This is a genomic window from Eubacterium callanderi (assembly GCF_900142645.1).
Lineage (GTDB): Bacteria > Bacillota > Clostridia > Eubacteriales > Eubacteriaceae > Eubacterium > Eubacterium callanderi.
On the sequence record NZ_FRBP01000006.1, the window covers coordinates 1 to 228,759 of the forward strand.

Annotated in this window: 243 protein-coding genes, 1 pseudogene, 3 riboswitches and 3 other annotated features (1 of these 250 only partly in view); of the genes and pseudogenes, 160 read left to right on the forward strand and 84 right to left on the reverse strand. The window is 47.1% G+C overall.

The window, feature by feature from the left end:
* From BUC22_RS21805 to BUC22_RS08830, 51 genes and pseudogenes are all read left to right on the forward strand, one after another.
* On the forward strand, positions 1–606 hold a 606-nt coding region (locus BUC22_RS21805; protein ID WP_073382722.1), incomplete at its 5' end, for a phosphoadenosine phosphosulfate reductase.
* A gap of 439 nt (positions 607–1,045) precedes the next feature.
* Positions 1,046–1,198, forward strand: a complete 153-nt coding sequence (locus BUC22_RS21810) for a hypothetical protein (protein ID WP_159435624.1) — start codon at positions 1,046–1,048, stop codon at positions 1,196–1,198.
* Positions 1,177–1,590 carry a hypothetical protein gene (locus BUC22_RS08610; RefSeq protein WP_073382725.1) on the forward strand — a complete coding sequence of 138 codons (414 nt, stop codon included), beginning with the start codon at positions 1,177–1,179 and terminating at the stop codon, positions 1,588–1,590. Before BUC22_RS21810 ends, BUC22_RS08610 begins: the two co-directional genes overlap by 22 nt.
* Positions 1,591–1,596: 6 nt before the next feature.
* Positions 1,597–1,791, forward strand: a complete 195-nt coding sequence (locus tag BUC22_RS08615) for a hypothetical protein (RefSeq protein ID WP_073382727.1) — start codon at positions 1,597–1,599, stop codon at positions 1,789–1,791.
* A gap of 264 nt (positions 1,792–2,055) precedes the next feature.
* The gene (locus BUC22_RS21510; protein ID WP_143163934.1) at positions 2,056–2,313 is read left to right on the forward strand and encodes a hypothetical protein; all 258 of its coding nucleotides are present in this window, start codon (positions 2,056–2,058) and stop codon (positions 2,311–2,313) included.
* The gene (locus BUC22_RS08625; protein WP_073382730.1) at positions 2,310–3,485 is read left to right on the forward strand and encodes a DUF2800 domain-containing protein; all 1,176 of its coding nucleotides are present in this window, start codon (positions 2,310–2,312) and stop codon (positions 3,483–3,485) included. The genes BUC22_RS21510 and BUC22_RS08625 overlap by 4 nt, the downstream gene beginning before the upstream one ends.
* Positions 3,486–3,494: 9 nt before the next feature.
* Positions 3,495–3,833, forward strand: coding sequence for a DUF5406 family protein (locus BUC22_RS08630; protein ID WP_073382732.1), 339 nt, complete (start codon positions 3,495–3,497; stop codon positions 3,831–3,833).
* A gap of 14 nt (positions 3,834–3,847) precedes the next feature.
* A complete protein-coding gene (locus BUC22_RS08635) occupies positions 3,848–4,627 on the forward strand; it encodes a DUF2815 family protein (protein WP_073382735.1) in 780 nt (259 codons plus the stop codon).
* 51 nt (positions 4,628–4,678) lie between these two features.
* Entirely contained in the window at positions 4,679–4,819 is a 141-nt protein-coding gene (locus BUC22_RS22075; RefSeq protein WP_200805544.1) for a hypothetical protein, read from the forward strand.
* Entirely contained in the window at positions 4,819–4,983 is a 165-nt protein-coding gene (locus tag BUC22_RS21815; RefSeq protein WP_159435625.1) for a hypothetical protein, read from the forward strand. The genes BUC22_RS22075 and BUC22_RS21815 overlap by 1 nt, the downstream gene beginning before the upstream one ends.
* Positions 4,961–6,928: a DNA polymerase gene (locus BUC22_RS08640; RefSeq protein ID WP_073382738.1), complete on the forward strand. Its 1,968-nt coding sequence runs from the start codon at positions 4,961–4,963 to the stop codon at positions 6,926–6,928. Before BUC22_RS21815 ends, BUC22_RS08640 begins: the two co-directional genes overlap by 23 nt.
* A gap of 9 nt (positions 6,929–6,937) precedes the next feature.
* Entirely contained in the window at positions 6,938–9,358 is a 2,421-nt protein-coding gene (locus tag BUC22_RS08645; RefSeq protein ID WP_073382740.1) for a virulence-associated E family protein, read from the forward strand.
* Positions 9,359–9,845: 487 nt separating this feature from the next.
* On the forward strand, positions 9,846–10,166 hold the full coding sequence (locus BUC22_RS08655; protein WP_073382746.1) for a VRR-NUC domain-containing protein: 321 nt from the start codon (positions 9,846–9,848) through the stop codon (positions 10,164–10,166).
* Between the two features lie 34 nt (positions 10,167–10,200).
* A pseudogene (locus BUC22_RS22670) lies at positions 10,201–11,613 on the forward strand (SNF2-related protein).
* The gene (locus BUC22_RS08665) at positions 11,585–11,839 is read left to right on the forward strand and encodes a hypothetical protein (protein ID WP_073382748.1); all 255 of its coding nucleotides are present in this window, start codon (positions 11,585–11,587) and stop codon (positions 11,837–11,839) included. Before BUC22_RS22670 ends, BUC22_RS08665 begins: the two are co-directional and overlap by 29 nt.
* Positions 11,820–12,197, forward strand: coding sequence for a hypothetical protein (locus tag BUC22_RS08670; RefSeq protein ID WP_073382751.1), 378 nt, complete (start codon positions 11,820–11,822; stop codon positions 12,195–12,197). The genes BUC22_RS08665 and BUC22_RS08670 overlap by 20 nt, the downstream gene beginning before the upstream one ends.
* Positions 12,198–12,301: 104 nt before the next feature.
* Entirely contained in the window at positions 12,302–13,084 is a 783-nt protein-coding gene (locus BUC22_RS08675) for a terminase small subunit (protein WP_073382752.1), read from the forward strand.
* Complete coding sequence (locus BUC22_RS08680; protein WP_013381496.1) at positions 13,074–14,399, forward strand: PBSX family phage terminase large subunit; 1,326 nt, start codon at positions 13,074–13,076, stop codon at positions 14,397–14,399. The genes BUC22_RS08675 and BUC22_RS08680 overlap by 11 nt, the downstream gene beginning before the upstream one ends.
* A gap of 11 nt (positions 14,400–14,410) precedes the next feature.
* Positions 14,411–15,841: a phage portal protein gene (locus BUC22_RS08685; protein WP_073382755.1), complete on the forward strand. Its 1,431-nt coding sequence runs from the start codon at positions 14,411–14,413 to the stop codon at positions 15,839–15,841.
* 2 nt (positions 15,842–15,843) lie between these two features.
* Positions 15,844–17,475, forward strand: coding sequence for a phage minor capsid protein (locus BUC22_RS08690; protein WP_073382757.1), 1,632 nt, complete (start codon positions 15,844–15,846; stop codon positions 17,473–17,475).
* A complete protein-coding gene (locus BUC22_RS08695) occupies positions 17,468–17,701 on the forward strand; it encodes a hypothetical protein (protein ID WP_073382760.1) in 234 nt (77 codons plus the stop codon). Before BUC22_RS08690 ends, BUC22_RS08695 begins: the two co-directional genes overlap by 8 nt.
* 56 nt (positions 17,702–17,757) lie before the next feature.
* Positions 17,758–17,910 (forward strand): hypothetical protein, encoded by a 153-nt coding sequence (locus tag BUC22_RS22210; protein ID WP_207663159.1) that lies wholly within the window; start codon positions 17,758–17,760, stop codon positions 17,908–17,910.
* Positions 17,911–17,919: 9 nt separating this feature from the next.
* Positions 17,920–18,105 (forward strand): hypothetical protein, encoded by a 186-nt coding sequence (locus BUC22_RS08700; RefSeq protein WP_073382763.1) that lies wholly within the window; start codon positions 17,920–17,922, stop codon positions 18,103–18,105.
* Complete coding sequence (locus tag BUC22_RS08705) at positions 18,102–18,410, forward strand: hypothetical protein (protein WP_073382765.1); 309 nt, start codon at positions 18,102–18,104, stop codon at positions 18,408–18,410. Before BUC22_RS08700 ends, BUC22_RS08705 begins: the two co-directional genes overlap by 4 nt.
* Positions 18,410–18,682 carry a hypothetical protein gene (locus BUC22_RS08710; protein ID WP_073382768.1) on the forward strand — a complete coding sequence of 91 codons (273 nt, stop codon included), beginning with the start codon at positions 18,410–18,412 and terminating at the stop codon, positions 18,680–18,682. The genes BUC22_RS08705 and BUC22_RS08710 overlap by 1 nt, the downstream gene beginning before the upstream one ends.
* Positions 18,683–18,830: 148 nt before the next feature.
* Positions 18,831–19,445, forward strand: coding sequence for a phage scaffolding protein (locus BUC22_RS08715; protein ID WP_013381490.1), 615 nt, complete (start codon positions 18,831–18,833; stop codon positions 19,443–19,445).
* A 12-nt stretch (positions 19,446–19,457) separates the two neighbouring features.
* The gene (locus BUC22_RS08720) at positions 19,458–20,486 is read left to right on the forward strand and encodes a hypothetical protein (RefSeq protein WP_013381489.1); all 1,029 of its coding nucleotides are present in this window, start codon (positions 19,458–19,460) and stop codon (positions 20,484–20,486) included.
* A 15-nt stretch (positions 20,487–20,501) separates the two neighbouring features.
* Positions 20,502–20,870 (forward strand): head-tail connector protein, encoded by a 369-nt coding sequence (locus BUC22_RS08725; RefSeq protein ID WP_013381488.1) that lies wholly within the window; start codon positions 20,502–20,504, stop codon positions 20,868–20,870.
* Positions 20,867–21,217: a DUF6751 family protein gene (locus BUC22_RS08730; protein WP_070081180.1), complete on the forward strand. Its 351-nt coding sequence runs from the start codon at positions 20,867–20,869 to the stop codon at positions 21,215–21,217. Before BUC22_RS08725 ends, BUC22_RS08730 begins: the two co-directional genes overlap by 4 nt.
* On the forward strand, positions 21,217–21,657 hold the full coding sequence (locus BUC22_RS08735; protein ID WP_070081181.1) for a minor capsid protein: 441 nt from the start codon (positions 21,217–21,219) through the stop codon (positions 21,655–21,657). The genes BUC22_RS08730 and BUC22_RS08735 overlap by 1 nt, the downstream gene beginning before the upstream one ends.
* Positions 21,654–22,115, forward strand: a complete 462-nt coding sequence (locus tag BUC22_RS08740) for a hypothetical protein (RefSeq protein ID WP_013381484.1) — start codon at positions 21,654–21,656, stop codon at positions 22,113–22,115. Before BUC22_RS08735 ends, BUC22_RS08740 begins: the two co-directional genes overlap by 4 nt.
* Before the next feature lie 12 nt (positions 22,116–22,127).
* Positions 22,128–22,616 (forward strand): hypothetical protein, encoded by a 489-nt coding sequence (locus BUC22_RS08745; RefSeq protein WP_073382770.1) that lies wholly within the window; start codon positions 22,128–22,130, stop codon positions 22,614–22,616.
* Positions 22,617–22,657: 41 nt separating this feature from the next.
* Complete coding sequence (locus BUC22_RS08750) at positions 22,658–22,894, forward strand: hypothetical protein (RefSeq protein WP_073382773.1); 237 nt, start codon at positions 22,658–22,660, stop codon at positions 22,892–22,894.
* A 24-nt stretch (positions 22,895–22,918) separates the two neighbouring features.
* On the forward strand, positions 22,919–23,305 hold the full coding sequence (locus BUC22_RS08755) for a hypothetical protein (protein WP_073382775.1): 387 nt from the start codon (positions 22,919–22,921) through the stop codon (positions 23,303–23,305).
* Positions 23,302–23,916 (forward strand): bacteriophage Gp15 family protein, encoded by a 615-nt coding sequence (locus tag BUC22_RS08760; RefSeq protein WP_073382778.1) that lies wholly within the window; start codon positions 23,302–23,304, stop codon positions 23,914–23,916. The genes BUC22_RS08755 and BUC22_RS08760 overlap by 4 nt, the downstream gene beginning before the upstream one ends.
* Positions 23,917–23,954: 38 nt before the next feature.
* Positions 23,955–24,452 (forward strand): hypothetical protein, encoded by a 498-nt coding sequence (locus BUC22_RS08765; RefSeq protein WP_073382780.1) that lies wholly within the window; start codon positions 23,955–23,957, stop codon positions 24,450–24,452.
* A gap of 261 nt (positions 24,453–24,713) precedes the next feature.
* Positions 24,714–28,325, forward strand: coding sequence for a peptidoglycan DD-metalloendopeptidase family protein (locus tag BUC22_RS22435; protein WP_073382783.1), 3,612 nt, complete (start codon positions 24,714–24,716; stop codon positions 28,323–28,325).
* Positions 28,318–29,178, forward strand: a complete 861-nt coding sequence (locus tag BUC22_RS08775; RefSeq protein WP_083591125.1) for a phage distal tail protein — start codon at positions 28,318–28,320, stop codon at positions 29,176–29,178. Before BUC22_RS22435 ends, BUC22_RS08775 begins: the two co-directional genes overlap by 8 nt.
* A gap of 12 nt (positions 29,179–29,190) precedes the next feature.
* Positions 29,191–29,850 (forward strand): hypothetical protein, encoded by a 660-nt coding sequence (locus BUC22_RS08780; RefSeq protein ID WP_013381476.1) that lies wholly within the window; start codon positions 29,191–29,193, stop codon positions 29,848–29,850.
* A 12-nt stretch (positions 29,851–29,862) separates the two neighbouring features.
* Positions 29,863–31,047 carry a siphovirus ReqiPepy6 Gp37-like family protein gene (locus BUC22_RS08785; protein WP_073382784.1) on the forward strand — a complete coding sequence of 395 codons (1,185 nt, stop codon included), beginning with the start codon at positions 29,863–29,865 and terminating at the stop codon, positions 31,045–31,047.
* Positions 31,048–31,058: 11 nt separating this feature from the next.
* Complete coding sequence (locus BUC22_RS08790) at positions 31,059–32,027, forward strand: collagen-like domain-containing protein (protein WP_050814072.1); 969 nt, start codon at positions 31,059–31,061, stop codon at positions 32,025–32,027.
* Positions 32,028–32,036: 9 nt separating this feature from the next.
* Positions 32,037–32,546, forward strand: a complete 510-nt coding sequence (locus BUC22_RS08795; protein ID WP_073382787.1) for a hypothetical protein — start codon at positions 32,037–32,039, stop codon at positions 32,544–32,546.
* Positions 32,547–32,567: 21 nt separating this feature from the next.
* Complete coding sequence (locus BUC22_RS08800) at positions 32,568–32,921, forward strand: hypothetical protein (protein WP_013379624.1); 354 nt, start codon at positions 32,568–32,570, stop codon at positions 32,919–32,921.
* A gap of 1 nt (position 32,922) precedes the next feature.
* A complete protein-coding gene (locus BUC22_RS21825) occupies positions 32,923–33,072 on the forward strand; it encodes a CD1375 family protein (protein WP_013379625.1) in 150 nt (49 codons plus the stop codon).
* Between the two features lie 57 nt (positions 33,073–33,129).
* A complete protein-coding gene (locus BUC22_RS08805) occupies positions 33,130–33,438 on the forward strand; it encodes a hypothetical protein (RefSeq protein WP_013379626.1) in 309 nt (102 codons plus the stop codon).
* A gap of 2 nt (positions 33,439–33,440) precedes the next feature.
* The gene (locus BUC22_RS08810; protein WP_013379627.1) at positions 33,441–33,704 is read left to right on the forward strand and encodes a phage holin family protein; all 264 of its coding nucleotides are present in this window, start codon (positions 33,441–33,443) and stop codon (positions 33,702–33,704) included.
* Positions 33,705–33,706: 2 nt separating this feature from the next.
* Positions 33,707–34,702 (forward strand): N-acetylmuramoyl-L-alanine amidase, encoded by a 996-nt coding sequence (locus BUC22_RS08815; RefSeq protein WP_073382789.1) that lies wholly within the window; start codon positions 33,707–33,709, stop codon positions 34,700–34,702.
* A gap of 358 nt (positions 34,703–35,060) precedes the next feature.
* Positions 35,061–35,615, forward strand: a complete 555-nt coding sequence (locus tag BUC22_RS08820) for a hypothetical protein (RefSeq protein WP_143163935.1) — start codon at positions 35,061–35,063, stop codon at positions 35,613–35,615.
* 390 nt (positions 35,616–36,005) lie between these two features.
* Positions 36,006–36,305 (forward strand): hypothetical protein, encoded by a 300-nt coding sequence (locus BUC22_RS08825; RefSeq protein WP_073382794.1) that lies wholly within the window; start codon positions 36,006–36,008, stop codon positions 36,303–36,305.
* Positions 36,306–36,319: 14 nt separating this feature from the next.
* Positions 36,320–36,478, forward strand: a complete 159-nt coding sequence (locus BUC22_RS22080; protein WP_200805545.1) for a hypothetical protein — start codon at positions 36,320–36,322, stop codon at positions 36,476–36,478.
* Positions 36,479–36,913: 435 nt separating this feature from the next.
* Positions 36,914–37,243, forward strand: a complete 330-nt coding sequence (locus BUC22_RS08830) for a hypothetical protein (protein WP_013380385.1) — start codon at positions 36,914–36,916, stop codon at positions 37,241–37,243.
* A gap of 78 nt (positions 37,244–37,321) precedes the next feature.
* Here the strand turns inward: BUC22_RS08830 and BUC22_RS08835 are convergent, their stop codons facing one another.
* The 3 genes from BUC22_RS08835 to BUC22_RS08845 are packed head-to-tail and all read right to left on the reverse strand — an operon-like array spanning position 37,322 to position 39,491.
* Positions 37,322–38,092, reverse strand: a complete 771-nt coding sequence (locus tag BUC22_RS08835; RefSeq protein ID WP_013380386.1) for an ABC transporter permease — start codon at positions 38,090–38,092, stop codon at positions 37,322–37,324.
* Positions 38,085–39,020 (reverse strand): ABC transporter ATP-binding protein, encoded by a 936-nt coding sequence (locus BUC22_RS08840; RefSeq protein WP_013380387.1) that lies wholly within the window; start codon positions 39,018–39,020, stop codon positions 38,085–38,087. Before BUC22_RS08840 ends, BUC22_RS08835 begins: the two co-directional genes overlap by 8 nt.
* Positions 39,021–39,032: 12 nt before the next feature.
* Positions 39,033–39,491 carry a hypothetical protein gene (locus BUC22_RS08845; RefSeq protein WP_013380388.1) on the reverse strand — a complete coding sequence of 153 codons (459 nt, stop codon included), beginning with the start codon at positions 39,489–39,491 and terminating at the stop codon, positions 39,033–39,035.
* Between the two features lie 806 nt (positions 39,492–40,297).
* Between BUC22_RS08845 and BUC22_RS21830 the strand changes: the two genes are divergently transcribed.
* The 5 genes from BUC22_RS21830 (at position 40,298) to BUC22_RS08865 (ending at position 46,918) form a co-directional block, all read left to right on the forward strand.
* Positions 40,298–40,468, forward strand: coding sequence for a hypothetical protein (locus BUC22_RS21830; RefSeq protein ID WP_013380390.1), 171 nt, complete (start codon positions 40,298–40,300; stop codon positions 40,466–40,468).
* A gap of 129 nt (positions 40,469–40,597) precedes the next feature.
* Entirely contained in the window at positions 40,598–41,260 is a 663-nt protein-coding gene (locus BUC22_RS08850) for a GOLPH3/VPS74 family protein (RefSeq protein WP_013380391.1), read from the forward strand.
* Positions 41,261–41,438: 178 nt separating this feature from the next.
* Positions 41,439–43,601, forward strand: a complete 2,163-nt coding sequence (locus tag BUC22_RS08855; RefSeq protein WP_013380392.1) for a GGDEF/HDGYP domain-containing response regulator — start codon at positions 41,439–41,441, stop codon at positions 43,599–43,601.
* 72 nt (positions 43,602–43,673) lie between these two features.
* A complete protein-coding gene (locus BUC22_RS08860; protein WP_013380393.1) occupies positions 43,674–44,645 on the forward strand; it encodes a Gfo/Idh/MocA family protein in 972 nt (323 codons plus the stop codon).
* A gap of 272 nt (positions 44,646–44,917) precedes the next feature.
* Positions 44,918–46,918, forward strand: coding sequence for a sensor domain-containing diguanylate cyclase (locus BUC22_RS08865; RefSeq protein WP_013380395.1), 2,001 nt, complete (start codon positions 44,918–44,920; stop codon positions 46,916–46,918).
* A gap of 43 nt (positions 46,919–46,961) precedes the next feature.
* On the opposite strand, the gene BUC22_RS08870 is transcribed toward BUC22_RS08865, so the two are convergent.
* Together BUC22_RS08870 and BUC22_RS08875 are read right to left on the reverse strand one after the other, a co-directional pair.
* The gene (locus BUC22_RS08870; RefSeq protein ID WP_013380396.1) at positions 46,962–49,139 is read right to left on the reverse strand and encodes a YhgE/Pip domain-containing protein; all 2,178 of its coding nucleotides are present in this window, start codon (positions 49,137–49,139) and stop codon (positions 46,962–46,964) included.
* Positions 49,136–51,688 (reverse strand): YhgE/Pip domain-containing protein, encoded by a 2,553-nt coding sequence (locus BUC22_RS08875; RefSeq protein WP_013380397.1) that lies wholly within the window; start codon positions 51,686–51,688, stop codon positions 49,136–49,138. The genes BUC22_RS08870 and BUC22_RS08875 overlap by 4 nt, the downstream gene beginning before the upstream one ends.
* 262 nt (positions 51,689–51,950) lie before the next feature.
* Here BUC22_RS08875 and BUC22_RS08880 point away from each other — a divergent pair, with 262 nt between their 5' ends.
* From BUC22_RS08880 to BUC22_RS08890, 3 genes are read left to right on the forward strand one after another with little or no spacing between them, the layout of a single operon-like run.
* Complete coding sequence (locus BUC22_RS08880) at positions 51,951–53,912, forward strand: 5'-nucleotidase C-terminal domain-containing protein (RefSeq protein ID WP_013380399.1); 1,962 nt, start codon at positions 51,951–51,953, stop codon at positions 53,910–53,912.
* Positions 53,913–53,932: 20 nt separating this feature from the next.
* Complete coding sequence (locus BUC22_RS08885) at positions 53,933–56,503, forward strand: hybrid sensor histidine kinase/response regulator (protein ID WP_013380400.1); 2,571 nt, start codon at positions 53,933–53,935, stop codon at positions 56,501–56,503.
* A gap of 30 nt (positions 56,504–56,533) precedes the next feature.
* Positions 56,534–57,991 (forward strand): winged helix-turn-helix domain-containing protein, encoded by a 1,458-nt coding sequence (locus BUC22_RS08890; RefSeq protein WP_013380401.1) that lies wholly within the window; start codon positions 56,534–56,536, stop codon positions 57,989–57,991.
* Positions 57,992–58,288: 297 nt separating this feature from the next.
* Here the strand turns inward: BUC22_RS08890 and BUC22_RS08895 are convergent, their stop codons facing one another.
* Complete coding sequence (locus tag BUC22_RS08895) at positions 58,289–58,897, reverse strand: LysE/ArgO family amino acid transporter (protein WP_013380402.1); 609 nt, start codon at positions 58,895–58,897, stop codon at positions 58,289–58,291.
* Between the two features lie 509 nt (positions 58,898–59,406).
* Between BUC22_RS08895 and BUC22_RS08900 the strand changes: the two genes are divergently transcribed.
* The 11 genes from BUC22_RS08900 (at position 59,407) to BUC22_RS08945 (ending at position 64,608) form a co-directional block, all read left to right on the forward strand.
* Positions 59,407–59,640 (forward strand): DUF1659 domain-containing protein, encoded by a 234-nt coding sequence (locus BUC22_RS08900; RefSeq protein WP_013380405.1) that lies wholly within the window; start codon positions 59,407–59,409, stop codon positions 59,638–59,640.
* Between the two features lie 113 nt (positions 59,641–59,753).
* Entirely contained in the window at positions 59,754–59,915 is a 162-nt protein-coding gene (locus BUC22_RS08905) for a DUF2922 domain-containing protein (protein ID WP_238066006.1), read from the forward strand.
* 151 nt (positions 59,916–60,066) lie between these two features.
* The gene (locus BUC22_RS08910; protein ID WP_013380407.1) at positions 60,067–60,609 is read left to right on the forward strand and encodes a helix-turn-helix transcriptional regulator; all 543 of its coding nucleotides are present in this window, start codon (positions 60,067–60,069) and stop codon (positions 60,607–60,609) included.
* Between the two features lie 113 nt (positions 60,610–60,722).
* Positions 60,723–61,352 (forward strand): CatB-related O-acetyltransferase, encoded by a 630-nt coding sequence (locus BUC22_RS08915; RefSeq protein ID WP_013380408.1) that lies wholly within the window; start codon positions 60,723–60,725, stop codon positions 61,350–61,352.
* Between the two features lie 104 nt (positions 61,353–61,456).
* Positions 61,457–61,606, forward strand: a complete 150-nt coding sequence (locus tag BUC22_RS21835) for a hypothetical protein (protein ID WP_013380409.1) — start codon at positions 61,457–61,459, stop codon at positions 61,604–61,606.
* Positions 61,607–61,636: 30 nt separating this feature from the next.
* Complete coding sequence (locus BUC22_RS08920; RefSeq protein ID WP_013380410.1) at positions 61,637–61,972, forward strand: CGGC domain-containing protein; 336 nt, start codon at positions 61,637–61,639, stop codon at positions 61,970–61,972.
* 66 nt (positions 61,973–62,038) lie between these two features.
* The gene (locus tag BUC22_RS08925; protein ID WP_013380411.1) at positions 62,039–62,491 is read left to right on the forward strand and encodes a GNAT family N-acetyltransferase; all 453 of its coding nucleotides are present in this window, start codon (positions 62,039–62,041) and stop codon (positions 62,489–62,491) included.
* A gap of 45 nt (positions 62,492–62,536) precedes the next feature.
* Positions 62,537–62,866 (forward strand): HTH domain-containing protein, encoded by a 330-nt coding sequence (locus BUC22_RS08930; RefSeq protein ID WP_070081226.1) that lies wholly within the window; start codon positions 62,537–62,539, stop codon positions 62,864–62,866.
* A gap of 122 nt (positions 62,867–62,988) precedes the next feature.
* Entirely contained in the window at positions 62,989–63,663 is a 675-nt protein-coding gene (locus BUC22_RS08935; RefSeq protein WP_013380413.1) for a DNA-3-methyladenine glycosylase family protein, read from the forward strand.
* 14 nt (positions 63,664–63,677) lie between these two features.
* Positions 63,678–64,229, forward strand: coding sequence for a methylated-DNA--[protein]-cysteine S-methyltransferase (locus BUC22_RS08940; RefSeq protein ID WP_123876060.1), 552 nt, complete (start codon positions 63,678–63,680; stop codon positions 64,227–64,229).
* Between the two features lie 16 nt (positions 64,230–64,245).
* The gene (locus tag BUC22_RS08945) at positions 64,246–64,608 is read left to right on the forward strand and encodes a GNAT family N-acetyltransferase (RefSeq protein WP_013380415.1); all 363 of its coding nucleotides are present in this window, start codon (positions 64,246–64,248) and stop codon (positions 64,606–64,608) included.
* A gap of 18 nt (positions 64,609–64,626) precedes the next feature.
* Here the strand turns inward: BUC22_RS08945 and BUC22_RS08950 are convergent, their stop codons facing one another.
* Positions 64,627–64,974, reverse strand: a complete 348-nt coding sequence (locus tag BUC22_RS08950; RefSeq protein WP_013380416.1) for a hypothetical protein — start codon at positions 64,972–64,974, stop codon at positions 64,627–64,629.
* Between the two features lie 515 nt (positions 64,975–65,489).
* Between BUC22_RS08950 and BUC22_RS08960 the strand changes: the two genes are divergently transcribed.
* The 8 genes from BUC22_RS08960 (at position 65,490) to BUC22_RS08995 (ending at position 69,773) form a co-directional block, all read left to right on the forward strand.
* Positions 65,490–65,906, forward strand: a complete 417-nt coding sequence (locus BUC22_RS08960) for a pyridoxamine 5'-phosphate oxidase family protein (RefSeq protein WP_041690209.1) — start codon at positions 65,490–65,492, stop codon at positions 65,904–65,906.
* 39 nt (positions 65,907–65,945) lie between these two features.
* On the forward strand, positions 65,946–66,734 hold the full coding sequence (locus BUC22_RS08965; protein WP_013380420.1) for a class I SAM-dependent methyltransferase: 789 nt from the start codon (positions 65,946–65,948) through the stop codon (positions 66,732–66,734).
* Positions 66,735–66,859: 125 nt separating this feature from the next.
* Complete coding sequence (locus BUC22_RS08970; protein ID WP_013380422.1) at positions 66,860–67,042, forward strand: NUDIX hydrolase; 183 nt, start codon at positions 66,860–66,862, stop codon at positions 67,040–67,042.
* Positions 67,043–67,081: 39 nt separating this feature from the next.
* A complete protein-coding gene (locus BUC22_RS08975; RefSeq protein ID WP_041689861.1) occupies positions 67,082–67,729 on the forward strand; it encodes a GNAT family N-acetyltransferase in 648 nt (215 codons plus the stop codon).
* Between the two features lie 54 nt (positions 67,730–67,783).
* Positions 67,784–68,728 (forward strand): DMT family transporter, encoded by a 945-nt coding sequence (locus BUC22_RS08980; RefSeq protein WP_083591127.1) that lies wholly within the window; start codon positions 67,784–67,786, stop codon positions 68,726–68,728.
* A gap of 34 nt (positions 68,729–68,762) precedes the next feature.
* Positions 68,763–69,107 carry a TIGR04076 family protein gene (locus tag BUC22_RS08985; protein WP_013380425.1) on the forward strand — a complete coding sequence of 115 codons (345 nt, stop codon included), beginning with the start codon at positions 68,763–68,765 and terminating at the stop codon, positions 69,105–69,107.
* A gap of 141 nt (positions 69,108–69,248) precedes the next feature.
* Positions 69,249–69,560, forward strand: a complete 312-nt coding sequence (locus BUC22_RS08990; protein WP_013380426.1) for a DUF6442 family protein — start codon at positions 69,249–69,251, stop codon at positions 69,558–69,560.
* A 6-nt stretch (positions 69,561–69,566) separates the two neighbouring features.
* Entirely contained in the window at positions 69,567–69,773 is a 207-nt protein-coding gene (locus tag BUC22_RS08995; protein WP_013380428.1) for a helix-turn-helix transcriptional regulator, read from the forward strand.
* A 165-nt stretch (positions 69,774–69,938) separates the two neighbouring features.
* Here BUC22_RS08995 and BUC22_RS09000 read toward each other — a convergent pair whose 3' ends face one another.
* Positions 69,939–70,475 carry a CGNR zinc finger domain-containing protein gene (locus BUC22_RS09000; RefSeq protein WP_013380429.1) on the reverse strand — a complete coding sequence of 179 codons (537 nt, stop codon included), beginning with the start codon at positions 70,473–70,475 and terminating at the stop codon, positions 69,939–69,941.
* Between the two features lie 142 nt (positions 70,476–70,617).
* Here BUC22_RS09000 and BUC22_RS09005 point away from each other — a divergent pair, with 142 nt between their 5' ends.
* From BUC22_RS09005 to BUC22_RS09055, 10 genes are all read left to right on the forward strand, one after another.
* Positions 70,618–71,403 carry a DMT family transporter gene (locus tag BUC22_RS09005; protein WP_242946558.1) on the forward strand — a complete coding sequence of 262 codons (786 nt, stop codon included), beginning with the start codon at positions 70,618–70,620 and terminating at the stop codon, positions 71,401–71,403.
* A 340-nt stretch (positions 71,404–71,743) separates the two neighbouring features.
* A complete protein-coding gene (locus BUC22_RS09015; protein WP_013380432.1) occupies positions 71,744–72,331 on the forward strand; it encodes a DUF6431 domain-containing protein in 588 nt (195 codons plus the stop codon).
* 70 nt (positions 72,332–72,401) lie between these two features.
* Positions 72,402–73,241 carry a phage regulatory protein/antirepressor Ant gene (locus BUC22_RS09020; protein WP_013380433.1) on the forward strand — a complete coding sequence of 280 codons (840 nt, stop codon included), beginning with the start codon at positions 72,402–72,404 and terminating at the stop codon, positions 73,239–73,241.
* Positions 73,225–73,782, forward strand: coding sequence for a hypothetical protein (locus BUC22_RS09025; RefSeq protein WP_013380434.1), 558 nt, complete (start codon positions 73,225–73,227; stop codon positions 73,780–73,782). The genes BUC22_RS09020 and BUC22_RS09025 overlap by 17 nt, the downstream gene beginning before the upstream one ends.
* On the forward strand, positions 73,770–73,991 hold the full coding sequence (locus BUC22_RS09030; protein ID WP_013380435.1) for a hypothetical protein: 222 nt from the start codon (positions 73,770–73,772) through the stop codon (positions 73,989–73,991). The genes BUC22_RS09025 and BUC22_RS09030 overlap by 13 nt, the downstream gene beginning before the upstream one ends.
* Positions 73,988–74,227, forward strand: coding sequence for a helix-turn-helix transcriptional regulator (locus tag BUC22_RS09035; protein ID WP_013380436.1), 240 nt, complete (start codon positions 73,988–73,990; stop codon positions 74,225–74,227). Before BUC22_RS09030 ends, BUC22_RS09035 begins: the two co-directional genes overlap by 4 nt.
* 389 nt (positions 74,228–74,616) lie before the next feature.
* Positions 74,617–75,144 (forward strand): RNA polymerase sigma factor, encoded by a 528-nt coding sequence (locus BUC22_RS09040; RefSeq protein WP_013380439.1) that lies wholly within the window; start codon positions 74,617–74,619, stop codon positions 75,142–75,144.
* The gene (locus BUC22_RS09045) at positions 75,134–75,889 is read left to right on the forward strand and encodes a hypothetical protein (protein ID WP_013380440.1); all 756 of its coding nucleotides are present in this window, start codon (positions 75,134–75,136) and stop codon (positions 75,887–75,889) included. The genes BUC22_RS09040 and BUC22_RS09045 overlap by 11 nt, the downstream gene beginning before the upstream one ends.
* A gap of 11 nt (positions 75,890–75,900) precedes the next feature.
* A complete protein-coding gene (locus tag BUC22_RS09050; protein ID WP_041689862.1) occupies positions 75,901–76,788 on the forward strand; it encodes an ABC transporter ATP-binding protein in 888 nt (295 codons plus the stop codon).
* Positions 76,788–77,993 (forward strand): ABC transporter permease subunit, encoded by a 1,206-nt coding sequence (locus tag BUC22_RS09055; protein WP_013380442.1) that lies wholly within the window; start codon positions 76,788–76,790, stop codon positions 77,991–77,993. Before BUC22_RS09050 ends, BUC22_RS09055 begins: the two co-directional genes overlap by 1 nt.
* A gap of 34 nt (positions 77,994–78,027) precedes the next feature.
* On the opposite strand, the gene BUC22_RS09060 is transcribed toward BUC22_RS09055, so the two are convergent.
* The 4 genes from BUC22_RS09060 to BUC22_RS09075 all read right to left on the reverse strand — a co-directional run bounded on the left by BUC22_RS09060 (position 78,028) and on the right by BUC22_RS09075 (position 81,200).
* Positions 78,028–78,444, reverse strand: coding sequence for a secondary thiamine-phosphate synthase enzyme YjbQ (locus BUC22_RS09060; RefSeq protein WP_013380443.1), 417 nt, complete (start codon positions 78,442–78,444; stop codon positions 78,028–78,030).
* 20 nt (positions 78,445–78,464) lie between these two features.
* The gene (locus BUC22_RS09065; protein ID WP_013380444.1) at positions 78,465–79,145 is read right to left on the reverse strand and encodes a helix-turn-helix domain-containing protein; all 681 of its coding nucleotides are present in this window, start codon (positions 79,143–79,145) and stop codon (positions 78,465–78,467) included.
* A 346-nt stretch (positions 79,146–79,491) separates the two neighbouring features.
* On the reverse strand, positions 79,492–80,379 hold the full coding sequence (locus BUC22_RS09070; protein WP_013380445.1) for a DUF3658 domain-containing protein: 888 nt from the start codon (positions 80,377–80,379) through the stop codon (positions 79,492–79,494).
* Complete coding sequence (locus tag BUC22_RS09075) at positions 80,376–81,200, reverse strand: carbon-nitrogen hydrolase family protein (protein ID WP_041690215.1); 825 nt, start codon at positions 81,198–81,200, stop codon at positions 80,376–80,378. The genes BUC22_RS09070 and BUC22_RS09075 overlap by 4 nt, the downstream gene beginning before the upstream one ends.
* Positions 81,201–81,428: 228 nt before the next feature.
* Here BUC22_RS09075 and BUC22_RS09080 point away from each other — a divergent pair, with 228 nt between their 5' ends.
* Both BUC22_RS09080 and BUC22_RS09085 read left to right on the forward strand, forming a co-directional pair.
* Positions 81,429–82,976 carry an FGGY-family carbohydrate kinase gene (locus BUC22_RS09080; RefSeq protein WP_013380447.1) on the forward strand — a complete coding sequence of 516 codons (1,548 nt, stop codon included), beginning with the start codon at positions 81,429–81,431 and terminating at the stop codon, positions 82,974–82,976.
* A gap of 53 nt (positions 82,977–83,029) precedes the next feature.
* On the forward strand, positions 83,030–87,259 hold the full coding sequence (locus BUC22_RS09085; protein WP_013380448.1) for a 2-hydroxyacyl-CoA dehydratase: 4,230 nt from the start codon (positions 83,030–83,032) through the stop codon (positions 87,257–87,259).
* 329 nt (positions 87,260–87,588) lie between these two features.
* Here the strand turns inward: BUC22_RS09085 and BUC22_RS09090 are convergent, their stop codons facing one another.
* Entirely contained in the window at positions 87,589–87,810 is a 222-nt protein-coding gene (locus tag BUC22_RS09090) for a YozE family protein (protein ID WP_013380449.1), read from the reverse strand.
* 136 nt (positions 87,811–87,946) lie between these two features.
* Positions 87,947–89,512 (reverse strand): Na+/H+ antiporter NhaC family protein, encoded by a 1,566-nt coding sequence (locus BUC22_RS09095; protein WP_013380450.1) that lies wholly within the window; start codon positions 89,510–89,512, stop codon positions 87,947–87,949.
* A 262-nt stretch (positions 89,513–89,774) separates the two neighbouring features.
* Here BUC22_RS09095 and BUC22_RS09100 point away from each other — a divergent pair, with 262 nt between their 5' ends.
* Together BUC22_RS09100 and BUC22_RS09105 are read left to right on the forward strand one after the other, a co-directional pair.
* A complete protein-coding gene (locus BUC22_RS09100; RefSeq protein WP_013380451.1) occupies positions 89,775–91,496 on the forward strand; it encodes an ABC transporter ATP-binding protein in 1,722 nt (573 codons plus the stop codon).
* Complete coding sequence (locus tag BUC22_RS09105) at positions 91,483–93,291, forward strand: ABC transporter ATP-binding protein (protein ID WP_013380452.1); 1,809 nt, start codon at positions 91,483–91,485, stop codon at positions 93,289–93,291. Before BUC22_RS09100 ends, BUC22_RS09105 begins: the two co-directional genes overlap by 14 nt.
* Before the next feature lie 38 nt (positions 93,292–93,329).
* On the opposite strand, the gene BUC22_RS09110 is transcribed toward BUC22_RS09105, so the two are convergent.
* Entirely contained in the window at positions 93,330–95,885 is a 2,556-nt protein-coding gene (locus BUC22_RS09110; protein ID WP_013380453.1) for a winged helix-turn-helix domain-containing protein, read from the reverse strand.
* Between the two features lie 187 nt (positions 95,886–96,072).
* Between BUC22_RS09110 and BUC22_RS09115 the strand changes: the two genes are divergently transcribed.
* The 12 genes from BUC22_RS09115 to BUC22_RS09170 all read left to right on the forward strand — a co-directional run bounded on the left by BUC22_RS09115 (position 96,073) and on the right by BUC22_RS09170 (position 113,584).
* The gene (locus BUC22_RS09115) at positions 96,073–99,576 is read left to right on the forward strand and encodes a hypothetical protein (protein WP_073382799.1); all 3,504 of its coding nucleotides are present in this window, start codon (positions 96,073–96,075) and stop codon (positions 99,574–99,576) included.
* A 23-nt stretch (positions 99,577–99,599) separates the two neighbouring features.
* On the forward strand, positions 99,600–101,579 hold the full coding sequence (locus BUC22_RS09120; RefSeq protein ID WP_013380455.1) for an alkyl/aryl-sulfatase: 1,980 nt from the start codon (positions 99,600–99,602) through the stop codon (positions 101,577–101,579).
* A gap of 116 nt (positions 101,580–101,695) precedes the next feature.
* The gene (locus BUC22_RS09125; protein ID WP_013380456.1) at positions 101,696–103,561 is read left to right on the forward strand and encodes a TIGR03960 family B12-binding radical SAM protein; all 1,866 of its coding nucleotides are present in this window, start codon (positions 101,696–101,698) and stop codon (positions 103,559–103,561) included.
* Positions 103,542–104,216, forward strand: a complete 675-nt coding sequence (locus tag BUC22_RS09130) for a TIGR03936 family radical SAM-associated protein (protein ID WP_013380457.1) — start codon at positions 103,542–103,544, stop codon at positions 104,214–104,216. Before BUC22_RS09125 ends, BUC22_RS09130 begins: the two co-directional genes overlap by 20 nt.
* Before the next feature lie 1,021 nt (positions 104,217–105,237).
* Positions 105,238–105,597 carry a hypothetical protein gene (locus BUC22_RS09135; RefSeq protein ID WP_013380458.1) on the forward strand — a complete coding sequence of 120 codons (360 nt, stop codon included), beginning with the start codon at positions 105,238–105,240 and terminating at the stop codon, positions 105,595–105,597.
* 142 nt (positions 105,598–105,739) lie between these two features.
* Positions 105,740–108,121, forward strand: a complete 2,382-nt coding sequence (locus BUC22_RS09140; RefSeq protein ID WP_013380459.1) for an ABC transporter permease — start codon at positions 105,740–105,742, stop codon at positions 108,119–108,121.
* A gap of 1 nt (position 108,122) precedes the next feature.
* Positions 108,123–108,878 carry an ABC transporter ATP-binding protein gene (locus tag BUC22_RS09145; RefSeq protein WP_013380460.1) on the forward strand — a complete coding sequence of 252 codons (756 nt, stop codon included), beginning with the start codon at positions 108,123–108,125 and terminating at the stop codon, positions 108,876–108,878.
* A gap of 25 nt (positions 108,879–108,903) precedes the next feature.
* A complete protein-coding gene (locus BUC22_RS09150) occupies positions 108,904–109,587 on the forward strand; it encodes a response regulator transcription factor (RefSeq protein ID WP_013380461.1) in 684 nt (227 codons plus the stop codon).
* Positions 109,574–110,851: a sensor histidine kinase gene (locus tag BUC22_RS09155; RefSeq protein WP_013380462.1), complete on the forward strand. Its 1,278-nt coding sequence runs from the start codon at positions 109,574–109,576 to the stop codon at positions 110,849–110,851. Before BUC22_RS09150 ends, BUC22_RS09155 begins: the two co-directional genes overlap by 14 nt.
* Before the next feature lie 748 nt (positions 110,852–111,599).
* The gene (locus tag BUC22_RS09160) at positions 111,600–111,848 is read left to right on the forward strand and encodes a TIGR03905 family TSCPD domain-containing protein (protein WP_013380463.1); all 249 of its coding nucleotides are present in this window, start codon (positions 111,600–111,602) and stop codon (positions 111,846–111,848) included.
* A gap of 151 nt (positions 111,849–111,999) precedes the next feature.
* Positions 112,000–112,821, forward strand: a complete 822-nt coding sequence (locus tag BUC22_RS09165) for a basic amino acid ABC transporter substrate-binding protein (RefSeq protein ID WP_013380464.1) — start codon at positions 112,000–112,002, stop codon at positions 112,819–112,821.
* A 130-nt stretch (positions 112,822–112,951) separates the two neighbouring features.
* Complete coding sequence (locus BUC22_RS09170; protein ID WP_013380465.1) at positions 112,952–113,584, forward strand: hypothetical protein; 633 nt, start codon at positions 112,952–112,954, stop codon at positions 113,582–113,584.
* Positions 113,585–113,648: 64 nt separating this feature from the next.
* Here BUC22_RS09170 and BUC22_RS09175 read toward each other — a convergent pair whose 3' ends face one another.
* The 8 genes from BUC22_RS09175 to BUC22_RS09210 all read right to left on the reverse strand — a co-directional run bounded on the left by BUC22_RS09175 (position 113,649) and on the right by BUC22_RS09210 (position 119,544).
* On the reverse strand, positions 113,649–114,614 hold the full coding sequence (locus BUC22_RS09175; protein ID WP_013380466.1) for a helix-turn-helix transcriptional regulator: 966 nt from the start codon (positions 114,612–114,614) through the stop codon (positions 113,649–113,651).
* 98 nt (positions 114,615–114,712) lie between these two features.
* On the reverse strand, positions 114,713–115,402 hold the full coding sequence (locus BUC22_RS09180; RefSeq protein WP_013380467.1) for a YjjG family noncanonical pyrimidine nucleotidase: 690 nt from the start codon (positions 115,400–115,402) through the stop codon (positions 114,713–114,715).
* A 2-nt stretch (positions 115,403–115,404) separates the two neighbouring features.
* Entirely contained in the window at positions 115,405–115,941 is a 537-nt protein-coding gene (locus tag BUC22_RS09185; RefSeq protein WP_013380468.1) for a DUF1648 domain-containing protein, read from the reverse strand.
* A gap of 4 nt (positions 115,942–115,945) precedes the next feature.
* On the reverse strand, positions 115,946–116,758 hold the full coding sequence (locus BUC22_RS09190; protein WP_013380469.1) for an MBL fold metallo-hydrolase: 813 nt from the start codon (positions 116,756–116,758) through the stop codon (positions 115,946–115,948).
* A gap of 92 nt (positions 116,759–116,850) precedes the next feature.
* Positions 116,851–117,537, reverse strand: a complete 687-nt coding sequence (locus BUC22_RS09195) for a hypothetical protein (RefSeq protein WP_013380470.1) — start codon at positions 117,535–117,537, stop codon at positions 116,851–116,853.
* Positions 117,530–118,561, reverse strand: coding sequence for a threonine aldolase family protein (locus tag BUC22_RS09200; protein ID WP_013380471.1), 1,032 nt, complete (start codon positions 118,559–118,561; stop codon positions 117,530–117,532). The genes BUC22_RS09195 and BUC22_RS09200 overlap by 8 nt, the downstream gene beginning before the upstream one ends.
* Positions 118,558–119,040, reverse strand: a complete 483-nt coding sequence (locus BUC22_RS09205; RefSeq protein WP_013380472.1) for a pyridoxamine 5'-phosphate oxidase family protein — start codon at positions 119,038–119,040, stop codon at positions 118,558–118,560. The genes BUC22_RS09200 and BUC22_RS09205 overlap by 4 nt, the downstream gene beginning before the upstream one ends.
* An 18-nt stretch (positions 119,041–119,058) precedes the next feature.
* Positions 119,059–119,544 carry a prolyl-tRNA synthetase associated domain-containing protein gene (locus BUC22_RS09210; RefSeq protein ID WP_013380473.1) on the reverse strand — a complete coding sequence of 162 codons (486 nt, stop codon included), beginning with the start codon at positions 119,542–119,544 and terminating at the stop codon, positions 119,059–119,061.
* A gap of 102 nt (positions 119,545–119,646) precedes the next feature.
* On the opposite strand from BUC22_RS09210, the gene BUC22_RS09215 reads away from it, so the two are divergent.
* From BUC22_RS09215 to BUC22_RS09235, 5 genes are all read left to right on the forward strand, one after another.
* Complete coding sequence (locus BUC22_RS09215) at positions 119,647–120,018, forward strand: metallopeptidase family protein (protein ID WP_013380474.1); 372 nt, start codon at positions 119,647–119,649, stop codon at positions 120,016–120,018.
* A 100-nt stretch (positions 120,019–120,118) separates the two neighbouring features.
* Positions 120,119–120,796 carry an NADase-type glycan-binding domain-containing protein gene (locus BUC22_RS09220; protein ID WP_123876061.1) on the forward strand — a complete coding sequence of 226 codons (678 nt, stop codon included), beginning with the start codon at positions 120,119–120,121 and terminating at the stop codon, positions 120,794–120,796.
* A gap of 98 nt (positions 120,797–120,894) precedes the next feature.
* On the forward strand, positions 120,895–121,545 hold the full coding sequence (locus BUC22_RS09225; RefSeq protein ID WP_013380476.1) for a TetR/AcrR family transcriptional regulator: 651 nt from the start codon (positions 120,895–120,897) through the stop codon (positions 121,543–121,545).
* A gap of 83 nt (positions 121,546–121,628) precedes the next feature.
* Complete coding sequence (locus BUC22_RS09230) at positions 121,629–122,486, forward strand: ABC transporter ATP-binding protein (RefSeq protein ID WP_013380477.1); 858 nt, start codon at positions 121,629–121,631, stop codon at positions 122,484–122,486.
* Entirely contained in the window at positions 122,470–123,234 is a 765-nt protein-coding gene (locus tag BUC22_RS09235) for an ABC transporter permease (protein ID WP_013380478.1), read from the forward strand. Before BUC22_RS09230 ends, BUC22_RS09235 begins: the two co-directional genes overlap by 17 nt.
* Positions 123,235–123,355: 121 nt before the next feature.
* On the opposite strand, the gene BUC22_RS09240 is transcribed toward BUC22_RS09235, so the two are convergent.
* The 4 genes from BUC22_RS09240 to BUC22_RS09250 form a co-directional block, all read right to left on the reverse strand.
* The gene (locus BUC22_RS09240; protein WP_013380479.1) at positions 123,356–123,613 is read right to left on the reverse strand and encodes a hypothetical protein; all 258 of its coding nucleotides are present in this window, start codon (positions 123,611–123,613) and stop codon (positions 123,356–123,358) included.
* A 36-nt stretch (positions 123,614–123,649) separates the two neighbouring features.
* Positions 123,650–123,802, reverse strand: a complete 153-nt coding sequence (locus tag BUC22_RS21840) for a hypothetical protein (protein ID WP_013380480.1) — start codon at positions 123,800–123,802, stop codon at positions 123,650–123,652.
* Positions 123,803–123,955: 153 nt separating this feature from the next.
* Positions 123,956–125,335, reverse strand: a complete 1,380-nt coding sequence (argH, locus tag BUC22_RS09245; protein ID WP_013380481.1) for an argininosuccinate lyase — start codon at positions 125,333–125,335, stop codon at positions 123,956–123,958.
* Positions 125,335–126,576, reverse strand: coding sequence for an argininosuccinate synthase (locus BUC22_RS09250; protein ID WP_013380482.1), 1,242 nt, complete (start codon positions 126,574–126,576; stop codon positions 125,335–125,337). Before BUC22_RS09250 ends, argH begins: the two co-directional genes overlap by 1 nt.
* A 352-nt stretch (positions 126,577–126,928) precedes the next feature.
* Here BUC22_RS09250 and argC point away from each other — a divergent pair, with 352 nt between their 5' ends.
* The 18 genes from argC (at position 126,929) to BUC22_RS09340 (ending at position 144,486) form a co-directional block, all read left to right on the forward strand.
* Positions 126,929–127,969, forward strand: a complete 1,041-nt coding sequence (argC, locus tag BUC22_RS09255) for an N-acetyl-gamma-glutamyl-phosphate reductase (protein ID WP_013380483.1) — start codon at positions 126,929–126,931, stop codon at positions 127,967–127,969.
* A gap of 18 nt (positions 127,970–127,987) precedes the next feature.
* Entirely contained in the window at positions 127,988–129,220 is a 1,233-nt protein-coding gene (gene argJ / locus BUC22_RS09260) for a bifunctional glutamate N-acetyltransferase/amino-acid acetyltransferase ArgJ (protein WP_013380484.1), read from the forward strand.
* Positions 129,221–129,258: 38 nt separating this feature from the next.
* Positions 129,259–130,155: an acetylglutamate kinase gene (argB, locus tag BUC22_RS09265; protein ID WP_013380485.1), complete on the forward strand. Its 897-nt coding sequence runs from the start codon at positions 129,259–129,261 to the stop codon at positions 130,153–130,155.
* Between the two features lie 25 nt (positions 130,156–130,180).
* Positions 130,181–131,365, forward strand: coding sequence for an acetylornithine transaminase (locus BUC22_RS09270; protein ID WP_013380486.1), 1,185 nt, complete (start codon positions 130,181–130,183; stop codon positions 131,363–131,365).
* Positions 131,366–131,628: 263 nt separating this feature from the next.
* Entirely contained in the window at positions 131,629–131,937 is a 309-nt protein-coding gene (locus BUC22_RS09275; protein ID WP_013380488.1) for a hypothetical protein, read from the forward strand.
* Positions 131,934–133,808: a V-type ATP synthase subunit I gene (locus BUC22_RS09280; RefSeq protein WP_013380489.1), complete on the forward strand. Its 1,875-nt coding sequence runs from the start codon at positions 131,934–131,936 to the stop codon at positions 133,806–133,808. The genes BUC22_RS09275 and BUC22_RS09280 overlap by 4 nt, the downstream gene beginning before the upstream one ends.
* A 13-nt stretch (positions 133,809–133,821) precedes the next feature.
* Positions 133,822–134,295, forward strand: coding sequence for a V-type ATP synthase subunit K (locus BUC22_RS09285; RefSeq protein WP_013380490.1), 474 nt, complete (start codon positions 133,822–133,824; stop codon positions 134,293–134,295).
* A 35-nt stretch (positions 134,296–134,330) separates the two neighbouring features.
* The gene (locus BUC22_RS09290; RefSeq protein WP_013380491.1) at positions 134,331–134,936 is read left to right on the forward strand and encodes a V-type ATP synthase subunit E; all 606 of its coding nucleotides are present in this window, start codon (positions 134,331–134,333) and stop codon (positions 134,934–134,936) included.
* Between the two features lie 3 nt (positions 134,937–134,939).
* The gene (locus BUC22_RS09295) at positions 134,940–135,911 is read left to right on the forward strand and encodes a V-type ATPase subunit (protein ID WP_013380492.1); all 972 of its coding nucleotides are present in this window, start codon (positions 134,940–134,942) and stop codon (positions 135,909–135,911) included.
* 9 nt (positions 135,912–135,920) lie between these two features.
* On the forward strand, positions 135,921–136,238 hold the full coding sequence (locus BUC22_RS09300; RefSeq protein ID WP_013380493.1) for a V-type ATP synthase subunit F: 318 nt from the start codon (positions 135,921–135,923) through the stop codon (positions 136,236–136,238).
* A 25-nt stretch (positions 136,239–136,263) separates the two neighbouring features.
* Positions 136,264–138,069: a V-type ATP synthase subunit A gene (locus tag BUC22_RS09305; protein ID WP_013380494.1), complete on the forward strand. Its 1,806-nt coding sequence runs from the start codon at positions 136,264–136,266 to the stop codon at positions 138,067–138,069.
* On the forward strand, positions 138,062–139,471 hold the full coding sequence (locus BUC22_RS09310; RefSeq protein ID WP_013380495.1) for a V-type ATP synthase subunit B: 1,410 nt from the start codon (positions 138,062–138,064) through the stop codon (positions 139,469–139,471). Before BUC22_RS09305 ends, BUC22_RS09310 begins: the two co-directional genes overlap by 8 nt.
* 3 nt (positions 139,472–139,474) lie before the next feature.
* Positions 139,475–140,110, forward strand: coding sequence for a V-type ATP synthase subunit D (locus tag BUC22_RS09315; protein WP_013380496.1), 636 nt, complete (start codon positions 139,475–139,477; stop codon positions 140,108–140,110).
* A gap of 324 nt (positions 140,111–140,434) precedes the next feature.
* On the forward strand, positions 140,435–140,602 hold the full coding sequence (locus BUC22_RS09320) for a zinc-ribbon domain-containing protein (protein WP_013380498.1): 168 nt from the start codon (positions 140,435–140,437) through the stop codon (positions 140,600–140,602).
* A 46-nt stretch (positions 140,603–140,648) separates the two neighbouring features.
* Positions 140,649–140,930, forward strand: a complete 282-nt coding sequence (locus tag BUC22_RS09325; protein WP_013380499.1) for a GIY-YIG nuclease family protein — start codon at positions 140,649–140,651, stop codon at positions 140,928–140,930.
* A 13-nt stretch (positions 140,931–140,943) separates the two neighbouring features.
* The gene (locus BUC22_RS09330) at positions 140,944–141,954 is read left to right on the forward strand and encodes an ion channel (RefSeq protein WP_013380500.1); all 1,011 of its coding nucleotides are present in this window, start codon (positions 140,944–140,946) and stop codon (positions 141,952–141,954) included.
* The gene (locus tag BUC22_RS09335) at positions 141,951–143,027 is read left to right on the forward strand and encodes a ComEC/Rec2 family competence protein (RefSeq protein WP_013380501.1); all 1,077 of its coding nucleotides are present in this window, start codon (positions 141,951–141,953) and stop codon (positions 143,025–143,027) included. Before BUC22_RS09330 ends, BUC22_RS09335 begins: the two co-directional genes overlap by 4 nt.
* A 31-nt stretch (positions 143,028–143,058) precedes the next feature.
* A complete protein-coding gene (locus BUC22_RS09340; protein WP_013380502.1) occupies positions 143,059–144,486 on the forward strand; it encodes a 5-bromo-4-chloroindolyl phosphate hydrolysis family protein in 1,428 nt (475 codons plus the stop codon).
* A gap of 60 nt (positions 144,487–144,546) precedes the next feature.
* Here BUC22_RS09340 and ilvA read toward each other — a convergent pair whose 3' ends face one another.
* On the reverse strand, positions 144,547–145,752 hold the full coding sequence (ilvA, locus tag BUC22_RS09345; protein WP_073382857.1) for a threonine ammonia-lyase: 1,206 nt from the start codon (positions 145,750–145,752) through the stop codon (positions 144,547–144,549).
* A gap of 214 nt (positions 145,753–145,966) precedes the next feature.
* Here ilvA and BUC22_RS09350 point away from each other — a divergent pair, with 214 nt between their 5' ends.
* The 10 genes from BUC22_RS09350 to lexA all read left to right on the forward strand — a co-directional run bounded on the left by BUC22_RS09350 (position 145,967) and on the right by lexA (position 155,079).
* On the forward strand, positions 145,967–146,167 hold the full coding sequence (locus tag BUC22_RS09350; protein WP_013380504.1) for a hypothetical protein: 201 nt from the start codon (positions 145,967–145,969) through the stop codon (positions 146,165–146,167).
* Between the two features lie 18 nt (positions 146,168–146,185).
* Positions 146,186–147,535, forward strand: coding sequence for a Mur ligase family protein (locus tag BUC22_RS09355; protein WP_073382802.1), 1,350 nt, complete (start codon positions 146,186–146,188; stop codon positions 147,533–147,535).
* On the forward strand, positions 147,536–148,306 hold the full coding sequence (locus tag BUC22_RS09360) for a type 1 glutamine amidotransferase (RefSeq protein WP_013380506.1): 771 nt from the start codon (positions 147,536–147,538) through the stop codon (positions 148,304–148,306).
* Positions 148,307–149,338 carry a tRNA 2-thiouridine(34) synthase MnmA gene (gene mnmA / locus BUC22_RS09365; RefSeq protein WP_013380507.1) on the forward strand — a complete coding sequence of 344 codons (1,032 nt, stop codon included), beginning with the start codon at positions 148,307–148,309 and terminating at the stop codon, positions 149,336–149,338.
* A gap of 85 nt (positions 149,339–149,423) precedes the next feature.
* Positions 149,424–150,758 carry a phosphoglucosamine mutase gene (gene glmM / locus BUC22_RS09370; RefSeq protein ID WP_013380508.1) on the forward strand — a complete coding sequence of 445 codons (1,335 nt, stop codon included), beginning with the start codon at positions 149,424–149,426 and terminating at the stop codon, positions 150,756–150,758.
* A 102-nt stretch (positions 150,759–150,860) separates the two neighbouring features.
* Positions 150,861–150,905, forward strand: a riboswitch (PreQ1 riboswitch).
* Between the two features lie 82 nt (positions 150,906–150,987).
* Complete coding sequence (locus BUC22_RS09375) at positions 150,988–151,971, forward strand: nucleoside hydrolase (RefSeq protein WP_013380509.1); 984 nt, start codon at positions 150,988–150,990, stop codon at positions 151,969–151,971.
* A 13-nt stretch (positions 151,972–151,984) separates the two neighbouring features.
* Complete coding sequence (locus tag BUC22_RS09380) at positions 151,985–152,545, forward strand: ECF transporter S component (protein ID WP_013380510.1); 561 nt, start codon at positions 151,985–151,987, stop codon at positions 152,543–152,545.
* A 139-nt stretch (positions 152,546–152,684) separates the two neighbouring features.
* Positions 152,685–153,188, forward strand: a complete 504-nt coding sequence (locus BUC22_RS09385) for an HD domain-containing protein (RefSeq protein WP_013380511.1) — start codon at positions 152,685–152,687, stop codon at positions 153,186–153,188.
* Positions 153,189–153,385: 197 nt separating this feature from the next.
* Entirely contained in the window at positions 153,386–154,348 is a 963-nt protein-coding gene (locus BUC22_RS09390; protein ID WP_013380512.1) for a tyrosine-type recombinase/integrase, read from the forward strand.
* An 89-nt stretch (positions 154,349–154,437) separates the two neighbouring features.
* Positions 154,438–155,079 (forward strand): transcriptional repressor LexA, encoded by a 642-nt coding sequence (lexA, locus tag BUC22_RS09395; RefSeq protein ID WP_070081227.1) that lies wholly within the window; start codon positions 154,438–154,440, stop codon positions 155,077–155,079.
* Between the two features lie 48 nt (positions 155,080–155,127).
* Here lexA and BUC22_RS09400 read toward each other — a convergent pair whose 3' ends face one another.
* The 11 genes from BUC22_RS09400 to thrS all read right to left on the reverse strand — a co-directional run bounded on the left by BUC22_RS09400 (position 155,128) and on the right by thrS (position 166,997).
* The gene (locus BUC22_RS09400) at positions 155,128–155,712 is read right to left on the reverse strand and encodes a cell division protein ZapA (protein ID WP_070081228.1); all 585 of its coding nucleotides are present in this window, start codon (positions 155,710–155,712) and stop codon (positions 155,128–155,130) included.
* A gap of 97 nt (positions 155,713–155,809) precedes the next feature.
* On the reverse strand, positions 155,810–156,700 hold the full coding sequence (locus tag BUC22_RS09405; RefSeq protein ID WP_013380516.1) for a DNA-processing protein DprA: 891 nt from the start codon (positions 156,698–156,700) through the stop codon (positions 155,810–155,812).
* Positions 156,701–156,875: 175 nt separating this feature from the next.
* The gene (gene pheT, locus BUC22_RS09410; protein WP_013380517.1) at positions 156,876–159,260 is read right to left on the reverse strand and encodes a phenylalanine--tRNA ligase subunit beta; all 2,385 of its coding nucleotides are present in this window, start codon (positions 159,258–159,260) and stop codon (positions 156,876–156,878) included.
* A 12-nt stretch (positions 159,261–159,272) separates the two neighbouring features.
* Entirely contained in the window at positions 159,273–160,295 is a 1,023-nt protein-coding gene (pheS, locus tag BUC22_RS09415) for a phenylalanine--tRNA ligase subunit alpha (RefSeq protein ID WP_073382804.1), read from the reverse strand.
* Between the two features lie 76 nt (positions 160,296–160,371).
* Positions 160,372–160,603: a binding site (T-box leader), on the reverse strand.
* A gap of 12 nt (positions 160,604–160,615) precedes the next feature.
* On the reverse strand, positions 160,616–161,449 hold the full coding sequence (locus BUC22_RS09420; protein ID WP_158308585.1) for a TrmH family RNA methyltransferase: 834 nt from the start codon (positions 161,447–161,449) through the stop codon (positions 160,616–160,618).
* Positions 161,450–161,453: 4 nt separating this feature from the next.
* On the reverse strand, positions 161,454–162,122 hold the full coding sequence (locus BUC22_RS09425) for a potassium channel family protein (protein ID WP_013380520.1): 669 nt from the start codon (positions 162,120–162,122) through the stop codon (positions 161,454–161,456).
* Positions 162,123–162,134: 12 nt separating this feature from the next.
* Positions 162,135–163,517 (reverse strand): TrkH family potassium uptake protein, encoded by a 1,383-nt coding sequence (locus tag BUC22_RS09430; protein WP_013380521.1) that lies wholly within the window; start codon positions 163,515–163,517, stop codon positions 162,135–162,137.
* A 182-nt stretch (positions 163,518–163,699) separates the two neighbouring features.
* Positions 163,700–164,056, reverse strand: a complete 357-nt coding sequence (rplT, locus tag BUC22_RS09435) for a 50S ribosomal protein L20 (protein ID WP_013380522.1) — start codon at positions 164,054–164,056, stop codon at positions 163,700–163,702.
* 24 nt (positions 164,057–164,080) lie between these two features.
* Positions 164,081–164,275: a 50S ribosomal protein L35 gene (gene rpmI / locus BUC22_RS09440; RefSeq protein WP_013380523.1), complete on the reverse strand. Its 195-nt coding sequence runs from the start codon at positions 164,273–164,275 to the stop codon at positions 164,081–164,083.
* Between the two features lie 90 nt (positions 164,276–164,365).
* A complete protein-coding gene (infC, locus tag BUC22_RS09445; protein ID WP_013380524.1) occupies positions 164,366–164,953 on the reverse strand; it encodes a translation initiation factor IF-3 in 588 nt (195 codons plus the stop codon).
* Positions 164,915–165,033, reverse strand: a sequence feature (ribosomal protein L20 leader region). (Overlaps the previous gene by 39 nt.)
* A 50-nt stretch (positions 165,034–165,083) precedes the next feature.
* Complete coding sequence (gene thrS, locus BUC22_RS09450) at positions 165,084–166,997, reverse strand: threonine--tRNA ligase (RefSeq protein WP_013380525.1); 1,914 nt, start codon at positions 166,995–166,997, stop codon at positions 165,084–165,086.
* 94 nt (positions 166,998–167,091) lie between these two features.
* Positions 167,092–167,298, reverse strand: a binding site (T-box leader).
* 171 nt (positions 167,299–167,469) lie between these two features.
* Between thrS and BUC22_RS09455 the strand changes: the two genes are divergently transcribed.
* The 4 genes from BUC22_RS09455 to BUC22_RS09470 all read left to right on the forward strand — a co-directional run bounded on the left by BUC22_RS09455 (position 167,470) and on the right by BUC22_RS09470 (position 172,284).
* Positions 167,470–168,366, forward strand: a complete 897-nt coding sequence (locus tag BUC22_RS09455; protein ID WP_013380526.1) for a DUF445 domain-containing protein — start codon at positions 167,470–167,472, stop codon at positions 168,364–168,366.
* A gap of 90 nt (positions 168,367–168,456) precedes the next feature.
* Positions 168,457–170,307: an FUSC family protein gene (locus BUC22_RS09460; RefSeq protein ID WP_013380527.1), complete on the forward strand. Its 1,851-nt coding sequence runs from the start codon at positions 168,457–168,459 to the stop codon at positions 170,305–170,307.
* Between the two features lie 31 nt (positions 170,308–170,338).
* A riboswitch (TPP riboswitch) is annotated at positions 170,339–170,447 on the forward strand.
* A gap of 48 nt (positions 170,448–170,495) precedes the next feature.
* Positions 170,496–171,008 carry an energy coupling factor transporter S component ThiW gene (thiW, locus tag BUC22_RS09465; RefSeq protein WP_013380528.1) on the forward strand — a complete coding sequence of 171 codons (513 nt, stop codon included), beginning with the start codon at positions 170,496–170,498 and terminating at the stop codon, positions 171,006–171,008.
* Between the two features lie 469 nt (positions 171,009–171,477).
* Complete coding sequence (locus tag BUC22_RS09470) at positions 171,478–172,284, forward strand: DUF2238 domain-containing protein (protein ID WP_013380530.1); 807 nt, start codon at positions 171,478–171,480, stop codon at positions 172,282–172,284.
* A 97-nt stretch (positions 172,285–172,381) separates the two neighbouring features.
* On the opposite strand, the gene BUC22_RS09475 is transcribed toward BUC22_RS09470, so the two are convergent.
* From BUC22_RS09475 to BUC22_RS09500, 6 genes are all read right to left on the reverse strand, one after another.
* Positions 172,382–172,945, reverse strand: a complete 564-nt coding sequence (locus BUC22_RS09475; protein WP_013380531.1) for a DUF3795 domain-containing protein — start codon at positions 172,943–172,945, stop codon at positions 172,382–172,384.
* Between the two features lie 36 nt (positions 172,946–172,981).
* Positions 172,982–173,467 (reverse strand): GNAT family N-acetyltransferase, encoded by a 486-nt coding sequence (locus BUC22_RS09480; protein WP_013380532.1) that lies wholly within the window; start codon positions 173,465–173,467, stop codon positions 172,982–172,984.
* Positions 173,468–173,560: 93 nt separating this feature from the next.
* Positions 173,561–174,604 carry a sulfite reductase subunit C gene (gene asrC, locus BUC22_RS09485; protein ID WP_013380533.1) on the reverse strand — a complete coding sequence of 348 codons (1,044 nt, stop codon included), beginning with the start codon at positions 174,602–174,604 and terminating at the stop codon, positions 173,561–173,563.
* A gap of 18 nt (positions 174,605–174,622) precedes the next feature.
* The gene (gene asrB / locus BUC22_RS09490) at positions 174,623–175,414 is read right to left on the reverse strand and encodes an anaerobic sulfite reductase subunit AsrB (protein WP_013380534.1); all 792 of its coding nucleotides are present in this window, start codon (positions 175,412–175,414) and stop codon (positions 174,623–174,625) included.
* Between the two features lies 1 nt (position 175,415).
* Positions 175,416–176,462: an anaerobic sulfite reductase subunit AsrA gene (gene asrA / locus BUC22_RS09495; protein WP_013380535.1), complete on the reverse strand. Its 1,047-nt coding sequence runs from the start codon at positions 176,460–176,462 to the stop codon at positions 175,416–175,418.
* A gap of 42 nt (positions 176,463–176,504) precedes the next feature.
* Positions 176,505–177,539, reverse strand: a complete 1,035-nt coding sequence (locus BUC22_RS09500) for a YeiH family protein (protein ID WP_073382807.1) — start codon at positions 177,537–177,539, stop codon at positions 176,505–176,507.
* Positions 177,540–177,678: 139 nt separating this feature from the next.
* Between BUC22_RS09500 and BUC22_RS09505 the strand changes: the two genes are divergently transcribed.
* Both BUC22_RS09505 and BUC22_RS09510 read left to right on the forward strand, forming a co-directional pair.
* Complete coding sequence (locus tag BUC22_RS09505) at positions 177,679–178,590, forward strand: LysR family transcriptional regulator (RefSeq protein WP_013380538.1); 912 nt, start codon at positions 177,679–177,681, stop codon at positions 178,588–178,590.
* Positions 178,591–178,669: 79 nt separating this feature from the next.
* Positions 178,670–178,870 carry a hypothetical protein gene (locus BUC22_RS09510; RefSeq protein ID WP_013380539.1) on the forward strand — a complete coding sequence of 67 codons (201 nt, stop codon included), beginning with the start codon at positions 178,670–178,672 and terminating at the stop codon, positions 178,868–178,870.
* A 44-nt stretch (positions 178,871–178,914) separates the two neighbouring features.
* On the opposite strand, the gene BUC22_RS09515 is transcribed toward BUC22_RS09510, so the two are convergent.
* The 6 genes from BUC22_RS09515 to BUC22_RS09540 all read right to left on the reverse strand — a co-directional run bounded on the left by BUC22_RS09515 (position 178,915) and on the right by BUC22_RS09540 (position 183,902).
* A complete protein-coding gene (locus BUC22_RS09515) occupies positions 178,915–180,180 on the reverse strand; it encodes a sensor histidine kinase (RefSeq protein ID WP_073382810.1) in 1,266 nt (421 codons plus the stop codon).
* Positions 180,181–180,238: 58 nt separating this feature from the next.
* A complete protein-coding gene (locus BUC22_RS09520; protein WP_013380541.1) occupies positions 180,239–181,564 on the reverse strand; it encodes an HAD hydrolase family protein in 1,326 nt (441 codons plus the stop codon).
* Positions 181,565–181,677: 113 nt separating this feature from the next.
* Positions 181,678–182,304 (reverse strand): NADPH-dependent FMN reductase family protein, encoded by a 627-nt coding sequence (locus tag BUC22_RS09525; RefSeq protein ID WP_013380542.1) that lies wholly within the window; start codon positions 182,302–182,304, stop codon positions 181,678–181,680.
* Positions 182,304–182,816: a flavodoxin family protein gene (locus BUC22_RS09530; protein WP_013380543.1), complete on the reverse strand. Its 513-nt coding sequence runs from the start codon at positions 182,814–182,816 to the stop codon at positions 182,304–182,306. The genes BUC22_RS09525 and BUC22_RS09530 overlap by 1 nt, the downstream gene beginning before the upstream one ends.
* Positions 182,817–182,892: 76 nt before the next feature.
* Positions 182,893–183,426 carry a flavodoxin domain-containing protein gene (locus tag BUC22_RS09535; RefSeq protein ID WP_013380544.1) on the reverse strand — a complete coding sequence of 178 codons (534 nt, stop codon included), beginning with the start codon at positions 183,424–183,426 and terminating at the stop codon, positions 182,893–182,895.
* On the reverse strand, positions 183,423–183,902 hold the full coding sequence (locus BUC22_RS09540; protein ID WP_013380545.1) for a MarR family winged helix-turn-helix transcriptional regulator: 480 nt from the start codon (positions 183,900–183,902) through the stop codon (positions 183,423–183,425). The genes BUC22_RS09535 and BUC22_RS09540 overlap by 4 nt, the downstream gene beginning before the upstream one ends.
* A 170-nt stretch (positions 183,903–184,072) precedes the next feature.
* Between BUC22_RS09540 and BUC22_RS09545 the strand changes: the two genes are divergently transcribed.
* Complete coding sequence (locus BUC22_RS09545) at positions 184,073–185,416, forward strand: hypothetical protein (protein ID WP_013380546.1); 1,344 nt, start codon at positions 184,073–184,075, stop codon at positions 185,414–185,416.
* Between the two features lie 40 nt (positions 185,417–185,456).
* On the opposite strand, the gene BUC22_RS09550 is transcribed toward BUC22_RS09545, so the two are convergent.
* The 7 genes from BUC22_RS09550 to BUC22_RS09580 form a co-directional block, all read right to left on the reverse strand.
* A complete protein-coding gene (locus BUC22_RS09550; protein WP_013380547.1) occupies positions 185,457–186,818 on the reverse strand; it encodes a citrate/2-methylcitrate synthase in 1,362 nt (453 codons plus the stop codon).
* A 263-nt stretch (positions 186,819–187,081) separates the two neighbouring features.
* A complete protein-coding gene (locus tag BUC22_RS09555) occupies positions 187,082–187,354 on the reverse strand; it encodes a DUF1905 domain-containing protein (protein WP_013380549.1) in 273 nt (90 codons plus the stop codon).
* A gap of 67 nt (positions 187,355–187,421) precedes the next feature.
* On the reverse strand, positions 187,422–188,102 hold the full coding sequence (locus tag BUC22_RS09560; RefSeq protein ID WP_013380550.1) for a M48 family metallopeptidase: 681 nt from the start codon (positions 188,100–188,102) through the stop codon (positions 187,422–187,424).
* Positions 188,089–188,769 carry a Crp/Fnr family transcriptional regulator gene (locus BUC22_RS09565; RefSeq protein ID WP_013380551.1) on the reverse strand — a complete coding sequence of 227 codons (681 nt, stop codon included), beginning with the start codon at positions 188,767–188,769 and terminating at the stop codon, positions 188,089–188,091. The genes BUC22_RS09560 and BUC22_RS09565 overlap by 14 nt, the downstream gene beginning before the upstream one ends.
* A gap of 18 nt (positions 188,770–188,787) precedes the next feature.
* Positions 188,788–191,877 carry a DEAD/DEAH box helicase gene (locus BUC22_RS09570; RefSeq protein WP_013380552.1) on the reverse strand — a complete coding sequence of 1,030 codons (3,090 nt, stop codon included), beginning with the start codon at positions 191,875–191,877 and terminating at the stop codon, positions 188,788–188,790.
* 13 nt (positions 191,878–191,890) lie between these two features.
* Entirely contained in the window at positions 191,891–192,511 is a 621-nt protein-coding gene (locus BUC22_RS09575; RefSeq protein ID WP_013380553.1) for a response regulator, read from the reverse strand.
* Entirely contained in the window at positions 192,492–193,574 is a 1,083-nt protein-coding gene (locus tag BUC22_RS09580; RefSeq protein WP_013380554.1) for a sensor histidine kinase, read from the reverse strand. The genes BUC22_RS09575 and BUC22_RS09580 overlap by 20 nt, the downstream gene beginning before the upstream one ends.
* Before the next feature lie 168 nt (positions 193,575–193,742).
* Here BUC22_RS09580 and BUC22_RS09585 point away from each other — a divergent pair, with 168 nt between their 5' ends.
* From BUC22_RS09585 to BUC22_RS09595, 3 genes are read left to right on the forward strand one after another with little or no spacing between them, the layout of a single operon-like run.
* Positions 193,743–194,675 (forward strand): ABC transporter ATP-binding protein, encoded by a 933-nt coding sequence (locus BUC22_RS09585; protein WP_013380555.1) that lies wholly within the window; start codon positions 193,743–193,745, stop codon positions 194,673–194,675.
* A 10-nt stretch (positions 194,676–194,685) separates the two neighbouring features.
* Positions 194,686–195,831: an ABC transporter permease gene (locus BUC22_RS09590; RefSeq protein ID WP_013380556.1), complete on the forward strand. Its 1,146-nt coding sequence runs from the start codon at positions 194,686–194,688 to the stop codon at positions 195,829–195,831.
* Entirely contained in the window at positions 195,818–196,987 is a 1,170-nt protein-coding gene (locus BUC22_RS09595; protein WP_013380557.1) for an ABC transporter permease, read from the forward strand. The genes BUC22_RS09590 and BUC22_RS09595 overlap by 14 nt, the downstream gene beginning before the upstream one ends.
* Positions 196,988–197,029: 42 nt before the next feature.
* Here the strand turns inward: BUC22_RS09595 and BUC22_RS09600 are convergent, their stop codons facing one another.
* Together BUC22_RS09600 and BUC22_RS09605 are read right to left on the reverse strand one after the other, a co-directional pair.
* A complete protein-coding gene (locus BUC22_RS09600) occupies positions 197,030–197,557 on the reverse strand; it encodes an FmdE family protein (protein WP_013380558.1) in 528 nt (175 codons plus the stop codon).
* 81 nt (positions 197,558–197,638) lie between these two features.
* Positions 197,639–198,259, reverse strand: a complete 621-nt coding sequence (locus BUC22_RS09605) for an ECF transporter S component (protein WP_013380559.1) — start codon at positions 198,257–198,259, stop codon at positions 197,639–197,641.
* Between the two features lie 175 nt (positions 198,260–198,434).
* On the opposite strand from BUC22_RS09605, the gene coaBC reads away from it, so the two are divergent.
* From coaBC to BUC22_RS09620, 3 genes are read left to right on the forward strand one after another with little or no spacing between them, the layout of a single operon-like run.
* Positions 198,435–199,631 carry a bifunctional phosphopantothenoylcysteine decarboxylase/phosphopantothenate--cysteine ligase CoaBC gene (gene coaBC, locus BUC22_RS09610; RefSeq protein WP_013380560.1) on the forward strand — a complete coding sequence of 399 codons (1,197 nt, stop codon included), beginning with the start codon at positions 198,435–198,437 and terminating at the stop codon, positions 199,629–199,631.
* Complete coding sequence (locus BUC22_RS09615; RefSeq protein WP_013380561.1) at positions 199,628–200,392, forward strand: threonine/serine exporter family protein; 765 nt, start codon at positions 199,628–199,630, stop codon at positions 200,390–200,392. The genes coaBC and BUC22_RS09615 overlap by 4 nt, the downstream gene beginning before the upstream one ends.
* 3 nt (positions 200,393–200,395) lie before the next feature.
* Positions 200,396–200,869 carry a threonine/serine exporter family protein gene (locus BUC22_RS09620; RefSeq protein WP_013380562.1) on the forward strand — a complete coding sequence of 158 codons (474 nt, stop codon included), beginning with the start codon at positions 200,396–200,398 and terminating at the stop codon, positions 200,867–200,869.
* A gap of 22 nt (positions 200,870–200,891) precedes the next feature.
* Here the strand turns inward: BUC22_RS09620 and BUC22_RS09625 are convergent, their stop codons facing one another.
* From BUC22_RS09625 to BUC22_RS09650, 6 genes are all read right to left on the reverse strand, one after another.
* Complete coding sequence (locus BUC22_RS09625; RefSeq protein WP_070081229.1) at positions 200,892–203,585, reverse strand: calcium-translocating P-type ATPase, PMCA-type; 2,694 nt, start codon at positions 203,583–203,585, stop codon at positions 200,892–200,894.
* Between the two features lie 283 nt (positions 203,586–203,868).
* Positions 203,869–204,558 (reverse strand): dethiobiotin synthase, encoded by a 690-nt coding sequence (gene bioD, locus BUC22_RS09630; protein ID WP_073382812.1) that lies wholly within the window; start codon positions 204,556–204,558, stop codon positions 203,869–203,871.
* The gene (gene bioB / locus BUC22_RS09635; RefSeq protein ID WP_041689865.1) at positions 204,551–205,522 is read right to left on the reverse strand and encodes a biotin synthase BioB; all 972 of its coding nucleotides are present in this window, start codon (positions 205,520–205,522) and stop codon (positions 204,551–204,553) included. The genes bioD and bioB overlap by 8 nt, the downstream gene beginning before the upstream one ends.
* Positions 205,519–206,076 carry a biotin transporter BioY gene (locus tag BUC22_RS09640; RefSeq protein ID WP_013380570.1) on the reverse strand — a complete coding sequence of 186 codons (558 nt, stop codon included), beginning with the start codon at positions 206,074–206,076 and terminating at the stop codon, positions 205,519–205,521. Before BUC22_RS09640 ends, bioB begins: the two co-directional genes overlap by 4 nt.
* 95 nt (positions 206,077–206,171) lie before the next feature.
* Complete coding sequence (locus BUC22_RS09645) at positions 206,172–206,765, reverse strand: flavin reductase family protein (RefSeq protein WP_013380571.1); 594 nt, start codon at positions 206,763–206,765, stop codon at positions 206,172–206,174.
* A gap of 89 nt (positions 206,766–206,854) precedes the next feature.
* Positions 206,855–208,933, reverse strand: coding sequence for a penicillin-binding transpeptidase domain-containing protein (locus BUC22_RS09650; protein ID WP_227162870.1), 2,079 nt, complete (start codon positions 208,931–208,933; stop codon positions 206,855–206,857).
* Between the two features lie 168 nt (positions 208,934–209,101).
* On the opposite strand from BUC22_RS09650, the gene BUC22_RS09655 reads away from it, so the two are divergent.
* Positions 209,102–209,374, forward strand: coding sequence for a GNAT family N-acetyltransferase (locus BUC22_RS09655; protein ID WP_013380573.1), 273 nt, complete (start codon positions 209,102–209,104; stop codon positions 209,372–209,374).
* Positions 209,375–209,430: 56 nt separating this feature from the next.
* Here BUC22_RS09655 and BUC22_RS09660 read toward each other — a convergent pair whose 3' ends face one another.
* Positions 209,431–209,976, reverse strand: a complete 546-nt coding sequence (locus BUC22_RS09660) for a GNAT family N-acetyltransferase (protein ID WP_013380574.1) — start codon at positions 209,974–209,976, stop codon at positions 209,431–209,433.
* 151 nt (positions 209,977–210,127) lie between these two features.
* On the opposite strand from BUC22_RS09660, the gene BUC22_RS09665 reads away from it, so the two are divergent.
* From BUC22_RS09665 to BUC22_RS09675, 3 genes are read left to right on the forward strand one after another with little or no spacing between them, the layout of a single operon-like run.
* Entirely contained in the window at positions 210,128–210,589 is a 462-nt protein-coding gene (locus BUC22_RS09665) for a ribonuclease domain-containing protein (RefSeq protein ID WP_013380575.1), read from the forward strand.
* 15 nt (positions 210,590–210,604) lie between these two features.
* The gene (locus BUC22_RS09670; protein ID WP_013380576.1) at positions 210,605–210,874 is read left to right on the forward strand and encodes a barstar family protein; all 270 of its coding nucleotides are present in this window, start codon (positions 210,605–210,607) and stop codon (positions 210,872–210,874) included.
* 20 nt (positions 210,875–210,894) lie between these two features.
* On the forward strand, positions 210,895–211,308 hold the full coding sequence (locus BUC22_RS09675; protein ID WP_013380577.1) for a S24 family peptidase: 414 nt from the start codon (positions 210,895–210,897) through the stop codon (positions 211,306–211,308).
* Between the two features lie 61 nt (positions 211,309–211,369).
* Here BUC22_RS09675 and BUC22_RS09680 read toward each other — a convergent pair whose 3' ends face one another.
* Complete coding sequence (locus tag BUC22_RS09680) at positions 211,370–211,666, reverse strand: hypothetical protein (protein WP_013380578.1); 297 nt, start codon at positions 211,664–211,666, stop codon at positions 211,370–211,372.
* 224 nt (positions 211,667–211,890) lie between these two features.
* On the opposite strand from BUC22_RS09680, the gene BUC22_RS09685 reads away from it, so the two are divergent.
* Complete coding sequence (locus BUC22_RS09685) at positions 211,891–212,736, forward strand: pirin family protein (RefSeq protein WP_013380579.1); 846 nt, start codon at positions 211,891–211,893, stop codon at positions 212,734–212,736.
* A gap of 53 nt (positions 212,737–212,789) precedes the next feature.
* On the opposite strand, the gene BUC22_RS09690 is transcribed toward BUC22_RS09685, so the two are convergent.
* The 5 genes from BUC22_RS09690 to BUC22_RS09710 all read right to left on the reverse strand — a co-directional run bounded on the left by BUC22_RS09690 (position 212,790) and on the right by BUC22_RS09710 (position 216,927).
* Complete coding sequence (locus tag BUC22_RS09690) at positions 212,790–213,533, reverse strand: ABC transporter permease (protein ID WP_013380580.1); 744 nt, start codon at positions 213,531–213,533, stop codon at positions 212,790–212,792.
* A gap of 10 nt (positions 213,534–213,543) precedes the next feature.
* Positions 213,544–214,302, reverse strand: coding sequence for an ABC transporter permease (locus tag BUC22_RS09695; protein ID WP_013380581.1), 759 nt, complete (start codon positions 214,300–214,302; stop codon positions 213,544–213,546).
* Positions 214,295–215,218, reverse strand: coding sequence for an ABC transporter ATP-binding protein (locus tag BUC22_RS09700; RefSeq protein ID WP_083591131.1), 924 nt, complete (start codon positions 215,216–215,218; stop codon positions 214,295–214,297). The genes BUC22_RS09695 and BUC22_RS09700 overlap by 8 nt, the downstream gene beginning before the upstream one ends.
* An 87-nt stretch (positions 215,219–215,305) precedes the next feature.
* Positions 215,306–216,223, reverse strand: a complete 918-nt coding sequence (locus BUC22_RS09705) for a sensor histidine kinase (protein ID WP_013380583.1) — start codon at positions 216,221–216,223, stop codon at positions 215,306–215,308.
* Complete coding sequence (locus BUC22_RS09710; protein WP_041689866.1) at positions 216,220–216,927, reverse strand: response regulator transcription factor; 708 nt, start codon at positions 216,925–216,927, stop codon at positions 216,220–216,222. The genes BUC22_RS09705 and BUC22_RS09710 overlap by 4 nt, the downstream gene beginning before the upstream one ends.
* A 182-nt stretch (positions 216,928–217,109) precedes the next feature.
* On the opposite strand from BUC22_RS09710, the gene BUC22_RS09715 reads away from it, so the two are divergent.
* Entirely contained in the window at positions 217,110–217,391 is a 282-nt protein-coding gene (locus tag BUC22_RS09715) for a hypothetical protein (protein ID WP_013380585.1), read from the forward strand.
* 75 nt (positions 217,392–217,466) lie between these two features.
* Positions 217,467–217,679, forward strand: coding sequence for a hypothetical protein (locus BUC22_RS09720; protein ID WP_073382818.1), 213 nt, complete (start codon positions 217,467–217,469; stop codon positions 217,677–217,679).
* A 60-nt stretch (positions 217,680–217,739) separates the two neighbouring features.
* Here BUC22_RS09720 and BUC22_RS21845 read toward each other — a convergent pair whose 3' ends face one another.
* Positions 217,740–217,907 (reverse strand): hypothetical protein, encoded by a 168-nt coding sequence (locus BUC22_RS21845; RefSeq protein ID WP_013380587.1) that lies wholly within the window; start codon positions 217,905–217,907, stop codon positions 217,740–217,742.
* Between the two features lie 199 nt (positions 217,908–218,106).
* Between BUC22_RS21845 and BUC22_RS09725 the strand changes: the two genes are divergently transcribed.
* Positions 218,107–218,991, forward strand: a complete 885-nt coding sequence (locus BUC22_RS09725) for an SDR family oxidoreductase (protein ID WP_013380588.1) — start codon at positions 218,107–218,109, stop codon at positions 218,989–218,991.
* Between the two features lie 144 nt (positions 218,992–219,135).
* Here the strand turns inward: BUC22_RS09725 and BUC22_RS09730 are convergent, their stop codons facing one another.
* On the reverse strand, positions 219,136–220,053 hold the full coding sequence (locus tag BUC22_RS09730; protein WP_013380589.1) for a ketopantoate reductase family protein: 918 nt from the start codon (positions 220,051–220,053) through the stop codon (positions 219,136–219,138).
* 379 nt (positions 220,054–220,432) lie between these two features.
* On the opposite strand from BUC22_RS09730, the gene BUC22_RS09735 reads away from it, so the two are divergent.
* Entirely contained in the window at positions 220,433–220,918 is a 486-nt protein-coding gene (locus BUC22_RS09735) for a TspO/MBR family protein (RefSeq protein WP_013380590.1), read from the forward strand.
* A 69-nt stretch (positions 220,919–220,987) separates the two neighbouring features.
* On the opposite strand, the gene BUC22_RS09740 is transcribed toward BUC22_RS09735, so the two are convergent.
* Together BUC22_RS09740 and BUC22_RS09745 are read right to left on the reverse strand one after the other, a co-directional pair.
* Positions 220,988–222,241, reverse strand: a complete 1,254-nt coding sequence (locus BUC22_RS09740) for a murein hydrolase activator EnvC family protein (protein WP_013380591.1) — start codon at positions 222,239–222,241, stop codon at positions 220,988–220,990.
* Positions 222,242–222,493: 252 nt separating this feature from the next.
* Complete coding sequence (locus BUC22_RS09745) at positions 222,494–222,937, reverse strand: GNAT family N-acetyltransferase (protein ID WP_013380592.1); 444 nt, start codon at positions 222,935–222,937, stop codon at positions 222,494–222,496.
* 140 nt (positions 222,938–223,077) lie between these two features.
* Between BUC22_RS09745 and def the strand changes: the two genes are divergently transcribed.
* Positions 223,078–223,524, forward strand: a complete 447-nt coding sequence (gene def, locus BUC22_RS09750) for a peptide deformylase (RefSeq protein ID WP_013380593.1) — start codon at positions 223,078–223,080, stop codon at positions 223,522–223,524.
* A gap of 62 nt (positions 223,525–223,586) precedes the next feature.
* On the opposite strand, the gene BUC22_RS09755 is transcribed toward def, so the two are convergent.
* From BUC22_RS09755 to BUC22_RS09780, 7 genes are all read right to left on the reverse strand, one after another.
* Positions 223,587–224,066 carry a DUF2798 domain-containing protein gene (locus BUC22_RS09755; RefSeq protein ID WP_013380594.1) on the reverse strand — a complete coding sequence of 160 codons (480 nt, stop codon included), beginning with the start codon at positions 224,064–224,066 and terminating at the stop codon, positions 223,587–223,589.
* A 224-nt stretch (positions 224,067–224,290) separates the two neighbouring features.
* On the reverse strand, positions 224,291–224,449 hold the full coding sequence (locus BUC22_RS22085; RefSeq protein ID WP_013380595.1) for a hypothetical protein: 159 nt from the start codon (positions 224,447–224,449) through the stop codon (positions 224,291–224,293).
* A gap of 228 nt (positions 224,450–224,677) precedes the next feature.
* Positions 224,678–225,145: a 6,7-dimethyl-8-ribityllumazine synthase gene (ribH, locus tag BUC22_RS09760; RefSeq protein ID WP_013380596.1), complete on the reverse strand. Its 468-nt coding sequence runs from the start codon at positions 225,143–225,145 to the stop codon at positions 224,678–224,680.
* Positions 225,146–225,163: 18 nt separating this feature from the next.
* Complete coding sequence (locus BUC22_RS09765; RefSeq protein WP_013380597.1) at positions 225,164–226,363, reverse strand: bifunctional 3,4-dihydroxy-2-butanone-4-phosphate synthase/GTP cyclohydrolase II; 1,200 nt, start codon at positions 226,361–226,363, stop codon at positions 225,164–225,166.
* 10 nt (positions 226,364–226,373) lie between these two features.
* The gene (locus BUC22_RS09770) at positions 226,374–227,012 is read right to left on the reverse strand and encodes a riboflavin synthase (protein WP_013380598.1); all 639 of its coding nucleotides are present in this window, start codon (positions 227,010–227,012) and stop codon (positions 226,374–226,376) included.
* Positions 226,994–228,097 carry a bifunctional diaminohydroxyphosphoribosylaminopyrimidine deaminase/5-amino-6-(5-phosphoribosylamino)uracil reductase RibD gene (gene ribD / locus BUC22_RS09775; protein WP_013380599.1) on the reverse strand — a complete coding sequence of 368 codons (1,104 nt, stop codon included), beginning with the start codon at positions 228,095–228,097 and terminating at the stop codon, positions 226,994–226,996. The genes BUC22_RS09770 and ribD overlap by 19 nt, the downstream gene beginning before the upstream one ends.
* Positions 228,098–228,242: 145 nt before the next feature.
* Positions 228,243–228,357: riboswitch (FMN riboswitch) on the reverse strand.
* Positions 228,358–228,511: 154 nt separating this feature from the next.
* A protein-coding gene (locus tag BUC22_RS09780) for a cupin domain-containing protein (protein ID WP_013380601.1) crosses the window boundary here: on the reverse strand, positions 228,512–228,759 show its 3' portion. 160 nt of this gene lie beyond the right edge of the window; 248 of the gene's 408 nt are visible here — the last part of the coding sequence; its start codon lies beyond the right edge, outside the window — the gene reads right to left on this strand; the stop codon is at positions 228,512–228,514.

Here is a 228,759-nt window from a genome sequence, read left to right on the forward strand (position 1 = left end):
GATCGGCTGATTTACTGCCACATCGAGAATCAGCATCCCGATAGTCTGCGTTTTCTATCGGACTGCGAGGGATTTTTTAGAAAGAAGATCGAAATTCTCCAATCCGAACACCAAAGCGTCGAGAAGGTTGTGGAAAAGTACCGGTTCTTAAACTCTCCGTATGGGGCAAAATGTACGAATATGCTTAAAAAACAGGTGCGGAAAGAGTGGGAGAAGAAACAGGATGAACCGCTTACCTATGTTTGGGGCTATGACTGCACCGAAAAACACCGGGCAGATCGTTTACAAGAATCCGAACCAGATATAACTCACGAATTCCCGCTCATCGATGCCAACATGACCAAAGAAGACTGCCACAAGCTTTCGAAAAAACTCGGTTTAAAGCGGCCGAAGATGTACGACATGGGCTATCCGAACAATAATTGTATCGGCTGTGTAAAGGGCGGCATGGGTTACTGGAACATGATCCGCAAGGATTTTCCGGAAGCGTTTGAACGGATGGCAAAATTAGAACGGGAGATCGGGCACAGTTGCATAAAGAATTGTTTTTTAGACGAACTTTCCCCGAACCGGGGCAGAAAACCTAAACCAATTTTAGAACAATAAAAAAGGTCCCAAAGCGAAGCCACGCATTAGGGACCAGACAATATGTTACGTGGTTATTGTACCACAGGAATGGAGAAAAAACAATGATCCAATACAGGGGCGTTCCGCCATAAGGAAGCTGTGCGACGCCATATAACCCCTTTAAGTCAAAGCCTGATCCGCGGGCTCAAAACGCGGAAATAAAAATTAAAAATCGTTTGTAAAAAAGTACACAAGATAAAAACGGACGGGAATGAGCGCCCGTCCAACCTGAACAGTCAAATTTTTTAAGCTTTAATGGATTAGAGTGTCATGCCAGCACCGCAGTGGCGTATATCTGCGGCACCTGTTTTAATTTTTATGAAAATAAAAAAAATAGTCCTCATGCTTGGACGGCTTATGAGGGCTACGTAGTAAAAATATCAATTACAGTATATCACGAAAGGGGAGCTGTGTAAATATGAAACCCGATGAAATTGAATGGGCGATCTGTCAGCTGAATTACCATAACAAACACTTTGAGATCAAAGGAAGCACCGTATACCGGGCCATTGAGATCGCCATCCGGTGTATGCGAGAGGAGAAAAAGCGATGCCAGAAGTCATCACAATAAAGGGCAAGAACCCACACCCGGAATTTATAAAAATAATCACCGGCGTTCTGGTTCCGGCAGAACGGGATGACCAAATAACCATTTTTGGCCCGGAGGATCTGAAAGACCCGATCATTGACCGTTGCGGTTCAGACGTCTGGGACTATCTGAAGCCCTATCTGAAAGAACCGGAAGAAACAGAAACCGTCGATGAAGCAGACCTGTGTTACGAGGACATCGAGGGCCTCAATAACCTTTTGGAAGAAGTGCTTATAATGGTCTGGCACCTGCAGAACTGGCTCACCGAACGAAAGCGCTGGCAGCGCGAGAGTGCCTTAGAGCAAGTAGAGGCCATCGTCAATAAAATCAAAAGCTCCGAATATTATGACGGAGCAGAAAACATGGAGGGATAAACATTGATGGACAAATTAATTATGTACCGGGAAACCCACGAAGAGAAGTCCGGAAACAGCTTGCTGCAGTGTTCAAAGGACGTTGAAATAGAGGTCAAAGCCCTGGCAAAACAGACAGGCCGTCTGACCAAAAACGTCACTGATGATCTGATTCGTTTTGCCTTGGAACGTGTTGAAATTCAGAACAAAGAGGAGGAATAAACAATGAAATTTGTATTCGATAGCCACGAGGAAATCAGAGATTACGCAACACACACCCTGCACATGGTAAACGCGCCGGAGCACCAGCCGGCCTATATTGATAACTCCGGGCTGCATCCGATTGACGTGCAGCAGATGCACCAGCCGGCCCAGCAGCCTGCCCCGACAGGACAGGCGCCAACCGTGTCACCTGTGCAGACAACCGCACAGCCCGCTCCGGCGGCCCCCGCAGCTCCGCAGCCGGCACCCGTTCAGCAGACCCCGGTGACCCCGCCGCCAGCTCAACCCGCCCCAGTACAGCAACCAGCGCCGGCGGCACAACCTCTGCCGACCACTGCCGTGACCCAGGAGTACACCCAGGATCAGATCAGCGTGGCCATGGCCGGCCTGGTCAGCCAGGGCAAACAGCCGGAGATCATGGCACTGATCCAGGGCTTTGGCGTCAGCAGCCTGGTAGAGCTGCCCAAAGAACAATACGGCGCCCTGGCCGTCAAGCTGCGGGAAATGGGGGCGCAGATATGAGTTCAAAGAAAGAAGCCCCAGCCCACGCCCTGCTGTCCGCCAGCAGCGCTGAGCGCTGGCTGAACTGTCCTGCCTCCGTCCGGTTATCCGAAGGGATGCCGGACCTGGCAGGCGATCCAGCCAGAGAAGGCACCCTGGCCCACGCTATCGCTGAGCTGAAACTGAGAAAGCAGTACACCGAGCCCGTGGGCAAAGCAACCTTCACAAGACGGATGAACAAGCTGACCAAAGACAATGACCTGTACAACCCCGAAATGCAGCGTTACACCGACCAGTATCTGGAGTTTGTGAACAGCATCACCTACGCGCAGACAACTACGCCCTTTGTAGAAGTGGAAAAAAAGGTTAATTACAGCGCTTATGCCCCCGAAGGCTTTGGCACTGCGGACTGTATTGTCATCCACGGGAACCACCTCTGGGTGATCGATTTTAAATATGGCAAGCACAATAAAGTCGATGCTGCGGACAACAGCCAGCTGAAGCTTTACGCCTTGGGGGTACTGGCCGATTATGGCTTCATCTACCCGATCCAGACCGTGACCCTCTGCATTGTGCAGCCCCGCATGGACAACGTTGTACAGTGGGACACCGATGTGGCCGCCCTGTACCAGTGGGGGAATGAAGTGGTCAAACCCCTGGCCGAAGAAGCCTATGCCGGCGGTGGGGAATGCGCGCCGGGTAAACACTGCCAGTTTTGCCCCGTCAAGCCCGTCTGCAAAGCATATGCCAGGCAGTACGACGTCAAAGAAGAAGAGATTAAAGACCCGCAGACCATGAACGCCGCAGAGATGGCCCAGATGCTCGCAAAGCTGGAGGGCGTGGTCAATTACCACAAGAAGCTGAAAGAGTATGCCCTCACCAAAGCACTGGAAGGCTTAACCATCCCAGGTTTCAAAGTGGTCGAAGGACGCAGCACACGCAGCTTCAAAGACCTTGACGCCGCATTCCAGAAAATTAAGGAAGCCGGCTTTGACGAATCCCTGCTCTATGAACGCGTCCCCCTGACCCTGACCGGTGTTGAGAAGCTCTTAGGTAAAAACCAGTTCGACAGCCTGTTAGCCGCCGACGTGGTAAAACCCCAGGGAAAACCAACGCTGGTACCCGAAGATGACAAACGGGAGCCGTTCAAACCAAAAAGCGCGGCCGAAGTATTCAAAGATATTCAAGTTTAGGAGGATTAAATGGAAAATTTTACCGTTAGCCGTGGAAAATGGCGAGAATATGATGTCAAAGTAACCTTACAGGCAGGAACATATAAAGGAGATTTCGTATTCCAGATACGTGGGAATATTCCCCCCTATGACGCGCTTAGAGATCTGGACCCGGAATGTGACCCGGTCGAACCGGTCCAAAATAACTGCAGCTACAAAGAGTCTGAAAATGATGACGGGGATTATTGGTTTGAAGCTTTATTAAAAGACGAAGCAGGGAATACCTGTCACGTTGAAGACGAGTGCTGTTTTTTAGAAGATTACATCGTTGGATTAGAGATTATCGATTGTAGAAACCGTAAATTTTAGGAGGAATAAATAAAATGAGTGAATTATTGATTGGTGAAATTAGAATGAGTTATGTTAACGTGTTTGCGCCATATGCGGCCAACGGCGGAGAACCAAAATACTCCGTGACCTTGCTGATCCCTAAGAGCAACACACAGCTGGTGCAGCAGATTCAGGCCGCTATTGAACAGGCCAAACAGGAGGGGGTCGCAAAGAAGTTCGGCGGCACTATGCCCGGCTTTGTCGCGTCTCCAATGCACGACGGCGACGGCACAAAGCAGACCGGGGAACCTTATGGCGAAGAGTGTAAAGGGCACTATGTAATGACCGCATCCTGTAAGCCAGAGTTCGGGGCACCCGGTGTCGTCGCAGGTCCTGACCGTCACCCTGCAATGGATCAGAGTGAAGTCTACTCCGGGTGCTATGGCTACGTATTTGTCAACTTCACCGCCTACAACGCCAGCGGGAAAAAGGGTGTCGGCTGCTACCTGCAGCACGTTTGGAAAACACGAGACGGCGAAGCCTTCGCGGGCGCAAGAACCAGCGTTGAAGACGCCTTTGCAGGGGTAACGGTCCCCGTCCAGGGTCAGCCTGCAGCTCCTGGTGTTGTTACGCAGCCCGGATACACCGCAGCCATGCAGAATCCTTATGCGCAGCAGCCCGCGGCTCCGGCGGTTACGCCGGGATATCCGCAGCAGCAACAGCCTGCCCCAGTACAACCCCAGTACGGTCAGGCCCCGGCACAGCCCGCAGCACCCCAGCAGATTGACCCCATCACCGGCCAGCCGATCCCGCCGGCAGTTATGGGCATCTAAGGATTCACGGCCCCCAGAGCGGGGCCTTTTTTAGCAAAGTAGGAGACACAAATGAAAAAACAAACAAAAGAATGGAAAGAATGGCTGGCGGTTATCATTATTTCAATCGTTTATCTCGCTCTTTGGCTTTCTTTAGGAATCTGTCTTTGTATTGTTGCGTATGGCATGGGCCGTATCATTGGGGGCGCCTAATGAGCAAGAACCAATACAACGAACACCGCTACACTGAAAAATACCCGGACCCGACCGCGGGCACGGCCATTGACAACATTGAGCGGGAAGAGAAACGAAAACACAAAAACCAAACGACAAAGAAGAAACGGGGGCACCCAGATGGCAAAGAACCTCAGCATTGATATTGAAACTTACTCCGGTGTAGATTTAACCAAGTCTGGGCTGTACAAATACGTGCAGTCCCCGGACTTTGAGATACTGCTCTTTGCCTACAGCTTTGATGATGAGCCCGTGGAGGTGGTGGATTTAACCCAGAAAGGGCGAACCCTGCCACAGCGTGTACTCTGGGCCCTTCAGGATCCAAACGTTAAAAAGGCCGCTTTTAACGCGGCTTTTGAGTGGTACTGCATCAACAAGTTTTTCGTGAGCCCGCTGGAGCAGTGGGAGTGTACCATGGTCCATGCCTATTATGCTGGTTACGCCGGCGGTCTTGGCCTGGTGGCCGAAGCCATGGGGATGCCGCCGGATAAAAAGAAAGACACTGCCGGCAAGGCGCTGATTAAGCTGTTCTGCTGTCCTAATGGGAAAAAAACAAAGAAGCACCCTTATGACCGCGTCTTGCCAAAACACGAGCCCGAAAAATGGCAGCTGTTTATCGAATATTGCCGCCAGGACGTGGTCGTGGAAAAAGCCATCAAGGAAAAACTGGACAAGTACCCCCTGCCTGAACAGGAGCAGCGCTACTGGATCATGGATCAGGCCATCAACAGCGGCGGCGTGGGCACGGCAATGCCGCTGATTGACGGCGCCCTTTATATCAAAGACGCGGTTGAGCAAGAACTGAAAGAAAACATCCGGGCGATCACAGGAACCGACAACCCAAACAGTGACGACCAAGTTAAAGCCTGGATTTTTGAAACCGCCGGCATTGAAGTGAAGTCCCTTGAAAAGAAAGTCGTTGAGGATGTCCTTGACGCCGTGTCCGCATTTCCGGAAGTGGTAACCGTGCTGAACCTGCGTAAGCAGCTGAAAAAATCCAGCCTGGCAAAGTACGCTACCCTGAAGGACGGCACCTGTGCAGACGGGCGATTCCGGGGAATGCTGCAGTTTTACGGCGCGAAAACCGGGCGGTGGGCCGGACGCGCCGTGCAGCCACAAAATCTTCCCAGGAATTACATGGCCACACTGGACACCGCCCGGGAACTGGTTATGCAGAAAAATGTTGAGGGCTTAAAGCTGATTTACGGCAATGTCCAGGACACCGCCAGCCAGCTGATCCGCACCGCGTTTGTGCCGACCGAAGGCTGCATTTTCGCCGTGGCAGATTACAGCGCCATTGAAGCCCGGGTCATTGCCTGGCTGGCCGGAGAAAACTGGAAGCTGGATGTTTTCAGAACCCACGGCAAAATCTATGAAGCATCCGCCAGTGCCATGTTTGGGGTGCCCCTCAAGAAGATCACAAAAGGAAATCCTGAATACGAGCTCCGGGCAAAAGGAAAAGTGGCCGAGCTGGCCCTGGGCTATCAGGGGTCGGATGGTGCTTTAATCCAGATGGGTGCCCTTAAGATGGGGCTGGAGGAAGAAGAACTCCCGGACATCGTCAGACGCTGGCGGGCATCCAACCCGCGGATCAAAGACCTGTGGTGGAAACTGGACCGCGCAGCTGTGCAGTGTGTAAAGTACGGTACACCGCAGTATCTGCAAAAAGGGATTGTGCTCTCAAGAGACCAGGAATATCTTTTTATCACTTTACCCTCTGGCCGCCAGCTTTTTTATCTTCACCCAGGCATCCTGCCGAACCGGTGGGGCGATGACGCCATTTCCTACGAAGGGCGGGGCGCATCGAAAAAATGGGTCACCCTGGAAACCTATGGGGGCAAACTGACCGAAAACGTGGTTCAGGCCATTGCGAGGGACTGCCTGGCAGAAGCCATGTACAAGCTGCACTGCGCAGGTTATAAAATCTGCTTCCATGTGCACGATGAAGTGATTCTCGAAGTCCCCAAAAATGACCCATGTTATAACCTGGACAACGCTATCAAAATCATGTGTGAGCCCCCGGCCTGGGCGCCCGACCTGCCCTTAAACGCCGATGGGTTCACGTCCGACTACTACAAGAAAGATTAGGAGGCCCTTATGCAAAACAACATCAAGTTAACCATTTCCACGGGGTCCGGAAGACACGCGGTCTTCTGGTACCCCCAGGAACTATACTGGGCCGATTTTATACAGAAGGTATCAAGCCCTGTCGTAACCGCTGAAAACTTTGCGGCCTACAAGCGCCTGCCCAAGAAACAGCAGGATGACCTCAAGGACGTCGGGGGCTTTGTAGGCGGGAGACTGGCCGAAAACCGCCGTAAAAACGACAAAGTCATCGACCGGTCCCTGATTACCCTGGACGCGGATTCCGTCCCGTCTGGGGGCACCCAGGCCGTCTTACAGGCGGTATCTGCTTTGGGCTGCGCCTACGTGGTGTACTCCACACGAAAGCACGAGGAAGCGGCCCCGCGCTTAAGAATCGTCATCCCTCTGGACAAGCCCTGCACGGCCGAACAGTATGAGCCCATCGCGCGGAAAGTCGCCAGTTATCTGGGCATGGAAATCATGGACCCGTCGACCTTTGAGGCCAGCCGGCTCATGTACTGGCCCAGCATCAGCGCAGATATGCAGAACCAATACATTTTTACCTATGAAGACAAGCCTTTTCTCTCCGGAGAAGGGGTGCTTGCCCAGTATACCAACTGGCAGGACGTGGCCGAGTGGCCCGAGGTGCCCGGCGCGGCCAAGGTAAGACAGACCGCCGCCAAACGCCAGGGGAATCCCCTGGATAAAAAGGGCGTCGTGGGCGCGTTCTGCCGGACCTACGACGTGCCGGCCGCCATCGCGAAGTTTATTCCAGACGCCTACAACCCCTGTGACACCCCAGGGCGTTACAGCTACGCGGAGGGTTCCACCGTGGGCGGGGCCGTGCTCTACGACGGCGGGAACTTCATTTTCTCCCACCACGCTACCGACCCGATCAGCGGCCTGCTCTGCAACGCTTTTGACCTGATAAGGCTGCACAAGTTCGGCCACCTGGACGAGGACGCCAAACCTGAGACCCCAGTGGCCAGCCTGCCCAGTTACCGGGAAATGCGCAGCTTCTGCGTGGAAGACCCGGAAGTTAAAGCCTTATTGTCAACTGAACGCTATGAGCAGGCAGTGGAAGAGTTTGAGGGCGTGGAGACGGTGCAGGCAATCGAAGACCCAACCGCGTGGATGGGCCTCATGAAGATGAACGAGAACGGGCAGTATGTCAAAACCATTGAGAATGTGCTGACCGTTTTGGAACACGACCCGCTGATTCGGGATCGCTTTTACCATGATGAGTTCAGCAACCGGCCGACTGTGACCGCGAGGATGCCCTGGGAAGACAACGTCCCGGGTGTTTACCGGGAACGGGGCTGGAATGACGCCGACGACGCCGGTCTGCGGCTGCATATGGAGAAGTTCTACAACATCAGTGGCGAGCGGAAAATTTATGACGCCATGGCCGTCTACGCGACCAAACACAAGCGCCATAAAATCCGGGAGTACCTGGGAAGCCTGAAATGGGATGGCCAAAAACGCCTTGAAACCCTCTTAATCGACTATTTTGGCGCCGAGGATAATAAGTATTCCAGAGACACCATTAAAAAGGCCCTGGTGGCCGCTGTGGCGAGGATATGGAACCCTGGCGTCAAGTTTGACAACATGCTGATTCTGGCCGGCGCCCAGGGCATCGGGAAAAGTACTTTTTTCAGCAAGCTGGGTAAAAGCTGGTTTTCCGACAGCCTGAGAACTTTTGAAGGTAAGGAAGCCAGTGAGCTGCTGCAGGGCTACTGGATCATCGAAGTCGGGGAGCTGGAGGGCTTTAATAAGTCCGAGATGGGCACCATCAAGCAGTTTCTCAGCAAGAAGGATGATATCTACCGGGCGCCCTACGGACGCCGGACAGAAGCCTTTCCGAGGACCTGTGTGTTCTTTGGAACCACCAACGAGAGCGACTTCTTAAGGGACCGTACCGGAAACCGCCGGTTCTGGCCCGTGGACGTTCATAAGGAAAAAGCAACGAAAAGTGTATTCACCGATCTGGATGACGAGGTGGATCAGATCTGGGCAGAAGCCATGGTCTATTATGCCATCGGCGAAAAGCTGTTTCTGGAAGGGGCGGCCGCCAATGAAGCCGAAGAAGCCCAGGAGGCCCATAAGGAAGTAAACCCAAAGGAAGGTGTTATTGTGGACTTTATCAGCCGTCGTGTGCCGCTAGAGTGGAATAAATTCGGACTGATGGAGAGGAGGACCTACTGGGCCACAGAGTGGCCTAAAGCGACGGAAGAAAACACGGTGCCGAGGGATCGAATCTGCGCAGCGGAAATTTGGTGTGAGTGCTTTAACAACGAGCTGAAGTATATGCAGCGCAAGGATACCGTTGAGATTAATAACATCCTAAACGGTTTGAAAAACACCGAAAAAGTGAGATCAAGTCAACGTTTTGGACCGGATTACGGAAACCAAAGAGGGTTTTGGATAATGTAGGCAAAAAAAGTTTGTAGGCAGAGTGTGCCTACATCGCCAACAAACAAAAATACAATGTAGGCGGGCTTTGTTGACACCAAAAGCAAGAAATATAAAGCCTTACAGATGTTTGCCTACATTGCCTACATTCTTTCTATATATAAATATAAAATAAAGAAATATAAGAATATATACACCTTATAAATCTTATATATTCTTATATTATATAGAGTATATAGAGAGAATGTTGAAGATGTAGGCAGACAGAAATCTAAAAAATATAAGGGAGCAATGAAAATGAACATAAATAAACTACCTGAATGTGTTCAATGGCTGGCAGATTTTATGAGAAGTCATCCAATCGTCGAGTGCCGAACCGTTCGAGGCGAGGCCTACAGAAAAGGGTTCAGCCAACGAGAACTCAGAGAAGCAAAAAAGATTTTAGGATTAATCACAGACTTCACCTACAACGAGAGGGGACAAAAAGTCTGGCAATGGAGGTTAGGATATGCTTGAAAAGGAACTAGAAGCAAAGCTGAGAGACGCCGTTAAACAACAGGGCGGCCGGGCTTATAAATTTACATCACCGGGGAATACCGGGGTACCTGACAGGTTAGTCGTATTCCCCGAAAACAAGATCGGTTTTGTCGAGTTAAAGCAGACCGGAAAGAGGCCGACCAAAAACCAAAAGCTGCAGATGACCCGTCTGGCCATCATGGGCTGTAAGGTCTACCTACTGGATCGGTCTGAGGACATAAAGTTTATCCTGGAGGATATTCAGACAGAGATATGGCCAATCTATCGGTGGGGGCTGCATGGTGCCCTATGAGCGAAAGCAAGAAAAGTAAGGAGGTGATGAACCCATGAAATTTATCCCGCATGATTATCAGCGCTATTGTATTAACCGCATGATTTTTGAGGACCATCTAGGATTACTCCTAGACATGGGGCTTTGACTTGGCAAGACGGTCATCGCCTTGACCGCCGTCAACGATCTGCGGTTCAACCGCTTTGCCATTTCAAGAACCCTGGTCATTGCCCCGAAAAAGGTCGCAGAAGACACCTGGACAAGAGAAAGTTCAAAATGGGACCACTTACACCTGCTGCGGATTAACGCTGCCTTAGGAGCCAAAAACAAGCGCATCCGGGCACTGAACACACCAGGAGACATCTGGGTGATCAACCGCGAAAATGTGCAGTGGTTGGTGGACTATTACCGCAACGACTGGCCCTTTGACTGTGTGATCATTGATGAGCTGTCCAGCTTTAAGAACCCCAGCGCTAAACGCTTCAAGGCCCTGAAGCTGATGCTGCCGCACATCAAGCGCCTGTATGGTCTTACCGGCACCCCGGCGCCCAACGGTCTACTGGACCTCTGGAGCCAGGTGTATTTACTGGATCAGGGGCAGCGATTAGGGAAAACCGTCACCGCCTACCGCGACCGGTATTTTAACCCCGACCAGCGAGGCGCGGACCGGATTTACACCTATAAGCCAAAAGACGGGTCCGAGGGCAGCATCAAGGCAGCCATCTCCGACATCTGCATCAGTCTGAGCGCCAGGGATTACCTGACCCTTCCAAAACGCATTGACAATGTGATCCCCGTCCACCTGAGCCCAAAAGCCGCCGCGCAGTACCGTGAGATGGAACGAAACATGCTGCTGCAGGTGGATGAGGCCACCATCGACGCCAGCACCGCAGCGGTCTTAAGCAACAAGTTGCTGCAGCTGTGCAACGGAGCCATCTACGACGAAAACAAAGCCGTCTACGCGCTGCACGACGAGAAGCTGGAGGCCCTGAAGGAGATCGTGGACACGGCCCAGGGAAACAGCTTGCTGGTGTTTTATAACTTCCAGCATGACCGGGACCGGATTAAGAAAGCCCTGTCCCGGATGAAGTTAAAAATCGGGGAACTGAAAACCCCGGAAGACATCGAAGAATGGAACGCCGGAAAGCTGGACATTCTTCTGGCCCACCCGGCCAGCGCCGCTTACGGATTAAACCTTCAGGACGGCGGGCACATCGTCGTGTGGTTTGGCTTAAACTGGTCCTTGGAATTGTACCAGCAGGCCAACGCAAGACTGCACCGGCAGGGACAGACTGAGACCGTTATTGTGCAGCACCTGGTCACCCAGGGCGGCATGGACGAGCAGGTTATGGAAGCGCTGCAGGGAAAGGAAGCCACACAGGATGCCTTACTGAACGCCCTGAAAGCGCGGATTGAAGAATATAAGCAGGAGGAAGAAAATGCCAACAATGAAGCCAAAACGCTGTGAAGGCTGCGGCGCCCTCTTTGATCCAAAAGCTGGGAACCAGCGTTACTGTGGGCCCGCGTGCTACCGTCTGGCCAGAGAGCGCCAAAAGGTAGAAGCAGCAAAACCAAGAGAAAAGCGGATGGCCATACCGGAGATTGAGGCAGCGGCCAGAAAACACGGTTTAACTTATGGGCAATTTACAGCCAATATGAGAAGGGAGGGCGCCTATGAATCCAACCGAGATTAAAGCAGAATTGGAACGATTGAACCAAGTTCGCCTGGACATTTTGAAACATCAAGGCCCAGAGAGGGTGAAATCAGAGACAAGTTATGTTGACGCAGATAGTATCCATGGGAACCATCGCCGGGCGGCGATCGATATTTTTGAGGAATATCAGCGTGTTACCGACAGGATGGACGCCCTGAGACAAGAGCTTAAAGAATGCGTTGACCGTTTTGAAAGCTTAGCAGAGAAAGTATTGTTTCTGGTGAACGTATACGGCATGACGCAGAAAGAGGCCGCGGAATATCTGGGGTATAATTATGACTACATCCGACAGGTGTATTCAAAGAACTCACAAAAGAACTCACATTTTAGGGCATAAAAAACACCCCATATGTGGTATAATGGCGTTAACAAGAGTGTAATTAAGAGGCCACGGCAGGAGCTGTGGTCTTTTTTCGTACGTAAAAAAGAGAGGTGAGGTGGTTGCCGGACACAAGAGATTTAGCTTATCAGGATTATCTCGAGGGCATGAAATACAAAGATATCGCGAAAAAATATGGCGTCAGCCTGTCCGCTGTAAAGTCCTGGGCAGCACGATACTGGAAAAAAGAAAGTTGCAACCCTGCAACCAAAAAAGTTGCAACCAAAAGGAAAGACCAGAAGATTATCACTGAAGAAGTTGATCAGGTCATGGGCAATAATGGTCTCACCGATAAACAGCGCCTGTTTTGCTTGTGTTATATTCGTTGTTTCAACGCAACGAAAGCAGCCATAAAAGCTGGGTACAGTGCAGAAACAGCCTACTCCATTGGCTTTGAGAACCTGAAAAAACCTGAAATTAAGGCAGAAATAGAACGCCTTAAGCAGAGCCGTCTGAACCGGGAGCTACTTTCCGAGGACGATCTGTTTCAAAAGTACATGGATATTGCCTTTTCCGATATGACGGATTATGCAAGCTTTGGACCCGGGGGCGTTGTTTTAAAAGATTCCGGACAGGTAGACGGCACACTGATTACCGAGGTCAAGGAAGGAAAAGCCGGCGTGTCTGTGAAGCTGGCCGACCGGATGCAGGCGCTCAAATGGCTGACAGACCGGTACACAAGTTTTAATCCCGAGCAGCAGGCGCGGATCGACAAATATAAAGCCGAGACCGCCAAGGTAGAAGCCGAAAACAAAGAACGCGCCGGCGGTGAGCAGCCTGGAGACGATGGTTTCCTGGAAGCTTTGAACGGCAGCGTGGCAAAGGATTGGGCCGATGAAGATTAAAAAAGCAGCCTTCCGGTTTAAGCCCTTTTCCAAGAAGCAGCGCAAAATTTTAAACTGGTGGTGTCTGGACAGCCCAGTTAAGGACAAGGACGGGATCATCGCCGATGGTGCCATCCGGTCCGGGAAAACCTTAGCCATGTCCCTTTCCTTTGTGATCTGGGCCATGACGAGCTTTCAGGGCCAGAATTTTGGCATGTGCGGCAAGACCATCGGTTCCTTCCGCCGGAACGTACTGTTCTGGCTCAAGATCATGCTCCGGAGCCGGGGCTACAAAGTAAAAGATCACCGCAGCGACAACCTGCTGGAGGTCACCCGGGGCGATACCGTCAATTACTTTTATATCTTCGGCGGAAAAGATGAACGCAGTCAAGACCTTATTCAAGGCATCACTTTAGCGGGTGTCTTCTTCGATGAAGTGGCTCTGATGCCCGAGAGCTTTGTCAACCAGGCAACCGGGCGCTGCTCTGTGGACGGTTCAAAGTTCTGGTTTAACTGCAACCCGGACGGGCCTTATCACTGGTTTAAATTAAACTGGATTGATCAGTGTACCGGATATCTTACCAGGAAGCAACAGGAAGAGCTCAGGAATAAAAACATTGAGCTGAAGGATATCTTGTACCTCCATTTTACCATGGAGGACAACCTCAGCCTGTCTGAAAAGATCAAGGCGAGGTACCGCGCCATGTATACCGGCGTGTTTTACAAGCGCTATATTCTGGGCCTGTGGTGTGCAGCTGACGGCCTGATCTACGACATGTTTGACAAGGCAAAGCACGTGGTCAGCCAGATCAAAGAAACGCTGCTGCCAAAGCATTATGTTTCCTGTGACTACGGCACCCAGAACGCCACCGTCTTTTTACTCTGGCAGCGTGGCGAAAGCGGTGTCTGGTACTGCATCCGGGAGTACTATTACTCCGGAAGAGACGAGAGCAAACAGAAAACCGATATCCAGTACGTCGAGGATTTAAAGCAGTTCCTCGGCGGTATCAAACCAACAGCCGTGGTGGTGGACCCATCAGCGGCTTCTTTTATTGCGCAGTTAAAACAGAGCGGCTTTCGTGTCAAGAAAGCCAAAAATGACGTGCTTGACGGCATCCGTTTCGTCGGGACCCAGTTAAACCTTGGGAAGATCCGCTTTCTGGACAGCTGCGAAAACACCATCAAAGAATTCAGTTCCTACACATGGGACGAAAAAGCCGTTGACCGCGGCGAGGACAAGCCTGTCAAGGAATATGACCATGCCATGGATGCGGTGCGGTATTTCTGTTACACAATCATCCGCAGACGTTCTAAAGATATCATGCAATCAGAATAAGGAGTGCATCAATGAGCATAATCACAAAAATCAAGGAGGTGTTCAGGCGCTTGTTTACAAGGCAGAATATTCAAAGCAAAATCAATACCACCATCGCTGTGTCCGACAAAATGGCCGCTGCCATTGACCTGTGGACACGCTGTTACAAGAACCATCCGCCCTGGCGGTATGACAAAAACGGTAAGGAAAAAGTAAAGACCCTCAACCTGCCGGCCATCATTGCCAGCGAACTGTCAAGACTGGTCACCACTGAGCTTGAAACCTCCGTGGAAAACAAAACATTGGACGAAGCCTACCAGACCGTTGCCCGGGACCTGCGCCATTGCTGTGAACTGGGCTGTGCCGGCGGAGGTCTGGCCTTTAAGCCAGTACCCGAAAATGGCCGGATCAGCGTGGACTACGTCTCAGCAGAGAGCTTTTTTCCCACAGACTACGACACCAACGGAGACATTACCGGCGCCATCTTTGTGGATAAGCTGACCAAGGGCGATACCGTCTACACGAAGCTGGAACAGCACCGGTTAGAAGGCAAGCAATACACCATCCGCAACTACGCCTTTAAAAACGAAACCCAGGACCCCGATGTTACCGAAGATCTGGGGTGGCCGATTGCATTAGCAGACGTCCCAGAATGGGCAGCCATCGAGGAAGAAAAGGTCATCGCCCCAGTGCTGGCACCGCTCTTTGCCTATTTTAAGATGCCGGGCGCCAACCCCATTGACAAGACCAGTCCTCTGGGCGTGTCCTGCTTTGCGAAAGCCCTTGAGCAGATCGAACAGGCTGACCGACAGTACGACCGGCTGCTGTGGGAGTACGAAGGCTCCGAACTGGCCCTTGATCTACCTGCAGACTGGTTTGCTTTCGATGAGGTAAAACAAAAGTGGCGCCTGCCAGAGGGGAAAGAACGGCTCTTCAGAGTCCATGATATGGATGATGATGAGAACAGCCGGTACAACATCTTCTCCCCGGCCATCCGGGACGCCAGCCTGTTCAACGGCCTTGACAACCTGCTCAAACGAATCGAGTTCAACTGCGGCCTGTCCTACGGCACCATCAGCGATCCCCAGAACGTGGATAAAACCGCTACGGAGATCATCAGTTCAAAGCAAAGGCTTTACAGCACTGTCAAAGATATCCAGCTGGCCCTGGAGGACGCCTTACAACACATGGTCTACGCCATGAGCGTGTGGATGAACCTCAGTGGCCAGACCGTGCCCGTTGGTCCAGAGGTCACCTTCAACTGGGATGACTCCATTGTGATCGACAAGCAGGCCGAGCTGCTGGCCATGCAGCAGGATGTGGCCAGCGGGATTCTCAGACCGGAAATTTATCTGGCGAAGAAGTACGGCGTCACTGAAAAAGAAGCCCTGAAAATGATGCCAGATACCGAAGAAACCGTTGACGAGGGCCTGACCGTATCCGACCCCAATAAAGGCGATTAACGATGCTGACCCCAGAACAATATGACCAGATTGCCGATCACCTGACCGGCCTTTTCCAGGATCTGGAAGCTTTCATCATCCAGGACTTTGTAAGGCGGGTCACCACCGCAGGCACCATCACCGAAACTGCGAGGTACCAGATCATTAAAACGGAGCAGATGGGGCTGAGCACCCAGGCCATCAAAGAAGCCCTTCAACAGGCTTTAAACATCTCAAACGAAGAAATCGACCACCTGTTTAAGGAATGGGGGCTTGAAGCCATAAGGGTAGAAAACGGCATTGCCAGCCAGGCGGGGATTGATCCCATAACACTGGAAACCCACCCGGAACTCGAACTGATCATCGAATCCGCCATCGACCAGACAAAAGGCGAGCTGGTCAACATGACCGGCACCCTGGGCTTTGCGCAGAAGATCAACGGCAAAATTGTCTTTACCGAGCTGTCCCAGTATTTTCAGAAAGAAATGGACTTTGTGCAGATGCAGGTTCAGAGCGGGGCCCTGGATTATAACAGCGCCATAAGGCAGAGCGTGAAACGTATGGCCGATAGCGGACTTAGAACAGTTGACTATGCCAGCGGCTGGAGTAACCACCTGGATGTCCCTGCGCGACGGGCAACCCTCACCGGCGCTAACCAGATGTCCGGCAAGCTGACCGACGCCCTGGGCGAGGAAATGGCCTGCAACTTTGTTGAGGTCACGGCCCACGCCGGGGCCAGAAACACTGGCAGCGGTCCCGCGAACCATGCCAGCTGGCAGGGAAAGGTCTATGCCCGGAAAGGTGAGACTAAAGAGTATCCAAACCTTGTGAAGGCAACCGGCTATGGAACGGGCGCAGGCCTGAAAGGCTGGAACTGCCGGCATGACTATAACAACTTCTGGCCCGGTTATTCCGAACGCACCTGGACGGACGAAGAACTGGCCAACATTGACCCGCCGCCCTTTTCCTACAAAGGCAGGGAGTATGACTATTACGCCGCCAACCAACGGCAGCGCGCCATTGAGCGGGCGATCCGGAAAACCAAACGGGAGCTGATCGGCTATGACGCAGCTGGAGATAAGGAAGCCTTCACCGCTGCCAGTATCAAGCTCCAACGGCAGCGGCAGGAATATCAGAGCTTCAGCAAAGCCGCAGATTTAAGGCAGAAACCCGAACGGCATCAGGTGTATGGGTTTGACCGTAAGATTGGTCAGAAGGCCACACAGGCCAGAAAAAAGGTTGTAGATAAAGCCAATCAGCAGTATAATAAGGGTAGCGAAGAAGCCAATGTGAATGCATACCAGCGGGATGAACAAACGCGAAAGAAAATCCGTGAAGACTATCCCAAAATGATTCTGGAAGGGAAACAAGGTAAGCATCTGATTGGTCATAACAACTACACCAAAGGTAAGAGTTACCTGACGATTTCCCTTGAGGAAGCGCAACGGCTTGTTGATCAATACGCGGGTACGGGAGAGATAAAGCGTGACAGTAAAGAGAAATGGACGCATAAAGAGTTTATAACCCTTGATCACGTGATTGGGGTGGTTGTTGATCCAGAAACTGGTAAAAAAACCGAAACGCGCCGATGCGCCATTCACTATTCAAATAAAGGCACACATATTGTGCCCGCAAAGGAGGTCGAGAATGCTTAGTCCAAAGGAAAAAGAACTGTATGACAGCGTAGGGAAGCGGATAAAAGCGACAATTGCCCATGGTGATGTATTCATCGGTCATTGCACGGAGTTTACAGACGCCTATGATAATGAGCCTGAGGAAGCCAGTATTACACTCAGAGACCCTGAGAAAAACGGAAAACCTTTCCCTGGGTTGATTGAGCTTTTCCTCAACGAAATCAAAAGTATTGAAGTTTTAGACTAACCACCAACCGGCAAAGCGGAAGGTGGTTTTTTAGTGCACCAAATAAGGAGGAGAACATGCTGACATTAGCTTTGTTATGGATGATAGGACACGCATTAGAATTACCAACGACCTACTGGGTAATCTGGCGGATCATGGTCGCATTGAGCCCGATACGCCTGCTGATCAATGTATATAAGGCTGGAAAAGATAGCGGGAACAACGGTTAGGAGGAGAACATGCTAATAGATTTTATGCCCTATGACTTTTGCAAAATAAACTGTCCCTTACAGGCACTTGTGATTGAAACAGAGATATGCGGATACGCAAGCGACCCCTGTAAAACCTACAAAAACTCGCTGGAATGCACCAACCGCGAAACATGCCGGGCATTTCTGGCATTTGAGAAAGGCAGCGAAAAATGAGTTTACCAAAAAAAGTTAAAATTGGCTGGAAAGAATATAAGATTTTAGAGCAGCCACCAGACGAAGCCTTAATTGACGGCGGCACCATCTGTTACGGCCAGGTTTTTTATGACCGGCAGGAGATTTATATCAATAAAAATTACCGAAAGAAACACAAGAAGGCAACGCTGTTGCACGAGGTGATCCATGCCATTGATGAACAGTACAGCATTGACTTAAAAGAGGAGCAGGTTGTCAGTCTTACACACGGCCTTATGTCTGTTTTAAAGGATAATCCGGCATTGCTTCGGAAGGAGAGAGAATAATGGCAAGTTACGTTAAAAAGCCCGTTGTCATTGAAGCATTTCAGTATGACGGCGATTTCATGAACCGCGACGGTACCTATTACGTGCCAGAGTGGGCACAGACAGCACTGGAGCAGGGCACGTTACATTTTGATGGCCCGGAATTACAGATTCGGACATTAGAGGGCCCGTTGCGTGTGAGTGTTGGTGATTATATTATCAAAGGCGTACAAAACGAATTGTACCCCTGCAAACCTGATATTTTCAGACAAACTTACAGTTTACTTGAATAAATGACGGAGGTGATCCCACATCTCGCCAAAGACGTGCGTCAACGTCTTATTTTTATACTCAAATCCGGGACCGTCCCTAAGTCGCGAAACTAAGGGAGCACAGAGGACGCGACCCTCGCGAAAAAAGCGCAGTGCTTGAAAGGAACACATGAAACGAGCAACCCTTGAGGCCATGGGCCTTGAAAAAGAACAGATTGACCAGATTCTGGATGAAAACAGCGCGGACATTGGCAGAGAACGGGCCAAGGCCGACGCGAAGCAGGAAAAAATCAGCGCACTGGAAGGCGAGCTTTCCAAGAAGGACGCCGAGATTGAAGCACTCAAAAAAGCAGACCCCGAGGGCTTGCAAACCAAGCTTACTGAGCTGCAAAAGAAGTATGACACGGACATTGCGGCCTGGGAGGAGAAAGAAGCCAAACGCACCTATGAAGAACGCCGCGCCGCTTTCTTTGGTGATACAACCTTTACAGATGATTACACAAAACGCGGTATATTGGCTGAATTCGACGAAAAAGGCTTTGAGTATGACGAAGCCTCCGGAACCTTTAAAGACGCGGATACGTGGCTGTCTGAGCTGAAAAACAGCGTCCCGACCGCCTTCCGGGATCCGAAGACCATTCCCCAGATTGTGAACCCCTCCAAGGGTGACCCTGGGGACATGAGCATCACCGCGGATCAATTCAAGAATATGACGTACATGGAAAAATTAAAATTCAAAAACGAACAGCCAGACGCTTATAAAGCGCTCAAAACGGCTGAGTAAGGAGATTAAATTATGGCGGGAACTTTTTTAAACTACCCCTTTGACGAAGAACTGTTTATGCAGGCATGGGCCGAAGAACCCGATCCTGTAAAGACCGCGCTGCTTGACAGCGGCGTCATGGTGGAGGATTCCCAGATTGCCGGACAGATCGCCGGCGGGGGCAACCTATACACCATCCCATTCTACAAACCATTATCCGGTACCCCAGCGAACTACGATGGCTCCACCGACGTGCCCGTCGAAGAAACCGCTGCGGATTGCCAGTCCGGTGTGGTCTATGGCCGCACCCAGGGCTTTATGGCCCGTGACTTTGTGTCTGACCTTTCCGGCGCAGACCCCATGGGGCATATCGCAGCATCGGTGGCGCGTTTTTGGAACCGCTACCGTCAGGCCGTTATCCTCAAGGTACTGTCCGCTATTTTCGGCATTACAACCCCAGCCGATTGGAAAAACAAGCATACTGCAGAGGAAGTGTCCGCCACCGCAGACCCGGCCCTGATTACCGCCACCCACCTCAACGACCTGGCAACCCAGGCGTGCGGAGACAACAAAAACATTTTTCAGCTGGCCATCATGCATTCCGATGTGGCCAAAACCCTGGAAAATCTCCAGCTGCTGGAATTCTGGAAACAGACCGACGCCAACGGCATTCAGCGCCCGGTCAACCTGGCTTCCTGCAATGGCTATACTGTGCTCATTGATGATGGTGTACCGGTTGAGGCAGTGGGCGGCGAAGGCGCCAATAAGGCACTGAAGAAATATACCACCTACCTGCTGGGAACCGGCGTGCTGCGCCATGCCAACGGGAAACTGGACAAGCCGGGAGCCGTGCCCGTGCGTGACGAAATCACCAACGGCGGTCAGGAAACCCTGGTGACCCGCATTCGTGAAACCATCCATCCGAACGGATTCAGCTTCAAGATTCCAACCAGCAGCTGGACGGAATCCCCGACCGATGCGCAGCTGGCCGCCACCGCCAACTGGGCATGCAAGTTCAACCCGAAGGCGATTCCGATCGCGAGACTGATCACTAACGGTTAAGAAGGAGGCGTAAACATGATTTACGCAGATTTTGAGTATTACCGAGACGTCTTTCATGGGACGAAGATTAAGGAACAAGCAGAATTCGAGGGGCTTGCGGTCAAAGCGACCGCGGACCTCGACAGGCTGACCTTTGGACGGATTGACCCAGAGGCGCCCATCAGTGAAGCGGTCAAAAACGCCATGTGCGCGGTGGCCGAAACGCGAAAGGCTCACGCGTCCGGCGAGGCGGGCATTGCCTCGGCGACCATTGGCAGAAAATCCGTGACCTACGCAAACGCGGACAAGCAGACCCTGGAGCGCGACAGCACCAAAGCCGCTTACCCGTTTCTGATCAACACAGGTTTGCTCTACCGAGGGTTTTACCCGGGTGAAAACCGATGATTGAGCCCAACGCCGATATCACCATCGTCCATCTGAACGACGAAGGACCCCCGGATACCGACCATATCTATGGCGTGGATTGGCAGGGGGAGCGCAAGACGGGCGTCACCGACAACGGCCTTCAGGCAGCGGATGTGATTACCATCTTTATCCCCAAGAGCCGCAAAGACACAATAACCATGCAGAAAACCGATTTTGTGGTGCGAGGGATTAAAACCTACAACGAAACAGGCAAAGCCCTGCGGCGGGCCTTGGAAAAGGATCAGGCTGTCACCATCCTTTCGATAGTGGACAACCTGGATTTCAGACCTGAGTTACTCGCGCACATTGAACTGGGGTGTAAATAATGGCAAAAGGGACAAAAATCCGCCTGGAAATGGACAGCGCCCACAAGATTCTGTCCAAGCGCAAGCTGGGAAAGGGCGGTGAAGCCCAGAAGAAACTCCTGACCGAGATAAGAAGGGCAACCGACCCTTATGTCCCCAAGGATACTGGACACCTTAAAAACACCTCGCGTATCGTCCCATCCAAAGGGCAGCTGATCTACCCGGGACCTTACGCGCGGTACCAGTATTACGGTAAGGTCATGGGCCCCAACATCCCAATCATGCAGGATGGGATGCTGGAAGGCTTCTTTTCAAAAGCCCCGAAAAAGCTGACCAATAAAAAGTTAAAGTATGCCGGCGCCCCCATGCGGGGCTCCCATTGGGCTACCCGAGCATGGGCCGCCCGGGGTGACGCCATTGTAAGGGCCGTGGCCGGCATGATTGGAGGAAAAGCAAAATGAAACCCTTCATCGAGGTGGTGCGGGACTTTATCAAGACCTGCCCCTACCTACCCGAGTTTGAATCCGGCGTGAAGCAGATCGGCGTGGACTTTCTCGGGGAAGACCCGGAAACCTACGTAGTTGAGAGCATGCCCGTGGATCCGGTGGTTAAGACTTATGTTAACGGTGATGCGGAAAAACAGTTTGGCTTTATCTTTGCCAGCAAGGAATACTATGGCCGGGACGCTATCATCAACATTGAAAATCTCGGCTTTTATGACAACTTCGCTCTGTGGCTGACCCAGCAGACCATGTTCAAGAAACTGCCAAAGCTGGACGGCGGGCGGACCGCCCTCAGCATGGAAGCCACCCTGACCCCTTATCTGTTTGACGTGGACCCTGACGCGAGCGTTGCCCGTTACCAGATCCAGTGTGTATTAAAATATTTTGAGCCGGCGCCAGAGGAGCCCGGCATGTAAGGAGGAACAGTAATGGAAAAACTCATGCGGTACAATATCGCGGATTATTTAAATATCGGAACCGATACCGAAGAATACGCCCTGATGGGCACAGGCTTTAACAGCCTCAATGAAAGCCCCAACGCCCAGGTGGACACCAAGGCCTACATCAACGACAAATCGACCTCATCCACCACCACGGGCTACCAGGGGCAATTCCCTTTTGAAGCGGACATGATCAAAGATGAACGAGCCCTCATGAAGCTCTATGAGATTGGGCGCAATCAGAAGACCGGCGTGGATGCCGAGGTGGACTACGTGCGCGTGGAACTCTTTGAACCCGTTGCCAGCAAGGAAAACACCTTTAAGGCCCGTAAGTTCCGATGCTCCACTGAAATTTCGGACATTTCCGGTGAAGGGGCACAGCCCCTGGTACTCTCCGGCAACCTGAACCAGGTGGGTGACCTGATCGACGGCGAGTTTAACACCACCACCAGGACCTTTACACCTGCGGGGGAGTAAAAACCCCGCTGAAGGCCGTCTCAATCGCTGGGACGGCCAAAGTGGGGCAGACCTTAACCGCTAATATCGACCCGACCGATGCGACTACGACTTACCAGTGGAAGGTTGCTGACAGCGTGAGTGGCAGCTATAGTGATATCCCAGAAGCGACAAATAAAACCCTGCTTCTCGCAGCCGAACAGCAGGGCAAGTTTATAAAAGCAGAAGCAACGGGTACCGGAAAATTTGAGGGTACCAAACTGAGCGCTGCAACCGCAGCCGTGGCCCCGCAGGCCTGAACAATGAAAGCGAGGAAGTAAGCAATGCGTAAATTTACCTTTAGCCAGAGCGCGATCCCAATTGATATAGAAGACCAGCATTTTGAGATTCCCTTTAACCAGGGATTATTTGCTAAGAAAGATAAGATCGTCAAGGAGTCCCAAAAGGCTCTGAAAGCAATCAAGAAAGACGCTGACGAACAAGCAGCCCTTGATAAGGTTTTCGCTTTTTTTAAAACCTCCATGGATGAACTCCTTGGAGAGGGCGCCCATGATAAAATCTTTGGCAGCCGGAAACAGGACGTCATTGAGGAAACCGATGTGCTGTACTTTGTCATCGGCCAGATCAACGCCTATGAGCAGAGCCGTTACCAGCCGCAAAATGCCAAAGCGCCCACGACCAGGCCTGCCAAAAAGAAGAAAAAGAAATGAACCCCTTCATTGAGGACTTACCCGTCACGGTCTGGCTGGACGGTGTGGAATACCCCATGAATACGGATTTCCGCACCTCCATTGAATTTGAGACCTGCATGATGGATCCGAAGCTGACTTATGAGGCGCGGCAGGAAAAAGCGCTGGTCTTATATTTCGGCGGAATCCCCAGGGATGTGGAGGCCGCCTTGGAGGCTATACTGGCTTTTTACCGCTGTGATCCAGATTTTAGCATTGAAAAGGCCCAGGAGGAACCGACAAAACCGGAACGTCCCATCTATTCTTATGAGCGGGATTTTAAGTATATCTATGCCTCTTTTCTGGAGCAGTACGGCATTGACCTGTACGCGACCGAACACCTGCACTGGTGGAAGTTCAAGGCCATGTTTGAATCCTTAAATGACACCACCCAGATGAAAAAGATCATGGGTTACCGGTGCGCGAAGCCCGAGAAAGGCATGTCCCAGGAGCAGAAGAATGAAATCAAACGGCTGCATCGCATATGGGATCTGCCCCTCAACGAAGTGGATCAGGCGGAGGAGGATGAATTTACCAAGATTTTGATGGGCGACGGAAATATTGATGCTTTCCTTGCACAATCCCGCGAATGATAGTATAATTTGTTTATATTATTATGGGGGTGCGGAAAATGGAAAGACCAACAAACGGTATTGCTTCTTTAGAATTAATTAGCGGATTAACCCCGAAAAAAGCTGATGATAACTTTAGAATCAGTTATGATGGAGACGATTTATTAATTGTTGAAAAAACAGGGTTTTTGAAAAACAAAGAGGCTCAAACATTTCGTCTGGCACTTAACAAGATTATTTCTATGGGCATTATTACCAAAGAAAATATCGAAGAAAAACAAAAAAGTGTTGTCGGGCGTGGCGTTGCTGGTGCCTTATTGTTTGGGCCCGCTGGCGCCATTGTGGGCGGAATATCCGGAACAGGAACAAAGAAAACCAAAAAAAGCGAAAGTGTCTTGGTCATTTCGTATTATGGAAAAAATGAAGAAGACATAAAAACAATTAACTTTGGGATTCTTGGCGATTTATTGGATCACGAGGTTCAATTTGTTCAATATTTTAAAGAAACTTATACTGATGAACTAACGGAAAACGAAAATGGAGAAATTATTTTATAGCATCTAGCCACCTTTAATGGTGGTTTTTTATTACCCGAAAGTTGGTGATAAACATTGAAAAGAAAGTAAAATGCCCACACTGCGGGTATAGCATGCCTCTCACCTACGACGAGCAGTCGGGGTGCAGGGGTCTTTTTATTGCCTGCAAAGGGCGAAAATGTAAGAAAACATTTGAAATAAAAATCATAAACGGAAAACAAGTCAGGTAGTGCCATTATGTGCCGATGACGGAATCACAGCAATACAAAGGTGGTGAAGACATTGGCCGATGGCAAAATTATAATTGAAACCGGGGTCGACTCGAAAGGGGCAGAGAAAGACCTATTTAAATTTAAAAATACGGCTGAAAAATCATTTCAAGGAGTTACGAGCAGTGCCAAAGGCGCCGTCGAAGGTATCAAAAAGATTGCCAGCGCAATCGGCCTGGTGACTGTCGCATCCGCAGCAATCGGCTTAATTCGGGGCTCGATTGACAAAGCCTTTTCCCGCATGGATACCATGGACCAGTTCAACCGGACCATGACCGCTATCACGGGAAACTCCGAAGCTGCCGGAAAGGCACTGGAGGAACTCAAAGGCATTACCAAAGGCACAGCCTACGGCCTGGATGTGGCTGCCAAAGCGACCCAGGACTTTGTGACACGTGGCCTGGATATTCACCAGGCGACTGAGCAGGTGCGTATCTGGGGCGATGCCGTGGCTTTTTACGGCGACGGCAGCTCGGAGCAGTTCGCGAACGTTTCCGACGCTTTGGCGAAGATGCGGACCAAGGGCAAAGTTGAGATGGATCAGCTTGACCGATTGTTTGACGCTGGGATTGACGCGGTTGGCATGTATGCTCAGGCAACCGGGCAATCCTCCGCGGAAGTCCAGGACGCTTTGTCTAACGGTAAGATCAGTGCTTCGGATTTTATCGATACGGTTTCCAAAGCCATGGAAGAGGGCACCAACGGTGTTTTAAGCATTGCAGGTGCCGCCAAAGAAGCGGGAATGAGCTGGGGCGCGGTTTTTGATAACATGCGCGCCGCGGTAGCTCGTGGGATTGAGTCGGTTATAAAAGCTATTGATGAAAGCCTCGCAGCCGCAGATCTGCCAACTTTAAAAGAGGCCATTGCTGGCGTTGGAGATGCCTTTGAATCTGGGCTTAAAAGTGCCGCTGAAAATATTATCCCTAAGTTAATTGAAGGGCTTTCTTGGCTTGTTGACAACGGAAACGCAATCGGTGCAGTGCTTTCAAGTCTCACATCAGCATTTATCGCTTTCAAAGCGGCTGTCATTGCGGGTGGTCTGGTTGATTCAATCGGTAAATTCATTGGGAGGTTCGACAAAGCTCGCGAAAGCATGGGCCTTATGAAATCCGCTTTGTCTGCCTTAGGCCTAGGCCCGATTCCGCTTGTAATAGCGGCGGTAGCTGCTCTGGTGGCTGGAATCATCTACCTCTGGAACACCAACGAAGACTTCCGGAACGGCGTCATTAATATCTGGAATGGGATTGTTTCCTTCTTTACCGAGACGATCCCCAACGCCTTTAACAGCCTCATTGAGTGGTTTAAGAGCAATTGGGCGGGGATTGGGCTATTTATCGTCAATCCGATCGCCGGGGCTTTGAAGCTGCTCTATGACAACAACGAAGGTTTCCGGGAGTGGGTTAACAACCTCTGGGAGAATATCAAAAACGCCTTTCAGAACGGCTGGAACAGCATTGTCGCCTTCTTTACCGAGACCATTCCAGCTTGGATTGCCAGCGTCGGCGAGTGGTTCAACCAACTGCCTTACCTGATCGGGTACGCTCTGGGTTACGCGCTCGGAACACTGGTCCAGTGGGGCGTGAACGTCTGGAACTTTTTTACCCAGACCGTGCCGCAGTGGATCGCCAGCGTGGGCCAGTGGTTCTCCGAACTGCCTGGCCGGATCAATGAGTGGCTGGTCAATGCCTTAAGGCGAGCCCTCACCTGGGGCATCAACATGAAGCTTCAGATGCGCCAGGCGGCCATTGACGCGATTAACGCGGTCATCGAGTGGTTTAAGGAGCTGCCCGGACGGGTGATGACCTGGCTGGAGCAGACGATCTCCAATGTTGTATCCTGGGGCTCGAACCTGTACAATTCTGCCAAAGAGGCCGCCCTTAACCTGGTCAACGGCGTGATCGAGACCATCACCTCGCTGCCCCAGAAAGTCCAAGAAATCGGCCGAAACATTGTCGAGGGGATCTGGAACGGCATCAACGGAGCGGTGAACTGGATAAAAGATAAGATCGCTGGATTTTCAAACGGCCTGATTGACGGTGTAAAGGCTGCCCTTGGCATCCACTCACCATCAACGCTTTTCCGGGATGTGATCGGCGTCAACATCGTCCGGGGCATCGGTGAGGGCTTTGAAAGCGAACTGCCCAGTTTAAAGAGCGCCATCGCAGCTGGCGTGTCCGGTCTGAGCACCGACGCCAACGTGGACGTCAAAACCACGATGACGAACGTGGCGCCCGTCCCTGTGGAAGAGACCGCCGCGGAAGGCAAGCAGCTTTCCAACCAGTGGACTTTAATTAAGACGAATGTTCACACCCTTGTGGATCAGCTGCAGCAAGGCACCAAGGCGAAATTTAATACTGCCTACAGCCAGGTCAACAACCTGACCACCACCTTCGCCAACCTGACCGGCCAGCAGTGGCAGCGCATGTTGTCGCAGATCACTGCGGTTTTAGACCGGATGTGCAGCGTGTCCGCAAACAAGTTTAACGCGCTGAAAGATACCGCTGTTTCAATTTTAAGCGGCCTACCCGGACAGCTTTACAGTATCGGGGCAACTGCCATTGACAACCTGGTCTCCGGCATAAACTCCAGGCAGGAAGACGCCAACAACGCGGCCAGCAGCCTGGTACAGTCTGTGGTGGCCAAGTTCAAGGAAGGCTTTGGGATCAACTCGCCGTCCAAGGTCATGTTCGAGATGGGGGCCTACCTCATTGAAGGGCTGATCAACGGTTTACAGGGTGACGAGCTCATGCGCTTCGTGGATAAGATGGTCGCGGATATGAAAGCCGCTTTTGAAAGCGGAAATTTCGACATCCTGAAAACTATCCAGCTCATGGGCGATGGGGCCACGAAACTCTTTGAAAGGCTGGGGATTAAGCTCGGCAACCTGTCCGGCGCCTTGTTTGGCTCCGGCGGCATCCTATTCCCAACCGATAGCAAGACCATCACCTCCCATTTCGGGTACCGTGATGACACCGGCGGTGTGGGCAGCAGCTATCACCAGGGCATTGACATCGGTGCTGGCATGGGTGAGCCTATCTACGCGGCTCTTCCAGGTAAAGTCGAGCTGGCAGGCCCCAACGGCGGCTATGGAAACTGCGTCATCATCGACCATGGCGGCGGGCTTAAAACCCTTTATGGCCATATGTCTGTCATCGGAACCTCCGAAGGCGCCAGTGTGGCCCAGGGCCAGGTCATTGGCCTGGTCGGCAGCACCGGGAACTCCACCGGGCCTCACCTGCACTTCTCCGTCATCATGGGCGGCGAGCAGATTGACCCGTTAAAACTGTTTCCGGGTTTCGCAGTCGGCAGCCGGTACATTCCAAAAGATATGCTGGCTATGGTCCATGAAGGTGAGGCCGTGGTGCGGAAGAAAGACAACCCCTATGCCAACAGCGGCGGCAGCTTCTGGAGCGGACTGTTAACCTCAGCCGTGAAGCATGAGATCGCCCTGGCAAAGAACTACCCGGGTGTCAACGCCGGCAATAACCAGACCACTATCAACTACGTGACCAACAACATTGACAAGAGCGTCAGCCAGGACGTGACCTTCGCGGAAAGGGTTGAATCCCCGTCTGAAGTCACCTATGCCCTGGAACGCCTGGAAAGGGAGTTAGCCTTTGGATAAGAATTTAATCAAGCTGCAATTCAAAAGCGGCAGCGGGACCGTGGAGATGGGCAAGGGGCTGACCTATCGGCTCCTTGAAAAGCCCACCGGCATCGAGGGCAGCGAGTACACCGTGGAGACTGAGAACAACAACCAGTATGACGGGGATACCGTGCTTGACCGCCGGATTGAAAAGCGCCCCATCTCCGTTACCTTTGAATATCCCGATGCCCGGAACGCTCCGGACAAGCGGGATTTTTTAATCGGGTTTTTTAACCCGAAGCGGACTGGCAGCCTGGAGGTTGACTACTGTGGCCGGAGGCGGTATATCGAATACGAAGTGGTGAGCGTGAAAGACAACCAGACCAACCTGAACGAGCCGCTCAAAATGCTGGTGGAGCTGATCTGCCCAGAGCCAACCTTTAAGGAGATCTATGAGGATGAAACCGTCATTGAGACCTGGATTAACGGGTGGCATTGGAAGTTCAGCCTGCCCTTTAAGTTTAGGGAGCGGGGACCACAACGTATGATGGTCCATAACAGTGGGCATCTGGCAACGCCGGTGCAGATCATTTTTCCCGGCCCCGCCCTGAACCCGCAGGTGATCAACCACACCATTGGAAAGTTCATGAAGATCAACCGTTCCTTGGGGCCCTATGACGTGCTGTATGTCAACACCGACTTTGGCAAGAAAAGCGTTGAAATCGTGCGGGAAAACGGCCAGCGGGAGAATGCTTTTGACTACATTGATATTCAGAATAAGTTCTTTGAGCTGGAGGTCGGGGACAATGACATCGAGTTTAAATGTGACGACGCCGATCTGGTGCCTCAGGAAGTAAGAATTCGATATAGAAACCGCTATTTGGGCGTGTAGAAAGGAGATTAAATGGCAGAACAATATCATGGTTTTTGGGACGGCGGCGCGCTGTATGGACAGGCCGAGTTTAACCGGTATTTTGACCGGATTTATGAATCCGGCGTGGGTGTGCGTGCGGATGGCAGCATGGAATATGAGGTTAAGAAAGCGTCAGCGACGACCTTGACCGTTGCAGGCGACAGCTTCGCGATCATAAAAGGTTTTTATCGGTATACGCCAGCGGATATGACCATTACGGTCCCTGCAGGCAACCGAAAAGACCGCGTTGTGATCAAAATGGATAAGACGCGCAGGACGGTTTACGAGCCACAGCTTAAGCAGGGAACTACATCAACTCCACCAGCACTGCAACGGGACAACAACGTTTGGGAAATCTCGCTGGCACAGATTACAGTCAATGCCTCTGGAATCGTAAGCGTGACCAACGAACGCACCGACAAAAACCTTTGCGGCGCCATCCGGCCTAAAAACCTGTCGGAGTTTAACGACTGGATGGAAGGATTAAAACAGCTTGCCAACACGCTGCTGAATGACATCCAAGTACGTTTTGACACCTGGTTTGAAGGCGCACAAGGGCGCACACCCAGGGAAATCTTTGTGCAGGACGCAAACACCGAGCCGGAGAATCCTTCAGAAGGAGCATTGTGGATTGCTTTAAATCCCGATTAATGGAGGGCTTGTATGGACCAATTACAACGTGTCAGCATTCGGTTTCTTAACCCCGATTTGAAATTGATCGGCGAGATTGCCAGGTACGGCTCATTGCAGTTTACCCGCAAATGGAACACGTACAGCGTGTTTGAACTGAAGCTCGGAACATACAACCCATTGCTGCTTCAAAACGGTCATTTTATTTTGTTGGAGGACGACCTCAATTCCCTGGGTTACATTACCCAGTTCAGCATCGAGGAGCGGTATTTTGAAAAAACAATCACCGTCAAGGGTTTTTGTCCGCGGTGGGTGTATTTTAACCGGCCGACACTGCCGCCAGCAGGCAAGGACGAAGACACCTTCAACACGGAAACTGAAAACATCATGCTTGGGCTGATGGAGCATAACTGTACGAACCCAGAGAACCCAAACCGAAAGCTTCCCAACCTTCTCCTAAGGGCCAGCCAGAACCGAGGCGAAAAGCTTTCTTTTCAGACGCGCTATAAATGGCTGTACGAGGAAATGCAGAGCCTGAGCGAGCTTTCAAAGCTGGGCACCGGAACCGAACTGGATTATAACAATAAAAAAATTATTTTTGAAGTATTACAAGGCGTTGACCGAACCTATGAAAACGGCGTTCGGGCGCCTTATACTTTTTCCAAGGATTTGAACCGGATCAACTCCCGAAACTACGCCGAAAGCGAGCTGGACTATAAGAACTGCGCTTATGTAGCTGGGCAGGGCGAGGGCGCTGACCGTGAGGTCATTATCCTAGGCAATGAGAAAACAGGCTACGACCGGCGGGAAATCTTCTTCGATGCCCGTGACATTGGCGAGGATGCCAACACAACGCTTGAGGACCGTGGAAAGGTTCGCCTCACAGAGTATCTTTACCAGAAAGATTTCTCGGCCGAGGTGGACGCCCGGGATTACCGCAAAAAATGGGACCTGGGCGACTTTGTGACCATTGTCGATGAAGAGACCGGTATTATTGAAGACCACCAGATTACAGAGGTTAAGGAAACCTATGAAAAGGGAACCCGAAAAGTTGAGCCGGTGTTTGGCCAAAAGCTCTCCGGGATCACAGACCGCATTAAGAAAAACGCTGCGAGCCCCGTATCCTACCAGGGCAAACAAGGCGAGCCTGGAGAAAACGGCAAAACGCCAAACTTTCGATTGGATGAGGATGGCAATTTGTACGCGATATACGAGTGAGGTGAAGCGATGTGAGCGAGATACTGTTAGGGAATATTATGGGGCCACCAGGACCAGAAGGAAAGCAAGGCCCTCCTGGACCGCAAGGTGAACAAGGAATTCCAGGAAAAAACGGCGCTCCTGGAGCTGAAGGAAAACAGGGACCCGTTGGCCCGCAAGGAGAGCAAGGCCCGCCCGGAGAAAAAGGAGCGACCGGCGCCACTGGACCTACTGGACCAAAGGGGGACACTGGCCCTGCTGGTCCGCCCGGCGCGCAAGGACCCAAAGGGGATACCGGCGTAGCGGGAAAGGACGGTGCCGACGGTGCTGACGGAAAGAGCGCTTATGAAGTGGCGGTGGAAAACGGTTATGTTGGCACAGAGCTACAGTGGCTGATATCGCTGAAAGGGGAAACCGGGCCGCAAGGTGAACGTGGACCACAAGGCGTTGCTGGTCCCAAAGGCGAAAAAGGTGACCCGGGAGAACGTGGAGCGACCGGACCCGCAGGAGCCAAAGGCGAAACTGGAGCGACAGGGCCAAAGGGCGATACGGGTCCACAAGGCTTAAAGGGCGATAAAGGCGATCAGGGGCCCCAAGGCGCAAAAGGAGAGACCGGACCGAAAGGGGTTAGTATTCGCCTTAAAAACGCCTGGGCAAGTAGCGTTGCATATGTTAACGACAGCGCCTATATCGACATTGTAACCTACAACGGCAGCATGTATGCCTGTAAAGCCAGCCACACCTCCAGCAGTAGCATCACGCCCACAAACACAACTTATTGGATTCTTATGGCATCTAAGGGGGATAAGGGCGATAAAGGCGCAACGGGTGATCGTGGTCCGCAAGGCATCCAGGGCCTAAAGGGCGATACGGGAGCCCGTGGTGCTACCGGAGCGACGGGCCCACAGGGTCCACAAGGGGCAACCGGACCAGCCGGCGCCCCAACAAAAATGCAAACAGCCGACCCGGGCAGCAGTGCCCTGGTCTGGCTAAAAATATAGGAGGTATTTATGGCAATTCGAAAAGCTGAATATCGATTTCGAAATGGAAGTACTTGGGATACGCTTTATTTTAAAACTATTGCAGACCAAATTATAGATCTGTGCCCAAGTATCTTAATTTCCAGAACAACAGATTTAGTCAATAGGCCCAGCGACGGGGGTATGCAATGGAATAAAACAGAAGATGACACAACACTTGCGCAAATTGTATCTGGTACGCCGAGCAATATAAAGATACTTAAAACAGGGCTTTACCTTATTTGCTGTAAGCATGCATTGCTCATCTCCGGTGCACCTTCAGGCGGAGTTTTGCAGATGCGAAAAGTGGCCGCCACCGAGACAATGCTCGAAGATGCGATTATGGGTATGGGAAATGTAAATAATGAGTCGAATTTAAATTTAACAACAATGATGCGATTTACAGCCGGTGACATTGTTAAGTTTACCAGTTTTTACTCAGCGACTGTCACCACATTTATGACAGTCGGTTCGGTACTAAGACTCGTAAAGCTACATTAGAAAGTTAGAAAGGAGACAAAGATGAAAAAAACAATCGGAACCGACATCGCTTTTTCCGGAAACATCAATGGGCTCAAATTATGCCGGGAGATTGAGGCAGCATCGATTACAGAGTACACACTGGAAATGGACCCGGATACTGGAGAACTGTACTTAACTTTCAATTATGCGCTGGAGCCGCAGATAAACACGATTCTCGCGGCGCACGACCCGACGCCGGACCCGGAGCCGCTGAGCGACATCGAGCAAACACAACTGGCAGTGGCTGAAGCTATCGAAAAACAGGAAGCAGACAAAATAGAGCAGCAGCTGGCTCAAGCAGAAATGTTTGAAACCATCTTACAGATGTTAGAACCACGGGGAGGAGGTGAGTAGAATGGTCGCCATGTACGCAGATTTAGTCGAGTTAGGCTTAAGAGCCTTAACCGCAGAAGATGCAGCAGAGTTTAACTGCCCGATGGTACCCGCGTTTTTAAGAGCGCAGGTCAAGGCAGAAGTGGACAAACGCGGGAAGTTATACGCGTAAGGATTCAGGAGAAGGGCGTCGCTTGGCGTCCTTTTTCGATTTTGAAAGGACAACCGAGTGGAGCATTTTAGATTAATTGTGGAGATTGCCATCGGCATCACAGCGCTGGTGGCCTTTGGAAAGCTGGTGCTGCAGCCTGTTAGAGTTCAAGCTCAAAGAGTGGCCGTGATTGAAGAAGGGATTCAAAGCATGTTGCACGACCGGATTTACCAGGCGTGCACTTTTTATATCAAACGCAGCTGGGTAACTGTTTCGGATTTAAAGAATCTGGAGCACATGTTTGAGCCATACGAAGACATGGGCGGCAACGGCACAGCGAAAGAATTGTATGAGCGGGTCAAAGACCTGCCCATTAGGGAGGAATAGACATGGAATACATCGTACAAGACTTCTTGATTTTAGTCCCTGTGCTCTACGTGCTGGGGCTTTTTTTAAAGGGCACACCCAAAGTACCCAACTGGTTAATCCCGTGGATAATCGGCGTTTTAGGCGTTGCGCTGGGGTTTGGAATCGGCGGGTTTAATGTGACCGCGGCGATTCAGGGCATTCTGGCAGCTGCAGCGGCGGTTTATGGGAACCAGCTGTGGAAGCAGGTGGTAAATGGGATTAATGAAAAGAAGGAGGACAGATAATAATGGCAAGTATTTTTTTAGCAGTAGGACACGGTATTTCCACTAATGGAAACTGGGATTCTGGATGCGTGGATGGTAGTTATACCGAAGCAGACCTGATGTTTGATATTGTCGGCGTTGCAGTTCGAATCCTGCGTCAGCATGGCGTTATTGTTGGGACGGATTGGGATACCGGAAACGATCGGAACATGACTTATACCGTTCGGGATGCAAACAACGGCGGTTATGATTATTACATGTCAGTGCATTGTGACTACAGGGAAGCACCGAGCGGAACACTTCCGATTGTTGACCCGCGATCTGCCGGTGGTCCAGCTTTTACAGAAACCGTTAATCGCGAGTATATGGCTGTGACAGGGCTTGGAACACGCGGCATCTTATATCGGGATGATTACGAAGTCGCCCAAACAGATATGACGGCCTGTATTTTTGAAACAGGGTCCATCCGGGCAGACATTGGGGTATTGACGAATCCAGAACTGGCAGGAACCGGGATTGCGAAAGGGATTTTAAGCGCAATGGGGATTGCTTATAATGGTAGCACACCAGCACCGACGCCAGACCCGCAGCCAAGCAACGATAACCCTTATGGCTTTACGTCCATCTTCAGCGGCAGCTATTACCTCTCTTACGGTGATGGCCCAGACGAAAATATCCGCCAGTTCCAGAGAGATTGCAATTTCTGCGGCTACTGGGGCGAGACAGGTCCGCTAACCGAAGATGCGCTCTACGGTTCAGAAAGCCAATATGCCTGTGAATGCATCCAGAGGTTCCATGGCTTAACCGTTGACGGTGAGTACGGGATCAAGACCGACATCGCGCTGATGACTGAGATCGCACGAATTCAGGAGGCGTTGAAATGTCATGGTTATGATGTAGCGATTGATGGCGGTGCGGGGCCGGTCACCATTGCTGCGCTGAAAGACTTCCAGGCGAAAAATGGACTGGAATCGGACGGCATCTGTGGCGATCTGACAAGAGTTGCTTTAGGGATTTAATTTCGGATTTATCCTTAAGTAACCAAATTATTACAGATGTTTTAAAGATTCTTGTCGCGTTCTAAACGTAAAGACACACAGAATCTTTTTCATTTCTTTTCCTTTTAGGCCGTCCTTCATTGAGAGAGGCGGCCTCTTTTTAATGGAAAAATGTTATCAGCTCAAATTGAAATATTAAAAGCATTCGGAAATTTTCCTTTAAGCCTAGAATTTTCTCGTTTTTTTTTTTGATAGAATAAAAACAAAAGGCAAGGGGTTTTATGGAGAATAATCTATTAGGTTTAGCAGGAATTACCGCAATAATTGCTCTTTTAGGAGTTTTTTTCAACAAATAATTGTGATTAAAAACAAAAATATTATGAAAGAAAGAAGTAAATGGAGAGAAAGATTAAATATTTTATCTATAAAAATTGAAAACGGGAATAGTTATCAAGTCTCTCAAGCTATTACAGAGTTAAAAGTAAGATTAAATCCATGTGGTTATTTTGATAACAATAATTTTTATAAAGACGGCCATGTTTGGGCGTTATTAAAAAATAATAATACGAATATTGTTGATCAAAAGACAAAAAAACAATTAATAAAGTATATTGGACTATTCTTGAATCATGATTGGGAAAGATGTAAAAGGGAAAGTTTGCACTGGTGTTTTATACCCTATGAAATATTAGGTGGGACGCTTGCTTTTTTAAGTTTAATGTCTATACTTTACACAAAACTATTAATGTTTAATTCCTATGCCGATGAGCGGCTGTTTTTAAGGATTAATCTGTTGATATTTTTTGTTTTGGCGGTTATGATTTTAATTATAGAGGGAATATTTTTCTTCCTGAAAAAAAAGGAAAATGAAAAATATATAACATTTGTGAAAAAATACAGGGAAGAAATTAACGATATTACAAAAAATAAATAATGGCGGTTGTTTATTTTAATATTAAAAGTATATTTGAATTGCCTGGTTAGAGAAATATATATTCTTTTCTTTAATTAAGAGGTACGTATATTAACGAATGTGTAGAAGGTATTTGGTGAGATTGGGAAGTCCAATAGGGCTTCTTTTTGTTTAAAACCCACTCACCAGGGGTATAAATAATCTCGAACACACATACCTCTTACTTTTTAAAATACAAATTACTCTCCCAACTAACTTTTCCTTTTTTAGAACTCTCGGTCTTTTGGATCGGGAGTTTTTTATTGTCGTGTATATAATAATCCCTAAGAATAGATGGAATTTGTCTCGCTTGCTTTTTGAGAACGAAAGTTCTATAATTTAGACACAAACGTTCTTTAATGAGGTGGTTTTATGCAACGTAAGTACAATAACGTAAGGGTCGATCTGCTAAGGATGTGCACTAAGTATATTCCAAAAGGCTTTTACGCCGATGGGAAGCAATACGAGATTAAAGAAATTGTAGAAGTTAAGAAAGGTTTTATCCGCTGCGGCTCGCCCGGACTGCGCTATCTTGTCATTACGGATAAGAAGAATGCGGAGCTGCTTTTCGATAACCGAACAAAGCAATGGACTGCCATTATTTTCGACCCGCCAAAAGAGGAGAAAAAGGCCAGGGAAGAAATACTGGAAGACCTAAAATATTTAAATTAAAATGGGGGATAAAAATGAAAATCGCGCAAGAGTACAAAGGCTACTATTTGGATGTATTCTACAAAGATGGGGTTGTGAATGGCATTATTCAGCAAACACAGGATCAACTTCAGGGGCTGACGGTTGAGGAAGTTGTACGGGAGTTTAAGAAGAAAGTTCATGAAATATCTTAACATAATAGACCATATATAATGTAGAGATTTTTTTGATATGAAGAGTATTGTATATTCACGAAAAATGTATAAATATGTTGCCCCTAATTTTGCCCCTTATAGATTTTTATAAAGCAAAAAGTTTCAAAACACATTGCACGAAAAAACGCTAAAAAAGGTAGATTTAAAGGAAATGCAACGCCCTGATAAGCCAGTTTAATACAGACTTAGTAACATGAAACAAAAATGAAAGACCCTTTCAAACAGGCTGTTTAAGCCATTTGAAAGGGTCTTTTCTTTTTCAGGGCTCTCGGTCTTTGTTCAGGGGCTTTTTACGTAAAACAAGATAATTGTTATTATTTTGAAATGTATCCTATTTAATAATAGACATGGATTAAAATAGATGCTATAATGATGATAAAATGTATATATTGAAGAACGAAGGAGGAAGATATTATGAAGATCAATATGGATAAGGCTGTTGTTGAGTTTATTCCAGAAAATCAGATTGAAACTGCTGAGCTTGAAGCGCTTTGGATTAAAATGGGGAACTGCGTGGGAGATAATAAGAAACTGTCACCGATCGGTGTATATATCCCGACAGAAAACAATGTAGCGCGCTTTCACATTGGTGGTTTAACAGAAGCAGAAGCAAAGGCGGCACCAGAGCTTAGGGCGCCCTTCGATTGCCAGGTTTACTGCCTAACCTGTAATAAAGTTCAATCTGTAAAAGAAGGAGATTTAATCCCTTTCTGCTGCGGAAAACCTATGGAAATCATGGATTAACCATTTAGTATTTACGGCTCTTCTAATGCAGGCGATCCGCTTTGTGAAGAAGGGCTTTTTTATTTTTTGAAAAAGAGGTCAGCTTCTCAAGCCGACCCCTTTTTCAATGAGATACCAGCAAATGGCGTAAAGCACGATGATAAAAAGGACAAGGATTGTTAAGGACCACACGACCGGGACATCTGTTACGCCAAGAAACCCAAAACGGAAGCCTGAGACCATGTAGACAATGGGATTAACCTTTGAAACAGCCTGCCAGATCGGCGGCAGCATCGAAATGGAGTAAAACACACCGCCCAGATAGGTTAGTGGCTGCAGCACAAAGGTGGGCACAATGGAGACATCATCAAAGGATTTGGCAAAGATCCCGTTGAGCAGCCCAGCCAATGAAAATAAGACAGCCGTCATAAGCAGGGTAACGAGGATGATGGGCCAGGAAAAGACATGAAGGGGGACAAAAAATAACGAAATCACAGTGACGAGCGCTCCGACCATGATGCTTCGCCCCAGACCGCCGGTGACGAACCCCAGAATGATAACCTGAGTCGGCACTGGCGCGACCAGCAGCTCCTCAATGTTTTTCTGAAATTTTTGAGAAAAAAAGGAGGAGGCGACATTGCTGTAGGAGCTGGTGATGACAGACATCATAATGAGCCCGGGCACGATGAATTCCATATAGGAAAAACCGCCCATCTCTCCAATTCGTCCACCAATCAGATTTCCGAAAATAACAAAATACAATGAGGTGGTGATGACCGGCGGTACCAAAGTTTGTACCCAGATGCGCAGATAGCGGTTGGTTTCTTTTGCAGCCAGGCGTTTTAGTGCAGTAAAATAAAGTTTAAACATTTTTTTCCTCCGATTGATGTTTAACATCGGTGATTTTTAAGAATAATTCTTCTAAACGGTTGGATTTATTACGCATGGAAACGACTTTTATCCCTTGTTTTGTGAGCTGTTCGAAGATTCCGTTGACTCCCTGATCGCGCTGGACCTCGACGGTGAGGGTACGGCTGTCCTCAAAGTAGTTTTTATACCCATTGATAACAGGCCTGGTTTCAAAAGGCTCTAAATCAAAAATAAAGGTTTCATACTGTAATTTCGACAAAAGGTTTTTCATACTGGTATTCTCAATGAGCTCACCGGACTGGATGATCCCGATATTGCGGCAGAGCATTTCTGCTTCCTCCAGGTAATGGGTTGTCAGGATGATGGTCGTTCCCTGTGCATTCAGGTTTCTCAGGAAATCCCACATCTCACGTCGCAATTCAATATCGACCCCTGCTGTGGGCTCGTCTAAAATAAGCAGGCGTGGCTCATGCATCAATGCCCGGGCAATCATCAAACGCCGCTTCATCCCACCGGAGAGCATCCGCGCCCGTTCATGGCGCTTTTCAAGCAGTCCGGATTGCCTGAGGTATTTTTCACTGCGTTCCAGGGCTTCCTTGTGGGGAACACCGTAGTAACCAGCCTGATTGACGACAATCTGCTGGACGGTTTCAAATGGATTAAAGTTAAACTCCTGTGGCACTAGGCCGATCTGCTGTTTTGCCTGGACCAGATCGGTATCAAGGTCATATCCAAACACCTTTACAGTTCCAGCTGTTTTATTCACCAGGGAGGTAACGATTCCGATGGTGGTTGATTTTCCAGCGCCATTTGGTCCAAGGAGCGCGTAGAAATCGCCCTGCTCCACAACTAAATTGATGCCGCGCAGCGCCACAACCCCTGATTCATAGGTTTTCTTTAAATTTTTTAGTTCGAGTGCAATGGTCATATTATTTTCTCCTTAAATGCGTTCGGCATATAAATCAAAATTAATATGCCATTCGCCGTCCTCTTTTACGGTAACGTCCTGCCAATGGAAATTATTTTCCTCAATTTTAGCAAATACCCATTTTCTCCTTTTATTCTCAATATCCGTAAGGACGATTATGCCATTTTCTTTTTTTGCTTCAAGCCGAATAATTTTTCCTGTAAAACAATAGGCAATATCCCAGGCCTGCGTGCCGGGATTATAGACGCGAAGCGTCGTCCCGCGTTCATAATCGGGCAGGATAATAATATCCTGTATTGCCATTCCCTCAAGAACCCACGAAAAGTGCCATTCGCCTTTAATCGAGTGCGAAGTGCTGTTGTCAATATAGTCAATTTTCCAGCTCCCGACAAGCTCTCCAAAATAATTAAATTCTTCGGGCAGCTCTATATTCTTACATTCACTTGTCAACTTTTTAAGAAAGTCCTGCATGCGTTAATTCCTCCGCTAATATAAAATAATCTGATGTTCGGTTTACCCGCCAGCGGCGGTTATCCTTTCTATACTCTAAAGTAAAAGGGATGGGTCTGTCAAGAAATTCCGTGTATTTTATCTGGATATCGTGTCATCTATGTACAATATATAAAGCTTTTGACATCTTCTCATTTGTTCATTTTTTAATGTGAGGGAAGCGATTTTAAAAAAAGTGCACCCAACAGGAATATTCAAAAGCTACGGTCTACCAAGGGATAGGAGAGTATCGCGCTTATTGAAAATGTTAGATGCACCTGTTTTTAATATATCAGATATTCTGGGCTTTTGCAAGAGCTGTTAAGTTAAGCTTTAGATATGTTTTATCCTGTTTTGTTCAGATGTTTATATTGCAGATTCCCGGGTATAAATAGAATTGAACACACATACCTCTTACTTAAATCAATTAATCTCTCCCCCAATTTACTCTCCCCAAAAGAAGCCCCTGATCAAAGATCAGGGGCTTCTTTCATTATAAAGTCTTATCAAGCTGTTAAAACTAAACAGACTACGATAAGAATATTTGTTCTAAAAGCACTTGCTTTTTGAAACGAACGTTTGTATAATAGAAATGTCATCACTTTTCTTTGAGGGGATAATCGAAATAAAGGACAGGATGTCGTGGGCTTGCATGGTGAAAACAGTAGTATCCACGCATTGGTTGAAGCGCTCCACGATCCTGAGCTGTATGGATTGTCCCCCCTCTATGGTTTCTTATTTTATTATCGGATATAATGGTGTCCGAATCATCCAAAAGGAGAAGACGCTTGTATTTATTGTTTTCGATTTTATGCCAGTTATTTATTTGTCTCTGCTACAGCCTGGCGATTTTTTATCTGGCGGTCACACTGACAGGCAGTATTTTTCTGATGAATTATCATACGCTGGTTACTATGACTGTGCCTGCTGTCACGGCGGGCCAGACTGAATATCCCTGAGTCGCTGAGGGCCAAGGTGTAAGATGTCTGACCGTCTGGGCAGTGAAACGGACCGCTCGCGAAAAATATAAAAAACCTGGATACTTCTGTGTTATACTGAGTAAAGACAATTAAAAAAGGAGAAACGCGATGGAAAGAAAAGCACTCACACAGGAATATCTAATTTTAACCACCAATGATAAAGGAAAGCTGCCGATGGCGAATAGTACGGAGACGAAAGCAGGTTTGGTGGCCGCAGGAATAATGGATCTGCTCCTGGAGGGCGCCATAAAGATTGAAGGGAAAAAGGTGGAGGCCGTTGCTCCGCTGCCCGGCAGCCTGGGCCATCTGGAGGGGCTCTACGCCTACCTCAGCGATAAGAGCCGCTCTGTTACCAAGGTAATTGAGGATTACTGCATGTCCTTTTCCAGCAGCCGGATTAATCAGCTTCTGACGGACACCGGAAATTCTCTGAGTGCGGCCGGAGCCGTGGCAGAGGGTAAAGGAGGGCTTTTCGGAAACAGGGATCTTTTTGTGCCTGAAAAAGCCTATAAGGAAGCATTGATCGAGACTTTGAAAAGGGCGGCGGTTCAGGTGGAAAGTCTTTCGCTGCACGACGCGGCCCTTGCCAGCCTTTTGAAAGAAACCAGAAATCTTAAGCCGTATTTTTCAAAACACGAAAATGATCTGATGAAAGAAAAACTAAAGGCCATCAAAAACCAGCAGGACAGCAAAATAATCCGTGAGATGGTCGGATATATCGATGCTATTATGACGGTTATGATGGCTGCGGTCATTGCCACTGTCAATTAGGCGGATCAGGTTAAAAGGCCTGTGAGGCCTTTTTTCATGAGCTTTTTTGGTAAAATATCCTGAGGTTTTTTAAATGTGTGCTAAAAGTTGAACTTTTTCTGTGATTAAGTTATAATGAATTTATATTTATTACAAAGGAGTATTCGGAGAGATACAAGTCCGTTTAAGGGGGCTGTTTATGGATAACCAGACAGAAAAAAGAAAGATACTCATCGTTGACGATATGGAGCTGAACCGCGCGCTGCTGTGCGAGATGTTCCAGACAAAATATACCATATATGAAGCTGAAAACGGTGCGCAAACGCTGGAAATCCTGGAGCGGGAGAGCGAGAATATCGCGGTTGTGCTTTTGGATCTTATCATGCCAGTGCTCGACGGTTTCGGTGTCCTGACAGAAATGGAGCGTATGGGCCTGGCTGGCCGTGTCCCGGTCATCATGATTACTGCTGAGAACAGTGAGGGCGTTATGCAGCGCGGCTATGAGATGGGGGCAGCGGATATTGTCACCAAGCCCTTTAATCCCAATATCGTGATCCAGCGCGTCCACAACATCATTGAGCAGTATACCCAGAAGCTTCACCTGCGGCAGCTGGTGGCTGAACAGACAAGGGCGCTGCGGGAGCAGGCGGAAAAAATGCGTGAAAACAGCGCCCAGATGATTGACACCCTCAGCAGTATTATTGAATTTAAAAACACCGAATCGGTGTCCCATATACACAACGTGCGCGTGATTACCCGGCTGCTGCTGGCTGAATTTGCAAAAAACCATAGTGAATATGGACTTTCCGACTCCCTGATTGAGATTATCTCCGAGGCGGCGGCCATGCACGATATCGGTAAGGTGGCCATACCGGACAATATTTTAAACAAACCCGGCCGCCTGACCGATGAGGAATTTGAGATCATGAAAACGCACACCTCACGGGGAAGCGAGATTTTAATGGAGCTGTCCGGCGTCCAGAATCTGGCTTACTATGATTACTGCTACGATATCTGCCGCCACCACCATGAGCGGTGGGACGGAGGCGGATACCCCGACGGCCTGGTGGGCAACGAGATCTCTATCTGGGCCCAGGCGGTATCGCTGGCCGATGTCTACGACGCGCTGACCAGCAAGCGGGTTTATAAGGACGCTTACACTCATGAAACCGCCGTCCAGATGATTTTGGACGGGGAGTGCGGGGTCTTTAATCCACAGCTGATCGAATGCTTTATGACAGCACTGCCCGAGCTTAACCGATCCATGAAGGGGGGCGAAATGCTGACGTCGACGGTCACCGCGCCCGGTGAGGTGTCTATGCCTGAAAAGAAGAAAAAAGAAGCGCACGGCGATCTGTCAAGCCGGACCCTATATCTGTTAGAACAGGAGCGGCAGAAGTATCAGATATTGTCTGAGCTTTCGGATGAGCTTATTTTTGAATACGACCTGCGCGCGGACAAGCTGACCTTTTCTGACCGTTTTCAGATATTGACCGGAAAGGATCCGTTATTTCCGCAGATCAGCCGGTTATTGTCGGATGAGACGCTGGTCAACGCCGAGGATCAAAGGCGTCTTTTCAAAAAGCTTGAGCGCATTACGCCAGACAGGCCGACCTGCAAGGCGGAGCTGCGCATCAATCTGGACGGGGAGGGTTTCCAGTGGTATCAGGTTTATCTTTATCCTATCTGGGATATGGAGTTTGAGCCGATATGCGTGAGCTATATCGGCAAGCTCATCAATGTCGAGGAGAGCAAGCAGCGCAGCCTGATGCTTAAAAAGGAAGCAGAGAGCGACCCGCTCACAGGGCTTTTAAACCAGAGGGCAATGCGGGAGCAATCGATTCTGGTGCTCAAGGACCGGCGTATACAGAACGCCGCCCTGTGCTTTGCCGACGTTGATAATTTTAAATCGGTCAATGACGATCGCGGCCATCTTTTTGGGGATATGGTGCTCAAGGAGGTGGCAGAGATTCTGACCAGCAGTGTGCGCCATACCGATCTGGTAGGACGTGTGGGTGGCGATGAATTCCTGATCCTGTTCCACGACATTATCGACCAGAGAGACATCGAAAGGCGTGTTTCAGCCATCTGTAAAAAGCTGAACAAACGCTTTAACAGCTACGGCATTACCGGAAGCCTTGGCATTTCCCGCTATCCTCAGGATGGGGAGGATTTTGACACTCTTCTCCAAAAGGCCGACCAGGCCCTGTACCATTCCAAGGATCTGGGGAAAAACCAGTACAAGGTTTACGACGCAAGCTGTGCGAACCGGCCTTTCCGTTCATCCCTGACCCGGGTAGATAACTATAACGAAAAAATTGAGGAGATGGCCAGGGAATTAAAAAACATAACCAGCAGTTGACCAGAGGGGCTTTTGTCCCTCTGTTTTTATCTTAAAATAGAATGATCAATCACACAAAAGGAGTTGAATAGCATGAAAAAATATAACTGGGTGATTATTGGCACTGGCGTTATCGGCAACGAGATGGCAAGTGCGCTGAAACAGGAAAACGGTGAAATCTATGGCGTTTATAATCATCATGTGGAGAAGGGGCAGGCTTTTGCGCGTGAATACGGAGTCCGGAAAGTTTTCGAGAGTGAGGAGGCACTTTTGGCTGATCCGGAGGTGGATGTGGTTTACATCGGTACGCCCCACAATTACCACTATGAAACACTCATGAGGGCTGTCGGAGCCGGCAAGCACGTCTTTTGCGAAAAAGCCATTACCGTCAATGCAAGGCAGCTTGAGGAGGTGGCTGCGTTAGGCCTGGAAAGGGGCGTGGTGGTCATGGAGGGAATGACCATCTATCATATGCCGCTCTACCAGAAGCTGCGTGAGATGGTAGATTCCGGTGCCATCGGAAGGGTGAAGATGATACAGGTCAACTTTGGGAGCTGCAAGGAATACGATGTGAAAAACCGCTTCTTCGATAAGGCGCTGGCTGGAGGCGCTCTCTTAGACATCGGCATCTACGCCATGGCCTTTGCCCGGTTTTTTATGGAAACCAGACCCAATGTCATTCTGACCACGCCTCAGTACTTTGAGACAGGTGTGGATGAGCAGTCCGGTATTATCCTGAAAAATGACCGGGGGCAGATGGCCGTCACCGCCCTGACCATGCGGGCCAAGCAGCCCAAACGCGGTGTGGTGGCCGGGGAGTATGGCTATATTGAGGTGGATAACTACCCCAGGGCACAGAGAGCAGTGATCACCTACACTGCGGACGGCAGGCGGGAGGTAATAGAAGCCGGGAAAACTGGGGACGCGCTCTGCTATGAGGTGCGCCACATGCAGGAGGCCATTGAAAGCAGGGCTGGCATCGCGCCCCTTGCCCTGAGCCGCGATGTGATGGCAATCCTGACCGCTGTACGCGGGCAGTGGGGAATGCAGTATCCCTTTGAGTGATTGTTATGGGAAAAGAGCACGGCACATTTTTGCGCTGTGCTCTCTGATAAAAAACAAGGGCTTTGTCATGTCATCTTAACTTGATATTTAGTCCTAATTGTAGTAGAATAGGTGATATTAATCAAAGAAAAATTTGTTTTATATATTCTACCGCTAAAGTATGATGGCCGATTACATTTGTACCCCAGTCAAATACATTAGCCTGATTTACAGAAACCAACAATTCCGGGAATAAAGGCCTGAAAACAGAAAACAGACAGGGGAAGGCAGCGATGACAAAATTATTAAAAAAGATCCGGTTTACAACCATTGTTCTTATTTTGGGTGTGGCGCTGATTGTCAGCAGTGTATTTTCATTGCTGACAATCCAGAACTTAGAGGGGAATGCCCGTGTGATCAATTATTCCGGTATTGTCCGGGGGGCGACACAGCGGCTGGTAAAGCAGGAGCTGAACAACGAGCAGAACGATGCCCTTATCGGGAAGCTGGACGCTGTTTTGGAGGAGCTTCAGAACGGCGGAGAAAAGAACAATCTGGTTAAGCTGGCGGATCCAGAGTATCAGGGGCTCGTCAGCGGCCTGCAGAGTAAATGGGGCGAACTTAAAAACGCGATTTACGACTACCGCGCCGGAGGAGCCGCCGGGCCGCTGTATGGAATAAGCGAGGAGTATTTCGAGCTTGCCGACCAAACCGTTTTCGCCGCGGAGCGTTACACAGAGCAGGCAGTAAAAAACGCGAAATATTTTCTGTTTCTGGTTACCCTGATTTTCCTGGCCATGGTAGTGGTCTGCGCCTTTTTTGCCTCATCCCAGCAAAAGCGCCGCGAAAAGCTTCTGGCAGATGAGAAGGAAGCTCTGGAACGGCAGATCCATTTAAACCAGATGCTGAACGACATCCGGGCGCCTCTCGACGAGCTGCCAGAGCTCATGTACGTCTCTGATCTGGAAAACTACGACCTGTTGTTCATTAACAAAGCTGGCAGGGATTCCTTTAACTTTAAGGATACAGAGGGAAAGAAGTGTTATGAACTGCTTCAGGGGCTGGACGCGCCCTGCCCTTTCTGCTCAACGCCAAATCTGAAGCCGGAAGAGTACTTTAACTGGGAGCACACCAACCCCATAACCGGGCGGCATTATCTCTTAAAAGACCGGCTGATCGAGTGGGAGGGCCGTCCGGCCCGGTTCGAGATTGCCTTTGACCTGACCGAGGCCATGAGGGAAAAGCAAAACCTGAAAAATATGCTTGAAACCGAGCAGGTTATTGTGGAGTGTATCCGTGATCTCTACCAGAACCATGACCTGCCCCAGGCCATTCCTCTTTTTCTTGAACGTATTGGTAAATTTCTCAGGGCAGACCGCAGCTATATTTTTGACCTGAGAGGTGAGCTGCTGAAAAATACCTATGAGTGGTGCGCCGACGGCATCAAGCCTGAGCAGGAGGATCTGCAGAGTATTCCCAGACATTACTTCAGCCGCTGGATCGAGGCCTTTACTGAGCAGGAATATATGATCATTGACGATTGTGAAGACCTTAAGATAACCACACCCCTGGAGTATGAAGTCCTTTCATTCCAGAATATCGAGCGGCTTGTAGCGGTTCCGCTGGAACGGGATGGCGAGCTTTACGCCTGTATCGGTGTGGACAATCCGCCGCCGGAGCTAATGCAGAATGCCGTATCAATCCTGCAGACTCTGCGCTATTTCCTGATGCTGGCTATCCGGCGCACCGAGGACGAGGCAGAGCTGACCAAGCTGAGCTACTATGATAACCTGACCTCCTTTTACAACCGCAATCGCTACATACAGGATCTTGAGGCCTTTACGGATTATGAGGATTCTGTGGGGATTGTCTTTCTGGATATGAATGGGCTGAAATCGGTCAATGATTTGTATGGGCACAGCAGAGGTGACCGGCTTCTGGTGGAATGCGCGCGCTGTATCCGTGAAGGGTTTGGCGAGAGCAATTTTTACCGCGTGGGCGGGGATGAGTTTGTAATCATCGCCCTCGGAGACACCGAGGCAGGTTTTTTTGACAGGGTTGAAAAGCTCCGCGGCTACTTTGAGCATAGCTCTCATATCAGTACGGCCATCGGCGCATACTGGACGCCGCGAGGTTCAGATATTGACGCGGCCATTACCGCGGCGGACGAAAGGATGTATTCGGACAAACAGGTGTTTTACCACGGACATCACACCTCCAAACGGTACCGATACATCAATGACGATGTGGTTATCCGCTCAGAAAAGCAGACTGAAGAAAAAATAAGCCAATAAAAAGAGCACGGCACATTTCTGCGCCGTGCTTTTTTTGTATGTTTTACATTAAATGTGTGCTTTCCAGCTTCTCGGTAAAGGTGTGGTTCAGGCGGATAACCGGTTTTCTGAGCACAAGGCCGAGGAGCAGGGAAGGGATCAGGAAAATGGCCAGACAGCCCATCTCGATCCAGTAGGTGTTCTGGTACATACCCGCAATGCACTCGCGCATGGCGTTCATGCTGTGGGCGAAAGGCATGAGTGGATAGAGTCTCTGGAAGAACTCTGGGAGCACCTCGATGGGGAAGCTGCCGCCTGAGCCTGCAACCTGGATAACCATCAGGATAACGGCGATGGCCTTGCCCACGTCACCGAAGGAGACCGTGAGGGTATAGATCAGATTCACATAGACAATGCTCGTGAGCCACGCTGCCAGCAAAAAGAGTATGGGGTGCTCACACTGAATTCCCAGGAAGAAAAGATCTCCCAGCGCAATGATGGTGCTCTGGATCAGCCCCAGAATCAGGAAGGTGATGTATCGCCCGAAGTAGGCGTGGTGGGGCTTTAAAGAGAGGGCTTTTTCTGTTTTTTCCGAGACATTTACGCTGATCATGGCCACGAGCACAACGCCGCCGACCCAGATGGCAAGCGTTGTGTAGAATGGTGCCATGGCAGAGCCGTAATTTGCCACAGGGTATATCTTTTCAGTCTTGAGCTCGACCGGAGCGGCTAAAAAGCTGCTGAGCTCAGCGGGGCTGCCGGAGAGCAAGGTCTCGATTTCAGCCATGTCGCCGCTGGCGGCGGCCTTTTCAACCTCTTTTAGAACGCTGTCCAGCTTTGCCTTCACAGCGTCCAGTTGATCGGCTGAGCGGGTCAGGAGATCCCTCGCCGTACCCAGGTCCGAAGCGGTCTCACCGGAAAGGGATGCGATGTCGTGGATACTGCCGTTTAGCTGGCCGAGGATACCGGCCACCTTGCCGCTGCCAAAATCAAGGCTTGAAAACAGGGTTCCCAGCTGGGGCTTCAGGTTTGTCTGATAGTCTGTTTTTGCGTCGCCGATGACTTTACTGGCCTGTTCTGTGAGCCCTTTGAGGGTTTGATAATCTGACGCTGCCATACCAGTGGTTTCAGAGATTTTATCCACGGTTTCTGTCAGCTTGTCCCGCAGGGCCTCCTGCTGGGTGATGATTTGATTGAGCTTGCCAATCACAGGCTGGAGCGCGGGCGCCATGTCCGGAAATTCATCGCTGAGTTTTTGAAGCGTGTCACGGAGTTCGGTGTAATGGTTGATGAGCAGTTGTACCTCATCGGCCAGACTGTCTAAGCTTTTGGCGGCCTCACCGGCGTTTTGGTCCACAGAGGCGAAAGCCTTGTCGATTTCGGATGATATTTTCTGGTAGCTCTCACCGCTCACATCAAAGACGGTTTCGATGCCCTGGGAGGCAGTGTCCATCGCACCCTGGAGTCCCCGGGCTGTGCCCTCTGCCTCCTGCAGAATGCCTGAGCTTTCCGAGACGCTGTTCCCAGAGGTTTCCAGGAAGCCGGTGGTCGAGGTCAGAACCTTCTGGGTAGATTCGGTCATGGACGCAAAGGCCCGCACTGTTTTTGCGGAGGTCTCCACCTCTGCTTCTATCCGCTGAAGATTAGTTTTAAGGCTCTCGGTCAGGGACTGATTGCCCTGCTTATCCGCGGCCTGATAGACAGACTGCAGCGCCTCAAGGGAGATTTCGGACACCTTTTCCACAAAGAGGCTGTTGACCTGCTCCTGGACAGCAGTCGCACCCTTATCGGTCACTTTGGGCGCGATGGCATTCTCCTTCTCATTGGTATAATAGATGATCGCGCTCTTTTTAATATCCGGGGAAAACAGGCTCATAATATTGGCGCTGAAATCCTCAGGGATCACAATGGCGGCGTAATAGGCGCCGGATTTCACGCCCTCCAGAGCCTCGTCCCTGTCTGTAAACTGCCAGTCCATCTGGTCATTGGCCTTCAGGGCTTTTACCACCTCGTCGCCCACGTTCATGCTCACAGAGAGGATGTCGCCCTGGTAGCCGGCATCGGTGTTGGCAACCGCGATTTTTATGTCTTTTGTGTTGCTGTAGGGGTCCCAGCTCCCCGCGATATTAAACCAGGCGTACATGGCAGGCACAACGCAGACACCCATCACGACAATGAGGGCAATGGTATTATTCCGGATACGGCTGAAGTCGCCCGTAAAGATTTTCAAGATTTTTTTCATTTTTCAGTCCCTTTCCAGTCGTCCTTAAACATGGCCCGGATTTCCTCATCGGTCATACCGCAGAGCTGCTGCTCCAGCTCAAACTGCTTGCGCATTTTATCCCGGAAGTACTCGAGGCAGATGAGGTATACCGAGATACCGATCAGAGATATGATCCACAGCACCAGATAAATAATTTTTGAGTCCAGGCTGAACATGAGCACCATGAAAACAAGGGGCAAAATAAACATGAGCAGAAAGCCCGCCTTTATCTTTTTGCGGTAGCTCTCCTCAAAGGCCGCCTGCCGGGCTTCCCGTTCTTCAGTCGTCCGGCCCTCCACGGCAAGGGCTCTGGCGATGATGGAGATGGGGTCCTTTTTCTGTTTGATACCGCCCTCTGTCTCGCTGACCATCATCCCGGTTTCGGAGAGCCGCCTGTCAAAGAAGTGGTTGAGGTTTAAGAGCAGCGGCCTGAGCCCCAGGCCGATGACCAGCCCCACAGGGATAAAGATAAGCAAGTGAAGCAGGTCTGAAACGTAATGCGCCGCATAGATGCCTGCCACGGCCTCACGCATGGCGTTAATGCCATAGGTAAAGGGCAGCAGGGGATGAACCGCCTGAAAGAAGCCTGGCGTCATCTCAATCGGATAGGTACCCGCGGAGCCGGGAATCTGCAGAATAACAAGAATAACACAGATGGCTTTTCCGATGTGCTTAAAGGTAACCGAAAGGGCATAGATCAGGTTCACATAGACAAAGGAGGCCAGCAGTCCGGCGAAGATAAAAGCCGGCGGGCTTTCACACTGGATTTTCATCAGGAGCAGGTCTCCAAGGCACACCACAAAGCCCTGCAAGAGGCCAACCGAGATATACAGGAGCCACCTGCCAAAGTAGGCCTGTGTGGGTGTGAGGTTTTTAATATTTTCATCCTCGTCCACCTCCAGCTTAAAGATGGCGATAAGGACAATACCACCGACCCAGATGGCCAGATTGCTGTAAAAAGGCGCAAGGGCAGAGCCATAATTGGCGACCGGATAGATTTTTTCCGTTTCGACCTCCACAGGTGATTCCATAAACTCTGCTACCTGCTCAGGCTTTATACCTGTGGTTGAAAGAAAATTCTGGTACAGCCGGGAGTTTTTGATGGCATTCAAATCTGTTGAGACCCGGCTGAGCTGCCCAGCGAGGTCCACCAGGGCTCCCTGAGTACTGTCGAGAGCGTTCTCTGCCTCTGTCAGCGCGGTGCCCAGGTCATCGAGGATGCCCTGGAGCTGGCCCGCCGCCGGGGGCACCCCAGACAGAATCCCGGCGGTTTTCCCGGAGAGGGCGGCAAAGCTGTCAAGGGTCTGGTTAACCTGCGGCAGAAGGCTCTGCTGAAAACTGGTGTTGACACCTCCCAGAGCCTTGCCGCTGTCGGTGGCGATCGCGTTAAGGCTTTCGCGCGTTTCCGATGCCTGCGTAATCATGTTTTTAACACTGTCGTTTCCAGTATTCAGGCGGTCCAGAATTTTCTGCTGGCTCTCGATTTCCGATTCCAGCGACTGGATCAACCTGGCGAGCTCGGGTGAAGGGTGATCTTCATTGAGCTTTTTCAGCGCGTCCACAATCTCCTGGTTAAGGGACAGCATCTCTTTTGCAGAGGTAATACTGTTCTCAAAGCCTGCGTTTATCTCAAGGGCCTGCGCTTCCAGGTTTCCCAGCTGTGATGAGGCCGTCCCGCCGATCTGCCCCAGAACACTCTGACTCTGGTTCAGGATGTTTGACAGGCTTCCTGAAAATTTTCCAACGCTTTCACGGCTCTGGCTCAGACGGTCCTGTGCGCTTTCAAGTCCTTTCTGGCCCGAGGCGGCGGCGTCCTTAAGACTGTCAAGCGTGGCCTTGCCGCCGTCAATGCTGCCCTGCCCGTCAGCGATGGTTCCCCTGAAGTTTTCCAGCAGCACACGGTAGGTGTCCAGGTCGCTCCGGGTAGTGTCGATGGCAGCGGTGATGTCCGCGCTGGCCTGGTTGAGCTTTCCGGATATGCCCACTGCCGAGGCGGCCATGACCTTTGACACACTCTCAGAGGCCACAGAGGAAAAAGTGCTCTTGATCTCCTCCTCCAGCGTCTGTGCGCCGGTATCGGTGATTTTGGGCGCGATGGCGTTCTTCTTCTCATTAACATAGTAAATAATTTCGGACTTCTCGATCCGTCCGTTTAAAAAATCCGTCAGCCGGCTGCTGAAATCCTCGGGAATGATGATGGACGCGTAGTATTTGCCGGATTTTACGCCCTCAACCGCCTTCTCCGTATCGACAAAGGTCCAGCCGAGCTGGTCGTTTTCTTTGAGATTGGCAATGATCTCGTCACCGGCGTTGAGCTTGCCAGTAACCGCGTTTTGGGTTCCGGCATCTTCGTTGGCGACAGCGACCTTGATCCCCTTTGTATTGCTGTAGGGATCGTAGTTTGCCCCGATATTAAACCAGGCGTAAAGGGAGGGGATCACAATAATGCCGATGGTTACAATGAGCGCAAAGCGGTTTTTCCACAGCCGCCAGACGTCCCTTTTAAAGATATTCCATATTTGTTTCACGTTACACCTCTGGGTTATTTTTACCCCTCATTTTAATTTTTAATAATTATTTTGTCAAGGTTAAAGCAATTTGACGCTTATATTGTGTATATAGACAAATTATGTTCATCTTCCAGAAAAGCACAGCACAATTCTGCGCTGTGCTTTTTTTGTTTCCTTTTGCAGAAAGGTTCTTTGTAATTGATTTAATCGGTCACAGATGCTATAATTATATGGTAAAGGTTCCAAGAAGATATGTGATATATAAAAGGAGAACAAAATTATGGGGAGATTGAATATTAAGAAAAAAAATCGAAAAAAAATGGCTGCGGCTGTTTTGTGCGGTGTATTCCTGTGCAGTATGCTGTCCGGCTGCGGACAGAGCCCTCGGTCTGATAAGACCACAGTGACGCTGCTGTATTCAAACGATTTTAAAAATCTTGAGCAGCTGGTGGAATCGACTTACCCCGACATCGACCTCCAGTGTGAACGGACGCCTTACCCCAGTGAGCAGCTGCGCCAGCTGGAAAAGGGCGTAGGGCCCGACCTGCTGCTGACCTCACAGCCAACCTCCAGCAGCATTTTAGACTATGCGCTGGACCTCAGCGATACAAAGGCAAGCGTGGCCTACGACGGAACCGTCATGGAACTCCTGAAGCAGAACGGCAAAACCTATCTGCTGCCACTCCCAGGCCAGTACAAGGGATATATTGTCAATGAGACCCTTTTTCAGGAGGCGGGGCTGGCGCTTCCCACCACCAATCAGGAGCTGGTTTCAGTGATGGTGGCGCTCAGGGAAAAGGGTATTGGCGTCGGTGGGGACGGTGTCAATTTCAGCATTGAGAGTGACTACAACACAGACCTTGGCATGTTCTTTGTGGGGGACATGGTGCCAGATTTTCTGGGTACAGTCTCTGGCGTACAGTGGATGGCCGGGTTCAGGGAAAAGAAAACCACCTTTTCGGGACAGTGGGAAGGGGCCTTTGATCTGGCCAGCCAGATGACAGCTGCCGGCGTGATGGACGGCGCAGCCCTCGGCAAGAGCCGGAATTCGATTCGCAATCTGGAGCGTATGGCAGACGGGACTCTGGCCGTTGTTTTCGGCGGCTCTGACCTATACACAAGAATGGTTAATGAAAACCGGGAAAACGCAGAGGCCGGCACATCTCCTGAGTACCGCTACCGGATGCTGCCCCTCCTCAGCGATGCGGGCAACAGCCCCTGGCTTATCCTTGCGCCATCCGCCTATATTGGAATCAACACCCATTCAGACAGTAAAACCCAGGAGGCATGCCGCCAGGTGCTGGAGCTCATCTCAACCAAAGAAGGCCAGGAGGCCCTGACCAGGGATATCCAGATGGGTTATTCCTATCTGAAGGATTATCAGCCTGAGCATTCAGACGTGATCACCGGGCTTGAGGAATATGTAGACAGCTCCTACGTCTACAATGTGCAGTTTCCGGATAAAATCGTAGAGTATCTGGGTGAAATGTCCCGCCAGGTTTTTGTGGGCAAGCTGACCCCCGAAGATGCGTTGAAGGCTGTCGACAAATACTATTATGAGGGATCAGACCAGGTGGATTATGACTTGTCTGTGGTGGGCACCATTAAAAACGACCTGCTGCTGCAGGATTACAATACCCGCCGGAAAGAGGCTGAAATTGGAAACCTTCTGGCCGACAGCGTGGCAGAGGTCTCGGGCGCATCCATCGCGGTGGTTAACGGGGGCGGTATCCGCGGAAGCCTGTACGCCGGAGAGGTATACGGCAGTGATCTGGCCGCTGTGTGTCCCTTTGACAACCAGGTGGTCGTGCTGGAAATGAACGGCCAGGTTCTGTGGGATATGCTTGAAAACAGCCTGTCCGCCTGTACCGACGCATTTCCGGGCGGACGTTTCCTGCAGGTTTCTGGTATCCGCTACACCTTTGACAGCAGCAAAGAGCCCGGCGCCCGTCTGAAATCTGTCACGCTTGCGGATGGCACCACCCTGGACAGGCAGCAGAAGTATCAGGTCGCGGTCAATGATTATATGGCTGGAAAGCAGGGCTACGCCGAGAATAACGGCGATGGCTATACCATGCTCAATGTCTACAGCGGCGACATCCCAAAGGGCAGCGTGCGTCTCGTAAAAGAGACTGACCTGACCTACAGGGACGCGCTGGCGCAGTATTTTGAAAACCATCGAAATGCCCCTGTGAGCGCAGAACTGGAAGGGCGCATTACCGACACAGGAAAATCGGAATGAATAAAAGAGGAGAAAGCAGGATGAAGATGAAAAAAGGAGAATGGATACCGATACGCTATATGTTATGTCTGTTTTTGATCCTGCTCGTCCTGTTTTTTAGCATTCTGTGGCGTACCTACCAGAACGAGACCCAGGAAACCGTGACCAATATCAGTGAGGTGTACCTCCAGGAGATGACCACGCAGGTCAGCAACCACTTTACCACTAACATGGACAGCCAGTTTTCCCAGATCCGCACAGTTGTCAATACCCTGTCGGAAACAGAGCTCTCGGATACGGCGAACCTGACAGCCTTTTTAAGCCAGCTCCAGGAGAACAATGATTTTTCCCATGTTGCCCTGATCAGCGCCAATGGAATGGCGTACTCGCCAAATGGGGCGATGCCGGCCATTTCAAAGATTAAGGAGCTGGACCGGCTGCTGTCCGGCACCGGCCGCCTTATCTCGGTCAATGAGACAATATGGGGCGAGGATATGCTCATGCTGGGCATGTCCATCACACCCAAGGCCTTTGGAAACGAGCAGCTGGCGGCCATTGTCGTGGGGATCGACACAGCCCAGATCGGCGAGAAGCTGATCTTAAACAAAAGCGGCACCGATTCGCATTCCAGCATTGTGACAGATGAGGGTGACTTTATAATCGAGAGTGACCTGCCGGAAATGGCAGGCCAGGGCTCCAACCTGTTCTCTATTCTGAACAGGAAAGCCGCCTTCGACCAGGGCTATGACCTCGACACCATTCTGCAGGATATCGGCCAGGGGAGATCGGGAATGGTCTCGCTCAGAATTGGGGACTACCATGAATACGCATATTACACCCCCATCCCTGAGACGGGCTGGTATGTCTTTACCTCCATGGGCTATGACACTGTCAATTCCCAGGTATCAAGCCTGAGCCGGTTTATGATGCTGGCGGCCTGCGGCGTGATGCTCAGCGTTCTGATGATTCTGGCCGCGTCCTTTCTTTTGTACAACCGGAAGGAACGGCAGATCCAGCGTCTGCTCATGGCGGAAAAGGAAAAGGCCGAGCGGGCGAGCCAGGCCAAGAGCGATTTTCTGTCCCAGATGTCCCATGAGATCCGGACGCCGATGAATGGCATTGTCGGAATGACAGAGGTGGGGCGCCGGTACACCCACAACCCGGCCAGGATTGAGAACTGTCTGGACAAAATCAGCCTGTCTACCCAGCACCTGCTGTCATTGGTCAACGATATTCTGGATATGTCCAAGATCGAGAGCGGAAAAATCGAGCTGCACGAGGAGTCCTTTGATTTTGGACAGCTCTTTAAAGCGCTGACCACTGTCTTTTATACTCAGGCCAGGGAAAGGGGCATTGAGTACAATGTTTATGTAAATGGAGCGCTTGAGGACGAGCTGGTGGGCGACGCCCTGCGGCTCAACCAGATTTTGACGAATCTGCTCTCAAACGCCATGAAATTTACCCCAAAGGGCGGAAAGGTCTGCATGACAGCAGAGGAAATCCGGCGCGGGGAAGACCGGTTCTGGATCGGGTTTGAAGTGCGGGACAGCGGGTGCGGCATTGCCAAAGAGAACCTCGGACGTATCTTCGAGGTCTTTACCCAGGAGGATTCTGGTGTGGCCCGCAAATATGGCGGCACCGGGCTTGGCCTTCCCATCACCAAGCGCTTTGTGGAGATGATGGGCGGCAGCATCTCTGTGGAGAGCCAGGTGGGCAGCGGCAGCTGCTTCAGGGTAGAGATTCCCTTTAAATACGCTGCCGGATACGGCGCCGAGCACGTGCCCTGCGGCAATGGCCAGCGAGTGCTGGTTCTTAACCAGATTTCCCTTATCCTGGAAAGCGTAACCGGAATCCTGAACCGTGAGGGATTTCTGGCGGAAGGCGCTGAGACACAACAGCAGGCCGTCGAAAAGCTTAAACAGGCAGCAGAAAGCGGCAGCCCCTACACGCTGTGCTTTATCCGTTGGGATTTCACAGATGACCTCTGGTCGCTGGGAAAAGCGCTGCGGGCACCTGTGGGGGATCAGCCTCCAAAATTTGTGGTCACAGGCTATGATAAAGACGAGCTGGACGAAGCCGCTGCTGTCATTGACGCGGACGGCGTTCTCACCCGCCCGACAGACCATACCGAGCTGTTCCAGCTTTTTGACAAGCTGGAATTTGGCGCGGCTGATCTCCAGAAAGCGCCCCAGGAGGACAGCCTGAAAGATAAAAATGTGCTGATCGTGGAGGATAACCCGCTAAACATGGAAATTGCCGAGGAGCTCTTAAAAATAGCGGACGCCAGAGTACAGGGCGCGGCCAATGGACAGGAGGCAGTGGAAGCCTTCACCCGTTCGCCTGAGGGCTTTTTCGACCTTATTCTCATGGATATGCAGATGCCGGTCATGGACGGCGCTGCCGCTACCCGCGTCATCCGGGCCCTGAACCGGAGCGACGCGGACGCCGTGCCCATTGTCGCCATGACGGCCAACGCCTTTCAGGAGGATATCCGGAAATGTCTGGACAGCGGTATGGACGCCCATATCAGCAAGCCCTTTATGCTTGAAGATATCCTCCAGCGCTTTGCAGAGGTGCAGACCGTAAAGAAGATGAAATCCTGCCCAAAATGAGGTATAATAAAAGCAGGCAGGTGAAAATAAATGAAAAATGATGTGCTCATGTACGAAAATGTCTATGAGATCCTTAAAGATAAAATTGAGAGCGGCCGTCTGCCAAGGGGCTCGCGGCTGCCCTCGCGCGCCGAGCTTTGCAAGGCGTTCGGCACCTCGGAGAAATCCGTCCGCCGGGCCGTCGAGCTGCTGGCAGACGAGGGGTTTGTTAAAACAGAAAAGCGGAAAAGGCCTGTTGTAGCCTTTAACCCTGTGGCACAGCCGCGGAAAAAGGCGCCGCCGGCCAGAGGAACAGGTGCCTTTGTCACCGAGGATACCTTAAAGACCGGCGTTCTGCTGTGCTTTCCGCTCATCGCCCAGGGGCTTAAGCTCTGCCAGGGAGATGAGTGGGCTGTTCCCCAGGCCATTATCGACCAGATGGACCCCGGGCAGCCAGTTGCCTTCTGGCGGCTTTCAAAACGTTTATGGCGTTTTTTTGTTGCCCGGACCGGCAATGCCCTGGCGCTGCGCGCGGTGGACTGCCTTGGCTATACCGGGATTGACCCGTTTTCCGGCACCCGGGAGATGCGGGAGGGCTATCTTGAGAGTATTCGGGAATTGTTTGAATGCATCCGGCAGGGCGGTTCGTTTGAGTCCATCCGCTTTGGGGACTTCTCAGCCCTTTATGACTTTGTGGGAATGGCTGAAAAAAAAGCGGAAAGCCGCAGCGGCTCAGCGCTGCCCGTCAGTAAAATCGATCAGAAGCTCACAAAGGCAGAGCGGTATTCGAGCGTTTATCTGGACATCATAAGCCTGATCGCTGTGGGCTATTATAAGCCCGGCGACCGGCTGCCCACCCATGAGGCGCTGCGCAAAATTTATAACGTCAGTGTCGATACCACGGTCAGAGCAGTTCAGATTCTCCAGGAATGGGGCGTGGTGGAAGCCACGCCCGGCAAGGGCATCTTTGTGACCATGGATCTGGACGGTTTAAAAAAGCTGACCATCAGCCCCGGGATGATCGCCAGCCATGTCCGCCGCTTTTTGGACAGCCTGGAGCTTTTGTCGCTGACGGTGGAAAGCGTGGCAGTCCACGCGGCAGAGAACGCGTCAGCCAGCGAGGCGCAGGAGCTGCATGATGAGATTGACAGGCTGTGGAACAGGCTTTACCTTTATGATCTGACGCCGCGGGTGCTGCTGAATTTTATCACTGAGCATATCCAGTACGACGCCATGCGCAGTATTTACGGCGTTATCCAGAAAAACCAGCGCGTGGGCAGGAGCATCCCAAATCTGGTCAACCCGGTCAAAACAGCGGTCAACTGTGAGCTTCATGAACAGTGTATGGAGGCCGTGGGCTTTTTGATGGAAGGCCGGCCCCGGGATTTTGCCCGAAAAGCCACAGAAATGTTTGACCATACCCGTGAGCTGGTCATTGGCGAGTGCCGCAGGCTGGGCTACTGGGAGGCCGCCATGGCAGTGTATGACGGCGATCTGCTGTGGAAATAGCCTCCTAAAGCAGACTAATAAAATACCTTGAAAAGTCGGCTTAAGCCACCAGTTTGGCTGTCAAAAAAGAGGAAGCACCCGAGACTGCGCCTTTTATCCAGATAAGAAAAAAGGTCCAAGCGCTGTGTTGAACGGTTAGGAATCGTGCTATTTTACCGGAACAGCCGGACATTGGCGAGATCAGCCATTAACATTTATAAAGAAGATACAGGTGAGTGGGCAGTGCCCGCAGGACGCTTTTTTCTTTCTTAGGTAAAAGGCTTCGTCTCTCAGGTTTTTGACACACTGAAAGTCGGCTTAAGCCACCATTTTGATAAAACTGAGCAGCAGCTTCAGCCCGTAGAAGATAATGACCGCGCCGCAGACCACGTTGATGGCCCGCAGAACCCGGTCGTTAAATTTATGGCTGAACAGGGTGATGAAAACCGTCAGGCCCAGGAACCAGAGGCAGGAGGCTGAGGCAACCCCGGCCATAAAGGCGAGGCCCTGCTCTGCGGGAAGGGTGACCCGGAAGGCTCCCAGCATCATGGTGCCGTCGATGATGGCCTGGGGGTTGAGCCAGGTGACCACAAAGGCTGTGGCCGCCACCTGGCGCAGCGGCAGGTTCACATCCGCGGAGGTATCCAGTGTTCCCCTGTCCCGCAGCAGGCCAGCGCCAATAACAATGACAATGACGCTGCCCGCCAGCAGCACAAGCTTCTGAACCCAGGGAAACTGTTCCATGAGCGCGCCGATGCCAAAGAAGCAGGCCAGGGCCAGGGAGATGTCAAAGAAGATAACGATGAGCGCTGTCGCGGCAGCACGCCTGCGGCTCTGTGTGAGCGCCGTGTTGATGACGAACAGATTTTGAAGGCCGATGGGCGCCACGTAGGCCAGGCCCATGGTCAGCCCTTGAAGAAAATGCATAAAAACCTCCTGATACCAGTCAAAATAGGGATGTTATGCTTTATTATACGCTTTATCCGCGGCGGTGTACACAGCCAAAGCAATAAAAAACCCAGCCCAAAACCCGTGGCGGCGGTGGGACATGGTCCCGACCGTCTTTAAACCCGGCGGCGCAAAGCGCAGGCGGCAGAGAGGACACGCCCTCCGCGCCAAATCAGGACAGGGGCAGGGTGTTTAAAAACCAAGATGGCCTACAAAAGCAGGCGTTGTGCGCCTGTCCTCAGAGCGACACCAGCGGCCGTCCGGCCTTCACAAAATCCGGACGGCTTTTTTTACACCTCAGGACAGCCCGGCGACGCGGGACGGTTTTCTTCCTATTAGAATAAATATAAATGCGTAAATCATAAATGTATTAAGGGATGTATCCGGCACTCGGCAAAGCCGGCAAACCCGCCAAATCCAGCTGTCCATAGGCAGCGGCGGCAGCCGGTGATATACTAAAGCCATCAAAACGAAAGGAGATCCCCCCAATGGCCTATGAAAGACAGAAGCTGAAAAATGAGCTTAAGATCAATCTGAACTATGGTGAGATTGGCGGAAAAATCAAGAAAAAGCTTAAGACCTTCAGCGGTCTGAGCACCGATGAAGCCATCGCCACACCCGAGGCGGTGGTGCGCACCGCCAAAGCCCTGGGTACTCTGATGGATCCCATCATCAGCGATATTACCAATGTGATGTATTACGATAATATTGAGACCGCCTGACCCGGCGCTAAGGTTATCTAAAAAACACGAAAGGAGAAAAAATAGAAACTGTCACCACAAAAAATCTGGATCTGGAATTTCTGTTAGAAAACGGCGATACCGATACCCTGAGCCTGCCCGACTATCTGGACGGCCTTACCCAAGAGCAGATTACCGCGGCGGCTGACACCGTCATCGCGCAGAATATTTTCCACCCCGGCGGCTTTGCCTACCAGAAGCTTAAGAGCTACGAATACGTTGATAAAACCGTCCGAAAGACCGAACTGGAGATCTGACGGAAAACCCCTGGGGTACAGCACACTTTTGCGCTGTGCCCCTTTTATGATGACAGCGCCACCCCAGGTTGCGGATATGCAAGCAGCGGCTGGTAGACGGCCGGGACACTTTCGGTTAAAATAAGAGGAAAAGGGACGGAGGTGTCTGAACATGGGCTTTAGCGAAAATTTAAGGCGGATCCGGAGGGAGCGGGGTATCTCCCAGGAGGAGCTGGCAGAACAGCTGAAGGTGAGCCGCCAGGCTGTATCGAAATGGGAGCAGGGAAACGGCTACCCCGAGGTCGAGAAGCTGCTTTTGCTTTCAGAGGTGTTATCGGTCTCTCTGGACCGTCTGATGAGCTTGAATACAGAGGCCGGCGGGGAGGAACGCGTCGGCGCCAAAGGCAGCGGACAGACCGGGCGGATTTTAATCGCCTCCTTTGATGGAAAATCAATTGTGAACTGCTGCCGTGTACAGGCGTCCCCCCGGTTCAGGACAGGGAAGGATGCGCCCAAATACGCCCTGTTCGGCGTGGACGGCAGCTCTTTCTGGGGAGACAATAACACGGTGCTGGGCTGGTATCGTGAGGAGGAGGCCCTTGATCGGGAAATTTTGGAAATAAAGAATGCTCTGGCGGAAGGCTGCGTCTCTTATACCCTCAAGTATGCGGTTAAGGTAAAGCGGCGCTGGGGTAAAATAAAGATTGTGGAATAGCACCATCTATGCTATGCTTGAGGCAGTTGAAAAGAGAGGTGGTATTTCTTGAAACGCTGCATTGTAATGACTGGAATAGCCTGCAAATCATTTTAAAATAACAGGAGGATAAAATGACTATTCCAGAGAAAAAAATCTATCCCCGTACGGGTGACAGACAAACGATTTATTTAAAAAATGTGATCACCAACCCCAGCATAACGGTTGGCGATTATACCATGTATAACGACTTTACCAGCGACCCCGCATTGTTTGAGAAAAACAATGTTTTATACCAGTATCCTGTAAACCACGACCGGCTGCTGATCGGGAAATTCTGTTCCATCGCCTGCGGCGCGCGTTTTCTGTTTAACAGCGCAAACCACACCATGCGCTCGCTCTCAACCTATCCCTTCCCGCTTTTTTTTGAGGAGTGGGACCTTGACCCACGAGACGTGGCAGCGTCCTGGGACAATAAAGGAGACATCGTCATCGGCAATGATGTCTGGATCGGCTATGAGGCGGTCATACTGGCTGGCGTGACCATCGGTGACGGGGCAGTCATCGGCGCCCGGGCGGTGGTCACAAAAGATGTTCCGCCCTACACCATCGTGGGCGGGGTGCCCGCCCGGCCCATTAAAAAGCGTTTTTCCGACAGGACCATTGCCGATCTGCTTGAAATAAAGTGGTGGGACTGGCCCAGGGAAAGAATTGCCCGGAACCTCGCCGCCATACAAAAAGGCTGTACCGGACAGCTGAAATAAAATTGACCGGATGATCGAAACAGAGGCACGGCACATTTTTGTGCTGTGCCTCTCGTTTTATGTTATACTAAAGCCATAGTTACTGAACCGGAGGAAATCAGAATATGTCCACCCTGTTTCTTCACGGGCTCGGCCAGAACGAACTGAATTTGAGCTTGGACCCGCTGCTTTACTATCTATCCCTTGACGATGGAGAAATCGCATGCCCGGCACTGGTGCTCTGCGGAGAAAAGGACAGGGCCAACAAGCTATAGTAATAAACTTTTAAATTGGAGGGAAATACAATGAAATTAGGTATTATCCGATGTATGCAGACAGAAGATTTCTGTCCGGGAACCATGGATTTTAAAGTGATTAAGGAAAGAAAAGGCGCCTTTGAAAATGTAACAGAGGATATTGAGCTTATCGGCTTTACCAGCTGCGGTGGGTGCCCTGGAAAGAAAGCCGTTCTCAGGGCAAGAGAGCTTGTGAAAAGAGGGGCGGACACCATCGCCTTTGCCTCCTGTATCCAGAACGGAAACCCTATCGGTTATCCATGCCCATTTGCCAGGAAAATGAAGGATATTGTCCAGAAAGACCTGAAGGATGAAGAGATTCGGTTTATTGATTATACGCATTGAGAAATGCAAAAAAAACAGCTGGAAATTTTTTGAGAAACTCATACAAAAACGGAGGCAGTATTCAGTATGCTGACATACAGAAAAGCCGGCATTAAGGATGTTTTTTTGCTAATAAGTCTTTATAACTCAGCATTTTACGAAGATTATATTCATTATGGCAAATGTCCTGGCTATGGAAAATCTAAAGAAGAAATGGAAACATCAATTTCAACCTTTTCTAAATATATTATAATCTATAGAAGTAGGCCTGTAGGCGTTATTTCTTTTAAAAATCAAGGGGATGGTTCATATTATTTAGGTTGTCTTTGTGTTATACCGCCCTATCAGAAAAAGGGAATTGGTACAGAGGCGTTCCAGTATATGCTGTCTTTATGTCCTGATTGGAAGCGGATCACTCTGTTTACGCCTGTTGATAAAAAAGAGAATTTAAACTTCTACACCCAAAAATGTGGTTTTGCAAAAGGCAATATAAGAATGGATCAAGAGATCGAAGTCGTTGAGTTTTATATGAACCGTTAAACTTAGAGCAGATAGTCGTTTTAATGGAATAAAGCTTATGGAAAACTGGATTTTCTCTCAGATGAAAATCTGGATAGCGGCCGTGTTTTCGATAAAGTGGCTGCCCTGTATCTCAGTGCTACGGAGGATAAAGACCTGGAGCTGGCTGGATTTTTGGGTGTGCTGATCAACTATCACCGCCTGTCACAGCAGACGATTGCTAAAATGTCAGGTGTTGAAGTAATGGATGTCGAGAACCTTTTGCAGGGCCGGTATGAAATGATCTCTGAAAGCGCCAAATACCGCATGGCGGTAACGGTGATGTCCTTGCGGTTCTGTTTAAAAGAAAGTGAGCCTAAAGATTATAGAATAAGTTTAAAAAGAAGTAGAATTTAAAATCCTTGCCATAGTGTTCTTCTTTGGACATTATGTGATCGTATTGGGCGATATTTCAGTCGTATATCGTTTGGATTTGTTATATGGTTATCGTACAAGTCAAGATTGGAGGTGCGCGGCAAATGAATTTCGGCTACAGCACAGAAGCAACCGATTATCTGAAGCAAAAGGATAAAAAACTGGGTAAAGTCATTGAGAAAATTGGGATGATTGAGCGCGCCGCGGATACGGATCTGTTCGCATCGGTCGTTCACCATATTGTTGGCCAACAGATTTCAACAAAGGCCCAGGCGACGATCTGGCAGCGGATCAACGATGGCCTCGGCACCTTAAACGCGGACGTCATCCTGGACGCGGGCATCGAGCGGCTGCAGGCCTTTGGAATCAGTTTCCGCAAAGCAGCGTACATTACCGACTTTGCGGAAAAGGTTAAGACCGGCGCTTTTGATCTGGAGGGAATCTGGGATAAATCCGACGAGGAGGCCATCGCCAGCCTTGTGTCCTTAAGGGGCATTGGCGTATGGACAGCAGAAATGATTTTACTGTTCTGTATGGAGCGTCAAAATGTTTTCAGCTATGACGATCTGGCCATCAGGCGCGGCCTGCGCATGGTGTACCATCATCGGGAGATTGACAGAGAGCGTTTTGAGCGGTACCGCAGGCGCTACAGTCCCTACTGCAGTGTTGCGAGCCTGTACCTTTGGGCTGTGGCAGGCGGCGCGGTTCCTGAGATGAAGGATTACGCGCCAAAGAGAAAGCCTGTTAAAAAGAAAAAGACGTGTAAAGCCACAGAATAATTGAAAGCAGGAGGATGAAAATGTCAGATGTAAGAATTTATACCACTCACTATGCTTCGCCCCTGGGCGGAATTACCATTGCCAGCGACGGCGCAGCGCTGACAGGGCTTTGGTTTGACGGGCAGAAATACTTTGGTGATACGTTGCCAGAGCAATACGTGGCGGGGGAGCTGCCTGTCTTTGATGCGGCAAAAAATTGGCTGGATATTTATTTTCAGGGTAAGTCGCCTGATTTTACGCCGCCGCTGCTGCTTGACGCCAGTCCCTTTCGCAGGGCAGTATGGGAGATACTGCTTACCATTCCTTTTGGGCAGACCATGACTTACGGAGAAATCGCGGATAAAATCGCAGAGCAAAAGGGCACTGACAGAATGTCCGCCCAGGCGGTCGGAGGCGCTGTGGGGCATAATCCCATTTCCATTATTGTGCCCTGCCACAGGGTGGTGGGAACGAGCGGCAGCCTGACAGGCTACGCGGGCGGCATTGATAAAAAAGTAAAGCTGCTCACACTGGAAAAAACAGAGATGTCGGGCTTTTTTATTCCTAAAAAGGGAACGGCGCTGTAAAATAAGAGAGATAACAATGAAAATTAGAAGGATGATCATTGACGATTATGACAAGGTTTATGCGCTTTGGACGCTTTGTAAAGGAATGGGTTTGAATGATTTAGATGATTCAAAAGAAGGCATTGAACGTTTTTTAAACCGAAATCCTGATACATGTTTTGTTGCAGTAAATAATGGCCGTATCCAGGGTGTGATTTTGGCTGGAAACGATGGACGCAGAGGCTATATCCATCACACAGCGGTTCATCCTGATTATAGAATGCAGGGGATTGCAAGCAGACTGGTCAAAATGGCAATGGAAGCTTTAAAGAATTGCGGCATCCATAAAGCAGCGCTGGCGGTTTTAAACCCTCAAGCCCACTGCAAACAGAAGGCTTGAGGGGATATGTCTGGTAAATCAGCTGACCACACTGCTGCCTAATCTTCTGAGTTCTTTCTCAAGTTTCAGAATCAGATGGTTCAGTGAAAAGATACAGACATCTTCGGTTTTGACAGCGGTTTCCCTTTGGAGAATTTCACCACTATAGATCAACCGCCCTTCAATCAGCGTCTGAAAAATCAGCTCGAGCTCAGGTCGATCAAAGCTCGTGTTTCCAGAAGTAACTTTGATCTTAACTTTTTCGAGAAGAGCATCTTGATCGTTATACAGAGCATCTTTTTGAGTGGAATTTACAATGCAATCAAATATAATTTGTATTATTGTAATATCAGAATCGGAAAATAAAGGGAAAGATATTTGTGTCATGGTAAAACCCCCTTTCTGCATTCAGGTAAACCATTACTTTCTTTTATTATACCACGATTTCTTATATGACAAAGTTAAAAAAGTGGTAAAAATTTGCTATATTTAGAATATAGGTTTCTCTATGGTAATTAGCATTCATAAATATTCATTAAAATCTATATAACACCATGTCTATATAAGGATACAAAAGTAGAATCACTTAAAAAGGTTGTTTTAATATTAAAAACGTTTAGAAGCTTTTAAGATAATTTGAAAATAACCAATACTTCTTTGTTGAAGGTAGATAATTTTTTTAAGAAACACTAAAGAATGGCCGGCGGATTTGGAAAATTTTTTATTTGTATCAAAATAAAAGAATGCCCTATAGTCAATATAGATAATATTATTTAAAAGATAATATAGGGTGCAGCCATCTTTTGTATATGGAGCACGGCGCATTTTTGCGCCATGCCTTCTTTTTATGCTATACTTACCTTAGCTAAAAAGTCGAAAAAAGCAGGGAGGCTGCAAAAATGATGAGAAACCCAGAACAGACAGTCGGCAATATGGCGGATAAAGCCAGTATGGCCCTGATCAGCTATATTGATGGGGAGGGATATCCGGTCACAAGGGCCATGCTGAAGCCCAGAGAGCGGGAGGGAATAAAAACTTTCTGGTTTACCACCAATACCTCATCCAATAAGGTAAAGCATTTCCTTCAAAACCCTAAGGCGAGCATCTATTTCGTCGACAGGCGTTATTTCCGTGGAGCCAGCCTGAGCGGAACCGTCGAGGTTTTAGAGACGCCCGAGGCCAAGGAGCGGATCTGGCGGGACGGTGATACCATGTATTACAGTGAGGGCATTACAGACCCAGACTACTGCGTGCTGAAATTCACAGCCACGAAGGGCCGCTATTACAGCAATTTTAATTCGGAAGATTTTGAAGTGTAAAGGACATGCGGTTTACAGGCATGAGAGAGCAGGCGGGACATGATTAAAAAAGCAGAGATCGATAACGGACGCGGCTTTGACTGGGGGCGTGCCTCGCGAGATTACGCCAGATACCGGGATATCTACCCCCGGGAGTTTTACCAGAAAATCCTGGACATGGGCGCGTGCGTCAAAGGACAGCGTGTGCTGGATATGGGCACCGGCACCGGCGTGCTGCCCCGCAATTTATATCCATACGGCGCAGCCTTTACGGGCATTGATATTTCGGAAAACCAGATTCAGCAGGCCATCCTCCTGGCAGAGGAGCAGCGGGCAGAGATTGACTTTTTCTGTATGCCTGCCGAGAAAATGGATTTTCCAGACTTAAGCTTTGACGTGGTCACCGCGTGCCAGTGCTTTACCTACTTTGACCATGAAGCCCTCGCGCCCAGGCTGTCTAAAATACTTTGCCCCCAGGGGCGCTTAATTGTCCTGTACATGGCCTGGCTGCCTTTTGAAGACCCCGTTGCGGGGCAGAGCGAGGCTCTTGTTTTAAAGTATAATCCTGAATGGACCGGCTGCGGAGAAAAGAGGCACCCCATTGCCATACCCGAAATCTACAGCCAGTACTTTACCATTGAAAGCCAGGAGGTTTTTGATTTAAGGGTGCCTTTCAGCCGGGAGAGCTGGAACGGACGGATGAAAGCCTGCCGAGGGATCGAGGCGTCTCTGCCTGAGGAGGACATCGCCGCCTTTGATGCGGAGCATCGACATCTTTTGGCCGCGGCCGCGCCAGAGAAATTCAAGGTTCGGCACTACGCTGCCATAAGCGTCCTGAGGAAACGATAGAAAGGGGCAGTAAATCGAAATGAAAGAAAGATATAAAACCCCATCAGCCGTTTTTGCAATCTTTTTTAAAAACAATCAGGTATTGCTTCAGAAAAGGCAAAATACTGGTTATATGGATGGATATTATGACTTCGCAGCCAGTCCACGTCGAACTAAATGAAAGTATGACAGAGGCACTCATTCGAGAAGTTAAAGAAGAGTTAGCAGTGGATATATCGAAAGATAAGGTTAAATTTGGTACTTTTATGCACAAGTTTGAAGAAGGAATTGTTTATTACAATGCTTTTTTTGTTTGGCTGGGATCATGAAAGTCTAGATTGAATTATAATTTTAACAGGGAGCAGTTTATGGAAATAGAATTAAGATGTGAACAAACTAAAGATTACCGGGAAACTGAGACTGTGACCCGTGAGGCGTTCTGGAATCACGATGCTCCGGGATGCTTTGAACACTATCTCGTACATATTATGCGAAACAGTCCCGCATTTCTGCCAGAGCTATCTTTCGTCGCGGTATTCGACGGTAAAATTATTGGGAATGTTATGTGTATGGAATCCATCATTGAAGGTGATGATGGGAAAGTGTATAAAATTCTTACTTTAGGGCCTATTTCTGTTTTACCTGAACATCAGCAAAAGGGCATCGGCCGTAAACTGCTTGAAAAAACGAAAGCTACAGCGCATAAAATGGGCTACCGAGCGATTTTATTGTATGGCGATCCGGATTATTACACAAAACAAGGATTTGTACCTGCTGAAAAGTATAACATCAGAACTGTGGATAATATGTATGCCATAGCACTTCAAGCCTGTGAATTATATGCCGATGCTTTGAAGGGGATACAGGGACGTTTTGTTGAGGACGCTGTCTATGCGATTTCTGAAGCGGAGGCAGAAGAATTTGACAGGCACTTTTCTTTCAAGGAAAAGTGCAGCGGTACGCCATCGCAACAAAAATTTAAAAAAATTGTTAAGATGAGAAGAAAAGCAGATTAAAGTTTAATTTGACGCAATTATGAGGGATGGGCTTATCTTAAAAGGAAGGGAATCATGGAAAAAAAGAAAACAATCAAAGGTTGCCTTTGCGCCATTTTCTGTGAGATACTATTTGGGCTGAGCTACTTATTTACCAAGCATGCCACCACGTCGGTGGACTCGCTCACGCTGCTGAGCTGGCGCTTCGCTACCGCTTTTCTGGTCATCAATCTGTGTGTGGCTTTGGGAGTGGTTAAGATCAGCCTGAGAGGAAAGCGGCTGCTGCCTTTGTTTTGGATTGCCGTTTTCCAGCCGGTGATCTATTTTGTGGGTGAGACTGTGGGCATCAGCCTGACCACTGCCTCGGAAAGCGGCGCGGTTCTCTCCGTCATACCGGCAGCGACCCTGATAGCAGGGGGACTGATTCTAAAGGAAAAGCCCACGAAGCTGCAGGCTGCAGGAGTGTGCATCACCATGGCTGGGGTGATGGTCTGTGTCCTCTCCAAGGGGATGGAGGCCTCCTTTAACCCGCTGGGGTATCTTATGCTCCTGATGGCCGTGATTTCCTACAGCCTGTACTCTGTTTTTTCTGAAAAAGCCGTTTCCTTTTCCAGTGCGGAAAAAACCTATGTGATGATTGCCTTCGGCGCCGTCGTTTTTACGGCTGCTGCCCTTGTCCAGAACCTGAGAACCGGCACATTGCCGGAATTTTTATCCGCTCCTTTTACGAATCCTGCTCTTTTAACCGCGGTTTTGTACCAGGGCATTGGCTGCTCAATCCTGGCCTTTTTCCTTTACAATCTGGCGATCGCCACGATTGGCACCAACCGCTCAGCGTCCTTTGTGGGGATATCCACCGTGGTTTCCATTCTGGCGGGCGTGTTTTTCCTGAAGGAACAATTTTCCACATTTCAGGCGGCAGGGGCTTTCTTTGTCATCGGCGGCGTCTATCTGGCGAATCTGACGCGCAAAAGCAAGTCTGCCCGGCCTAACAGAAGGGACGCCAAAAATGCTGAGTAAATGACTGTATTCTAAATTAAAGGAGGAAATTATCATGAAAAAGGTAAAAATCACGGTTCTCAGAACAATGCTGAATCAGGATCTGGCAGAGGAGTACGGGGTGGACGGCCTTACCGCCTGCCCTATGCTCAGGGAGGGACAGACCTTTTATGCCGACTACGCAAAGCCTGAGGGGCTCTGTGATGAGGCCTGGAAAGCCATCTACCAGTATGCCTTTGCTCTGGCCCACGGCGCGGATAAGGAGCTGTTTTATTATGGCGACTGGATCAAAAAACCCGGCGTAGCCATCTGCAGCTGTAACGATGGGCTACGGCCAGTTATTTTCAAGCTGGAAGCCACCGACGAGGAGGGGCAGATCAACTATACGCCAGTGCGTTAGTATGAGTCTTTAGAAAAGCAGGAGCATTCTCCTGCTTTTTTATTTTGCTCAAAAATTCCGGCGTACTATTGACAAGTACACTTGGCAGTGATATGATAATAGTGCCAATAAAACTTGGCAGAAAGATGGAGGATGAGCATTATGGATAAAGAAGAAATTTTAGCTAAAAGCCGTCAGGAAAAAAAGGATGAGGGCATGACTGAGGCTGAAAACAGAGGACGCAGAATTGGGGTAATGGCATTTTCCGCTATTTTTATCTTTATTGTGCTGTTTAACCTGTTCAATGGCCAGCCAAATTATGCACCCATGGCCATGTTCTGGGCCTTCCTCTCAGCAGAGGCCTATCCTAAATACCGTTTTACAAAACAAAAGGCTTATCTTGTCACAACCATCGCGGGCGGGGTGGCGTCTCTGGCATCACTCGCAAGCTTTGTACTGTCTGTACTGGGGTAAAGGGTCTTGAACGAGGAATTAATTCTAAAAAACCGCTTAAAGGAAATCCGAAAGGAAAAGAAACTGTCCCAGTCCGCTCTGGCCGAGCTGGTTGGTGTCTCCCGCAACACCATCAGCTCCATCGAGACGGGGCAGTTTAACCCAACGGCAAAATTAGCGTTAATTTTGTGCATTGCCCTGGACAAGAAATTCGAGGAGCTGTTTTATTTTTAGATTTGCGGAAAAAGTAAAAAGGAGTACGGTGCAGAAATGTGCCGTGCTCCTTTTTTATCCCCGTGCGATTCTTGCCGGGTACCATTTTTGAAACCAGTTTGTGAAAATCCCCAGAAACGCAGGGCATACTGTGTTTACCAGTAAAATCCTATTTAACAACTTTTTTTACAGTGATTTCTTTTTAGCGGCTCTATATCTTCTCACCTTCATCAAGCTGGCACACTTATTATCACACCATTTTCGGGTATGGCTTTTACTGTCGTCATAAAAAATCCAATCACATTCTGGATTTTCACATTTTTTTAGATAAGCAAGTGGATATTCAGTAATCAATTTCGAAAAAGACCGTGCAACTTGATATATGACCCAGTTCAAATCATCAGAATAGTGTTGCGTTTGTAAGACGTAGTTTTCATCTTTTGGAATAAGTATTTCATAGACTTGGATTTTTTTAAAAATATGGTTAAGTTCGTCAATAAAAGAAGGCTCGAGCAACTGCTTTTTGCAAAGCTTTAAAAAAGCTTGAAACATTTTTTCTCGAAAAATTTTAAGCTCATTATTGCTTTGTAATGAGCACATTTCCGGCAAATGATAGTTTGTACTTATTTGCAGTAGCCAATCATAGTCATCTATTGGATCACCGTAAGGTTTATGGGTGATAAACCATCGACTATTAATAAAATCTAGACAAAGAAAGTTCATTTTTTCCTCCATATTTACTATAACGCATAATGTAACTGTTTAAATTAATATTGACAGTTACTTCATAAAAGTGTAGAATAACAATAAAAGTAACTTTCTTTTTCAGAAAAGAGAGTTACATGAGGAGAGGAGTGGTAATAAATTGAAATCTAAAATAACAGATATAATAGTTTTAGCCATCGCAACATTAATATGGGGAACCTCTTTAGTGGCTCAAAGTATTGGAACCAACTACTACGGACCATTTACTTTTAATGCTGCACGTTTTTTAATTGGGGCAATAGTATTAATACCCTTTACTCTCTTAATAAATTACCATAAAAACAAAAAAGAAACAAGGAATCTTTTTTATAAAGCCTCTAATAAAAAACTAGTGCAAGGTGGAATAATTTGTGGTGTAATTATTTTTTTTACGGCTACTTTACAACAAATTGGAATCGCATATACAACGGCTGGAAAAGCTGGATTTATCACGGCGCTGTATATTGTGATCGTCCCGCTGCTTAGAATACGTAGTGGAAAAAAATTTCCTTTACGTATATGGTTGTGTATTTTTTTTGCTATTATTGGAATGTCCCTACTCTGTCTGAATGAAAAGTTTGTTTTTGAATTTGGCGATACCTTTATTTTGTGTTGTGCGCTTTTTACTGGCATTCACATTCTTTTAATCGATTATTATTCTTCATATGTAGATTGCGTTAAACTTTCGTGTCTGCAATTTTTAGTGTGTGGGGTAGTGAGTACAGTGATTGCGTTAATTGTTGAAAGGCCTAATTTACAAGTAATGTCGGAAGGTGGAGCATCAATACTATATACTGGGATATTTTCATGCGGAGTAGCCTATACTTTACAGGCAATTGGTCAGAAAAGCGTGCCTCCTATAGCGGCATCGCTGATCCTAAGCTTAGAATCGGTTTTTCTGCTTTAACAGGGTGGTTTATTCTTGGGGAAACATTGAGTTTTAAGGAAACTGTTGGCTGTCTTTTAATGCTTGGTGCAATTATTATTTCACAAATACCAATGTCTAAAAGGAAAAAAATTAAAAAATCCTGAGTTAGAGCAATGGAATATTTTTTTTATTTGCATAAGATTGCAAAGAAAGGCAAGCCGTCATTAAATCGGTCAGATTTATTTTCTGGCACCCACGAAATACAATCGAATAAAACACTAAAGGGACACTTGCTGTCACCCAAAAAGGAACTGAAGGCTGATCGCCAGCGGTTCCTTTTTTATTGTGAAAAACTTAACATCCCACCGGGAGCAGTAGAATGCTGATCTCAAAGGGAAAACTGGAGCTGATGGAGGAGACCCTGAAGGAGGATGGAAGAACCCCACTGAACTGTTATAAATTCATTTACGATGAAATGCCCCGATGCCCGGACTGCGGCGCTCCCATGCACGAAAGAGACCGTTTAAGCGGTAAAGACAGACGGAACTTTACTGGTATGGATGGCACCCTCAGCAAGGTCGAAATACGCCGTGTCGTTTGTGATGATAAAGCCTGCTACAACCATAACCACCCTAAACGCAACCTTCCAGACATACTGGTGCCTTACGGCCGTTACGACGCCGAAGTGCACCAGGCGGTCGCCGACGGCAGCAACGAGGTGCCCTGTTCACCGAGCACAATAAAACGGATGCTTAAAAAAATAGCAGACCAGTTCATGATGCTTTTGTGGGCTCTCACTCAGATGGGAATTCATCTGTCCATTTGTAAAGAGGAGTGTAAAGCCATGGATTTATGGCCTATTCTGAGAAACGCTGTGGCTGGATTTGACCGCTGGTATCTCCGGGCACTCAAAATGACCGTTAACCGTTTTGGCGCTTTGTACTGGAAATGCAACGACACGGGCTGAGTCTGCGTGCTAAGATGTCTGTATCATCCTAAAAGCGATGAAATTTTTAAATCAAACTGGAGGTACAGTGATGAAAGACAACAGAGAACGCCCGGGAAACACCCGCGGCCTTGTTCATGGTGCAAAAAATCAGGAAATAACGGAAAATACGGCGCAGACAGACATGGAATGCGCCAATGTGGTGGTCACCCTGTGCGGCGAGCAGCCTGTGGTATCAAGCCGCCGGGTAGCCGTGGATTTTGGCAAGGAGCACAAAAGTGTGCTGCGGCGTATTGCCCAGCTTAACCGGGAGACCACAGCGCAGAATTGCGCCGGTCTTTTTATCCCCTGGTCCTACGCCGACGCGGCGGGCAGAAAGCGAAAGGCTTATCAGATCACCCGGGATGGCTTCACCCTGCTCATCATGAGCTTTACCGGCTCCCGGGCGCTGGAATGGAAGATCCGCTATATGCAGGCCTTTAACCAGATGGAGGAAAAGCTGCGAAGCCAGACGCCAGAGCTGCCCGAGGGCGACGCCCTCATGGCCATGGCGGTGCTGGAGGCAGAGGACATCATCAAAAACCTGAAGCCTGAAGCCGAGTACGCCAGAAAGGTGCTCGACAATAAAGGCCTGACACCCATTACCGGCATCGCCAAGGATTATGGTATGACCGCCGAGTTTATGAACCGCCTCCTGCACAGTCTGGGCGTACAGTACCGCATCGGCAAGCGCTGGTATCTTTACTCGGACTACCAGGCCGAGGGCTACGCAGCTACCAAGACCGGCACCATTTATAAAAAGGATGGCACTGCCAAGGTGGTGGAGAGCCTGCAGTGGACACCGAAGGGTCGGCGTTTTCTGTACGATCTGCTTGGAGAAAACAACCTGTATCCTGTACTGGAGCGTGAACAGCATGAATCTGCTGAGTGAATTTCTCGCCTTTTTTGCCTGGCTCAGCCGCCACCCCAGAAGGGGGCTGGAATACAAAGGCTTCTGGATTTATCTGCTGTACCAGAACAACCAGAGCGCTGTCAGAGACCCAGGCGGCGACTGGCGCTGGCCCGTATGGTTTGAGGTGGATAATCCCGGGCTCAAAGCCTTTTTGAACATTGAGGACCGGCGGCAGGTCGCCTACTACAGAAGCCGGCTGATCCGGGATGGGCGCATCGATTACCGGAAGGCCGGCGGCGTTTATCAGTATGCCTTAAAGCCCTTTGACCACAAAACAATCCAGACGACCATCTGTCTGGAGGACCACACCAGTCTGCGGGTATGGACCGCAGCGGGGGATAACGGCCTGGGTTCCGCCAAGGCCGGGAATCCCTGCGGGTTCTGGATTCCCCCGGCCCTCACCGAGGAGGAGCGCAGAGAACTGGCTCTGAAATACCCAAATGATATTCAGCGTTTCTGGGCAGAGCAGGACTTAAGAGAGCAGAAAGCAAGAGAGGCGGAAGCCAAATGGGCCTATTAAAGGAAACCTACGCCGATCTTTACGGTGAGCGGTTCGACACCAACCCTGCCTATACCGAGTATGACTGCATGGCCGAGGGCACCCTGCACATCAGCCTGATGGCACGCACCCTTTCCGAGGCCGAGGATGCCTTTGCCGATATCCTGGGGCATGCCGAGGACAATGTACCGGGTCTTAAGCTCAGGCTCCAGTGGGTAGACGAACAATGAGCATTGAGCTTGGCCGCTGGGTACGCGACAATCGAAACGCCAGAGGCCTTACCCAGCCTCAGCTGGCAGAGGCCGTTGGCGTGAGCGATAAAACGATCTTCAGGGCTGAGCGGGGCGATTCCCTCAGCGCCTACACCCTCGATCAGCTTGTCCGATATTTTGGTAAGCCCCTGCCGGAGAAGCCTCCCAGCTTTATCGGCCACTTCTCCCTGATCCTTTACCGTGAATATCTGTAACGCACAGCCCGGGACTGCGCCTTTTATCCAGATAAGAAAAAAGCCGAAAGCCTGAATCAAAGCTGCTTCAATGGAGAATTGAGAATGCAGAATGGAGAATTAGAGGGACAAAATGCTGCGCATTTTGATTGGATTTGCGGCCAAAGGCCGCTGTTTCAATCGCTTTTTCACCAGAAAAAGGGTCCAATCATTCTCCATTCTCAATTCTACATTCTCCATTAAACAACACTCTTTTTAAAGCATTGCTTCTTATATTAAAGTTTTTATACAGCCCTAAGCACAGCACATTTCTGCGCTGTGCTCTTTTTAAAAAAAGTTTTCTTAAATTAAATCCTCATGGCCGATTCAAACGTTATATAATACAAGGGGACGCCCGGAGGAGGAAAAACTTGACGCGTGAAGATATTTTACTGAGAAAAATTGAAAATGGAGACCGGCAGGCACTGGATAGGCTGATTAATGACTATTATCCGGATATTTTAAGGTACTGCCTCTGGCACACCCGGGACAGAACCGCCGCTGAGGACGCTGCCCAGGAAACCTTTCTTAAAGTGGTGCGTTTTTGGGACAGCTACCGGCACCAGGGGCATTTCAGGGCCTGGCTCTATAAAATCGCCGCCAATGTGTGCCGCGACGCGTGGCGCAAAGCTGACGAGGAACCTTTGCCGGAAAACCTCATCTATGATGAAGCCGGCTTTGGCCGCGCGGAATCGGACGCGGATTTTATCCGTATGGTGGAGGAGCTGCCGGAGGATGCCCGTGAGCTGGTGCTTCTGCGCTTCGCTCAGGACCTTACCCTGCGGGAGATCGCGGAGGTCACCGGGCTTCCCATGCGCACTGTTCAGTCACGCCTGAGGGCAGCCCTGAAAAAAATTAAAAAACAGCTGTTAAAAGGAGAGCTATGCCATGAATCATAAGTTAGAAAAGAAAATGAGGAGAGCCTTAAAGGCGCCGGTTCCAGTATCCGAGGACCATCTGGAAGCGACAAAGGAGGCTGCATACGGGCTTTATGCCGGCCGCAGTCAGCGGCAGAAAATATCCTTTCCAGCGTTTCTGTTGGCGCAGGTACGTTTTTGCGGCGTTTGGGTCTGGCTTCTGCAGGGCGGTGCCCTGTTTGCTCTCTTTCTGGTTTTAAACAGCGTTCTTGGCGGTGATTTAAACGCCATAAAGCCGCGTCACCTGCCAGAGCTGCTCAGCCTGTGCGCAGTGTTAATCGCAGCCACAAGCCTGCCGGGCATCAGCCGCTCTTTCAGGTACCGTATGGTTGAGATGGAGGCAGCGACACGTTTATCACTGCCGGGTCTCATTCTGTGCCGGCTGCTCATTCTGGGGCTGGCGGACTTTTTCATTCTGGCCGTCACCTTTGCCGCAGCCATCTGGCAGACCAGCCTGAGCGGGCTGGACGCTGCGGTGTATCTGCTGCTGCCCTTTTTATCCGCCTGCCTTGGCAGCCTCCTGATCATCCGGCATGCGCCCGGAGAGCGCCTGCTGTTCTTTGGCACCTTGTTCTGCGGCGTGCTTTTTCTGGCTTTGTGGCTGGCTGGAAATCTGAAACCAGGCATCTATGAGCAGACCGGGGCGCTGGCGGTGCTCGCGGTCCTCTGCGGCGCAGCTGTTTTAGTGCAGTGCCGGAAGCTCATCAGAGATTATAACATTGAATAGGAAGTGAAATGATGGAACTTAAAATCAACCGATTGACCAAACAATATAAGGATAAGCTGGCCGTGGACAATGTCAGCCTGAAGCTGACGCCGGGCATCTGGGGGCTTCTGGGTGCCAACGGCGCGGGAAAAACCACCATGATGCGCATGGTGGCAGGCATTTTAAAGCCGACCTCTGGCGGTGTGTTTTACGACGGTTTAAGCATTGACGACCTGGGGGAGAGCTATCGGGATATTTTCGGGTATCTGCCCCAGACCTTTGGCTTTTATCCTGAATTTACAGTAAAAAGTTATCTGGAATATATGAGCGCTTTGAAGGGGATTGGCAAAAAGGACGCGTCTCTGACAATTGAGCGCCTGCTCCAGATGCTTGCGCTGAGCGATGTGAAAAACAAAAAGATCCGCAGGCTGTCCGGCGGCATGCAGCGCAGAGTAGGGATTGCCCAGGCCCTGCTCAACGATCCTGAAATCCTGATTCTGGATGAACCCACCAGCGGCCTGGACCCGGGCGAGCGGGTGCGTTTCCGAAATATTCTGGCCGAGTTCGCGAAAGAGCGGATCGTGCTGATTTCCACCCATATCGTATCCGACGTGGAAAACATTGCCACCCGCAACGCTGTCATGAAGGACGGACGGATTATTGCGGCAGGCAGCACCGATGCGCTGGTGGACGTTATGAAGGGCCGCGTATGGCGTACCGAGGTGTCTGAAAGCGATCTGTTTAAATGTGAGCGCCTTGTCCGTATCGCCAATATCCGGAGCGAATCCGGAGGGCGGGCCTCACTTCGTTATCTGGCAGAAAACCCCGTACTGCCGGGTTCAGCGCCGGAAACGCCGCGTCTCGAGGACTTATACCTCTGGCTTTTCCCAGAGGATTCAGGCACAGAGGAGGTGCGGTGATGTTTAACGTACTCTGTATGGAATTTAAACGTCTTTTCCGGAGCCGTATGGTATGGATACTGTGCGCCGCGTCTCTGGTGGTCGCTCTGCTGCTCTGCGTGATGGTGGTGGACAACGTCAGCTATGGCCGCCGGGATGACCCAGAAGCCAAAATCGGCCTGGAGGCAGTCGCAGCGGTCAAGGAAGCCTACAGGCCTCTTTATGGGGCGGTTACACCTGAAAAGCTGGAGTCCGCCTTTGAAACCTATATCAACACATCAAATGCTTATGAGGAAAAAATGCCGGCCTCGGTTTATAAAGAAAAAATAGTGCCAATTCAGCCGGCCCTCAGCTGGATTTTCAGCGCCTTTGACGATTCTGAAATCACAAGCGCCGACGAGGTGGGAGGCTTTTACGCCCAGCGCCTCCGCAATATTGAAAACCAGCTGGCGGATAAATACGCCAACGCGCCGCAGGCAAAGCAAGCGGCACTGGCGCTTAACAGCAGGGTAGAAACCCCTTTTAATTATGCTTACGGTTATGGGGATACCAGTCCGGATATCATCGTTTTGCTGCTCCTGGTTCTTGGGCTGTTCTGTACCGCCATGGCCGCGCCGGTTTTTTCCGCGGACTACCACAGCCGGGCCGATGATATCCAGCGCTGTACCCGCTACGGCAGAGGCAGGCTGGGCGCCGCGCGGTCGTTGGCGGTGCTTATCCTGGTTTTGGCCATAGCAGTCGTCAGCATGGGCGTTTATCTGATTATTTTAAACAGCATTTTTGGCTGGGAAGGGCTTTCATCCTCCCTTCAGACCGCCTTTGTGGCCTGGGGGATCGCCCCCATGAACGTGGGCGATATGGTGCGTATGACTTTTTTTGCCGGTATTCTCACCCTGCTGGCCACAGCTTCCTGCAGCCTGTTTGTGTCCTCCCGGTGCAAATCGCCCACAACAGCGCTCATCATCAGCTTCTGCGTCACCCTTCTGCCTGTTTTCCTGGGCTTTGCGGGCGTTAATGTAAAATGGCTGTACGCGCTGCTGCCCTCAGGCGGAACGGCCATAGAGAACAGCTTTTACTACGCTCTGACACTCAACAGCCTCGAGTTCCTTCACCTTGGGAGCTTTACCCTGTGGCTGCCCTACGCTTATATTCTTTTTGCCGCAGTGGAGATCCCGCTGTTTATCCTGCTGACCATACTGTCCCACAAAAAAAGAGAAGCTTATTAAAAAGAGCACGGCGCAAAAATGCGCCGTGCTCTTTCTATTCGCCGATAATTTTGATGAGCGCGTGCTTATCGCGCTTGCCGTCAAACTCAAAATAAAAGATCTGTTCCCAGGTTCCAAAATCCAGACGGCCATTTGTGACCGCTACGACCACCTCGCGGCCCATGACGGTCCGCTTAAGATGCGCGTCTGCGTTATCCTCAAAACCGTTATGATGATACTGGCTGTAGGGCTTTTCCGGAGCCAGTTTTTCGAGCCATACCTCATAATCGTGGTGCAGGCCGCTCTCGTCATCATTGATGAACACACTGGCGGTGATGTTCATGGCGTTGACCAGCACCAGGCCCTCACGGATTCCGCTGTCGGCCAGTGCCGCCTCGACATCTGGTGTAATATTGACAAGACCTCTGCGGGTCGGCAGGTTAAAATGCAGTTCTTTTCGATAAGATTTCATAAGTCCTCCTATAAATAAAATTAATAACATTCAAAGAAGCGCTCAAAGACGCGTTTCTGATAAACAACGGAACCGATGACCTGAACATTGTCCTTATTAAGGTCATAAATCTCCACTTCAAAGGCAGGATTGTGGGGCTGGAGAATAACCTGATTTTTCCGGAAAGAGACCTTCCGGATCTTGAGATCCGACTCGCCCACATGCAGGGCGGTCAGATCGCCGGATTTTAAAAAGGTGTTAAGCCTGACCACCACAAAATCGTTTTTCATGAGTGTGGGTTCCATGCTGGCGTCGGTAATCTCCATGGCGAAGACCGGGCCCCATTTTGCCAGCTGGTCGCTGGGCAGTGTGAGGGTGTGGATGGTTTTCTCGTTGGAAAAAACCGGCAGCTGGTATTTGATGCTCCCGAAAACCGAAAGCGTCACCTCCGCCCCAAAGGGCTCGGTGTCATCAAGCACCTCGCGCTCATACATGGAGCCCGGCCGGCCCATCAGCCACAGAGGGCTGACGTCAAAGTACGCTGCCATCTCCCGGATGGTGGTGATTTTTGGTGCCATCTCGCCCCGGGTATAACGTGAAATACTCGGGGGAGAAAGGTTAAACTTCCGGGACATCGAATAGGTGGTTTCATTGAAATTTGTCATCAGGTATTTTAGACGCTGGCCAAAGACCTGCTTATCGACGGTATGTTTTTTATCCATCGTACACCTCCGCTTTTGTATATCATACACCAAACGAGTGCAAAACACAATATCAAGACATGTATCTTCTGTATATATTACGTAACACAACCTTATAGTGCGGTCTCTCTTAAAGCCTGCGTGTATTTTCCTGAATACAATTGATTTTTCTGAGTTCAGGGTATATAATACAAGTACAAATTCGTTTACAAAAACTAAAGAATCGAGGGTGGAAAAATAGTGTTAAAAAACCTGATTGAGTCGATATACTGGCGCCTGTTCTATGTGAAAATGCGGAATAATTATTCCCACCAGGACCAGTAGATCCGTAAACGAAACAAAAACGGCCGGAGCGATCCGGTCGTTTTTACGTTTTTACGTTTTTCAGTTTTTTTCGCCGCATGACCCCGCCATAAGGGTTTTCACCCTTTGGCGGAGTGACTTCCACAAGCGCCCCGGCGTCAGCCATGGCCTGCAGCCGCATGAGCAGCCACTGCGCGCTCACACCCGGGACGCGGATCAGGGTTCCGCCGATGGCAACAGCGGCCATAAAGTCGCCGTCCGGTATATTCGACCGGAGGACAGCGTCATAGAAGTCTTCACGCACACTCATAACGCGGCCATTTACCACCGCGCGCAAAGGGGCGTTTTCTTTGACGAGCTGTTCCCACAGCGCAGCGCAGGCTTTTACCTGGACAGGGACAAGGGGTTCCTCAAGCTGGGCGAGGCTGCCGAAGTCCTCGGGAAAAATATTGCCTGTGCTCAGGTATTGGCGGGCCTTGCCATCAAATACAGTCTGCCGGGAGACAAAGACTGCGGATAAGGGAACCGAGCTTTTTCTGAAAAGATGGCAGATAAAAAGAAGGCCGCAGACCTCAGCCGGATCGTTCTCGGACAGCCAGACACGGATGGGTTCAAGGGTTTTCCTGGCTTTTTCCAGACGGCCCAGGGTTTTGCAGTTCATTCCCGCAATTTCCTCGGCCACGCCAGGCGAATCGCCGTACAGGGTTTTCAGCACAGATAGCCGGGTACCCTCTCTTGTTTCAGCGTTGTCGAGCACCCCGATGTCCAGAGACAGCCACAGGGGTGCCACATCCTCGGGGCTGCCGTCCATGGAAAGGCCGGGCCAGTGGGTGGGGATGGTATAGCCACTGCGCCGCAGCATAGATGTGTCTTTTATCTCTTGTCCATGTTTCATAGACTTTGCATAGCTCAGGCACCCAGCCGAGCTGTCTCTAAAAATAAGCTCAATCACTTTATTTCCTCCACGCTGTACAGATCGGTTCTTCTGGCTGACAGAATGGGCAGCTCCTCCCGGACTGTGTCAACGACACGAGTGTCGATTTCGACCGAGACCATTCCGGGCTTTTCATCAAGACCGGCGATTCTATCGCCCCAGGGGCCAATTACGCAGGAATGTCCCCAGGCCGCGTACTTGGCTTTTTCATCCCGGGCAGAGGAGCAGGCTGCGATGTAGAGCTGGTTATCCACAGCCCGGGAGCGCAGCGCCAGTTCCCAGTGGGCAGGCCCAGTAGTCATGTTAAAGGCGGCGGGCAGCACTGCCAGCTTTGCCCCGTGTTCTGCCATAATGCGAAACTGCTCAGGGAACCGGATGTCAAAACAAACCGCCACGCCCACAGGGCCGAAGGGGGTTTCCACAACGGTGATGGAATCTCCAGCAGTTAAAACATGTGACTCTTTAAAGGAGATACCGTTTTTGACGGCTACATCAAAAAGATGAACCTTTCGGTGCCGTCCGAGCAGGCGGCCATCCGGACCGAATACGAAACAGGAGTTATAGATATGCCCGTTCTCCAGCTCGGGGATGGAGCCAGCGAACAGCGTGATTCCCAGTTCCCCGGCCAGTTTGGACATAAGGGTATTGGCAGGCCCGTCCGCAGGCTCGGCTGCGGTCAGGAAATCACTCCCGGCATAGGGGCATACATACATCTCAGGCAGCAGCACCATCCCGGCGCCATCCGCCGCAGCGGCACGGATCATTTTTTCAGCAGTGTTTATGTTTGTTTCCTTATCCGCTGTCAGCGGCATCTGACAGCAGGCAAACTTTGTTTTCATGGGAACCTCCGGTTTTTTCGCCATAATTTGCTCTTTCTTTTATTATAACTGAAAAGACTGAAAGAAGTTTTTAATTACCTGGGGAAAACTTTAATTAATTGTAACCCTTTCCTGATTTAAATAGTTCTAAAGAAAACTTTGATAAATTCTTGAAGATTTGTTATAATAGTGGTCGTTTAAGAAGTGCTATATAATAAATAAGAAGAAATTTGATTTTGAGGTTAAGGTTTGGAGAAGGAATTAGTTTTAACCATTGATTGTGGCACCCAGGGCATTCGGGCCATTGTGTTCGACAAAACAGGACGGGCGCTGGCAAAGACCGAGAAAAGGTTTGAGGGCTACTACTCTAAGAAGCCGCATTACGTGGAGGCGCCGCCCGCCATGTTCTGGGAGGATCTGGCTTCGGTTACCCTGGAGATGAAGCGCCGCTATCCTGAATACATCGCGGCGCTTTCGGGTATGAACATCGCGGCGCAGCGCGATATTGCCACCATTGTGGATGAGAAGGGCGAGGGGCTGCGGGATTTCATCAGCTGGATGGACCGGCGGACGCTGGAAAAACCGTTGACGATTCCGCAGCCTTACCGTTTCGCCTTCTGGATAGCGGGCAAAAAAGCCTTTACCGAGAGCTTTAACACCGGCACCCACGCGCACTGGATTAAGGTGCATGAGCCGGAGCTGTGGAGCGCTGCAGATAAATACATTTTTCTTTCGACTTACCTGATCAATAAACTGACCGGCCAGATGGTGGACGCGACCTCCAATATCGCGGGCCACTTTCCCTTTGATTTCAAGCATAAGAAATGGTGCGGTCCTTACGAAATCAAGCGCCAGATCATCCAGATCGAGCGTGAAAAGCTTTGTGACCTGGTGGATTCCTGCCAGGTCATCGGTGTCATTACACCCGAGGCCGCCCAAAAAACAGGACTGCCAGAAGGTCTGCCCCTTGTAGGTTCCGGCACCGATAAGGGCTGTGAGACCATTGGCGTCGGCTGTGTGAACGAAGGCTGCGCCAGCGTATCCCTTGGCACCCAGGCCACTGTGGAGACAACCTCCAGGCGTTATTATGAGCTGGTTCCCTTTTATCCGCCCTTCCCCGGGGTGGACCCAAAGGCCTTTAACCCTGAGATCACCGTTTACCACGGTTTCTGGATGATCAACTGGTTTATCGAAACCTTTGCCGGTAAGGAGCGGGAGGACTGTGAGAAGCGGGGCGAGAATCTGCTCGATTATCTGAACGGACAGCTGCTTACGGTGCCCCCGGGTTCCGGCGGCCTGGTGCTGCAGCCTTACTGGGGGCAGGAATCCTTTAAACCTGAGGCAAAGGGTTCAATCATCGGCTTCAGCGAGCGCCACAGTAAGTACCATATTTACAGAAGCATCATCGAGGGACTGGCCTTCGCGCTCCTGGAAGGCCTTGAAACCATTGAGAAGAAATCCGGCGTTCAGGTGGAAACCATCGGCCTGTCCGGCGGGGGCTCCCGCAGTGACAACATCGCCCAGATCATGGCCAACGTTTTTGGCCGGGAGGTCTACCGGGTTCAGACCTATGAGACAACCGGGCTCGGCGGCGCCATGGCCACCTATGTTGGCCTGGGCGTCTACCCGGACCTTGAGACAGCCGGGGCGGAGATGGTGCGAAAATCACGCCGTTTCCTGCCAGATTCCGAAGAAAACAAGCTTTACGCTGATTTATACCGCAAGGTGTACAAAAGAGCGTATAAGCGCTATAAACCGCTCTATAAACGGCTGGGAAAAATCGAGAGCGCGCAATAACAAGCAAGCATTACAAATAATGATTGATGATTAATAAAAATGAGGCATAATACATGAACAAAACTTACAAAATGGGCCTTGACGTAGGCTCAACCACCATTAAGGTGGTTGTAATGGACGAGAACGACACGATTATTTACAAAGAATACCGAAGGCATCTGTCCAATATCAAGCTGACCATGGCAGAGCTTTTAAAAGAAACCTTTGAAAAGGTGGGCGACATCACGACCAGAGTCTGTGTGACGGGCTCCGGCGGGCTGATGATTTCAAAATGGCTGGACATTCCCTTTATTCAGGAAGTGGTGGCCGGGACCGTTGCGGTTGAACGGCTGATTCCTGAAACGAACTGCGCCATTGAGCTGGGAGGCGAGGACGCCAAGATCACCTTCTTTGAGGGCAATATCGAGCAGCGGATGAACGGCACCTGCGCTGGGGGAACCGGGGCTTTTATCGACCAGATGGCAACCCTGTTAAAAACGGATGCCGCCGGCCTCAATGAGCTGGCGAAAACCCACCAGACCATTTATCCCATCGCTTCACGCTGCGGGGTATTTTCCAAAACGGATATTCAGCCTCTGCTCAATGAGGGAGCCGCCAAAGAGGACATCGCGGCTTCCATTTTTCAGGCAGTGGTTAACCAGACCATCAGCGGCCTGGCCTGCGGACACCCCATCCGTGGAAATGTCGCCTTTCTGGGCGGACCGCTTTACTTCCTGTCTGAGCTCAGACAGCGTTTTATTGAGACCCTGAAGCTGTCGCCAGAGCAGGTGATCTTCCCGGAAGGCTCTAACCTGTTTGTGGCTGTGGGCTCTGCTTACTCCTCCGATAAATACGGCACACTGCCGCTTTCCGAGCTGGTCAGACGGGTGCAGAACACTGAAGGGGCGGGTGACAGCGAGGTCAACCGCCTCGACCCTCTCTTTAAAAACCAGGATGAGCTGGACAGCTTTCTCTCACGCCACCAAAAGGACCGTGTGGAGCGGGGAAGCCTTGAAGCCTACACCGGCGCGTGCTTTCTGGGCATCGACGTCGGCTCTACCACCACCAAGGCCGTACTCATCGGCCGTGAGGGTGAGCTTCTGTATCACTACTATGGCAGCAACGAGGGAAGCCCTCTTAATCAGGCCATTAAGATTGTGGAGGATGTTTATAACAAGCTGCCCGACGGTGCGGTCATCGGTAAATCCGCTGTCACCGGCTACGGCGAGGGGCTGATCAAGACAGCCCTCAAGGTGGATATCGGCGAGATTGAAACCATCGCTCACTATAAGGGCGCCAAATATTTCATGCCAAAGGTCGATTTTATCCTGGACATCGGCGGCCAGGACATGAAGTGCATGAAGATAAGAAACGGCACCATTGACAGCATTATTCTCAATGAGGCCTGCTCATCTGGCTGCGGCTCTTTCCTTGAAACCTTTGCCAAGTCCCTGAACCTGAGCATGGACGCCTTTGTGTCTCAGGCGCTTCTGGCCGAAAAGCCAGTGGATCTGGGCACACGCTGTACGGTTTTCATGAATTCCAAGGTAAAGCAGGCTCAGAAGGAAGGCGCCGAGGTTGGGGAAATATCGGCCGGCTTATCCTATTCGGTTATCAAGAACGCCCTGCAAAAGGTTATCAAGGTGCATAATCCCAAGGATCTGGGCGAGAATATCATTGTCCAGGGCGGTACCTTCAACAATAACGCGGTGCTGCGCGCCTTCGAGAAGATTACCGATAAGGACGTAGTGCGGCCCGACATCGCCGGGCTGATGGGTGCCTTCGGGGCTGCGCTGATCGCCCGGGAAAACTATGCCGAGGGGGACAGGAGCACGCTTCTGGATCTGGACAGGCTCTACAGCTTTGAGGTGGAGGTCAGCCACCGAAGGTGCGGTGGATGCAGCAACAACTGCCTGCTCACCATCAACCGTTTTAATGACGGCAGCCGCCACATCACCGGCAACCGCTGCGAGATTGGGGCGGGCGAGGGGCGCAAAAACAAGGACCTGCCCAACCTTTACCAGTATAAGTACAAACGTGTTTTCGATTACCAGCCCCTGCCCACCAACCAGGCGTCCCGCGGTGTGATCGGCATCCCGCGTGTGCTCAACCAGTATGAGAACTATCCTTTCTGGTTTATTTTCCTGACCAGCCTCGGCTACCGGGTCGAGCTGTCTGAGGAGTCCAACCGCAAGGTTTATGAAAAGGGCATGGCCAGCATCCCATCCGAATCGGTCTGTTATCCCGCTAAGCTGGTGCACGGACATATCCAGGACCTGATCGACCGGGGAATCAAAACCATTTTTTATCCCTGCATTCCTTATGAGGAACGGGAATTTGAAAAAGTGGACAACTGGTACAACTGCCCCATTGTCATGTCCTATCCCGAAACCATCAAGCACAACATGGAATCTCTGAGGGAAAACGACGTGACCTTCCTGAATCCTTTCATCGCACTGGATGACCACAAACGCCTGGAGGAACGGCTCATCGAAATCTTTGGCGGGCTGGGTATTCCAAAGGAAGAGATCAGCGTTGCCCTCAAGCTGGCTCTGGGTGAAAAGGACCGCTTCCGCGATGACATGCGCGCAAAGGGCGAGGAAACCATTGAATGGCTGAAGGCGAACAATAAAAAAGGCATCGTGCTGGCCGGACGGCCGTACCATATCGACCCTGAGATCAACCACGGACTCGACAACATCATCACCGGCCTTGGCATGGCAGTTCTCACCGAGGATTCCATTGCCCACCTGGTCACAGACATTGACGAGGAGAAATTCCGGGTGCTGGACCAGTGGAAATACCACAGCCGCCTTTACAAGGCAGCAGAGGTGGTCGCCCGGTATGATTTTCTGGAGCTGGTACAGCTGACCTCCTTTGGATGCGGCCTGGACGCGGTCACCTCTGAGCAGACTCAGGAAATCCTGGAGAGCAAGGGCAACATTTATACCCTTATCAAAATTGACGAGGTCAACAACCTGGGCGCGGTCCGTATCCGGATGCGCTCGCTGAAGGCCGCCATGGAGGAACGTGAGAAGAACCACGTCAAGCTCCCGTGTGAAGAACTGCCTGAAAAGGTGGTGTTCACGAGGGAAATGCGCAAACGCCACACGCTGCTGGCCCCCCAGATGTCGCCAATTCATTTCGAGTTTATCGCGGACGCCATGGCCACCAGCGGCTATAATGTCGAGGTGCTGCCGAGCGTGGATGAGAAGGCTGTGGATGAAGGCCTGACCTATGTCAACAATGACGCCTGCTATCCGACCATCATCACCACCGGACAGATCATGGCGGCGCTGAAATCCGGCAAATATGATCTGGACAACGTGTCTGTGCTCATGACCCAGACCGGCGGGCCCTGCCGCGCGTCCAACTATGTGGGCTTTATCCGCAAGGCGCTGAGGGAAGCGGGCATGGAACAGGTGCCGGTTATCTCTCTAAACCTGGTGGGCCTGGAGGACAATCCGGGCTTTAAGATCACACCGGGGCTGACGAACCGCGCCGTGATCGGCATGGTTTACGGCGACCTGTTCCAGCGTGTGCTCTACGCCACCAAGCCCTACGAGCAGGTGCCCGGCTCTGCCATGGCCCTGTATAATAAGTGGAAGGAGCGGGTCAAGATTGATATCCGCAAGCCGAAATGGTCGGTCTTTAAGCGCAATGTCACTCAGATTGTCGAGGACTTTGACCGCCTGCCCAGAATTGAGAAGAAAATCCCCAAGGTCGCTATCGTCGGGGAAATTCTGGTCAAGTACCACCCGACCGCCAACAATAACCTCATTGAGGTGCTGGAGAACGAGGGGGCCGAGGTGGTAGTGCCGGATCTCATCGACTTCTTCCTGTACTGCTGCTACAACTCGATTTACAAGTATGACGAGCTGTCTGGCAGCAAATCGGGCAAAGTCGCAGGTATCGCCGGGATTAAGGTGTTGGAAATGTACCGCAAAAACATGAAGAAGGCTCTGGATAAGAGCCGCCATTTCCATGCGCCTTCTACCATTTATAAAAAAGCGGAGAAAGCCAAGGAGCTCATCGCGCTGGGGAACCAGGGCGGGGAGGGCTGGTTCCTGACCGCTGAAATGATGGAGCTTATTGAGTCGGGCGTTGAAAATATCGTCTGTGTCCAGCCCTTTGCCTGCCTGCCAAACCATGTTATGGGCAAGGGGATGATCAAGCCGATCCGCAAGCGTTATCCGAAGGCCAATATCGCTCCCATTGATTATGACCCCGGCGCTTCCGAGGTTAACCAGATCAACCGGATCAAGCTGATGATGGAAACCGCCAATAAAAATCTTGGAATCTGACAGGGGGCAAAAAAACCCTTGAAAGCTAAGAAAAACCTGACGTTCAGAGGCATTCTGTTCACAGGTTTTTCTTTTTATTTATCTCAGTTCATAAATTAAAATCTGCAAACGATATTGCAAAATTTGACCTTGCAACTTGGGATCAATAACTCTATAATAATAAATATCACATATAATCCTTTTTCCTTTAGAATTACTCCCCTTTTTCTATAGGAAACCGAGCGGAAGCCTTAACGGGTTTCCGCTTTTCTTTTTTGTTTTCCGGCAAGGCTTGGGAGTAAATTTTGCAAAAAAATAAACCCATCTTTAAAAGACAGGTTCTCTTTTGTTTAGTTATCGCCCTTTATAAAGAGTGCGTAGGCGTCGCTCATCACCTTCAGTGCTTCTTCACTGGCGCCCTGGCTTTCGATATAGCTGATAAAATCATCGGCTGAGCCGTCATCCGGAAAGCCTTTATCCTCGGCCACATCCTTTGCCAGATCACCAAAATAAGACGCGTCGTCTGAGTACCTGGCACAAAGCCATTCTTTAAATAATACTTTTTCGCCCATTTTCAAGCCCCCTTTTTTTCTTTATTATAACATATCTGTAAACGACTTTCTTGAAAAATTCTTTTTATTAAGGGTAAAAAAATGGAGAATCCACAACAGAAAGTTCTGGATTCTCCACAAAACCGGATGGCCTGCTTTAAGCCTCCGGCTCGGCAGTCACTTCTGTTTTTTCCAGTTTTCTGCTGGAGAGACGGTGAAGCACGAACAGGGTAACAGCCAGCAGGATAATGCCGGTGCCAAGTGTCAGGGCGATGTTGCCGTACGAGAATCCGGCGACAATGTAGCCGAAAAAGCAGCACGCCGCTACCAGACAGGCGTAAGGCATCTGGGTGGCCACATGCTTGATATGGTCACAACCCGCTCCGGTAGAAGACAGGATGGTGGTATCCGAGATCGGTGAGCAGTGGTCTCCGAAAACAGAGCCTGCCAGTGTTGCGGACAGGGTAACAACCATCAGCTCCGGCGCGGATGCCTGACAGATGAATACAACGATTGGGATAAAGATCCCGAAGGTTCCCCAGGCAGTACCAATCGAGAAGGACAGGCCGGCCGCTACCAGGAATACAATGGCTGGAATCAGGCCCATCGGCAGGTTGCTGGCTTCCACAAGCTGGCCAACGTAAATGCCTGTACCCAGGTAATCCTGGCATAAGGAACCGATGGTCCACGCCAGCGTCAGGATAATGTATGCTGGAACCATGCTCTTGACGCCTTCGCCGATGCCGCCCATGAATTCCTTAAAGGTCACAAGCTTTCTCGGGATAAACAGCAGGAAGGTTACAACGAGCGCCCAGAAGCCGCCCAGTACCAGGGCCGCAGAGGCGTCACAGTTCCCAAAGGCTTCACCGATGGTCAGGCCTTCGCCTGCCCAGTAGCCGCCATTCCACAGCATGGAAATGATTGAGAACACAATCAGCGCGCCGATGGGGATGATCAGATCCCAGACGGTCCCTTTATCAGAAACCTCCTGGTTGCTTTCAAGGTCATCGTTCACAGCGCCAAGGTCACCCTTTTTCTCGGCCTTGTACTCTTCTTTAGCCATCGGCCCGAATTCCAGGTTGGTTGCGGCCAGCGCCAGTACCATAATAATGGATAAAATAGCGTAAAGATTGTATGGGATGGTCGCGAAGAAAGCCTGCAATTCATTGGTGAAGGCGCCGGTTTCGTACAGGGTTGACCCGACAGCCGCCGCCCAGCTTGAGATCGGGGCGATGATACACACCGGCGCCGCGGTGGCGTCGATGATATAGGCCAGCTTTGCGCGGGATACATTGTACTTGTCTGTGACGGGCTTCATAACGGTACCGACCGTTAAGCAGTTGAAATAGTCGTCGATGAAAATCAGCATTCCCAGAAAGCTGGTAGCCAGCTGTGCGCTTCTCTTGCTTTTCAGCTTAGTTGAAGCCCAGTTACCGTAGGCTCTTGAGCCCCCGGCCATTGTGACCACATAAACCAGCGCCCCAAGCAGGGCCAAAAAGAGAATGATGTTAAACTTGCCAGGCGAACCAACGGTCTCAGCAGTAACGCCGAAGGCTACGCTGCTCATCTCAATGATGCCGCCGCCTGTGTTTAACGCGTAGATAAGTCCCCCTGAAAGTATTCCGATTAACAACGATGAAATAACTTCTTTGGTGCATAACGCCAGAGCGATCGCAATGATCGGTGGTAACAGCGATAAGAAACCAACATCGATTGTTTCCATAAATACTCCTCCTTATTTTTTTATATTTGCTTCCACAAACAAGCCAATTTTAACACAAAATTAATGCAAATTAAAGGAAATATATAGAATAAGGTATTCTGAACCTCAAAAAAATTTTTCAATCAATAAAGCCACGCCTGTCGCAAACATAAAAATGCCTTGAAAAGCATAATAAAGGATTTACTTTTACCCCCTTAACTGTGATTTTATGGTTTTTTTATGCTACAATAGATCTATATGAAAATAAAAGGCAGGGATTACCATGAAGCTGATCATAACCAAAATCAAAGAACATCTGGGATTGTTTCTGACCGCCATCTTTTTCCTGACGGTCGAGTCCCTCAGCGACCTTCTCCAGCCCACGCTCATGTCCCACATTGTCGATGACGGCGTAAAAAACCAGGACGTGGGCACAGTGCTCTTTTTTGGGGGCATTATGCTGGGGGTAGCCTTTGTGGGGGCGGCTGGCGCAGTGATCCGCAACAATCTTTCCGTCCGCACCTCCCAGCAGATTGGAAAGGAGCTCCGCTCAGAGCTATACCGGAAAATCCAGGCCTTCTCTTTTGAAAATATTGACCGGCTTCACCCCGCATCCCTGATCACCCGCATCACCAACGATGTCACCCAGATCCAGAATTTTATTAACGGGACCATGCGTATTCTGGTCAAGGCGCCCATTACCTGTATCGGCGCCATTATCCTCATTGTAACCCAGACACCCAGACAGATCCCCATGATTGTGGTCATCCTGGTCATTTCGACCCTGCTCATCGCCGGGAATATGCGCTTTGGCTACCCAAGATTTGTCCGTCTTCAGCGCAGGCTGGACCGGCTGAACAGCGTAAGCCGCGAATTTCTGACCTCCATAAGGGTCGTCAAGGCCTTTGGGCGGGAAGATTATGAGACCGGCCGTTTCGGCACTGCCGCTGAGGAGCTGGCAGCCTCTGGTATTTCAGCCACCCGGGTGACCGCGGTGTTTGGGCCGCTGATCAACCTGACGGTCAACATCGGGATTGTGGTGCTGCTGTGGCTGGGCGGCACCGGAGGACACCAGGATGTGGGAAAGCTTATGGCCTCTGTCAATTACATGACTCAGGTGCTCTTTGCCCTGTCCATGGTTTCCAATATCCTCAACACAATGGTGAGGGCCACAGCCTCGGCCGAGCGTGTGCAGGAGGTTCTTTCTGAAAAGCCCGCCATGCGCGAACCGGAAATACCCACAGCCGAAAAGCCTGATGGCCGTGTGGCTTTTGAGAATGTTTCTTTCTCCTATATCCACTCGCCTGAAAAGTCGCTGGACAATGTATCCTTCTGTCTTGAAAGCGGCCAGGTGCTGGGTATCATCGGAGCAACCGGCTCCGGCAAATCCACTCTGGTCAGCCTGATTCCAAGATTTTACGACGTCACCGGAGGCCGGGTGCTCGTGGGGGGAAGGGATGTGCGAAGCCAGAAAACTTCCCAGCTTCGCGAGGCCATCGGCATGGTTCCCCAAAAGTCATTGCTGTTTTCCGGCACCATCCGGGATAACCTGAAGTGGGGAGATCCTGAAGCGGACGATAAAGCTCTCGACGCCGCAGCACATGCGGCCTGCGCCGATGAATTTATAAATGGCTTCTCCAAGGGCTACGACACGGTTTTGGGGCAGGGCGGGGTAAACCTGTCCGGCGGGCAGAAGCAGCGGCTCTCCATCGCCAGAGCGCTGATCCGCCATCCCGCCATACTGGTGATGGACGACAGCACCAGCGCCCTTGACGCCACCACCGAGGCGGCTGTTATGACCCGTATCCGGGAATACGCCAGAGGAACCACGGTGATCCTCATCAGCCAGCGCATCGCCTCGGTCATGCGGGCGGATAAAATCCTCTGCATGGATGAGGGGCGCGTCTCCGGTTTCGGCACCCATGAAGCGCTTATGGCAGAAAGCCCGGTCTACCGTGAAATCTATAAATCCCAGATAGGAGATGATAAACATGCCAGCCGCTGATCCCGCAGGACTGCCTCCAGTCAAACGCTCACCCGGAAAACACAGGATCGCTGAGGTGGTAAAGCCTAAAAACATGAAAGGGACACTGTCCAGGCTCTGGAGCCTGACAAAAGGCCGACGGCAGGGCCTGTGGCTGGTTTTTGTCCTGTCAGGGCTGGCTTCCCTGTCTGCCATGCTGACACCTCTGCTCATTGGTAAGATCATTGACAGCATTAACAACGGCCATCTGTCCGTCACGCTCCTCGTGTTTCTGCTCTTGGCCTACATCGGTGACTGGGCTGTCCGTTTTGCCCAGAACTACATCATGGCCTCAGTATCTCAGCGCATGATCTGCTATATCCGCAAAGCGTTGTTTGACGTGATGAAGGATCTGCCGCTGGCCTTCTTTGACCGGAGCCCTCACGGCGATCTCATGAGCCGCCTGACCAACGACATCGACAATATCAGCTCCACCATCTCAGATTCACTGGCGCAGCTCATGATGCTTGTCTTTACCTTTGCGGGAGTCCTCGGTATTATGCTCGCCCTCAATGTGTGGCTGACACTGGCCGCCCTGGCGGTAGTGCCGCTGGTCTTTTTACTGACCCGCACCGTTACCCGCGTTACCCGCAGGCTGTTTAAAAAGCAGCAGGCAGCCCTCGGCCGTCTGGATGGAGAAATTGAGGAGACCATCTCAGGGCTCACTCTGGTTAAGGCCTACGGCAGAGAGGAAGCGGTTATTGAGGAATTTGAAAAAAATAACGCGGCGCTCTGCGATGTTGGCACCAGGGCACAGGTATGGTCCGGCTATCTTATGCCGCTCATGAACGTGATTAAAAATCTCAGCTTTATATCGGTCTCCATTGCCAGCGGCGTCATGGCTGCCAGGGGAATGGTGAGTATTGGGACCATCTCGAGTTTTCTGCTCTACTCAAGACAGTTTACACGCCCCCTCAACGATATTGCGAGCATCTATAACGTCTTTCAAACCGCTGTGGCCGGCGCCGAACGGATTTTTGAAATTTTTGACGAGATTCCAGAACCTCCTGATATTCCAGACGCACTGCCCATTGTCAATCCAAAAGGCGACGTGGCTTTTGAGCATGTGTATTTCGGCTATGATCCAGACATACCGATCCTTAAGGATGTAAGCTTTAAAGCCAGCGCCGGAGCCCGCATGGCGGTCGTCGGCGCGACCGGGGCCGGGAAAACCACAATCATCAGTCTCCTGACACGTTTCTATGATGTCACGGACGGACAGATTCTTCTGGACGGCCATGACATCAGGGATTACCGACTGGCAGACCTGAGGCGCTGCTTTGGTGTTGTGCTCCAGGATACCGCACTGTTTCATATGAGTATTCTTGAGAATATCCGATATGGCAGGGAGGACGCCGAGGACAGCGCGGTCGTTGAAGCCGCCAGAGCCGCAGGCGCCCACGGTTTTATCAGCCGTCTGCCTGAGGGCTATCAGACCCTCATCACCGACGGCGGCGGAAGCCTGAGCCAGGGTGAGCGCCAGCTCATCACCATTGCCCGCGCGATTCTGGCCGACGCGCCCATTCTCATCCTCGATGAGGCCACCAGCTCTGTCGACACCCGGACTGAAAGCCGGATACAGGAAGCCATGCTGCGGCTTACCGAGGGCCGGACCTCCTTCATCATTGCGCACCGCCTGTCCACGATCCGGGACGCTGACCAGATTCTTCTGCTGAAAAATGGCCGTGTCGCCGAGATGGGGCGCCATCAGGAGCTCATGGCTCTGGGCGGCATTTACAGCCGCATGTATAAAACCCAGCTTGGCATTGATGACTGAAAAAGCACAGCGCAAAAATGCGCTGTGCTTTTTTACTTTTATTTTATGATACCCAGCTCCCGTGCTTTCAACACTGCATCCAGGGCGTTATTTACCTCCAGCTTTTTGTAGGCCAGGGAAGTGTGGCTTTTGATGGTTGGGAGCGCCAGACCTGTGATTCGGGCGATATCGGCGTTTCTATAGCCCTGGGACAACAGATCGAGCATATACTTCTGCTGTCTGGAAAGTTTAATATTTTTGGGAGAGGTGGTTGGCCTGGAAAGCAATCCTCTGTGCGTCTTGGACTGGCTGTAAGCAGCCAGAATATGCTCCTGGACAAAATCGCGCGTCAGGCGGCCTCCATAGCTGTCTTTTTCTACCCTGGCCATCAGTCGTTTAAGAACAGGGAGGACTGCGGCGCCTTCGTCAGCAACCACCCGGATAAATCGGTAGGGCTGAAGAACGGACAGCGCCTTTTCCAGCAAATCTGCAGCCTCTTCATGGCTCCCCTGCTGCCATTTTAGAACTGCCAGCAGAGCACCCGCTTCGGCAGCATCCAGAGGTCTGTTCAAATTTTCACCGTAATCCAGCAGGAGGATTAACAGTCTGTGGGCTTCCTCGGCATTTTCCAAAATAATATGAGCGCGCGCTGTTGTGAAGTGCTGGTAGACCCGAAACAACTCAATGTGACTGGTCTCAACGACAAAATAGTGATCAAGCCATTCCCGTGCCGATGGTGCATCGCCATCCATAAGCATCAGACGCGTCTGGTAGGCCGCCAGGTTTGGCAGAAAAAATTGTGCCTCCCGATCCACCAGCAGCGTCAGCTCACGCAGTGCAGTTTCGGCCTCCTGAAACCTTCCAAGCTGCCATAGGATACGGTGCCAGAGAAGCGTCACGCAGATACGCCCCTCAATTTTACTTTCCTCAGACATATACGCTGTGGTCACCTTAAGCTGCTCCAGTGCCTCACTCAGCTGACTGCGCTCATACATGAAACAGGCCTCAATACCGGGGCGAATATACAGCCACTCATCCCCCAGAAGAGGAGCGAAGGTTTTATCGATTTTATCCATGATGCTCGGATCAGCGGACAGCTCGGAATAGTCAAGATTGCTTCGGTGCATGTAAGGCAGATTGTGAGTAAAGGATGCGATGGAGGTGGCCAGCCCCCCAGGCGTATATTTTTTGACAAAACGGCTGAAAAGGCTGAAACGTCGCACCTTGGTCCGCATACTCACCCGATGGTCTACGCTGTAGGCCAGAATCGCGTATTCCACAAATTTGGTATCTGCCTTTGCGATGGCCGGCAGCTTTCTTATAATGGCATCCATATGACGGCCATATTCCTCATAACGGCTGGTCAGGTAGTAGTACCATGCGCTCAGGACATGGAGTGCCGGGAATTCACGGTAAGCCCTTTCAGGGATCGGTTTTATAAAAAAAGCTCGCAGAAAATCTGCATACTCGGCCACCACGCCGCGGTTATTTTCAAAGAGAAATAGATACAGATAGCTGTCAATGCCTTTATAATCACCGCTGTCCATCCAGAATCGCAGCGCCCGGGAATAATCGTGGCGGTCTCTGTAATACATTGCCGCTGTTTTATACAGGGAAGCAACGTTAATACCGCTTTTAATCAGCCGTTCCCTGAGAAAATCCTGAAAAAGATGGTGGAAACGGTAAGTATTTCCATGAAGCAGGCTTAAAAAAGAGTTGGTGCGGCTCAGATAAGACATGACTTCCGCAGCGTCCGCGCGGCCGGTCATTATCTCGGCAAGCTCAGGATCAAATTCATTGACGACGGCTGTTTTCAGGCAGAATTCCCGCAGCTCCGGTGACCACTTATCCCAGAGCTGAGTTTCAAAGTACCAGGCAAAATCCTGTCCGCCCTTTCCCGGACGGACTTCACCCGATTTTGCCATGGCGTTGACACCGATAGCCCATCCATCTGTCGCGTCGAGCACAAAGGAAGACTGCTCCTGTGTGATGGGAAAGCCCAGACGTTCAAAATAGCTCTGTATTTCATCTCTGGAAAATCGAAGCTGTTCAGGAGTGATAATGCCGGTGTCCTCATTCGAAACCAGTGAGGTAAAGTCTTCCGGCAGATTGTGGCGGGAGAGCAGAAGGACGACAAAACCTTTAGGCAGCCGTCTGAGCAGAAAAGGAAGGGATTTTAAGACTTCCGCGTTGGTAATCAGGTGCATATCGTCCAGAACGAGCGCATACTGGCCATTATCCGGCAGCATTTCGGATATGAGACGCACCGTGTGCTCCACTGGCGAGGCTGAGAAAGCAGGGCTTACCAATACATTGTACATGGCCTCGTTTTCAGGCTGCAATGAAAAAAGCCCTGTGGCCAGCTGTTTATAAAATATCGGCGGTGTGTTATCATAGGGATCGAGACCAATCCAGACGGGTTTCCTCTTTGAAGCGTTGAGCCATAAAAGCGCGGAGACGGTTTTTCCACTTCCAGCCGGAGCCCCGATGTAAATAAATCGCCCCGCTTCCGCCCTGCGCAGGGCGGTCAGCAGTCTGCCTCGTGGTGCGCATACCTCGGGGAGCAGATTGGGTTCAAACTTATCATTTAGAAAATTCAATGTCATATTATTCATGGGTATTTCCTTTTAAGGTCATTTTATCAAATTTTACCATAATCGTTTAAAATTATCTATGTTTAATTGTAAGAGCTTCCGATTTTAATAAAAAAGAAAAATTTTCCAAAACCTCATACCGTATGATTTAATAAAGCTTTGCAATCCGATATAATGAATTATCAGTTTATTACAAGGAGATGAGAACATGCGGCATGGTAAAGCTTTAAAAATTTTCACACTGGTGTTCGCTGCAATGTGGACCCTATCGGCAATGTCTCCGGTTTTTGCAGAGCCGGAAAACAACGAGCTCACAGGCGGCCCGGTCACTGATTATATCGTCACCAAAATTGCAGATGAGAGCATTGAAATTATCGATGGCTGGGTTGTTTCCGGACTCTATTACGCTGCGGATAAAACCGGCGTCAATTTCTTTTCGACCATGGGCGATCTTTTGACCTTCCCATCTGGAAAGGACACCTCTCAGATTCTGAAGCTGTGCCAGGAAATGAAGGATGAGCTGGACGCCCTACAGCAGGAGATGGACGCCATCAGCGATAAGCTGGATAGACTAGTCATCAGCCTGGAAAATCAGATCAATGAGAATATCTGGTACAACAACCGGCGGGAATACTCGTCGCTTCTGAACAAATACGAAAGCGCCTACACCGATTACACCAATTATCTGGACGCTTCCAAAAAATACACAAAGGCACTAGAGGATGGAGACGCCGAGACCATGGAGTCTGAAAAGCACGCGTTGAATGGGTATCTCATCAATTTCAAAGAAAATTTTGATCCTGCCAAAACCGGTGATCCCATCAGCTTTAAAAGCGACCTGAGAAAGATGGCCATGTACGCCTGCCGCCATTACCCCTCCTATGACCGCAGCAAACCTGATCCGGTACTGGAGCCCACCAGTAGCATTACCCTGCTGGACAATGCCAAAAGGGTTACCGACCAGACTGTGGCCTTTGAGCATCAGCAGTGCGATGTCCTCTTCCAGCAGATGAACGACTGTATCCGACCTTTCATCTACATGTCTATGGTCAACCGTATTTGGGTCGACTACAACATCTCCGTCGATGTGGACACCGACACCAAAGATAAACTGATGACTGAGCGGGAGACCGTCATCAATGAGACGGTTCAGGCTATCAATGATATTTCCTCCCAGGGCAAAGCCTATACCGACCGGCTGATGCGCTCTTATGACGCGGAGATTGACCTGCCGCTGGGTTATGAAAGCAGCAGTGTCGAGCACATGAAGGGTAAGGGCCTCTGGCCGAGCATTTACCACAGGCCTCACGACATTGTAAGAAGCGCCTACTGGACAAAGCCGGAAATGCCCGCCTATCAGATGAAGGCCCTGGGTGGATATTCCCCCTTTGTGCTCCTGAAAGAGGGGAATGAGTTTGGTTATCTGACCCACGACGGCCTGTTTAAGCTGGATCAGGAGTATGTCCACCACGCCAGCGGCGGAAAGGTTGACCATTTTGAGTACAGCACCGTGAGCCAGGACTTTCTTAACTTAGAACACTCTGCCGATTACAATTATACAGGCATCAGCCAGGCCAGCTCCCTGAAATATCTTTTGAATACGCCGGCTTACCGGTTGTCAGGACAGACCAGTATCGTGGACTATCTGGTAAACTATGGCGGCATCAAGGCTGAGCATCTGCCCCAGGGTGTCGATTACGCGGTGATCAACAAATGGGATTCTGCAGCGAACCACACCTCCATTGAAGGCGGCGTGAGGGTGACGGGCAGCTGGTGCTGCACCTACTACTACATCGATGGCCTCACTGGCTACCGGCTGGATGACAGCGATTCAAAAATCAACAAACGGGTCAAGAGCATGGTGGCAAGCGAGGAGCATTTTAAAGAAAATTTGAGGGGGATCTCGCTTCTCTCCTTTATGATAGGAAATCCATCGCCGCGTTTTTCGGCCAGAACGAAATCCTCTAAGGGCATCTCAGTCCAGCTCAGTGATAAAAATGGCAATTCCCTCAACGGTTACTCGATAGCCTCACAGCCTGTCACTCTGACGGTTGACTGCTCAGGCATAGGTGAAAACGAGCGTGTGGAGAGTGTGGAGCTGATCAATTCCAAGGGAAAAGTTCTCGACACACTGCTGACAGCTGACGCCTTTGAATATTTTAAAAAGAAGGACAATACCGTCAGTTTCACTTTCACAGCACCCTACCAGAACTATAGCGTGCGGGCCACCACCGGAAAAAAACCCGAGGAGACTGCTCCCGTGATGAACGGGCGGGGCAGCATTGTGAAAATGGATGTCCAAAGCGGGCCAAAAGAAATCGTACCCACGGACATCTATACCTTTGAGGACCTGAAACGCGTGGCCAGAGCCGTGGCTGAGGAGCCCGAGACCTATGCCCACGCTAACTTCACCGTTATGAATGACATTGACGCGGACGGCGAGGAATGGGTGCTGCCCATCGGTACCGCAGTCAACGCCTACAATGGCACCTTTAACGGAAAAGGCCACAGCATCAGCGGTATGAAAGCCGATGGCAACGGGCTTCAGGGACTTTTCGGACGCGTCGGGCCTCAGGGAGTAGTAAAGAACCTGAGAATTTTTGATACGGATATCCGATCAGGCACCGCTTACGCGGGCGCTGTTGCCGCCATCAACGAGGGCCGCATTGAGTACTGCCAGGCCGGTGCGGGCCATCTTCTGACCGATAACGCTGACGCGCCAGACCTGGATGATATGAATATCCACATTGAATCAGGCACTGCTGCCGGCGGTGTTGCCGGGAAAAATAGCGGTGTAATCATCAACACATCGTCGGCTGGCCGTGTATCAGCTCAGACTGCCGGCGGGCTGGCAGGAGAAAACAGCGGAGAAATACGCAACAGTTTTGGCACAGTCATAGCAAACATTGAGGGAAGACTCTATACTGGCGGCATTGCCGGAAACAATGAGGGGACAATGCGCAATGTCTACTTTGGCGGCCATGCCAGTGGTGGCGCCGATGGGGCCATCGCCGGAAGAAATATTTCTGAAACCTTGGACGCCTGCTACTATGACAACAGCATGGATGACGCGAGCGGTGAAGGAAATGCCACAGCTCAGTCCGTTCCGGTAAGCGAGATGAAGACGGATACCTTTAAAGACCAGCTCAACAGCCGGGTAACAGAGGGCGCTTATTACTGGCATCGTGATGACAAGATCAACCTTGGGCTGCCATATATCAGTCAGAACACTTACAGCTCCCGTATTTTGGAGGATCCGGCCACTGGTATCAGCCTGACCGGAGAACAGATTCACGCTGCGGCTGTGCTGACCATCACACCGATTGAATCCTCCTCGCCGGACTATATGAGTCTGTTAGAAAAAAACAGCGGACTGCTCGGCCTGTACGATATCTCTCTGACCACGCCGACAGGTGATGTGCCCTTTGAGGGAACACTGGACCTGGCATTCCCATTTACAGACAAAGAGACTGATAAAATCGGTATTCTTCACCAGTCCAGTGAAAATTCCGAGATATACACTGCAAAAATGGGCTCAGACGGCCGGTATCATATTGTGACAAATCACCTTTCACTCTTTGGCATTGTCAGTATGCCCTCTGGCTTATGCGCTCTACTGCCGGCTGCTTTGCTGACAGCTCTGGCTGCGGCGTTTACGGTGGTTTATCTGATACGACGGAAAAAGCTCGACAAACAGAGAAAAAGCCTTTAGAATATTAAAAAGGAGGTAACAAAATGAAAAGATCAAAGCTATTCATATTTGTGGGACTTACGGCTGCACTGTTTACATTTTCATCCTGCACGGGTGGAAAAACAGGGACACCGCTTGATGCCTCAGCCAAGGATGCCACCAAGACGACTCAGGATAAAAACAGGGAAGTTCACGCCCTGCTGGACTTTTCCGACGAGCAGGAACGGGAATTTGCGGAAAAAGGGCTCATCGCGGCGCCAGAGTCTCTTGAGCTTAAAGATGAAAAGGGCAAAGTGGTCTGGAGCCAGAAGGCCTACAGCTTTGTGGAGAACGCGGACGCACCTGCCACAGTCAACCCCAGTCTGTGGCGGAATACCCAGCTTAACCATTTATACGGCCTCTTTGAGGTGGCTGACGGCATCTACCAGGTGCGGGGCTATGATATGACCAATATTACCTTTATCAAGGGGGATACAGGCTGGATTGTCTTTGACCCGCTCATGAGCATTGAGTGCTCCGCGGCGGCCATGCAGCTGGTCAACGAAAACCTGGGAGAGCGGCCAGTCACGGCTGTGGTCATGAGCCACCCCCATGTCGACCATTACGGCGGCATCAAGGGTATTATCAGTGAGGAGGAGGCCGCTTCCAGAGGCATCCCCATCATCGTGCCCGAGGGCTTTGAGGAACACGCAGTCAGCGAGAACGTCTATGCTGGCAACGCCATGGGGCGGCGCGCGGGCTACCAGTACGGCACTATTCTGGACGACAGCGCCACTGGTTCCATGTCCATCGGGATCGGAATGGGGCAGTCCACTGGGACCATTTCATACATTTCACCCAACGACACCATTAAACAGACCGGTGAAACCCGGACAGTGGACGGCGTGACCATGGAATTCCAGCTGACGCCGGGCACCGAAGCCCCTGTGGAAATGAACACCTGGTTTGCGGATAAAAAGGCGCTCTGGATCGCTGAAAACTGTACGGGAACCCTGCATAATCTCTACACCCTGCGCGGCGCCCAGATACGCGACGGCAACGCCTGGGCCGAGTATATCATGGAGGCGATGACCCGTTACGGAAAAGACGCGGAGGTGGTGTTCCAGTCGCACAACTGGCCGCACTGGGGAAATGACGTGATCAACCGTTATCTGGAGAACACCGCAGCCATGTATAAGTTCATCAATGATCAAACCCTGATGTATATCAATCAGGGCTATACCTCCGATGAAATTTCCAATATGATCACACTGCCGGAGTCTCTGGAAAAAAACTGGTATACCCGCCAGTATTACGGCACAGTTGCCCATAACGCCAAAGCCGTCTACCAGAAATACATGGGCTGGTACGACGCCAATCCGGTAAACCTGAACCCGCTCACACCCAGCGACAGCGCTAAAAAATATGTCGAGTACATGGGCGATACCGGCGAGGTGCTCAAAAAGGCAAGGGCCGATTTTGACAAGGGCGAATACCAGTGGGTAGCTGAGATCACCAATGTACTGGTTTTTGCCGATCCAGGCAATCAGGAAGCCCGCTATCTGTGCGCCGACGCTCTGGAGCAGCTTGGCTATCAGGCGGAATCGGGCACCTGGCGCAACGCTTATCTCTCCGGCGCTAAAGAGCTGAGGGAGGGAACCACAACCGATACAGCCCTCAAAGCCAACAGCAGCGCAGACCTTAAAAAATCCATGACGCCTGAGATGATGATGGATTATATGGGAATCCTGACCGATTCCAACGCGGCACAGGACGTCAACCTGAAAATCAACCTCAATTTTACCGATACCGATCCCTACCTGCTGCGAGTGGATTCTGGCGTCCTTCTATACCAGAAGGGCATGCAGGCAGACGACGCAGATGCCACCCTGACACTGCCGAGGGTTGCCATGTTTACCATTCTGAATAAGGATGAAGCCAAACAGCAGGAAACCATCAAAATCGAGGGAGACCAGGATATCCTAAAAAAACTGACGGAGCACATGGTGACCTTTGAGTATTTTTTCAATATTGTCGAACCATAAACCGGACAAGGGCACAGCACATTTTTGCGCTGTGCTTTTTTTGAATCCTTTTTGACTTTTATCCGTACTTATTGTAAGATAGGAGGGCTAACGAAATAAAAAACAAAGAGGAACCAATGCATTACGATAAAGAGTTGATCAATAAAAAAGTGCTGCCCCTGGTGACAAAGCCCATCACCTACCAGGGCAATGAGGTGGGAGCAGTCCATAAGGATCTCAAGGATACCACGATCCGGTACGCCTTTGCCTTTCCTGATACCTACGAGGTGGGAATGTCCCACCTGGGCATGAAAATACTGTACAGCCTGCTAAACGACCAGAAGGATATCTGGTGCGAACGGGTCTTTGCGCCCTGGGTGGATATGGAGGCGCAGATGCGCAGCCGGGAGATCCCGCTTTACGCGCTGGAATCCATGGATCCCATTTCAGCGTTTGATTTTGTGGGCTTTACCCTCCAGTACGAGATGAGCTACACCAATCTCATCAATATGCTGGAGCTTGGCGGCATCCCACTGCTCTCAAAGGACCGTGGCGAGGATATGCCTTTTATTATGGCGGGCGGCCCCTGCGCCTACAATCCCGAGCCACTGGCCGACTTTGTGGATATTTTTGTCATCGGTGAGGCCGAGGAAGCCATCCTTGAGCTCATGGACGCATACCGGCGCTTTAAGGCAGAGGGCGGTACAAGGGAAGACTATCTGAAAAAAGCCGCGTCCATCGAGGGCGTCTATGTCCCGGCCTTTTACGAAGCGGCTTATCATGAGGACGGCACCTTAAAGGCCTTCACACCACTTATCGAAGAAGCGCCCCGCAAAATTCGCAAGCGTTTTATAAAAGACCTTGACGACGCCTACTATCCCGAAACATATGTTGTGCCTTACACCGAAACTGTCCACGACCGGGTGAGCTATGAAATTTTCAGAGGCTGCGGCCGAGGCTGCCGTTTCTGCCAGGCGGGAATGATCTACCGCCCGATCCGCGAAAAAAGTCTGAACACCATCGAGGAGGGGATTAAAACCCTGCTTAAAACAACCGGTTATGAGGAGATTTCACTGGCGTCACTGAGCTCCGGCGATTATTCAAAAATTGAGACCCTGATCGAGGATCTGGTTTTTGATTACGAGGACCAGTGTATTGGCGTATCGCTGCCGTCGCTGCGCATCGATTCTCTGAGCATTGATATGCTGGAGCAGATTCAAAAAATAAGGAAAACCGGCATTACCCTTGCGCCGGAGGCCGGTACCCAGCGCATGCGGGATGTCATCAATAAAGGGGTGACCGAGGAGAACCTTTTAACCACAGTACGCACCGCCTTTGAACGCGGCTGGGGCCATATCAAGCTTTATTTTATGATTGGACTGCCCACAGAGACAGAAGCCGATATTGCCGGAATCGCTGACCTGGGGCAAAAGGTTCTGGATGAATATTACGCTGTACCGAGAGAAGAACGCAATAAAGCCGTGAAAATTGTGCTGAGCACGTCCTGTTTTGTGCCCAAGCCCTTTACACCCTTCCAGTGGTTTGGACAAAATACCGGTGACCAGTTTATCGAAAAACAGAAAATGCTGAAATCCCTGATTAAAGACCGCAAAATCTCCTACAACTGGCACGACGGCTCCCTGAGCTATCTGGAAGCTGTATTTGCAAGGGGCGACCGCCGTTTGGGCAGGGTGCTCCTGAAAGCCCACGAGGCAGGCTGTAAATTTGACGGCTGGCAGGAGCATTACAACCATCAAAAATGGCTCTCTGTTTTTGAGGAGGCCGGGGTCGATCCGGATTTCTATGCCCTGCGAAGCCGCAGCTTTGATGAGCTGCTGCCCTGGGATTTTATTGACATCGGTGTGACAAAAGAATTCCTGCAAAAGGAATGGGAAAAATCAACAGAAGAGACTCTGACGCCTTATTGCCGTGAGGGCTGCAGCAGCTGCGGCGTCATGCAATTCAGTAAAGGATGGAAATGCCATGAGCACTATACGGTTTAAATTTACACGCGGCGAGGAGCTGCGCTTTATCTCACATTTAGATCAGCAGCGTCTGTTCCAGCGGGCCTTTCGCCGGGCCGGGCTCGATATTGCCCACTCAAACGGCTTTAACCCACATCCTAAACTGTCCTTTGCCCTGGCTATGTCTGTCGGGCTCATGAGCGACAGCGAGTACGGTGATGTGGTGCTGACCCGCGATATTGATCTGATGGAATTTACCAAAAGGCTGAACGCCGCACTGCCTGAGGGCCTAAAAGTGGTGGAGGCCAGAAAAATTCCCCAGGGAAAAACTTCTTTGAGCGCGTCTTTAACAGACAGCCGCTACCGGATTGAGGTCGCGTTGGAAGACGGAATAGACGAGACATCCCTATCGGATATTTTAAATACCTACAAGTCCCTCGATGAGGTGATACTTGAAAAAAGAAATAAAAAGGGGAAGCTGGTTCCCAAAAATATCCGGCCTTTTATAAAGGATATCCGGGTTCTTTCCGTACAGGAGGGAAATGCCGTGCTTGAGCTCAGACTTAAATACCTTGAACAGCAGAGCGTAAAGCCCGAGCTGGTTCTGCAGACTGTTAACCAGTCCGTGAACCCCTGCTTTGTCATAGACCCGACCATTGTCATGACCCGTGAAGCGCTGAACCTCAAATCCTGATCATATTTACAGAAACGTTTAAGCCATATAATAAGCTGCGGAACCCTTTAAAACAGCGGGTTCCGCTATAATTTACCACTTTAATGTGTACGTTTACAAAAACGTTACGTTTTGTTTACGAAAAAACCGTTTACAAAGGTTGAAATCGTGGTATAATATAGACAAATCAAAGATCAAAGAAACATCAGTAATCTTTGAAAGGTCTTTAACAAGTGAATAGAAGCTCAGCTTTGGTAATGAAAATCAAAAAGGTGATTATTGAAAGTAGGCTGTATCAACACCTAAAAGAAGTAAACCCCAAAAGATTTTTATTAGAAGTATGAAAAAAAGGAAAACCAAAAATATCCGTAATAAGATGTTGATGCAATAAGTCAATAATCGTAGTAAGATGTTAATGGTCGAATGGAATTTCAGAATTTAATAAACCCTAAGATAACAACAATCTAATGGTATCACTTGCTGGCTTGAAAAGTACATAAGTAGAAAATCAGATAGGGGCATAGCCTAAAGCTGGAGGAGTACACGACTTATAGCATATAGAGACTTAAGCGTCGAAGAATCCATGGAGTAGGTGATATTACATAAACGTGTTCCATATCAAAAAGGATTTTGAACGTGTAACCCAGTAAAGGACTGTAAGGATCGCAAGTTGAGGAACTATTCAAAAAGATATAAAGATACTGAATGAAAAATTTGATATTTGGTTTAAAGATTCGAAAGGAGTGAGTCCAAAAGACATGCTAACTGAATCTGAACGCTGAGACCAGTTTTACAGAAACGCCGAAACGAAGTAAAACTGGTCTTAGTCATTTTTTGAGGCCAGGCCTGATTTCTATGTGAAGTTGGCGGGCTTTTTTTATTTTCATTATTTTTTAAAAAATATTCCAAATAATTTTAAAAAATGCTTGACAAATCAATATGTAACAAATATAATTACAGTATAAACAGTAACAAAAAAAGTTACGAATAAATCGGAAAAGCAATTACCGAAAAATTCAAAAAAGTTGAAGGAGTAAGAGAAATGAGAACACAGGAAGAAAAATTGTATGCAAACCCGTTATTGAACGAAAACGCAGTGGACAAGGCACCGGGCGCCGGCTACCACAATCCGCTTCAGGAATCAAGAGAGTCCAGAAATGAAGAAGCTGTTCTGGCAAGCTGCAAATGCAAAAAGAACGACCCGAACGATATGGCACCAGAAACGCCGGCCGAAGAAAACGCCGGAAGTGAAGTGAAGGCTGAAATGTACGCTAACCCGTTATTGGACGAAGACGCAGTGGACAAGGCGCCGGGCGCTGGCTACCACAATCCGCTTCAGGAATCCAGAGAGTCCAGAAACGAAGAAGCTGTTCTGGCAAGCTGCAAGTGTAAGAAGAATTAATCAGAACGATCGAAAACGCCCAAGACTATTTTTCCAAATAGCTTTGGGCGTTTTCGACTTTTTTGAAATTTTTTGGCACTTTAGGATTTTTTAATAACTTTCCGTCTATACTAAAGGCATCACTTGAGAGAGAGGTGTCAATTTGTTTTTCAAAATTTTCAAAAATGACCTGAGAAAAAAGAAAACCACTAATATCGTGCTGTTAGTTTTTATTGCTCTGGCCTCCATGCTGGCTGCAGGGAGCATGAACCTCATGTTCACAACCACCACAGCACTGGACTATTTCTTTGAGGCGGCCAAAATATCGGATGCTGGCTTCACCATAAGCTATCCAAAAGAAACAGAAGCGGCAATGACCGATAAGATACAGCGATGGGCCGAAGACAGCCCAATCATTACAGATTATCAAAATGCCCGGGTGATCAGTTTAAAGCCCGAGGAGCTTATTTTTACCGGCGATGCCTCTGAAAAAGAGGTTTCCTCCTCCACGATGCTTTATCTCCAGACCATTCCGGAGGACATGAACCTTGTTTTTGACGAGCAGGACGCACGCTTTACGCTCAGCCCTGGCGAGATCGCCATTCCGGTATACCTGAAAAGCCAGTGTGAACTGGAGCTGGGCGACACCGTAAAGGTAAGGATTGGGAAAACGGAAAAAGATTTCCGTATCACAGCCTTTACAAAGGACGCCGCCTGGGGAGCTTCTATGGTCGGTGTAAAAAGGCTCATGGTATCCGACAGCGATTTTGAGCTTCTGAGGCAATACACAGAGGACAGCGGCCAAATGCAGGGAAGTTTGCTTTCTGTACAGACCACCCCGGGGACCAGAGACACCGATCTTTTTACCAGCTACAGCGATGCTGGACTGCCGGATGTGGGCAACCTGACCAAAGAGCTGGTGCGTGTCGCCTATATGGCTGTGGATGGCGTTGTGGCGGCTTTTCTGTTTCTGGTCTGTATTTTTCTGACAGCCATTAGTTTTCTGATTTTACGTTTCACCATTGTCTCAGCAGTGGAGGACGATTATCGCGAAATCGGCGTCATGAAGGCCCTTGGCTTTAAAAACCGTCAGATCAGGCGGCTGTACCTTTCTAAATACATTATTCTGTCTGCCACGGCGGGGCTGACCGGTTTTCTGCTCAGTATTCCTTTTGCCCGCTATATGTCCAGGAGCATCTCTGAATCTCTGATCATACCTCAAAATGGTTCGGGCATAATCATGGCAGCGCTCGGGGCTGCGCTGGTCATCGGCATAACCCTTCTGTTCTGTCTGCTCTGTCTGAGGCGGATTGCCAGAATCTCGCCCATTGACGCTATCCGTCAGGGCAGCACAGGAGAACGCTTTAAACCTGTTGGGCGGAGTGTCCTGTACCGCAGAAAGAAAATGCCGCCAGTGGTGTTTATGGCCGTAAACGACCTTCTGTCTCGTTTCAAGAGCTATACGGTACTGGCCATCACCTTTATGCTCTGCATCGCAGTGATGATTATTCCGCTCAATCTCCGGCATTTTATTACAGGCACAGAGATGATGACTTACCTCGGTATGAGCGGCGGTGACTTTTATGTGGCCGGCAGCAATACCTATATGGATACAGAGGATATTGAGTCCATGCGCCAATCCATGGAAACGGAGCTTAGAAAGGATATCCCCGGGCTTGAGCTGCAGAGCGAGTACATCTCTTCAGTTAAAATCAGTACAGACGATGAAAAAACAAAGGAAACCGTCAGCGAAACCATGATGGCCTGGCCCCTGGATCAGTATTCCTATACAAAGGGGACAGCGCCGAAACTGGACAATGAGGTCGCCCTTACCGAAAGTATTGCAGAACGCTACGGTAAAACGGTTGGAAACACCATACGGATCACAACCGATGGACAGGCGGAAAAGGATTTTATCATTACAGGCCTGTACAACAGCGGCATGAATCTTGGGAATGTGCTGCGTCTGGGGACGGGTAACACCCTCAGACAGGGTTACAATGTGAACTTTGTGGGAAAGCTGCCCGCAGGAGACCACGAAACCATGGTCAATACCTTAAAGGAAAACCATAAGGAACTGAAGGTTATGACCCCGGCGGACTACTCAGCCCAGTACAGCGGCGGCTTTGCAGACCAGCTCAATACCATTGTCCTGATCGTTCTGATGATCATCGCCCTCATTGTATTCCTGATCACCGCTCTGTTTATCCGCCTGAGGATTCTGGAACAGAAGCAGAGCATTGCCATTATGCGCAGCAGCGGCTTTCGCGTCTCGCAGATCAAAGCCGGACTGGCGCTTCAGATATTTCTGGTGCTTACGGCCTCAGCCATTGTAGGGAGTATTCTTTCCGGCGTCTTTGGGGAACCGATGATGAACGGACTGTTCAGCCTCTTTGGCGTCGGGGGGCATATCAGCTTTAACGGAAACTTTTTTGAAATCTATATTCTTTGCCCGCTGTCGCTTTTAGTGGTGGTAATGACCGCTGTATTCACCGGCTGCGGCAAAATCAAACAGATCCATATCTGGGATATTACAGGAGAATAGCATGAAAACATTACTTAAGGTAAAGGACCTCTGTAAAACTTATATTGTCAATAAGCAGCAGAACAATGTGCTGCGCAACGTAAACATGAGCATTGGGGAAGGAGAGTACACCGCGGTGATGGGACCTTCCGGATCAGGGAAATCCACGTTGCTTTACACTGTAAGCGGCATGGACAGGCTCACAGCCGGAGAAATATTTTTTGACGGCAGAAGCCTGTCCGAAATGAAGGAGGAGGCCATGGCCTCTCTCAGGTTGACGGAGATGGGCTTTATCTTCCAGCAGATGTACCTTTTGAAAAATCTCTCTATCTATGATAACATCATCTTATCTGCCTATATGGCCAACAAACGCAGCCGGTCCGAGATAAACGCCGATGCCGACGCACTTATGAACCAGCTCGGTATCATGGAGCTGGCCGACAATGATATTTCTGAAACCTCAGGCGGCCAGCTCCAGCGAGCCTGTATCTGCCGCGCGCTCATCAACCGTCCAAAGCTTCTCTTTGCCGATGAACCCACAGGGGCGTTGAATTCAAGCGCCGCTCAGGAGGTGATGAATGTGCTGGATCAGGTCAATGCCCAGGGAACCGCCCTCATGGTGGTCACCCACGATCCAGCTGTGGCTGCCCGGGCCGACCGGGTGCTTTACATAAAGGATGGGAACATCAATGGTGAATACAAGCCGGCAAAGACAGCCAACGATTCCAGAGAGCGGGAACGCGGCCTGAACCAGTGGCTTATGGACATGGGGTGGTGAAAATACGAAAAACAAAGGAGGGCGTATGGCAACGGATATTCTGCTCATTGAGGACGACAGGTCTCTGGGAGCTGTGATAAAAGACTTTTTGGAAAGAGAGGGCTACCTGGTACAGTGGTGCACCACCGGGGAGGATGGTTTAACTTTTCTTGAACGCACAGCCGTAAAGCTGGTGCTGCTGGACATTATGCTGCCAGACATTGACGGCTTTACTGTGTGTGCGAAAATCCGGAGCGCCCAGAGCCTGCCGATAATCATCATCAGCGCCCGCAGCGGTGACGATGACCAGATTACAGGCCTTAACCTGGGCGCGGACGATTATATGGGCAAGCCCTTTTCCATCGGGCTGCTCCTGGCTAAAATAAAATCACAGCTCCGCCGCAGCTATGGGAATCAGGCGGAAAATCCTCTTTTGCGGGATAAAGACCTGGTGGTTGACACCGCATCCCGCAGCGTATACTTAAATGAAACGCCCATCAATCTGACGGTTAAGGAATATGAGCTTCTGGTACTGCTCTTGGAAAACGCCGGCAAAACATTGCAGAAGGACTGGCTTTTTGACAGGGTATGGGGTGTGGACTGCTTCAGCGAGCCCTCCACCTTAACCGTCCATATCGGCAAGCTCCGCGAAAAGATTGAGGCTGATCCCAAAAAGCCCAGGCGTATTAAAACAGTCTGGGGAGTAGGCTACCGATATGAGACGCTATAGGCTTCTGATCCTCACGCTGATTCTGGGCGGTATTGCCGCGGTTTTATTTTTAATCTCACAGACACAGCTTCATTTCGAGCAGAGCAGCCGCGAATATCTTGTTGAAATCAACCGCCTGACAAACGCTCTTTCCCTGGGCGATGACAGCGCCAGCGCGCTGCTCCCCCAGATGAAGCGGGTAAAAAACTATGACTGGCTGCCCGCTGCGGCTGATGCGCAGGAAACATCAGCATTCTTCTCCGGTGCGGGCATGGCTGAGGACTACAAGGTCATGCCCATTTACCGCGACGGCACTTTATCTGGCTATGCCCGGTTCGCCTACACACCGGAGCAGGACACCCTTTACCTCCTTGTAAAGACTGCCGCCCTCTCTGTGGCGCTGATCACGCTGGCCGCTGTGGGTATACTTATCTATGTGGAGCAAAAAATACTAAAGCCCTTTAACCGGGCTTCAAGGCTTCCGGAGGAGCTGGCAAAGGGAAGGCTGAGCGAAGGCCTGGAGGAGGAAAAAAGCCGGTATTTTGGCCGTTTTATCTGGGGACTTGACATGCTGCGTGAGGCTCTCAGCGATGAAAGGCAGAAGCGTCTGAGCCTTGAGCGTGACCGTAAAACCCTGGTGGCCTCCCTGTCCCACAATATCCGGACACCACTGGCCGCTATCCGCCTTTATGCAGGCGCCCTTTACACGCATCTGTACCAGACACCCGAAAAACAGGAGGCATGCGCTCACTTAATCGAGGACAAGGCTGTGCAGATCGAGGGATTAGTCGATGAGATTATTAAAAGCTCCTCGGAAGCCATCAGTGAAATCCAGATCAATAACCGGGATTTCTATATTGCCGATTTCATGCGAGAAACCAGGGAAAGCCTGGCCTCCCAGCTGGAGCAGCGTCATATTCTTTTTACGATGAGCTGTGATGAGAACCGGCTGGTATATGGAGACCCTGACCGTCTGACAGAGGTCATCGGAAACATTGTGGAAAACGCTGTAAAATACGGGGACGGCGGCGCGATACAAATCCAGTGCGCACTCGAAGAAGGGCACGAGCTTATCCGTATCCAAAACACCGGAAGGCCTGTAGGGGAAAGCGAGATGGCCAGCCTTTTTAACAGCTTCTGGAGAGGCGCCAATGCAGAGGGCCAGCCTGGGAATGGGCTGGGCCTTTATATCAGCAGATTGTATCTCAGGCAGATGGAGGGCGAGCTGTCAGCCGAGCTTCTGGAAAACGGCATGGCCTTTATACTGGTTCTCAGGATTTCGTAGAAATTAAACATTTCTTAAATTTTACAAATTAGTTACAAGAAAAACCTTTACATTTCTATGTAATCGTATTATAATATAGATAAATCAAAGATCAAGATCAACAGAAGTTGAAAATGACAGATTTGGAAGGTCATTGAAAAGTAAATAAATCCCAACGACCAAAGATTAAACTATAAAGAGCAACAGTGACTTACTCGGAAACAATAATTTATTATAAAACAGTAAGGCACGTTAATCATATATTTTGATCATAATTATTTAACACAAATTATCGTTAATGTTTCGGTTGAGTGAAGAATTGAAACGGATAATCGAAAGTCATTTAGTAGGGAACCTTAAAGAGTGTGAAGACAAATCTGAAGGACAATGAGTATTACATTTACAGCGTATAGAGTCTTAAATGTGAAAGTTGTTGAGTAAGGCGTCTCACAAAGATAAATAATAAAAGATAGACACAGGATACACTGAAAAATACGAGTAGAGGATTACAATTGAATAGGGAATAAGGTTGGGATGGTGTTTACTTAACAACAGAAGAAGATTTTGAAATTTGAAAATCAATTGAAGGGAGTGAGTCCGAAAGACATGCTAACCGAGATTGAACGCTAGAGCCGATTTGCCAGAAGTTATAAAAAGCAGATCGGTTCTAGTTATTTTTTGTGCTTTCTTTTGGACTTAAGCGCTTGTCAAAAAAATTAATTTATGGTAAGGTTATCTCTGGAATTTTTTAAATACAAAGGAGATTATCATGCGATACGAATATACAACACAGGGCGTCTGCTCACGCTCCATCAGCTTTGATGTGGAGGACGGTATCATCAGGAACCTTGAGTTTTTGGGCGGCTGCAATGGCAATGCCAAGGGCATCTCTGCTCTGGTCGAAGGCCAGAGGGTGGAGGATGTCATTTCAAAACTCAGCGGTATCACCTGCGGGTATAAAACCACATCCTGTCCGGACCAGCTGTCTAAGGCTCTAAAGGCGCTGGAACAGGCATAAACATCCGTTAAAAACAAGTAAAACTATTGTATACAATCGTATAATCAGTGCACTTTTATTCATTTGAATCCGCCATCTGCTTAAATGCTTGAATTATTATGCATAATGCTGTATAATAGGACTTGAGTTTAAAATCATTAGGAGGAGAGAAATGAAAATGAAGAAAAAACTAGTCGGCGTTTCTGTTGCGCTGATGCTCGTAGCTTCCCTGACACTGGCTGGCTGCGGCGGTAAAACAGCAGAAGATCCGCTGGCAGACGGTGTACTAAAAATCGGCACCAATGCAACCTATGTTCCCTTTGAATATCGTGATGAAAACAATGAAATGGTTGGTTTTGATATTGATATGGGAAATGCGATTGCAGAGGAACTTGGTGTTAAAGCGGAATGGGTCGATACCGGCTTCGATGGTATTTTCAATGGCTTAACCTCAAACCAGTATGAAATGATCATCGCAGGGACCAGTATCACAGAAGAACGTCAGAAAACTTTCAATATGTCTTCACCTTATACGGCCAATGGTATTGTCATTGTATCCAGAAATGACGGTACACCGGCAAAAACGGCTGATGATTTAAAAGGGAAAAAAGTAGGGGTTCAGATTGAAACCACCTCTGATTATGCCGCTGAAAAAATGATAGAAAACGGCACTGACATGAACCTCAGCAAATTTGACGCAATGCTGGATGCTTTCACTGCGCTGGAAGGAAAGACCATTGATTATATCTTAACTGATAAACCGGTTGGACAGTTTTACACCAGCAAAAAACCAGATGTTTACAGCATTACTTCTGAAACGCTGTCCAATGAGCCAATCGGTATTACCATGCGTAAGAATGACACCGAATTCTCCCAGAAAATCGAAGAAACACTTCAGAAGCTGAGAGATAACGGTAAATTAGCTGAGCTGTCTCAAAAATGGTTTGGTGAAGACATTACCGAAAACATCAATACAGAATTAAAAGATTATTAAAAAAGAGCCTTCGGGCTCTTTTTTATTTTTCAGACGTATTTCTAAAGAATTCTGAAGAAATCTGAAATTCTAAGCTTTTTCAAGAGAATTCTGGTAGAATAGAGGCAAATGATAAGGAGGAGTATATGATATGAAAGCAAAAAGAATTTTAACCCTTGCCCTTGCGGCGCTCATGGTTTTCTCATTGACAGCCTGTGTAAAAAAGAATAATACGACCCAGCCAGGCGATACAGCCGGTATGGAAGTAACAGCAGACCCATCAACCCCGGAGGGAACTGTAAAAATCGTATTTGACGCTTTTAAGGACAAAGACGCAAAAACCCTCAATGAAAATGTCGAGATAAGCCTTGGCAGCGAATTCGGCGCGCTGAGCGGCCTGACTTCGAATGACAATCAGCTGCTCACTGACGCACAGGATCCTGAATCCCAGGAACTTCTCACAAATCTAACGGAAGACTTTTCCTATAAGATTCTTGACAGCCAGACAAATGGCGGTGAAGCAACTGTTAAGGTGCAGGTTACCAACCGCGACCTTTCCCAGATTATCAATAAACTGATTGGCGAAGAACCCTCTGAAGACCGTTTTTTAAACCTGGTAAAGGAGGCCAAGGGAAAAACAACTACCACTGAGCTGGAGCTTCCAGTCGTGAATAAAAACGGAAAATGGACCGTGAATCTTGATACGAACGCAGTTTTCGGCAATATCATGAGCGCAGATATCCTCAATGCCATCAAGGACAGCCTGAAAAATCAGCAGAACTAAAAAAAGCCGGTACCCCAAAACAACAATGTGTTGATGGGGTACCGGCTTTTTTGTACCGGTCTGCCTATTGCCGCACTGGCCGGACATACTTACAAAACTGCTCTGGATTAAAATATAAATAAATAATCCGGTCCGGGGAAGTGTCAAAGCGGTAGCCAGTATCCGTAAAATCAAAATCCGCCATTGCCTTTTCAATTTTTTCCTCTACCGTACGGTTTTCCTGCTCATAGTCAAAGGGGCCGTGCTCAAAAACAAGATACTCTGCCTCAGGGACATCCATCATGAGCATTTGCGGCGGAACCTCACCTTGATAATCAATGGGAAGCCGTACACCATAGCACTCCGTGCGGGGAAACCCCCAATCGCAGAGTCTGCCTTCCGGGTCATTGATGTACGCCATAATCTGGCCGCTGCCGCTGTTGGTCTCGCTCCCGCCAACATCATCCAATTTCCCCTTGATACTGTCGAGCAGACCGCAGATTGTTTCGCAATCCTGTCCTGGAATTAGGCTCTGCTTCTGCCAGAAATCCCAATAGCCGTTGCTCTCATAGTTTTTAATGTGCAGAAATTTATGCGCGGGGATCGTTACGAAATAGATTTTAATATCTTCTGTGGATTTTATCATGCCAATCTCTCCAAATCCTAAAAAGTAGCGGTCAAAGGGGTTTATTTTTGTACGGAGAATGACGGGCCTGGGATTTTTCCGGTATTCGCTTGGCGTTACACCGTAGGTTTTCTTAAAAGCCCTGGTAAAAGCCTCATGGGACGAAAAACCATAATCGAAAGCAATATCCAAAAGGCTTTTTTCACTGTCCCGAACCTCCTTAAGCGCAAAAGCCAGCTTTCTGTGCCTCAGATAATCCCTGAAAGACATACCGGATATTTCTTTGAATTTCCTTGTTGTATAAAACTCAGAGTAACCCAGATGGCGGGAAAGAACCCGCAGTGTCAGGGCTTCGCCGTTATATTTTTTTATGCATTTGTCAATTTCATCAACAATGGTCTGAATCTGCTTCCGCCATTCATACATGTATCTGTCCACCTCGTTTCATCCGCTCTTTCTTTATTATAAAGAAAGCGTACATTTGCCGCTTGATTTTACTTGCGGTCATTTTGTGATTCTGGTTTTCAGCGCTCCAGAAGGGCCGGAAGCTCCTCAAGGGTGTATATTTCATAATCAGGGTGGATATCAAGAAGATTCTTCTCCCTGCCAGGGTTGTACCAGCAGGTATCAATGCCGGCATTGATACCGCCCTGAATGTCAGAGGTTAAGGAGTCACCGACCACCAGCGCCTCGCTGGGATCATAGCCTGGAATACGGGCCGCGATATAGTCAAAAAAGTCCTTCTGGGGCTTTTGAGCGCCAGCGTCCTCAGAGACAAAGATGTCCTCCATGAGCGCATCAAGCCCTGTGGCTGAAAGACGGCTGTACTGAGTGCTTGAAACGCCGTTAGTGACAATATAAAGCCTGAAATCCTTCTTTAAAACCCTGCAGAGGTCATAGGCGCCATCAATGAGAAAAGCGCCCCGTCCCAGGGCTGGCTGATAATCCGCCTCAAAAGCCATTCCGTCAATATCCAGTCCAAGCTCCAGAAACAAAAGCTGGAAACGGCTGGTGACCAGTGTGTCCTTGTCGATGAGCCCGTTCTCAAAATCTTTCCAGAGGCCGTGGTTAATGTCTGCGTAAAGATCCAGAATCTCCCTTGTCGGGTGAATACCGTATTTTCTGAAGGTCTGGTCCAGGGCCTGGGCCTCGGACTTTTTAAAATCCATCAGAGTGCCGTCGGCGTCAAAGAGAAGCGTCGTGTATTTTTTCATGTTCAGCGTGAATGTCCTTTCATAATCTGCCGCAGACGAAAATAATAAAAGAGGATCGTCCCGGCAAATAAAACTGCAAAGCCAATGATAATATAGAGTGTCACTCTGTGCTGTACCAGAACGCTGTCCGAATAAATCATGGACAGAAAGACCGCGTTAAACAGATTGACAAAGAGCAGGTCCGTAATGAGGATAATGGTGCGTGTCAGCAGGCGTATATGCTCCAGGGCGGATTGATTATAAATGTTCAGATCATCCTGTATATGCTTTGTGGCATTTATATTGGTCACCGCTGCCGGAAAAAAGCTGATAATGGTGATAATCACAAACAGGATGCCCTCAATCATGATCATGGGAACCAGCGTAAAGGCTTTTTTGCTGTAGCGGATCACCTCGCCGCCGGCATTGAATTTTGAGACCAGCCGTTCCGGAATCTGGTCCCAGCACAGAACCAGATAAATGATAAAGCCGAAAAAGCTGATCAGCGTGAGGACCAGCAGAATTTTCTGGCAGACAGTCCAGCGAACCTTATCGTCCATAGCTTCACCACTCCAGCGTCAGACCGACACCAACCTCCCGCTTAAGGGGAACTGCCTGATGGATAGCCGCTCTCACCCGGAAAGAGGTGCAGTGGCAGGGGAGGAGGTTTTCGATATGGTTGTCTTTAAAATACTGGATCGTCCGGTCAACCTGTTCACCCAGCTTAAACAAATGAAAGCCGCCGATAATACCGAGCACCCGGCTGTCGCCTGTAACCCTTTTGGCGTGCTCCACAATATTACAGATCCCGGAGTGTGAGCATCCTGTCACAATGTATATCCCTTCAGGCGTGGTATAGACTAGGGCGGAATCATCGAACAGGAAATCGGATTCGCCTTCGCTGTTTTCTGCCATTGTCGTCCCAATGGCCTTTCGCGGCTCAAAGTCTGTAAGCTGCGGAATTTCGCCTAAAAAAGTAAAATTTTGGCTGACTTTATAGGGTGCCTTCGTCAAAATCAGCTGGCTGTTTTCAAGCAGGGTCATCTCCGACAGGGTTATCCCGATGTTTTCGCCGTCAAACTGTTTTTCAGACAGTGCCTCTGGGTGAGCGATGATCTTAAGCCCCGGGTTATCAAAGTGTTCAAAATAGGCGGGAAGACCACCAGTATGGTCGTTGTGGCCGTGAGAGAGGACGATGGTGTCAATATCGGATAAATCAATACCGAGACGCCGGGCGTTTTCGATGTAAATATCTGAATAACCCGTATCCAGAAGAAAGCGTGAGTCCTCATCCTCAATATAGTAGCACAGGCCTGGCTCTCCCAGGTAATAGTGGTCAATGCTGGTATGATTATCAACAAGTACGGTCAGTTTCATATAAAAGACTCCTTTCAGGATTCATTTAATCTTATTATAAAGAAAAGGCATTGACTTAGCAATGCCTTTAACTTAGAATACAGGAACTGAGGTTAAAAGATGTCATCCTCGGTATGGCGCGAAAAAAAATCGTTGCTGCTGTCAAAGATATCCACCTGTTTCGCAGAACTCACGCGGCTGGCGGCTGTACGAGGTCTGCGGTAATCATCTCTTCTGGTTTGTCTGGGGTAACGGGCGCCCGGCATCGATGTGCTGCGGGAAGCAGCAGATCGGCCATAGCCGCGTGTTTCTCTGGCAGAATACACCAGCAGCACCAGCGCAATAATCCCCATGACCATACTGACTGTAACGGCAAGGCCCAGAAAATAATTGGTGAACTCACCGATGGCAATACTGCCAAAGCCTTTCCCATAATTAAAGAGAAACGGCGAATTTACCGCCACAAAAGCTGGTGTGGCACTCGAAAAATCTAAAGCGGCGGCTTTAAAAAAGGCCGGCAGGTTTAAAACAACGGCCAGCAGCACAAACAGACAGGCAATGTACAGAATCTGTCCGGGAACGGCTGAGCCGCTTGTCTTTTTCAGCGCTAAAAAAGACAGGATCAGGGTGATAACCGCAAAGGCTGCGTACAGGGCAAAACTCACAAGCGCAAAGGCCTGGAATCCTGTAAAATCAATGGACAGCGAAGTGTCAACGACCAGGGTGGAAAGGCGGATCACAAGCGCCGCAATCCCGGTGACCAAAAGAAATACCCTGAAAGTCCGGTTTAGTTTATTCATGGCATTGCCTGTCTAAATCCTTTATAAACGAATCCACCATGTCGTCGGTCATGGCCCAGGAGGTCACAAACCGTACGGCTGTATGCCCCTCGTCAATGGTTTCCTGATCTCTGAAGGATGTTTTTCGCCTCAGCTCAGCGATCAGCTCATTGGGAAGAATCGGGAAAATCTGGTTGCTGGGAGAATCTACCAGAAAGGAAAAGCCCTTATCCTCAAAGGCAGTCTTCAGCCGGGCTGCCAGCCCGTTGGCGTGAGCGCCAAGCTCCAGATAAAGATTATCTTTAAAAAGCTCCTCGAACTGGATACCGAGAATACGTCCCTTGGCAAAGAGGCCGCCGCGCTGCTTCAGAGTAAAATTAAAGTCCTCTGCCAATGCCGGGTTAACCAGCACTAACGCCTCGCCAAACAGAGCCCCGCATTTTGTGCCTCCGATATAAAACGCGTCGCAGAGCTTTGGGAAATCTGTGAGCGCCAGATCATTGCCTGGTGCAGTGAGGGCAGACGCAAGGCGAGCGCCGTCCATATAAAGGTACAGGCTGTTCCTGTCGCAGGCCTTCCGTATGGCCGATAATTCGGCCTTTGTATAAATTGTACCGATCTCGGTTGAATCCGAGAGATAGACCATTTTAGGCGCAACCATATGGTGGTCGGTATGGGCATCTACCGCGGCCTGGATGAGCTGCGGGGTCAGTTTTCCGTCTTTTGATGGCACAGCGATAATTTTATGGCCAGATGCCTCGATGGCGCCGGTCTCATGTGTACAGATATGGCCGGTTTCAGCCGCAATCACAGCCTGCCACGGCTTTAACGCGTGGGCGATAAATGCCATGTTGGTCTGGGTACCGCCAGATAAAAAATAAATATCACAATCCGGACAGCCGACCGCCCTTTTGATTAAGACCCGCGCGTTGTCACAGTGGGGATCTTCCTCATAACCCTCGGTCTGTTCAAAATTGGTGCGGGCCAGGGCATCCATAATTCTCGGATGCGCCCCTTCACAGTAGTCACTGCTGAATAGAATCATACGCGCTCCTTTCGATTGGCCTTGCCAGTAAATTCATGGACTGTCAGTTTTAAAACGGTGGTGTGGTTCAGTACCTTCTCATCATAATCCCAGTCGTCACGACCACTGTAGTGGCGCATCAAATGACTAAGAGCAGCCTTTTTAGCCTCAGGCTCAGTCAGCCTTTCCAAAAGCCCCCATCCCACAATACTCATAAACTGAGTGGAATAATGGCAGGCTTTCGGCCCGGTCACCAGCTTTTGTCCGCAGTCCAGTTCAAATCCGGCGCGGTTATCAGCTGCCATGAGCTCAAGCTTGCGCCCCTCATCCGCGCAGTGAAAATAGAGGGTTAAGCGATTGTCCTCCAGGGTATAACCATAACTGAGCGGAACGATATAGGGCGCGCCGCCAGTATTCAACGCCAGACGGCATGTATCCGCTGTCTCCAGCGTCTGGCGCATGAGCTGTTCATCTTTAATCTCTCGGTTTGCTTTACGCATTTTGTATTTACCTTTCCTTTACAGATTCAGCAATGCAATGCTGTTGCCATTGCTTTCGATGCATTTAACGAGATCCTCATAGCTGAGGACAACTGTAGCCGTATTGTCACAGGGATGCACGCCAAGGTTCGGACAGCCCTCCAGGTCCTTATCGAGAACAACCTCCACATTGGCTTCTGGGTTTCCGAATACGCCCAGCGGGGTGACAGCCCCCTTGGTCAGCTGAAGGTGCTTCATCAGCCGCTCTTCCGAAGCAAAGCTGAGCTTTGAACAGCCCAGCTGTTCACGGATTCCTGCCAGATCAGCCTTTTTATCCTTGTCGAGCACCACAAGAAAATGGCGCTTCCCCTTGGCGTCGCGCAGGAACAGGTTTTTAACTACATTACACTTAGAGGTAATGTCCAGATTATCCATCTCCCCGATGGTATAAACCGCGGGATGGTCTAATTTTTCGTAGGTAATGCCCAGGGCATCCAGCCTGCTTAAGGTTTCTTCACAATTCATTTGCTGGTCTCCTTATGTCATGGTATGATAGTCTTACTATACCATACTAAAGAACCGCCGTAAAGAATACAAAATTGCATCAGCGAAAGGAGTCGGGTAAAAATGATGGATATTGACCAGTTTGAGGCAGTGCTTGACACCATTGCCAATACGCTGCCGCCGGCTTTTTATGAAGAGCTCAACGGCGGCATTTTGCTTCTGCCAGAAGCCAAACGCCACCCAAAAGCCAGAGGGGACGATCTCTACATCATGGGCGAGTATCACCGGGACCAGATCATGGGGCGTTATATCGTCATTTATTACGGCTCTTTTGAGCGTGTGTACGGCTATCTGAGCGATGAGGCGTTAAAAAAACAGATGGAAAAAACACTCCGGCACGAATTTCGGCATCACATGGAATCCCGGGCCGGCCTGCGTGATCTTGAAATTGCGGACCGTATGCAGATGGAGGACTATGAAAACCAGAAAAAATGAGCACGGCGCAAAAGTGTGCCGTGCTCATTTTTCAGTTGCAAGGTCTCTGAAAAGGTGCTATGATGAAAAAAGAAAATCTTTTGAAAGTGAGGAATCAGAAGTGAAAAGGTTAACAGCAACAGCACTCATTTTGGCAGTCTGTCTTTGTTTTTCAGGCTGCGTCAATATTTACACCGATGGTGGAAAAGGAAAGGAGAAAGGGGAGACGCCAGCACCCGCCGCTACAGCCGAACCCACTGCCAACACCTCAAAAATTGACACCGGCTCGGCCAAGGCGTACGAGGATTATGGAACCCTGCGGGCCGCCTCAGGCGGAGAAAACATTCCGAGAACACAGGACTACCAGATCAGCGCATCTTCGACCAAGGCACCCATGGCCGGGATTTCCTACGGCGCCGAAAATTTGAAGGACAACAGCCTGGACACCGCCTGGGTAGAGGGCACGTCCGGCTCCGGCGTGGGTGAGCGGCTTCTCATCACACCTGTCCACAGCATGGAGCTGAAGGGCTTTCTCGTCCGAAACGGCTACTGTAAAAGTGACAAATCCTTTGCCGAAAACGGGCGGGTACGCCTTTTGAAGGTGCACCTGTATGACGGTTCGCCCCTCTGTACCCTCCAGCTGGAAAATGACCGCGGCGCACAGTACTTTGCACTGCCCGAGGTGGTGACCCTCCACGGTGGCGATACCCTGAGCTTTACCATTGAGGATACATACTCGGGTCCTGAGGACGGCGAATACGATACGGCCCTGTCCGAAATCGCACTCCTTGGTTTTTAATGACAATGAGATGCACATTATTTTGTTTTTGTTGACAAAAGCAAATTAAAAAGCTATAATTTAAAAAACATACATACGTATGTACAGGAGGTGTTTATATGCCACGTCATGATCCAGACCAAAAAACAAAACAGAATATATTGGAAACTGCTATGCGTCTTTTTGCTGAAAAGGGACTTGAAAATGTGAATATCGAAGATGTTGTAAAGGAAGTTGGTGTAACACGGGGAGCATTTTACCATTATTTTAAATCCCGGGAAGAATTGATTGGAAGTGTTATGTACAAATCTTTCGAAGATAATAATCCATACTTGCTCGCTGATAAACAAGAGGGGCTCAGTGCCTTAGAAAAGCTTCGTTTTGTAGCCAAATTTAGTCTGCGTGCCCATATGGATATAAGCGACAGTATGAGGGCACAGATGGAGAAGTTAGCAAATAATCCTGTTGTTTTTAAGAATGAGATGATTTTCCAAATAAATGTCATGGCTCCATATATGGAAAAACTGTTGAATGAGGGAAACAAAGACGGTTCCATGAATGTGGTTTTTCCCAAACAGGCATCACAAATTATTGCGTGGCTTACTGCCTCATGGCTTACCCCTTATGCATTTGAGGTGTCTTACGAGGAATATGTCGATAAAATTTTGTTCTTTGAACAACTCTCAACATCGCTTGGTGTTCCTGTAATGGATGAGGAAATGAAAGAGATTTATTTGACAATCGGTAGAAATGAATTTAAAAAAGAATAAATCAGTTTTTTACTGCCTTTCTATAGGCAGTAAAATTTACAGCAATAACATACATGCGCATGTATTCAAAGAGGAGGATAACCATGTCAGAAATAATAATTAAAGTATCTGGGCTGCAAAAATCCTATAAGGAAAATCATGTATTGAAAGATGTCAGTTTCACTATTGAAAAAGGTAGTATCTTTGCCCTGCTCGGCTCAAATGGCGCAGGAAAAACGACAGTTATCAAAATTCTCTCCACACTATTGAAAGCAGACAGTGGCAGTGCCGTTATTAATGGGTTTGATGTTGCAACAAACAGTGGCAATGTCCGTGAGTGTATCAGCCTGACAGGGCAATTTGTAGCGGTAGATGAAGTTTTGACAGGCAGAGAAAACCTGATGCTTATTGGACAACTGAAACGTCTGCCAAACCTCAAAAACACTATAAACGAGTGGCTGTCTTTTTCGAGATTAGAGGATGCGGCCAACAAAAAAGTGTCTACCTATTCGGGAGGTATGCGACGCAGGCTTGATATAACAATGAGCCTTATGGGAAACCCTGAGGTTCTTTTTCTTGACGAGCCTACAACAGGACTTGACCCGCAAAACCGTATTGCCATGTGGGACTTGGTAAAAGATCTGGCAAAGGCAGGGACAACTGTGTTTCTCACAACACAATATTTAGAAGAAGCTGAATATCTCGCTGATACTATTGCCATTTTGCATGAAGGCAAAATCATTGCAGAGGGTACGACAAAGTATCTGAAAGAAATAATGCCTGAAAGAGGGATACGGCTTATTTTTGACAGTGAGATAAAAGCCAATACAGCGATAAAACTTTTAACCGAAAATGGAATTTCTGCGGACAGTATAGAACAAAACTTCCCCTCATTAGAAGATGTATTTTTAACACTGATTGATGAAAAAAAGGAGAGAAATCAATATGAAAAAATCCAATAAAAATATGCTTCTCGATACATGGGTGATGTTTAAACGCTGTTTGATTATATCTTTACGAAATCCTGAAACACTCCTGACAGCAACACTAATACCATTTTGCTTAATTCTTTTATTTGGTACGGTATTTGGCGGCATATCTAATGTAGGGGATTATAATTACATTGATTTTATTGTTCCGGGAATTATTTTTCAAAGTATCGCTCAGGCATCTCAATATTCGGCTATGAATGTTACAGCGGACATGACAAAAGGTATCATAAACCGTTTTCGCTGTATGTCTATTTCAAAATCTGCTGTGTTGATTGGTCATACAGGTGCCGGAGTGATACGAGGTATCATTTCAAACGCCGTCATTGTCGTAACGGCTCCCATTCTTGGCTTTAGACCACAAGCAGGGCTTGTAGATTGGATTTGGGTGATAGCACTTCTTTTGCTAATAAATATTACATTTACACTAATCGCTGTACTCTGCGGGACGATTTCAAAGTCAGTAGAGGGAGCAACTGGACTATTGTTTCCTCTCTTTATTCTGCCTTTTTTGAGTTCAGGATTTGCTCCCGTTGACACTATGCCAAACGGTATTGGTTGGTTTTCTTCAATACAACCCATGACACCGATGATTGATAGTTTGAGAGCCTTGACACTTGATTTGCCTTTGGGGAATAGTTTATGGTTGGCACTCGCATGGTGCATAGTTTTAAGTATTGCGAGCTTTGCTGTGTCAATGCGGACATACAATCGCAAATAAGCATAAAAGCGCTTTTTTTGAAAACAACCAATTGCTGTGGAAAAAGACGGCTCATTAAGCAGACAATTTTATTAAATTTGTCTGCACTCTGGGCACGGCACATTTTTGCGCCGTGCCCATTTTACATTTCACCCCTGTATAAAGCCTCAGCCTCTGGAAACTTTTCTGTCAGCAGCCGGTCGGCTTCTTTCAGCCGGGCAAGATAAGCCCGATACTCAGGGCTGAGCCGCTCCATATTATGGATAAAAACCTCAGTATAGCCGCTTTCATTCTGAAACTCACGCAGTCTGCGCTCAAGCCGGGCAGCCGGTGTTTTTTGAAAGGCGTCGGATTTTTTGTATTTAAGGTAAGCAGTGATGGCCTCACCATTTTCCACCATATAAGTGTCGATGTCCTGACAGACGGTATCCAGAGCCTAGCGGGTTTCTTCTGCCATTGATTCAGGATCCATGTCACTTGTTATCTCCTCCAGAAGGCTGGATAGCTCAGAGTCCAGATAGAGCTCGACGCTGTCCAGATACTCCAGTATAGCTCTGTAGGCTGCTTTCTTTTCGTCAGACGGCAGCATCGGCAGGCCTCTTTAATTTGCATATACATTCCTCCTGTTACTGGATCAGGTCTTTTCTCTATTGTAAGGCCACCCCCTGGGGGACTATCATAGTGGCTTTAACATCAAAAACCCCAGGCACACAGTATTTAAACTGTGTGCCTGGGGTTTATTTTATGCCTTTTGGAATAAGCTTCGGTTAACGGCGATGGCGCGGCGGACTGTGCTCTCTGCCGGGCCTCCGACAATGTCGCGCTGGTTAACACAGGTCTGCAGGTCGATGGCTTCGTAAATGCTCTCGTCAAAAACCGGGTCGACAGCATTGTATTCTTCCAATGTCAGCTCATCCAGGCTTTTGCCCTTTTCCAGTGCGTAGAAAACCAGCTTTCCGATAATGGCGTGGGCATCGCGGAAGGCTACGCCGTGCTTGACAAGCCAGTCGGCAGCGTCAGTCGCGTTGGAGAAGCCGCCTGCGGCCGACTTGCGCATCACCTCACCGTTGACCGTCATGGTGCCGATCATCTTCTCAAAGGTAATGGCGCATATTTTAGCTGTGTCATAGGCGTCAAAGACAGGTTCCTTATCCTCCTGCATATCCTTATTGTATGCAAGGGGAATCCCTTTCATCGTCGTTAAAAAGCCCAGCAGGTCGCCGTAGGTTCGGCCGGCCTTCCCACGGACAAGCTCTGCAATATCCGGGTTTTTCTTCTGGGGCATGATGCTGGAGCCGGTGGAGAAGGCATCATCGAGTGTGATGAAGTTAAATTCTGAGGAGCACCACAGAATAATTTCTTCAGAAAAACGGCTCAGATGCATCATGAAAACAGACACAGCCTCCAGAAAGTCGATACAGAAATCCCGGTCAGACACACCGTCAAGGCTGTTCATGGACACATTTTTAAAGCCCAGCTCGCTGGCGACATAGTAGCGGTCCAGCGGGTAGGTGGTGGTGGCCAGAGCGCCGGAGCCGAGGGGAAGCGTATCCGCCATGTCGTAGACCTGATCGAGCCGCTTCATATCCCGTCTGAACATTTCAACATAAGCCATCAGGTGGTGGGCGAAGGTGATGGGCTGGGCCCGCTGCAGATGCGTGTAGCCCGGCATAATGGTTTTGGTATGTTTGCTGGCCATATCCAGCAGTGTAAGGCCAAGAGCTCTTATCAAATCCTTGAGCTCCATAGAAATGTCCTTAACGTAAAGACGCATATCGGTGGCAACCTGATCGTTGCGGCTGCGGCCGGTATGCAGTTTCTTTCCGGTTTCACCGATGCGCTCGGTGAGGATGGATTCAATATTCATATGGATATCTTCCATATCAATGGAAAACTCAATTTTTCCGGCCTCAATATCCTCTAAAATTTCATCCAGGGTTTTGACAATTAATTCAGACTCGGAAACAGAGATAATTCCCTGTTTCCCGAGCATTTTTGCGTGGGCAATGCTGCCCTTGATATCTTGTTTGTATAAACGCTGGTCGAAGGAAATAGAGGAATTGAAATCGTCTGTTAACGCATCCGTTCCTTTATTAAATCGACCGCCCCACATTTTACTCATTATTTGTTTTCCTTTTCTGCTTCTTTTTCCTTTTCTTCATGGCTCATGCGCATAAGAGCACGGACCTTAAGCGGCAGACCAAACAGGTGGATAAAACCCTCGGCATCCTTGTGGTCGTATAAATCCCCGGTGGTAAAGCTTGCGATCTCTGCGTTGTATAGGGAGTAGGGGGAGGAGACAGAGGTCAAAATGCAGTTGCCCTTATACAGCTTCAATTTTACAACACCAGTGACCGTTTTCTGTGTTTCATCCACAAAAGCGGATAATGCTTCACGCAGCGGGTTAAACCACTGGCCATTGTAGGTGATTTCCGCAAATTTTACAGCAGCCTGCTGCTTAAAGGCAAAGGTTTCACGGTCCAGACACATGTGCTCCAGCTCTTCGTGGGCACGGTACAGGATGGTGCCGCCAGGTGTTTCATAGATACCGCGGGATTTCATACCAACCACACGGTTCTCGATAAGGTCGACCACGCCGATGGCGTTGCGGCCGCCGATTTCATTGCAGGTTTCAAGAATTTTGCGCGGGCTCATGGCTTCACCGTTGATCTTGATAGGTTCGCCATTTAAAAATTCGATTTCGATTTCTTCCGGAGTGTCCGGCGCTTCTTCCAGTGTTTTGGTTAATTTTAACAGATGGTCATATTTCGGTTCCAGTGAAGGATCTTCAAGTTCCAGGCCTTCGTGGCTGATGTGAAGCAGATTGCGGTCACGGCTGTAGCTCTGGTCATGGCTCATGCTGACTTTGATGTCATGTTCAATGCAGAAATCCATGCAGTCCTCGCGGGACTGTAAATCCCAGATACGCCACGGTGCGATAATTTTAAGCTGCGGGTCTAAAGCGCCGATCCCGAGTTCAAAACGAACCTGGTCGTTCCCTTTACCGGTAGCGCCGTGGCAGATGGCTTCCGCGCCTTCCTTGTGGGCGATATCCACTAATACCTTGGCGATCAGCGGACGGGCGAGGGAAGTCCCCAGCAGGTATTTCTTCTCATAGACGGCGTCAGCCTTGAGTGCCGGCCAGCAGTACTCTTCAACAAATTCATCGGTAACATCTTCTATATATAATTTGCTGGCGCCGGAGGATAAAGCCCGTTCTTCCAGACCTTCGGTTTCCTTACCCTGTCCAACATCGACGCATACGCAGATAACTTCATAATCATAGGTTTCCTTTAACCACGGAATGATGGTTGTGGTATCCAACCCGCCTGAATAGGCTAAAATAACTTTTTTTGCACTCATAACACTGTGCCTCCTCTTAATTGTTTTCATTTGATTTATTCTCGTGTTGCACTTACAATCTGTGAATGATTATACAATACCAAAACCGAAATTGCAAGGAATATTTGAAAAAATATGCGTAAATTATTTATAAATATTCATAAAAAGTGCTTGAATATTCAAATGATTAGGGGTATAATTACAAAATAGTTTTCATAAAAGCTATTTTATAAATGAATCATTAACAATTAATAATTAAGTATTCCGGCTTAAAATGAAACGGTCAGCATTAATTGTTCATTATTAATGATTTATCGAAAATTTATTGTACCATTTGTACAATAAAAAATAAACCTAAAATTGGAGAGATTTTATGATTAAAGCATCAGTTATCGGCGGAACCGGCTATGCCGGACAGGAATTACTCAGAATACTTTACAGACACCCGGAGGTGGAAGTCGTATCCGTTGGCTCAAGGAGCTTTGCGGGGCAGCCTTTAAAAGATATCTATCGAAACTATGAAAATGTAACAGATGCCCTGTGCGAAACAGCGGATATGGACGAATTGGTCGAAAAATCGGACGTGATTTTTATGGCGCTGCCTCACGGTATTGCCTCAAAGCAGGTGACCGAAGATGTCCTCAAAAAAACAAAGATCATTGATCTCGGCGCAGACTTCCGTCTCAAAGACGTGGATATTTATGAAGAATGGTATAAAGTCAACCATTATAATAAAGCGCTGCTGAAGGAAGCCGTCTATGGCCTGTGTGAGCTGCACCGCGAGGACATCCGGGGCGCGCGTCTGTTATCCAATCCGGGCTGCTACACCACCTGCAGCATTCTGAGCCTGGCACCGCTGCTTAAAAACCATCTGGTTGATCCGCAGAGTATTATCATCGATGCAAAGTCTGGTGTCACCGGAGCGGGGAGAAGCAGTGACACTGCATTCTCCTATTGTGAAGTCAATGAATCCATCAAGGCCTACAAGGTGGGATCACACCGCCACACGCCGGAAATTGAGCAGGAGCTGGGATTGCTTTCAGGCACGAACCTGAAGCTGCTTTTCACACCGCACCTCACACCCATGAACCGCGGGATTCTGGCGCTCTGCTACGCGAACCTGGTTACCGATATGGATGAGGAAGGCCTGCGACAGGTTTACCGTGACTTTTACAAAGATGAATATTTTGTACGTCTGACAGAAGATAAGCTCCCGGAAACCAAATGGGTAAAAGGCTCAAATTACTGTGATATCGGCCTGAAGGTTGACAGGCGCACAGGCCGCGTGATCATCGTCGGCGCCATTGATAATCTGGTAAAAGGCGCGGCAGGACAGGCTGTTCAAAATATGAACCTTATGTTTGGTTTTGATGAAAAAACAGGAATTGACTTTATTACAGATTTTCCAGTTTAATTGTGAAAGGAACACGATATGAAAATAATTGATGGCGGCGTTTTAGCCGCAAAAGGCTTTAAAGCCGCTGGTATTGCCGCCGGTATAAAGGATAACGGAAATAAGGATATGGCGCTTCTGTTTGCGGATAAGCCCGCGGCAACAGCCATCATGACCACTTCCAACATGGTTCAGGCAGCGCCCGTTCAATGGGATAAGGCAGTGATGATCGAGTCCCCCTATAAGCGCGCGGTCGTGGTCAACAGCGGAAACGCAAATGCCTGCACTGGGGAAACCGGTATGCGCCATGTGGAGCAGACCGCCGGTGCTGCGGCCGAGCTTCTCGGCGTAAGCACACAGGAGGTACTGGTATCCTCCACTGGCGTCATCGGCGTGGTGATGCCCATTGACAAAATTTTAAAGGGTGTACAGACCCTGGTAGATGAGCTCGGGGATGATGCGCAGCATGCGGATGACGCGGCCCACGGCATTATCACCACAGACCTGACCACCAAATCCATTGCGGTGGAGATCGAGCTGGATGGAAAAACGGTTCATATCGGCGGGATGGCCAAAGGCTCAGGGATGATCTGCCCAAACATGGCCACCATGCTTTCCTACGTCACAACCGACGCCGCCATTGAACCGGAATGTCTGCAGAAGCTGCTCGCTAAAATCACCCAGGATACTTACAATATGATGTCTGTAGATGGCGATATGAGCACAAACGACACGGTTGTAGTGATGGCAAGCGGTGAGGCAGGAAACAAAGAAATCACACTTAATGACGTGACCTCACAGGATTTCGCCGTATTCAGTGAGGCTCTTTATTATGTCAATGAGCACCTCGCAAAATCCATCATCCGCGACGGGGAAGGGGCAACCAAATTTGTCGAGGTAACTGTCTCTGGAGCAGCGACAGATAAAGATGCCCGCATTCTGGCGAAAGCCGTTATTAAATCCAGTCTGGTAAAGACCGCTCTCTTTGGAGAGGACGCTAACTGGGGCCGCGTTCTTTCGTCACTCGGAGCGTCCGGGGTCGTTTTCGACCCGCTTAAGGTCACCCTGGTATTTTTCAGCAGCGCTGGGATGATCACACTCCTGAACGAAGGGGTACCCATCGCTTTTGATGAGGATATGGCTAAAAAAGTGCTGTCTGAAAAAGAAATCTCCATCATGGTAACCCTCAAAGCGGGCGAAGACAAAGCAACGGCCTGGGGCTGCGATTTATCCTACGATTATGTTAAAATCAACGGCGATTACCGCTCTTAATTCACATACAAAACAATCAATCAGAGAAGGAAGTAAAAATGTCAGATAATACACAGAACATGGCGCAGTACATCGAAAAGGCCAATATCCTGGTCGAAGCGCTGCCTTATATCAAACAATTCAGAAAGAAAACAGTTGTCATCAAATACGGCGGCAGCTTTATGTATGACAATGATATTAAAAAATCCGTCATGGACGACATCGCCCTCATGAAGCTGGTAGGCCTGCGCCCTATTGTGGTCCACGGCGGCGGTAAGGACATCTCCGCATTTTTAAACAACCTGGATATCCAGACCGAGTTCATTGACGGTCTGCGCGTTACCAACGACGATGTCATCGAAGTGGCTGAGATGGTGCTCTCCGGTAAAATCAACAAGGAAATTGTCCAGCTTCTGGAAGACCGTGATATTACTGCGGTCGGCATCTCCGGTAAGGACGGCGGCATGCTTAAGGTGAGAAAGAAATTTGTCAATGGTCTGGACATCGGCTTTGTCGGCGATATTGTCAGGGTAAAGAGCGATCTCCTTCAGACATTGCTCAAAAGCGACTATATTCCAGTCATTGCCCCGATCGGGAGTGACAAATACGGGCAGAGCTACAACATAAACGCAGACCATGTGGCTTATGCCATCGCCAAAGAGCTGAAGGCTGAAAAGCTGGTTTACCTCACAGATACTGACGGGGTCTACATGGATGCCAACGATCCGGACTCCATTATCCGCAGGTTAGATGTCGATGAGGTTGAACGTCTTATTGAAGAGGGAATTATATCCGGCGGCATGATCCCGAAGGTGGAAAATTCTGTGGACGCGATTCGCTCCGGGGTCAATTCTGTCCATATACTGGACGGGAAGGTTGAGCACTCTCTGCTGCTCGAACTCTTTACCGCGGCAGGCTGCGGGACAATGATCCGCCAATCGCTGACACAAGCATAAATATGAACATTTAGGAGATAAAGACATGAACAAAAGTGAAGTGCTGATTAACCGGGCAGAGAAAGTAATCATGCCCACCTACGCACGGTTTCCCATTGCTTTCGAAAGTGGCAATGGCTGTGTTTTAAAAGATGTGAACGGAAAAGAATATCTGGATTGTGTAGCCGGCATCGCGGTAGACTGTCTGGGCCATAACCACCCGGGCCTCAATGCTGCCATCGCGGACCAATGCCAGAAAATCATGCATGTTTCCAATCTTTACTGGACCGAGCCTCAGATTGACGCAGCGGAAATGCTGGTAAAGGCCAGCGGGCTGGACAAGGTTTTTTTCTGTAACAGCGGCGCCGAAGCCAATGAAGCGGCCTTAAAGCTTGTGCGGATTTACGCCAAGCAGTTTAAAAGTGAATACGCGGTTGAGATCATCGCCATGGATCATTCCTTCCACGGCCGTACATACGGCTCCATTACCGCCACAGGCCAGGAAAAATACCATAAGGGACTAGATCCCCTGCTGCCTGGAATTTCGCATGTTCCATTCAATGACTTTGATGCCTTGAAAGCAGCGGTGACTGATAAAACCTGCGCAGTGCTGCTTGAACCCATCCAGGGCGAGGGCGGTATTTATCCGGCTGATCATGAATATTTACAGGCAGTCCGCAAGCTCTGTGACGACGAAAACCTCGTCTTGATTTTTGATGAAGTTCAGTGTGGTATGGGCCGTTCCGGAAAATTCTTTGCTTACCAGCACTACAATCTGAAGCCAGATGTCGTGTGTATGGCCAAGGGCATCGCAGGCGGTTTCCCCATGGGCGGCATCATCGCCTGTGATAAGGTGGCTCAGGTCTTTACACCAGGCACCCACGCCTCCACCTTTGGCGGTAATCCACTGGCCTCGGCTGCCTCCCGCTATGTATTGAGCGTGATCACCGGCGATGGTTTTCTGGACGAAGTAGCAGAAAAGGGAAGCTATCTGATGGAAAAGCTGCGTGTACTTAAAGAAGAACATAAATGCATTACGGATGTGCGTGGTATGGGGTTAATGATCGGAGTCGCTGTTTCAGTCCCTACTGGCGAAATCATAAACAAAGCGATGGAAAAAGGTCTTCTTTTAGTAGGAGCAGGTAGTGACGCCATAAGATTTGTTCCTCCATTAACTATTAATAAAGAGGAAATTGACCGGGCCGTCGAAATTTTTGAAGAATGTCTATAAATTTTTGTTGAAAACCCCTTTAACCCATGATAATATATTATCATGGGTTTTCTTTTAAATTTTTTTTTGAAACGAACGGGTGCAAAAGACAGTGTCTGTCTTTTGTTTTAAAAACAAACCTGTAAACGTCAACAAAAAAGATTGCTTTTAAGTCCAATTATTTCTTTTGCTGCTGAAAGAATCTGGGTATAAAGACAGAAGCGGTCATAAAGAATAAAGAAAATCTGAATTTGTGTGAATTTGAGAGTAAAGGTGGTGATTAAATGTCGATTCTGGATTCAATCAACAAGGCTGAAGAGCGTGCAGCAGAAATGCGTTCGGAGGCAAAAGCAAAAGCGCGTGAAACCCTGCGTCAGGCCGAGGCCGAAGCCAGGGAAAAGGGCGACGCATTGATTCTTGAGGCCAAGGAAGCTTCTGAAGCAGTTCTTCTGCAGGAGGAGGCATTGGCCGAAAAAGAAATGGAACGCGTCCTTCACGATGCGGGTCTCGCAGATGAGAAGATGGCTGAAAATGCCAGGACTCGTGTCCCGAAGGCGGTTGAATTTATTTTGGAAAGGGTAGAAACGCAATGATTATTCCAATGAAAAAAGCAAAGCTCATTGCCCTGAAGGAAGATAAGGAAGCTCTTCTGCTTTCACTTCAGAGGTGCGGTGAGTTCATGGCTATTCCACCCGACGAAGAGACAGAACAAACCGCAAAAAATGAACAGATTGATTTAGACGTACAGCAGGCAGATGCCATGCTGCGGTTTATGCAGCGTTATCAGAAAAAGAAAAGCTTTTTCAGCGACCGCCCGGTATATGGTTACGATGAGTTTATTAAGCGTAACGAAAAGGGCGAAGCTCTGGTTCAGGAAACCTCAGCGATCTCGGATAAGCTTTCAGCAGCACATTCTGAAATTATGACGTTGAAATCCGAGTGCTCCCAGCTGGAGCCATGGCTTTCGATGGATGTTCCCATCGAAGAGCTGAGACCAACGCAGTACACCAATTTTCATATTGGGTATCTGCCACCTCTCGTACATGAAGAAATCGTTGCCGCTGTGGCGGAACACAATGCTGAAATTCAGCTTTTTGGAAAAACAGCTGAAGGCCAGGCAGCTCTGATTGTCTCCTTCATGGAGGACGATGCCGCTCTTTCAGACAATATCAAGGTTCTTGGTTTTGTAGAGGCATCCCTCCCGAGAGTAACAGGAACCGCGTCTGAAATCAGCAAGAGCAATCAGGAAAAAATTGAGCTTCTGGAAAAGGATATTGAATCCTATGAAAAACAGATGGCTGAGCTGGCCGGGTCACAGCAGGAGCTTGAACTTCTGAGTGAACAGTATAAAGCCGAGCAGGAACGCCAGTCTGTAAAGTTCATGGAAACGGTTGAAACAGTTTGTGTGGAAGGCTGGGTAAGAAATGACCGGATGGAATCGGTTGAAAATGCCGTCAGCCAGGTAACAGACGTATATGATCTGGAATACAGCGACCCAGAGGAAGGCGAACAGCCCCCGACAGCACTGAAAAATAAAAAGTTCTGGAAGCCCTTTGAGTCAATTACAGATATGTACTCCCCGCCAAAGCCGGGAACCATCGATCCTACACCAGTGTCCGCACCGTGGTTTTGGGTAATTTTCGGGATGATGATGGGGGACTTTGGCTACGGAGCGCTCATGGCCATTATCTTTGGACTCATGAAAAAGATCATGAAACCAAAGGGACAGTTTGGTATGCTGGTTACACTTTTGTTTTATTCCAGCATCACAACCATGATTTTTGGGATACTTTTCGGCAGCTATTTTGGTGAAACCTTTCATCCCATTCTCTTCTCGCCGCTGGATAACCCGGTAGCGATGCTGATCTTTTCTCTGGTGATCGGGGTGCTCCATATCTTCTCGGGTATGGCCATCAAAATCGTAGAGCAGGTCCGCGCCGGCCATGTGCTGGACGCGATCTTTGATCAGGTCAGCTGGATGCTGCTGATTGCCGGCGCAGGTTTGATCTTTTTAGAACAGACCAGAACCGTGGGAATGGTCCTCGCCATTGTGGGCGCGGTCATTATCCTCTTTACAGCAGGCCGTGAAAAGAAAAATATTGTGGGCAAGGCATTCGGCGGTATTATGGGACTTTATGATGTCACCAGCTACCTGAGTGATATTCTGTCCTATGCCCGTATTCTTGCTTTAGGACTGGCCACCGGCGTTATCGCCATGGTTATGAATATTCTGGCCGGAATGGTGCAGATCAATGTGCTCGGGTTTATCTTATCCCTTGTGATCTACTTTATCGGCCATGCTTTCAATATCACAATGAGCCTCCTGTCCGCTTATGTGCACGACAGCCGTCTCCAGTATATTGAATTTTTTAATAAGTTTTACGATGGCGGTGGTTATAACTTCGAACCACTGGCAATTCAGACAAAATCAATAGATGTCATTGACAATTCTAAAGAAGTTTAGGAGGAATGAAATCATGTCTTTAGGTTTAGCATTAGCTATTTTTGGTGCAGCAATCGCTGCCGGTTTAGCAGGTATTGGTTCTGCCAAGGGTGTTCAGATTAGTGGTGAAGCCGCAGCAGGCGTTGTTGCGGAACGTCCGGAAATGTTCGGTAAAATGCTTGTACTCCAGGCACTGCCAGGCACACAGGGGATCTATGGCTTCCTGACAGCGGTTCTTATCATGGTTCAGATCGGTATTTTAGGGGGCACCCCTCTTGATTTAAGTTTATATCAGGGAATGTCTTTCCTGGCAGCCGGTTTCCCAATCGGCATCGTTGGCTTACTCTCCGGGATTGCCCAGGGGAAAGCCGCTGCAGCGTCTATTCATATGACCGCCAAGGATGAATCTGCTTTCGCAAAAGGGATCACCATTACCGCGATCGTAGAAACTTACGCGATCTTAGCCTTACTCGTATCCATCCTGTTAATCTACAGCATCCAGTTATAAAAACTGCAAAACACGTGAAAGTGAGGTGACAGCGTGTGAGTGCCGATAAAATTATTGAAAAAATCCTGGAAAAGGCCAATGAAGATGTGGCTTTGATCGAACAGGAAACGGCAGAAAAGGTTCAGTCCTCTGTGGCCGCCATTGAGCGCCGTACAGAGCTGACATTGAACGCGCTAAAAAATAAAGAAAAGGCCGATGTGGAGGAAGTCCACCGCAGAAGCCAGCTGATGACCCGTTTAGATTCCAGAAAAAACATTCTGGCCGTCAAACGTAAGGTTATCGATGAAGTTTTTGACAAAGCAAGAACAGCTCTCGACACTCTTGACGAAAGCCGCTACGAAGCGCTCGTGACAAAGATTGTCGTGAATGGCTCTGAAACCGGAACCGAAAAACTGCAAGTCCCTGAAAAGGATATGAAGCGGTACAGTGACGGTCTGCTGAACAAGCTGAACGCCGCCCTTAAGGAAGCCGGAAAAATTGGAGAGCTGACCCTTGACGAAACACCGGCATCTTTTAATTCCGGCGTTATGCTCATCGGTGAAATGAGCGATGTCAATGGCTCCTTCGATGTTCTCATCGATGACGCCCGCGAAAAATATGAGCGAGAGGTTGCAGAAATGCTTTTTGAAGTGGAGGTGTAGGCCATGTCTGAAACCAGTTATCCCTATGCAATAGGGCGTATCAAGGTGCAGGAAGCAGGCCTTATCGACCGGACACGCTGGAACCGCCTCTGGGAGGCCGATGAAACCGAAGCGCTCAAGCTCCTGGATGAAATCGGCTATGGCGCAGAAGCCAAGGACCACAGCCAGCTCGATAACCTGATTGACGCAGAGCTGACCAAAACCCGGAACCTCATCAATGAGATCACCCCGGATAAGACGGTAACTGATCTTCTGCTTATCCCAACAGATGTCCATAACATCAAAGCCATATTAAAAGGACAGCTGCAGCGGGTCGAAGTCGAAAACCTTCTGCTTGAAGGCGGCGGCATTCCGCTGGATATTCTTCAGAAAGCCCTGGAGCACGGTGATTACAGTCTTTTGCCGGAATGCTTCAGAGAGCCATTGAAGCGTCTTGAGGATGTCACCGACCCCAGAGTCATCAGTGTGACCATTGATAACGCGGCTTATGCACAGATTTTAGAAACCTTATCACAGCAGAAGCATTCAAGCGAGCTGCTGAAAAAATATTACAAAGCAAAAATTGATTTTACCAATATTCTGACAGTACTCAGAGCCAATATTCTGGACTGGGGGACCTTCAAGGTAAAACCTCTGTTGATACCAGGCGGTGAAATCGAAGAAAAGGCACTGCTTGACGCAACGGATATTCCGAATGAACAGCTGGCAAAACAGCTGGGACACGGAGAACACAGCATTCTGATCAAGTCTGTTCTTGAACGCTATGCACAGGACGGAAATTTGTCAGAAGTCGAACAGAAGTTTGAAGATGCGGCTTTCAACATGATTCACGAACGAAGGAGTGATTCCTTCAGCATCGGCCCCATCGCAAACTACCTGTTCCAACGTCAGGTTGAAGGAAAGGCCCTTCGGGTCATGTTTGCGGGTAAACGCTCCGGTATTAAAATACCGCTCGCGGAACTCGGCGTTATTTAGGAGGAAATCATGAGTGAGCAAGCTAAATTAGCCGTTATCGGCGATCAGGATTCCATCATGGTTTTCCAGGCGCTCGGAGTTCGCACCGTTTATGCCAATGCAGCGAAGGATATCGAAAAAGCCATCCACGCGCTGGCCAAAGAAGAAACAGCTGTCATTTACATTACCGAACAGGCCGCCGCCCTGGTGCCGGAAGCCATTGAAAAGTATAAAACAGAGCCCTTTCCAGCCATCATCCCAATTCCAAACCGTTTTGGAACCAACGGATTAGGCATGAAGGGGATTCAGGATAACATTGAAAAAGCCATTGGCGCAGATATTTTATAAACTATAGAAAGGGGTGGATAGAACGATGATTCAGCCCAATGAACAATCAACCATGAAGCAAGTAGGGACAATTGTCAAGGTTGCCGGTCCGCTGATTGTAGCAACCGGCCTGGCCGATGTTCAGATGTTTGACGTTGTCCGAGTCAGTGAAAAACGACTCATTGGTGAAGTAATTGAATTAAGAGGTGACAGAGCCTCTATCCAGGTATATGAAGAAACCGCCGGCCTAGGCCCAGGCGAACCCGTATATGTGACAGGTGAACCCCTGTCCGTTGATTTGGCCCCTGGCCTGATTGAAAGTATTTTTGACGGTATCCAGAGACCGCTGACCACCATTTACAACGAATCCGGAGACCGTATCAGCAGAGGGATTGATGTTCCCAAGCTTGACCGCGAAAAGAAATGGCCCTTTGTACCGGCCTGCCAGAAAGGCGATGTGCTAAAACCCGGCGATGTGATCGGTACTGTACAGGAAACACCGGCAGTGCTTCAGAAAATCATGATGCCGCCAAAACTGGAAGGAACCGTTGATTGGGTTTTCGACGGTGAAGCCAATATTGTCGAACCCATTGCCAGAATTAAGAAAAAGGACGGAGAGATCGTGGAAGTGCCCATGCTCAGAAGCTGGCCAGTGCGACGCGGCCGTCCCTATACAGAAAAAATCGCACCCGATGAACCCATGGTCACCGGCCAACGCGTCATTGACACGCTGTTCCCGATCGCCAAGGGCGGTATCGCCGCTATTCCAGGACCGTTCGGTTCCGGTAAAACCGTTGTACAGCATCAGCTGGCAAAATGGGCCGATGCCGACATCATTGTCTACATTGGCTGTGGCGAACGTGGTAATGAAATGACCGATGTTCTGATGGAATTCCCGGAACTGCATGACCCGCGTACCGGCCTGTCCCTGATGAAGCGTACCGTTCTTATCGCAAATACCTCAGATATGCCCGTAGCCGCCCGTGAAGCATCCATCTATACCGGTATCACAATCGCGGAATACTTCCGTGATATGGGCTATAAAGTGGCAATTATGGCCGACTCCACATCACGCTGGGCCGAGGCGCTGCGTGAAATGTCCGGCCGTCTTGAAGAAATGCCTGGTGAAGAAGGCTACCCAGCCTATCTTTCCTCCAGATTGGCAGAATTCTACGAACGTGCAGGCTTTGTCAAATGCCTTGGCTCAGAAGATCGTTATGGCGCTATTTCCGCCATAGGGGCCGTATCACCTCCGGGTGGTGACATCTCCGAACCCGTATCCCAGGCAACCCTGCGTATCGTTAAGGTATTCTGGAGCCTGAACGCCAACCTGGCGTACAAACGTCACTTCCCAGCCATTGACTGGCTGCAGAGCTACTCGCTGTACAGTGACAAAATGAATGTTTATTTTGACAAATCAGTTGAGACCGACTGGTCTGTTCATGTTCGCCAGACCATGCAGATCCTCCAGGAAGAAGCTGAGCTGGATGAAATTGTCCGTCTCGTCGGGGTAGACGCCCTGGGCTTTAAGGACCGCCTGACACTGGAGTGCGCTCAGTCGATCCGTGAGGATTACCTGCACCAGTCTGCTTTTGACGATATTGATACCTATTCTTCTCTTGAAAAACAATACGCCATGCTGAGCATGATTCTGGCCTGGTACGAAAAAGGCGTTGCCGCCCTTGAATTGAACGTGCCCTTTGCTAAAATCATCACCATGGATATCCGGGAAAAAATTGCCCGTATGAAATACGTACCGGAAGACCAGAAAGAAGAACGCTTCCCGGCCATTGCCGCCGAAATGGAAGCTGAGTTCTTAGCACTGATGGAAGGAAGTGGTGACGATGAATAAAGAGTACAAAACCATTAGTGAAGTCGTCGGCCCATTGATGCTGGTCGACCATGTAGAAGGTGTAAAATACGACGAGCTGGTCGAAATCGAGCAGGCCGACGGTGAAAAACGTCTTGGTAAAGTTCTCGAGGTCAATGGCGATAAAGCCATGGTACAGCTCTATGAAAGCTCCCAGGGCCTGCGAATCTCAAACTCCAAAGTACGTTTCCAGGGCCACGGCATCGAGCTCGGCGTGAGCAAGGATATGCTCGGCCGTGTATTTGACGGTATGGGACGCCCAACCGACGGCGGCCCGGAAATTATTCCGGAAAAGAAACTGGACATCAACGGTTCACCGATGAACCCAGTTGCCCGCGATTACCCTGCTGAATTTATTCAGACAGGCGTTTCTGCCATCGATGGTCTGAACACTCTGGTTCGTGGACAAAAACTGCCGGTATTCTCCGGCTCTGGTCTGCCGCACGCGCAGCTGGCGGCACAGATTGCCCGCCAGGCCCGCGTTCTCGACAACGACGAAGGTTTTGCCGTTGTCTTTGCCGCCATCGGGATCACCTTTGAAGAAGCAGACTTCTTCGTCAAGGATTTCCGCCGTACAGGCGCTATCGAACGTGCAGTGCTGTTTATGAACTACGCCAACGACCCGGCTGTCGAACGTATTTCCACACCACGTATGGCAATCACCTGTGCCGAGTATCTGGCCTATGAGCTGGATATGCAGGTGCTGGTCATCCTGACCGATATCACCAACTACGCCGAGGCACTGCGTGAAGTCTCCGCAGCCCGAAAGGAAGTCCCAGGCCGCCGTGGCTATCCTGGCTACCTGTATACCGACCTCGCGACCCTGTATGAACGTGCCGGCCGTATGCGAGGTAAAAAAGGCTCCATCACCCAGATTCCAATCCTCTCCATGCCTGAAGATGATAAAACTCACCCAATTCCCGACTTAACCGGGTATATCACCGAAGGCCAGATTATCTTATCCAGAGATCTGTACAGAAGAGGGATTGAGCCTCCGATCGATGTATTGCCATCGCTCAGCCGTCTTAAAGATAAGGGAATCGGGGAAGGCAAGACCCGTAAAGATCACGCTGATACCATGAACCAGCTGTTCTCAGCCTATGCCCGTGGGAAGGACGCCAAGGAACTGGCTGTTATCCTGGGGGACGCAGCGCTGTCTGATGTCGATAAAATCTACGCGCGCTTTGCAACAGAATTTGAGGAACGCTATGTATCCCAGGGCTTTGAGACCAACCGGACCATCGAAGAAACCCTGACCATTGGCTGGGAGCTTTTATCCATCCTGCCGCGTACAGAGCTCAAACGTATTAAGGACGAATATATTGATGAATACATTCCCTCTCCGCTAAGTGAAGACGATGATATCATAGACGAGGAGGAATAAGCCATGGCTATTCGTGTAAATCCTACCCGGATGGAGCTGACCCGTCTCAAGAAAAGGCTTAAGACAGCCACAAGAGGCCATAAGCTCTTAAAGGATAAACGGGACGAAATGGTAAGGCGTTTTATGGGATATATCCGCAGAAATAAAGAACTCCGGGAAGAAATTGAAGAGCAGCTGGGTGCTGCCATGGGACGTTTTGCCATTGCCGGCGCCAGAATGGGCGAGGCAGCGGTAACCGAGGCGCTTTTGTGTCCGGCCCGTGAAGCGACCATAGAGCTTGGAAAACAAAACATCATGAATGTCGATGTGCCGACCATCAAGTACACAGCCATTGAAGGCGGTACAGATCTGCCGTACGGCTTTGCCTTTACATCAGGCGAGCTGGACGGCGCGGTACTGGACATGGCAGCTCTTTTACCGCTGCTCATCGAGCTGGCAGAGGTTGAAAAAACCTGTAACATGCTGGCTGATGAAATTGAAAAGACAAGACGCCGTGTCAACGCACTGGAACACGTCATGATTCCGGAAATGCTGGAAACCATCAAGTACATTACCATGAAGCTGGAAGATAACGAGCGTGGAAACATTACCCGTTTGATGAAGGTTAAGGAAATGATGGTATCGGAAAATCAAAATTAATACGTTTCGTAATTAATTTTAGAAAATATAAAAATAGTCATTGCGCAACGATACGCAATGACTATTTTTTTTATTTTACAGATTTGGTAAGCACAGCACAATTTTGCGCTGTGCCCTTTAAAAAACAAAAACATAAAATGCAAAATTAACACAATTCTGGTAGAAATCGCTTTACAAACAACAAATAATTAGTGTATAATAAACCCATAGTATAGTAATGATTACATTGATTTCAAATGGTTACCATGTCCTGAAACATCTACTCCATTTAAAAACTGAATCAGACCCTGTACAAGAAATTTTAAATGGAGGTAACTAGACACAATGGAAGATAAAACTTTAGTTTGTCAGGATTGTGGTGCTGAATTTGTATTCACTGTTGGTGAACAGGAATTTTACAAAGAAAAAGGCTTCGATAACGAACCTAAAAGATGTAAAGAATGCAGATCTAAAAGAAAACAGTCTACCAGAAGACCAAGAAACGAGTTCTAGGACTGTCCCAAATGGAATTTAAAGATCCCTCCGGGGATCTTTTTTAATGAAAAATATCATTAAGGATGACATACTGTTTATGGACAAACACTACGTGTATATATTAAAATGTAAAGATAGCAGCCTGTATACAGGTTGGACAACCGACATCGAAAAGCGCCTGAAAGCCCACAACAGCGGCAAAGGTGCCAAGTATACTAAAAGCCGCAAACCGGTTGAGCTGGTATACAAAGAGGAATTTGACAATAAAAGCGACGCGCTGCGGCGTGAAGCCGCGATCAAAAGCCTCACCCGTAAGCAAAAGCTGGCGCTCATTAATAAACATTAGAGAGGTACGTAGAATGGATAATGTAGTAAATGATCTGACCGTGCATCAGACTCTGGCAAACGGCAACGCCATTCTGATTTTTTATGATATTTTTGTCCTCTGTCTTTTTCTGTTTGAGGTGTTTTTATATATCAACAGAGAGCACTACAAAGCTCTTCTGCGCAAGAATATGGAAGCCGGGACACGGATCCGTCCAGTGCGCCGCTATCTCCTAAAATTAACCCGCTATTACGACCGTCACGGGCTTCTGACCGTAAACGCCCTGCTTTTAGTCATCTCGGTTATTGCTATCTCCATGAGCCATATGGTCACTGTGCGCGAGATTCTGGGTTTGGTGGCTACTTTCATCATCTTCATTGTTATCATGTATTTTGTGCAAAAGCTTTTTGTAGGGCTTGATCAATTTGAGGATGACATGGTTAGCCGTTATGTCGATGTTATTTTTTATCTGCTGCTGGGCCATTCCTTTGTCTATTTTGCCAGCTTTGTATCCCGGCCAAGCCTTCTTCTGACCTTTATCGGACTCCTTTTCGCCCTGTTTTTGTGCTTTTCTGTCATGATCCGCGCCATTATCAATCCCAATATTTTGATGAAGCCCACCAATGAACGGCGCAGAAACCGCGAGGCTTTTGGTATCATAAAGGGTATGGGCGCCTTGATGGGATGTGAGCTGGGAATCCTGTATTTAATGATCTACAGCTGCTGGAAAACCAACCCCTTTTTCTTTCAGCACGCCACAGAACGGCCTCTAGACTATCTGGACCTGCTCTATTATCTGTTTGTATCCTTTTCTACCATCGGATATGGCGATATTTATCCGGTTCGCGTGGAAGGCATGTTTTACAGCCAGTTTACTGCCATTGTTATTTCAGTTACCAGCATTTTCAGCACAGCCTGCTTTGTCGGCGCTATTATCTCCGGCGCTTACAGCATCGGCCAGCAAAACCGGGAAAAGCAGGCGAGGGAAGAAGATACAAAGGAAAAATTAATTGACCAAACCATTAAAAAAGAGGAAGAATCGTGACAAAACATAAATTTTTAGGCCTACTGCTGACTGCAGTCTTTCTTGTATTCTCGGTGTTCGGATGCTCCGCGCTTAAGGATGACCCCGGGCTTTCCGTCGATGCGGAGGGAACGCTGCGGGTTCACTATATTGATGTAGGGCAGGGCGACTGTACCCTGATCCAGACGCCAGACAATAAAAATATTCTGATTGATACGGGCAATCCAGAGAATTATGATACCATCAACATTTACCTGAAGGCTCAAAAAGTCGAAAAGCTTGACGTTATGCTCATCACCCATCCACACAGTGACCACATGGGGGCTGCTGAAAAAATTCTAAAAAACTACACTGTCGGAAGCGTCTATCTACCAAAGGTTGCACACAATACGATGCTGTTTGAAAACTTTATGAAAGCTATGAATGAAAAAGGCTTAAAAGCCACTGCCGCCTATGCCGGCGTCAGTATCCCGGCAGGCGATACTGTTTCTATTGATCTTTTTTCTCCGATTGAAGGGAAAAGCTATGCAGAGCTCAATGATTATTCGCCCATCGCCAGAGTAGCCTATGGCGAGACATCGTTTTTATTTACCGGTGACGGGGAAAATGAAGATGAGCAGGATGCCATCGCTCAGGCAGGGTTAAAGCTTAAAAGCGATGTTCTCAAGGTCGGCCATCATGGAAGCGATACCTCTACAGGGGAACTTTTTCTTTCCCTTGTTAATCCGCAGTACGCGGTGATCAGTGTTGGACGGGATAACACCTACGGCCACCCGAGCGAAAACACTTTAAACAAACTGAAGGGAAAAACCATTTTCCAAACGGATAGAGAGGGCAATGTGGTGGCCATCAGCGACGGCCATGGGATCAGCTTCATCACACAAAACAGCGGCAAAATGGAAAACCCGGCACCTGCTGATGAATCCTCGGCCATCTCGGCAAAACCTATCGTCTATATTGGAAACACAAAAACAAAGAAATTTCATCTTACAAGCTGCAGCGGGCTGCCAAAAGCAGATAATCAGACCACTTTTGAAACCCGTGATGATGCTGTGGGGCAGGGCTATACGCCCTGTGGAATCTGCAAGCCATGAGGCATTGAATACGAAGAAAGGAATCGATCATATGGGAATTTTTAAAAAACTATTTGGCGGCAAGGCCTCTTACAAGCCTGGAAAACTGGATTTAAGCCGTCCTGTGCCGCTCGGCGAAATTTTTCCGGATGTCAATCTCGCACACAGCGTGTTAAATGAGCTTAATAAACGTGCAGGAAAAAAGTTATCAAACATTAACGAGACTGTGACCATTGATGATTTAAAGGAAGTCCGCAGTCTGAAGGCGTCAGGCATGGAGATTCGTTCATTGGAGGGCATGGAATATTTATTCAAGCTACAGGAAGCAGATCTGAGCCATAACCTTATTCAGGAAATTCCCTTTAACCTTGAGGATATCACTCGTCTGAATAACAGATATAAAGGCGGCTTCATCCTAAGCCTCTACTCCTTTGTACTTGATCTGAGCGATAACCGCTTCGCCGCAGTGCCTGACCTGGTTCTCCAGTACCGGGCCAAGGAAAGAAACCTGTTCATTGACCTGAGCGATAACCCGGTAATTGATCCTGAGGTCAAAAATCCTTCCGCCGAAGGCTGTGCCGAAGTCATTAAAAAGCATCACTCAGAATTGTCTGTTAAAGATTTTTCATGGCTGCTGTACTATATTAATGCCTACTATCTTGTAAAAACCCAGAAAGGACTCTCGGGTTATGTCGAAACGACTCCTGGAGATTTCACTACAGAGCCTCTTGCTTTTATCAAGAAATCGGAACAGATGCTGGAAAACACCATTTATCCGGAAGGCTTTAATGACCAGCACAATTTTGCGCTGGTCAATGACCGCGGAAGAGCCGCTGTCTCAGTAAAAAAGGCCGAACAGGATGCCATCAAAAAAATGATTGATTTTAAGCTAAAGGACGGACTTCTGCCGACAGGAGCTGACGAACCCTTTAACGCAGCTGCTGACGGCGAAGCCGTCAATGAAACGGCTGTTTTAAATTACTATAACGAAAACACCGATAAACTCTGTCCTGAACTGTTTTCTGATGAGATTTTATCTGACAGCCTCTCCGCAGATAAAAAACGTGTTCTTGAACAGAAAAAGCTTTTAAAGGAAGCAACCGATTGTCTGGATACAGCCATTCATAACACGAAGAACCCCGAGGTTTCAGAAAAGCTTAAAACCATCAAAAACCTTACCGAAAAAATCATGGGCCATATGGAGGAAAATCCAAAGGAGTATCATTTTTCTTTTGAGATCAACTATCTTCCTATGACACTGGACATTATAAGGTCTTATAATAATCTCAACCAGACTGAGGCAGAGACAGCTGAAAACAGACAGGCAAGGGAAAAGATTGAGGCCAGCCTTGACACGATCATCGAGGCTTTCAACAACTATATCAGCCAGTTTGAACAAAACGCCACCATTGATCTCCATTCTGATATTGATTCGCTTTTATCCCTGTTCGAAAGCCATGGCTTAACCGATAAAAAGTAAAAAAAGAGAAGCCCCTGCAGCTTGAAAGGCCTGCAAGTGCTTCTCTTTTTTTATCCGTTTTTACTGTAAATTGTCTTTGAGCCGGTATCCGGCGTCCTTAAGGGCGTTTTCAATTTGGTGGATATGGTCATAATTTCGTGTTTCAAGCTCGATCCTGAGGTAGCAGCCGTTCACATCTGCGTTCTCGCTGGCACGTTCATGGTGGATGGATACCACGTTGCCGCCCATGTCGGCGATGATAGCAGATACGCCCTTCAGCTGTCCGGGCTTATCGACCAGCTCAATATTTAATGAACAGGTACGGCCTGATTTCAGGAGACCGCGTTTGATAACCCGTGAAAGGATCGTGACATCAATATTGCCGCCTGACAACAAACAGACCACCTTTTTGCCCTTGATGGGAAACTTGTTGAACAGAGCGGCCGCGACAGATACAGCCCCGGCGCCTTCAGTAATCAGCTTCTGCTGTTCAATGAGGGTAAGAATTGCAGTTGATATCTCATCGTCTGTGACCGTTGCTATTTCATCCACATATTGCCCGCAGATCTCAAAGGTATGCTTGCCCGGTTCCTTTACCGCTATGCCATCGGCAATGGTCGATACCTCATCCAGGCGCTCGATCTGTTTATCGACGATGGAGTTGAGCATGCTTGGAGCGCCGCTGGCCTGCACGCCATAGACCTTTATATTCGGATTTAAAGATTTGATAGCAAAGGCAATGCCCGAGATCAACCCGCCGCCGCCAATGGGAACAATCACCGCATCCATATCCGGAAGCTGATCCAGTAACTCAAGGCCAATGGTTCCCTGACCGGCGATGACATTCTCATCGTCAAAGGGATGAATAAAAGTATAGCCCATTTCCTGCTGGAGCTCCAGAGCTTTCTGATACGCATCGTCGTAGACACCCTCAACAAGACAGACATCGGCGCCATAATGCTTCGTGGCCTCAACTTTTGAAATCGGGGCGCCGTCTGGCAGGCATATCAGGGCTTTAATACCATTTTTAGTCGCGGCCAGGGCCACACCCTGGGCATGGTTTCCGGCCGAGCAGGCAATAACGCCTTTTTCCTTTTCCGCATCGGTCAGCTGGGAAATTTTATAGTAAGCGCCCCGCACCTTAAAAGAGCCGGTCACTTGGAGATTTTCGGTTTTTAAATAAATTTTTCCATCCGATTTGATCCCCGGGGCGTATATCAAATCTGTTGGTCGAATCACTTTTTTTAACGTATAGCAAGCATGATAGATTTTATCGAGTGTCAGCATGGTTTTCCTTTCTTTCAATCATTCTTTTTTAAGCTGCTAACTGCTAATATACCTCTTGTAAATTTTTTTGTCAAGAAGTTTGGAAATATGATTGGACTTATCCGCTGCCTTATATTATAATTTTATAGTTGAAGCCAAACTGGATACCTGTGGTTCAGAAGGCTGAAACAATACTTCTGTCTTAGGACAGGGGTTAAAAACAGGAGGAATCATCATGACTGGGATTGTGGACCGGATTGAAGGTACAGTAGCCGTGATTGAGCGGGAGGACGGTGTTTTTATAAGCGAACCGGTCTCAAGCTATGGAGCGCCCATTAAAGAAGGATATAAAGTCGACTTGGAGTGTCATGAAGTTTTAGTATCTGATTTTAACAAAGATGATTTGTCTGACATTAACCAATATTTTAACGATTAGTTTAACGGAGGAACAAGTATGAAGTTTTATTTGGCGTTATGGTACGCTAAAGCCATTAACGGCCTCATCAATCTTGTCAGCAAGGGGAGAGGTTCTAACCTTTCTGGAGAGAAGGCCTTAAAGGTAGACCCGAGAATGGTCGAGCATTTCAAGGGGATCGACTATTCCAAGGTTGTTTTTATTACAGGAACCAATGGTAAATCAAGCACCACCAACCTGGTGACTCATATTTTACGGGAAAACGGAAAAACCGTTGTATCAAACCTCGAGGGCGCAAACCTGCTGCCCGGCATCGCCACCATTCTGGCAAAAGAATCGACAATGACCGGAAAACTCAAGGCGGACTATTTTGTCTTTGAAACAGACGAGCGTTATTTACCCCTTATTTATGACCAGCTGCCGGCTGAAAACATGTTAATCACCAATCTGCAGAAGGATCAGGTTCAGCGCAACGGCGACCCGGATTTTATCTATCGCAAGCTCACCTCTTTTATGAATCCAAAAATGCATTTATATTTAAATAATGAAGAGCCTCGAACAAAATCCTTTGAACGCTTTACCGACCATGTCACTTATTATGGCGTGGAAAAGCATTCTGAATCCTTTGAAAAAGACGAAACCTATCCGACCTGCGCCTGTCCAAAATGCTACCATAAGGTTGATTTTGACTATTATACCATCGACAGCGTCGGTCCGTTTACCTGTACAAACTGCGGGTATTCCAGTGAAGCGGCACCCCATTATGCCGTGAAGGATGTTGATTTTGAAAATAAGACTTTCACCGTTGAGGATGAAAGCTTTAATATGCCCTATGACCTGCCGTTTATGCTGTATAACTACAGCGGTGCTCTGGCGCTTTGCGAACGCTTTGCCGGCGTCTCTGTCAAGGACGCGGTCCCTGCCTTTAATTCTTTTAAAAACATTGGCGGCCGTTTTGAGGTGCTTCACTACAAGGATAAAACCATTAAATATATGCGAATCAAGCAGGAAAACCCGGATACACTCCAGAGCGCTTTAAACATCATGGCTTCAGACCAGGAAGAAAAAATGGTCTGTTTTGGCTTCTATGCGGTTTCGGATTTTATCCCATTCTATACCAACACCTTTTACAGCTTTGACTGTGACTTCAAGCCACTTGCGGAATCGAATGTTGAAAAATATTTTTGTTTCTCTCAAAATGTCTGCTATGATACCGCCAACCGGTTGATTTACGAAGGCGTTGAATCGTCAAAAATCGCCATCAAGGATACCGATGATATCAAAACGATTTTTGAAGAAATTGAAAAAGCAGATACTTCAAATATTTATCTGATCACATGGCTTGAAACCTTTAATAAAATGAAAAAATACATCGAGGAGGGCAATTAAATGAATGAAAAAACATTAAAGATCGGGTGGATGTTTCCCGATTCCCTGTACCTCCACGGTGACCGCGGAAATGTTCTGGCTTTAAAGCGTATGGGCGAAGCCGCAGGGTTTGAGGTGGAAATCGAAAAAATTGATTTTGACACTGAAGATTTCACACCAATGGATTATGATTTCTTATTCTGTTCACCGGGAGAGATCGCTTCTTTTTCTTCCATCATTGATTATCTGGAGCCTTATGACCTTTCACTCCGCGGCTTCATTCAGGCTGGCCGTCCCATGCTTGTCACTGGAACCAGCATTGCTCTCTGGGGCAATGAAATCAGGAGAGATGACGGCAGTGTCGCCAAAGGCCTGGGCATTATTGATGTGGAAACCACTGAAAACAAAGCCGTCTACGGTGATGATCTTTATTTCAGCTGTAACCTGAATGGCTCACAAATGGAAATCATCGGGAACCAGATCCAGATGGCTGATTTCAGACTGACCGGCAACGACGAGCCCTTTGGAAAGCTGAACTATGGATACGGTAATAACGGCAAAGACACCAATGAGGGCGTCCAGATCAAAAACGCGGTCTTTACAAATACCCTTGGTCCGGTGCTTGTCTGTAATCCCTGGATGACCGAAGCCTTTGTCCGCATCATTGCAGATAATCAGGAAACAGACCTGGAAAACTTCTCTGTCAGTATGACGCTTGAAGAAAAATCCTTTGCGACTAAAAAACAGTTTATTTTGAAAAAAACAACACATTTGACAAATTGTAAAAGATAAATGAAAAATAAAAAAGTAATTGTGGGATTCAGCGGCGGTGCAGACAGTGCTGCCGCTGTTCTGATTTTAAAAAACAAAGGTTATGAGGTACTGGGCGTAACCTTTGATTTTTTTGGAAATGAACCCCTTCTCGAAAAAGCCAGTGTCCTTGCAAAACAAATCGGCATCCAGCATGAATGCATCAACAGGCAGCGTGAGTTCAGGGAAAAGGTCATAAAACCATTTATAAGCGAATATCTCAGAGGTTATACGCCCAATCCCTGCGTCCGCTGTGACGCAGGGATGAAATTCAGAGGACTGATGGCGTACGCCAATGAAAAAGAGGCTGAATTTATCGCGACTGGCCACTACTTAAGGCTTGAAAAACGTCATGGACAGGTTCAGATTAAGACCAGTGAGGATAGCAGAAAAGACCAGAGCTATTATCTCTATACCCTTGATCAGGAATATCTGAGCCGTCTTATTTTTCCTCTGAGTGCTTTTCAATCAAAAGATGCGGTGCGGGCTTTTTTGGAGAAGGAGGGGATAGCGCTTCCAAAATCCGAAGAAAGTCAGGGAATCTGCTTTATCCCGGATGGAAATTATGCCCGTTTCATAAAAAAAGAAACACCATTAATGCCCGAAGGACGTTTTCGGGATCGTTTTGGTAAAATTCTCGGCAGCCATAACGGTTTTTATTATTATACGGTTGGGCAAAAGCGCGGCGTTCCGGTGATTTCCGGAAAAAAATATGTTGTTACTGCTCTGCGTCCAGAATTTAATGAGGTTATTCTCGGTGAGGAATCCGATCTTTATCAGAAGAAAATCTTTTTAAAAGAACTTCACTTTATTGACGGCAGCTTATATTCAGGAGAAATACAATTTAAAGTATGCCGCTGGGGTTACCTTTATCCGGGAAGGCTCCACCTGTCCGGTGACCGCAGAGGCTATCTGGAGTGTGAAAAAGCTGTTCGAGCGCCTATGCCTGGGCAGTCTGCAGTCTTTTATGACGGGGACAGGCTTTTAGGCGGTGGAATCATCGAATATAAGTAAAACATGATAAAATCCTTTAAATGAATTGATTTATTTCTGTTTTAAAGCTATAATAGAATTTGATTTATGGAATAGAGGTTAAAAAATGGGAAAATTTTTTGGTACTGATGGTGTTCGTGGTGTCTTTGGTGAGGAGTTAACCACAGAATTAGCCTATCAGCTTGGACGTTATGGCGCTTATATATTATCAGAGGGCAGCCATAATCCTAAAATTGTTATTGGGAAGGATACCCGTATTTCGGGCGATCCTCTTGAAAAAGCTCTGACAGACGGTATTATCTCGGTAGGGGGTAAAGTTGTACTGGCAGGCGTTATACCAACACCCGCTGTCGCGGTCATTGCCCGCGAGATCAAGGCAGATGCCGGGATTGTCATCTCCGCATCGCACAACCCTTATCAGTTTAATGGGATTAAATTTTTTAATGGCGCAGGTTACAAGCTCTCTGATGACGTAGAAAATCAGATTGAAAAATGTATCATTGACCAGCTTACAATCAATGACCGGACCGATGGTTCAGTCGAAACCCTTGAGCAGCCTGAAAAAATCTATGTGGAGCACATCACAAAAGGATTCGCCTGCGATTTTTCCGGTATCCGTATGGTGCTGGACTGTGCCAATGGCGCTTCCTACCGCATTGCGCCAAAGTTTTTCAGGGAAGCTGGAGCCGATGTGGTTGTGATCGGTCATGAACCAGACGGCAAAAACATCAATGACGGATACGGTTCTACCTGTCTTGACAAGCTGAGCGATCATGTCCTCTCAGAAAAAGCCGACATCGGGATTGCCTTTGACGGTGACGCAGACCGCTGTCTGGCAGTTGACAATGAAGGCCGCATCATCGACGGCGATAAGATCCTTCATCTGGTCGGCGCAAAGCTGAAACAGGAGGGCCGGCTGAAAAAGGATACCGTCGTGGTGACCGTTATGAGTAATATCGGCCTCGATATCGCTTTGAAAGACTGCGGCTGCAAAAGTGTTAAGACAAATGTCGGCGACCGCTATGTTCTGGAAGAAATGCTGAAAGAAGGGTATAATCTCGGCGGGGAACAATCTGGCCATGTTATCTTGCTGGATCATAATACCACCGGCGACGGTCTTTTAACCGCAGTATCTCTTTTGACGATCTTAAAGGAAGAAACCCGCACCTCAGCTGAGCTTTCGTCCTTAATGACCTCCTATCCACAAGTGCTTGTGAATGCAAAAGTGACCAATCAGACTAAAAATGACTACCTGACAGATGAAATTATCCAGAAGCGAATCACAGAGGTTGAAAAGCATTTTGACGGCCAGGGGCGTGTATTAATCCGCCCATCAGGCACGGAACCTCTGGTGCGTGTCATGATTGAGGGCAAAGACCAGTCTGAACTTAACCGCATTGCCACAGATCTGGCTAAACTCATTGAGGAGCGCCTGGCTTAAGAAGGTTGTAAAATTTTTTAAAATATGCTATAGTATCCATAGAAAATGATGGCTTACGCTGTCTGTAAAGCAAGCTGTTTTGCACATATTAACCGTTTTTAAAACGGAGAGGTTCGTAACCATCCCTCTATAAAAAACTAAGGAAAGAGCGTTATAAAGGGCGTACGGTTACACGTGCGCCCTTTTTGCGTTTATCCGCTGGTTGAACTTAACCGAGGAGAAAAATATCATGACAAGAAGAAAAGTAATTATTGACTGCGATCCGGGAATTGACGATGCTCTGGCCATTATGCTGGCATGCCGTTCTCCGGAATTGGAAATTTTAGGCCTTACTATTGTATCCGGTAATATCAACGGTTATCAATGCGCTGAAAATGCGCTCCATATTTTAAAGGTGATGGACCGTCTGGATATTCCAGTTTATCTTGGTGCGACGCGCCCTCTTCTGAGAGATATGGTTGTTGCAGAGGAAACACACGGCGAGGATGGCCTTGGCGGTGTTAAATTTGAAAGAATTGAAGATGTCCGTTATCGTGAGGGCGCTGTCGATTTTATTTTGAATACTCTAAAGATGGAAGATAATGTCTCTGTTCTGGCCATTGGCCCTTTAACCAATATCGCGCTGGCCTTACAGACCGATAAATCTGCATTAAGTCGGATGGATGAGCTTGTTTTAATGGGCGGAGCTTTTAAAAGCCATGGAAACTGCTCACCGGTGGCTGAGTTTAATTTCTGGGCAGACCCTGATGCTGCTGAAATGGTCCTGAACCAACTGGACCGGCCCATTACGATGGTTGGGCTGGATGTCACCCGGGAAGTCGTTCTGACACCAAATTATATTGAGCTGCTGCGCCAATTTAATGATCCGGCAGCGGATTTTATCGTTGATATCACCCGGTTCTATCTGGATTTTCACTGGGAGCAGGAGCGCACCCTTGGCTGCGTCATCAATGACCCTCTGGCCATTGCTTACTTTATTGATCCCTCCATCTGTTCAGGAAAAACCTACTACGTGGATGTCGTTACCGAAGGCAAGGCGATCGGGATGAGCATGGTAGACGTGGGTGGTATTTACAAAAAAGAACCGAACTGCCTTGTCCTTACCCAGGTACATGCCAGAGCCTTTATGGAAATGTTTATGACACGCCTTTTTCCTGAGCATCAATCGGATATTACATTGGTTTTATCCAATGAGAAATACGGCTGCGAGTAGGCGGGTGGCTATTGTGAAGAAGCTTACAACCAATATGCTTGTTTTTATGGCCATGGCTGTTGGATTAAATTTTGTAGGATGCTTTGTTGCGCTCGTACTTAAGCTTCCGGTCTATTTGGATTCTATGGGTACACTGCTTTCCGCAGTGCTCATGGGACCGGCAGCAGGCGCGGCCGTCGGCGGACTGACCGCACTCATTAACGGTGCAACCATTGATCCAGTTTCCCTTTACTTTTTACCAGTACAGGTAGTGGCCGGTGTATCGACAGGGCTGCTGTTTAAAAGCGGCCGTTTTGAGGGTTTAAAATCCGTTCTGGCAATTGTGCTGGTAACCCTGTTTGTCTCAGTCATGTCCTCTGTTATTGTCGCCTTTGTCTTTAATGGCGTTACCTCATCAGGCTCCAGCCTGATTGTAGCCGTCCTGAAAAACTCCGGCATCAACATAGTTGCCTCCGTTTTCTCAACTCAGATTATTACGGATCTGCTGGACAAGGCGATTTGTTTTTCAGTGGTCTTTGGCATTATTAAAGTTATGCCAGTGCCTTTAAAAAATAAATTAGTAAAGCATTATTAAGAAAAAGAAGGCTCCGGCCTTTCTTTTTTTGTCAATTTTTTCCCTGTACTCCTGTTTTTGCTTCATTGACAATACAGCTGGTCAGCGGTAGACTTTAAGTTACATGGTAAAATGCTTATAAAGGAGGACGTGCATAAAAATGAAAGACATCTTGAATAATTTAATAAGCGAAATGATTGAATATGAAAAAGGAAATCCCCGCCGTGTTCAACACTTTTTAAAGGTTCATGCCTTTGCCAAAATCATTGCGGAACAGGAGGGCTTAGATGAAAGAACGCAAGATACCCTTGAAATCGCAGCTGTTTTGCATGATATCGGTATAAAGCCAAGTGTGAAAAAATATGGCTCCAGTGCCGGAAATTACCAGGAAATCGAGGGACCTCCTGTGGCCCGTCTTTTTTTAAAAAAATATAACGTATCCGATGAAATCATGGAACGCGTCAGCTTTTTGATCGCTAACCATCATACTTACGGCAGTATTCAGGCCGTTGATTACCAGGTGCTCATCGAAGCGGACTTTCTGGTCAATATTTATGAGGACAGCATGAAGCCTTCTCAAATCGAAAGCATACGTGACCGTCTGTTTAAAACAAAAACAGGAGTCCACCTTTTGGAAACCATGTTTCTCTCACAGGAGGATTAAATCGGCAGATAAATAAAACAGGGAACCGATAAGCACGGCGCAAAATTGTGCCGTGCTTCTTTTAAAATAACCCAAAAGCCGTTTTTAAAGGGAATGGATGATAAAAACTAAAAAATCTTGATATTTGATATCTTTTTTGCTATAATTGCGTATAACGTAGGTTATACGCAATTATAGCGATTGAAAGGAATACAAAAATGGACCTCAAACACAATACCCTTCTCGATGAGCTTGACGATTATCTGCTTTCCATTCGAGGCTTTTCACCAAACACATTAATTTCATACCGAAATGATCTGATGCAGTTTTTCCGCTTTTTAAAGGTACGGTTTCAACTGGCTGATCCAGATGCCGAATTCGACACCATTTCCATAGATGACGTGGACTTGAAAGTCATTAAACAGGTAACACTCCCGGATATTTACGCTTTTCTGAGCTATGCTACCTCCAAGCGCAGCAACATCGATTCAACCCGAAAAAGAAAAACGGCTGCCATCAAAAACTTATACCACTATCTGACAACAGTCATCGATACTAAAATGGATGATCCAACACAGCGTCTTGAAATACCAAAGGTTAAGTCGCGCGACCCTGTCTATCTTACGCTTGACGAAGCCTTAAGCCTTTTAAATGCTGTTGACGGTGAGTTTTACGAGCGGGACCTTGCGATCATCACCTTATTTTTAAACTGCGGAATTCGCCTTTCCGAACTGACCAATCTTAAAATTGAGGATATCCAGGAGGAAACCATCCATATTGTTGGTAAAGGCAATAAAGAGCGAAATATAAGGCTCAACGATGCCTGTGTCGAGACGCTGGAGGCTTATATGGCGGTGCGGCCAGAGGATACAGATGTACCCTATGTGTTTTTAAGCAAACGAAAGACCCCTCTTTCCAACCGCACAGTGCAGTCGATGGTAAAAAAATATGTTTTAAAGGCTGGCCTGAATGCCGATAAGATTTCTGTTCACAAACTCCGTCACACTGCCGCCACGCTGATGCATAAATACGGGCAGGTAGACATTCGTACGCTCCAGAAAGTCCTGGGCCATGAGAGTATTTCCACTACAGAAATCTACACACACATCGAGGTAGATGATGTTCGTGAGGCGATCTATCAGAATCCACTCGCGGGGCGAAATCCCGGACATAAAAAATAAACAAACATGGCTTCATTTTTCAAGAACAAATGTTTACTTTTGTTTTCTTTTATGTTATAATAAACCCAACAAACCTGGGGGTATCAAAAATGTACGAAGATTTAACTGAAAAACAAAAACAAATATTAGAATTTATAAAAAAACAGACAAGAGAATGTGGGTATCCGCCTTCTGTCCGTGAAATATGCGAGGCTGTGGGCTTTAAATCCACGTCGTCGGTGCACTCTCACCTTAAAACACTTGAGCAGCGTTCATATATTCGACGAACATCACTCAAAACACGTGCCATTGATGTTATCAACAAAGATGATGATGACGGTCTTGAAAATTTCCAGACTGACCGGGAGATGGTCACACTCCCGCTGCTTGGTAAAATCACTGCCGGTGATCCTATCCTGGCAGCTGAAGATATCATGGATCAAGTTCCCCTTCCCCTTAGTTTCGTCGGAACCGGGGAACACTTTCTGTTAAGAGTTAAAGGCACCAGTATGATTAACGCGGGGATCTTAGACGGAGATGACATTATCGTCAAAAAGCAGAACACTGCCAACGACGGTGATATTGTTGTAGCCTTTTTGCTCGAAAATGAAGAGGCAACTGTTAAGACTTTTTACCGTGATCAGGATATCGTTATCCTGAAGCCTCAAAATCCAAATTTTGAACCGAGAGAACTCAAGGATACCGAGGTTCAGATTTTGGGACGTGTAACCGGGCTTCTCCGCAAGATGTAAAACCATAAAAAGAAACCTCCAGCTCAAAAACTGGAGGTTTTAATTTTATTATTCCGGGCGATCCGAAGAGCCTTCTGGTTCCATATCCATCTGAAGTGTATCCTGATCAATCGCTTCAGGATTTTTTTTGTTTGCCTTCACCAGTTCAATCTGACTTTCAAACAGCTGGTTTTGGAGATCAAGAATCGCCTTACGGTTAGATTCACTTTCGATTTTAGCCTGTTTCAGATGTTCACGGTATTGATTGAGCAGCTCATTCTTTTCTTCGATTTCTTTCTGGAGCTGTTCCTTCTCCTCGACAAGCTGAAGCTTACTTTCTTTAAGCTCATTGATTTCTTCGCCTGCAGTCTTTAACTCTTCCTTTACCAGATTAATATTATTGGCTTCTTCCTCCTGCTTACGCTCAGCAATAAGCACATCTTTTTTAGCTTCAAATAAAAGCTCCGTAATGTTCATACAGCCAAGAATTGCAATGCGGATATGGTTGGTGAAAGGATTGCGTTCCTTAACCCTTGTCAGTTCATCGTTAACAAAGGTTGCGATCTCGCGAATATAATCCTCACTTTCCCCAGCTTTTACAGAAAAATCATTCTCTAAGATGCGAAGTTCGACAACTTTTTTTTCTTCAGGCAATTAACTTACCTCCTGTATATAAAAATTAATTAGTTCTCTTTCTATCATTATAAGTAATCTTGTAAGAAATTTCAAATAAAATATTAAAATATTACAATTATTGTCGATTTTTAAGGATAAATTGCTTAATTTCTTCCATATTGCCAACTTGATACGCAATTCCCTCCTCAGTCATGGCATCATAACCATCGACATCGGAATTGACAATAGCATCATCGGCATAAATCGGCTTTTCGTAGGTATGGGCAAAATGCAGCGTATGAAGCGTCCCGCTGTTTCGGGCGAATTCAGATACCAGCACAAAATTAGAAGCTGCTGCCTGAAGCCGGTCTCTCTCAATAAACATGTAGGCGTTCGAAGTGGACAGAGGAGAAAATTCACTGATAATACAGCCTCCCCCTGCTATGATACGTTCTGCAAGCTCCATATTTTCGCGAGGTGTAATGGTCATTAAATTTGACGGTAAAAAGGCAACGGTTTTTCCCCCTGCCTTCAGACAGCCGAGATGTGCTGCAGTGTCACAGCCAAGAGCCAGTCCACTGACAACGGTATAGCCCTGTTCTGCCAGGCTTTTACCACAATTATAGGCAAAATGATAACCGATATCTGACGGTACACGGGTGCCGATAACGGCCGCTCTGTTCACATTGGCAAGAGGCGACAGATCGCCTTTATAATAGATAAGATCTGGACCATCCTCAAAAAGCAATGCTTTTGGAAAATCCTCAGAATAAGAATTGATCATCTTGATATCATTTTCTTCACAGCATTTTAAAATCTCATCCGCACGCTTTCGTGCATCCAAAAAGGTACCGATCGTACTGTTGCGTGAAAAAACATTCAAGGATATACCGATTTCAACCAGCTCTAAAAGATGGTAGTCCGCTGGATTGTCAACGGATTTTAAAATGGCTTTCACTTTCTTGCGGCCAATGCCTTTTAGCTGGCAAAGCGCTATAATACTGCGATTTAAATCGTTCTTATTCATAATTCTCTTCCCTTCTATTGCTAAGGCAGACGAAGGTGCTGCCTGGTATTTAAATTTCATGCATTAAGACCGGGGCTTCTCAGCCCCGGTAAATTCCTGTAAATAGATCTTTATATAATCTTAACGCGATTCGCAAAATCTTTATACGATCTTAACACACTACTATTATACCATATTAATCCCTTAATTGGGCATTAAATCCATTTTTGAGGTCAGATAAAATTTCGTCCATTACTGGATTAATGTCATCGTCCGTCAATGTTCTTTCAGGATGACGGAATAAAATTGAATAAGCCAGGCTCTTCTTTCCCTTTTCGATCTGTTCGCCCTGGTATACATCAAAAAGCTCGACATTTTCCATAATACCCGTATCGTGGGATTTGATCGTCGCCTCAATTTTTGAAGCCGGCACATCCTCATCCAGGACAAGAGCGATGTCTCTTGAGGAACCAGGATACTTGGGCATTTCGACAAATTTAATGGCGTCCTGCTGTAATCCGGCCATTACGTCAAAGTCCAGCTCACAGGCGTATGTGCGTTTCGGCAGATCATAGTTTTTAACAACTACTGGGTGTATCTCCCCTATCTGTCCAACGAGGGTATCCCCCACTCTTATCTCCGCCTTTCTTCCTGGGTGATAGAGGTCTGGTCCCGCCAGAACAAAGTCGTAATCAGCAATACCTGAACGGTCGAGCAGCAGCTCAACAACGCCCTTAATATCAAAATAGTCGGTATTTCCATAGGAAGAAATGACCAGGTGCTTGCGCTCAATGGGCAGTTCACCCTTATTTGGATTTTTATGGTAGGTCTGGGCAAATTCAAAGAAACGGCCCTGTGGATTTTTACGGTTATGGTTTAAGCTCACCACTTCCAGCTGGTGACCGACCAGTGTGTTGCGCATAATGCTGTTTTCCTCGCCGAGTGGGTTGATAAGCGGAACCAGATCGTCACCGCAGTCCATATTTAAAGCGTTGATACGGTTGACACTGGTGAAAGAAGTGGTAAGGGTCTGATAGTATCCAGCGCCTACCAGCAGACTCTGAAGCATATCCTGGTATTTCTGTTTAACAGTCTTTCCGCCAACGAGAGTGGTTCCACCCATAATGGTGCTTGGAATCCTGTTGTAACCGTAAATTCGCGCGACCTCTTCTGCCAGGTCTTCACGAATTTCAAGATCCTGTCGGTAGTCGGGTACCTTGACAACCAGATTACCTTTTCCCTTATTTTCAACGGTCAGGAACAGTCTTTCAAAAATACGGATGATTTCATCTTCAGAGAGATCAATACCGATGAAACGGTTGATCCAGTCCACGTTCACAGCGACCTCATGTGGCTCTTCTGGTTTGAGGTAGACATCAATTATCCCCTCCAGAACATCGCAGGCACCGATCAGATCAAACAGATAGGTTGCACGCAGAGCTGCGGTTTCAGCAAGACCTGGATAGATGCCCTTTTCATAGCGTCCAGAAGCCTCTGTACGCATGCCAAGCTTCTTAGATGTCAAACGGATGCTGGTTTTGTCAAAACAGGCGGATTCAAGAACAACATACTCCGTATTTTCTGTAATTTCTGAGTTAGCCCCCCCCATAATCCCAGCGACAGCCACAGGGTATTTTCCGTTGGTGATCATCATCATGGATTCATCAATATCACGTTCTTTGTCATCCAGTGTGACAACAGTCTTTTCCTTATTGCCGGTTTTAACCACAATCTCGTCAGAATTAAGGCTCTTGTAATCAAAGGCGTGAAGCGGCTGTCCAAGCTCTAACATAACGTAATTTGTCACGTCGACAATATTGTTAATCGGGCGGACGCCACTGTTTAAAAGCTTAAGCTGCATCCACAGCGGAGAGGGCTCAATTTTTTTAACCTTGAACATTTTAGCCACATAGCGCGGGCACAGCTCTGTTTCGACTTTAACACTCAGATAATCGGCAATTTGGTTTTGAGTTTCTTTTTTATCATAGAGTTTAACGGGAGCCACCGCCTCGTCAAGCGCTGCCGCAGCTTCACGCGCAATGCCATAAATGGACTGGCAGTCTCCGCGGTTGGCCGTTAATTCCACCTCGATGATGCTGTCATCAATCCAGAGCAGATCACGCACCTCAACACCCAGCTCCGTATTTTCAGGCAGAATATAGATACCATTTTTAATTTCAGGGGTAAACAGATCCGTATTCATCCCCAGCTCTTCAACAGAGCACATCATGCCATAGGACATAATGCCGCGAAAATCGGTACGGCTCATTTTATGACCACCGGCTACCACTGAGTTTTCTACCGCAACCGGGACAACCGCTCCTTCAAAAACATTGGTTGCACTGGTGACAATGGTCAAGGGTGACGCAGCTGCCACATCAATCTGGCAGACAACCAGTTTATCAGCATCAGGGTGCTTTTCAATTTTAACAATCTTACCAGTGATAACGCCGGAAACTTCATCCGAAATGGGATCGATTGTTTCCACCTTTGTGCCGGACATTGTCAGGATATCCCCGAAAGTTTTGGGGTCCTGTTCAATTTTTACATATTCTTTTAACCAGTTGAGTGATACTAACATATGGGGCTCCTCCTATTTGAATTGTGTCAGAAAACGCATATCGTTTTCGAAAAGCAGACGTAAATCGTTGATTCCGTATTTGGTCATGGCCACACGTTCGAGGCCCATGCCGAAAGCGAATCCGCTGTAAACCTCTGGATCAATGCCGCAGTGGCGCAGTACATTAGGATGTACCATCCCACATCCTAAAAGCTCAATCCATCCACTGTTACCGCACACTTTGCAGCCAGTGCCGCCACATTTAAAGCAGGTCACGTCCATTTCAGCACTTGGCTCGGTGAAATAGAACTGGTGCGGGCGGAATTTAGTCTGGACAGTTTCTCCGAAAAGTTTTTTTGCGAACATATCCAGGGTTCCTTTTAAATCGGCCATTGTAATGCCCTTATCAATTACGAGCCCTTCCATCTGATGGAACACCGGTGAATGGGTCGCGTCAATTTCATCGGCGCGGTAAACGCGTCCCGGAGAGATAACACGCAGCGGCGGCTTTTCATCCATCATGACACGAACCTGAACGGGGGAAGTCTGCGTTCTTAAGACAACCTCGTCATTGTAATAAAATGTTTCCTGTAAATCTCTGGCTGAATGCTCCTGTGGCATGTTAAGATAATCAAAATTATATTTTGACCATTCGATCTCTGGCCCTTCAGCAATGGAAAAGCCCATTCCCAGGAAGATTTCTTCCAGATCATTAATGATGATATTTAAGGGGTGCAAATTGCCTTCAGATGGTTTTTTACCCGGCAAAGAGACGTCCAGCTTTTCTTTTTCAATGGCTGCCATCATTTCCGCTGTCTCCAGCGCTTCCTTTTTTCCGGCCAGTCCGGTTTCAATTTCTTCCCGAACCTCATTGGCCAACTTGCCAATAACAGGGCGCTCATCCTTGGAAAGCTTGCCCATTCCTTTTAAGGCCGCGGTTAAAACACCTTTTTTACCAAGATATTTTACGCGGATGTCATCCAGCGATTTCATATCGCTGACAGTTTTCAGATCTTCCAAACAATTTTCTCTGATGCGATTTAATTCCTCTTGCATTTTTATCTCCTTTTTCATAATAACATTTTTATCGGATCGCGGCTGCAAACTAAAAAAGCCCTTCATGCAAAACTGCATAAAGGACGAATAAATTCCGCGGTACCACCTTTGTTGCCGCAACCCATTTGGCGCGGCCCCTCACGTATAACGTCACGTTGACGTTGACCACTACAAGCACCATGTGCCTTGGCAGTCAAAACTCAGGAGGGAACTTCAGTAGCACTGTTCACCAAAACCCTCTCAGCCGCCGGGGTTTTCTCTCTGTAAGTGCGCGGCGTGCCGCCTACTTTCTCCATCATCGTCTTTATCTTATTCTTTTTTTATTCGTGCATCGCCCGTGCGATATCATACATCAAAATACCTGCAGCTACCGAAACGTTTAAAGATTCAGCATGTCCGTACATGGGCAGCTTGTATAAGTCATCACACAGGTCCGCCATACTCTTTGACATTCCCTTTGACTCATTGCCAAGAATAATACCCACAGCTTTCTGTGCAGCCAGAGAAGCAGACAGACTGGTTTTTCCCTGAAGGGAGGTTCCGATCATACGTGTACCCTGCTCCTTTAGAAAAAGCACTGTCTTCTCAAGTGCGCCGGTTTGCAGCACTGGCAGGTGAAATACCGATCCCATGGCTCCGCGCAGGACTTTTTCATTGTATATGTCTGCGGTCTTTGATGAGCAGATAATACCATCAAAGCCAGCAGCATCCGCTGTTCGTATAATGGTTCCAACATTTCCCGGATCCTGCACATCATCTAATATAACATAACTCAGACATTTTTTCCCGTTTTTTTTGCATTTTTTTTCAAAAAATTTTTCAGAGGCATCAATTTTATGTGCCGTACATAAAACACCTTCCGGCATTTTCAAAGCCGACATGGCTTCAAAGACGCTGGTATCCACAGTGAAAACCGGGATACCTGTGTCTTTCAGGCGTTTAAAAGCTGACTTTACAGTCTCTTCAGCTCCCTCAATCCACTGCGGTGTTACAAAAACCGCGGTAAACTCCACCTTCCAGGCTTCAGCCTCCATGAAAAGCTTGGTCCCTTCCAGAACAAACTGCTTTTCGCGGTCTCTGTTTTTTTTCTGTTTTAGCTTGATAACATTCTTAACCGCTGCATTTTGGCGTGACGTAATTAATTCTTGGGCCATGATTTTAATTTCCAGCCTGATAGAGCCGGGTGACATCATTAATATCAGTATTATCTCCGATTACGACCAGCTTGTCACCGGCCCGGATAACATCCGTCGCCACCGGAGAAACATTCAAATGATCCTGAGACCGGATCGCAATGATATTAAGCCCGTACTTGGTACGCATATCCAGTGATTCCAGAGCCTGGTTTTCCCATTTGTGCAAAGCGTCAACCTCAACAATCGAATGGTCTGTATCCAGCTCCAGTGCATCGATAAAATCGCCGGAATAAAGGCTGTGGCCAACACGTTCCCCCATATCACGCTCTGGTGAAAAGACCTTTTTTACCCCCAATTTGAGCAGAACCTTTTCGTGCTGTGCATTGTTGGCTTTTCCATAAATTTCCTGAATTCCAAGCTCCTGCGCATTGACAACCCCCATGATACTACTGTTGATATCAGAAGTAATAGAAATAATGACCGCGTCCACATTTTTTAAGCCAATGGACTTCAGAGCATTAATATCTGAGACGTCAGCCTGCACAGCATAAGTGACATAGTTGGCAATATTCTGCACCTTTTCCTCATTCTTATCAACAACGATCACGTTTGATCCCAACTCACTCAAAGTGATGGCGAGCGCTTCGCCGAAACGGCCAAGCCCCAGAATAGCAAACTGTTTTTCTTTCAATTTATGCTCCTTTTAACCAATCAAGACATTGCCTTCAGGCAGCTTGAACTGGCCTTTATTCTCAAGTTCTTTTCTTTCTTTTCTTGTAATAACATAAGCGATCGTGAGCGGCCCGACACGTCCGATAAACATTGTGATAATCAACGCAACCTTGCTGAGTGCATGTAGGTGCGGTGTTAAATCACAGGTAAGCCCAACAGTGGAGTAGGCCGAAAACACCTCAAAGGTAATGGCCATTGGGTCAGCTCCAGGTTCGCAGACCATCAAAACCATAATAATGACAATAATAATGGAAATACCGATAGTCAGCACACATGCCGCCCGCTTAATGGTAATCTCCGGGATACGACGTTTAAAACAGGTAACATCCTTCCGGCCCATCAGTTCAGTAAACAATGTGATAGCCATCATGGCCACGGCTGTTGTTTTTACCCCGCCTGCCGTCGATCCGGGTGATCCGCCGATAAACATCAGCACAATCGTCAGCACCTTGGAAACCGGGTTGAGCCCTGTCTGGCTGATGGTATTGGAACCGGCTGTACGCGGCGTTACAGACTGATAAAAGGCAGCGTAAATTTTCCCATACCATGGCAGATTCCCCATGGTTTCAGGGTTCGCATGCTCAAAAATATAAAAAAGCACAGCACCGCCCACTACCAAAATAGCGGTGATGCTTAAAACAATTTTAGAGTGCATGCTCAGCCGTCTGGTTGTCCGATAGCTCACGATTTCACTGGTAACCGCAAAACCCAGACCGCCGACAACAATAAGTGCACAAACAGTAAAGTTCAGCAAAAAGTTATTGGCATATCCTGTAAAGCTCTGGAAGCCGCCGATCAAATCAAAACCACCGTTACAAAACGAGGAAATCGAATGCCAGATACCAAAATAAATACCTTTCCCTAATCCGTAATCCGGAACAAAAACAAAGGACAGCAGCAGCGCGCCGATCCCTTCAATCACCAGGCAGGAAAAAACAATGTATTTGGTGAATTTCACAACCCCCTGTACCCTGTCTGAATTGACAGAGGATTGGATGAGCAGACGGTTTTTAATTGTAATACGCTTACCCGCCAGTACGAAAAAAATAGTCATCAAAGACATAAATCCGAGACCGCCAATTTGAATTAAAAGAATAATGACAATCTGTCCAAACAACGACCAGTAGGTCCCTGTATCCACAACTACTAATCCTGTAACACATACGCTGGAGGTCGCTGTAAATAAACAGTTCAGAAATCCCGGACTTTGACCGGAGGCACTGGAGACTGGCAGGTTCAGAATCACTGCCCCCAGAAATATCACTGCTGCAAAGCCGAACATCAGAATTTCGGCTGGAGAACGGTGCCGCATAAAGGTAGTCATACGGCCACCTTTTTTAACAATGTTTATCATTTGTCTGCTCCAAGTAAGTATTTTATTTGCTTTCACCTATTGTACCATTCTGTCAAAAAAAAGCAAGATCATTTACTGCAACTAATGCCTTTCTAAAGGAGATTATTACCCAACAAGGTGAAAATATCACATAAAAAAAACTTCCCAAGGACTGAGAAGTTTTTTGTCTTGGTTCTTAAAGCTTAAGCCTGATGTGCTTTTGCAACATCAACTAATTTTGCGAATGCATTAATGTCATTCATTGCTAAATCAGCTAAAATTTTACGGTCCATTTCAACGCCAGCCTGTTTCAGGCCAAACATGAATTTGCTGTAGCTTAAACCATACATACGGGCACCTGCATTAATACGGGTAATCCATAATCTTCTGAAATTTCTTTTCTTTTCTTTACGACCTCTGTAAGAAGAACGAAGTGCACGCATAACTGCTTCGTTCGCTGGTCTGTATAACTTGCTTTTAGCACCATAATAGCCTTTTGCAAGTTTTAATACTTTTTTATGCTTCTTTTTGGCATTAACGCCTTTTTTAATTCTAGCCATTAAAATTTTCCTCCTTGCTCACTATTATTTCATTAACATTTTTTTGACAACTTTTGCGTCACTTGGTACTAAATAACCAGCTTTTCTAAGATTTCTCTTTCTCTTCTGGCTTTTCTTATTTAAGATGTGGCTTTTATAAGCCTTAGCGCGTTTGATCACACCTGATTTTTTCACTTTGAAGCGCTTTGCAGCACCACGATGGGATTTCATTTTTGGCATAGTCGATTCCTCCTCCCTATCTTCGTCAACTTATTTTTTTATTTTATTTATATAATGAAGTATAAAAAGTTATACCATTATAGGCTTAGCTTACTTATCCTTTTTAGGGGATAAGAACATGACCATGCTGCGGCCTTCCATTTTTGGTGGCTTGTCAACCGTACCATAATCAGTTACACGTTCAGCGAAGTCAAGTAAAACACCCCTACCCTGATCCGTATAAGCCATCTCACGGCCTCTGAAACGGATGGATACTTTGACACGATTGCCCTGTTCTAAGAACTTGATACAATTTTTGATTTTAACCATGATGTCGTGTTCCTCAACCCGTACAGACATACGGATTTCTTTGATAACAACCGCTTTCTGGTTTTTCTTTGCTTCTTTAACACGTCGCATTTCTTCGTAACGGAATTTACCGTAGTCCAGAATTTTGCAGACCGGTGGTTTCGCGTTAGGAGAAACCTTAACGAGATCCAGACTCTTTTCATCTGCCAGTTTTTGTGCTTCTTTTGTCGGCATAACGCCCAGCATTTCTCCGTTTGCATCAATTACGCGGACTTCACGATCGCGGATTTCCTCGTTAATCTCGTGTTGAACTTCTCTTGCTATAGTAATACACCTCCATTTATAGGAATTTATTAAACAAAAATGCAGGTAGACATAGTCCACCTGCATTAAACAATCAATTACTTAAATTGCTATGAACCCGCCTTGTTAAAAGACCAGGTGAGAAGTGGACACCTCTGCTTTGTTTGCTTTATTTAGTATATAGCAGTCATAAATAATTGTCAAGCACTTTTTAAAATTAATCTAAAACCAGCGATTTTTGGGCAATATTCTGAGCCAGACGATATTTAAATTCATCAATTTTCAGTGTTTCCTGCTCGCCGGTATCGCGGTTACGGATACTCAGACGTCCTGATTCAACTTCCTTATCGCCAATAACCAGCATATATGGAATCTTCTGCATCTGTGCTTCACGAATACGATAACCAATTTTTTCATCCCTGAAATCTATTTCTACACGAATACCTGCTTCTTCCAGTTTTGCAGCTATTTCTTTTGTAAAAGCGTCATGGGCATCAGATACCGGAATCAACTGTACCTGTACCGGAGCCAGCCAAAGCGGAAATTTTCCTGCAAAGTGTTCGATTAATATACCGAGGAAACGCTCAATGCTGCCGAAAATCGTACGGTGCAGGATAACCGGACGATGTTTCTCTCCATCACTGCCAACATAGGTTAAATCAAAACGTTCCGGCATCTGCATATCTAACTGGATTGTACCACACTGCCAGGTACGACCAATGCTGTCTTCCAGATGGAAGTCAATCTTAGGACCATAAAAAGCACCGTCTCCCGGGTTCAGCTGATAATCCATCCCTTTGGCCTCAAGCGCTTCGCGCAGCGCATCTGTCGCGACTTCCCAGTCTTCATCTTTACCAATGGCCTTCTCAGGCTTGGTAGAGAGCTCAACCTTATATTTAAAGCCAAAAATATCATAGATTTCATTGGCCAGATCGATGATTCCAATGACTTCATCCTTTACCTGATCCATGGTCAGGAAAATATGCGCATCATCCTGCGTAAAGGTACGAACACGCATAAGTCCATGAAGTGCACCGTGAAGCTCATGGCGGTGTACCTGGCCCAGCTCGCCCATACGCAGTGGCAGTTCACGGTAGCTGTGCTGTCTTGTTTTGTAGACAAGCATACCGCCTGGGCAGTTCATTGGCTTGACAGCAAACTCCTGTCCATCTATTTCAGTAAAATACATATTTTCTTTATAGTTGTCCCAGTGGCCAGAGCGTCTCCACAGATCTGCGTTCAGCATAATCGGCGTCTTAATTTCTTTATAGCCCTTTTTCATATGCTCGCTGCGCCAGAAATTTTCAAGCTCATTACGCAGAACCATTCCCTTAGGATGGAAAAACGGGAAACCTGGTCCTTCTTCATGCATTGAGAAAAGATCTAGTTCTTTACCAAGTTTACGGTGATCACGTTTTTTTGCTTCTTCTAATCGCTGCAAATATTCATCAAGTTCTGATTTTTTCGGGAAAGCAATCCCGTAGACACGCTGAAGCATTTTGTTATTCGCGTCGCCATGCCAATAGGCACCCGCAAGACTCAAAAGCTTAAAAGCCTTGATCTGAGATGCATTTCGGATATGCGGTCCCGCACACAGATCCGCCCATTCCCCCTGTCCATAGAATGAAATAACTGCATCCTCCGGCAAATTGTTGATTAATTCGGTTTTATAGGTTTCCCCTTCTGCTTCTGCCCATTTCAGCGCATCCTCTCTGGATTTGGTATAATACTCAATTTCCGGCGCTTCCTTAACAATTTTTTTCATTTCCTTTTCAATCTTTTCAAGATCTTCAGGGGTTAAGGTATGCTCTAAATCAATGTCATAGTAAAAACCATTGTCAATAGCCGGACCGATGGTTAACTGCGCTTCAGGCCAGAGCCGCTTGATTGCCTGAGCCATAAGATGGGATGCAGAATGCCAGAAAGCATGCTTGCCGCCTTCAGAGTCAAAGGTCAATAAATTCAGTGTGCTGTCTTCCGTAATAGGTTTGCGGATATCCACCAGCTCGCCATTTAATTCACCGGCCATTGTGTTGCGCGCCAGACCTTCGCTGATATCCTTCGCTACATCATAAACAGTGATTCCAGGTTCATACTGTTTAACAGAACCGTCTTTTAAAGTTATGTTCATAAGATTACCTCCATAAAATTGTTACGTTAATATTGATTAAAAAAATATTTTTTCTGAATGGGACAAAATATCAAAAACGTCCCATTGTCATAGACAATGGGACGTTTATTACGCGGTTCCACCCAAATTGGTATACATGGTATACCCACTCTGATACTGATAACGGACAGTGCTCCGGTACTGCATTTGACAGCCAACTCGTGGGATGGTCTTCAGTTAAGGACCGGCTGCGGCAATTCCAGCACCATGCCTGCTCTCTGTAACCTTCATTTAACTTACTCTTCCCAGTCATCATCTTTAAATGTTTAATTCATACACACAGTATACCCCTAAACACCAAAAGATTCAACACCTTTTTGAAAATATTGATGTAAATTTAAATGATTTTAAGTTAAACTTGAGGATGGACATTTATAAGCGTCATCGTTATAATACTATAATAACCAATCATTCTATAAAGGAGCGATCATAATTGGATCTACACTTTTTAATCGGCCCTTTGGTCGGTGCTGTTATCGGTCTTATCACCAACGGGATTGCCATACGCATGTTATTCCGGCCACTGAAGCCTGTCAAAATTTTAGGATGGACACTTCCCTTCACGCCGGGGATCATTCCAAAAGAAAAACCGCGAATCGCAAAATCTGTGGGAGCTGTCATTGGATCTACATTAGTAAATGAAGAAGTTCTGAGCCGCGGACTCCTGTCGCAGGAAATGGATGATAAAATCAACAGCTATATCGATCATAAAATTGAGGCTTACAAAGACAGTCCCATGACCATTCGTGAAGTTATTATCCACTATACCGATGAGGAAAAAACAGAAGCACTGGCGAATACAACCACTGAAAAGGCAACCGCACTGCTGTATCGTAAGGTATGCCAGATGGATGTCGGTGATATGGTTGCCGATGCTGCGATGGATGAAATCAAGAATAATTCATTGTTTTCAGCTTTTTCTTTTATGGTCAGTGATAACACCATGATCGGTATCCGTGAAAAGCTCAAGGATACTGTCAACAACATGGTCTTTGAACGCGGTGAGGAAATGATCGGTAATCTTGTAGACCGCGAGAGCCATGAAATACTGGATTACAGCATGGCTGAGCTCTACGATCGTTTCGGCTCAAGTGTACCAAAGGTAAAAGAGAGTCTGCTTAAAGCCTATCACAATCTGGTCGAAAATAATTTATCCAAGGCACTCATCGCTTTGGATATTCCTCAACTGGTAGAAGACCAAATCAATGGTTTTGATGTGTTGGAGATGGAAAAAATCATTTTGAGTATCATGAAAAAAGAATTGAATGCCATCATATGGCTCGGCGGTCTGCTGGGTATGATTATGGGATTTATAATGAATTTTTTCTAAATTAAAAAACGGTTCTGGAAAAATACCAGAATCGTTTTCTATTGCTTTATTTTTTTCTAAAAGGGTATTTTAAAAGAAAACCGTTAAGGAGTGATCTCAATTTTAAAAGCCATTAAAAATTTCTTTAAGGCATTGCCCAGAGCATTGCCAGCCATTGTCTTCGGTTTGTTTCTTATGGGAACGGTTATTCTGCTTTTTGGCAGAAATAATGCGGTTATTGCTCTTGTTTTTCTTTTATACACGCAGACCATGGTTAAAACCCGACTGTCCGTTGTCAACATGCTGCTCGATTCTCTTTGGTTGGTTGGCTACGCCATTTTAGGGACTCTGGTCTCCATGCATTTTGCAGCACTGGTTATTATAGGATTTCTGCTGATTTTCTTTCTAATCTATGCCGATGCCAACGAATTTTTGAAAACAAACTATTACATCCCCGGGATGGCTTTTATTCTTGTACAGATCAGCCCCGGGACACTGAACGACCTTTTACCCCGTATCTTATCGCTTCTTTATTGTCTGGCCATCTGTATTGGAATAAGTCTGCTGCTGCAAAAGCGTCAAAAGGCAGGTCCCTTCAATCCCCTTGTAAAGAAAGCACTCAGCTGCACAGGCGCCGGATTTATAGCGCTGGGTCAAGAAAGAAACTTCAAAGACGAGGCGGTTGGTAAAAAACTTGATGCTCTGTCGCTGAAGCTGAGCAGTAATATTTATCCCGCTGTTTTCAGACAAATGGGACTGATGAATGGAAGCCAGAAGTATTCCTATGGCTTAATGCTCTGCCTTGAACAACTCGGACAGGTGCTGCAGTCCTTAAGTGTTTCTGTAAAAAAGTTTTCAGAAGTTGATCGGGCTCAATTCTCTGTTTTAGGTGAACGGATGGAGGCAGCAGCGGACCCCAAAGCACTGGCAGCAGATTTACAGGTATTCTTGAAAAACTCCTCTCTGACATCCAACCAGCTGAATCAGGAATTGCTGCTGGTGCTGGAATCTCTTCGGGAACGCCTGCTGAACGACCGTCATTGCAGGGATCTCAATACTTCCATTAAGCAGGGGCTGCAGTATAAAGCTTTTACACTGCGGCATCGGTTCAGCCTTGATTTTTTCCAGATGCGTTTCGCACTCCAGACCGCCGTCATTGTCACAGTCTGTACCATCATCGCACACTTTATCCCTCATTGGTTTAATATCCCTCTTAATGAATGGCACGGTTACTGGATACCACTTATGGGGTATTTATCTTCCAGCATTTACATCCGTGACACACTAAAAAAAGCGGCTTATAAAGTGAGCGGCACAATTCTCGGAATGTTATTTTTTGTTCTTATCACACAATATATTCCCGCCTCAATACGACTGCCACTCACCATTGCCGTCGGACTGGTTTTTATGCTGACCATAAAAAGTTCAATTGTCAGTACCATGATCAGTACACAGATGACCTCCGTTATGTTTTTACCCCAGCTGGGCGTCATGGATCTGGTGCTATTTCGAGTATTTTGTGTTATCGGCGGTGTCTCTATCGCTGTACTTGGCGGGATTTTCATCTTTAGAACACGCAAACAGGATGTCTTCCGTTATGAGCTCACGAGTCTTTTTAAATCAGATTTATTTATTCTTTATAATCTGTGGAGTCTGGCTGAAAAGCAGAAGGCCGGTCCCTTGCTTTACGAAAATCTGTTAAATCTCCATCTGGTCAGTAATCAGCTGGAGAGCCTGTCAGGGGCACAAAAGCTCATGCCAAAAGAGTCCTTTAAAAAAATAATGGATAAAAGCCGGCATTTTTTAGCGGTAGCTGTTCATTTGAGTATGTACTTAAGCTTAAAAGGCGTTTCTCCAGAAAAATGGCAACACATTAAAACTGAAATTCACATAGCTGGCGAGACACTTAAAAGGGCTTTTGAAACCACAAAGATTCCTTCAGAAAAAACTGGACAGGCTTGAATCTCATTTCAAGAAAAGCTATAATAAAACAGAATCATACAGGGGGAGCTCGCCGCAGCGGGCTGAGAGGAGGCTTTGTCGCTTCGACCCACAACCTGATTTGGATAATGCCAACGTAGGGACAGCATCGTATTTTATGGGGTACGCCACGTAGGCGTATCCCATTTTTTTGTCTGGAGGCTTCTATTATGGAAAAAAATCGTACGCAAAAATTGACAGTGGCCGGCATTCTTATTGCTGTAGGGGTTGTCTGCTCACCCTTCAGTATTCCTTTGGGGGCGGCGCGCTGTTTTCCGGTTCAGCATATGGTCAATATTCTCTCAGCAGTATTCCTCGGTCCTTTTTATGGCGTTTCAATGGCTTTTATCACCAGTCTTATACGGGTAATGCTTGGAACCGGCAGCCTTCTGGCCTTCCCCGGAAGTATGTGCGGCGCGCTTCTCTGCGGTTTGGTGTTTCGCTATACTGAAAAGCTGGCTTTCACCTATCTTGGTGAACTTTTTGGCACCAGCATCCTCGGGGCACTTGCAGCTTATCCGATTGCGACTGTCGTCATGGGAAAGGAAGCAGCTCTGTTTGCCTATGTAATACCCTTTTTCATCAGCTGTATCGGCGGTGTTGTTCTTGGGGCCGTTCTGGTTGCGGCCGTTCAGAAAACCGGTGTTATGGACCATATTTTAAATGATAAATCCAGATCATAGCAATAACGCTTCAAATTGGCTGCTACCTGTAATTAATACTTGCACAGATGCATGAAATCGATTATAATATAATAAATATCACATTGTAGTGAAGCTTACCATTTCACTACACCTGCTTTATACAGCAGAGCTTCATACCTTTTGCCGGGACCCGTAAAGGTCCCATTTTTTATGCTGTCATTTTTAAAGTTTCTTTAAGTCCCCTCTGTGTTTAGCAAACACTATTGATCTCCACGCTGACCAGGCTATTCTCTTCCAAAATTCAGTAGCATAAAACTCGTCGATGTTGTGACATGATAGACCTCTAGTAGTACCAGTGAATGAATTCATTATTTCCGACTTTGTCGGCTTTGTCAAGATTTTTAAAAAGAGACTGCTTATCTATAATGACAGAACCGAATAAATAAATATTGCTTTTTTCGCCTTTGTGATATAATGCTATCATTAGATTACATAAAAGGAGCACTTCGTGAAAAAGGATAAGACATCAAAAGAAAAATCTGTTAAAAATATTCAGGAAAACAAGGGGAAATTTCTGCTGTACTTGCTGTTGAGAGCCCTGGTTCTTGTTGTAATGATCGCTCAGATTATAAATAAAAATTGGGATAATGTGTTCCTATGTGTATTTACACTGGTTTTATTTATGATACCTTCTTTTGTAGATAAAGAGCTGCACATCAAGATGCCTACTACGTTAGAGGTTATTATTCTTCTTTTTATCTTTTCGGCTGAAATCCTTGGTGAAATTCAGGAATATTACCTCATTTTCGACCATTGGGATGCAATGCTGCATACTATTAACGGCTTTCTGATGGCCGCAATTGGCTTTTCACTTATCGATATTCTTAACGAGAATGAAAATTTCAGCCTCAGCCTGTCCCCCATCTTTGTGGCAGTTTTTGCGTTTTGCTTTTCGATGACGATCGGTGTTTTATGGGAATTTTTTGAATTTGCAGCGGATTGGTTTTTTCATACGGATATGCAGAAAGATACCATTATCCACAGTATCAGCTCGGTGATTTTTAATCCTGAAGGTAAAAATGTCGCGGTCACCATTCCAATCGAGAGTGTAGTTGTTAATGGACAAACATGGAATTATGGCGGTTACATTGACATTGGCTTGATTGATACCATGTCCGATCTCTTTGTTAACTTTATCGGAGCAGTCGTCTTTTCAATCTTTGGTCTGTTTTACATTAAAGGACGTGGTAAGGGAACCTTTGTAAAACGCTTTATGCCAAAACTGAAAAAGTATAACAAAAAAAGTCCTGAATAGGACTTTTTTTATCGCAATAAATCTATATTTTTTCTTAATCATTAAATTCAGCTTTACGAAGATACATTTCTTGTCCTCCGGTTTTTTAATTTCAGGATTATCTTATCTTTTCCGCTTTCTTTTTATTCAATTTCAACGATATTCCTTTTTCTTCCGCCATGGTCTGAAACAGCCTGACAACCTGTTTAGCGCTCTCTTTTATTGGTGTCTCGCCGGTAATTTTTTCTTTTATCTGTGCCATCACACTTTTTAAATCTTCAAGTTCTAAAAGGTTCACAGCTGTACAGTAAAAGGTTTTCCGTCTGCCGTCATTATAATGCTCTAAAAGATAACGCAGAATTTCAATCTTTTCATTCAGCATTATCTTATAGTTTTCCAGGCCGTCATGCTCAGCCTTTTGAAAATCCTTTAGCACGTGGCGGTATGTAATAAAGCTGTCGTATGGACTGACAGCCTTATAGCGTTCACAGGGATAATCTCTGCATTGAAAGCAGAATTCGACATTGTCATGTTCCTGGCCGCATCTCTTAATCGCACAGGAATGATGTCCTTTTCCTCCGCAGCCGGGACAACCGGATTCTCTCACATGGTACATAGGACACAGGCCACAGTTAAGACCACACATAGAAAATTGTGGATATGCTCGTTCATTTTTTACCATTTAGCTTTGCTCCTTTAGATTTTCCATTATTTTCACCTATATTCCGGCGCCGTTTATATTTTCAGCCTTTTCAGTGCTGGCCCGATAAATTCTGGAGGATTCTCCCCAGGGATGGTAGCCAGTGCCAATATACTCATAACCATAATGCTCATAAAATCCAACAAGGTCTGTACAGACATAGAGATAAGAATACCCAGCCTTCCCGGCGTCTTTGCGCGCTCTTTCGAGCAGGCGCCATGCATAGGCATGCCCTCTGTATTTCTCTTCAATATAAACAGAACATACCCAGGGCCATAGATCCATACGGCTAACAAAATCATTGGTAATCATTCCAGCTCCGCCGATAATCTTATCATTCTCAAGCAAAAGATACCAACGCGGCAGCGGCGATTCTGTTGTAAGTCCATGAACAATACAGTCCTCATAAATCATTTTACTGCGCTCTGTTGCCCACCGGCCTTGAAAAAAATTGATGGCGGCTTGTGTATATACAGGCTCTTCCCTCAATGATATGACTCTCATGCTTCTACCTCCTGTTTATCGATTACCCTTATCTTAACACAGAAAGAGACGCGGGACAAATACCCGCGCCTCTTATACTGAGATTTCAAATTCTTATTTAGATTCCTGTGGCCCTGCATGTTTGTGCTGTGATAAGGGCATGACATGTATGTTGCTTCTCTGTTCATTTTCTGCCCAGTAAATATCGTCTGCAACCTTTGCCTCAGGATTAAAGGTAACCCCTTCAAAAATGTGTTTGATAAATTCTTTATACCCAACGCGATCAATAAGATGCCCGCCATGGAGATACTCTGGCTTATAATCCAGCGCCCAGGCTGAAAATTTCTGCCAGTTTGCAAACATTCCCAGTACGACTTCCTCTGTTACCCAGTTCATAAACAGCTTTCCCGAGCGCGGGCTCTGTTTGCCGGTACGGCCTCCAAGAGTCACGCGGTATAATTTCTTAGGATCTCTTGTCCACGCTCCAGTAGGACAAATCAAAGTGCATTCACCACAGCCTACGCAGCAGCAGACATCCTTATCAATTTTCCCATCTTTATTGAGCGTAAGCACCCCCGTAGCATGGCTCTGACAGGCATCAACACAGGATCCACAGCCAATACAGCGATCGTAGTCATAAACCTGTTTGTTAACACCCATAATACCAAAATCATTAAAGTTAGCCTTTGCGCAGTCATTTGGACATCCAGCGACAGATACTTTAATATGATAATGAGAAGGAAAAACTAACTTTTCAATTTTCTTTGCAAGTTCGTAGGTGTTTACATTTCCTTTAATACAGTGTGTATTTCCAATACACGCCATAACATTTCGGGCTCCGATGGTTGGGTATCCGTAATCGTCTGCCTCCATCTCGCAATCGCAGATTTTTACATCAACCTCTTCAATATAAGATTTGATATAACGATTTACTTCAGGAATATTTTCATATTTGACACCTGGAATATCCAGGGTTTGTCGGGTCCCCATATGAAAGGAGCCATTGCCCCAGCGTTCACAGATTTCAGCCACAGCCTTCAGATGCTTTGCCTCAATAACTGCGCCTGGCACACGCATCTGAAGCATAAATTCGCCGGGTACTTTAGACTGTCTGAAGCAGTTTGTCCGTACTTTTTTAACGTCAATATCATGATTCATTTTTTGCAGCTCCTTCCACTAATCTACCAGGTACTTAGCCTGAGTATAATTGAATACAGGACCATCCAGACAGACATAAACCTCATCAATTCGGCAGTGTCCGCATTTTCCTACCGCGCAGGACATACGGCGTTCAAAAGAAAGCCAGATTTTTTCATCCGGCACGCCGTTTTTGCCGCATTCAATACCTGTAAACTTCATCATCGGTGGCGGACCTACAAGTACAACCTCATAATTATCGCCAAACTCTGAAAAAGGAACCTGTGAAACAAATTCTGTCACAAAACCTTTATGCCATCCTTCTATTTTTTCATTATCAAGGGTATAGAGGGTTGAAAAAGATTGACGCCAGCTTTCCAATTCCTGGCGGAAAACAATTCCGGCTTCATTTTTAAAACCACAAATCAGGTTAACACTTTCAACATAATCTGGATTTTCGGTAAAAAAACGAAGCATACTGCGAACTGGCGCTAGACCAGTGCCACCGGTAATAATGACCATATGCTTTCCTTTAAACTGGTCAATCGGCCAGCCATTGCCATAGGCGCCGCGCAGGAACAACTCATCACCAGGCTGCTTTTCAAAAATCTCGTCTGTCACCTTTCCAACAGAGCGAATCGTAAAATCCAACCAACCATCTCCAAAGGAGCTTACCGAAATGGGTGCTTCACCAATCTTTGGGAGTGAAAGCTGAAAAAACTGGCCGTGTTTTGGACGTATGTCTGTTTTTACTTTAAATGTATACTCGTGCTGGCTCTCTTTTTTGATATCCATAATTTTACAGGCCTGTGGCTGCATAATGTTTGCCATTTTAACGTACCTCCTGTGCTTTTGTTTCAGCTTGTATTTCATCAATGGCCCGGGCCATCTTACTGACTGTGGCCGTGATCGAAATAAATTCAGGACAGCGGCTGATACAGCGCCCACAGCCTACACACATATGGTAGTCTTTGAACCGTGCCTTATAATCATGAAATTTATGAAGTACCTTATAGCGCATTCTGTCGCCAGCGGTTGGTCTGAAAGACATACCACCAGCCATATCGGTAAATCCGCTGATCTGACACGACGCAGAAGTACGCTTTCTTTCCCCGACATTTGTGTTTTCATTGTAAATGACATCAGTTGTTGTAAAACAGGTACAGGTGCTGCATGCAAGCGTGCAGGCACCACAGGAGACACAGCGCTTATCAAATTCTTTCCACATGGGATGAACCTTCAGTTTATCCAAAACCTCCCGGTCATTAATTTCTGGAATCTCCAGTGTCAGATCGTTTTTTTCAATAAATTCAGGTTTAAAATCGCAGGACGCAGAGCCCTCAAAATAAGGAATCAGCTCAGAATCCTTGATTTCAAGGCTTAACATATCCTGCCCCGCGCGAACAGCCGCAGCGTAATCATCTGTTTTGTTAGTCCCCATACTTACACAGAAACAGGTATCCCATCCTTCTTTGCATTCCATCAAAACAATTTTTACTCTTTCATTCATGCGCTTGTAATAGCTGTCCTCAAATCCGCCATTTTGCAGATAAATTTTCTCCTGATGGTACTTTGCATGAACATCGCAGGGCCGCATGAAAATCAATAGCTTTTTCGTGGTTCCTCTGCTTTCCATAAACGCGTCCTCTGTAAAATAAAATAGCGATTCGGAGATAGGTGTCAATACCTCCTTGGCAGGAAAATCGGATTTTTCATTAAATTCAATTTCCTCAACACAGCTTACCTTATCGTAACGGATAATATCTGTATCAGAATATCGTCCTTTTCCGATAAAGCGTTTAGGCGCCCAGATTTCATACTCTTTTTGCAGTGCATCAAAAATACTGTTTGCCTCAGAAAAACTTAATGCATAACTCACTTTGAAAACCTCCTTGATTCAAAGAAACTTAACCTTAATTTATTACCATATTCCAAGAAAATGCTGCATTATTAAACTAACAAAAGTAATGCCTATCCAACAGCAAAGCCCCAGAAAAATTGGTTTTGCACCTGTTTTCACCAACTTAATGATATTGGTGTTCAAGCCAATGGCTGCCATGGCAAAAACAATAAAAAACTTACTCAGCTCTTTAAGCGGCGTAAAGAATTCTATGGGAACATGGAAGAAGGAGGTCATTACGGTTGTAATGACCGAGGCCAGAATGAAGAACAGAATAAAAAACGGAAAGACTTGTTTAAAGCTTACCTTACCGCCCTCGGCTTCCTCCTCCTTCCGTGTTCTCCAGAAAGCCAGTACCAGTGTAATGGGAATAATGGCCAGAGTTCTTGTCAGCTTGACCGTAACGGCTTTATCCAGCGTCGCAGCGCCCAAATGATACATACTGTCCCATGTCGCTGCTGCGGCCGTGACAGACGAAGTGTCATTAATGGCTGTACCGGCGAACACACCAAAGGCTCCGCCATCAGTAGTTGAAAAGCCAAGCATGGTGCCAAATGCCGGAAACAAAACCGCTGCCAGTACATTAAACAGAAAAATAAACGAGATGGCCTGCGCCACTTCCTCATCACTGGCCTCAATAACCGGGGCAGTCGCAGCAATGGCTGACCCGCCGCAGATTGAGGAACCAACCCCTACCAGCGTCGAGATATTCCCCGGAATCTTCAATACTTTGTGGAGAACAAAAGCAAGAATCAAAGACGTCGAGATCGTCGCAATGATAATCGGAAGGGACTGCCGTCCAGTTTCAAGAACAACTGAGAGATTTAAACCAAAGCCAAGCAGGATAACCGCGTACTGCAAAATCTTTTTTGAGACAAAAGTGATCCCCTCCTGCAGGGGCTCTTTATTCTTTAGTAAGAGCGTGATCACCATTCCTGCCAGAATAGCAATAACAGGTCCGCCGATAACAGGAACCGCCTGCCCCGCAAACCATGCTGGTATTGCGATAACAAGGCAGAGCAGAATGCCTTTCCAGCTTTTTGTGATAAAATTCATGTGTCTTTTCCTCTTTCGTAAATATGTTTTATGCTATGATAAAAGGATATCACCTTTTATCAATAATGAAAAATTATTTATCTTTATGTCATCATAAAAATATGTTATAGTTAAACAAAAATATAAGAAAGAGGACAAAATGCTAGACTTTAGAATCAATACCTTTTTAACGGTTTGTCAATACATGAATTATACCCGCGCTGCAGAGGCACTTAGCATAACGCAGCCTGCTGTTTCACAGCATATTCATTTCATCGAGGAGGATTATGGCATTCGTCTTTTTGAATTTCATGGAAAAAAAATGGAACTGACACCTGAGGGTGTCCTACTGCTTCACACCGCTTCCGCCATGAAGCATGATGATCTGATTTTGAGAGAACATCTGAAAAACAGCCGTCTGCATATCCGTTCATTAAATTTTGGAGCAACCCTTACCATTGGTGAATTTGTGGTAAGCGGTATTCTATCAAGGTGTCTGGCGCAATATCCCAACGCCAAAATCCGTGTTTCAGTTGATAATACCCAGTCACTGCTCAAGCAGCTGGACAACAACGACCTTGACTTTGCTCTCATCGAAGGCTATTTTCCCAAAGAAAATTATGATTATGCGGTCTACTCGACTGAACGTTTTATTGCCGTCCAAAGCGCTGAAGCTGAGGCACTGCCAGCCCCATGCCCCATTGAAGCCTTATTTTCAAAACCGCTGCTGGTGCGGGAATCTGGTTCTGGCAGCCGCAATATCCTTGAACAGTACCTGAAACTAAATAATTATGCTCTTACAGATTTTTCAAAAATTATTGAGGTTAACAGCATCAATGCCTTAAAGGCAATGGCTGAAAAAAATTGCGGTATTACTTTTCTATATGAAGTTGCTGCCGGTCGAGAATTGGCAGGGGGCACACTGAAGGAAATTCCTATCCAAAGATTCGATATCACCCATGATTTTGCGTTCATCTGGAAAAAGGGCAGCATTTTCTCTAAAAATTACCGCGCATTGTCTGCTTTTATGTCTGGAAAAAACGAACGGGTCGTTTTGGATCCAGGGCTTTAAGCCTGTTGTTTTCTCTGTTTAAAGGGTAAATATAGAGATGTAAGCTTACCTAACCCTATAGAATAAATGGAGGATTTCTATGAAAATTATTATTCAATGCAGTGTCTGCGGAAACAAAGTAGAAATTGATGAAAAGCCAAACAGTGTGGTAGATTTCAAAAAAATACTTGATGAACACAAATTTTCCATTGATGAGGTAGCCATCGAAAATAATGCCCTTAAGTCTGTGACCATCCAGTGTAAAAACTGCAATAAAGATCATATCGAATTAACCTTTTAACAAAAATACGGCAGTAAGCTGAAAAAGAGCTTACTGCCGTATTTTTATTTATTCTTAGGAATTGTAACAACTGCTTTAGTTCCCCCTCCTGGATGACTTTCAATCTTCAGCGTTCCAGCACACTGGGCTGCAAGACGAAAACGCACATTTTCAATGCCGACATGCTGCCGTTCATCCGGAAAAAAAGCTGCAGTATCAAATCCCATCCCATCGTCTGATACTCTAATAATATAGTTTTCGGCCGTTTCCATTGTTTCAAGACAAATGGTGCCGCCACCTTCTTTTTTGCAGATTCCGTGTTTAACCGCATTTTCAATTATTGGCTGTATCGTCAGAGAGGGCAGCATAAAATCTGTCGCACCAATTGAATAAATGATCTGTATATTTTCTTCAAACCGCATTTTTTCTAACGAAAGATAGGTTTTAATATGCCGCAGTTCTCTATCAAAATGCACCATGCCCTTCTGGGTAAGGGAGTCCAGGTTCCCTCGCAGGTAATTTGCAAAGGCAATAGTCGCTTCGCCAGCCTTATCAGGTGACTTCTTACACATTTGGGCGATGGCAGTAAGTGAGTTATACAGAAAGTGAGGCTGTATCTGGCTCAACATCATCGCAATACGATTTTGGGTAAGCTCCAGTTCCTTTTCACGAAGCCTCTTGCTCTGCTCCACCTGAATATTGACATAAATAATTAAAAGAGAAACCGTGGCTGCTGGATAAACCAGTGCAAGTCCGTTTATAAAAATCTGGACAGCCATGGCTCCTGCTGGTAAAATGCCATAGGATAAAAGCGCAAAGGTATCTTTTACGCCAAGCTTTCCACTGTGTTTGAGGATAATTCCCATGTCCAGCAAAATAATGATAATAGGGTATGCCTGACTGATCCAATGCAGCGGGCTCCGCATAAAATAACCTTTTTCGCTAAAATAAAAAAACATATTATTAAACATTGAAATGATTACCAGAAGAACAGCCACAGCACAAAAGGCAGTGATTACTGGAACAATCTTATCCGATACAGCACTTCCCTTTCCGCGTATGTAGGTAACCATATATGCAGTAAACAGCGCTACGAGAAGATAGCCCAAATTAAACACAAAAAAATTTGCTGCTTTCATCGCACCTACAAGCTGTGGATGACCGCCGCCAATCCAAATAAAAATATCACAGCCCAGAATAAAAGCATTGATTGCCAGCATCCATAAAAAAAGGCGGTTAAGCTTTGTATGTTCCTTGCTGGCGATAATACAGATTATCAGTAAAATTGAAATAACAATACTGAAGCTTTCAAGCGGAATATTTGTCGCCATCAACAGTCTTCTTCGTTCCATTTAATATTCCTTTCTATATTATACTTCCAAAATAGAATTAAAGATCTTTTTTATGATAAAAAGTTTTTTCCATCATTTTCACGACTGCGTCGCTGTCGTTATTGCTGATGGTCTGGGTCGCAGCCTCTTTTAACGCGCGCGCCGCATTTTCTACCGCATAGGCGCGGTTGGCAAGTTTAAAAATCGGTACGTTCAGACTCGAGCTGCCAAAGGCTACAATTTGATCCACAGACAGATCTCTTTTCATTTTAAGGATCGCGTTCTCCCTTGTAGCCTCAGCACTGTAAATATCCATAACCGTGTAACCCTCTGCGTCATGACTGGGCGTACATATAATTTCGATACGATTTCCAATATCCAAGGCTTCAATCTCTTTCCGAATTCGATTGTTTACAGATTCCTCATTGACTGATGTAATGTTAACCGCCTGCTGCTCCTCTGGCAAGCCGCCAAAAACATAATTTTTATGGCTTGTACGGCGCAACCGGTGGTAAAAACGTTCTTCAGCTGTATTTTTAAAATCGCTGTAATAAATGTGCATGGTCTCGTTAATGATAGCGTGCACAAAACAGTTACGGCCCTCCTCCTCAAAGACGCCCTCGATCGCATCGCTCACCTCGCGATCCATGGGCAGTGAAAAAGAGTAAGAGCGATCCTGAACATCATAGAGCACAGCGCCGTTCATTGCGATCACTGGCAAATTCAGGTTTAGGTTTTCAAGAATTGGCACAAGTGTGGCCGGTGTACGGTCTGTAACAAGTGTAAACCACTCTCCGTCATCGATCATACGGTTAATGTGAAATTCTGCGTAAGAGCTTATTTTTCCATCAGAATGCAGCAGGGTATTGTCAAGCTCTGAAACAAAAAGGACACTCCGATTGCGGTGTACCGGCAGATGAAAGGCATTAACCACCAAGGCAACCAGGATACCGATCAGTGTGTCAATCATGCGATAAGAAGCAATGATATAAGGCGCGGTACCCGGTGTTGCGGCAATGGTTGTCCCAAGAAAAACGATGCAGGTAAAGGCAGAAGCTGACGAATGATTGATAACCAGCGTCACATAGATCAGCGGAATCATACACAGTGAAACAATGATAAACTGTACCATGGGCCACGGTACATAGTTTCGCATAAACATAAGCACAAGCATACCCGCAAGACCGCCGATCAATGTCCCCACGATTCGGTTAATGGCGATCTCTTTTGTATTTGACAAATAGGGCTGCATGCAAAGTACTGCGGTAATGGTAGAATATATCGGCACACTCTCAGGCCTTATAAAGGTAATGAGCAGACAGATAAAAACCGCTACCGCTGTTTTTACCATTCGCATTCCTACCTTTGGAAATTTATATTTCATTTTTGGTCTCCCTTAACAATGATGAGAACAGCATACGGCATTTTGAAGATCCTGTCAAGTCTGCTGTAAAACTAAAAAAGTACCGGCAGACAAACCCGGTACTTTTATGCATTTTACTTTTTATAAAGCTCTTTTTTCTTCAATCCATTTTTTTTGGCTTCAGTGATCCAGTGATGGTTTGCAGCAGCCATATATATTTTTCTCGGAATCTTTGGGGTGATCAGCAGATCCTTTTCCAGAGCCTGTCCGTTTTTAATGACATCCGAAAGCTGAACCAGTCCTTCATAGACCGGCCGTTTGGCAGAAAATTTCCATGAGACATTCGCCATACCATGGAGAAAGGGGCCTCCTCCAATACCCAGGCCGCCACCCCAGGTCAGATTTGCCCTGTGGCAAAAATGCGATAAAATCTCAAGCGCATAACGGTTCTGATGTCCTTCAAGAAATCCAGCATTCACGATCCCGTATACACAGATATCTGCCGGAGAATTCTTAAGCCTTTCCTCAAAGTGCATTAAAAAACGCAAAAAGCTTGCTGGCAGGCTGTCCACATACAACGGAAGCGCAAAGACCAGTGCGTCACTGCTGCAGAGATCATTGAAAAAATCATCATCCCACAGAGACATGGACAAAATTTCCGGATCAGTCTCTGTTTTGACAAGCGGCATCAGCTCATTCAGAATGTAATTCGAAAAGCTTCCTCGCTTTTTAGGACTGGCATTAATCAGCGTTATTTTCATTACAAAGCCTCCAGTACATTTTTTACTTCCTCAGGACTCTTTACCATAATAACACGATATCCCTGTGTATTAAGGTTTAAAGCATTGGCAGCCACCAGATTCTTAAAGGTTTCGGTTTCTTCCTCTGTAATGTCTTCCCCATAACCGATCACTGTCATTTTAAGGCGATTGGGATAGCGGTCAGCATGGTGCATCTCACTTTTGCGAACCGTAAAAAAGGGTAGTAGATATCCAATATTCCGATCCATTACATTCTTGACAAAAGCGCTGTACCCTCCGTATTGCACTTTTGAAATAACGATCAGCTCGTCACATTCAGCATATAGTTTCCCAAGATCACCGTATCCATCCTTAATAACACAGATGCCTGGTGTCTTTACCCAGCAGCCAAAACAGCCAATGCAATGTTTGATCCGATCACTTTCGTTTGTGATTACGTGAATATTCTCAAGAGACGGCGGACAGATCGTACTGAAGGCTTCCGCTGGCAAATCCTGTATAATGACTTTCATAGTGTTTCCTCTCATAAGTTGGATTATGGAAGCATTATAACATATTTATAATGATACTGTCCCTTAAATTCTGTTTTTAATCTGATAGCTGCTTAACATATTCAAGAACAGGGATGAGTAATCTTTTATCTTTAAAATCAGTTCTTTTCCCGTAGCTGGCAAAAAACTCTTCATTTTCCTGAATAGACTCAGGTTTTGATTTTAGCATTTTCATCATCATCGCCATCATGGCACGGTGTGGCAGTGAAAGCTCTTTATAATCGATAGCTCCCCGTAAATGAAAAAACTTAAAGTTTTCCCTCTCATCCTCTGTAAAACTATTTTTTAATATTTCACTATAATCGGTTTTCTGCGGATCGGCCAGCCCAACTGTAAAAATAACAACCTTTTTATTCTGAAATGCTCCGCATTTCTTCTTAAACTCTTTGAGCCCTTTAATACCGCTGGCGTAAAGACCGCCACCATAAATTAAAATATTACTTTCGCTTAACAATTCCGGCTTCGTCTTTTTTATGGAAAGCGCCTGTACGTCAAGCTCCTGCGCCAGCCATTCTGCATATGTCTCTGCGCTTCCATATTTAGACGCATAAACCACTGCTATTTTACTCATTTTATCATCTGTTCCTTTCTAATATCCTCTGCCATCTCCATTAATTTGACCAGAGCGCGATCAAATATTTCAAGCTCTTCACTGGACAAAGCGCTTAGAAATTTATCGACAAAGGCGTTGTTCTCACCGCCCATTTCTGCTTCATAGGCTTCAATTTTTGTTTTGTCTGGTATGACCCGCAAGGTCCTCTTATCTTTTTTATCTTTCACAAGCTCAAGGTAACCTTTTTCCTGAAGCTTTAAGGCAATGGCCTTGGCATTCTGATGTGAGGTATCCATCTCAGCGGCCAGTGCGGACAAAGTCGGCGGCTCTCTAAAAAAAGTAATGAGATGAATAAGCAGATACCACTGCTTTGTTGTCAGTTCTCCCAGGAAATCCTGACTGTTCCCCATGACCTCCAGCCTTGTTACCAACGAAAAAAGACTTCCAAAAACTCGAAAACGAGGATCCATCGTTTCTAACTCTCTGCGATACATTTTTTCTCCTTATTTTATGTAATGTATTATCTAATATACGTAGTGTATTACCTTTTTGTGACTGTGTCAAGCTTTGTATGAAAAAATTAAAATTAAACTGTTTTAAGATTAAGCTTTTTTCATCTTTCAAGTGCTATGATGGGAAAAATAATTTATAACTGGAGAATGCTATGAACCGATATGCTTTACTGACACCTGTCTCTAAAAAAAATGGTGGAAATTTCCTGATCGTTCTCGCTTTTTTAACCACGCTTCTTCCAATTTTCTCTATCTCGATTTATGATCAGCCTTCTGCAGACGATTATGTCTATGGGCTGCTGACACGGCAAACCTGGGAGAGCACCGGCTCTGTTTTTCAGACTCTGCTCACTGCCTGGAATCAAATGGTGCACTCTTATATGACTTGGGATGGCAATTTCTTCGCAACCTTTCTGGGCGCGCTTCAGCCATCTGTTTTCGGATTGTACCACTGGGTCCCGGTCATTATGGTATTATCTGTTATCTTCGGTACTTTTTTCTTTTTAAAAGTCTTGCTGGAAAATTATCTAAACGCAGATCGAAATACAACGATCTTCATCGGCTGTGCACTCTTAATATTAGAGCTTCAATTTCTGCCTTCTGCTGTTCAGGGATTATACTGGTTTGACGGCGCTATTTCCTATACCTTTGTTTACGCTATGTCATTGATCCTTTTTGCGCTGCTGCTTATCTACTATCAAAAAAGACCTGTGCGACACAAATATCTTGCCCTTGCCAGCGCATGTATCCTCGGTTTTCTTATTTCCGGAGGTAACTTTATATCCTCACTGGTGAACCTTATACTTCTGGCCGCAATGGCCACCATACTATGGTACCGTAAAAACACACACTGTTTTGGCACTGTTTTGGTTACGGCAGGTATTTTTATCCTCTCTGTCCTTCTGGTCAAACTGGCGTACAAAAGTCATTTTTCTTTCCGGTATCCCTTTGCAGTATTAATTCTCGCATTCTGTGTCTTTGCAGCCGGATTTACACCGCCTATTTATGCACTGGGAGCAGGCAGCCTAATCTGGGAAACGCGGATTATGAATATTTTGTATTTTAACTTTTTATGGCTCTGGTGCTTTATGCTTTTCTATATTTCAGGATGGATATTCCACCGAAGACCAAAAAATAAAAAAGCTCAAAACGGGATAAATCGCGCCCGATTAAAAAAATTAGCGCTGCGACCAGTGTACTATAGCAGTGCTGCTATAATACTTTTCGTTTTGACTCTTCCCATGGCTAAAACACCGGTAACAAGTCTCAGTGCTCTGCAGTCACTCGTTGACGGCTCTGCATCACAGTATGCCTTAGAAGCCAATGAACGAAAGGAAATCTACCAAAATCAGTCCATTAATCATGCCGATGTACTTGCCTATACAGTAAAACCTTATGTTCTGTATTACGATGATATCAAGACAGATAAAAATGATTGGCGAAATATCAGTGTCGCCAGGTATTACAACAAAGATTCTGTTGCGATCCGCAATTAAAAAAAGCATCAGGTTACAATCCTGATGCTTTTTTGCATTCTCAACGTTCATTAATTGGAATATACTCTCTGCGCTCATGCACATTTCTATAAGCTGGGCGGATAATTTTTCCGGCATTGAGAAGTTCTTCAATTCGGTGAGCGCTCCATCCCGAAATACGCGCGATTGCAAAAATCGGTGTATAGAGTTCAGTCGGCAGCTCAAGCATATGATAAACAAAACCGCTGTAAAAGTCAACGTTAGCGCTGACCCCTTTGTACATTTTTCTTTCGTCAGAAATAATAAGCGGCGCGAGACGCTCTACATTGGAATACAGCGCAAACTCATCCATACGCCCCTTTTCCTCTGCAAGGTTGCGTACAAATTTTTTAAAGACTTCGGCTCTCGGGTCAGATTTAGAATAAATCGCATGGCCCATACCATAGATCAGCCCGGCTTTATCAAAGGCTTCCTTATGCAGGAGCTTTCTCAGGTAAATGCTGATTTCCTCTTCATCGTTCCAGTCATTGACATTTTTCTTCATGTCCTCAAACATTTCACAGACCTTAATGTTGGCTCCACCATGCTTTGGACCTTTAAGTGATCCCAAAGCTGCAGCGATGGCAGAATAAGTATCAGTACCTGAGGATGTAACGACATGACAGGTAAAGGTTGAGTTGTTCCCACCACCATGCTCTGCGTGAAGTACCAGGGCAATATCAAGAATTCTGGCTTCAAGCTCAGTATACTTGCTGTCTGGCCTTAAAAGATACAGAATATTTTCAGCTGTCGAGAGCTCTGGCTGTGGTGAATGAATGTAAAGGCTCTGGCCCAGTTCATAATGGCAGTAAGCCTGATAACCATATACTGCGAGCAATGGAAATAATGCGATCAGCTCCAGACTTTGACGCAATACATTGGGGATTGACGTATCACTGGCACGGTCATCATAGGAGTAAAGTGTGAGAACGCTTCTAGCCAAAGTATTCATCATATCACGGCTGGGTGCTTTCATGATGATATCGCGGACAAAGCTTGTTGGCAGTGTTCGGTAATGCGACAATACCTTCACAAAAATATCCAGATCCTGTTTATTAGGCAGCTCGCCAAATAAAAGCAGATAGGTCGCTTCTTCAAAGCCAAAACGTTTTTCCTTTACAAAACCTTTTACAAGATCCTGAACATTGATTCCCCTGTAGTAAAGCTGTCCGTCGCAGTTGATTCTCTGGTCTCCATCCATAATAAAGGACATAATCTCAGAAATTTCTGTTAATCCCGTGAGAACACCGTTTCCGTTCAAGTCACGTAAACCCCTGTTTACCTTGTATTTATCGAACAATTCCGGATCAATATGATTGTTTTTCTCTAATTTTTCAATATAGTCGAGCACTTCGGGTTTTTCTTCTGAAAATACATTTGTCATTTTTTCACTCTCCCTCGTCTATTTATCAGATTATAATATATCTATTATAACCTCAAAACCTTAAAATAAGATAAAAAATAAAACAACAGATGAATCTTTATCTGTTGTTTTTGCATATTTCTTAAATTTTTATGAATTTTTGAAATCTTTAAACCTAAATTTGAAAGACTATTTTTTAAATCCTTCAAACGCAAAAGTTTATTTTGGCACTTTAAATCGTTAAAACTTTTCTCGTTTTAAAGCAAAATATTTTATTTTCTGTCCTATTCGTTCTCTCGTTCCTCGAGCGTTACATGGACGGTATCGCCAGGCTGTTTCCCGATTTTTTCACGGATATCCTTTCGAATACCAAGGATATGACAAGGTGTTTTCATGCGTACCAGACTTCCATCATAAGTTTCGCCATCAAAAGTAGCGTGCACTTTCACCCTCCCACGGCCAAAAGTTTCTTTAACATCGAATGGTATTTCAATATAAGCACCATTGATATCGGGTACTTTCTTAATCTCTGCCTCAAACTCGTACAATTCTTTCACTATTACCCTCTTTAAAATAATTTTCTGTTGATATACCCGGGAGCAAATTCCTTAAACACAATAATGATCAGACCTCCCAGTTTTGTGTACGCAACAGAATCCCTAATTCTTTGAGGACACTTTGCTGCATTTTATAATCTGGCATAAACGCAGCGACAATGTTCCAAAAAGCTGCCGAATGATTATGCTCAAAGGTATGGGCGAGCTCGTGGATCACCACATAGTCGATGGCCCTTTCGGGAGCCATTATAAGCTTCCATGAAAAATTCAGACTGTTTGTTCCAGAGCATGAGCCCCATCGCGTACGGGCGCTATTAATTTTTACATTGGTTGGTCTCGCGTGCATCTGCTCAGCAAAATAATGGACCTTCTCATTTAAAACCCTTTTGGCCTCGGAGCGATATAATTTCACAACCGCCTCTTTAATCTTTTCCTCTGCGAATCCCTCGGGTACGTAAAAGCACTCCTTATCAAAGAGAGGTTTTTCGATTTCACAGCATACCAGTGGCAGTTTGGCTCCCATATAAAGCAGTAAACAGCCATCTTTTAATATAAATGCCTGCCGTTTTTCATGCCTTTTTCGGGCTTCGGTACTGGCTTTTTCAATCCACTCTGCTTTTTCCTGCACAAAACGGTCCAGAAATTTTGGGGGCGTCCTTAATGGCGCACGGACCTCCACTTGTCCATCGGGCAAAATATGAATCGCGATTGTTTTACGACGGCTTCTTCGTACTCTATAAGACGTCATTCTCGATATCCTTCAGATAAAAAAGACTGCGTTTAAACTGAAGGATTCCTTCATCTCTCAGCCTGCCAAGCTCTCTCGACATCGCGCTTCGGTCAACGCACAGATAATCTGCCAGCTGTACCCGGTTCATAGGGATTGTGAAAGGGTTAGTCCCGGCTCGGCGCTGCTGGTCATTTAAATATTCTAAAAGCTTTTCACGCGTAGTTCTCAAACTCAGATAATCCAGTTTTCGATTCAGATTCAGATTTTTTCTGGCAATAATCTTAAGCAGGTTGTTGATAATCTGCTTATGAAAACTGCATTCATTGCTACAGACATCAATGATTTTATTGACCTGAATAAAAAGAACCACACAGCTTTCAAGGGCCACGACGGTTACAGGGCTTTCTTTTATACCCGCACAGACAAAGGATTCTGCGAAAAGCTCACCCCCTTCTATCTCGCCGATAATATTGCGGTTCCCCATGGCATCCTCTTTGATAAGCTGGGCACGCCCCTTAGCCAAAATTCCCACACCAATGACTTCATCTCCGCTGTTCAGGATACGCTCATTTTTATCATACTGCTTTAAAACAGCACCCAGACACTTGAGCACAGCTGAAAGATTATCTCTCTGAATGGATTTAAAAAGCGCACTTTTTTCCAGGTTTTCCATGTATTCTTTCATATGAACTTCCTTTCTAAGCTATTCGAAAAGTCCAATAATCTCGTCTTTAGACATGCTGGCAATGGCTCCTTCACCCTCGCGGATAATCGAATCTGCCAGCTCAGCTTTAGCCTGCTGCATCTTTTGTATTTTTTCTTCAATACTGTCTTTTGCGATAAGGTTATAGACCTGGACACTATTTGTCTGGCCTATACGGTGAGCGCGGTCAGTCGCCTGATTTTGTGCGCTGAGATTCCACCACGGGTCATAATGAATAACCACATCAGCGCCAGTCAGGTTGAGGCCTGTCCCCCCAGCTTTAAGGGAGATTAAAAATACTGGCGTATCATCTTCGTTAAAGGCATTAACCTGACGCAGTCTCTCCTGAGCTTTTGTCCGTCCTGTGATCTTGTAAAAATCAATTTCCCGTTTAATAAGCTCCTTTTCAATGATCTCCAGCATCGAGGTAAACTGTGAAAACAAAAGCACCTTATGTCCAGAAGCTAAAGAGGTATCTAGTATTTCCAGACAGAGCTCAAGCTTGGCACTTACATCAGTGTAATCTTCATAGACAAGTGACGGATCACAGCAGATCTGGCGAAGCCGAGTCAGCATTGCCAAAATGATAAGCTTCCGGCGTTCAAAATCGCCTCCGTCCAGCTCGTATGCCAGGTCCTCTCTGCTTTTTAAAAGATTGGCCAGATAGAGCTTTTTCTGTTCACCATCCATAAATGCGTACATGGTCGTCTCAGTCTTTTCAGGGAGCTCTTTGAGAACATCGCTTTTTAAACGGCGTAAAATAAAGGGCGATACAAGCTTGTTAAGCCGTTCCAGTATCTTTTTATCCTGTTCGCGGACAATGGGTATTTCAAACTTTTCACGGAACTTCCGATAGGTATAAAGATATCCCGGCATTAAAAAATCATAGATGGACCAGAGCTCTGCTAGGCTGTTTTCTACCGGCGTACCCGTCAAAGCAAAACGAACCGCACTGTTAATCACCTTAACGGATTTAGCATTTTGCGTATTATGATTTTTAATGTACTGGGCCTCATCGATGATTTCATAATGAAAATGCAAATCTTCATAATACAAAATATCTCTTTTGAGCAGATCGTATGAGGTAATGAGCACATCTGCCTCGGCCGCTCCGGCGATTTTATCCAGGCGCTCCGCAGCAGTTCCCATGACGGCAATTGCTTTAAGTTCAGGCGCAAAACGTGCAATTTCACTTTCCCAGTTTAATACCAGCGAGGATGGGCAAATAACCAGAGACGTCGTCTGAACTTCGCTTTCTTTCTGAGACAGCAGCAGAGAAATTACTTCCAGCGTTTTTCCAAGCCCCATATCGTCCGCTAAGATACCTCCAAATCCATAGGCAGCAATGGTTTTAAGCCATCTGAAACCTGTTTTCTGGTAATTTCGCAAAATGGGCTTCAGCGTGGTGGGTACTTCAAAGTCAGAATCAGAAACATCCTTGATATCTCTGACAATCTGCTTAAAAACAGTATCCCGATTATATTTAATCCCCTCGCTCTGTTTGAACAGAGCATCCAGGTACAGTGCTCGGAACTTCGGAACCGACACGGTCCCTCTCTCAATTTCCTTTGCGCTCAAGCTTAATACATCTGCTAACTCTGAAAACTCGCCTAAAGCATTATCCTGAATATTAATAAAACTGCCATCCCTTAGCCGGTGGTACTTTTTAGCCCGGCGATACGAGTTCAGCACCTCGGTCAGCTCATGTATGTCCAACCCGTCCAGATCAAATTTCAGATCAAGCAGATCGCCGCTTACCTTTATGCCTACACGAACAGAAGCAGGCGGCTTGATTTTAAAGCCTTTAAACTGATCCGTCGCAAAGATTTCAGCATTTGAAGATATCGCCTCCAGACCCTCACTGAAAAGATCGAAAATTTTATCCTCATCACCGTCAATATATGCAAAATTACCGATGGCATCATAGCTGTCCAAATATCTTTTGATAAGCTGCTCTACCTGATATTCACCGCGCAGATCCTGACTTTTAATCAGGTCCTTGGGTTTAAACGCTTCATGCTCCTCATCACCATAGCTGAAAAATACTTTTCCCATGACAAAGTCCTCCTGTGGCGCGTCAAAATAAACCTTAGCCACCAGAGGTTTAGGCTCATAGGTACTCAAGTCGCAGTCTGAAATAAAAGAGAAATACGGTTCAAAACTGGATAAAACTGTATTATAGAAGCCCTTCATATCCTTTTTCATCACAGTCATTGTCAGCTTATTGCGGATAATGGTCTTCAGGAAATCTCTCGTATTGCGGCTGTAGGAAGGATCACAATAATAAAGCTTTCCCTTTTCAAAGATATAAAGCCGTTCCTGCCCATCTAATACCAATGCCTCGTCATTTAAAAGTTCGATGGTGTAGGACTTTCCCATATCAGAAATCCGAATGCTGATATGGGCGTTAGAATGAACAATCGTGGCGGACATGGCCGAGCCTTCAATATCAACAGGAATCTCTGTATCTTCGTCCCAGATTGCCATATATGCGTCAAGCGTTGGGCCGTTAAGGTACATGTATTTTACATTATCATTAAGGCTCTTTTTATAAACCGCCAAAGCCCGATTGTTGCTCTCATTGTAAAAGCTTTTGAGAAAATGAAGATACTTTCTGCTGCGCTCATCAAAATTCTCTTCAAAATGGTGTAAAATCAAGGCTTTACCATACCGGATTTCCTCTCCATTTTCAAAAGCCGCCATAAAAGCACTCAGGTCTTTTATAACGTAAAGGCGGTCTTCACCAATCTTAAAAGCCAGCTTGGCAGACGAACCGTACCAATAGCTGTCCGTAATCATAAGTGTCGGCTCAAGGCGAACATTCTGGCCGGAGCCGCTTTCCAAAGCGGCATTCTTCGATTTTTCCGCATAGCGGTCCATCAGCCTGAGTACGGCTGAGTCCGTCATCTGCTGAACCCGGGGCTTTTCCTTTTCACTGCCCGACTTCCATCTGAATGTTTCTTTTACTTGTTTTTTGTTTTTTTCATGATTACCTTCCTGAGGATATAACAACTCATCCATATCCTCAGGTGTAATTTCACCGGAAAAGATTTTATTTTCTTCCGTTTTTTTCAATATCTCATCATCCATGGAGAGAACCTCCTTATTTATGGTTGAAATAAAAAATGGCAAGCTGGGTTCTGTCACGCAGCTCCAGTTTATCTAAAATATTGCTGATGTAGTTGCGCACTGTCCCCTCACTCAGAAAAAGGGTTTCTGAAATTTCCCGGTTGCTCAGCCCCTGAGCCACTCCCTCAATAATTTCCAGATCTCGTTCGCTGATGCTGTAGGCGGAAAAATCCACAGCGGCTTCGCCGCCAAGAAGCATCGGGATCTTAGTCACAATTTCATCGCCAAACACACTCTGTCCGCTGTAAACTGCCTTTAACGCTGGCACAATACTCTCAAAGGCCTGTTTGAGCAAATAGCCCTTTGCGCCTATTTTGAGCGCTTTGATAATATATTCATCGTCTAAAAAAGTGGTGAGATATAGAATACGGGCATCCCTGTCCTCTGCAAGAATAAGCTCACCAGCCTCAAGACCGGTCATACCGTCCATCCGTATATCCATGAGCAGGATATCCGGTTTATACTCGTTGTACAAAACGACAGCCTCTCCGCCGCTGTTTCCCAGCGCTACAACCTCAATTTCAGGGTCTGCCTCCAAAATAGTTTTAAGGGATACTGAGACCAGACGGTCATCATCAATGACGATTACTTTCATGGTGTTCCTCCTTTGGAATGGAAATAAAAATGTGAAAACCGCGCTCTCTTCGAATGTTCAGATTGCCGTTCAAGGCCTCTACCCGGTCCGCAATATTCTGCAGGCCAATTCCGCTGTGGCCTGAGGCCGTTGTAGTGCCGTTGTCCTCGATAATGAGCTGGTACAATGCCGGGTGCTCTCTCAGAGAGACTTTTACTCTGCTGGCGTCCGAATGGCGCATAACATTTGAAAGCGCCTCCTTTACGATTGTAATAAAGGCATAACGCTGTTCCTTCGAGGGATTCCCTTCAATTCCGTAATCAAGGGAAACCTCACAAAAATCAAAATCATCGATCAGTGAGCATATCTGTGTCTGGCAGTCAATGGATTCATCATGAAGATTGTGCACTGAATCCCGGATACTGTCCATAGCCTGAGAAAGCGTATCCTTGATTTCAACCAGATTTTCCTGAAGCGGTGCCTCTGGATGAATTGCCATGAGCGCACCCACCTGTAAAATGGAACGGGACAGCAAATGTCCAACATTATCATGTATCTCACGGGCGATGCGGTTTCGTTCATTTAAAGTCGCCAGATTAATCTCATAATCCTGTTTTTCCATCAGGTCTTTGTTCTTACTTTCTAAGAGCATTGCATTTTCACGCGTCGTGTCCCGAAGTGTACGGTAATCACGGTTCAGCCGGTTGACCAGCTCCTCGTTTCTGCGAAGCAGGCCTGAAAGACCAAAAAGAATAACCAGGATCAGTCCGATATTAAAAGGCAAGCTTTTCAGATTAACCACAAGGGCTGTACCAGCCAGAAAAAATAATCCAATGCCACTCTTGCTGAAAGCATCATAATATACAAGCGGATAGTAAAAGAAAAAATCCGTAAAGTAAAAGGAAGCAATGGTAAATACGCCGATAGCTGCAATTTTAAAGTAGTGGTTTGAAAAATAATAGTTCAGTGCTGAAACTGTCACTGCAGCCAAAAAAGCAACAACTGAAAAAATACTAATCCTGCCAAGGGCGACCAGCGCACAGGAACAAACCAACAGCGTAACACGGTTAAACAGGCTGTTCATAAACTTCCCCCTCAATAAAACTCTTAATACTTTACTATACCACTCTTTTAGTTTTTACACAAATTTATTTTCTTAATTACATTTGTCATACATTTTATTGATGTAAGACACTACCGAAAGCTAAGACATCAGCGTAAAATAAAAGCATCACATACAGGAGGCACCATCATGGTCATTAATGTTCAAAATTTAGTTAAGCGCTACGGTGAACTCGTCGCCGTTGATCATTTTAATCTTCAGGTAAGAGAAGGCGAAATTTTTGGTCTGCTCGGGCCAAACGGGTCGGGAAAGTCCACCACCATCAATTGTATTTTATCTTTACTTAAATATGACAAAGGCAGCATTGAGGTTTTTGGAAAACCCATGACTCCAACCTCCTACGCTATCAAGCGGGACATTGGAATTGTCATGCAAAACGTCGCAGTGTTTAATGAGCTGACCGTTTATGAAAACATCAACTACTTTTGCGGTCTCTACATTAAAGATAAAGAAGAGCGCCGCGCGCTGGTTGAGGAGGCGATTCATTTTGTCGGTCTTGAAGATTTCAAACGCTTTCTGCCTAAAAAACTCAGCGGAGGCCTGCTCAGACGTTTAAATATTGCCTGTGGCATTGCGCACAAGCCAAAGCTTATTATTCTAGACGAACCGACAGTTGCTGTCGACCCCCAGAGCCGGAATGCTATTCTGGAGGGTATTCAAAAGCTCAACCGGGAGGGTGCAACCATCGTCTATACCTCACACTATATGGAAGAGGTCGAGCAGATCTGTACCCGCATTGCCATTATGGATAAAGGGAAAACCCTGGCAATGGGCACAAAGGAAGAGCTGAAAGCCATGATTCGATCAGCAGAAACCGTACATGTTGAAATCTTTGACCTTTCTGACGTTCACCTTCGCATCATTGAGGCACAGGACTCTGTTTCAAAGGTCCGCTATCAGAACAACTTTCTGGAAATCCATTATTCCGGTGGGAAAAATAATCTGATGCAGTTGCTTAACTATCTGCAAAATAACGGAATCAGCTTTGGCCGTGTCACTTCTGAGGAACCAACACTCAATGATGTATTCCTCGAAATCACGGGTAAAGAGCTGAGAGATTAGGAGGCCTTGCATGTTTTCCTTTTTATATACCAACCGTATAAAATGCCTTTTGCGGGATAAGGCACTGGTATTCTGGACCCTGCTCTTCCCACTGTTACTGGCTACTCTGTTTCATTTTGCCTTCAGCAACATTTTCTCAAGTCATAATTTTAAGGCAATTCCTGTTGCTGTGATCGATAATGAAGATTATCAAAACAGCGAAAGTTTCAAGGAAACCCTGAAAGCGGTCTCCAGTGAACCGGACTCGATTTTAAAGATCTCACTCACCTCAGATACCAGCAAAGCACTGGAATGGCTCTCTGATGGCACAGTATCCGGCATCATTGCCATGACCGGTGATAAACCTGAGCTCACAGTGAGTGAATCGGGAGTCAATCAGACGATTATCAAAAATGTGCTGGATCAGTACATTCGGGTTTACCACACGGCCGCCGATGTTGCTCAGTCGAATCCACAGGCTTTTGCTCAGGGATTTATGGATGATATCAGTAGTTCTAAAGACTACACAATCGCTGGATCTCTGACAGACAAAAGCCTGAACACACTCCTCATCAGCTATTATGCGCTCCTGGCAATGGCCTGCTTTTACGGCGCATTTCTGGGACTTCAGGATATGGTTGATATTCAGGCCAATTTATCGGACAAGGCTTCTCGTCTGGCTGTCGCACCTACACACAAACTTAAGTTACTGGGCATCAACTTCTGCGCGACATTAACCATTCATTTTATTGAGATTCTTATCCTAATTGCCTACATGGTTTTTATTCTGAATGTTGAGATGGGAAATCATATTCCTGAAATTCTTCTGATCAGCTTGGTCGGGTCGGTCTGCGGCATTACCTTCGGAACAATGATCGGCGTTCTGGTAAAAGGAAGCGAGGGCCTTAAGACGGGTATTCTCGTGGCAATCACCATGCTCATGTCGTTTCTGGCTGGTATGATGTCGCCAGACATCAAGTACAGCATTCGTCTGAGCGCTCCCTGGGCTGAGGCGGTCAACCCTGTCAGTCAGATTACTGACGCTTTTTACAGTCTTTATTACTATGACGGCGGACCAAAGTTTTATACCTGCATCGCTATTCTGTGCATATTTGCACTGATTTTTTCTACCCTTACCTACTTTATTACCCGGAGGCAGCAATATGCAAGTCTTTAAAACCTATTTTAAAATCATTAAAAGCAACCTCATGCAGATGATGATTTATATCGTTATTTTCATCGGCCTGGCTGTTTTATTTTCAATGATGTCACAGACAAATAACAATACGAATTTTATACCCCAAAAACCATCGGTGGCCGTTATCAATCATGATGAAAACAGCGAGCTGCTCCGTGGCTTTACCGATTATCTTGGCCAGAATGCTGACATTGTCCCACTGAAGGATGATCCGTCAACATTCAAGGATGCACTTTTTTTCAGAGAGGTCGTCTATATCGCAACCATTCCTGAAGGGTTTACCAAAGCTTTTATGGCAGGAGAAAAACCCGAAATCATTGAAAACACCGTTCCGGACAGTGATTTTGAATATCAGGCGGGCCAGCTTGTCAACCAGTATTTTAATACGGCACAGCTTTATCTAAAGGGAATTCCAGATATCAGCCAGGCAGAGCTATCAAAAAAGACAGCCGCCAGTATGGATGATCAGACAACTGTCACTCTGGATCAAATTTCCATCGAGGAGGGAATTCCAAGCTATTCCTATTACTTTAATTATCTGGCCTATGCCCTGCTGGCTGTTTTGATTCTCGGTATCTCCTCGATTATGATGGTCTTTAATAATCAAGATATCAAACGCCGGAACAGCTGTGCTCCTATGCGCCTTAAAAATTTTAATGCCCAGCTGGCAATCGCCAGCACGATTTTCGGTATCATTGTCTGGAGCTTTATGCTTCTGGTTGCTTTTGTGCTTTATGACATTACGCCAGAAAACCTGCCTCTAGTTTTACTCTGTAGTGTCAATGCTCTGCTTATGACCTTTACTGCACTCGGTATTGCCTTTCTGACAGGTCAGTTCATAAAAAGCTATAATATTCAAAGCGCCGTTGCTAATGTGGTCTCACTGGGGCTTTGCTTTCTAAGCGGCGTTTTTGTTCCTCAATATCTGTTGGGGGACTCGGTTAAGGCCATCGCCAGTTTTACCCCAACCTACTGGTACATTAAAGCAAATAATGCCATTATCGGACTAAAGAGTTTCAGTAAGGAAGCCCTGTCCCCTGTTTTTGCCGACATGCTGGTTCTGACAGGCTTCATTATCGCTATCTTCGCAGTCGGTTTGATGATCAGCCGATACCGCCAGTTAAGCCGAAATTAACAAGAAGGCGCCGGAATTTTTATTCCGGCGCCTTCTTGTTTTTTACCAGCCTCTGTTATAGGGTTTGAAGCAATCTTCACAGACAATTTTTCCTTCCTGTAAATGCATTTTATGCTCTGGAGCGCCTTCGCCGCAAAGCTCACAAAAGACCGTGGTAAAAATCCGGGCTTTTTCGGGAAGCTCAAATTTTGGTGTTGAATAGTCAAACAGCTCATCGAGGGGGGCGTTTAACAGGTACTCCTGATATTCAGGCTTACTCATTGACCCTTTTTTGCGGGCTTTCAGATAAATGCGCACCTTCTCATCCGTAGCACGGTTAAAAAACGAAAAAGCCTGTTTTCCGGTATTTCGGTATAAAAGGTTCCCCTTTCCAAAAGTACAGCCAAGCAGAGCCTGCACCGCATCCACACTGCAAGAGTCATTTTCCGCAACGCACACAATCTCTTCATCCTCCGATGAACCAATGCGCAGCATTTCTTTTGCCGCGTCGCTGACACGCACGCCAATGGCCAGCCCGGGACACTCGTGTCCGTGGAATTCAACAGCCTTTATCCATAATGAATCCTTCATAACAATCACATCCCTTTTAGTTTTGTAATGATTATACCATATTATTAAAAAAACCGCATTCCTGAGAAATGCGGTGAATTTTTATTTTTTAACACCATATTTTAACAACGCTTTGCAGATAGCTAACGTCAATACTCCGGCAACAATCGCCTCTGGAACACCATTAATACCGATAACGGCCAAAATGGCCCCATAAAGGGCTGATATGTCCATTTCCTTTGCAGATGCGTAGCTCTGTCCAAAAAAGAAATAAATCATGTTCATAACGAGCAGTGTATTGGTGAGCGAGCCGCCAACGCCGGCGCAGGTTAAAGCCAGCGCATCGCTGTCTTTTACTTTCTTCAATCCCTTGTAAATATAATAAGGAACAATCCCCACTAAAATTCTGGGTATAAAACAAATCACAAGACTCCAGAAATTACCATCATAGGTTCCAAGTGAATAGAATGGGGTGAATACAAAAGAGGTTACCGTTGGGTTAAAAGTATTGTTCACGAGACTGGTGAGACCAAAAATAAATCCTAAAAATGCTCCGTATTTTGGGCCGAGTATGATACTTCCAATGATTACGGGTATATGGATAATGGTCGCACGGGTGAAACCCAGCGGAATGTATCCCAAAAACGGGACAACTGCCATCAGGACAATAATTGCCACAAAAAGTGACAATTGGACCAATTCCTTGGTCGTTCGTGTTTTCATATTCGATTTTCCTCCTGCTATCGTTCCAGTCAAGCCGGATACAATGCTTAATCGTGACTATTTTAACATGAAAAAAGATCAGCTTTCAAGTCTTTTTTACCCAAACTGCATTTACGGAAGGTTCTATTTTTGATATAATCTCCTAGTAAATTTGAACGAAGGAAGTACATAAAAGATGAACTTAAAAAATAAAACAGTTATCCTTGGTGTCAGTGGCAGTATTGCAGCCTACAAAATGGCAAATGTCGCCAGTACTCTGGCAAAATGGGGATGTGACGTCCATGTTATCATGACACCCAACGCAACAGAAATTATTGCGCCAATGACCTTCTCCACCCTGACAGGCAACAACTGTATCGTCGATACCTTTGATAAAAACATCAACTACAATGTTGCACACGTCTCGCTGGCCAAACGTGCTGATCTGCTCATGATCGCTCCAGCCACAGCCAATGTGCTTGCAAAGCTGGCACACGGACTGGCTGACGATATGCTGACCACAACCGCTTTGGCCTGCACCTGCAAAAAAATCGTCTCACCAGCTATGAACACAAACATGTTTCACAATCCGGTCGTCCAGGACAATCTGGATATTTTAAGAAAATATAACTTTGAAATCGTTCAGCCAGACAGCGGTGTTCTCGCCTGTAAGGATATCGGCGATGGCAAGCTCCCTAAGGAAGAAGTCCTGATCGATCATATTCTAAAGGAAATCGCTTTTGAAAAAGATCTTGCTGGAAAAAAAGTACTGATAACCGCCGGGCCTACCTGTGAAGCCATTGATCCGGTCCGCTACATTACCAACCATTCAAGTGGTAAAATGGGCTATGCTTTGGCGCGCAATGCCATGCTTCGTGGGGCTGAGGTCACCCTTGTCAGCGGCCCAACCGCGCTGCCTCCAGTCCCTTTTGTAAATATGGTCGATATCGTTTCCGCAAAAGATATGTTTGAGGCGGTCACCAGCCGGTCGGAACAACAGGATATTATCATCAAAGCTGCGGCTGTAGCAGATTATACCCCTTCCGACTATTCTGATGAAAAGGTAAAGAAAAAAGAAGGTGCCATGAACATTGCTCTCAACCGCACCCAGGACATTCTGGCCTGGCTGGGCGCAAACAGACGACCGGGGCAGTTTCTCTGCGGCTTTTCCATGGAAACGCAAAATCTCCTGGAAAACTCTCAAGCCAAACTGATACGCAAAAATGTTGACATGATGATCGCAAACAATCTAAAGGTAGAAGGCGCTGGATTCAGTGGGGATACAAATGTCGTAACTGTTATCACAAAAGACCGTGCTACAGAACTTCCAAAGCAGACAAAGGAGAATGTTGCGGGACAGATTCTTGACACAATTTTGGAATGCCTGCCATGACACCTACACATCTCATCACAGTGGCCATGGAAATCGGCGATATGCTTTTGGAAAGCGGTGCGGAAATCTATCGTGTCGAGGACTCTATGCGCCGTATCTGCCAGGCTTACGGCGTGGATAACGCCGAGATTTTCGCGGTTCCCACCACCATTATCATCACGATCCGCGTCGGCAACGATCCCCCTTTGACACTGACCAAGCGGATCTTCAGCCGTGGAACCGATCTTTACAAGGTCGAGCGCCTGAACTCCCTCTCCCGCGAAATGTGCGCGACGATACCACCTTATGAGGAGGTTCAGAGGCGCATTGAGGCAATCCGTCGTTTTCCTCCTTACTCTCTTATTAAGCAGGTGCTGGCTTTCTCCTTTGTAGCCTTCTTTTTCACTCTGCTTTTTAAAGGAACTCTGTCAGACGCCTTTGCCTCACTTTTTATCAGCGCTCTGACAAAGGTGATTTTTAACGCTTTGGAGAAAATTAAAACCAACGCATTCTTTGAAAATGTGATCTGCGGCGCAGTAATTGCTCTGTGCGCTCTGGGATTCGTCCGCTCCGGCTTTGCCGCTAACATGGACAAAATCATCATTGGCACCATCATGACACTGGTACCCGGACTGGCGATCACGAACTCTATGCGGGATATTATCGCTGGCGATCTGCTGGCCGGCGTGACAAAAACGACTGAGGCGCTCCTGATCGGAGCCGGGATTGCTGTAGGTGCTGCTATTCCGCTGACCTTTCTGCGTCCTTTTCTGGGGGTATAGCCTATGGAAAGCAGTCTTTTACTCCAATGCTTCTATGCTTTTGCCGCCACGGTAGCCTTTGGTGTTGTCTTTAATATCCGCGGTCAGGCACTTGTCATCGCTGGAATTGGCGGTGCCTTAGGCTGGTTTTTGTATATGGGACTGCAGGGCTTTTTTATCAACGACATCCCTCAGTATTTTATTGCGACATTGGCTGTGTCGCTTTACGCTGAGATCATGGCAAGGCGTTTCAAAGCCCCAGCCACCATTTATCTGGCCGCTGCCCTTATCCCTCTTGTTCCTGGAGGCGGCATCTACTATACGATGGAGCATTTCATCAACGGCCGCGTGGACGATGCCATCAACACTGGCCTGCATACCCTTGGCATTGCCGGCGCGCTCGCCATGGGGATCATTATCGTTTCTTCAAGTATCCGTATCTGGCTGAATATACGAAAAGAAATAAAAAAGCGTAGAAAAAAAGACTCTGTTCATTAAAGAAAAACAGAGTCTTTTTATTTTATGCTGTTTTAGAGAGTTTTCTTTTAATAAGCTTAAAGGTTTCAGAAACAACAATAACCGATAAACCTAAGGTAACAATCTTAATCCACATACTTAAGGATAACGGCACGGTATTATAAAGAATTCCACCAAACTGAGTGATGACCACCTGCAGCATAAAAGTCAGACCAAAGACCAGCAGCATCAGACGATTGCTGAAAAAGTTGGAAAAGACACTGGTATCGGTAAGTTCACGGCTGTTAAATGCATTGAAAAGATGCATGACCACAAAGAGTGTGAAAAGAATGGTATACTGTTCTCCTTCAGCGCCGCCCAGAATATTGAACAGGGCCTGCATCATAAAAATGATGGAAACAAAAATACCATTGCAGGCAATGCGTGAAAGCATACCTTTACTCACAATATTGGAATCCCGGGAAATTGGCTGGCGGTTCATAAGGTCGTCTCGGATCGGTTCAAGGCCCAGCGTAAGGGCCGGCGGCCCATCCATAATAATGTTAATCCATAAAAGCTGAAGTGCGGTAAAAGGCGATTTTAATCCAAGCAAAATACAGGACAGGACCACGATAACCGAAGAGAGGTTAACGGTAAGCTGAAACTGGATGAAGCGCTGGAAATTCTCGTAGATCCCACGCCCCCACTGAACAGCCTTAACAATAGTGGAAAAAGAATCATCAAGCAGTACAATATCACTGGCTTCTTTGGAAACCTCTGTTCCGGTAATCCCCATAGCGATGCCCACATCAGCGTTTTTAATGGCTGGCGCGTCATTGATACCGTCACCGGTTACAGCGACCACATTCCCCATTTTCTTTAAGGCATTTACCACACGCATTTTAACGACAGGGGTGCTTCTGGCAATAACTTTGATCCTTGGCAGCAGCTCAATGAGGCGTTCTTCGCTCAGATCCTCGAGCTTATAGGCCTCGGCCGCTGCATCTCCAGGTTTCAGAAGGCCCAGCTCATCGGCGATGGCGCGGGCTGTTACAATATTGTCCCCTGTCAGGATCTTTAATTCAATCCCAGCCTTGCGGCAGCGGTTAACTGCTTCATAGACGTCCTCGCGCAGCGGGTCTGTAATGGCAACAAAACCATCAAAAATCATATCGGACTCGATATGTGTACGGCTTTCCTCATACTCAGTTGTTGTCCGAATACCTGAAAGCAATTTGTGTGAAAAGGCGAGCACACGGCGGGCTTTTTTCTCAAAACCAGTCATTTCTTTTTCAATCTGCTGGATATGCTCTTCCGAAAAAGGAACAGCCTGTCCATCAATCATAATATAACGACACTGGCTGATGATTTTTTCAGGACTTCCCTTGGAGTAGGCCACACTTCCCCCATCCCTTTCTACAATGGTCGTCATATTTTTTGTCTCAGAGGAAAACGGAAAAACAAAGGTAATCTTTGCATTTTTACGCAGATCACTGTAGGGCACATGGTGTGCATCTGATTTTTCATAGGCCATGATCAATGCACATTCTGTCGGGTTTCCAATAAATTTTGGCTGGTCACCCTGCTCGATATCTGCAGTGCTGTTGATGGTAAAATTCTGGATTAAGGCATCATTGTCCAGAATCTTTGGTGTAATCAGATGTCCATCTGAGTAAATATCTGTAACCGTCATGCGATTCTCAGTCAGCGTGCCGGTTTTATCTGAGCAGATCACATTGATACATCCAATGGTTTCACAGGCGATCAGCTTTTTAACCAGAGCGTTTTGCTTGGCCATTTTAATAATATTAATGGACAGTGAGACTGCCACAATGGTCGGAAGCCCCTCAGGTACCGCTGCAACGATCAGAACGATACTGGTAATAAAAGCTTCAGATACTGTATCCAGATTAAAGGTACCTGTTGAAGCAAAAATGATCAGCTGAATGACAAAAACAATAGCTGCAGCAGTCGCACCCAGAATTGTAATAAGCTTCCCCAATCGATCCATCTTTTCCTGAAGCGGTGTAGAGCCCTTTTCCGTTTTAGAAAGCTCGCGTGCAATACTTCCAAACTCAGTACCATCTCCAACCTCAGTCACAACCATGGTGCCGCCGCCTCCGGTTATAAAGCATCCAGAGTAGAGCATGTTGGCGCGTTCGGCTACCGGAGTCTTAGGATTATCATAAACCAATTCGGCTTCTTTTTTAACCGGAAGGCTCTCTCCCGTCAAAGAGGATTCATCAACTCTCAATCCCAGCGACTCGATCACACGGCCGTCAGCAGGGATCATGTCGCCAGTGGCTACCTCCATAATATCCCCGACCACCAGATCTTTTTGGGATATCAGGGTGACGCTGCCCCCCCGCTTGACCTTGACCTGCACATCCTCATTAATCTGGTTTAAGGCCTCGAACGCTTTTTCGCTCCGCCCTTCCATAATAACGGTAACGCCGACTGCTAGAAAAATAGCAGCAAAAATACCGATACATTCAATGAATTCGGTTTGTCCTCCGGTAAAATAGCGGACAAAATTAACACCCAGGGTGATGGCAGCTGCCACTAACAGCATAACAATCATGGGTTCTGTTGCCGCATCCCATATCTTTTTGAAAACAGATTTTGGCTTTCCTTTGGTGAACGCATTAACCCCATGCTTTAAACGGCTTTCCTCGATCTGGTTTTTACTTAGCCCCAATTCAGGATCGACATTTAATCGTTCAAGCGTCTGACTTGTCGTTTCTTGAAATGCTTTCATCAACGATACTCCTTTTAAAATTTTTACCCCGTTAAAAGAGCATATAGAGATCACAAATTTCTTGGAAATCTGCACTTGTTTCACTACCATTCCTATTTGCTGCCATTTTCCCAAAAAATAAGCTCAACATCAAAAAAGAGACCTCCAGCGTATTCTAAAAATACGCTAAAAGTCTCATTACCTTTGAATAAATAAAGGCGGTAAAACCAGGTGCTCTGCACCAGTATGTTGACTTTACCGTTTCAACTACTCCCTTTTAACAATATTAATTATATCGGAGGTCTCAAATGCTGTCAAGTAAATTTGCAAGTAAAATTTTTTTAATTAATAAAATATCCAGATCTCCCTGAACACCGCAGACCAGTACTTCCAAGCCTGTCATTGCCTCAATAACCTTTTTATTATCACAGTGTATGGCAGAACTTTCATCAAATCGATTCAGTACAATACATCGTGTGTCTATTTTCATGCTTCTGGCATATTCCAGAGTAAGGAGTGTGCTGTTAATGGTCCCAAGACCAGCATCTGCGACAATCACAATCTCCAACGCCAAAGCTTTTATTACATCCACCAGCATAAGCGTTGTTCCCTCTAAGTTTAATGGGCAGATAATGCCGCCGCTGCCTTCCATCACTACATAATCGTAAATCGAGGCGGCTCTGTCAAAATCCTGTATAATGGGCGCCAGCGTAATACGCTTATTTTCCATCTGTGCCGCCAGATGTGGCGAAGCTGGGTAATCAAGCATCGTAGTCACTGCCTGGTTGGGCTCACCCTTAATCCCCGCAAAACGGAATACATAGGCCGCGTCACCTGCAATCTTTTTTCCAGCTTCAACTTCTGTGCCGCTGAGCGCAGCTTTATAATATCCGGCGTTTATCCCCTGCGCTATGAGTCCCTTAATAATTCTGGCTGTGATATAGGTTTTTCCTACATCAGTACCAGTAGCGGTGATGAAAATTCCTTTACACATTAGCCTTCACCTCAAACCCGAGGGTCGTAATCATGGCGATATCTTCATGCGTGGCAATTCCGGCTGTGGTAAGCATATCTCCTGAAATCGCTGCATTCACACCGCTTTCCATCAGGCGCTTTCCCTTATCTGGAAACAGTGCACGCCCTCCGGCCAGACGGAGTTGTGCTTTTGGTAAAATAAAGCGGAAAATGGCGGCTGTGCGGACTATTTCATCATAGGCAAGAGGAATTCTGCCCTCAAGAGGCGTTCCTGGAATCGGGCTTAGCACGTTGAGCGGCACCGAACCCACACCGAGCTGCTTCAGAGTAAAGGCCATATCAATACGATCCTCCATTGATTCACCAAGGCCAATGATTCCCCCGCTGCATACTTCAAGCCCTGCTCTCTGGGCGTCTTTGATGACAGTCTTTTTCTCCGAATAGGTATGTGTTGTGCAGATTTTCGCAAAAAATCTCTCTGAGGTTTCAAGATTATTATGATAACGCGTTACACCAGCCTTTCTGAGCTTTAAAAGTGCTTCATAGCTCAGAAGCCCATGAGATGCGCAGAGCCCCATTGGGGTGGTCTTTGCAAGCTTTACATATATACAGCAGACTGCGTCCACCTCCTCATCCTCAAGCCGTTTTCCAGAGGTCACAATCGAAAAACGATGTACACCCTGGCGGTAATTTGACAGGGCGCTTTCCACCACGGTTTCTTCTGGTAGCAGTGGATATTCCTCCACACAGGTGTTAAACCATGCAGACTGGGCACAATAAGTACAGTTTTCGCTGCATCGACCGCTTTTTCCATTAATGATGGTACACAGATTAAAATCTCTGCCACAGAGTTGTTCTCTAAGCTCGCCTGCGTATGTGCTCAATGCTTCTGTATTGGAACTGTACGCCAGTTCCAGTGCTTCCTCCCTGTTAATCTCATAACCGTATTTTATTTTCTCTGCTAAATTACCAATATTCATCATATCCTCCTCAATAATGGTTTTATCCTGTGCGCCAGCCCGGCGCCAATAAAACAGAGCAGGATATCTCCGGGAAGATCAAGGGGAAAACAGGATAAAAGAACAATGCTCCACGGTGTCGGCTCTGCCATATAGAAATTAAGAATCATATACTTGTAGACTAAACCGATAGCGTAGGTGATCAAAAGTCCAGTAAAGGCAGCCAAAAGACAGCGGCCATAGTTCTGTTTTTGCCCTCTCTGGATAATAAAGCCTGCAACCCATGCCGCAAGGATAAAACCGAGCAGATAGCCAAAGCTCGGTCTGAAAATATATTGGATGCCGCCGCCTGCCGCAAACACCGGAAACCCCACAAGGCCTACCAATACATAAACGCTCACTGATAAAGCGCCGCGGGCAGAACCCAAAAGCATACCTGCAAGCAGAACAAACAGAAACTGCAGTGTAAAATAATCCATATAGGGCACCGGAATCTGTATAAAGGCACCGATCGCCACTAACGCGGCAAATAATGCGCACTGCACCATAGACCGTGTTTTTGTCATCGTTGTTTCCATCTTTTTCTCCTAAACTTTAATTAAAAAAAGTATAAAAGAAAAAGTCTCCATTGTCAACCTTATTTTAAATTATAGTTGACATTGAAGACTTCCTACTATTTTTTTACATTCCTTTTTCGGATTTTTTTCTTTTTCTTCCGAACGGTGTAGCCAAAGCTGCCCAGCTTTTTCCCAAGTTCAAAATATTCACCGTGAGCATAGCTGATGAGTTGTGCCTTATCCAAATGAAGCTTGCCTCTTTCATCCAGATATTGTTCATCCACATTGACTGCCAGAATATCTGCTAAAAACATATCATGAGAACCTAGAGGAATTATCTCTCTCACACGGCACTCCAGATTTACAGGGCTTTCCTCAATCATAGGGCAGTTCAGATGCGCAGCAGACTCCTTTGTCAGCGCCATTTTTTCAAACTTATCGAAATCCCGGCCTGAGCGTACTCCGCAAAAATCCGTAGCTCTTACAAGTGATACAGTGGTCAGATTGATAACAAATTCCCCTGTTTCTTTTATGACCTCATAAGAATGGCGCTCTGGCCTTATGGAAATATAGGTTTTGGGTGGATTTGAATTGATAATACCTGTCCAGGCTATGGTTAAAATGTTAGATTCCGCCATGGTACCGCAGGATACCATTACGGCCGGTACCGGCGCCAGCAGGGTGGCACCCCGCCATTGTGCTTTACTCATCTTTAAAAATGTCCTTTCACTCTGTTGTATTTTTAAGTATAACCATCCTGTCACTGAAAAGTCAATCCATGTTCACAAAAATTCAAGAATTAACGCGCCAGCATTTCGAAGGCCGCCTTAACCTTGGGGACAACATAATGACTGCCGCCGCGATCCTTAACATCCTCAACCATGCTGACAACCATAAGCTGCTGTGGGCTTGAAGGGTCTGCTGTAAAGGCATTAAACCAGCCAAGCTCTGTCCCAGAGGTATCCTCCTGAGACGCTTTAATCTCCGCAGTTCCCGTTTTACCGGCAATGCTCAAGCCCTCAATCTGAGCTTCATGGCCTGTTCCTGCTGGATTTTCCACTACCTGTACCAGATCATCGCGGATGGTATCGCTCACTTCCTTTGACAAAACCTGCGTTTTCCAATACTCAGCCTGCGCATTGTCCCTGTATTCGATGTAAGGCTTAACCATACTGCCGTCATTAACAAAAGCCGAATAGATTGAAGCCATATGCAGTGGGTTCACCAGAATCTGTCCCTGTCCAAAGCCGCTGGCAGCCAGCTGTGCTTCACTGTCAAAGGTGCCGCTTTCAGAAATCTGGGAGGCGGTCATATCAAGCTCAAAGGGAATATCCTCACCAAAGCCCATTTTTTTCAGTTCTTCAGTAAAACGGTCCCCTCCGATTTTTAAAGCTGCTTTAGCAAAATAAATATTATCTGAATAGACAAGAGCATTTTCCAGATTTGCTGGTCCGCTGTATTCTTCCAGCGTTGTAATGTTAAAATCTCCCCAGCTGCTATCCTTCTGCCATACAAGGCCGCTTGGGCCAAAGTCCTCATCTGCTGTAAAGGCACCAGTTTGCAGACCAGTGGCACCAGTCACCGGCTTAAAGGAGGAACCTGGCGCGTAGGTGGCTTCAAAACGGTTGAGCAATGGATTAGCCGGATCGGCATTCATGCTCTGCCACTGCTCATCGCTAAGTCCAAGAATAAAAGCGTTTGCGTCATAACTCGGTGTGCTGATAAGGGCCAGCACTTCGCCTGTTTTGGGATTAATAGCCGCAGATGCGCTCTTATCCGCAGTAAACTGGTCATAAAGTGTACTCTGTAAGTTTGCATCGATGGTAGTTTTAACGTTCTCTCCACTGACTGCTGCTTTTTCCTGCAAAACGATATTTTTTACTTCACCGTTATTTTCAGTATGATTAATGGAGATGGTAGCCCCGTCTTGACCTCTCAGCCGCTTATCATACAGCCTTTCAAGTCCACTTTTCCCTATAACACTGGCCTCAGTATAGCCCTGGTCTTTTTTCTCCTCCAGCTCTTCGGCGCTGATCCCCTGTATATAACCTGTGAGTTGTGATGTCTTCTCGCCATAGGGATAGACCCGAAGGGTTTTATCATTGATCATAACGCCCGGTATCTGCAGCAGTGCAGCTTCAAGCTCTGCATTGTCAGCAGTTATGGTTTTTATGGGGACAAAGGTCTCATCGGTCACCCATCCCGCAGACAGAGCTGCCTGAACATTTTCAATTGTTACATCGAGAAGCTCTGCGAACTTTGCCATATCCGCGTCCCTCGTCTCTGCGTTTATTTTCCCCGGAACCAGCCCTACAGAGGATGCTACACCGGTTGTTGCCAGAAGATTTCCGTTACGGTCCTCAATATTACCCCTGTCTGCAGCATTGGTGTCCACACTGACCTTATCACCATCCTGTAGTGCCGGCAGAATAACCGAAGAATCCCAGACAATCTGATAAGGTTTAAACATGCCGTTCTTTTTAAAATTCACAAAATTAAGATCCTTGAGTGTCCCTGCTACTGTATCCATTGAAGAATCGTAAGTGACTCTTGTATATTCAGAATCAATTTTTTCGGTGTTTTGTATCTTTGTAACGGCCAAATTCTCTGCTTCAATACCTTCGTATATATTTTTGTTTCGCTCAATAAACGTTTCTTTAGAATAGCTATGTTGGCTCTCATCACTGATCAGACTGTACATTTTTTCATAATCTCGTTGATTGACTGCCTCGATGTATGTGTTCAAAGCTTTTTCTGGCGTATTGTTCACATTAAAAATAATCACTGCTGCAATGCATAGTACCAGCACCGCAGCGATAAGACCTGCCAGCATCCAAAGTTTCTTTTTGTCCATTGTCTTCCCATGTTCCGCATTCATTGTTTTTTCCCTTCTTTGAAAAATACAATACATATGTTTCCATATGAAGCCGATTACCTCTTTCTGAAATGATTATATCATATTATATGGTTAAGCTTAAGTATTTTCGGTATAATAATAAGTATAATGCCTTACGGCATTAATAAACCATCCAAGGAGGTCTTTGCAATGACGTATAAACTGGAAGAAAATCGCATTCTGGCAACTGATGAATATGGCACCGAATTGGGTGAATTGAATTTTACTCAAAATGGTGATGAATGGATTATTACACATGTAGGTGTATCCATTGCCGCACGCAGAAGAGGACTCGGCGGCACTTTGGTCGAAAAGGCTGTTCAGTACGCCAGGGACAGACATAAAAAAATCACACCGCTCTGTTCCTTTGCCGTATCCGAATTTGCAAACAACCCTTCCTATAAAAGTGTTTTGGCCGAATGATACATAAAAAGCCTGCCACTGTAAGCTTCTACAGTGGCAGGCTTTTATATTTACAGTTATGGTTTTAATGATTTATGATAAACGGTATCCATTAAAACACTCTTACAGTACTCAAACTGTTCCTCGTCAATTGGATCCGGGTAGGTCATAACATAGAGCGGCAGCTCTGGCATTCCAGGTCTTAACGGCGGCTGATAATACTCATACTGATTAAGATGAAAACCCAGATTTTTATAAAACTTGATCCTGCGTTTTGCATCCTCCTCATTGGGATGCTCTACCTCTAAAAAAATCATCCGGTCATTTTCCTTAAAATATTCCTTGAATATTCGGCTTCCGATGCCGCCGCCTCTTGCCTTCTCGGACACTGCAGCATGCTCGATAAAATCAAAGTCATCAAAAACCCAGACGCCCAACAGCGCAATGGTTCTGCCCATATCGGTCCGTTTGATCAAAAGCTTATAGTCCGGCTGCTCTAAAAGTGCTTTCTGCCCCTCATAGGAGCGTTTTTCAGTATCTGGAAACGAAGCGTCTAATATCTCAAATGCCTCGTCAAAAGATGTCTCATCGGCTGTTTCAAAAAAGCTTTCTTCAGTCATCATTTTCCCCTTATGTATCTGCAAATTTTTAACATTTATTACAGTATAACGAGGGATTATTAAAAACCCCTTAAATCCAACAGGATATACAGCATTCAAATTTTAGGATGACTATGATATAATTGATTCAAACTTTAAAGAAAGGAAATCATTAATGCTAAAGCGTTTATTTAGAGCACTCCTGCCCCTGTTGATGGTCGCACTCCTGATAACAGGCTGCAGCAGCACATCACCAACAGGTACAGACACTGACAGCGGCAGCGCCCCGCAAATTACAGAAAACGGCACCTACACCTCCAAGGAGGACGTAGCGCTTTATATACACACATACCAGAAGCTGCCCACCAACTTTATTACTAAAAAAGAAGCTCAAAAGCTGGGCTGGGACAGCCAGAAAGGAAATCTGGATAAGGTGGCAAAGGGAAAAAGCATCGGTGGTGACCGGTTTGGAAACTATGATAAAAAACTTCCTGAGGCTAAAGGCCGCACCTGGAAAGAGTGCGATATCAACTATGAAGGCGGCTACCGAGGCTCGGAAAGAATCATCTACTCAAGTGATGGTCTGATTTATTATACCAATGATCACTACAACAGCTTTAAAGAAATTACGTTTTAAAGGAGTGACTGAGTCATGAGAACTATTACCCTTGACGGTCAGCGTATGGTTAGTATCCAGGAAACCCACGCGTATATTGAAAAAAAGCTTGAAATCCATGATTATTACGGCAAAAACCTCGATGCCCTCTGGGATTCTCTCACAAGCATCGGCACCAGTACCAGGCTTGAAATAATCCATTTCAATGCCGCCGAAGCTCACCTTGGCCCTTACGGCGAAAAGCTGCGGCAGGTATTGATGGACGCCGCTGCGGAAAACACATTTTTACAGGTTGTTTTTTTATAAAGAAAGGTCGTTAAATAAATATGAACTGGAATGACAATGTAGAACTCTTTATCCCTTCCAACATCACTTCATCCATCGTCAATATTGACGGCACTATTGAAACGCCAGAACCTCCGGAATACACTGCGGAAACCCTCCCCAGTAAAAGCCGAAACGGCCGCGATTATATCATGGTCACTCTGCGTGACCACAGCATGTTTGACCGTTACTACAAAGACGATATTCTAAACGTCCGCCTTCAGGAAACCTGCTGCGATGGCCAGGACGCACTGATTCTTCTCGAAAATGGAAGTGTGCGGTTGCGCCGGGTCTGTATCACAGAGGATACGATCATCCTAAAGCCTCTCAATACCGAGTTTTATGAGGAAGAGACCTATCCCAAAGATACTATACAAATTTTAGGCGTTGTGGAGGGCGCCGTCCGTATCAATTAAAAAAGGCCGTTTAAAACGGCCCTGCGGGAGATGTACAATTGTACATCTCTTTTTTATTCATCTAGTCTAAGGCTTTTTTTATTTCTTTAATCATCGTCATGGGCAATTCTGTAATATTGTTGACCTCCAGTTCATTATGTGCGTTTTTAAACAGATATCGGGCAATGCAGATCTTATCATCCTCAGACGCCCTCTGGATACGCTCAATCACCGGTGTTGTTGTAAAGGCGGCATATGCGGGATACGGAATGACTTCACCGGATCTTATAATAGCCATCATTTCGCCATAATAACGTTCAGGATCAATGCAAGCTTTCTTCATAGGCTTGTCAACAAGTTCATAATCTTTTTTATCCATTACCCTTCCTCCATACTTCATAATGATTATAAATTATATCATAAATTCGCTTATTCGGCAAGGTCACTGCGACACATCCTTTTAAACCCAGCTATTATTTATTTTAAAACCTTAATAAATTCTTAATCAGCCATTAGACCTTTCCTTTATGGGTAAATCTTTTCTTACATGATGTATTCATTACGGAATACAAGTAATTTTAAACCACGAAAGCAGGTGTTTTTATGTCAGAACGTAAAATAACCAAAACAGTAAAAGGGCAGTACGCCATTGACGGCGCAGGTGTTCATCTGGTAAGAGTATTGGGTAATAATGACGTCCAGGATTTTGATCCTTTTTTGATGTTGGATTCCTTTGATTCAAAAAATCCGGACGATTATATAAAAGGCTTTCCTTTCCATCCCCACAGAGGGATTGAAACGGTCACTTATCTTATCGAAGGAGATATTGAGCATCAGGACAGCCTTGGCAATAAAGGCTCAATCAAATCTGGTCAAAGCCAGTGGATGACTGCGGGAAGTGGTATTCTCCATCAGGAAATGCCACAGCCTTCAGATCACATGCTTGGGCTTCAACTCTGGATCAACCTTCCGAAAGATGAAAAAATGGCCGATCCCGCTTATTTTGATATCACAGGCGACATGATCAGGATAAAGGAAAGTGATACAGCAGTGGTCCGTGTGATTTCCGGTGAATATGAAGGTGTCAAAGGCGTAGAACCCCGTCACATTCAGGCAACTCTTTACGATGTTACAGTAAAGGCCGGAAAATCACTTACCCTTCCCACTAAAACGGAAGACAATGTCTTTATTTTCCTGATTCAAGGTGAGGCAGTGATCGAAGGGAAAAATATTGATGAAAAGACGGCCGTACTGTTTGGCTCTGGTGACGCCATCACAGTTAAAGCTCCAGATGGACAGGATTCCCGGTTTGTCTTTTTCTCCGGCAAACGTCTTGATGAGCCAGTGGCCTGGGGCGGCCCCATTGTTATGAATACCCGAGATGAGCTCATGCATGCTTTTGAGGAGCTGGAAGAAGGTACCTTTATTAAGCATAAAGCTATCCGTTAATCTGAAATCTGAAAAGGTGCCGGCAATGCTTAAATGCCGGCACCTTTTTGGGTTTAAAAGTCCTTTTTCCGCTTCCCTGTCCTGCGTACCATGATCACAGTGAAGAGCAAAACAAGACTCAGAACCATCGTGGAAACGATAGGATTATAATAATTATATTTTGCCCCAGAGCTCTGATAATCAATGAGACTTAGGCCTGCGGTCAACGGCCACAAATTTACAAAGGTGGGGCTGTTTGCTGCCATAATTCCCAGAAAGCCCATAAAAAAAGCCAAGATGGTGCTGCCCAGATACCCTTTTCTAAAATAAGCTGTGACAACAAAAAGGGGCAGCACTGCGATGAAAGTAGTAAGCCCGATGAGCATAAATTTAGAAAAATAGCTGAGCAGCAGTATGCCTGTGATACTCCCGCCAACGCCCAGCATAAAAGCCGCGCCAATGGTCATGATGTACTCAAAAAGCACTAAAAACTCAGTGACAATAGCGGTAATAATAAGCTTAGCTGCCAGCAGCTTTGATTCTGAAACCGGCACCATCAATACAGCGGGCAGAGTGTGGTCTGTGAGTTCTCGCTTCAAAATAAAGCCACCGATGAGCGCAATTGTAAAGGGCATTAATAGGGTCAGCCCATCCCAGAGAACAAAATCGGCTATCCCAGAAAAATCCATACCATAAAAACGCATACTCCATGCTTGATATACTGCGATCATCACAGTTCCGAAGGTGGTACATACTCCCAAAATTAAAATATTATAGCGCTTAAGCTTGAGAATTTCTACCTTTATTAAAGTACTCATATAATCCCTCCTAAACTTCCTGTTGTTTATAAATAAAGACGGCCAGCCCGATCGAGGCCAGAGCTACTGCAATCAAACAGGTAAGCGATACCCCGGTTGGATACATGAGATAATGGTAAAATTCAATACTCTCCTGTGGCAGTCTTTCGATATTCAAATTATGCTGCATGATAGCAAGCTGAAAAACCGCCATCATGGGAAACATAACCTTTACACCGATTAAAAGAAGGGAAAAGCTGACGATAGCGTAAATAAAGGATATGATTATCGCAAAGATATATCCTTTTTTAAACAGCAGCATGATTGTAATCATAGGGGTGATGGCCAAAAATACAAATACAGCCAGCATCAGCGTATCCTGCACCGCTGTTATTCTGAACTCTGACAGTCCGCTGTTCAGCAGAAAAAAACTCAGAAGAATGCAGACCAACAGCCCTAAAAAACAGTAGACCGCAGATAAGACAAGCAGTACTGTCATCTTGGATAGAACAAGAGAGGTTTTACTCACTGGCACCATTAAAATATTTTTGAGGGTGTCATAATCTTCCTCTCTGTAAAACAAAGTGGCCGCCGCAATACAAAGCACGCATGGCAGAAACAGCAAACCTCCGTAAACCAGCATACCCTGAAAAAGATTTTGAAAGCCCAGGTTGTCACGAATACACACTATGCACCACGGAAACGGCACCAAAAGCGATGCCAGCAGGGTCAAAATAATAAATTTCTGCCGTTTGATTTTCATAAATTCGACCTGTATCAGTCTAAGCAATCCCCTCACCTCCGGTAATTTTTTTAAAATAATCCTCGAGAGTTTCCTCACACAGATCCGATCGGCTCACTGCGATTTCATTCATTATAAAGGCTTTATTAATCTCTGCGATATCCATGCTCGTATCCAGCACCCTCATATTGTGGTCGTTCTCGATAACATAGCATGTGATTCCGAAAAACTCCTCCAGCACTCTGGCGGCTTTGGCAGTCGAGGAGACTCTAAAGGCAATATAGCATTCATTCTTTTTCTGCAAAGTAGCCAGACTGCTTTCCTCCAGAAGCACACCATTATGGAGTATGCCAATATCATCGGCCAGAAGCGCGATTTCTGACAAAATATGGCTTGATATCAAAATGGTTTTTCCACGTTCCTCACTTAGAAAACGGATAAACTTCCGGATTTCAGCAATGCCGATGGGGTCCAGTCCATTAGTTGGCTCATCGAGAATCAGCAGCTCGGGATCGTGTATGATGGCATTTGCGATTCCGAGGCGCTGCTTCATGCCCAGTGAGTATTTTGAAAAAAGCTTCTTATCATTATAGGGAAGCCCCACAAGCTCCAGCGCTTCATTAACTGCATCCAGACTTACTGTTCCTCTAAGCCTGGCAAACACATTAAGGTTTTCTGCTCCTGTAAGATTTGGATAAAAGCCTGGGGCTTCAATGATCGCACCAATACGGGGATAAATGTCTTTCTGATGCGTCTCAACTCTTTGGCCGAAAATTTCAATTTCTCCCTTCGTTATACGGGTAAGGCCCATCATCATTTTCATAATCGTAGTTTTGCCCGCACCATTTCGGCCTAAAAGGCCATAAATCTTTCCCTGTCTTATATGAATGTTGACACGATCTACTACGGTTTGTTCCCCGTAGATTTTGGTTAAATCTTTTGTTTGAATGATCAGTTCTTGCATCTGCTTTCCTCCTCGTTCTTTTCTACTTATCAGTATAGGAAAAACAGCTTGTATAACCATTGCCAAAACCTTGCTTTTTTCTAGCTTTTAACACAAGGGCAGAGTAACAGTAAAAATGGTTCCCTGGCATAAAGCGCTGTCTGCCAGAATGGTTCCCCCATTTTCCTGAACCAGTTCTTTTGTGATGGCCAGTCCAAGGCCGCTGCCCGCACCACTCCTCGATGCGTCACATTTGTACAGTCTTTCAAAAATGTAGGGCAGCTGGTCGGGGACAATGCCGCTTCCATCATCTTTTACCCATAGCTTCATGCTTTTTTGAGTTCGCTCAACGCCAATTTCCAGCGCGGAACAGCCACTGTGCTTTACAGCATTTTGGATAAGATTATTCAGAATACGATTCCAGGAGCGTGCATCAATCCAAACCTTGTATTCTTCATCTGGAATATGAAACGTGTAATTAAGGCCGTTTTCCTCAAACAACGGAATCCAGCCAATGATCCCATCTCGGGTGAGCTCGCATATGTCGCGCTCTTCAAAATAAAAATGATATTCCTTTGATTCCAGCTTGAACCAGTCAAAGAGAATGTCCACATAGTCCTTGAGATCATAAGCCTTTGACCAGGCAATACCCAGATATCTTTTTCGCTCCTCTGCTTCTACCTTTCCGCTGTTCAGTACGTCTAAATAACCGATAAGGGAAGTGAGAGGGGTACGGACATCGTGGGACAAACTGGTCATCAGCTGCCTGTTTGCCCTTTCATTTTTCTTCAGCGAAGCAATCTCACATTCACTGTTTTTGACAATTTTATTGATTTTATAGCACAGCTCTGCGGTCATATCCCCTTTTCTCGCTAAAATTCGTCGGTTAAAGTTGCCCGCCTCGACCTCCTCAAGAATGGCACAGGCTTTTATCAAGCGCTTTTTAACTTTAAGTAGCAGGATACACAGAATCAAAACAACCGCGGCAAGTACCAGACACAGGATAGTTAAAGCTGTGACGCTCATAAAACAGCCCCTTTGTTAAAACGGTAACCCACCCCCCAGATAGTTTGAATATAAGCTGTCTCCTTCTCTTTTTTCTCAATTTTTCTTCGCAGCTTGCTGATATAAGCCATCATATTTCCATCATCAAAGGCATAATCCTCCTGCCATATCTGTGTGTATAGCTGTTTCTTCGTAAAAACCTGTCCAGGGTTTTTTGCCAGAAAATAAAGCAAGTCAAATTCTTTGTTCGTCAGCTCGATTTCTTTTTCCTGTACGCTGACGCTTCTCTCCACCGGATTGATCAACAAACCGCCTTTAAAGATAAGGCTCTTTTCTTTGCAGGGATTTTCACGATTTAAGACAGTAAACCGCCGGATAAGGGATTCTACGCGGGCCATGAATTCATTGATAGAAAAGGGTTTTGTCAGATAATCATCTGCGCCGGTTTTTAGACCCTGCACCTTATCCTTCTCACTATCCCTGGCCGTCAGCATTAATACCGGAATACTTTTTGTTTTTCGGAGCTCGGAGAGAACAGCAAACCCGCTCATCTCGGGCAACATCACATCCAGAATAACCAATACGGCCTCTTTCTCATCCAGACGGTTTAGTCCCGCAGCCCCGGTATGGGCAGCACACACCTCGTAGCCCTCGCGCTCAAGGCATCTTAAAAGCAGGGAACAAAGCTCCACATCGTCATCAATTATCAGTATTCTCTCACGCATTTTTTCTTCCTCATTCATTAAGTTTAATTTCAGTATAATCCTGTCTCTCGCGACAGACAACTTAAAAATTCTTAAATTTAACCAACAGATTTATTAAGATTTTAACGCTGTTTGACTAGAAATTTCTGTTAATTTTAAACTAAATTGGTTATACTAAAATCAAACGTTAAAAGGAGGTCCCCATGAAGGATCAAGAAATGGAAAAAGCCCAACAGGAAAAAGAGCCTGAAAAGAAAAATAACTTTAAAACAAAGATTATTTTATACGTTGTAGGAATTGCCATTATTTTTGTCATCGGCATGGTTGTCGGCATTCGCTTCAGTTTTGCTGTTCAGTCCTCTGTTTTTTATCTGCAGCGGGCATTTACCTGGCTTATCTTTATTTTAATCATTCTGGCCATTATCGCCATCCCCATTGGATGGAAGGTCTATAAGTACCAGAAGCAAAAAGAGAAAAATCAATAATATCAGACTTGTCTGCTTTGTTTTCACCTGTTTTGGGTATGATTTATTCATACTTGAAAAAAGGAGTGTTTGAACATGGACAAAACTACATTTTTAAAAGAATATCTCTCCGACCTGATGGCAAAAAACACCTTTAACGAAAATGGACAGATAGAAGTAAATATTTTTGAGATTTTCTCGCAAGAGGATGTCCAGCAGGCAGCCGAAGCCCTTGGCTGTCAGGTTGATAACAACAATACGCCCATCGGCAGCTTTTGGATTTATGATCCTCAGCCAAAGAAGTCCTGACAGACTTCTTTTTTTGTATCAAAAAAGCTGCGCAGCCGCGCAGCTTGTATCTCTTAAGAATTATTCCTTTTCGTCTTCTTCTAAGGCTCTCGCGCCAAAGAATTTTTTATCCTTGTCATTGCCTTCCATACCCTTACCATCATTGGTCGGGCGTTCCTTTTCACCGGCACGCTGTTCAATTACGCCTTCGCCGTCATTGGTTGGTTCAATTCTTTTATCATCTTTCATAATAGGTTCCTCCATTAATAATTGTTAACAATTGTTTACCCGAAGTTTATGTCCTTTTATCATTTCTTACAAATGCTCAAGCTTTTATTCAGAAACTGAAAAGCTTTAGTGAATCTAAAATCAAAAAGCTTATTGTCGCTTTAAAAGGTGAATCGGGTATCCAATTAATATAAACATCTCAAAAGAAAGGCATACTATTATGAAAAAAGAAAATGAAAATCATGTAAACATACAAACTCAGGAACCCCAAAAAGGCTATTATATCGACGATTCTACAAAAAATGTTTCCCCTGAGCCTGTAATGGAAAGCCCGGAATATAAGGGCAGTGGAAGGCTAAAAAACAAAGTCGCTGTCATTACTGGCGGAGACAGTGGAATCGGCGGCGCTGTAGCCATCGCTTTTGCCAAGGAAGGCGCCAATCTCGCCATTCTATATCTGGACTCTGATGATGACGCAGCAGCCATTGTCAGGCGGGTGAAGGAGCTGGGAGCAGCGTGTTTTTCAATAAAGGGCGATGTCGGTGATGATACCTTTGCACAGAAAGCCGTCCAGCAGATCGTTGACCAGTATGGCCGTATTGATGTCCTGGTAAACAACGCAGGTGAACAGCACGTGGCAGAAAGTATTACTGACATTACGCCCGCCCAGCTTGACCGAACCTTCCGAACAAACATTTTCAGCATGTTTTACATGGTTAAGGCTGCACTTCCCCATCTTAGTAAAGGGGCCGCCATTGTCAACACAACCTCTGTGACTGCTTATCGCGGGAGTTCTACCCTTCTGGATTATTCTTCCACAAAGGGGGCTATCGTCTCCTTTACCCGTGCGCTGTCAGGTAATCAGGAGATTCTGGATAAATCGATCCGCGTAAATGGTGTTGCTCCTGGACCCATTTGGACGCCGCTTATCCCCGCTACTTTCAGCCAAGAGCACGTTGAACGGTTCGGCAAAGATGTTCCTCTTGAACGGCCTGGACAGCCTTACGAGCTGGCGCCGGCTTATGTCTACCTTGCCAGCAGTGACTCAAGCTATGTAACTGGGCAGGTGATTCATGTAAACGGCGGCGAAGTCGTTAATGGATAGACTTTTCCGATTATAGAAGCCAGCCTAAGCTGGCTTTTTTCACGAAAAAATACCCCTCAGTCACACTGAAGGGTATCCCAGAGATCTCTTCGATCCCGCCGCGTTTTAAACGGCCGCTTTTATTTTACCCCTATGAAGGCTTTTTTAATCATATGATGTTTCTATTTTAAGTATTTGCTCATAAAGAAAATCATTGACTGGCGTCTCAAAGCCATATTTTTTCCCAAGACTGCAAATTGTTCCTGAAAATAAATCCACCTCAGTTTTACGGTGTGCCTTGGTATCCTGCCGCATAGAGGGCATTCCCTCAGGATTCAGGGTGTCCAAAACCCGCATCCACTCTGCAATATCCGATTCTGTCAGGTGGACTCCCTCGTACGCTGCCGCTGTTTTTACCTCTTCCATGGCTTTCAGCATCATATCTCTGGCCTTGCCTTCTTTTTGCAGCCCTCCATAATTTGTAGCAAAAACCGCCGCTGTCTGGTTGACACCAGTATTCAGCATGAGCTTATTCCATAGGCAATAGTGAATATCCTGAGGAATTTTATAAGGAATACCTGCTTCTTCCAATATCTCTGCGACAGCCTCCAAATGCGCTGTTTTAGTATTATCCTGGCTCCCAAGCAATAAAATACCGCCGTTATCGTAGTGTACGTGCGGCCCTTCCTTCACCGCATCCATCCCCTGGGCTACACAGTAAAGCAAATGCTCCTGCCCAAAGGATCTGGCGATTACCTTCTCGCTGGCAATACCGTTGAGCAGTGAAATAATCACGGTTTCCTTACCAACAAAATTACGGATACTTTCTACGGCATTGTCAATACTGGTATATTTTACCGCGACAATTATAAGATCCGCAGTTTCTGTCTTTATGGTGTCCTCAACATAGCGAAAGTCGCATATCTTTGCATTGCAGGTAAAAGGATTTTTCTGATAACGCGCAGCACGCTCATGATCAGCGATAAAATAAACACGTTCATTACTAAAAGCTTCGGTCAAACGGTTTCCATACAGGACACCAAGCGCACCAGCGCCGATTAATGCGATTTTATTTATTCTCATTTCTGCCTCGTGGTGTTTTTATTTATTATCCCATATTTCTGGGGCTAAGTCCAATTTTGTGAAAAAAAAACAGAAGCAGTTCATCTGCTTCTGTTTTCTATATAGTATAAATTAAAACCGGTTGCGATTACTTTGTCCTGAGACGACCATTAAAGATGTAATTACAATGCCGGCAAAAACGCCAGCTAAAAAAATACCTGATCCGATCAATATATACATGCTCTGTCACTCGCTTTCTATTTACTTTCTTTACTATATATACCTTTTGCGCTCAGGATAACTCATGCTTTAGTAAAACTTCAGATTATTAGTACGTTTAGTTTTAGTGGAAAGACTCGGGGTAAATTATTTATAAACATTATCGAAAGGATTGATTATCATGTCTGAATTACTAAAAAAAACAAACACAAAACGCCTAGCTGCCTGTTTAGCTGTCCCTCTGGCCGTTGGTTCTGTAGTTGGCAAAGCCATATCTAAAGATGTCAAAGAGTACTCTGAGTTGGATAAACCTAATTTCGCACCGCCCAAATGGGCATTTCCAGTTGCCTGGACAACGCTTTATACACTGATGGGACTTGCCAAATACAAAGCTCTCGAAGCCGCTGATGAAGAACAGAAAACAACTGTTCGAAAATCCGACGGACTTCAGCTCAGTCTTAATTTCATCTGGTCTTTTCTGTTTTTCAAATTTCATTTAAGGGGCACAGCCTTGATTGAAATGACCATTCTCCTCCTGACAATTCTCTATACTGCTAAAGAGTACGCCAAGGTAAGTAAAACAGCCGCAAAGCTCATGATTCCCTACATTCTCTGGGTCTCTTTTGCTCTCTGCCTGAATGCGTCTGTCTGGTACAAAAACAAGTAACTCTCGTAACAAAGAAAAAAACAAGGTACTTGATTTTATCCAGTACCTTGTTTTTTTATTGTTATCTTATTACCAGTGCATATAGTTTAATGGATCGACATAGTTCCCATTGACCAGGAAACTTAAATGAAGGTGATTGCCGGTTGAAGTTCCTGTTGTGCCAACAGCGCCCACATGCTGTCCCTGACGTACTGACTGTCCTTTAGAAACATCAATGGAGCTTAAATGTCCAAAGAGTACAGTTCCTCCATCAACAGCAATCATGATACAATTTCCATAACCACCGTTCCAACCAGCAAATGTTACAACCCCATCACCAGGTGACCAAACTGATGTACCACCCGGGGCAGCCATGTCACAGCCGCTATGCCATGTCCATGTACCATACACAGGGTGGATACGATCACCAAACATATCGTCCCATGCTATAGGGTGGTATTCTGATGAAATAGGCCAAATTAGACCTACAGAAGGTGCTGGTCCCGGGTCAGGAGCAGGCGCTTCACTACCTCCACCATTATCCCCTGTGCCTTCATTTCCTTCGCCGTTGTCACCAGTGTTACCTGGCACATTCCCCTGTCCAACTTCATTTTCACCTTGAACAGCCAATCTGGCCAATTCGTCATCTGCTGCATCGTAAACTGCCTGTTCTGCTTCTACTTTAGCCTGCAGTTCGTTGATGACATGCTGATTGTCAGCTAAAAGCTTCTTCTCCTGTTCCTTAATATCATTCTGGCTGGCTAAAGCAATTTCCTGCTCCTGTTTCAAGGATTCCAACTTCTGCTTATCAGCTTTTATCTCTTCCTGCTGGGTCTTGACCTGTTTTACTGTGGTCTCCAAAGCGTTAACGGCGTTTCGGTCAGCCTGGGCAATCAGGCGAACCATATCCGCCTTGGCGATAAAATCGGTAAAGCTGGTTGAAGAGAAGAGAACGCTTGCATATCCCTCATTGCCAAACATATACATGACTCTCAGGCGTTCCTCCAGGTCTTTTTCTTGTTCGGCCTGCTTTGCCTGGGTGCCTGCAAGCTGCTGGTTCTTGGCTTCCAAATTTGTATTGATCTCGCTGATCTGGCCGTCAAAGCTGTTGACCTTTTCTGTGATGGTCTTAATCTTTTCCTCGGCCTTATTGATCTCATTTTCAATTCCTTCGGCAGTATTCTGCTTCATATCAATTTGATACTCGTATGCTGCCTTCTTCTGACTGGCTTCTGCCTTTTTTTTCTGAAGCTCTTCCTCGGATTCAGCATAAACCGGCGAAAGAACGGTCGATACAAAAAATAATAATACCAATGTCAAAGAGAAAATTGACTTCTTTTTCATGTTTTCCTCCTGGCTTTCAAATAGTATTTCCATTATAACACAAAATGACAGATTAATAGATTGAGCCGTGCTTATAAAAACAAAAAAGATCTATCTGAATTCAGCTTCTTGTTTTATAGATTCTTACCCTTAACACTTAAAAATACCCTTAATATGTAGCAAATGCATAAATTCAACTATGAATTCACGCACTTGTTACTCGGTAACTTCATTCTATCGTTTTTTTTCTGTAAAAATCAAGTATGGTTTTGTTCACTTGATACACAGCCAGTCTGATTCCTCGACAAAACCATATTTTTTGTAGACGGGCATCCCAAATTTTGACGCTCGAAGGCGTATTATGGTAACACCGCTGCTTTTCACTTCCTTTACCAACATATCTAATATTTTCGTGGCAATTCCCTGACCCCGGTATGCGGGTTCTGTAAACATGTTCGTAATATAGGCAGACATTCCTGTCTTATTTGAATAGCTCGGCGGATAAACATAAAAAATAACCGCGCCTGTAGCGATAATTTTTCCATCCTCCACTGCCAGTATCTCGATCAGTGTATTGTTCTCAAAGCTCTTTCTGAAAAAAACCTGAAGTTCGTCATCAATGCTGAATACAGGGTTCAGTCCCTCATGAATTAACTGTGTTTTTCGGATTTCACATAAGAGGTCAATATCCTCAATTGTCGCTTTTCGGTAATGCAAAATTCTTTCCTCCCAAAGGCTTTCATTTTTAAACTTATTATAGCATACTTTTCCTTTTTATCACCCCAAAAAGAAAGCATTGACAGCATTGATTCCTCATTATACAATATTTTCAGAATAACGGTTAAAGGGGACCGACCATGCCAAAACTTCCGCTTCACTATAACGATGACCCTGTTTTAAAACAAAAATGCCAGAGCGTTCAGGTGGTCGATGACTCGATCCGCAGTCTGCTGAACGCCATGATGAACACTCTGCAGCTTACACCTGGCGCTGCCGCCTTAGCCGCTAACCAGGTTGGTATCCTTCTCCAGCTTGTCGTAATTGATTATGCAGGCTACCACCTGAAGCTCGTGAACCCTGAAATTCTGGACACGGAGGGATCACGAGAATGCATGGAATCTTGCCTGAGTTTCCCTGGCCGACACATAATGACACTGCGGCCCAGGGCTGTTAGGGTACGGGCGCTGGATGAAAATGGCGTCGTAATTTATTTAGATGTCAGCGGTGAAATGGCAAAATGTCTTTGCCATGAGATCGACCATTTGCGGGGAATTGTGTTTATCGAGCGGGCTCTCCCCTATTAAGCAACATCTATAAAAAAGAGCACCGTGAAGGCCTCTTGGCCTGCCGATGCTCAGATAATTGCTTATTCAAATTCTTCAGCCAGCTGTTTTCTGAACAGCATTCTAAAAACGAAACGCACACAGGGCCCCGCAAAAAAGATTTGCCAGAACAGTGCCATTGGAAAATTCATGACTGTTGTCTGAAACCATGCAGCAATGATTTCACTTCCGGGATTCTTGAACAAAACAGTTGCAATTAGGCTCATCATTGGGCACATCAGGCAAACAGTCATTGACGATATGGCGAGAATCACGAAGATCGGTTCAGCGGATTCAGGGGATATAATCCGAAAGGCCAGTTTCTGCGCCAGTTTTTCAACCACAAACAACTCAAGAATCACCGCAACGGGCCACATGATGACCAGCTCGTGAAAAGCGAGCAGAAATACCTCGTTGCTCAGTCCGCCCTTATCCAGGGCAATATTGTAACAGATCATGGCATAGACCATGACCAGGGCCATTAAAAGTGTGAAAATAATGTTCTGTAATTTTGTTTTTGGCATTTAAATTTCTCCTTTTCTGACAAAACGAAAAAAGAGTTTAAAAACGACATCTGTGTTGTTCGTTGTCATCTGTCAATTTTACAGATGTGTCGTTTCCAATTAAATACCAAAAAGTTTTAACTCTTATTCAATTGTTTTACAAGATCATACTAACACAAAAAACAATGTGATGTAATAAGTTTTTTTATGTAATGGATATCTTTATGTAAATTTTCAGCCCTGCATCAGCTAATCATGTTTACTTTCTTTTTAAACTCACTTATGACCTCTTCAATGGTAAGCCCCTGGAGTTCTTCTTCAGTCTGCTGGATAATTCCGTTAACTAATCCATCGGTGTAAAAAATATCCAAATAATAACCTTTATACTCTTGTGCATTTCTCATAAATAACATTCCTTCTTTCTTAGATTTTTATTATAACAGATTCCCGGTTGAAAATGCACATCAATTTGAATATCTTAATTTTCAGGTTAAATCCAAAGGCTTATTATCTTTTTTATGATTGTATAAAGAGCCATAGAGCCATTTACAAATCTTCTCCGAAATGCTGGGGCATAGATCTGAATACTGTCATGCAGAGTGCCATCATAATCAAAGATAAGCAGTGGGGCTTCAGTTTTCAATTTCGTGAATCAAATTGACCATCTCGATGGCGCCAATGGCACAGTCAAAGCCCTTATTTCCAGCCTTTGTACCGGCCCGTTCAATGGCCTGCTCAATATTTTCAGTGGTGAGCACGCCAAACATTACAGGAATCTCACTGTTTAAAGATACATGGGCGATTCCCTTGGATACCCCATTACAGACATAGTCATAGTGGGAGGTACTGCCTCTGATAACAGAGCCCACACAGATTACCGCATCGTACTTACCGCACTTCGCCATTTTAGAGGCAATGAGCGGGATTTCAAAAGCTCCCGGTACCCATGCAACATCAATGTCCTCATCCTGAACCTCATGCCGCTTTAGCCCGTCCAGTGTGCCTGACAGAAGCTTCGATGTTATAAACTCATTAAAACGTGATGCTACAATGCCCACCTTAATTTCTTTTGATACTAATTTTCCTTCAAATACATTCATTGTTTTTCTCCTTTTTGTTTAATAATTTAATAAATGTCCCATTTTCGTCTGCTTAGTTTTTAAGTAACGCAAATCATAATTTGTCGCGGCGATCTGGATTGGTACGCGTTCGATAATATCCATACCAAAATCTGAAAGCTGATAGATTTTATCCGGATTGTTGGTCAAAAGCCGTAAGGTTTTTGCGCCCAGGTCACGCAGGATCTGTGCCCCGATAAAATACTCCCGCATATCACCGGCAAATCCCAGGGCCAGATTGGCTTCAAGGGTATCCATTCCGCGGTCCTGCAGCTCATAGGCCTTTAACTTATTGATCAGGCCAATGCCTCTTCCCTCCTGTCTCATATAGAGCAGAATACCGCGTCCTTCTTTTTCGATCTGCGTCATGGCTGCCGCAAATTGCTGCCCACAGTCACAGCGTATTGATCCAAAGGCGTCCCCTGTCAGGCATTCAGAGTGCACGCGGCACAGAAGCGCTCTACCATCTCCGATATCGCCCTTAACCAGAGCGATGTGATGCTCACCATTCATTCTGTTCACATATCCAAAGGCCTTAAAGTTGCCATATTTTGTGGGCATATTGGTGGAAGTGACACACTCTACCAGCCTGTCATGTTTTTTTCGATAAGCCTGAAGGGCTTTGATGGTTATGAACTTCATATGCCACTTCCCAGCCAGCTCAGCCAGCTCTTTTGTGCGCATCATAGAGCCGTCATCTTTCATGATTTCACAGCAGAGTCCGCATTCCTTCAGTCCTGCCAGGTGCATTAAATCAACGGTGGCCTCTGTATGTCCGTTTCGCTCCAGCACACCGTTTTTCTTTGCCATGAGCGGGAACATATGCCCTGGCCTTCGAAAATCCTCAGGCTTTGCTTCATCGCACACACATCGGCGCGCGGTAAGCCCCCGCTCTTCTGCTGAGATACCTGTGGTCGTATCAATATGGTCAATGGATACTGTAAAGGCGGTTTCATGATTGTCCGAATTGTCAGAAACCATCTGTGGAAACTGAAGTTTTTTACAAAGTTCAATCCCCATTGGCATACAGATCAGCCCTTTACCGTGCACTGCCATAAAATTGACATTCTCTGTTGTCGCAAATTCTGCGGCACACACAAAATCCCCTTCATTTTCTCTGTCCTCATCATCTGTCACTAAGATAATTTTGCCCTGGCGCAGATCCTCCAACGCCTCTTCAACCGTATTAAATTCAATCATTTTCTGCCTCCTAATAGCCGAATTTCATTATAAAATCTTTTGTAATGCCGCTCTGTTGGGGCGCTGTGCCCAGTAGCTTTTCAACATATTTTCCGATACAGTCATTCTCGAGGTTCACGCAATCTCCAGCGCCTTTTTGAGATAATGTGGTATTTTTTACGGTGTGTGGGATGACCGAGACACTGAACTGCTTCCCGGTTATGCCCGCAACGGTCAGGCTGATGCCGTCCACTGCGATGGAGCCTTTTTCAACGATATAGCGTAAAAGGTCATTACTGGCCTGAATGGTATACCAGATAGCATTATCATCCTTTTTGACGGCTGTTATCTTACCGGTACCATCAATATGACCCGCTACAATATGACCTCCAAACCGTCCCGTCGCGGGCATGGCGCGTTCCAGATTAACAGCATCTCCGGGATGCAGGCTGCTGAGCGAAGAACGCTTCAGCGTCTCATGCATGACGTCTACTGTAAAGTATGAATCCGAAAAATCTGTTATCGTCAGGCAGACACCGTTTACCGCGATACTGTCGCCCTCTCGGGCATCCTCTAAAACTGTCGTAGCTCCAAGCGTCAGTATGCTTGATGCCGCGCCCCGGCGGATGGACTTAACCGTACCCATTTCCTCTATAATTCCTGTAAACATGAAACCACCTCACTCTCTAAAAGAATGTCCTGCCCAAGCTTTGTAATCACGGGTGCGGATAAACGCCACGCTGCCTCCGGTGAACCGACACCTGTTCCTCCAACTGGCGTTTTTGCCTGCTGTCCTCCAAATAATTTTGGGGCAACATAGGCCTGTATTTTATTGACGATCCCACTTTCTAAGGCTGCGCTGTTCATCTGCGGCCCTCCCTCCATCAAAATGCTGTCAATAGCCATTTCACCGAGTCGTCTCATCAACGCTTTCAAGTCAATTCTGCCATTTTCAACTGTCATTTTGAGTACTTCACAGCCTTTCTGTTTAAGAAGCGATTGCTTCTTATTATCACCACTCCCAGTCGCAATAATGGTCCTTGTTTTCGCCGCTGTCTTTACTATCTGCGCTGTCAAAGGGATGCGTAGCTTTGTGTCACAGACAATGCGGACAGGGTCCCGCCCTCCCGGTATACGGCAGGTGAGCAGCGGGTCGTCTGCCAGAACTGTTCCAATGCCTGTCAGAATAGCCGCGTAACGCTTGCGGTCCAGATGGACTCTCTCTCTTGCCAACTCACCAGTGATCCATTTCGATTTTCCGGAAGCAGTTGCAACCTTCCCGTCCATGGTCATTGCGTATTTCATGACAACGTAGGGCCTATGTATTCTGATAAAATGGAAAAAAGCGTCATTCAGCGCGTCACATTCCTGCTGTAAAATCCCGGTCGTTACCTCAACGCCATGCTGCCGAAGGATCTCTATACTTTTTTCCGCCACCAGAGGATTAGGGTCATGAGAGCCGATCACTACACGCCTGATGCCGTTTTCCAAAACAACATCGGTACAGGGCGGCGTTTTCCCAAAATGGCAGCATGGGGTAAGGGTCACATAAAGCGTGGCGTCCTGTAAATCCTCAGTGCAGTGAGCAATGGCATTGCGCTCTGCATGGGGGCCGCCATAGCGCTCATGAGCACCTCTCCCAATGACGCAGCCATTTTTTACAATCACTGCACCCACCATAGGATTGGGGTTTACAAAACCACAGCCCTTCCAAGCCTCCTCAAGAGCCAGCCGCATATAATCCTGGTCGTTCAAATATAACACCTCCTAAAACGAAAAAATACCTTGAATAAAATCATTCAAGGCATTTGATGTCAGTTTCCTGCACTCAAGGTATATTTAAAATTAAAAAAGCTCTGAAATGATAAAATCATTCCAGAGCAAATAAAACATAACCATCGTTTATCTTCTTTCATCCAGACTGTACTGTCGGCTTCGGAGTTTCACCGAATCATGCCTTACGGCTCGTGGGCTGTACCACCGGTAGGGAATTACACCCTGCCCTGAAGATTGCTTATTCAATTGCTTTGTAGTATAGCACGGTTTATTTTGACTGTCAATAGTTTGATTACTGTTCCATCAATTTTTTATCGTCACTACTGGATGTTCTGTATCCGGGAATAAATACCTCAAAGAGGTGTCTTCAACCGCACTCCCGGTTTCTTTTCTTCAAAGCTTTTTGTATTCTTCATCTTCTACTGCCTCAAGCCATTCGTTTGCCGCATCCTCTGCCGGAACCTCAACGGCTAAATGGGAAAACCAGCTGTCCTTTGCTGCTCCATGCCAGTGTTTAACCTCTGGCGGAATACTCACAACATCTCCTGGATTTAATTCCTGCGCGGGTTCTCCCCAGGCCTGGTACCATCCTCTACCGCCGGTGACCAGAAGAATCTGTCCTCCCCTGTGATGGATATGCC

Excerpts from the sequence above, each read along its gene's own strand:
- BUC22_RS09350 (WP_013380504.1), top strand. The coding sequence starts at position 145,967 with ATGACTGGGATTGTGGACCGGATTGAAGGTACAGTAGCCGTGATTGAG.
- BUC22_RS09035 (WP_013380436.1), top strand. The coding sequence starts at position 73,988 with ATGAGCATTGAGCTTGGCCGCTGGGTACGCGACAATCGAAACGCCAGA.
- BUC22_RS09650 (WP_227162870.1), bottom strand. The coding sequence starts at position 208,933 with ATGAATGCGGAACATGGGAAGACAATGGACAAAAAGAAACTTTGGATG.
- BUC22_RS08860 (WP_013380393.1), top strand. The coding sequence starts at position 43,674 with ATGAAAAAATATAACTGGGTGATTATTGGCACTGGCGTTATCGGCAAC.
- BUC22_RS09535 (WP_013380544.1), bottom strand. The coding sequence starts at position 183,426 with ATGAGTAAAATAGCAGTGGTTTATGCGTCTAAATATGGAAGCGCAGAG.
- BUC22_RS09240 (WP_013380479.1), bottom strand. The coding sequence starts at position 123,613 with ATGGTGGAAAATGGTGAGGCCATCACTGCTTACCTTAAATACAAAAAA.
- BUC22_RS08690 (WP_073382757.1), top strand. The coding sequence starts at position 15,844 with ATGCTGACCCCAGAACAATATGACCAGATTGCCGATCACCTGACCGGC.
- BUC22_RS09690 (WP_013380580.1), bottom strand. The coding sequence starts at position 213,533 with ATGAGTACTTTAATAAAGGTAGAAATTCTCAAGCTTAAGCGCTATAAT.
- BUC22_RS09730 (WP_013380589.1), bottom strand. The coding sequence starts at position 220,053 with ATGAGAATAAATAAAATCGCATTAATCGGCGCTGGTGCGCTTGGTGTC.
- BUC22_RS08720 (WP_013381489.1), top strand. The coding sequence starts at position 19,458 with ATGGCGGGAACTTTTTTAAACTACCCCTTTGACGAAGAACTGTTTATG.
- glmM (WP_013380508.1), top strand. The coding sequence starts at position 149,424 with ATGGGAAAATTTTTTGGTACTGATGGTGTTCGTGGTGTCTTTGGTGAG.
- BUC22_RS08780 (WP_013381476.1), top strand. The coding sequence starts at position 29,191 with ATGGCAGAACAATATCATGGTTTTTGGGACGGCGGCGCGCTGTATGGA.
- BUC22_RS09565 (WP_013380551.1), bottom strand. The coding sequence starts at position 188,769 with ATGAAAGAATACATGGAAAACCTGGAAAAAAGTGCGCTTTTTAAATCC.
- BUC22_RS08925 (WP_013380411.1), top strand. The coding sequence starts at position 62,039 with ATGCTGACATACAGAAAAGCCGGCATTAAGGATGTTTTTTTGCTAATA.
- BUC22_RS09560 (WP_013380550.1), bottom strand. The coding sequence starts at position 188,102 with ATGACGTCTTATAGAGTACGAAGAAGCCGTCGTAAAACAATCGCGATT.
- BUC22_RS09195 (WP_013380470.1), bottom strand. The coding sequence starts at position 117,537 with ATGAATAAACTAAACCGGACTTTCAGGGTATTTCTTTTGGTCACCGGG.
- BUC22_RS09685 (WP_013380579.1), top strand. The coding sequence starts at position 211,891 with ATGTCAGAACGTAAAATAACCAAAACAGTAAAAGGGCAGTACGCCATT.
- BUC22_RS09315 (WP_013380496.1), top strand. The coding sequence starts at position 139,475 with ATGGCTATTCGTGTAAATCCTACCCGGATGGAGCTGACCCGTCTCAAG.
- BUC22_RS08835 (WP_013380386.1), bottom strand. The coding sequence starts at position 38,092 with ATGTTTAAACTTTATTTTACTGCACTAAAACGCCTGGCTGCAAAAGAA.
- BUC22_RS08915 (WP_013380408.1), top strand. The coding sequence starts at position 60,723 with ATGACTATTCCAGAGAAAAAAATCTATCCCCGTACGGGTGACAGACAA.
- BUC22_RS09405 (WP_013380516.1), bottom strand. The coding sequence starts at position 156,700 with ATGAATAAGAACGATTTAAATCGCAGTATTATAGCGCTTTGCCAGCTA.
- BUC22_RS09600 (WP_013380558.1), bottom strand. The coding sequence starts at position 197,557 with ATGAAGGATTCATTATGGATAAAGGCTGTTGAATTCCACGGACACGAG.
- BUC22_RS09595 (WP_013380557.1), top strand. The coding sequence starts at position 195,818 with ATGCAAGTCTTTAAAACCTATTTTAAAATCATTAAAAGCAACCTCATG.
- BUC22_RS09065 (WP_013380444.1), bottom strand. The coding sequence starts at position 79,145 with ATGGATAAAAAACATACCGTCGATAAGCAGGTCTTTGGCCAGCGTCTA.
- BUC22_RS08640 (WP_073382738.1), top strand. The coding sequence starts at position 4,961 with ATGGCAAAGAACCTCAGCATTGATATTGAAACTTACTCCGGTGTAGAT.
- BUC22_RS08990 (WP_013380426.1), top strand. The coding sequence starts at position 69,249 with ATGGATAAAGAAGAAATTTTAGCTAAAAGCCGTCAGGAAAAAAAGGAT.
- BUC22_RS09205 (WP_013380472.1), bottom strand. The coding sequence starts at position 119,040 with ATGCGTAAAGCAAACCGAGAGATTAAAGATGAACAGCTCATGCGCCAG.
- BUC22_RS09105 (WP_013380452.1), top strand. The coding sequence starts at position 91,483 with ATGCCAGCCGCTGATCCCGCAGGACTGCCTCCAGTCAAACGCTCACCC.
- BUC22_RS09770 (WP_013380598.1), bottom strand. The coding sequence starts at position 227,012 with ATGTTTACAGGAATTATAGAGGAAATGGGTACGGTTAAGTCCATCCGC.
- BUC22_RS09175 (WP_013380466.1), bottom strand. The coding sequence starts at position 114,614 with ATGTATGAATGGCGGAAGCAGATTCAGACCATTGTTGATGAAATTGAC.
- BUC22_RS08635 (WP_073382735.1), top strand. The coding sequence starts at position 3,848 with ATGAGTGAATTATTGATTGGTGAAATTAGAATGAGTTATGTTAACGTG.
- BUC22_RS09715 (WP_013380585.1), top strand. The coding sequence starts at position 217,110 with ATGAAGGATCAAGAAATGGAAAAAGCCCAACAGGAAAAAGAGCCTGAA.
- BUC22_RS08765 (WP_073382780.1), top strand. The coding sequence starts at position 23,955 with ATGGAAAGACCAACAAACGGTATTGCTTCTTTAGAATTAATTAGCGGA.
- BUC22_RS08830 (WP_013380385.1), top strand. The coding sequence starts at position 36,914 with ATGAAGATCAATATGGATAAGGCTGTTGTTGAGTTTATTCCAGAAAAT.
- mnmA (WP_013380507.1), top strand. The coding sequence starts at position 148,307 with ATGAAAAATAAAAAAGTAATTGTGGGATTCAGCGGCGGTGCAGACAGT.
- asrB (WP_013380534.1), bottom strand. The coding sequence starts at position 175,414 with ATGGCAAACATTATGCAGCCACAGGCCTGTAAAATTATGGATATCAAA.
- BUC22_RS09670 (WP_013380576.1), top strand. The coding sequence starts at position 210,605 with ATGAGAACTATTACCCTTGACGGTCAGCGTATGGTTAGTATCCAGGAA.
- BUC22_RS08695 (WP_073382760.1), top strand. The coding sequence starts at position 17,468 with ATGCTTAGTCCAAAGGAAAAAGAACTGTATGACAGCGTAGGGAAGCGG.
- BUC22_RS09095 (WP_013380450.1), bottom strand. The coding sequence starts at position 89,512 with ATGGAAACAATCGATGTTGGTTTCTTATCGCTGTTACCACCGATCATT.
- BUC22_RS09270 (WP_013380486.1), top strand. The coding sequence starts at position 130,181 with ATGAACAAAAGTGAAGTGCTGATTAACCGGGCAGAGAAAGTAATCATG.
- BUC22_RS09155 (WP_013380462.1), top strand. The coding sequence starts at position 109,574 with ATGAGACGCTATAGGCTTCTGATCCTCACGCTGATTCTGGGCGGTATT.
- BUC22_RS09430 (WP_013380521.1), bottom strand. The coding sequence starts at position 163,517 with ATGATAAACATTGTTAAAAAAGGTGGCCGTATGACTACCTTTATGCGG.
- BUC22_RS09180 (WP_013380467.1), bottom strand. The coding sequence starts at position 115,402 with ATGAAAAAATACACGACGCTTCTCTTTGACGCCGACGGCACTCTGATG.
- bioD (WP_073382812.1), bottom strand. The coding sequence starts at position 204,558 with ATGTGTAAAGGAATTTTCATCACCGCTACTGGTACTGATGTAGGAAAA.
- BUC22_RS09680 (WP_013380578.1), bottom strand. The coding sequence starts at position 211,666 with ATGGATAAAAAAGATTATGAACTTGTTGACAAGCCTATGAAGAAAGCT.
- BUC22_RS08880 (WP_013380399.1), top strand. The coding sequence starts at position 51,951 with ATGGGGAGATTGAATATTAAGAAAAAAAATCGAAAAAAAATGGCTGCG.
- BUC22_RS09355 (WP_073382802.1), top strand. The coding sequence starts at position 146,186 with ATGAAGTTTTATTTGGCGTTATGGTACGCTAAAGCCATTAACGGCCTC.
- BUC22_RS09645 (WP_013380571.1), bottom strand. The coding sequence starts at position 206,765 with ATGAGTAAAGCACAATGGCGGGGTGCCACCCTGCTGGCGCCGGTACCG.
- BUC22_RS09475 (WP_013380531.1), bottom strand. The coding sequence starts at position 172,945 with ATGGTAAAAAATGAACGAGCATATCCACAATTTTCTATGTGTGGTCTT.
- BUC22_RS08850 (WP_013380391.1), top strand. The coding sequence starts at position 40,598 with ATGGAAAGAAAAGCACTCACACAGGAATATCTAATTTTAACCACCAAT.
- BUC22_RS09675 (WP_013380577.1), top strand. The coding sequence starts at position 210,895 with ATGAACTGGAATGACAATGTAGAACTCTTTATCCCTTCCAACATCACT.
- BUC22_RS08625 (WP_073382730.1), top strand. The coding sequence starts at position 2,310 with ATGAGTTCAAAGAAAGAAGCCCCAGCCCACGCCCTGCTGTCCGCCAGC.
- BUC22_RS21825 (WP_013379625.1), top strand. The coding sequence starts at position 32,923 with ATGGTCGCCATGTACGCAGATTTAGTCGAGTTAGGCTTAAGAGCCTTA.
- BUC22_RS09305 (WP_013380494.1), top strand. The coding sequence starts at position 136,264 with ATGATTCAGCCCAATGAACAATCAACCATGAAGCAAGTAGGGACAATT.
- pheT (WP_013380517.1), bottom strand. The coding sequence starts at position 159,260 with ATGTTAGTATCACTCAACTGGTTAAAAGAATATGTAAAAATTGAACAG.
- BUC22_RS09100 (WP_013380451.1), top strand. The coding sequence starts at position 89,775 with ATGAAGCTGATCATAACCAAAATCAAAGAACATCTGGGATTGTTTCTG.
- BUC22_RS09655 (WP_013380573.1), top strand. The coding sequence starts at position 209,102 with ATGACGTATAAACTGGAAGAAAATCGCATTCTGGCAACTGATGAATAT.
- ilvA (WP_073382857.1), bottom strand. The coding sequence starts at position 145,752 with ATGCTGACACTCGATAAAATCTATCATGCTTGCTATACGTTAAAAAAA.
- BUC22_RS08815 (WP_073382789.1), top strand. The coding sequence starts at position 33,707 with ATGGCAAGTATTTTTTTAGCAGTAGGACACGGTATTTCCACTAATGGA.
- BUC22_RS08740 (WP_013381484.1), top strand. The coding sequence starts at position 21,654 with ATGAAACCCTTCATCGAGGTGGTGCGGGACTTTATCAAGACCTGCCCC.
- BUC22_RS09225 (WP_013380476.1), top strand. The coding sequence starts at position 120,895 with ATGCCACGTCATGATCCAGACCAAAAAACAAAACAGAATATATTGGAA.
- BUC22_RS09735 (WP_013380590.1), top strand. The coding sequence starts at position 220,433 with ATGTCTGAATTACTAAAAAAAACAAACACAAAACGCCTAGCTGCCTGT.
- BUC22_RS09510 (WP_013380539.1), top strand. The coding sequence starts at position 178,670 with ATGAAAATTATTATTCAATGCAGTGTCTGCGGAAACAAAGTAGAAATT.
- BUC22_RS09090 (WP_013380449.1), bottom strand. The coding sequence starts at position 87,810 with ATGGGCGAAAAAGTATTATTTAAAGAATGGCTTTGTGCCAGGTACTCA.
- BUC22_RS09310 (WP_013380495.1), top strand. The coding sequence starts at position 138,062 with ATGAATAAAGAGTACAAAACCATTAGTGAAGTCGTCGGCCCATTGATG.
- BUC22_RS08670 (WP_073382751.1), top strand. The coding sequence starts at position 11,820 with ATGAATCCAACCGAGATTAAAGCAGAATTGGAACGATTGAACCAAGTT.
- BUC22_RS08970 (WP_013380422.1), top strand. The coding sequence starts at position 66,860 with ATGACTTCGCAGCCAGTCCACGTCGAACTAAATGAAAGTATGACAGAG.
- BUC22_RS08800 (WP_013379624.1), top strand. The coding sequence starts at position 32,568 with ATGAAAAAAACAATCGGAACCGACATCGCTTTTTCCGGAAACATCAAT.
- asrC (WP_013380533.1), bottom strand. The coding sequence starts at position 174,604 with ATGAATCATGATATTGACGTTAAAAAAGTACGGACAAACTGCTTCAGA.
- BUC22_RS09640 (WP_013380570.1), bottom strand. The coding sequence starts at position 206,076 with ATGGAAACAACGATGACAAAAACACGGTCTATGGTGCAGTGCGCATTA.
- BUC22_RS09665 (WP_013380575.1), top strand. The coding sequence starts at position 210,128 with ATGCTAAAGCGTTTATTTAGAGCACTCCTGCCCCTGTTGATGGTCGCA.
- rpmI (WP_013380523.1), bottom strand. The coding sequence starts at position 164,275 with ATGCCAAAAATGAAATCCCATCGTGGTGCTGCAAAGCGCTTCAAAGTG.
- BUC22_RS08725 (WP_013381488.1), top strand. The coding sequence starts at position 20,502 with ATGATTTACGCAGATTTTGAGTATTACCGAGACGTCTTTCATGGGACG.
- BUC22_RS08940 (WP_123876060.1), top strand. The coding sequence starts at position 63,678 with ATGAAAATGTCAGATGTAAGAATTTATACCACTCACTATGCTTCGCCC.
- BUC22_RS08885 (WP_013380400.1), top strand. The coding sequence starts at position 53,933 with ATGAAGATGAAAAAAGGAGAATGGATACCGATACGCTATATGTTATGT.
- BUC22_RS09375 (WP_013380509.1), top strand. The coding sequence starts at position 150,988 with ATGACAAGAAGAAAAGTAATTATTGACTGCGATCCGGGAATTGACGAT.
- BUC22_RS08615 (WP_073382727.1), top strand. The coding sequence starts at position 1,597 with ATGGACAAATTAATTATGTACCGGGAAACCCACGAAGAGAAGTCCGGA.
- BUC22_RS09280 (WP_013380489.1), top strand. The coding sequence starts at position 131,934 with ATGATTATTCCAATGAAAAAAGCAAAGCTCATTGCCCTGAAGGAAGAT.
- BUC22_RS08820 (WP_143163935.1), top strand. The coding sequence starts at position 35,061 with ATGAAAGAAAGAAGTAAATGGAGAGAAAGATTAAATATTTTATCTATA.
- BUC22_RS09480 (WP_013380532.1), bottom strand. The coding sequence starts at position 173,467 with ATGAGAGTCATATCATTGAGGGAAGAGCCTGTATATACACAAGCCGCC.
- BUC22_RS09530 (WP_013380543.1), bottom strand. The coding sequence starts at position 182,816 with ATGAAAGTCATTATACAGGATTTGCCAGCGGAAGCCTTCAGTACGATC.
- BUC22_RS09165 (WP_013380464.1), top strand. The coding sequence starts at position 112,000 with ATGAAAATGAAGAAAAAACTAGTCGGCGTTTCTGTTGCGCTGATGCTC.
- BUC22_RS09660 (WP_013380574.1), bottom strand. The coding sequence starts at position 209,976 with ATGATGACTGAAGAAAGCTTTTTTGAAACAGCCGATGAGACATCTTTT.
- BUC22_RS08980 (WP_083591127.1), top strand. The coding sequence starts at position 67,784 with ATGGAAAAAAAGAAAACAATCAAAGGTTGCCTTTGCGCCATTTTCTGT.
- BUC22_RS09500 (WP_073382807.1), bottom strand. The coding sequence starts at position 177,539 with ATGAATTTTATCACAAAAAGCTGGAAAGGCATTCTGCTCTGCCTTGTT.
- BUC22_RS08745 (WP_073382770.1), top strand. The coding sequence starts at position 22,128 with ATGGAAAAACTCATGCGGTACAATATCGCGGATTATTTAAATATCGGA.
- BUC22_RS09060 (WP_013380443.1), bottom strand. The coding sequence starts at position 78,444 with ATGAAATCTTATCGAAAAGAACTGCATTTTAACCTGCCGACCCGCAGA.
- bioB (WP_041689865.1), bottom strand. The coding sequence starts at position 205,522 with ATGATGAATATTGGTAATTTAGCAGAGAAAATAAAATACGGTTATGAG.
- BUC22_RS21810 (WP_159435624.1), top strand. The coding sequence starts at position 1,046 with ATGAAACCCGATGAAATTGAATGGGCGATCTGTCAGCTGAATTACCAT.
- BUC22_RS09420 (WP_158308585.1), bottom strand. The coding sequence starts at position 161,449 with ATGGCCCAAGAATTAATTACGTCACGCCAAAATGCAGCGGTTAAGAAT.
- BUC22_RS09360 (WP_013380506.1), top strand. The coding sequence starts at position 147,536 with ATGAATGAAAAAACATTAAAGATCGGGTGGATGTTTCCCGATTCCCTG.
- BUC22_RS08870 (WP_013380396.1), bottom strand. The coding sequence starts at position 49,139 with ATGAAAAAAATCTTGAAAATCTTTACGGGCGACTTCAGCCGTATCCGG.
- BUC22_RS09580 (WP_013380554.1), bottom strand. The coding sequence starts at position 193,574 with ATGAACAGCCTGTTTAACCGTGTTACGCTGTTGGTTTGTTCCTGTGCG.
- coaBC (WP_013380560.1), top strand. The coding sequence starts at position 198,435 with ATGAACTTAAAAAATAAAACAGTTATCCTTGGTGTCAGTGGCAGTATT.
- BUC22_RS21815 (WP_159435625.1), top strand. The coding sequence starts at position 4,819 with ATGAGCAAGAACCAATACAACGAACACCGCTACACTGAAAAATACCCG.
- BUC22_RS08960 (WP_041690209.1), top strand. The coding sequence starts at position 65,490 with ATGAGAAACCCAGAACAGACAGTCGGCAATATGGCGGATAAAGCCAGT.
- argC (WP_013380483.1), top strand. The coding sequence starts at position 126,929 with ATGATTAAAGCATCAGTTATCGGCGGAACCGGCTATGCCGGACAGGAA.
- BUC22_RS09230 (WP_013380477.1), top strand. The coding sequence starts at position 121,629 with ATGTCAGAAATAATAATTAAAGTATCTGGGCTGCAAAAATCCTATAAG.
- BUC22_RS09765 (WP_013380597.1), bottom strand. The coding sequence starts at position 226,363 with ATGATTGAATTTAATACGGTTGAAGAGGCGTTGGAGGATCTGCGCCAG.
- ribH (WP_013380596.1), bottom strand. The coding sequence starts at position 225,145 with ATGAATGTATTTGAAGGAAAATTAGTATCAAAAGAAATTAAGGTGGGC.
- BUC22_RS08975 (WP_041689861.1), top strand. The coding sequence starts at position 67,082 with ATGGAAATAGAATTAAGATGTGAACAAACTAAAGATTACCGGGAAACT.
- BUC22_RS09540 (WP_013380545.1), bottom strand. The coding sequence starts at position 183,902 with ATGTATCGCAGAGAGTTAGAAACGATGGATCCTCGTTTTCGAGTTTTT.
- BUC22_RS08945 (WP_013380415.1), top strand. The coding sequence starts at position 64,246 with ATGAAAATTAGAAGGATGATCATTGACGATTATGACAAGGTTTATGCG.
- BUC22_RS09150 (WP_013380461.1), top strand. The coding sequence starts at position 108,904 with ATGGCAACGGATATTCTGCTCATTGAGGACGACAGGTCTCTGGGAGCT.
- BUC22_RS09050 (WP_041689862.1), top strand. The coding sequence starts at position 75,901 with ATGGAACTTAAAATCAACCGATTGACCAAACAATATAAGGATAAGCTG.
- BUC22_RS09210 (WP_013380473.1), bottom strand. The coding sequence starts at position 119,544 with ATGAATTGTGAAGAAACCTTAAGCAGGCTGGATGCCCTGGGCATTACC.
- BUC22_RS08715 (WP_013381490.1), top strand. The coding sequence starts at position 18,831 with ATGAAACGAGCAACCCTTGAGGCCATGGGCCTTGAAAAAGAACAGATT.
- BUC22_RS08680 (WP_013381496.1), top strand. The coding sequence starts at position 13,074 with ATGAAGATTAAAAAAGCAGCCTTCCGGTTTAAGCCCTTTTCCAAGAAG.
- BUC22_RS09330 (WP_013380500.1), top strand. The coding sequence starts at position 140,944 with ATGGATAATGTAGTAAATGATCTGACCGTGCATCAGACTCTGGCAAAC.
- BUC22_RS09620 (WP_013380562.1), top strand. The coding sequence starts at position 200,396 with ATGGAAAGCAGTCTTTTACTCCAATGCTTCTATGCTTTTGCCGCCACG.
- argJ (WP_013380484.1), top strand. The coding sequence starts at position 127,988 with ATGAAAATAATTGATGGCGGCGTTTTAGCCGCAAAAGGCTTTAAAGCC.
- BUC22_RS09520 (WP_013380541.1), bottom strand. The coding sequence starts at position 181,564 with ATGAAATATAAATTTCCAAAGGTAGGAATGCGAATGGTAAAAACAGCG.
- infC (WP_013380524.1), bottom strand. The coding sequence starts at position 164,953 with ATGCAGGTGGACTATGTCTACCTGCATTTTTGTTTAATAAATTCCTAT.
- BUC22_RS08705 (WP_073382765.1), top strand. The coding sequence starts at position 18,102 with ATGAGTTTACCAAAAAAAGTTAAAATTGGCTGGAAAGAATATAAGATT.
- BUC22_RS09390 (WP_013380512.1), top strand. The coding sequence starts at position 153,386 with ATGGACCTCAAACACAATACCCTTCTCGATGAGCTTGACGATTATCTG.
- BUC22_RS08840 (WP_013380387.1), bottom strand. The coding sequence starts at position 39,020 with ATGACCATTGCACTCGAACTAAAAAATTTAAAGAAAACCTATGAATCA.
- BUC22_RS09085 (WP_013380448.1), top strand. The coding sequence starts at position 83,030 with ATGAACAAAACTTACAAAATGGGCCTTGACGTAGGCTCAACCACCATT.
- BUC22_RS09215 (WP_013380474.1), top strand. The coding sequence starts at position 119,647 with ATGATGGATATTGACCAGTTTGAGGCAGTGCTTGACACCATTGCCAAT.
- BUC22_RS09340 (WP_013380502.1), top strand. The coding sequence starts at position 143,059 with ATGGGAATTTTTAAAAAACTATTTGGCGGCAAGGCCTCTTACAAGCCT.
- BUC22_RS09320 (WP_013380498.1), top strand. The coding sequence starts at position 140,435 with ATGGAAGATAAAACTTTAGTTTGTCAGGATTGTGGTGCTGAATTTGTA.
- BUC22_RS09575 (WP_013380553.1), bottom strand. The coding sequence starts at position 192,511 with ATGAAAGTAATCGTCATTGATGATGACCGTCTGGTCTCAGTATCCCTT.
- BUC22_RS09015 (WP_013380432.1), top strand. The coding sequence starts at position 71,744 with ATGCTGATCTCAAAGGGAAAACTGGAGCTGATGGAGGAGACCCTGAAG.
- BUC22_RS22085 (WP_013380595.1), bottom strand. The coding sequence starts at position 224,449 with ATGAGAAATGCACAAGAGTATAAAGGTTATTATTTGGATATTTTTTAC.
- rplT (WP_013380522.1), bottom strand. The coding sequence starts at position 164,056 with ATGGCTAGAATTAAAAAAGGCGTTAATGCCAAAAAGAAGCATAAAAAA.
- BUC22_RS09545 (WP_013380546.1), top strand. The coding sequence starts at position 184,073 with ATGAACCGATATGCTTTACTGACACCTGTCTCTAAAAAAAATGGTGGA.
- BUC22_RS08855 (WP_013380392.1), top strand. The coding sequence starts at position 41,439 with ATGGATAACCAGACAGAAAAAAGAAAGATACTCATCGTTGACGATATG.
- BUC22_RS09145 (WP_013380460.1), top strand. The coding sequence starts at position 108,123 with ATGAAAACATTACTTAAGGTAAAGGACCTCTGTAAAACTTATATTGTC.
- BUC22_RS09170 (WP_013380465.1), top strand. The coding sequence starts at position 112,952 with ATGAAAGCAAAAAGAATTTTAACCCTTGCCCTTGCGGCGCTCATGGTT.
- BUC22_RS09055 (WP_013380442.1), top strand. The coding sequence starts at position 76,788 with ATGTTTAACGTACTCTGTATGGAATTTAAACGTCTTTTCCGGAGCCGT.
- BUC22_RS09130 (WP_013380457.1), top strand. The coding sequence starts at position 103,542 with ATGAGCACTATACGGTTTAAATTTACACGCGGCGAGGAGCTGCGCTTT.
- BUC22_RS09190 (WP_013380469.1), bottom strand. The coding sequence starts at position 116,758 with ATGAAACTGACCGTACTTGTTGATAATCATACCAGCATTGACCACTAT.
- BUC22_RS09125 (WP_013380456.1), top strand. The coding sequence starts at position 101,696 with ATGCATTACGATAAAGAGTTGATCAATAAAAAAGTGCTGCCCCTGGTG.
- BUC22_RS09030 (WP_013380435.1), top strand. The coding sequence starts at position 73,770 with ATGGGCCTATTAAAGGAAACCTACGCCGATCTTTACGGTGAGCGGTTC.
- BUC22_RS09570 (WP_013380552.1), bottom strand. The coding sequence starts at position 191,877 with ATGGATGATGAGATATTGAAAAAAACGGAAGAAAATAAAATCTTTTCC.
- BUC22_RS08865 (WP_013380395.1), top strand. The coding sequence starts at position 44,918 with ATGACAAAATTATTAAAAAAGATCCGGTTTACAACCATTGTTCTTATT.
- BUC22_RS09020 (WP_013380433.1), top strand. The coding sequence starts at position 72,402 with ATGAAAGACAACAGAGAACGCCCGGGAAACACCCGCGGCCTTGTTCAT.
- BUC22_RS09325 (WP_013380499.1), top strand. The coding sequence starts at position 140,649 with ATGAAAAATATCATTAAGGATGACATACTGTTTATGGACAAACACTAC.
- BUC22_RS09250 (WP_013380482.1), bottom strand. The coding sequence starts at position 126,576 with ATGAGTGCAAAAAAAGTTATTTTAGCCTATTCAGGCGGGTTGGATACC.
- BUC22_RS09110 (WP_013380453.1), bottom strand. The coding sequence starts at position 95,885 with ATGAATAATATGACATTGAATTTTCTAAATGATAAGTTTGAACCCAAT.
- BUC22_RS09120 (WP_013380455.1), top strand. The coding sequence starts at position 99,600 with ATGAAAAGATCAAAGCTATTCATATTTGTGGGACTTACGGCTGCACTG.
- BUC22_RS08730 (WP_070081180.1), top strand. The coding sequence starts at position 20,867 with ATGATTGAGCCCAACGCCGATATCACCATCGTCCATCTGAACGACGAA.
- BUC22_RS09285 (WP_013380490.1), top strand. The coding sequence starts at position 133,822 with ATGTCTTTAGGTTTAGCATTAGCTATTTTTGGTGCAGCAATCGCTGCC.
- BUC22_RS09200 (WP_013380471.1), bottom strand. The coding sequence starts at position 118,561 with ATGATTCTATTCAGCAGTGACTACTGTGAAGGGGCGCATCCGAGAATT.
- BUC22_RS21845 (WP_013380587.1), bottom strand. The coding sequence starts at position 217,907 with ATGAAAGATGATAAAAGAATTGAACCAACCAATGACGGCGAAGGCGTA.
- BUC22_RS09075 (WP_041690215.1), bottom strand. The coding sequence starts at position 81,200 with ATGAAAACAAAGTTTGCCTGCTGTCAGATGCCGCTGACAGCGGATAAG.
- BUC22_RS09505 (WP_013380538.1), top strand. The coding sequence starts at position 177,679 with ATGCTAGACTTTAGAATCAATACCTTTTTAACGGTTTGTCAATACATG.
- argH (WP_013380481.1), bottom strand. The coding sequence starts at position 125,335 with ATGAGTAAAATGTGGGGCGGTCGATTTAATAAAGGAACGGATGCGTTA.
- BUC22_RS09525 (WP_013380542.1), bottom strand. The coding sequence starts at position 182,304 with ATGAAAATAACGCTGATTAATGCCAGTCCTAAAAAGCGAGGAAGCTTT.
- BUC22_RS09135 (WP_013380458.1), top strand. The coding sequence starts at position 105,238 with ATGAGAACACAGGAAGAAAAATTGTATGCAAACCCGTTATTGAACGAA.
- BUC22_RS09385 (WP_013380511.1), top strand. The coding sequence starts at position 152,685 with ATGAAAGACATCTTGAATAATTTAATAAGCGAAATGATTGAATATGAA.
- BUC22_RS22210 (WP_207663159.1), top strand. The coding sequence starts at position 17,758 with ATGCTGACATTAGCTTTGTTATGGATGATAGGACACGCATTAGAATTA.
- BUC22_RS08985 (WP_013380425.1), top strand. The coding sequence starts at position 68,763 with ATGAAAAAGGTAAAAATCACGGTTCTCAGAACAATGCTGAATCAGGAT.
- BUC22_RS09615 (WP_013380561.1), top strand. The coding sequence starts at position 199,628 with ATGACACCTACACATCTCATCACAGTGGCCATGGAAATCGGCGATATG.
- BUC22_RS09700 (WP_083591131.1), bottom strand. The coding sequence starts at position 215,218 with ATGCAAGAACTGATCATTCAAACAAAAGATTTAACCAAAATCTACGGG.
- BUC22_RS09295 (WP_013380492.1), top strand. The coding sequence starts at position 134,940 with ATGTCTGAAACCAGTTATCCCTATGCAATAGGGCGTATCAAGGTGCAG.
- BUC22_RS08735 (WP_070081181.1), top strand. The coding sequence starts at position 21,217 with ATGGCAAAAGGGACAAAAATCCGCCTGGAAATGGACAGCGCCCACAAG.
- BUC22_RS09300 (WP_013380493.1), top strand. The coding sequence starts at position 135,921 with ATGAGTGAGCAAGCTAAATTAGCCGTTATCGGCGATCAGGATTCCATC.
- def (WP_013380593.1), top strand. The coding sequence starts at position 223,078 with ATGCCAAAACTTCCGCTTCACTATAACGATGACCCTGTTTTAAAACAA.
- BUC22_RS09000 (WP_013380429.1), bottom strand. The coding sequence starts at position 70,475 with ATGAACTTTCTTTGTCTAGATTTTATTAATAGTCGATGGTTTATCACC.
- BUC22_RS08965 (WP_013380420.1), top strand. The coding sequence starts at position 65,946 with ATGATTAAAAAAGCAGAGATCGATAACGGACGCGGCTTTGACTGGGGG.
- BUC22_RS09740 (WP_013380591.1), bottom strand. The coding sequence starts at position 222,241 with ATGAAAAAGAAGTCAATTTTCTCTTTGACATTGGTATTATTATTTTTT.
- BUC22_RS09550 (WP_013380547.1), bottom strand. The coding sequence starts at position 186,818 with ATGACAAATGTATTTTCAGAAGAAAAACCCGAAGTGCTCGACTATATT.
- BUC22_RS09710 (WP_041689866.1), bottom strand. The coding sequence starts at position 216,927 with ATGCGTGAGAGAATACTGATAATTGATGACGATGTGGAGCTTTGTTCC.
- BUC22_RS08665 (WP_073382748.1), top strand. The coding sequence starts at position 11,585 with ATGCCAACAATGAAGCCAAAACGCTGTGAAGGCTGCGGCGCCCTCTTT.
- BUC22_RS22080 (WP_200805545.1), top strand. The coding sequence starts at position 36,320 with ATGAAAATCGCGCAAGAGTACAAAGGCTACTATTTGGATGTATTCTAC.
- BUC22_RS08910 (WP_013380407.1), top strand. The coding sequence starts at position 60,067 with ATGGGCTTTAGCGAAAATTTAAGGCGGATCCGGAGGGAGCGGGGTATC.
- BUC22_RS08685 (WP_073382755.1), top strand. The coding sequence starts at position 14,411 with ATGAGCATAATCACAAAAATCAAGGAGGTGTTCAGGCGCTTGTTTACA.
- BUC22_RS09585 (WP_013380555.1), top strand. The coding sequence starts at position 193,743 with ATGGTCATTAATGTTCAAAATTTAGTTAAGCGCTACGGTGAACTCGTC.
- BUC22_RS09160 (WP_013380463.1), top strand. The coding sequence starts at position 111,600 with ATGCGATACGAATATACAACACAGGGCGTCTGCTCACGCTCCATCAGC.
- BUC22_RS08895 (WP_013380402.1), bottom strand. The coding sequence starts at position 58,897 with ATGCATTTTCTTCAAGGGCTGACCATGGGCCTGGCCTACGTGGCGCCC.
- lexA (WP_070081227.1), top strand. The coding sequence starts at position 154,438 with ATGTACGAAGATTTAACTGAAAAACAAAAACAAATATTAGAATTTATA.
- BUC22_RS21835 (WP_013380409.1), top strand. The coding sequence starts at position 61,457 with ATGTCCACCCTGTTTCTTCACGGGCTCGGCCAGAACGAACTGAATTTG.
- BUC22_RS08825 (WP_073382794.1), top strand. The coding sequence starts at position 36,006 with ATGCAACGTAAGTACAATAACGTAAGGGTCGATCTGCTAAGGATGTGC.
- BUC22_RS08710 (WP_073382768.1), top strand. The coding sequence starts at position 18,410 with ATGGCAAGTTACGTTAAAAAGCCCGTTGTCATTGAAGCATTTCAGTAT.
- BUC22_RS09025 (WP_013380434.1), top strand. The coding sequence starts at position 73,225 with ATGAATCTGCTGAGTGAATTTCTCGCCTTTTTTGCCTGGCTCAGCCGC.
- BUC22_RS08810 (WP_013379627.1), top strand. The coding sequence starts at position 33,441 with ATGGAATACATCGTACAAGACTTCTTGATTTTAGTCCCTGTGCTCTAC.
- BUC22_RS08785 (WP_073382784.1), top strand. The coding sequence starts at position 29,863 with ATGGACCAATTACAACGTGTCAGCATTCGGTTTCTTAACCCCGATTTG.
- BUC22_RS09755 (WP_013380594.1), bottom strand. The coding sequence starts at position 224,066 with ATGCCAAAAACAAAATTACAGAACATTATTTTCACACTTTTAATGGCC.
- BUC22_RS21840 (WP_013380480.1), bottom strand. The coding sequence starts at position 123,802 with ATGCTGCCGTCTGACGAAAAGAAAGCAGCCTACAGAGCTATACTGGAG.
- BUC22_RS09515 (WP_073382810.1), bottom strand. The coding sequence starts at position 180,180 with ATGGCGACAAATATTCCGCTTGAAAGCTTCAGTATTGTTATTTCAATT.
- BUC22_RS09625 (WP_070081229.1), bottom strand. The coding sequence starts at position 203,585 with ATGAAAGCATTTCAAGAAACGACAAGTCAGACGCTTGAACGATTAAAT.
- BUC22_RS09725 (WP_013380588.1), top strand. The coding sequence starts at position 218,107 with ATGAAAAAAGAAAATGAAAATCATGTAAACATACAAACTCAGGAACCC.
- BUC22_RS09185 (WP_013380468.1), bottom strand. The coding sequence starts at position 115,941 with ATGGACGATAAGGTTCGCTGGACTGTCTGCCAGAAAATTCTGCTGGTC.
- thrS (WP_013380525.1), bottom strand. The coding sequence starts at position 166,997 with ATGAACATAACTTTAAAAGACGGTTCTGTTAAACAGTATGAACCTGGA.
- BUC22_RS08655 (WP_073382746.1), top strand. The coding sequence starts at position 9,846 with ATGCTTGAAAAGGAACTAGAAGCAAAGCTGAGAGACGCCGTTAAACAA.
- BUC22_RS09605 (WP_013380559.1), bottom strand. The coding sequence starts at position 198,259 with ATGAAAACACGAACGACCAAGGAATTGGTCCAATTGTCACTTTTTGTG.
- BUC22_RS08935 (WP_013380413.1), top strand. The coding sequence starts at position 62,989 with ATGAATTTCGGCTACAGCACAGAAGCAACCGATTATCTGAAGCAAAAG.
- BUC22_RS08900 (WP_013380405.1), top strand. The coding sequence starts at position 59,407 with ATGGCCTATGAAAGACAGAAGCTGAAAAATGAGCTTAAGATCAATCTG.
- BUC22_RS09720 (WP_073382818.1), top strand. The coding sequence starts at position 217,467 with ATGGACAAAACTACATTTTTAAAAGAATATCTCTCCGACCTGATGGCA.
- BUC22_RS08610 (WP_073382725.1), top strand. The coding sequence starts at position 1,177 with ATGCCAGAAGTCATCACAATAAAGGGCAAGAACCCACACCCGGAATTT.
- BUC22_RS09275 (WP_013380488.1), top strand. The coding sequence starts at position 131,629 with ATGTCGATTCTGGATTCAATCAACAAGGCTGAAGAGCGTGCAGCAGAA.
- BUC22_RS09115 (WP_073382799.1), top strand. The coding sequence starts at position 96,073 with ATGCGGCATGGTAAAGCTTTAAAAATTTTCACACTGGTGTTCGCTGCA.
- BUC22_RS08920 (WP_013380410.1), top strand. The coding sequence starts at position 61,637 with ATGAAATTAGGTATTATCCGATGTATGCAGACAGAAGATTTCTGTCCG.
- BUC22_RS08795 (WP_073382787.1), top strand. The coding sequence starts at position 32,037 with ATGGCAATTCGAAAAGCTGAATATCGATTTCGAAATGGAAGTACTTGG.
- BUC22_RS08755 (WP_073382775.1), top strand. The coding sequence starts at position 22,919 with ATGCGTAAATTTACCTTTAGCCAGAGCGCGATCCCAATTGATATAGAA.
- BUC22_RS09045 (WP_013380440.1), top strand. The coding sequence starts at position 75,134 with ATGAATCATAAGTTAGAAAAGAAAATGAGGAGAGCCTTAAAGGCGCCG.
- BUC22_RS08760 (WP_073382778.1), top strand. The coding sequence starts at position 23,302 with ATGAACCCCTTCATTGAGGACTTACCCGTCACGGTCTGGCTGGACGGT.
- BUC22_RS09235 (WP_013380478.1), top strand. The coding sequence starts at position 122,470 with ATGAAAAAATCCAATAAAAATATGCTTCTCGATACATGGGTGATGTTT.
- pheS (WP_073382804.1), bottom strand. The coding sequence starts at position 160,295 with ATGCAAGAGGAATTAAATCGCATCAGAGAAAATTGTTTGGAAGATCTG.
- thiW (WP_013380528.1), top strand. The coding sequence starts at position 170,496 with ATGGAAAAAAATCGTACGCAAAAATTGACAGTGGCCGGCATTCTTATT.
- BUC22_RS08645 (WP_073382740.1), top strand. The coding sequence starts at position 6,938 with ATGCAAAACAACATCAAGTTAACCATTTCCACGGGGTCCGGAAGACAC.
- BUC22_RS08700 (WP_073382763.1), top strand. The coding sequence starts at position 17,920 with ATGCTAATAGATTTTATGCCCTATGACTTTTGCAAAATAAACTGTCCC.
- BUC22_RS09705 (WP_013380583.1), bottom strand. The coding sequence starts at position 216,223 with ATGAGCGTCACAGCTTTAACTATCCTGTGTCTGGTACTTGCCGCGGTT.
- BUC22_RS08890 (WP_013380401.1), top strand. The coding sequence starts at position 56,534 with ATGAAAAATGATGTGCTCATGTACGAAAATGTCTATGAGATCCTTAAA.
- BUC22_RS09590 (WP_013380556.1), top strand. The coding sequence starts at position 194,686 with ATGTTTTCCTTTTTATATACCAACCGTATAAAATGCCTTTTGCGGGAT.
- argB (WP_013380485.1), top strand. The coding sequence starts at position 129,259 with ATGTCAGATAATACACAGAACATGGCGCAGTACATCGAAAAGGCCAAT.
- BUC22_RS08630 (WP_073382732.1), top strand. The coding sequence starts at position 3,495 with ATGGAAAATTTTACCGTTAGCCGTGGAAAATGGCGAGAATATGATGTC.
- BUC22_RS08845 (WP_013380388.1), bottom strand. The coding sequence starts at position 39,491 with ATGCAGGACTTTCTTAAAAAGTTGACAAGTGAATGTAAGAATATAGAG.
- BUC22_RS22075 (WP_200805544.1), top strand. The coding sequence starts at position 4,679 with ATGAAAAAACAAACAAAAGAATGGAAAGAATGGCTGGCGGTTATCATT.
- BUC22_RS08950 (WP_013380416.1), bottom strand. The coding sequence starts at position 64,974 with ATGACACAAATATCTTTCCCTTTATTTTCCGATTCTGATATTACAATA.